Origin of the sequence: Candidatus Phycorickettsia trachydisci (assembly GCF_003015145.1) — a bacterium.
GTDB classification, from domain to species: domain Bacteria; phylum Pseudomonadota; class Alphaproteobacteria; order Rickettsiales; family Rickettsiaceae; genus Phycorickettsia; species Phycorickettsia trachydisci.
The window spans coordinates 749,727-980,412 of record NZ_CP027845.1 but is presented as its reverse complement, the minus strand read 5'-3'; the positions used below and the strand labels follow the sequence as shown (position 1 = coordinate 980,412).

General features: G+C 34.8%; 206 protein-coding genes, 10 tRNA genes and 1 pseudogene (2 of these 217 only partly in view). 122 read left to right on the top strand and 95 right to left on the bottom strand.

Features of this window, described 5'->3' with window-relative positions; all coding sequences use genetic code 11:
* Positions 1-473 carry the end of an ankyrin repeat domain-containing protein gene (locus tag phytr_RS04305; RefSeq protein ID WP_158706862.1) on the top strand. It extends 2,278 nt beyond the left edge of the window, so only the last 473 of its 2,751 coding nucleotides appear in the window; its start codon lies off the left edge, out of view; it ends in the stop codon at positions 471-473.
* On the opposite strand, the gene phytr_RS04300 is transcribed toward phytr_RS04305, so the two are convergent.
* The 7 genes from phytr_RS04300 to phytr_RS04270 all read right to left on the bottom strand — a co-directional run bounded on the left by phytr_RS04300 (position 445) and on the right by phytr_RS04270 (position 5,002).
* On the bottom strand, positions 445-915 hold the full coding sequence (locus tag phytr_RS04300) for an HIT family protein (RefSeq protein WP_106874647.1): 471 nt from the start codon (positions 913-915) through the stop codon (positions 445-447). The two genes, phytr_RS04305 and phytr_RS04300, sit on opposite strands and share 29 nt — an antisense overlap.
* A gap of 16 nt (positions 916-931) precedes the next feature.
* Positions 932-1,008, bottom strand: a tRNA-Met gene (locus phytr_RS04295).
* 27 nt (positions 1,009-1,035) lie between these two features.
* Positions 1,036-1,170: a 50S ribosomal protein L34 gene (gene rpmH, locus phytr_RS04290; RefSeq protein WP_106874646.1), complete on the bottom strand. Its 135-nt coding sequence runs from the start codon at positions 1,168-1,170 to the stop codon at positions 1,036-1,038.
* Between the two features lie 315 nt (positions 1,171-1,485).
* Entirely contained in the window at positions 1,486-1,857 is a 372-nt protein-coding gene (locus tag phytr_RS04285; protein WP_158706861.1) for an ankyrin repeat domain-containing protein, read from the bottom strand.
* Positions 1,829-2,074 carry an ankyrin repeat domain-containing protein gene (locus tag phytr_RS04280; RefSeq protein ID WP_158706860.1) on the bottom strand — a complete coding sequence of 82 codons (246 nt, stop codon included), beginning with the start codon at positions 2,072-2,074 and terminating at the stop codon, positions 1,829-1,831. Before phytr_RS04280 ends, phytr_RS04285 begins: the two co-directional genes overlap by 29 nt.
* A 149-nt stretch (positions 2,075-2,223) precedes the next feature.
* Positions 2,224-2,910: an anaerobic ribonucleoside-triphosphate reductase activating protein gene (locus phytr_RS04275; RefSeq protein ID WP_199843752.1), complete on the bottom strand. Its 687-nt coding sequence runs from the start codon at positions 2,908-2,910 to the stop codon at positions 2,224-2,226.
* Positions 2,888-5,002 (bottom strand): ribonucleoside triphosphate reductase, encoded by a 2,115-nt coding sequence (locus tag phytr_RS04270; protein ID WP_106874642.1) that lies wholly within the window; start codon positions 5,000-5,002, stop codon positions 2,888-2,890. Before phytr_RS04270 ends, phytr_RS04275 begins: the two co-directional genes overlap by 23 nt.
* Positions 5,003-5,310: 308 nt before the next feature.
* Here phytr_RS04270 and phytr_RS04265 point away from each other — a divergent pair, with 308 nt between their 5' ends.
* Positions 5,311-6,060, top strand: coding sequence for a hypothetical protein (locus tag phytr_RS04265; RefSeq protein ID WP_106874641.1), 750 nt, complete (start codon positions 5,311-5,313; stop codon positions 6,058-6,060).
* 83 nt (positions 6,061-6,143) lie between these two features.
* Here phytr_RS04265 and phytr_RS04260 read toward each other — a convergent pair whose 3' ends face one another.
* From phytr_RS04260 to phytr_RS04240, 5 genes are all read right to left on the bottom strand, one after another.
* On the bottom strand, positions 6,144-7,115 hold the full coding sequence (locus phytr_RS04260) for a hypothetical protein (protein ID WP_106874640.1): 972 nt from the start codon (positions 7,113-7,115) through the stop codon (positions 6,144-6,146).
* Positions 7,112-9,172 (bottom strand): S9 family peptidase, encoded by a 2,061-nt coding sequence (locus phytr_RS04255; RefSeq protein ID WP_106874639.1) that lies wholly within the window; start codon positions 9,170-9,172, stop codon positions 7,112-7,114. The genes phytr_RS04260 and phytr_RS04255 overlap by 4 nt, the downstream gene beginning before the upstream one ends.
* A gap of 65 nt (positions 9,173-9,237) precedes the next feature.
* Entirely contained in the window at positions 9,238-10,944 is a 1,707-nt protein-coding gene (gene mrdA, locus phytr_RS04250) for a penicillin-binding protein 2 (RefSeq protein ID WP_106874638.1), read from the bottom strand.
* Entirely contained in the window at positions 10,938-11,522 is a 585-nt protein-coding gene (locus phytr_RS04245) for a ribonuclease HII (protein ID WP_106874637.1), read from the bottom strand. Before phytr_RS04245 ends, mrdA begins: the two co-directional genes overlap by 7 nt.
* Positions 11,473-12,735: an AmpG family muropeptide MFS transporter gene (locus phytr_RS04240; protein WP_106874636.1), complete on the bottom strand. Its 1,263-nt coding sequence runs from the start codon at positions 12,733-12,735 to the stop codon at positions 11,473-11,475. The genes phytr_RS04245 and phytr_RS04240 overlap by 50 nt, the downstream gene beginning before the upstream one ends.
* A gap of 140 nt (positions 12,736-12,875) precedes the next feature.
* On the opposite strand from phytr_RS04240, the gene phytr_RS04235 reads away from it, so the two are divergent.
* From phytr_RS04235 to phytr_RS04200, 8 genes are all read left to right on the top strand, one after another.
* Entirely contained in the window at positions 12,876-27,581 is a 14,706-nt protein-coding gene (locus phytr_RS04235; RefSeq protein ID WP_106874635.1) for a type IV secretion system protein, read from the top strand.
* A gap of 7 nt (positions 27,582-27,588) precedes the next feature.
* Positions 27,589-32,829 carry a type IV secretion system protein gene (locus phytr_RS04230; RefSeq protein WP_106874634.1) on the top strand — a complete coding sequence of 1,747 codons (5,241 nt, stop codon included), beginning with the start codon at positions 27,589-27,591 and terminating at the stop codon, positions 32,827-32,829.
* Between the two features lie 149 nt (positions 32,830-32,978).
* Positions 32,979-33,797 (top strand): efflux RND transporter periplasmic adaptor subunit, encoded by an 819-nt coding sequence (locus tag phytr_RS04225; RefSeq protein ID WP_199843751.1) that lies wholly within the window; start codon positions 32,979-32,981, stop codon positions 33,795-33,797.
* On the top strand, positions 33,790-35,484 hold the full coding sequence (locus phytr_RS04220; RefSeq protein ID WP_106874633.1) for an ATP-binding cassette domain-containing protein: 1,695 nt from the start codon (positions 33,790-33,792) through the stop codon (positions 35,482-35,484). The genes phytr_RS04225 and phytr_RS04220 overlap by 8 nt, the downstream gene beginning before the upstream one ends.
* Positions 35,465-36,577 (top strand): ABC transporter permease, encoded by a 1,113-nt coding sequence (locus tag phytr_RS04215; protein WP_106874632.1) that lies wholly within the window; start codon positions 35,465-35,467, stop codon positions 36,575-36,577. Before phytr_RS04220 ends, phytr_RS04215 begins: the two co-directional genes overlap by 20 nt.
* A complete protein-coding gene (locus phytr_RS04210) occupies positions 36,574-37,671 on the top strand; it encodes an ABC transporter permease (protein WP_106874631.1) in 1,098 nt (365 codons plus the stop codon). Before phytr_RS04215 ends, phytr_RS04210 begins: the two co-directional genes overlap by 4 nt.
* 28 nt (positions 37,672-37,699) lie before the next feature.
* Positions 37,700-39,166 carry a hypothetical protein gene (locus phytr_RS04205; RefSeq protein ID WP_106874630.1) on the top strand — a complete coding sequence of 489 codons (1,467 nt, stop codon included), beginning with the start codon at positions 37,700-37,702 and terminating at the stop codon, positions 39,164-39,166.
* 100 nt (positions 39,167-39,266) lie between these two features.
* Positions 39,267-40,670, top strand: coding sequence for a hypothetical protein (locus tag phytr_RS04200; RefSeq protein ID WP_106874629.1), 1,404 nt, complete (start codon positions 39,267-39,269; stop codon positions 40,668-40,670).
* 47 nt (positions 40,671-40,717) lie between these two features.
* Here phytr_RS04200 and phytr_RS04195 read toward each other — a convergent pair whose 3' ends face one another.
* On the bottom strand, positions 40,718-41,965 hold the full coding sequence (locus phytr_RS04195) for an ankyrin repeat domain-containing protein (protein WP_158706859.1): 1,248 nt from the start codon (positions 41,963-41,965) through the stop codon (positions 40,718-40,720).
* 108 nt (positions 41,966-42,073) lie between these two features.
* The gene (locus phytr_RS04190) at positions 42,074-43,960 is read right to left on the bottom strand and encodes an ankyrin repeat domain-containing protein (protein ID WP_106874627.1); all 1,887 of its coding nucleotides are present in this window, start codon (positions 43,958-43,960) and stop codon (positions 42,074-42,076) included.
* 215 nt (positions 43,961-44,175) lie between these two features.
* On the opposite strand from phytr_RS04190, the gene hflK reads away from it, so the two are divergent.
* From hflK to phytr_RS04175, 3 genes are read left to right on the top strand one after another with little or no spacing between them, the layout of a single operon-like run.
* A complete protein-coding gene (gene hflK, locus phytr_RS04185; RefSeq protein WP_106874626.1) occupies positions 44,176-45,180 on the top strand; it encodes an FtsH protease activity modulator HflK in 1,005 nt (334 codons plus the stop codon).
* A gap of 6 nt (positions 45,181-45,186) precedes the next feature.
* Entirely contained in the window at positions 45,187-46,050 is an 864-nt protein-coding gene (hflC, locus tag phytr_RS04180; protein ID WP_106874625.1) for a protease modulator HflC, read from the top strand.
* Position 46,051: 1 nt separating this feature from the next.
* A complete protein-coding gene (locus tag phytr_RS04175) occupies positions 46,052-47,416 on the top strand; it encodes a Do family serine endopeptidase (RefSeq protein ID WP_106874624.1) in 1,365 nt (454 codons plus the stop codon).
* A 590-nt stretch (positions 47,417-48,006) separates the two neighbouring features.
* Here the strand turns inward: phytr_RS04175 and phytr_RS04170 are convergent.
* The 5 genes from phytr_RS04170 to phytr_RS04150 all read right to left on the bottom strand — a co-directional run bounded on the left by phytr_RS04170 (position 48,007) and on the right by phytr_RS04150 (position 53,584).
* Positions 48,007-49,866 carry an ankyrin repeat domain-containing protein gene (locus tag phytr_RS04170; RefSeq protein ID WP_106874623.1) on the bottom strand — a complete coding sequence of 620 codons (1,860 nt, stop codon included), beginning with the start codon at positions 49,864-49,866 and terminating at the stop codon, positions 48,007-48,009.
* Positions 49,867-49,938: 72 nt separating this feature from the next.
* Positions 49,939-50,616 carry a 4-hydroxy-tetrahydrodipicolinate reductase gene (locus phytr_RS04165; protein WP_106874622.1) on the bottom strand — a complete coding sequence of 226 codons (678 nt, stop codon included), beginning with the start codon at positions 50,614-50,616 and terminating at the stop codon, positions 49,939-49,941.
* Positions 50,609-51,949 (bottom strand): M23 family metallopeptidase, encoded by a 1,341-nt coding sequence (locus phytr_RS04160; protein ID WP_106874621.1) that lies wholly within the window; start codon positions 51,947-51,949, stop codon positions 50,609-50,611. The genes phytr_RS04165 and phytr_RS04160 overlap by 8 nt, the downstream gene beginning before the upstream one ends.
* A 31-nt stretch (positions 51,950-51,980) precedes the next feature.
* Positions 51,981-52,706, bottom strand: coding sequence for a substrate-binding periplasmic protein (locus phytr_RS04155; protein ID WP_106874620.1), 726 nt, complete (start codon positions 52,704-52,706; stop codon positions 51,981-51,983).
* Positions 52,703-53,584 (bottom strand): TIGR01459 family HAD-type hydrolase, encoded by an 882-nt coding sequence (locus phytr_RS04150; RefSeq protein ID WP_158706858.1) that lies wholly within the window; start codon positions 53,582-53,584, stop codon positions 52,703-52,705. Before phytr_RS04150 ends, phytr_RS04155 begins: the two co-directional genes overlap by 4 nt.
* Before the next feature lie 86 nt (positions 53,585-53,670).
* Between phytr_RS04150 and gyrB the strand changes: the two genes are divergently transcribed.
* The 3 genes from gyrB to phytr_RS04135 are packed head-to-tail and all read left to right on the top strand — an operon-like array spanning position 53,671 to position 57,430.
* Positions 53,671-56,025 (top strand): DNA topoisomerase (ATP-hydrolyzing) subunit B, encoded by a 2,355-nt coding sequence (gene gyrB / locus phytr_RS04145; RefSeq protein ID WP_106874618.1) that lies wholly within the window; start codon positions 53,671-53,673, stop codon positions 56,023-56,025.
* Positions 56,026-56,751, top strand: coding sequence for a ribonuclease III (gene rnc, locus phytr_RS04140; protein WP_106874617.1), 726 nt, complete (start codon positions 56,026-56,028; stop codon positions 56,749-56,751). It begins immediately after the preceding gene.
* Positions 56,752-56,761: 10 nt separating this feature from the next.
* Positions 56,762-57,430, top strand: coding sequence for a class I SAM-dependent methyltransferase (locus tag phytr_RS04135; RefSeq protein WP_106874616.1), 669 nt, complete (start codon positions 56,762-56,764; stop codon positions 57,428-57,430).
* A gap of 11 nt (positions 57,431-57,441) precedes the next feature.
* Here phytr_RS04135 and phytr_RS04130 read toward each other — a convergent pair whose 3' ends face one another.
* Positions 57,442-58,170, bottom strand: a complete 729-nt coding sequence (locus phytr_RS04130; RefSeq protein WP_106874615.1) for a tetratricopeptide repeat protein — start codon at positions 58,168-58,170, stop codon at positions 57,442-57,444.
* 207 nt (positions 58,171-58,377) lie between these two features.
* On the opposite strand from phytr_RS04130, the gene phytr_RS04125 reads away from it, so the two are divergent.
* The 6 genes from phytr_RS04125 to phytr_RS04100 all read left to right on the top strand — a co-directional run bounded on the left by phytr_RS04125 (position 58,378) and on the right by phytr_RS04100 (position 62,735).
* On the top strand, positions 58,378-58,779 hold the full coding sequence (locus phytr_RS04125; protein ID WP_106874614.1) for a DUF2660 domain-containing protein: 402 nt from the start codon (positions 58,378-58,380) through the stop codon (positions 58,777-58,779).
* 4 nt (positions 58,780-58,783) lie between these two features.
* Positions 58,784-59,359 (top strand): BON domain-containing protein, encoded by a 576-nt coding sequence (locus phytr_RS04120; protein ID WP_106874613.1) that lies wholly within the window; start codon positions 58,784-58,786, stop codon positions 59,357-59,359.
* Entirely contained in the window at positions 59,359-60,114 is a 756-nt protein-coding gene (locus tag phytr_RS04115; protein WP_106874612.1) for an ABC transporter ATP-binding protein, read from the top strand. The genes phytr_RS04120 and phytr_RS04115 overlap by 1 nt, the downstream gene beginning before the upstream one ends.
* Before the next feature lies 1 nt (position 60,115).
* A complete protein-coding gene (mraY, locus tag phytr_RS04110) occupies positions 60,116-61,201 on the top strand; it encodes a phospho-N-acetylmuramoyl-pentapeptide-transferase (protein ID WP_106874611.1) in 1,086 nt (361 codons plus the stop codon).
* Between the two features lie 141 nt (positions 61,202-61,342).
* The gene (locus phytr_RS04105; protein WP_106874610.1) at positions 61,343-62,338 is read left to right on the top strand and encodes an ankyrin repeat domain-containing protein; all 996 of its coding nucleotides are present in this window, start codon (positions 61,343-61,345) and stop codon (positions 62,336-62,338) included.
* A gap of 31 nt (positions 62,339-62,369) precedes the next feature.
* Complete coding sequence (locus phytr_RS04100) at positions 62,370-62,735, top strand: hypothetical protein (RefSeq protein ID WP_106874609.1); 366 nt, start codon at positions 62,370-62,372, stop codon at positions 62,733-62,735.
* A 57-nt stretch (positions 62,736-62,792) separates the two neighbouring features.
* Here phytr_RS04100 and phytr_RS04095 read toward each other — a convergent pair whose 3' ends face one another.
* Entirely contained in the window at positions 62,793-63,572 is a 780-nt protein-coding gene (locus phytr_RS04095) for a succinate dehydrogenase iron-sulfur subunit (protein WP_106874608.1), read from the bottom strand.
* A 541-nt stretch (positions 63,573-64,113) separates the two neighbouring features.
* Here phytr_RS04095 and phytr_RS04085 point away from each other — a divergent pair.
* The 15 genes from phytr_RS04085 (at position 64,114) to xth (ending at position 77,380) form a co-directional block, all read left to right on the top strand.
* The gene (locus tag phytr_RS04085) at positions 64,114-64,707 is read left to right on the top strand and encodes a hypothetical protein (RefSeq protein ID WP_158706857.1); all 594 of its coding nucleotides are present in this window, start codon (positions 64,114-64,116) and stop codon (positions 64,705-64,707) included.
* Positions 64,695-65,771 (top strand): tetratricopeptide repeat protein, encoded by a 1,077-nt coding sequence (locus phytr_RS04080; RefSeq protein ID WP_106874605.1) that lies wholly within the window; start codon positions 64,695-64,697, stop codon positions 65,769-65,771. The genes phytr_RS04085 and phytr_RS04080 overlap by 13 nt, the downstream gene beginning before the upstream one ends.
* 103 nt (positions 65,772-65,874) lie before the next feature.
* Positions 65,875-66,765, top strand: coding sequence for a peptidylprolyl isomerase (locus phytr_RS04075; protein WP_106874604.1), 891 nt, complete (start codon positions 65,875-65,877; stop codon positions 66,763-66,765).
* Between the two features lie 55 nt (positions 66,766-66,820).
* Positions 66,821-67,840, top strand: a complete 1,020-nt coding sequence (gene lpxD, locus phytr_RS04070) for a UDP-3-O-(3-hydroxymyristoyl)glucosamine N-acyltransferase (protein ID WP_106874603.1) — start codon at positions 66,821-66,823, stop codon at positions 67,838-67,840.
* Positions 67,841-67,842: 2 nt separating this feature from the next.
* Complete coding sequence (fabZ, locus tag phytr_RS04065) at positions 67,843-68,286, top strand: 3-hydroxyacyl-ACP dehydratase FabZ (RefSeq protein WP_199843750.1); 444 nt, start codon at positions 67,843-67,845, stop codon at positions 68,284-68,286.
* 2 nt (positions 68,287-68,288) lie between these two features.
* The gene (locus phytr_RS04060) at positions 68,289-69,092 is read left to right on the top strand and encodes an LpxI family protein (RefSeq protein WP_106874602.1); all 804 of its coding nucleotides are present in this window, start codon (positions 68,289-68,291) and stop codon (positions 69,090-69,092) included.
* Entirely contained in the window at positions 69,070-69,993 is a 924-nt protein-coding gene (gene truB / locus phytr_RS04055; RefSeq protein WP_158706856.1) for a tRNA pseudouridine(55) synthase TruB, read from the top strand. The genes phytr_RS04060 and truB overlap by 23 nt, the downstream gene beginning before the upstream one ends.
* A complete protein-coding gene (rpsO, locus tag phytr_RS04050) occupies positions 69,977-70,246 on the top strand; it encodes a 30S ribosomal protein S15 (RefSeq protein WP_106874600.1) in 270 nt (89 codons plus the stop codon). Before truB ends, rpsO begins: the two co-directional genes overlap by 17 nt.
* Before the next feature lie 29 nt (positions 70,247-70,275).
* Positions 70,276-72,480, top strand: a complete 2,205-nt coding sequence (locus phytr_RS04045) for a polyribonucleotide nucleotidyltransferase (protein WP_106874599.1) — start codon at positions 70,276-70,278, stop codon at positions 72,478-72,480.
* Positions 72,480-73,427 (top strand): L-threonylcarbamoyladenylate synthase, encoded by a 948-nt coding sequence (locus tag phytr_RS04040; RefSeq protein WP_106874598.1) that lies wholly within the window; start codon positions 72,480-72,482, stop codon positions 73,425-73,427. Before phytr_RS04045 ends, phytr_RS04040 begins: the two co-directional genes overlap by 1 nt.
* 36 nt (positions 73,428-73,463) lie before the next feature.
* The gene (locus phytr_RS04035) at positions 73,464-74,030 is read left to right on the top strand and encodes a TlpA disulfide reductase family protein (protein WP_106874597.1); all 567 of its coding nucleotides are present in this window, start codon (positions 73,464-73,466) and stop codon (positions 74,028-74,030) included.
* Between the two features lie 4 nt (positions 74,031-74,034).
* Entirely contained in the window at positions 74,035-74,940 is a 906-nt protein-coding gene (locus phytr_RS04030) for a S49 family peptidase (RefSeq protein WP_234352479.1), read from the top strand.
* 285 nt (positions 74,941-75,225) lie between these two features.
* Positions 75,226-76,509 (top strand): MFS transporter, encoded by a 1,284-nt coding sequence (locus tag phytr_RS04025; protein ID WP_106874596.1) that lies wholly within the window; start codon positions 75,226-75,228, stop codon positions 76,507-76,509.
* Between the two features lie 4 nt (positions 76,510-76,513).
* Positions 76,514-76,590 (top strand) — tRNA-Arg (locus phytr_RS04020).
* Positions 76,591-76,603: 13 nt separating this feature from the next.
* Entirely contained in the window at positions 76,604-77,380 is a 777-nt protein-coding gene (xth, locus tag phytr_RS04015) for an exodeoxyribonuclease III (protein ID WP_106874595.1), read from the top strand.
* A gap of 38 nt (positions 77,381-77,418) precedes the next feature.
* On the opposite strand, the gene phytr_RS04010 is transcribed toward xth, so the two are convergent.
* The 4 genes from phytr_RS04010 to phytr_RS03995 form a co-directional block, all read right to left on the bottom strand.
* On the bottom strand, positions 77,419-78,702 hold the full coding sequence (locus phytr_RS04010) for a hypothetical protein (protein WP_106874594.1): 1,284 nt from the start codon (positions 78,700-78,702) through the stop codon (positions 77,419-77,421).
* A gap of 242 nt (positions 78,703-78,944) precedes the next feature.
* Positions 78,945-80,477: a cryptochrome/photolyase family protein gene (locus phytr_RS04005; protein ID WP_106874593.1), complete on the bottom strand. Its 1,533-nt coding sequence runs from the start codon at positions 80,475-80,477 to the stop codon at positions 78,945-78,947.
* Between the two features lie 5 nt (positions 80,478-80,482).
* Entirely contained in the window at positions 80,483-81,478 is a 996-nt protein-coding gene (locus tag phytr_RS04000; RefSeq protein ID WP_106874592.1) for an NAD(P)/FAD-dependent oxidoreductase, read from the bottom strand.
* 16 nt (positions 81,479-81,494) lie between these two features.
* On the bottom strand, positions 81,495-81,659 hold the full coding sequence (locus phytr_RS03995) for a DUF2256 domain-containing protein (RefSeq protein ID WP_106874591.1): 165 nt from the start codon (positions 81,657-81,659) through the stop codon (positions 81,495-81,497).
* A 92-nt stretch (positions 81,660-81,751) separates the two neighbouring features.
* On the opposite strand from phytr_RS03995, the gene phytr_RS03990 reads away from it, so the two are divergent.
* Together phytr_RS03990 and phytr_RS03985 are read left to right on the top strand one after the other, a co-directional pair.
* Positions 81,752-82,021 (top strand): SemiSWEET transporter, encoded by a 270-nt coding sequence (locus phytr_RS03990; RefSeq protein WP_106874590.1) that lies wholly within the window; start codon positions 81,752-81,754, stop codon positions 82,019-82,021.
* A gap of 27 nt (positions 82,022-82,048) precedes the next feature.
* Positions 82,049-82,741: a hypothetical protein gene (locus phytr_RS03985; RefSeq protein ID WP_106874589.1), complete on the top strand. Its 693-nt coding sequence runs from the start codon at positions 82,049-82,051 to the stop codon at positions 82,739-82,741.
* A gap of 184 nt (positions 82,742-82,925) precedes the next feature.
* Here the strand turns inward: phytr_RS03985 and phytr_RS03980 are convergent, their stop codons facing one another.
* From phytr_RS03980 to phytr_RS03965, 4 genes are all read right to left on the bottom strand, one after another.
* Positions 82,926-83,387, bottom strand: a complete 462-nt coding sequence (locus tag phytr_RS03980) for a hypothetical protein (protein WP_106874588.1) — start codon at positions 83,385-83,387, stop codon at positions 82,926-82,928.
* Between the two features lie 63 nt (positions 83,388-83,450).
* On the bottom strand, positions 83,451-83,729 hold the full coding sequence (locus phytr_RS03975; protein ID WP_106874587.1) for a hypothetical protein: 279 nt from the start codon (positions 83,727-83,729) through the stop codon (positions 83,451-83,453).
* 420 nt (positions 83,730-84,149) lie between these two features.
* Positions 84,150-84,476, bottom strand: coding sequence for a Grx4 family monothiol glutaredoxin (gene grxD / locus phytr_RS03970; protein WP_106874586.1), 327 nt, complete (start codon positions 84,474-84,476; stop codon positions 84,150-84,152).
* 14 nt (positions 84,477-84,490) lie between these two features.
* A tRNA-Ala gene (locus phytr_RS03965) sits at positions 84,491-84,566 on the bottom strand.
* 425 nt (positions 84,567-84,991) lie between these two features.
* Between phytr_RS03965 and phytr_RS03960 the strand changes: the two genes are divergently transcribed.
* Positions 84,992-85,285: an ankyrin repeat domain-containing protein gene (locus phytr_RS03960; protein ID WP_106874585.1), complete on the top strand. Its 294-nt coding sequence runs from the start codon at positions 84,992-84,994 to the stop codon at positions 85,283-85,285.
* Between the two features lie 186 nt (positions 85,286-85,471).
* Here phytr_RS03960 and rlmB read toward each other — a convergent pair whose 3' ends face one another.
* Both rlmB and phytr_RS06400 read right to left on the bottom strand, forming a co-directional pair.
* Positions 85,472-86,191: a 23S rRNA (guanosine(2251)-2'-O)-methyltransferase RlmB gene (rlmB, locus tag phytr_RS03955; RefSeq protein ID WP_106874584.1), complete on the bottom strand. Its 720-nt coding sequence runs from the start codon at positions 86,189-86,191 to the stop codon at positions 85,472-85,474.
* Positions 86,192-86,359 (bottom strand): hypothetical protein, encoded by a 168-nt coding sequence (locus phytr_RS06400; RefSeq protein ID WP_158706854.1) that lies wholly within the window; start codon positions 86,357-86,359, stop codon positions 86,192-86,194.
* Between the two features lie 95 nt (positions 86,360-86,454).
* Between phytr_RS06400 and phytr_RS03950 the strand changes: the two genes are divergently transcribed.
* The 30 genes from phytr_RS03950 (at position 86,455) to rpsT (ending at position 101,171) form a co-directional block, all read left to right on the top strand.
* Positions 86,455-86,540, top strand: a tRNA-Tyr gene (locus phytr_RS03950).
* A gap of 27 nt (positions 86,541-86,567) precedes the next feature.
* Positions 86,568-86,638, top strand: a tRNA-Gly gene (locus phytr_RS03945).
* Positions 86,639-86,715: 77 nt separating this feature from the next.
* The gene (tuf, locus tag phytr_RS03940; protein WP_106875037.1) at positions 86,716-87,900 is read left to right on the top strand and encodes an elongation factor Tu; all 1,185 of its coding nucleotides are present in this window, start codon (positions 86,716-86,718) and stop codon (positions 87,898-87,900) included.
* A gap of 5 nt (positions 87,901-87,905) precedes the next feature.
* Complete coding sequence (gene rpsJ / locus phytr_RS03935; RefSeq protein ID WP_106874583.1) at positions 87,906-88,205, top strand: 30S ribosomal protein S10; 300 nt, start codon at positions 87,906-87,908, stop codon at positions 88,203-88,205.
* A 47-nt stretch (positions 88,206-88,252) separates the two neighbouring features.
* Positions 88,253-88,885 carry a 50S ribosomal protein L3 gene (gene rplC, locus phytr_RS03930; RefSeq protein ID WP_106875036.1) on the top strand — a complete coding sequence of 211 codons (633 nt, stop codon included), beginning with the start codon at positions 88,253-88,255 and terminating at the stop codon, positions 88,883-88,885.
* Between the two features lie 25 nt (positions 88,886-88,910).
* Positions 88,911-89,534, top strand: coding sequence for a 50S ribosomal protein L4 (rplD, locus tag phytr_RS03925; RefSeq protein WP_106874582.1), 624 nt, complete (start codon positions 88,911-88,913; stop codon positions 89,532-89,534).
* Positions 89,531-89,815: a 50S ribosomal protein L23 gene (gene rplW, locus phytr_RS03920; RefSeq protein WP_106874581.1), complete on the top strand. Its 285-nt coding sequence runs from the start codon at positions 89,531-89,533 to the stop codon at positions 89,813-89,815. Before rplD ends, rplW begins: the two co-directional genes overlap by 4 nt.
* Positions 89,815-90,636 (top strand): 50S ribosomal protein L2, encoded by an 822-nt coding sequence (rplB, locus tag phytr_RS03915; RefSeq protein WP_106874580.1) that lies wholly within the window; start codon positions 89,815-89,817, stop codon positions 90,634-90,636. Before rplW ends, rplB begins: the two co-directional genes overlap by 1 nt.
* Before the next feature lie 8 nt (positions 90,637-90,644).
* Positions 90,645-90,920 carry a 30S ribosomal protein S19 gene (gene rpsS / locus phytr_RS03910; protein WP_106874579.1) on the top strand — a complete coding sequence of 92 codons (276 nt, stop codon included), beginning with the start codon at positions 90,645-90,647 and terminating at the stop codon, positions 90,918-90,920.
* A gap of 12 nt (positions 90,921-90,932) precedes the next feature.
* Positions 90,933-91,280, top strand: coding sequence for a 50S ribosomal protein L22 (gene rplV / locus phytr_RS03905; RefSeq protein ID WP_410519429.1), 348 nt, complete (start codon positions 90,933-90,935; stop codon positions 91,278-91,280).
* Positions 91,281-91,289: 9 nt separating this feature from the next.
* Positions 91,290-91,946 carry a 30S ribosomal protein S3 gene (gene rpsC / locus phytr_RS03900; RefSeq protein ID WP_106874577.1) on the top strand — a complete coding sequence of 219 codons (657 nt, stop codon included), beginning with the start codon at positions 91,290-91,292 and terminating at the stop codon, positions 91,944-91,946.
* Positions 91,947-91,959: 13 nt separating this feature from the next.
* The gene (rplP, locus tag phytr_RS03895; protein ID WP_106874576.1) at positions 91,960-92,370 is read left to right on the top strand and encodes a 50S ribosomal protein L16; all 411 of its coding nucleotides are present in this window, start codon (positions 91,960-91,962) and stop codon (positions 92,368-92,370) included.
* Positions 92,363-92,551 carry a 50S ribosomal protein L29 gene (gene rpmC, locus phytr_RS03890; RefSeq protein WP_106874575.1) on the top strand — a complete coding sequence of 63 codons (189 nt, stop codon included), beginning with the start codon at positions 92,363-92,365 and terminating at the stop codon, positions 92,549-92,551. Before rplP ends, rpmC begins: the two co-directional genes overlap by 8 nt.
* A 3-nt stretch (positions 92,552-92,554) precedes the next feature.
* On the top strand, positions 92,555-92,794 hold the full coding sequence (gene rpsQ / locus phytr_RS03885; RefSeq protein ID WP_106874574.1) for a 30S ribosomal protein S17: 240 nt from the start codon (positions 92,555-92,557) through the stop codon (positions 92,792-92,794).
* A gap of 16 nt (positions 92,795-92,810) precedes the next feature.
* Positions 92,811-93,179 (top strand): 50S ribosomal protein L14, encoded by a 369-nt coding sequence (gene rplN, locus phytr_RS03880; protein ID WP_106874573.1) that lies wholly within the window; start codon positions 92,811-92,813, stop codon positions 93,177-93,179.
* 3 nt (positions 93,180-93,182) lie between these two features.
* Positions 93,183-93,494, top strand: a complete 312-nt coding sequence (gene rplX, locus phytr_RS03875; RefSeq protein ID WP_106874572.1) for a 50S ribosomal protein L24 — start codon at positions 93,183-93,185, stop codon at positions 93,492-93,494.
* Between the two features lies 1 nt (position 93,495).
* Positions 93,496-94,041, top strand: coding sequence for a 50S ribosomal protein L5 (gene rplE, locus phytr_RS03870; protein WP_106874571.1), 546 nt, complete (start codon positions 93,496-93,498; stop codon positions 94,039-94,041).
* Position 94,042: 1 nt separating this feature from the next.
* The gene (rpsN, locus tag phytr_RS03865) at positions 94,043-94,348 is read left to right on the top strand and encodes a 30S ribosomal protein S14 (RefSeq protein ID WP_106874570.1); all 306 of its coding nucleotides are present in this window, start codon (positions 94,043-94,045) and stop codon (positions 94,346-94,348) included.
* A 22-nt stretch (positions 94,349-94,370) separates the two neighbouring features.
* On the top strand, positions 94,371-94,775 hold the full coding sequence (gene rpsH / locus phytr_RS03860) for a 30S ribosomal protein S8 (RefSeq protein ID WP_106874569.1): 405 nt from the start codon (positions 94,371-94,373) through the stop codon (positions 94,773-94,775).
* Positions 94,776-94,787: 12 nt separating this feature from the next.
* Complete coding sequence (gene rplF, locus phytr_RS03855) at positions 94,788-95,315, top strand: 50S ribosomal protein L6 (protein ID WP_106874568.1); 528 nt, start codon at positions 94,788-94,790, stop codon at positions 95,313-95,315.
* Complete coding sequence (rplR, locus tag phytr_RS03850; protein WP_106874567.1) at positions 95,315-95,671, top strand: 50S ribosomal protein L18; 357 nt, start codon at positions 95,315-95,317, stop codon at positions 95,669-95,671. The genes rplF and rplR overlap by 1 nt, the downstream gene beginning before the upstream one ends.
* Positions 95,672-95,678: 7 nt before the next feature.
* Positions 95,679-96,188, top strand: coding sequence for a 30S ribosomal protein S5 (gene rpsE, locus phytr_RS03845; protein ID WP_106874566.1), 510 nt, complete (start codon positions 95,679-95,681; stop codon positions 96,186-96,188).
* Positions 96,189-96,199: 11 nt separating this feature from the next.
* On the top strand, positions 96,200-96,685 hold the full coding sequence (gene rplO / locus phytr_RS03840; protein ID WP_106874565.1) for a 50S ribosomal protein L15: 486 nt from the start codon (positions 96,200-96,202) through the stop codon (positions 96,683-96,685).
* Positions 96,672-97,967 carry a preprotein translocase subunit SecY gene (gene secY, locus phytr_RS03835; protein WP_106874564.1) on the top strand — a complete coding sequence of 432 codons (1,296 nt, stop codon included), beginning with the start codon at positions 96,672-96,674 and terminating at the stop codon, positions 97,965-97,967. The genes rplO and secY overlap by 14 nt, the downstream gene beginning before the upstream one ends.
* Positions 97,968-98,591, top strand: a complete 624-nt coding sequence (locus tag phytr_RS03830; RefSeq protein WP_106874563.1) for an adenylate kinase family protein — start codon at positions 97,968-97,970, stop codon at positions 98,589-98,591.
* Between the two features lie 51 nt (positions 98,592-98,642).
* The gene (gene rpsM / locus phytr_RS03825; RefSeq protein WP_106875035.1) at positions 98,643-99,023 is read left to right on the top strand and encodes a 30S ribosomal protein S13; all 381 of its coding nucleotides are present in this window, start codon (positions 98,643-98,645) and stop codon (positions 99,021-99,023) included.
* Between the two features lie 8 nt (positions 99,024-99,031).
* On the top strand, positions 99,032-99,412 hold the full coding sequence (rpsK, locus tag phytr_RS03820) for a 30S ribosomal protein S11 (protein ID WP_106874562.1): 381 nt from the start codon (positions 99,032-99,034) through the stop codon (positions 99,410-99,412).
* A 6-nt stretch (positions 99,413-99,418) separates the two neighbouring features.
* Entirely contained in the window at positions 99,419-100,495 is a 1,077-nt protein-coding gene (locus phytr_RS03815; RefSeq protein ID WP_106874561.1) for a DNA-directed RNA polymerase subunit alpha, read from the top strand.
* Positions 100,496-100,504: 9 nt separating this feature from the next.
* Positions 100,505-100,897 (top strand): 50S ribosomal protein L17, encoded by a 393-nt coding sequence (rplQ, locus tag phytr_RS03810; protein ID WP_106874560.1) that lies wholly within the window; start codon positions 100,505-100,507, stop codon positions 100,895-100,897.
* Positions 100,898-100,904: 7 nt separating this feature from the next.
* Entirely contained in the window at positions 100,905-101,171 is a 267-nt protein-coding gene (rpsT, locus tag phytr_RS03805; RefSeq protein ID WP_106874559.1) for a 30S ribosomal protein S20, read from the top strand.
* A gap of 38 nt (positions 101,172-101,209) precedes the next feature.
* Here the strand turns inward: rpsT and phytr_RS03800 are convergent, their stop codons facing one another.
* Together phytr_RS03800 and phytr_RS03795 are read right to left on the bottom strand one after the other, a co-directional pair.
* Positions 101,210-102,676, bottom strand: coding sequence for an ankyrin repeat domain-containing protein (locus phytr_RS03800; RefSeq protein ID WP_106874558.1), 1,467 nt, complete (start codon positions 102,674-102,676; stop codon positions 101,210-101,212).
* Positions 102,677-102,755: 79 nt separating this feature from the next.
* Entirely contained in the window at positions 102,756-103,271 is a 516-nt protein-coding gene (locus tag phytr_RS03795; RefSeq protein WP_106875034.1) for a P-loop NTPase family protein, read from the bottom strand.
* Between the two features lie 665 nt (positions 103,272-103,936).
* Between phytr_RS03795 and phytr_RS03790 the strand changes: the two genes are divergently transcribed.
* The 4 genes from phytr_RS03790 (at position 103,937) to phytr_RS03775 (ending at position 106,818) form a co-directional block, all read left to right on the top strand.
* On the top strand, positions 103,937-104,473 hold the full coding sequence (locus phytr_RS03790; RefSeq protein WP_106874557.1) for a septation protein A: 537 nt from the start codon (positions 103,937-103,939) through the stop codon (positions 104,471-104,473).
* Between the two features lie 199 nt (positions 104,474-104,672).
* Positions 104,673-105,296: a YqgE/AlgH family protein gene (locus phytr_RS03785; protein WP_158706853.1), complete on the top strand. Its 624-nt coding sequence runs from the start codon at positions 104,673-104,675 to the stop codon at positions 105,294-105,296.
* Entirely contained in the window at positions 105,289-106,194 is a 906-nt protein-coding gene (locus tag phytr_RS03780; RefSeq protein WP_106874555.1) for an ABC transporter ATP-binding protein, read from the top strand. The genes phytr_RS03785 and phytr_RS03780 overlap by 8 nt, the downstream gene beginning before the upstream one ends.
* A gap of 114 nt (positions 106,195-106,308) precedes the next feature.
* A complete protein-coding gene (locus tag phytr_RS03775; RefSeq protein WP_106874554.1) occupies positions 106,309-106,818 on the top strand; it encodes a hypothetical protein in 510 nt (169 codons plus the stop codon).
* A 2-nt stretch (positions 106,819-106,820) separates the two neighbouring features.
* On the opposite strand, the gene phytr_RS03770 is transcribed toward phytr_RS03775, so the two are convergent.
* The 3 genes from phytr_RS03770 to phytr_RS03760 are packed head-to-tail and all read right to left on the bottom strand — an operon-like array spanning position 106,821 to position 109,721.
* Positions 106,821-108,218, bottom strand: coding sequence for an NAD(P)(+) transhydrogenase (Re/Si-specific) subunit beta (locus phytr_RS03770; RefSeq protein WP_106874553.1), 1,398 nt, complete (start codon positions 108,216-108,218; stop codon positions 106,821-106,823).
* An 8-nt stretch (positions 108,219-108,226) separates the two neighbouring features.
* The gene (locus phytr_RS03765; protein ID WP_106874552.1) at positions 108,227-108,619 is read right to left on the bottom strand and encodes an NAD(P) transhydrogenase subunit alpha part 2; all 393 of its coding nucleotides are present in this window, start codon (positions 108,617-108,619) and stop codon (positions 108,227-108,229) included.
* A complete protein-coding gene (locus tag phytr_RS03760; RefSeq protein ID WP_106874551.1) occupies positions 108,609-109,721 on the bottom strand; it encodes an NAD(P) transhydrogenase subunit alpha in 1,113 nt (370 codons plus the stop codon). Before phytr_RS03760 ends, phytr_RS03765 begins: the two co-directional genes overlap by 11 nt.
* Before the next feature lie 158 nt (positions 109,722-109,879).
* Here phytr_RS03760 and phytr_RS03755 point away from each other — a divergent pair, with 158 nt between their 5' ends.
* Positions 109,880-110,521, top strand: a complete 642-nt coding sequence (locus phytr_RS03755; RefSeq protein ID WP_106874550.1) for a LolA family protein — start codon at positions 109,880-109,882, stop codon at positions 110,519-110,521.
* Positions 110,508-110,939: a hypothetical protein gene (locus tag phytr_RS03750; RefSeq protein ID WP_106874549.1), complete on the top strand. Its 432-nt coding sequence runs from the start codon at positions 110,508-110,510 to the stop codon at positions 110,937-110,939. The genes phytr_RS03755 and phytr_RS03750 overlap by 14 nt, the downstream gene beginning before the upstream one ends.
* A 388-nt stretch (positions 110,940-111,327) precedes the next feature.
* Here phytr_RS03750 and phytr_RS03745 read toward each other — a convergent pair whose 3' ends face one another.
* The 4 genes and pseudogenes from phytr_RS03745 to phytr_RS06535 all read right to left on the bottom strand — a co-directional run.
* Positions 111,328-112,488, bottom strand: coding sequence for an acyltransferase family protein (locus tag phytr_RS03745; protein ID WP_106874548.1), 1,161 nt, complete (start codon positions 112,486-112,488; stop codon positions 111,328-111,330).
* A gap of 175 nt (positions 112,489-112,663) precedes the next feature.
* Positions 112,664-113,125: an RDD family protein gene (locus tag phytr_RS03740; protein ID WP_106874547.1), complete on the bottom strand. Its 462-nt coding sequence runs from the start codon at positions 113,123-113,125 to the stop codon at positions 112,664-112,666.
* Complete coding sequence (locus phytr_RS03735; protein ID WP_234352476.1) at positions 113,122-113,577, bottom strand: hypothetical protein; 456 nt, start codon at positions 113,575-113,577, stop codon at positions 113,122-113,124. Before phytr_RS03735 ends, phytr_RS03740 begins: the two co-directional genes overlap by 4 nt.
* Before the next feature lie 3 nt (positions 113,578-113,580).
* Positions 113,581-113,673: pseudogene (locus phytr_RS06535) on the bottom strand (zinc-ribbon domain-containing protein); the annotation flags it as partial.
* Between the two features lie 47 nt (positions 113,674-113,720).
* On the opposite strand from phytr_RS06535, the gene phytr_RS03730 reads away from it, so the two are divergent.
* The 5 genes from phytr_RS03730 (at position 113,721) to phytr_RS03710 (ending at position 117,835) form a co-directional block, all read left to right on the top strand.
* On the top strand, positions 113,721-114,551 hold the full coding sequence (locus tag phytr_RS03730; RefSeq protein ID WP_106874545.1) for a 2,3,4,5-tetrahydropyridine-2,6-dicarboxylate N-succinyltransferase: 831 nt from the start codon (positions 113,721-113,723) through the stop codon (positions 114,549-114,551).
* Position 114,552: 1 nt separating this feature from the next.
* On the top strand, positions 114,553-115,707 hold the full coding sequence (gene dapE / locus phytr_RS03725; RefSeq protein WP_106874544.1) for a succinyl-diaminopimelate desuccinylase: 1,155 nt from the start codon (positions 114,553-114,555) through the stop codon (positions 115,705-115,707).
* A gap of 22 nt (positions 115,708-115,729) precedes the next feature.
* Positions 115,730-115,813: transfer RNA gene (locus tag phytr_RS03720), tRNA-Leu, on the top strand.
* A 28-nt stretch (positions 115,814-115,841) separates the two neighbouring features.
* The gene (gene tig, locus phytr_RS03715; protein WP_106874543.1) at positions 115,842-117,221 is read left to right on the top strand and encodes a trigger factor; all 1,380 of its coding nucleotides are present in this window, start codon (positions 115,842-115,844) and stop codon (positions 117,219-117,221) included.
* A 2-nt stretch (positions 117,222-117,223) separates the two neighbouring features.
* Complete coding sequence (locus phytr_RS03710; protein WP_106874542.1) at positions 117,224-117,835, top strand: ATP-dependent Clp protease proteolytic subunit; 612 nt, start codon at positions 117,224-117,226, stop codon at positions 117,833-117,835.
* Between the two features lie 68 nt (positions 117,836-117,903).
* On the opposite strand, the gene phytr_RS03705 is transcribed toward phytr_RS03710, so the two are convergent.
* Positions 117,904-118,758 carry a M15 family metallopeptidase gene (locus tag phytr_RS03705; RefSeq protein ID WP_106874541.1) on the bottom strand — a complete coding sequence of 285 codons (855 nt, stop codon included), beginning with the start codon at positions 118,756-118,758 and terminating at the stop codon, positions 117,904-117,906.
* 230 nt (positions 118,759-118,988) lie between these two features.
* The gene (locus phytr_RS03700; RefSeq protein ID WP_106874540.1) at positions 118,989-119,399 is read right to left on the bottom strand and encodes a hypothetical protein; all 411 of its coding nucleotides are present in this window, start codon (positions 119,397-119,399) and stop codon (positions 118,989-118,991) included.
* A 276-nt stretch (positions 119,400-119,675) separates the two neighbouring features.
* On the opposite strand from phytr_RS03700, the gene phytr_RS03695 reads away from it, so the two are divergent.
* Positions 119,676-119,751: transfer RNA gene (locus phytr_RS03695), tRNA-Thr, on the top strand.
* 3 nt (positions 119,752-119,754) lie between these two features.
* Here the strand turns inward: phytr_RS03695 and phytr_RS03690 are convergent.
* From phytr_RS03690 to phytr_RS03675, 4 genes are read right to left on the bottom strand one after another with little or no spacing between them, the layout of a single operon-like run.
* A complete protein-coding gene (locus tag phytr_RS03690) occupies positions 119,755-120,270 on the bottom strand; it encodes a demethoxyubiquinone hydroxylase family protein (RefSeq protein ID WP_106874539.1) in 516 nt (171 codons plus the stop codon).
* Positions 120,249-120,791: a disulfide bond formation protein B gene (locus phytr_RS03685; protein ID WP_106874538.1), complete on the bottom strand. Its 543-nt coding sequence runs from the start codon at positions 120,789-120,791 to the stop codon at positions 120,249-120,251. The genes phytr_RS03690 and phytr_RS03685 overlap by 22 nt, the downstream gene beginning before the upstream one ends.
* Positions 120,792-120,850: 59 nt before the next feature.
* Entirely contained in the window at positions 120,851-122,113 is a 1,263-nt protein-coding gene (locus phytr_RS03680) for an MFS transporter (protein WP_106874537.1), read from the bottom strand.
* A gap of 2 nt (positions 122,114-122,115) precedes the next feature.
* Positions 122,116-122,982 carry a DMT family transporter gene (locus phytr_RS03675; RefSeq protein WP_106874536.1) on the bottom strand — a complete coding sequence of 289 codons (867 nt, stop codon included), beginning with the start codon at positions 122,980-122,982 and terminating at the stop codon, positions 122,116-122,118.
* A gap of 247 nt (positions 122,983-123,229) precedes the next feature.
* On the opposite strand from phytr_RS03675, the gene phytr_RS03670 reads away from it, so the two are divergent.
* Genes phytr_RS03670 through radC form a run of 3 tightly spaced genes read left to right on the top strand, consistent with a single transcriptional unit; the run spans position 123,230 to position 126,037 of the window.
* Entirely contained in the window at positions 123,230-124,534 is a 1,305-nt protein-coding gene (locus phytr_RS03670; protein ID WP_106874535.1) for a hypothetical protein, read from the top strand.
* A 49-nt stretch (positions 124,535-124,583) separates the two neighbouring features.
* A complete protein-coding gene (map, locus tag phytr_RS03665; RefSeq protein WP_267895089.1) occupies positions 124,584-125,363 on the top strand; it encodes a type I methionyl aminopeptidase in 780 nt (259 codons plus the stop codon).
* Complete coding sequence (radC, locus tag phytr_RS03660; protein WP_234352475.1) at positions 125,360-126,037, top strand: RadC family protein; 678 nt, start codon at positions 125,360-125,362, stop codon at positions 126,035-126,037. The genes map and radC overlap by 4 nt, the downstream gene beginning before the upstream one ends.
* A 27-nt stretch (positions 126,038-126,064) precedes the next feature.
* Here the strand turns inward: radC and phytr_RS03655 are convergent, their stop codons facing one another.
* The 15 genes from phytr_RS03655 to phytr_RS03585 form a co-directional block, all read right to left on the bottom strand.
* Entirely contained in the window at positions 126,065-127,300 is a 1,236-nt protein-coding gene (locus tag phytr_RS03655; RefSeq protein ID WP_106874533.1) for a hypothetical protein, read from the bottom strand.
* Between the two features lie 2 nt (positions 127,301-127,302).
* Positions 127,303-127,857, bottom strand: coding sequence for a hypothetical protein (locus phytr_RS03650; RefSeq protein ID WP_158706852.1), 555 nt, complete (start codon positions 127,855-127,857; stop codon positions 127,303-127,305).
* 175 nt (positions 127,858-128,032) lie between these two features.
* Positions 128,033-129,121 (bottom strand): ankyrin repeat domain-containing protein, encoded by a 1,089-nt coding sequence (locus phytr_RS03645; protein ID WP_106874531.1) that lies wholly within the window; start codon positions 129,119-129,121, stop codon positions 128,033-128,035.
* 106 nt (positions 129,122-129,227) lie between these two features.
* Complete coding sequence (locus phytr_RS03640; RefSeq protein ID WP_106874530.1) at positions 129,228-129,989, bottom strand: ankyrin repeat domain-containing protein; 762 nt, start codon at positions 129,987-129,989, stop codon at positions 129,228-129,230.
* 102 nt (positions 129,990-130,091) lie between these two features.
* Positions 130,092-130,955, bottom strand: coding sequence for a tRNA (adenosine(37)-N6)-dimethylallyltransferase MiaA (miaA, locus tag phytr_RS03635; protein WP_106874529.1), 864 nt, complete (start codon positions 130,953-130,955; stop codon positions 130,092-130,094).
* Positions 130,948-132,291, bottom strand: a complete 1,344-nt coding sequence (gene der, locus phytr_RS03630; protein WP_106874528.1) for a ribosome biogenesis GTPase Der — start codon at positions 132,289-132,291, stop codon at positions 130,948-130,950. The genes miaA and der overlap by 8 nt, the downstream gene beginning before the upstream one ends.
* A gap of 2 nt (positions 132,292-132,293) precedes the next feature.
* Complete coding sequence (radA, locus tag phytr_RS03625; protein WP_106874527.1) at positions 132,294-133,649, bottom strand: DNA repair protein RadA; 1,356 nt, start codon at positions 133,647-133,649, stop codon at positions 132,294-132,296.
* A complete protein-coding gene (locus phytr_RS03620; protein WP_106874526.1) occupies positions 133,636-134,193 on the bottom strand; it encodes an RsmD family RNA methyltransferase in 558 nt (185 codons plus the stop codon). Before phytr_RS03620 ends, radA begins: the two co-directional genes overlap by 14 nt.
* Positions 134,159-134,863, bottom strand: coding sequence for a pseudouridine synthase (locus tag phytr_RS03615; RefSeq protein ID WP_106874525.1), 705 nt, complete (start codon positions 134,861-134,863; stop codon positions 134,159-134,161). Before phytr_RS03615 ends, phytr_RS03620 begins: the two co-directional genes overlap by 35 nt.
* Positions 134,829-135,785, bottom strand: coding sequence for an RluA family pseudouridine synthase (locus tag phytr_RS03610; RefSeq protein WP_106874524.1), 957 nt, complete (start codon positions 135,783-135,785; stop codon positions 134,829-134,831). Before phytr_RS03610 ends, phytr_RS03615 begins: the two co-directional genes overlap by 35 nt.
* The gene (gene murD, locus phytr_RS03605) at positions 135,769-136,971 is read right to left on the bottom strand and encodes a UDP-N-acetylmuramoyl-L-alanine--D-glutamate ligase (protein ID WP_106874523.1); all 1,203 of its coding nucleotides are present in this window, start codon (positions 136,969-136,971) and stop codon (positions 135,769-135,771) included. The genes phytr_RS03610 and murD overlap by 17 nt, the downstream gene beginning before the upstream one ends.
* Positions 136,968-138,140 (bottom strand): phosphoglycerate kinase, encoded by a 1,173-nt coding sequence (locus phytr_RS03600; protein ID WP_106874522.1) that lies wholly within the window; start codon positions 138,138-138,140, stop codon positions 136,968-136,970. Before phytr_RS03600 ends, murD begins: the two co-directional genes overlap by 4 nt.
* Positions 138,115-139,086, bottom strand: a complete 972-nt coding sequence (locus phytr_RS03595; RefSeq protein WP_106874521.1) for a type I glyceraldehyde-3-phosphate dehydrogenase — start codon at positions 139,084-139,086, stop codon at positions 138,115-138,117. Before phytr_RS03595 ends, phytr_RS03600 begins: the two co-directional genes overlap by 26 nt.
* Positions 139,037-141,007, bottom strand: a complete 1,971-nt coding sequence (gene tkt, locus phytr_RS03590) for a transketolase (protein WP_199843749.1) — start codon at positions 141,005-141,007, stop codon at positions 139,037-139,039. Before tkt ends, phytr_RS03595 begins: the two co-directional genes overlap by 50 nt.
* Before the next feature lie 27 nt (positions 141,008-141,034).
* Positions 141,035-141,424 carry a glutaredoxin domain-containing protein gene (locus phytr_RS03585; RefSeq protein ID WP_106874519.1) on the bottom strand — a complete coding sequence of 130 codons (390 nt, stop codon included), beginning with the start codon at positions 141,422-141,424 and terminating at the stop codon, positions 141,035-141,037.
* Between the two features lie 196 nt (positions 141,425-141,620).
* Here phytr_RS03585 and ftsZ point away from each other — a divergent pair, with 196 nt between their 5' ends.
* A complete protein-coding gene (ftsZ, locus tag phytr_RS03580) occupies positions 141,621-142,796 on the top strand; it encodes a cell division protein FtsZ (RefSeq protein ID WP_410519428.1) in 1,176 nt (391 codons plus the stop codon).
* A 60-nt stretch (positions 142,797-142,856) separates the two neighbouring features.
* Here ftsZ and phytr_RS03575 read toward each other — a convergent pair whose 3' ends face one another.
* Entirely contained in the window at positions 142,857-144,176 is a 1,320-nt protein-coding gene (locus phytr_RS03575; RefSeq protein WP_158706851.1) for an autotransporter outer membrane beta-barrel domain-containing protein, read from the bottom strand.
* A 319-nt stretch (positions 144,177-144,495) separates the two neighbouring features.
* Here phytr_RS03575 and phytr_RS03570 point away from each other — a divergent pair, with 319 nt between their 5' ends.
* On the top strand, positions 144,496-147,309 hold the full coding sequence (locus phytr_RS03570) for a sodium:solute symporter family transporter (RefSeq protein WP_106874516.1): 2,814 nt from the start codon (positions 144,496-144,498) through the stop codon (positions 147,307-147,309).
* Here the strand turns inward: phytr_RS03570 and phytr_RS03565 are convergent.
* Together phytr_RS03565 and phytr_RS03560 are read right to left on the bottom strand one after the other, a co-directional pair.
* Entirely contained in the window at positions 147,276-147,836 is a 561-nt protein-coding gene (locus phytr_RS03565) for a dioxygenase family protein (RefSeq protein ID WP_106874515.1), read from the bottom strand. The two genes, phytr_RS03570 and phytr_RS03565, sit on opposite strands and share 34 nt — an antisense overlap.
* A 113-nt stretch (positions 147,837-147,949) precedes the next feature.
* Positions 147,950-148,026 (bottom strand) — tRNA-His (locus tag phytr_RS03560).
* A 159-nt stretch (positions 148,027-148,185) separates the two neighbouring features.
* Between phytr_RS03560 and phytr_RS03555 the strand changes: the two genes are divergently transcribed.
* Entirely contained in the window at positions 148,186-150,990 is a 2,805-nt protein-coding gene (locus tag phytr_RS03555) for a TrbL/VirB6 family protein (protein WP_106874514.1), read from the top strand.
* A gap of 104 nt (positions 150,991-151,094) precedes the next feature.
* Here the strand turns inward: phytr_RS03555 and htpG are convergent, their stop codons facing one another.
* Positions 151,095-152,936 carry a molecular chaperone HtpG gene (htpG, locus tag phytr_RS03550; protein WP_106874513.1) on the bottom strand — a complete coding sequence of 614 codons (1,842 nt, stop codon included), beginning with the start codon at positions 152,934-152,936 and terminating at the stop codon, positions 151,095-151,097.
* 184 nt (positions 152,937-153,120) lie between these two features.
* Here htpG and phytr_RS03545 point away from each other — a divergent pair, with 184 nt between their 5' ends.
* The 4 genes from phytr_RS03545 to phytr_RS03530 all read left to right on the top strand — a co-directional run bounded on the left by phytr_RS03545 (position 153,121) and on the right by phytr_RS03530 (position 155,992).
* Positions 153,121-153,714 (top strand): transglycosylase SLT domain-containing protein, encoded by a 594-nt coding sequence (locus phytr_RS03545; RefSeq protein ID WP_158706850.1) that lies wholly within the window; start codon positions 153,121-153,123, stop codon positions 153,712-153,714.
* A gap of 143 nt (positions 153,715-153,857) precedes the next feature.
* Positions 153,858-155,069, top strand: a complete 1,212-nt coding sequence (locus phytr_RS03540) for a PD-(D/E)XK nuclease family transposase (RefSeq protein WP_106874511.1) — start codon at positions 153,858-153,860, stop codon at positions 155,067-155,069.
* A gap of 98 nt (positions 155,070-155,167) precedes the next feature.
* Positions 155,168-155,244 (top strand) — tRNA-Ile (locus phytr_RS03535).
* Positions 155,245-155,278: 34 nt separating this feature from the next.
* Entirely contained in the window at positions 155,279-155,992 is a 714-nt protein-coding gene (locus tag phytr_RS03530) for a ComF family protein (RefSeq protein WP_106874510.1), read from the top strand.
* A gap of 5 nt (positions 155,993-155,997) precedes the next feature.
* On the opposite strand, the gene phytr_RS03525 is transcribed toward phytr_RS03530, so the two are convergent.
* Complete coding sequence (locus phytr_RS03525) at positions 155,998-157,464, bottom strand: ankyrin repeat domain-containing protein (RefSeq protein ID WP_106874509.1); 1,467 nt, start codon at positions 157,462-157,464, stop codon at positions 155,998-156,000.
* A gap of 155 nt (positions 157,465-157,619) precedes the next feature.
* Positions 157,620-159,125 carry an ankyrin repeat domain-containing protein gene (locus phytr_RS03520; protein ID WP_106874508.1) on the bottom strand — a complete coding sequence of 502 codons (1,506 nt, stop codon included), beginning with the start codon at positions 159,123-159,125 and terminating at the stop codon, positions 157,620-157,622.
* Positions 159,126-159,214: 89 nt separating this feature from the next.
* On the opposite strand from phytr_RS03520, the gene phytr_RS06395 reads away from it, so the two are divergent.
* Positions 159,215-159,382, top strand: coding sequence for a hypothetical protein (locus tag phytr_RS06395; RefSeq protein WP_158706849.1), 168 nt, complete (start codon positions 159,215-159,217; stop codon positions 159,380-159,382).
* Positions 159,383-159,451: 69 nt separating this feature from the next.
* Complete coding sequence (gene blaOXA / locus phytr_RS03515) at positions 159,452-160,249, top strand: class D beta-lactamase (RefSeq protein ID WP_106874507.1); 798 nt, start codon at positions 159,452-159,454, stop codon at positions 160,247-160,249.
* On the opposite strand, the gene lpdA is transcribed toward blaOXA, so the two are convergent.
* Both lpdA and phytr_RS03505 read right to left on the bottom strand, forming a co-directional pair.
* Positions 160,239-161,624, bottom strand: a complete 1,386-nt coding sequence (gene lpdA, locus phytr_RS03510; RefSeq protein WP_106874506.1) for a dihydrolipoyl dehydrogenase — start codon at positions 161,622-161,624, stop codon at positions 160,239-160,241. The genes blaOXA and lpdA overlap by 11 nt on opposite strands.
* Positions 161,625-161,684: 60 nt before the next feature.
* Complete coding sequence (locus tag phytr_RS03505; protein ID WP_106874505.1) at positions 161,685-164,360, bottom strand: PD-(D/E)XK nuclease family protein; 2,676 nt, start codon at positions 164,358-164,360, stop codon at positions 161,685-161,687.
* A gap of 117 nt (positions 164,361-164,477) precedes the next feature.
* Between phytr_RS03505 and phytr_RS03500 the strand changes: the two genes are divergently transcribed.
* Positions 164,478-165,659 carry an acetyl-CoA C-acetyltransferase gene (locus tag phytr_RS03500; protein ID WP_106875032.1) on the top strand — a complete coding sequence of 394 codons (1,182 nt, stop codon included), beginning with the start codon at positions 164,478-164,480 and terminating at the stop codon, positions 165,657-165,659.
* A gap of 77 nt (positions 165,660-165,736) precedes the next feature.
* Here phytr_RS03500 and phytr_RS03495 read toward each other — a convergent pair whose 3' ends face one another.
* Positions 165,737-166,321: an ankyrin repeat domain-containing protein gene (locus phytr_RS03495; RefSeq protein WP_158706848.1), complete on the bottom strand. Its 585-nt coding sequence runs from the start codon at positions 166,319-166,321 to the stop codon at positions 165,737-165,739.
* A gap of 312 nt (positions 166,322-166,633) precedes the next feature.
* Between phytr_RS03495 and phytr_RS03490 the strand changes: the two genes are divergently transcribed.
* The 6 genes from phytr_RS03490 to phytr_RS03465 all read left to right on the top strand — a co-directional run bounded on the left by phytr_RS03490 (position 166,634) and on the right by phytr_RS03465 (position 175,341).
* Complete coding sequence (locus phytr_RS03490) at positions 166,634-167,419, top strand: HlyD family secretion protein (protein WP_106874503.1); 786 nt, start codon at positions 166,634-166,636, stop codon at positions 167,417-167,419.
* 2 nt (positions 167,420-167,421) lie between these two features.
* Positions 167,422-168,348 carry an ABC transporter ATP-binding protein gene (locus phytr_RS03485; protein ID WP_106874502.1) on the top strand — a complete coding sequence of 309 codons (927 nt, stop codon included), beginning with the start codon at positions 167,422-167,424 and terminating at the stop codon, positions 168,346-168,348.
* On the top strand, positions 168,345-169,475 hold the full coding sequence (locus phytr_RS03480) for an ABC transporter permease (RefSeq protein WP_106874501.1): 1,131 nt from the start codon (positions 168,345-168,347) through the stop codon (positions 169,473-169,475). Before phytr_RS03485 ends, phytr_RS03480 begins: the two co-directional genes overlap by 4 nt.
* A gap of 102 nt (positions 169,476-169,577) precedes the next feature.
* Positions 169,578-171,290 (top strand): ankyrin repeat domain-containing protein, encoded by a 1,713-nt coding sequence (locus tag phytr_RS03475; RefSeq protein ID WP_106874500.1) that lies wholly within the window; start codon positions 169,578-169,580, stop codon positions 171,288-171,290.
* Positions 171,291-171,492: 202 nt separating this feature from the next.
* Positions 171,493-173,514, top strand: a complete 2,022-nt coding sequence (locus phytr_RS03470; protein WP_106874499.1) for an ankyrin repeat domain-containing protein — start codon at positions 171,493-171,495, stop codon at positions 173,512-173,514.
* Between the two features lie 225 nt (positions 173,515-173,739).
* On the top strand, positions 173,740-175,341 hold the full coding sequence (locus phytr_RS03465) for an ankyrin repeat domain-containing protein (protein ID WP_106874498.1): 1,602 nt from the start codon (positions 173,740-173,742) through the stop codon (positions 175,339-175,341).
* Between the two features lie 31 nt (positions 175,342-175,372).
* Here the strand turns inward: phytr_RS03465 and phytr_RS03460 are convergent, their stop codons facing one another.
* The 8 genes from phytr_RS03460 to phytr_RS03425 form a co-directional block, all read right to left on the bottom strand.
* Positions 175,373-176,638 (bottom strand): MFS transporter, encoded by a 1,266-nt coding sequence (locus phytr_RS03460; RefSeq protein ID WP_106874497.1) that lies wholly within the window; start codon positions 176,636-176,638, stop codon positions 175,373-175,375.
* Positions 176,639-176,755: 117 nt separating this feature from the next.
* A tRNA-Asn gene (locus phytr_RS03455) sits at positions 176,756-176,830 on the bottom strand.
* Between the two features lie 104 nt (positions 176,831-176,934).
* The gene (locus phytr_RS03450; RefSeq protein WP_106874496.1) at positions 176,935-177,597 is read right to left on the bottom strand and encodes a hypothetical protein; all 663 of its coding nucleotides are present in this window, start codon (positions 177,595-177,597) and stop codon (positions 176,935-176,937) included.
* Complete coding sequence (gene obgE / locus phytr_RS03445) at positions 177,584-178,579, bottom strand: GTPase ObgE (protein ID WP_106874495.1); 996 nt, start codon at positions 178,577-178,579, stop codon at positions 177,584-177,586. The genes phytr_RS03450 and obgE overlap by 14 nt, the downstream gene beginning before the upstream one ends.
* A gap of 63 nt (positions 178,580-178,642) precedes the next feature.
* Positions 178,643-181,441 carry an ATP-binding protein gene (locus tag phytr_RS03440; RefSeq protein ID WP_106874494.1) on the bottom strand — a complete coding sequence of 933 codons (2,799 nt, stop codon included), beginning with the start codon at positions 181,439-181,441 and terminating at the stop codon, positions 178,643-178,645.
* Positions 181,442-181,504: 63 nt separating this feature from the next.
* Entirely contained in the window at positions 181,505-184,306 is a 2,802-nt protein-coding gene (locus phytr_RS03435; protein ID WP_106874493.1) for an ATP-binding protein, read from the bottom strand.
* A 64-nt stretch (positions 184,307-184,370) separates the two neighbouring features.
* Complete coding sequence (locus phytr_RS03430; protein ID WP_106874492.1) at positions 184,371-185,801, bottom strand: sensor histidine kinase; 1,431 nt, start codon at positions 185,799-185,801, stop codon at positions 184,371-184,373.
* Positions 185,798-187,162: an SLC5/6 family protein gene (locus tag phytr_RS03425; RefSeq protein ID WP_106874491.1), complete on the bottom strand. Its 1,365-nt coding sequence runs from the start codon at positions 187,160-187,162 to the stop codon at positions 185,798-185,800. Before phytr_RS03425 ends, phytr_RS03430 begins: the two co-directional genes overlap by 4 nt.
* 133 nt (positions 187,163-187,295) lie before the next feature.
* Between phytr_RS03425 and phytr_RS06530 the strand changes: the two genes are divergently transcribed.
* Positions 187,296-187,982, top strand: coding sequence for a TraX family protein (locus tag phytr_RS06530; protein WP_410519427.1), 687 nt, complete (start codon positions 187,296-187,298; stop codon positions 187,980-187,982).
* Here the strand turns inward: phytr_RS06530 and phytr_RS03415 are convergent.
* From phytr_RS03415 to rimM, 6 genes are all read right to left on the bottom strand, one after another.
* Positions 187,972-189,390 (bottom strand): replicative DNA helicase, encoded by a 1,419-nt coding sequence (locus phytr_RS03415; RefSeq protein WP_106874489.1) that lies wholly within the window; start codon positions 189,388-189,390, stop codon positions 187,972-187,974. The two genes, phytr_RS06530 and phytr_RS03415, sit on opposite strands and share 11 nt — an antisense overlap.
* Positions 189,391-189,395: 5 nt before the next feature.
* Positions 189,396-191,189 carry a translation elongation factor 4 gene (gene lepA / locus phytr_RS03410; protein ID WP_106874488.1) on the bottom strand — a complete coding sequence of 598 codons (1,794 nt, stop codon included), beginning with the start codon at positions 191,187-191,189 and terminating at the stop codon, positions 189,396-189,398.
* Between the two features lie 166 nt (positions 191,190-191,355).
* A complete protein-coding gene (gene priA, locus phytr_RS03405) occupies positions 191,356-193,299 on the bottom strand; it encodes a replication restart helicase PriA (RefSeq protein WP_106874487.1) in 1,944 nt (647 codons plus the stop codon).
* Positions 193,296-193,955, bottom strand: coding sequence for an ABC transporter ATP-binding protein (locus tag phytr_RS03400; protein WP_106874486.1), 660 nt, complete (start codon positions 193,953-193,955; stop codon positions 193,296-193,298). The genes priA and phytr_RS03400 overlap by 4 nt, the downstream gene beginning before the upstream one ends.
* A complete protein-coding gene (locus phytr_RS03395; RefSeq protein ID WP_234352474.1) occupies positions 193,948-195,102 on the bottom strand; it encodes an FtsX-like permease family protein in 1,155 nt (384 codons plus the stop codon). Before phytr_RS03395 ends, phytr_RS03400 begins: the two co-directional genes overlap by 8 nt.
* A 56-nt stretch (positions 195,103-195,158) precedes the next feature.
* Positions 195,159-195,659 (bottom strand): ribosome maturation factor RimM, encoded by a 501-nt coding sequence (rimM, locus tag phytr_RS03390; RefSeq protein WP_106874484.1) that lies wholly within the window; start codon positions 195,657-195,659, stop codon positions 195,159-195,161.
* Between the two features lie 16 nt (positions 195,660-195,675).
* On the opposite strand from rimM, the gene phytr_RS03385 reads away from it, so the two are divergent.
* Entirely contained in the window at positions 195,676-198,108 is a 2,433-nt protein-coding gene (locus tag phytr_RS03385) for an AsmA-like C-terminal region-containing protein (protein WP_106874483.1), read from the top strand.
* On the opposite strand, the gene prmC is transcribed toward phytr_RS03385, so the two are convergent.
* The 4 genes from prmC to tmk all read right to left on the bottom strand — a co-directional run bounded on the left by prmC (position 198,085) and on the right by tmk (position 201,663).
* Positions 198,085-198,915: a peptide chain release factor N(5)-glutamine methyltransferase gene (prmC, locus tag phytr_RS03380; RefSeq protein WP_106874482.1), complete on the bottom strand. Its 831-nt coding sequence runs from the start codon at positions 198,913-198,915 to the stop codon at positions 198,085-198,087. The genes phytr_RS03385 and prmC overlap by 24 nt on opposite strands.
* The gene (locus tag phytr_RS03375) at positions 198,912-199,430 is read right to left on the bottom strand and encodes an RNA pyrophosphohydrolase (protein ID WP_106875031.1); all 519 of its coding nucleotides are present in this window, start codon (positions 199,428-199,430) and stop codon (positions 198,912-198,914) included. The genes prmC and phytr_RS03375 overlap by 4 nt, the downstream gene beginning before the upstream one ends.
* Before the next feature lie 212 nt (positions 199,431-199,642).
* A complete protein-coding gene (locus phytr_RS03370) occupies positions 199,643-200,920 on the bottom strand; it encodes a S41 family peptidase (RefSeq protein WP_106874481.1) in 1,278 nt (425 codons plus the stop codon).
* A 107-nt stretch (positions 200,921-201,027) separates the two neighbouring features.
* Positions 201,028-201,663, bottom strand: a complete 636-nt coding sequence (gene tmk / locus phytr_RS03365; RefSeq protein WP_158706847.1) for a dTMP kinase — start codon at positions 201,661-201,663, stop codon at positions 201,028-201,030.
* A gap of 71 nt (positions 201,664-201,734) precedes the next feature.
* Between tmk and grpE the strand changes: the two genes are divergently transcribed.
* From grpE to phytr_RS03325, 8 genes are all read left to right on the top strand, one after another.
* Positions 201,735-202,283, top strand: a complete 549-nt coding sequence (gene grpE / locus phytr_RS03360; RefSeq protein ID WP_106874479.1) for a nucleotide exchange factor GrpE — start codon at positions 201,735-201,737, stop codon at positions 202,281-202,283.
* Positions 202,276-203,307, top strand: coding sequence for an AI-2E family transporter (locus phytr_RS03355; protein WP_106874478.1), 1,032 nt, complete (start codon positions 202,276-202,278; stop codon positions 203,305-203,307). The genes grpE and phytr_RS03355 overlap by 8 nt, the downstream gene beginning before the upstream one ends.
* Positions 203,285-203,929, top strand: coding sequence for an AAA family ATPase (locus phytr_RS03350; protein WP_106874477.1), 645 nt, complete (start codon positions 203,285-203,287; stop codon positions 203,927-203,929). Before phytr_RS03355 ends, phytr_RS03350 begins: the two co-directional genes overlap by 23 nt.
* Positions 203,929-204,651, top strand: a complete 723-nt coding sequence (locus phytr_RS03345; protein WP_106874476.1) for a type I glutamate--ammonia ligase — start codon at positions 203,929-203,931, stop codon at positions 204,649-204,651. Before phytr_RS03350 ends, phytr_RS03345 begins: the two co-directional genes overlap by 1 nt.
* 50 nt (positions 204,652-204,701) lie before the next feature.
* Entirely contained in the window at positions 204,702-205,838 is a 1,137-nt protein-coding gene (locus tag phytr_RS03340) for a PD-(D/E)XK nuclease family transposase (RefSeq protein ID WP_106874475.1), read from the top strand.
* Positions 205,838-206,047 (top strand): hypothetical protein, encoded by a 210-nt coding sequence (locus phytr_RS03335; RefSeq protein ID WP_106874474.1) that lies wholly within the window; start codon positions 205,838-205,840, stop codon positions 206,045-206,047. The genes phytr_RS03340 and phytr_RS03335 overlap by 1 nt, the downstream gene beginning before the upstream one ends.
* 127 nt (positions 206,048-206,174) lie before the next feature.
* The gene (locus phytr_RS03330; protein WP_158706846.1) at positions 206,175-207,242 is read left to right on the top strand and encodes an ankyrin repeat domain-containing protein; all 1,068 of its coding nucleotides are present in this window, start codon (positions 206,175-206,177) and stop codon (positions 207,240-207,242) included.
* 253 nt (positions 207,243-207,495) lie between these two features.
* Positions 207,496-208,128: an ankyrin repeat domain-containing protein gene (locus phytr_RS03325; protein WP_106874472.1), complete on the top strand. Its 633-nt coding sequence runs from the start codon at positions 207,496-207,498 to the stop codon at positions 208,126-208,128.
* Between the two features lie 35 nt (positions 208,129-208,163).
* Here phytr_RS03325 and phytr_RS03320 read toward each other — a convergent pair whose 3' ends face one another.
* Positions 208,164-209,744 (bottom strand): methyltransferase domain-containing protein, encoded by a 1,581-nt coding sequence (locus phytr_RS03320; RefSeq protein ID WP_106874471.1) that lies wholly within the window; start codon positions 209,742-209,744, stop codon positions 208,164-208,166.
* A 273-nt stretch (positions 209,745-210,017) separates the two neighbouring features.
* Between phytr_RS03320 and phytr_RS03315 the strand changes: the two genes are divergently transcribed.
* The 3 genes from phytr_RS03315 to phytr_RS03305 all read left to right on the top strand — a co-directional run bounded on the left by phytr_RS03315 (position 210,018) and on the right by phytr_RS03305 (position 214,062).
* Complete coding sequence (locus phytr_RS03315) at positions 210,018-211,262, top strand: ankyrin repeat domain-containing protein (RefSeq protein WP_106874470.1); 1,245 nt, start codon at positions 210,018-210,020, stop codon at positions 211,260-211,262.
* Positions 211,263-211,561: 299 nt separating this feature from the next.
* Positions 211,562-213,079, top strand: a complete 1,518-nt coding sequence (locus tag phytr_RS03310; protein WP_106874469.1) for an ankyrin repeat domain-containing protein — start codon at positions 211,562-211,564, stop codon at positions 213,077-213,079.
* A 158-nt stretch (positions 213,080-213,237) separates the two neighbouring features.
* Entirely contained in the window at positions 213,238-214,062 is an 825-nt protein-coding gene (locus tag phytr_RS03305; RefSeq protein ID WP_106874468.1) for a hypothetical protein, read from the top strand.
* Positions 214,063-214,142: 80 nt separating this feature from the next.
* Here the strand turns inward: phytr_RS03305 and phytr_RS03300 are convergent, their stop codons facing one another.
* The 3 genes from phytr_RS03300 to phytr_RS03290 all read right to left on the bottom strand — a co-directional run bounded on the left by phytr_RS03300 (position 214,143) and on the right by phytr_RS03290 (position 217,264).
* Entirely contained in the window at positions 214,143-215,594 is a 1,452-nt protein-coding gene (locus tag phytr_RS03300) for an ankyrin repeat domain-containing protein (RefSeq protein WP_106874467.1), read from the bottom strand.
* Positions 215,595-215,897: 303 nt separating this feature from the next.
* Entirely contained in the window at positions 215,898-216,692 is a 795-nt protein-coding gene (gene lpxA, locus phytr_RS03295; RefSeq protein ID WP_106874466.1) for an acyl-ACP--UDP-N-acetylglucosamine O-acyltransferase, read from the bottom strand.
* A 137-nt stretch (positions 216,693-216,829) separates the two neighbouring features.
* The gene (locus phytr_RS03290; protein ID WP_106874465.1) at positions 216,830-217,264 is read right to left on the bottom strand and encodes a hypothetical protein; all 435 of its coding nucleotides are present in this window, start codon (positions 217,262-217,264) and stop codon (positions 216,830-216,832) included.
* A 155-nt stretch (positions 217,265-217,419) separates the two neighbouring features.
* On the opposite strand from phytr_RS03290, the gene secA reads away from it, so the two are divergent.
* The 8 genes from secA (at position 217,420) to phytr_RS03250 (ending at position 228,677) form a co-directional block, all read left to right on the top strand.
* Complete coding sequence (gene secA, locus phytr_RS03285) at positions 217,420-220,122, top strand: preprotein translocase subunit SecA (RefSeq protein ID WP_106874464.1); 2,703 nt, start codon at positions 217,420-217,422, stop codon at positions 220,120-220,122.
* Positions 220,122-221,141: a tRNA preQ1(34) S-adenosylmethionine ribosyltransferase-isomerase QueA gene (queA, locus tag phytr_RS03280; RefSeq protein ID WP_106874463.1), complete on the top strand. Its 1,020-nt coding sequence runs from the start codon at positions 220,122-220,124 to the stop codon at positions 221,139-221,141. The genes secA and queA overlap by 1 nt, the downstream gene beginning before the upstream one ends.
* Positions 221,134-222,213: a tRNA guanosine(34) transglycosylase Tgt gene (tgt, locus tag phytr_RS03275; RefSeq protein WP_106874462.1), complete on the top strand. Its 1,080-nt coding sequence runs from the start codon at positions 221,134-221,136 to the stop codon at positions 222,211-222,213. The genes queA and tgt overlap by 8 nt, the downstream gene beginning before the upstream one ends.
* A complete protein-coding gene (gene hemW / locus phytr_RS03270; RefSeq protein WP_158706845.1) occupies positions 222,197-223,378 on the top strand; it encodes a radical SAM family heme chaperone HemW in 1,182 nt (393 codons plus the stop codon). Before tgt ends, hemW begins: the two co-directional genes overlap by 17 nt.
* Before the next feature lie 81 nt (positions 223,379-223,459).
* Positions 223,460-225,796 carry an endopeptidase La gene (gene lon / locus phytr_RS03265; protein ID WP_106874460.1) on the top strand — a complete coding sequence of 779 codons (2,337 nt, stop codon included), beginning with the start codon at positions 223,460-223,462 and terminating at the stop codon, positions 225,794-225,796.
* A 177-nt stretch (positions 225,797-225,973) separates the two neighbouring features.
* Positions 225,974-226,978 (top strand): tryptophan--tRNA ligase, encoded by a 1,005-nt coding sequence (gene trpS / locus phytr_RS03260; protein ID WP_199843748.1) that lies wholly within the window; start codon positions 225,974-225,976, stop codon positions 226,976-226,978.
* 6 nt (positions 226,979-226,984) lie between these two features.
* A complete protein-coding gene (gene thyX / locus phytr_RS03255; protein ID WP_106874458.1) occupies positions 226,985-227,899 on the top strand; it encodes an FAD-dependent thymidylate synthase in 915 nt (304 codons plus the stop codon).
* A complete protein-coding gene (locus tag phytr_RS03250; RefSeq protein WP_106874457.1) occupies positions 227,889-228,677 on the top strand; it encodes a spermidine synthase in 789 nt (262 codons plus the stop codon). The genes thyX and phytr_RS03250 overlap by 11 nt, the downstream gene beginning before the upstream one ends.
* Here the strand turns inward: phytr_RS03250 and phytr_RS06390 are convergent.
* The 3 genes from phytr_RS06390 to phytr_RS03240 all read right to left on the bottom strand — a co-directional run.
* Positions 228,663-228,818 (bottom strand): hypothetical protein, encoded by a 156-nt coding sequence (locus phytr_RS06390; protein WP_158706844.1) that lies wholly within the window; start codon positions 228,816-228,818, stop codon positions 228,663-228,665. The two genes, phytr_RS03250 and phytr_RS06390, sit on opposite strands and share 15 nt — an antisense overlap.
* Positions 228,819-228,910: 92 nt before the next feature.
* Positions 228,911-229,909, bottom strand: a complete 999-nt coding sequence (locus phytr_RS03245; protein WP_234352504.1) for an LptF/LptG family permease — start codon at positions 229,907-229,909, stop codon at positions 228,911-228,913.
* Positions 229,909-230,686: the 3' portion of an MFS transporter gene (locus phytr_RS03240; protein WP_106874455.1), read on the bottom strand. Its footprint extends 413 nt past the window's final position; only the last 778 of its 1,191 coding nucleotides appear in the window; the start codon falls outside the window, past its right edge; the stop codon is at positions 229,909-229,911. Before phytr_RS03240 ends, phytr_RS03245 begins: the two co-directional genes overlap by 1 nt.

The window sequence follows — 230,686 nt, the reverse complement described above, 5'->3', positions numbered from 1 at the left end:
TTGGTCTTTCTCCCTTGAAACTAGCAATAGATTTTAAAAAGTATAATGTAGTTTTATTGCTTTGTAGTTTAGGAGCTAAAATAGATGTGGATGATAAAAATACTCTACTTTGCTTTTTAGAACAAGAGCAACTTGATAAGGTTTTTGCTGGTGATAATTTAGAACAGCAAGCAAAAGCTATATTCCATATTATTTATTCGTATAGGTCTACTGTAGAATACCAAGATAGTGAATTAGATAAGATATTGGGAAATAAGTTGTCTCTGATTGAATCTGCTATAGAGACTGATATAAGAGAAATTATAACAAAGCATAATTATATCGGATTAGATCACGTATCTGTAAATCAAAGTGAACAAGAAGTTTATTCTATCAATTTAGATACACCTAAAAGTAGAAATGTGGTAGAAGAGACGGGTCAAGATGTAATGGGCGAAGTGGAGGCTAATAGTTGTTGTTGCTTAATCTCTTAGCAAGTTTTGCTAATTCTTGATCATCAGCTTTTGGGCCATCATTAGTACAAATGTATCCAGGATATTCATGAAAATAATGATCTACATTTGATTGAATTTGTTGCCAATTTTTTGCATAAGAAGCGGTGTTGGGTAGAGGAAATAGCTTAGCATGAACATGATCCACTCCAAATCCTTCAAGTACTAAACCAGTTCTTCCAACCCCCTTTAATTTCTTATCCAAGATATTTACAGCAACATGTTTAGCTGCAAGCACTAGCTGCGTTAGTTCCTCATCGTTTAAACTAAAAGCATAACTAGAAAAATGCTTTTTGGGTATTACAACCGTAACGCCTTTCATATTTGGAAAAATAGACAAAAAAGCTATATGATTTTCTGATTCCCATATAATATGGCTCTTTTGGGTCTGTGCAACAATTCCGCAAAATATGCAGTGTTTCATGATGAGATGTTAATTATGGTGGGTCTGGCAGGATTCGAACCTGCGACAACGCTCGTTATGAGCGAGGTGCTCTAACCGCTGAACTACAGACCCTAAAAGATGATAAATCGCTACAGTGATTTAAGCGGATAAGACTTTACGTCCCTTTTTTCTACGTCTATTCAGTATTGCGCGGCCACCTGCTGTTGCCATTCTAGCTCGAAAACCGTGCCTTCTTTTTCTTACTAGCTTACTTGGTTGGTAAGTTCTTTTCATAAATTTCAACTCTAAATTTTAACACAAAGGCAATTATACCAAAGGCAGACTTAAATTCAAAGTGAAATTTATTATCAAGCAGCTGCCGGGATAAATTCTCCACAATCTTCGGGTAGTATTAAATTTCGCCCCAGAATGTTCTGTGTAATATTGAGAATCAATTTTAGGCCTAACGACCTGATATATGAGCAAAATTACTACAACGCATTAATAACCTTATCGGTAAAAACTAAGCTCATATTTAGCTTCATCAGCTCCTGTATGTGTAATTTTAACTTGAGCCTCTATCACTTTATTATCATGCTAGGAATTAGATCAAAATTCACCTGATAGTGATGCATCTTTTTGATTTCTCCATTCATCAACTAATTTTGAGTAATAATCTTCAAATGACCAATCTATCTGTACCAAGATATCCTGAGGGGTTAACCCTGTTTGATTTCTTCCATAAGGGTCTAAAGGATAGTGTTGTATGAGATATTTCATTACTTGCCAGCCATCATTTTGCTCAGCCTCAATTTCTTGATCTTTTATGCTTTCAGCAGCAGCATGCAACAAAGTGCAATTTTCGGTATTAACAATTGCTCCTCTATCTAACAATAGCTTTAACATTTCTATATTGCCTTGCCTAGCAGCCATTCTTAAGGCTGTACTACCATCAGACCTCGCATTTGGATTTTGCCCCATAATCAAGCAAAATTTTAGCAATTTGCACTTGGTTATATAGCGCTGCGACATACAATGGTTTATCTCCGTAAGTGTTTTCGGCATCAACATTAACTTTTCTTTCCCGTAATAATTTTTCTACTTTTTTATAATCTGCTTCAAATATAGCTTGGTGAAGTAGGTTTGTATTGTCTTCATCTATAGGTGATGCGATTGCATTTTGTGTTTCATCTGGCATAACAATTACCATTTCGGTTGATATATTTATATATTACTACAATATTAGTACAATAGGTATTTTTCATTTGAATCGTCAATCTTAAAAGCACCTTGATCAGGGGAGGTAATGTTCCTTGCTAGATAATAACCCAATTATCTTTTATTAAGCTATCTGATAAAACAATTTAATCCGTCACTTTCAATACGGGATGTTATGGCAATCAATTCGTCCTTTCCGTAAGATGTGTGTTGATTGAAACTTTGATCTAAGGTTTTTGAAGGGACGAATTTTTGTAAATAATACCTCTTTGACCCTTTGATCAAAAAGGTTATTTGAAGAATATCTTCTTCTGAAAGTTGAGATTTAACTACCGTAGTTCTGAATTCATGATCCACTTGTGAATTGATAATAATATTAATGCTTTGCAGAATATTATCGGTATTGATGTTTGAGTTCGTAATAGATCTATATTTATCAAGAGGTGCTTTTACATCCATTGCAATATAATCGACAATTTTTAGATCTATTATTTCTTTTAATTTTTGAGGAAAGCTGCCATTAGTATCTAGTTTAAGCAAAAATCCCATATCTTTAATTTTCTGCATAAATTCTATAAGATCTTTCTGCAAGCACGGCTCACCTCCCGAAATTACGACTGCATCAAGCTTTCCTATCCTTGTTTTCAGAAAGTCAAAAACTTGAGACTCTGGTATTAAACGATCTTTTTTAGGACTAAAAAGCTCAGGGTTATGGCAATACGGACATCTCAAATTACATCCGTAAGTGAAGACTATAGCCGCAAGTTTTTGTGGATAATCAATTAATGAAATTTTATGCAGTCCTCCTATCAGCATAACTTTTTTCAACAGTATATGTTTTACGTTTTTTAAACTCAGCTTTCTTCCCATCATTCCATTGTTTTATGGGTCTAATATATCCCACAACTCTTGAATATACTTCACACTCAGAGCCGCATTCAGGACACGTAGGATGCTCACCTTTGAGATATCCATGATTAGGGCAAGTGCTAAAGGTTGGTGTGAACGTAAAATATGGAAGATGATAGTTTATACAAATTTTCTTAACTAAATTTTTGATATTTTGAGCATCATGAATCCTCTCACCGGCAAAAATATGAACTACGGTACCTCCAGTATATTTAGTTTGAATATCATCCTGGTGGTCTAGTACTTCAAAAATATCATCAGTATGATTTACAGGAAGTTGTGTTGAATTAGTATAAAAAGGATACGTGGTATTGCAATCATTTGCGCATTTAATAGAAACAAGACTAGCTTTATCAATTTTTGCAAGTCTATAAGATGTGCCCTCGGCTGGTGTTGCCTCTAGATTATAATTGTGTCCTGTTTCTTGCTGAAATTCTATCATCTTATTTCGCATAAAGTTCATGACTTCAAGAGCAAAACTTTTACCTTTCTCTGAAGCAATATCTGTGTCTATTAAATTTAGGCATGCTTCGTTCATACCGATAAGGCCGATGGTTGAAAAGTGATTTTTCCAATAAACTCCATATCTTTTCTTTATATCTCTCAAATAAAATTTTGCATATGGGTATAAATTTTTATCTGTAAATTGCTCCAACACTTTTCTTTTAAGCTCGAGGCTTATTTTGGCTAAAATCATTTTTTCTTCAAGAATCTTAAAAAACTCCTCTTTATTTTTAGCTGTAAAGCCAATCCTTGGCAGATTTATTGTAACCACCCCTATAGATCCCGTCAGTGGATTAGAACCAAATAACCCGCCACCTCTATAATCAAGTTCTCTATTATCAATTCTGAGTCTGCAGCACATTGATCTTGCATCTTCTGGATTCATATCTGAATTGATGAAATTTGAAAAGTACGGAATTCCATATTTGGCTGTCATTTCCCATAGCCCATCAAGGTCACGATTATCCCAATCAAAGTCCTTTGTTATGTTATATGTTGGAATTGGGAAAGTGAAAACCCTGCCGCTTCGATCTCCTTCCATCATAATTTCGAAAAATGCTTTGTTGACTAAGTTCATCTCGTGTTGAAAATCTTTATAAGTCTCTGACATGAACTGGCCCCCTATAATTACGTTGTGGTCTGCGTAGTAACTTGGCACTGTTAGGTCCATGGTAATATTAGTAAATGGAGTTTGAAACCCTGTGCGTGTTGGTACATTTAGGTTAAATAAAAACTCCTGCATTGCTTGCTTAACTTGGTCATAATCAAGATTATCGTATCTAATAAAAGGCGCAAGTAATGTATCAAAATTTGAGAATGCTTGGGCACCAGCTGCCTCTCCTTGAAGGGTATATAAAAAGTTAACAATTTGTCCTAAAGCGGTTCTAAAATGTTTTGCGGGGCCACTTTCAACTTTGCCTTGCACTCCTTTAAAACCTTCTAATAAAAGGTCTTTTAAATCCCATCCGACACAATAAACTGATAACACATTTAAATCATGGATATGAATATCTCCATCTGAATGTGCATCTCGTATGTAGTAAGGGTATATTCTATTTAACCAGTAGTTTTTGCTTATTTTGGAAGAGATATAATTGTTTAAGCCTTGTATGGAGTATGACATGTTTGAATTTTCATTCACCTGCCAGTCAAGCTTGTCCAAATATTCGTCAACCATATCTGTATTTGCATGTTTTAAGAATTCTCTTATTTTGGCATGTTCTTCCCTGTATATTACGTATGCTTTTGCAGTTTTTTTATATTCGGAAGACAGCAAAACTTTTTCAACCATGTCTTGGACTTCTTCGATACTAGGTGCTTTAACGTGCTTTTGATCTATGAGCTTTTCGGTTAGCTCAAGAACTTTTGCAGTTAAGTCTTTTGCAACCTTTGTATCAAATTCTTTTGTAGCTAAAGCTGCTTTTTCGATGGCACTGGTAATTTTGTTGGGATCGAAGCTCACGATTTGACCGTCCCTTTTTAAGATTGTATCCATTTTGTTGTGTATGAAAAGTTATTAAATATGCTAAAAAGTCCGCTAAATAGACCGATGAAAGTTGATCAGGAGTTAACTTTGAGATCAAGGTAACACCTACCGCGAGGGTTCCATTTTTTTTAAAGCTTTTTTGTATAGTTTACACAATCATAATACTAATATTTGACCCCAGCAAGAAGAATTTTAACAAGCTTTAGACGTTTATTTTTAATAATTTTTAAATAAGGGTAAATAAAAATGGAATATTATATTTGATCTATTTTGGGAGCTGATATAATTGAATTAAGCAACTTAAATGGGTAGATATTATGGAATGGATACATATTACGGATGAATTATTGGGAGCATTACCAGACCTTACAGACCAAGAACAACAAGGTATGTATCATCAATTAACGAATTTTGAAACTCCCTGGGGTATGGCGGATGAAATCGATGCGACAAGTTTTTTATTAATAGCATTTAATTTTAAGCCTGTCCTCGACTCAGATACATTTAAAGAAAGCTTAAAAGGTTTAGATTGGATTAGTATTAATTATATTATAAAAGATTTAAAATCTCTTTTTTTAATTGCCCCTTATGCTCATAAGTCATTAGAAAAACAACTTGATAAATATCCTTTACCGCCAGATAAAAATCAGATGGATAGACTGAAGTATGAACGTTGGGAGAAATTAAGAGCTGTTGATCATGTCAAAGATTTAATACATCAAACAATTAATAAAATTGAAGGAGATGGTAAAAATGAACTTAGAAAAGAATATATTCTATCTAATTTTAATCCACTTATAAAAAGATCGTGTCTATATAATGATGAAAGATTGTTGAGAGAATTTTGGGGATATTTTAAAAATTATAAAGATGAGGGGACTTTGAGAGAATTTTGGGAGTATTATAAAAATCCTGATGAGTTAGAAGAAGCATGTATAGCTATAGAAAAGTCTAAAGAGGATGCTAAACAAAAACATTTAAGGGTAATGCAAAAAGTACTACGTAAATTAGAAAAGGTACATGTATCCATAAGAGAGTTAAAGAAAAATGATGAAGAAGTAGGTTAATTGAATCAGATTCAATTATATATTGGTATGCAAGTCTTCCCCTAAACTGTCTAGCTTTTTGGGTGGGAGATTACGGGTTTGTGTTACTTAAATTCAATCAGTACAAATTCATCGGGATTAACAGATGAATCGACCATATTATCGATCAGCTTATCTAAATACTTAAATGGTGAGATTACTGTACGCGTTGATTCGGGTAATTTATTAAACAGACTATATGAAAATATTGTGGGGAATACTTTATCTCCTAGCTGATAATTAATTTTGCTTTCCCATAATTTTGTTCCATCAATTTTGGATATGCGCGCGTTGCAAGATATGGGATATCCACAAAGTTGTGTTGCTTCTACTGAGACTGCATCATCAAAAATTTTAATGTTATGCAATTCTGGAGAGAGTACTTCTATTAAACTGACTTCAACGTTAACATTAGGTTCCTTATCTTCATCATTTTTAGTATAAATAGATAGTTTACCTAAGTATGGATAGGGAATTTTGCCCCTGCGCTTTTGGCCCTCTTGCATACCTACTACGAGATTTTCTATAATAGGGTGAGCTTCGCCTCTTCCGAGGATAATACGTTGATTTTCTTTGGTATCGATCCTAAGACCTTGTTTAGAAATATGGTAATCTATAACTACTTCAGCACCACAATAAGCAATTTTCGTGCTATCTTGGGTAATAGGATTAATATTCAATACCTCAAATGTTTGATCAAAAAAGACAGTGTTATTAGTCTTAACAACTGGTTGATTTAATCGAACTGTTAGAGGTTTGACAAGCTTTAATATAAGGTCAGAACCTTTTTCTGATTCAGCCATCTTGACTACAACATTTGCGGCAAAATTACTTAAAAAACCTAACTTTTCTACTTGAGGTTTTTGGGATGTTTGATTTTCTGTTGCTATCTCATTTGCAATTTTTGTGTCGGTGGGGGTGCTTTGAGTTACTTTTTGTTCGGAAGTCTCTGCTGTTTTAACCTCTTTTTTGTATGCGTTATTCATCAAAAGGTATAGCGCGCCAAAAATCAGTAATGTATTTAAAATGCTTCTCATATGTTTATATTAAAAATTTTGAGTATAAATAGATAATCATCTGCAACCTCTTTTAAGTAGTCAAATCTTCCAGAAGCACCCTGATGTCCGGTATCAAGATTAGTCTTAAACAGCAGCATATTATTATCTAACTTATTTTTTCTAAGTTTTGCAACCCATTTTGCCGGTTCAAAGTAACCAACTCTAGGATCACTTATACTAGTTGTAATAAAAAGAGCGGGATAGTGTTTTTTTTGCACATTATCATAAGGGGAATAAGATTTGATATAATCAAAAATTTTATCATCTTCCGCGGGATTGCCCCATTCTTTATACTCTCCAGGCGTCAGAGGCAGAGAGCTATCTAGCATGGTATTTAATATATCAACAAATGGTACATGAGCTATTGCTGCCTTATAGAGTTCTGGCGCAGTATTGATAACATTACCAATTAATAGTCCTCCAGCGCTTCCTCCGCAGATCACGATATTGCCTTTTGATGTGTAGTGATTGGCAACTAAATCCTTTGAAACCGCAATAAAGTCTTCAAATGTATGTTTTTTATTCAAAAATTTTGCTGACTCATACCACTCATATCCAAGTTCATCTCCACCTCTAACATGTGCAATAGCAAATACAAATCCTCTATCCACAAGAGAAATGATGCTAGAGCGAAAAGCTGGGGTCATGCCTATTCCATAAGATCCATATCCATATAGGTATAAAGGATTTGAGCTATCAAGTTTCACTAATGACTTTTTGTATAAAATACTAACAGGAACTTTGAAGCCATTATTTTCTGTCCAATGTAGCACGGCTTGGTAATCATTTGGATCAAAGCCGCTAGGAATTTCAGTTACCTTAATGACATCGAGCCTATTTTCTTGAAAGTTATATGAGTAGATTGTATTTGGTCTTGCGAGTGATGAGTACGCAACCCTTATATCATCTATAAAAAAGTTTGTTGAGTATCCGTTTGCAGTGTATGATGCATCAGGAAAATTGAGCTGTTTTTCCTCTTTGCTATCAAGGTCCAAAACTTTGATAATTGGTAATGCTTGCTTTTTGTAGTTAAGTATGAGGTATTTTTGCGTTATATTAAATGATTCTAAATATCCATCTTTATCTGCTGGGATATATTCTTGCCAAAATTTATCTTCTGTGTCTTGAAGATTTGTTGTAACTAATCTGAATTGGCTACTTATATCATTTGTTAGAATGTAGAAATTATCCTTATTATGGTCCAAACTATACAGCACTTTAGTACGCATTGGGCTAAATAGCTTAGGCATAATAGACAAAGTGAATAAGTCGATGGTATACATTTGGTTTTCTTGACCTCCGCCATCATTTATCAATAAAAATCTTTTACTTGAAGATAATCCCAAATTAAAGTGATATAAAGGATTTTCTTCTTTTAATATCAGCTGATCAGGCTCTTTTGAATGAAGTAGATGAAAAAATACTTGTGTAGCACGCCAGTTTTCATCAGCAAGAGTATAAAATAAACCTAATTTATCTGGATTTTGATGCCAAACAATTGCTCCAATGGTATCTTTGATATTTTCACTTAGGTATTTGCCAGTTTTTAAATCCAGAATCTTAATAGTATAGCGCTCATTGCCTTGGTGATCTATGCTGTAAGCAATCATACTATGATCGGGGGATACTGACATTGCTCCAATTTTGGTGTATTTTTTTCCTTTTGCTAAAAGGTTGACATCTAAAAATACTTCTTCTTTTCCATCTAAACCTTTTTTTCGGCAATATATTGGATAATCTAATTTTTCTTCTGTACGGCTATAGTAGTAATACTCATCCCTTTGAACTTCTTCAGACTTGTCAGTTAGCTTAATACGCGCTTTGATTTCATCGAAAAGTTTTTGCTTTTCTTGTTTGAAATTACCAAAAAACGCTTTTTCTGCATAATCATTTTCGGCTTTGAGGTAATCTAAGACTTCTTTATTAGAAACATTGGGCCAGGATTTATCACGAAGCCAAAAATACTCATCTTGAATTGTGTGTTTGCCAACTGTGTACGAAAAAGGTATTTGTTTTGCTATAGGTGGTTTATTCATATTATTAAAATTTTTATAAATGAGTATACAGGAAATGATGATAATGAAAAATAAGGTTATTTTGTTTACCACAACAAATCAAAAATTTTCTTTGCAACGGGTGCGGCATCTCTTCCTCCGGATCCTCCATGCTCAATTACTACCATAACTGAAAACCTTGGATCTTCAAACGGACCAAAGCCTCCAAATAATGCATGATTTCTTAGATGCCATGGAATGTTTTCTGGATCAAGTACATTTTTTTTAGAAAAAACTTGAGCGGTTCCAGTTTTGCCGGCTAAAATAATTTTACTTTTAACGGCTTTACTTGTACCGGATATATGATTGACAGAGCGCCACATTCCTTTATGTATTACCTCAAAATATCTAGGATCTAGCCCAAGTTTTTGGCTTGATGAAGGTCCATCTAATTTTAAATGATAACTTGCAAGTCTGCCTTTGCAGGCGATTATACTAATTAAGCGGCTGAGTTGCAGAGGGGTTGCGGCAATTTCACCTTGTCCAATGCATAAGTTTAGTGCTTTACTTAAAGAAGGTTTGAAAATAGTTAAACCTGGTAATGATCCTTGAACTTCTCCAGGAAGGTCAATGCCAACTTTTTGCCCTAATCCTAAAGAGCGAGCCATATCTGTTATATTCTTTTGGCCTACAATCTGGGCAACATGATACATATAGTGATTGCAGCTAACCCCAATTGCTTCTTCCATATTAAGTAAGCCATGTCCATCAAGCTTCCAGCAATTAAACTTATCTCCTAAAAAGCCCCCTGCTTTACATAAAAATTTTTCATTTGGAGAAATTCCATATTTCAGTGCAGCAAGGCAAGTGACTAACTTAAAGATGGATCCAGGAGGAAAGACAGAACTTATGGCTTTATTTAATAGGGGTAATTTAGGGTCTTGTTGCAAATTTTGCCACTTTTTATGAGATAGGTTTTTGGATGCAAAATCGTTGCTTTCAAAGTTAGGGCTTGAGAACATTGAAAGAATTTGCTGCTTTTTTAAATCATATACTATGGCTGCTCCCGTTAGGTTTTGAAAAATTGTAGCTATTTTATTTTGCAGGGAGCAGTCTATGCTCAGGGTCATATTTTGGCCAGTTTGACTAGGGGATAAGTTAAGTTCACGTACAGTATTACCATGTGCGTCAACCTCAAGCTCTCTGATACCAAATTCTCCTTTTAATTCTTGATTATAAGTTTTTTCAATACCGCTTTTACCTATGGGGCACACTCTGCCGAATTCATCATACTCTAAAGTAGCGTAACCTATTAGATGCGACATACAATTTGCAAACGGATATCCTCGAATCAGGTTATATTCAATGAATACGTGTTTGAGATCAAAGATGTTTTGCTCAATCAGCACAACTTGCTCCCAAGATAAGTTTTGCATTAGGAGTGCGTTGGCGGTATTCTTAATTTTTTGTTTTATCTCTTGTTGCTGATAGACAGAAAGTTGTAATAAGTTAAAAACTTTTTCTAAAGAATTTTGGGCTATCTTAGAAGTGGGGCGTCTAAGTATGAGGTTAAACTGTTGAAGATTAGTTGCAACTTTGATGTCTTTACAGTCAATAATTTCACCTCTGATGGGAGTAAGTAGAATTTTTGATGTTCTATTTTTTTTGGAGCGTTGAAGATATTGGTTGTATTTATATAATTGCAAATATCCAAGACGTCCTACTAATAATGCTACGAGACTTGCTTGTATTCCTCCTAAGACAAATTGACGACGAGTGATTAAAAAATTTCGAAAAATCTTAGGATCTAGCATTGTGCTATTTTAAATGTCTTGCGATGATAAGGACTTGTGCCAAGTTTTTTTATTGCATCCAAATGCTCTTTGGTACCATATCCTTTATTCTTACTCCAATTATAACAAGGAAACTCATTATGTAGCATTTGCATTAGATTATCCCGCCATACTTTAGCAATAATCGAAGCTGCGCAGATGAGTTCATGGGACTTATCGCCCTGAATTATACTAAAAAAGCGAGTATCATCAAATTTTAAATTACCATCAACAAGTGCAACATCAAAATAAATCTTAAGGTTATTTATTGCCCTAATAATTGCCAGTCTATTCGCCAAACTTATGCCTAATAAATCAATTTCTTCTGCACTGACTATTCCTATTGCGCAAAGGTATTGATCCCAAATTTTATTACTCAACTTCTCTCTTTGCGCTGTACTTAAAAGTTTAGAGTCTCTGCCGTCAAATACATAATCTGGTATTAAGGTATTTTTGTAGGTTACGGCTCCAGCAACTATGGGGCCTGCGAGTGGTCCTCTTCCGACCTCGTCACTTCCCACTATTATTTTCTTCAATTTGATCTGTTTGTATCTTTTTATTTAAAATGTATATTAATCCTAAAGCTGGCATTGAAACTGCAGCAGTAAATACGAAAAAAGTATCCCATCCCATAATTTTAACTAAGGTCCCTGTGAAAGAAGTTAAAAAACTGTTCATAAAAGCTGAGCAGCTGCTTAGCAAAGCAAATTGGTTTGCTGCAAACTTAACGCTGCATAATATACTGATATATCCACTCAATGCTCCTGCTCCCATACCTCCAGTAAAATTTTCGCAAATATTTGTGATAAGAAATACCCTCATGTCTCCATGAGCATGATTAAGCCAGATATATCCTAAATTTGTTACCATTTGGGCAGTGCCACAGATCATAAGCCCTCTTAAAGTGCCATAACGCATCATAATCATACCTCCAACGTAAGAGCCAATGATTGTTGCTATGAGTCCAAAAGTTTTAACAACAAGACCAATTTGAACTAAAGTAAACCCCGCTACAACATAAAACTTCATGCCAGAAAACGCAAGCATCGCATCACCAAGTTTATATAATATAACAGTACTAAGTATTAGTATTATGTGTTTGCGTTTAAATAAATCTTGAAATGACTTAGCAGTTTCTAAGAAAAATCCTCCGTCATGTTTAATAGTCTCTAAACTAGTCTGAATAACTAAACATAAGCATGCTCCCAGAATAAAAAGCCAAGACATAATCTGGAAAGTAAACTTCCACCCTTGAAGTTGTCCTGCAGAGATTGCGCATGCTCCAGTTAAGATAAGACCTAGTCTATATGCAAGTGTAGCGTGAGCGACTCCCAATGCTTGCATTTCGGGCTCTATCATCTCGATTCTTAAGGCATCATATGCGATATCATAACTAGCTGCCAAAAAGCCTATTATAATGCTTAATATCAGTATTCTATTGAATACACTTTCACTTGGGGTAAGAAAACTTAAATAATAAAGTATGCTGGCTATACCGACTGAGGTTAAAAACATCCAACTTCGCCTGCGTCCTAGATGTTTTGTAAGAATTGGTATGTGAAAATAATCAATTGCAGGGGACCATAAGAATTTCATAGAATATGGCATTCTTGCCGTGGCTAGTATGGTTACGGTAGCAAAATTAATTTCATAGTGATTAAGCCATGCAATGAGGGTTGTGTAGAGAATTGCGAATGGCATGCCGCTAATAATTCCTAATATAAAAATCTTAGAGAATCTTACATCAGTGAAAATTAAAGATAGTTTTTTCATAAATAAATTTTATTGGATCGTCACTTAATAACATATTTAAACACACTTCTAACTTTTTTAACGTTAAAAAGGCAAAGCTAGTTAGATAAATCGTTTTGGTTGAATAATATTACAGTTATCTAATATTAGTTTATGCTTTAATGTTTCGGTATATCGTATTTATAGTATTAATCTCATTTTGCACAAATGCAAGAGCTGCTCCCTCTTGGTTTGGAGGAAATCCATTTTCTTACGTAGGATCCAATGCTCCTAGTGGTAGCAGTTCAACTGGAGATTTAGATTTTTCTGGTTTAAAAACATCTTTCATAGCTCCTGGTATTAACGATACTACAAACGGCGGCTGGAAAAATACAGGGATTCAAGCTGTTTCTGGTCAAGCTATGTCATTTCAAAAAGATCTGAGCAAAGGTGTTATTATCAACCCAGTTGTTTATTTAATAGAGTATCGAGCAGATTATAGATTTAACTATCCAGTAGTATTTATTTACACGTGTAATAGTAGCGGTACTTCTTGTACGCCTGATTATTCAAATTATTCAGGTTTGAGTTCTACTAATGCCTCAAGTAATACAGTAAGTGTTTTAAACAACTATTTTGCAATGCAAAATAGGGGTATCCCAGTGTATACAGGAGACCTTGTCAATATTACCTATCCTAATCTTACAAGTTCGATGATTGATATTGGTTCAGCTAGCGTTTCTACAACTGGTACTTATATCAATTTATTAGAACTAAACTCTAAGGCTGGATATTCGTCAGATAATACTATGTTCAACATGAGTGCAGATGACTTTTGTAGAAATAATACGTCTTTAATTACATCTGGATTTTCAACTTATTGTATCCTGGGCTCAAATAACCTTTATCAATATAAGATCCAAACTTCTACTACTAGTGCTCTATATAATATAGTAGGAGGTATTAGTCCTCTTGCGAACTACTCTATTCCCTCCTGTAATAGTTCTGCGAGTTATTATCGTACTAATTTCTTAAATTCAATTATTTCAGCAATGAGCAGCTCATCAAGCTCTTTATATTTAGGGGCGGTTGATAATTGGATAAGAAATTACTTATTACTTGGTGGAACATTTAATGATATTCGCAGCACCTATACAAGTCTTTCAAGCAAGCCTTCCTCTATTGGCCAAACTTCCTATCCTTACCTATATCAACTAGCAAATGGTGATACTTCTACAGATTCTGACCTACAAGCTATTGCATTAAGTACGACCTTAAATTACTGCCTACAAGATAAGGGTCTAGGATTAGAAGTAGATGTGGGTACGACGGTTGTTAAAACTGAACAAACCCCATTTATTCCTATAGTTACAAGTAGCGTTACTAATTACGTTTATTCATTTACCTCACCAGTAGATGGTTTATTAAGTTTTAGAAATACGGCCAAAATCAACTCAGGAGCAACTTATCCATTTGATAATTTTGATGCAAGGATATCTGCAACAAGCGCAAGTAGTAGCCCTTACTCCAGCTTTATATCTAGTAGTAACAAAATGAATGGGTTGAATTTTGGACGCTATTTATTAGAAGTAAGGGTTGGTCGTGGCAGTGCATATGTTGCTAACGTATTGTCAAATCTACAATATAACTATTATATTCAGTCAAGCGGTGGCTCATCTCCAACGAGTTCAACTTCTGGCACTACTATTCCTGGATTTGGTCAATTTGTAGCACCAAGCAGTGGTACTATCTGGGTTAAGGTTACAAGCTCTGATCCTAATGTTAGTGGTAGTGCTTATACAAAAGTTCAAGCTAATAATGGTTCGCAAGCGTTATCAGATGGATTAAATAAGTATGTTGTTCAGCCAATAATTAGTCAATTTGCTATAATGATGCGCTTAATATATGATGGGCCGACTGGTTTGATCAATAATAGCGTTCTTATCAAGATTGTAAAAACTGCTGCGGTACTTTATGTAATAATATTTGCTATATATTTCTTATTTGGCCAAGTAAAGATCACGGTCGAAGAATTGGTGTCACGAATAGTCAAAATCACCTTAACAGTTAACATATTATTTAGCTCCCAAAGTTGGACATTCTTTAATACTTATTTATTTGATTCTGTTCTTAGAGGTACTAACTATTTTATTCTGGTATTTACTGGTCAAGATGCAGCGAGTATGACGCCATTTACGTTTCTTGATCCTATTTTCAATACTTATACCTCTCCTGCTTTTTGGGGAGCAATTTTCGTTCAATTCGTCCAGATTTGGAATGGCTTATCTTTTATGGCCATAATCACGGTAATGGGTATAGGTGTTTTCTTGACAGCTGTATTTGAGGTAGTCATGACTTACGTTTTGGCATTTATCACGATGTATATTTTGATAGGTATTGCTCCAATTTTTATACCTTTAATGTTGTTTGGAGCTACATCTGAGTTCTTCTATAGATGGATTCAGACCCTTGTGAAAAGTATGTTAGTGCCTGTTGTGTTCATTGTGCTGATTCTTACTTTTGATATCTTTATTCATCAAGTTTTGAGATCTACTGTTGTTTCTAATCATTGGGGATGTCTTAAGTTTTTTAGTATACATGTGAACTTGGGGGGTAAGGATTTAACTTTGTTAGACAATAATTCCAACTTTTGTTTGCCATTTTTTGTGCCAAATGTAACGAATTCTTATAGTACAAGCTCGCAATCCATATTAAACAACCTGCAAAATATCTCTACGACTGATCTTCAAGCAACGGCAATGGCTGGGGCGCAAAGTTCTACTTCAGCGGGTACGGGGAATGACTCACTAGCAATCTTAGATAATACGTCGCAACAAAGCACTGTTGGTGTATCATCTTTAGCTCAATCCGTGCTACTTGGATACATGAATGTAATAAGAGCTGCGTTCTTATACTTTACTTACGCAATCGTAGCTAAGAGGCTTTTAGGCATAACAGAAGAGATTGTTGGCAAAATTACTGGAATTACGGCAAGTACCTTTGATAAAGCTGTAGGGCAGATGAAAGCGGCGCCTCAGGATATACACTCAACTCTTAGCAGAAATGTCGAGATATACAAAAAAAGTGCAGATGCAGTCTCGAAATTGCCGGGACAGGCTATGCGGGCAATATCAGCAATTGATGCCGGGATAGGTCAGGGCATTAGTGCATTGAAGCAATCTAACTCCTGGAAGGGGCGTCTTTTAGGTCAAGCATTAGGAGGAATTAGAGGCGCTACTAAGATGGTCACAGGTGCTGTAAAGGGTATATATAAGTTTGAAAAAGGCATGTTAAATTTAATGAAGCCTTCATATGATGATGATATTTTGCAGCGTCCAGGTCGTTTTGTTAAGCATGTGACAGATACGGTTAAGACTGCTGCTTGGGCTACCAAAACTGCTTTAAAAGTTGCTACATTCCTACCTATGAAAGCTGCTGAAGTTGTAGCTAGACAACTTTTTAAGGACCTTTACTTTAAGAAGCACAAGGATAAGGCGCTCAAAGGAATACTTGATGGTATGTCTAGTGAAGATAAGGCAAAATTTAGCAAAATGTCTTACAAAGAGAAGAATAAAATGCTGGATGATATGATGAATAAAGAGGCATCAGCTTATGCTAATGAGAGATGGCAAAAACTTAATCCTAGTAGACTTCTTAATCCTCTAAAACTAGCTGATGAAGCACGTTTTAGAAGAAAGCATAAAGGTGAATTTGCTGATTTGTATAGTGTAGCAGGGAGAGCAAAATATAGGGAAGCAATGAATGATTATACTGCTTATAAAGGGCAACAAAGATTTGATAGAGTGTTTAGCCCAGTTAAGCGATATGTTGATGAAGCGCGTTTTAGAGAAAAATATAAAGACAAGTTTACTGATTTAAATACTGCAGCAGGCAAAGCAAAATATAGAGAAGAGATGGCTGCTTATTCTGCTGAAAAGGGCAAAGAAAGACTTGGTATGGTGTTAAATCCCTTAAGAGCTTGGAATGAAAGATCATTTAAGAATGTTAATAAATCAATTTACCAAGGTCAATATAAGTATATAAAAGGTCTTGAAGAAGCATTAAAAGATAAATCTCTTGATCCTAATAAAGCTAAAGAATTTCAAGCATTTATAGATAAGAATAAAGCAACTTATCAAGGGTTGCATACAACTGCTGGTAGAGCCGCATTAAGGGATGCTGCAAAATTTTATGCAGATGATAAGGCTAGGAGTAGATCTTTACTGCAGTTTTTGCCTAAATCAAAAAGGAGGGATGAAGAACAATTCATGCGTGAAAATAGAGGTAAGTTTACAGAATTGCATACAATTGAAGGCATGCAAAAACTTAGAGCTGCCGCAAAAGGCTTTGCTGCTGAACGAGCTGAATACAGAGCACTAGATCGTTATGGTAAAGGATTTTTCCAACAAAATAAGGGTAATTTTGCTGATACAGTAGAGGGGAGAGGTAATTTAAGACAAGCTGCAAGAGAATATTCTGCTCAAGTGAAGCAAGATAGAATGGCAGAATTTGAGAAAAATCCTAGAGGTGTTATAGGAGCTTTAATCACAGATAAAGTGTTTGGTCAAAGTTTTAGAAAATCTAGAGAGTTGCTGAGTAAAAAGTACGATGAAGATAAATTATCAAAAATGTCTCCTGCTGAGATAATTAGAGAAGCTGCTGGTGATAACAGGGCTACATTTCGAACGAGAGCATCCACAAATATCTCAAATACAGCTTCCTTGACGCGTAAAAGTGTTTTAGAGGCCCCATCTCGTTTTGTGTCAGGGGTTAATTCTGTGAAGGGTTATGCACTTCAAAGTGGAGCTGTTGTAGCTCAGATGCCTTCTAAAGCTCGTGATGCTTTAGGTGCAAAAATTGATGCAACTAGTCGTGTCATAGACACAAAAGTTCGTAACGTCAATACTCTCATGGATAACCTGGTTAAAGCTGGTGCATCTGATTTAAAAGATATTAGCTCTAGGGTTAAAGAGACAAGAAATGACGCTGTGCAAGGAGTTAGATCAGCCGCAACAAGTTTTGTGTCTGGAGTCGGTGCTGTTAGAAATCTTGCTTCTCAAGGAGCTCAGTTGTTTAGAACGGGAGTGAATGCTGCTCGTACAACTATGGATAATCTAGCTAAAGCTGGCGCGTCTGACCTAAGAGATATTCGTTCCAGGGTTAAAGAGACAAGAAATGAAGCTGTGCAAGGAGCTAGGTCTGCTGTAAAAGATGTTGTTTCTGGAGTTAGTGCTGTTAGAAATTTTGCTTCTCAAGGAGCTAGGATGGTTACAACCGGGTTTAATGCCGTTCGTACAACTATGGATAATCTGGTTAAAGCTGGCGCATCTGACCTAAGACGTTTTCGCTCTGATGTTAAGGATACAAGAGATTATATTGTTTCTGGAGTTGCTTCTGGAGCTAATGCTATGGCGTCTACACGTATTGGAAAAAATATTGTTACTGGAGCTAAGTTTGTAGGAGCTCTACCTCCTGTGAGAGGTCTTGCCTCTGGATTAGCTGCTGCAGGAGGTGGAATTGTTTCTGGAGCTAGGACTGTAGGACGTGGAATTGCCACTGGAACTGGGATTATAGGAGGAGCTGTGGCTGGAGGAGCCCGTTATGTAGGAGGTGGAGTTGCTGCTGGAGCTGGGATTATAGGGGGTGGAATTGCCACTGGAGCCGGGATTATACGAGGGGCTGTGGCTGGAGGAGCCCGTTATGTTGGAGATGGAGTTGGTTATGTTGGAGGTAAAATTGCCACTGGAGCTAAGACTGTAGGAGGTGGAATTGCTACTGGAGCTAGGACTGTAGGAGGTGGAATTGCCGCTGGAGCTGGGATTATAGGAGGTGGAGTTGCCACTGGAGCTGGGATTATAGGAGGTGGAATTGCCACTGGAGCTAAGACTGTAGGAGGTGGAATTGCCACTGGAGCTAGGACTGTAGGAGGTGGAATTGCCGCTGGAGCTGGGATTATAGGAGGTGGAATTGCCACTGGAGCTAAGACTGTAGGAGGTGGAATTGCCACTGGAGCTAGGACTGTAGGAGGTGGAATTGCCGCTGGAGCTGGGATTATAGGGGGTGGCATTGCTACTGGAGCTGGGATTATAGGAGGTGGCATTGCCACTGGAGCTAAGACTGTAGGAGGTGGAATTGCCACTGGAGCTAGGACTGTAGGAGGTGGAATTGCCACTGGAGCTAAGACTGTAGGAGGTGGAATTGCCACTGGAGCTAGGACTGTAGGAGGTGGAATTGCCACTGGAGCTGGGATTATAGGGGGTGGCATTGCTACTGGAGCTGGGATTATAGGAGGTGGCATTGCCACTGGAGCTAAGACTGTAGGAGGTGGAATTGCCACTGGAGCTAGGACTGTAGGAGGTGGAATTGCCTCTGGAGTAGGTGCTGCAGGAGGGTTTGTTGCTTCTGGGGTAGGCGCTGTTGCGTTACTTGGTGGACTTGCTGCAAAAGGTGTTTCCAATGTTGCTTTAGGCGGCGTGTCTATGACAGGAAAGGTTATCTCTAGAGTTGGTACAGCTGCTTTGGGCCTGCCCTCCTTAGCTAAACGTGTTGGAAGAGGTGTTGTTGATGTAGTTAGCGATAATGCTTCTCGAGCAACTAAATCTGTTACAAAAGGAGTTGATGGTTTTCGTGAGGTAGTAAGTACAAAAATTGATGCTGTTGGTCGTGATATCGATAAAGGAATTCGTGGTGTCGGTACTACTGTAATCAATTCGCGTGCAGTGACAGCTGTTACTAAATTCGGTTCTGCTACTTTAGATAAAGTATCTGCTTTAAGCAGTGCTGCTTATAGTGGAGCTGGAAAGGGAGTTCGTGAGTTTCGTGATTCTGCAGATCGTTCTCCTGTAGTGCAAGTTCCTTCTATGTTTGTTTCTAAGGTAGCTAATTCTATTGTAGGTAAGGGTGTTTCTTGGGGAGTTGGTAGAATTGCTGTTGGAGCTGGAGCTGTTGGGGGCGCTCTCTCTTGGGCAGCTGGTTCTGCCTTAAGAGGGGCTGCTGCTGGAGCTAGGGATATATTGGATAGGGCGCAAGCTCCAATGTTGCAATATGCAAGAGATAGTCTTACCGATAGATATGCAAAAAAAATAACAGATGACTATATCAAGCAAGTAGGGAAAGATCAAGCTAAAAAGGATATATTATCCGGTAACTTTAAAGTATATGATCAGGCAGATCAGGCATATCGTCAACTAGCCAGTAGATTAGGGAGTAATAGGAGTATAATTAAAGAAGCCCTTAAGCAAGATGGTTCTGAGATGCGTTCTAGCATTATGAAAAATATGGATGGTGTTGCTATTAGAAGTGCGACTAGTAAATATGCGGGTGAAGCCGGCAGAGATTTATATAATCATCTTGCTGAAGGCGGAAAGCTGGGAGCCGAAGCGATATCAAAAGGCTGGCGATATTCAAAAGCCGCTGCTATTCAAGGTTTAGATAATGCGATAGTAGGATCGGTTAAAGGTTTAAGTCAAATAATGACAGGATCGGTCAAAGGTGTTGTTTTTGCTGATAAACTTATGGATAAGGTGCTTGAGGCTCAGATCATGGGTGGTCTTAAATTAATTGGGGCTCTTGCCGGTTTTGCCCTAGATTCCGTAGCAGGTCCTCCTCCAGGTCTATCGGCAGATCAACTTAAGAATTGGGAAAAACAAAGAAGAGAGGCTTTAGGGGGAGATCTTTATGATATATTTTTAAATTCATCTAAATCGCAGTTAGGAGCTATTCCTGGTCTTGATGCTAAAACTGCAGCAGTTTCTTTAGTCAATCCTATGGCTGGAGCATATATGATGTATAGAAACAATAGTGGATTGCCTGATACACCTGGCAGTAAAATGATGACTTTGGGTCTTATTAACCCTGTGTTAGGTGCTGGTTATGCTGCTGGTTATGCTGGGCAGCGTGGACTAGAGGGAGCAAGGCAAGCTTTATCTGAAATAAGGCAACCTCCTTCTTCTGATAAGTCAGTTACATTTAATCTTGGAAATGAGACATATGTCTTACAACACTCTAAGAAAAGCGAGCCTGTTTTGGTTAGGATGACTCCAAATGGTCCTGCTGGACCTGGTATCATGCTTAAAGAAGGTAAGAACACGTTATCTTTAGGTGATCAATCCGCAACTATTAGTGTTTTATCTAAAAAGGATGCATTTGGACGGGTATCTTATTCAGCGGGGCTTGTTATAGATCCGGCTTATGCCAAAATTACGGAGTCCAGAGCGCTTAGTTATGGTCCAAAGATTGGGGATATGCAGAAGCCTAATACTATAAATATAGCGGGGCAAGAAAGGTCGGTATTATCTGCTTATGGTAAGCCTTTAGAGAGTGGATTAATGGGTAAGGCGACCTTGTTAAATACGAATAAAGCGGGTAGAACGACTGTTATTACCGTTGGTTCTCGTGAATTTTTACCCGATATAAAGCAAGGTGTGCAACTTAAAAAGGTGAGTGAAGAGGGAAGGGATGAATCTAGAAAAAGAGCTTTAACTCCAAGAGATAATTTACTTGGAGATATACGTAAAGGCGTTGTACTTAAGCAGGCAGGCGTAGATGGTAGACAAGCTGCAATTGATAGAAGTAATGAAAGATCACGAGCCCAGCGTAATATTATAGCTAATGCAGTCAAGGCAAGAGAAGATAGACTTGATGCTGGCGTGCTTGCTGCTCGAGATCAAAAAAGAGAAGCTGATAGCTTAAGGAGGAGTATAGAAGCCAAAAAAGAAGCTTTAGCTTTATTTAAAGAAGGTTCTGGAACGATAGAATTATCTAAAAAGACCGAGAAGTTCTTAAATAGACTAAAAGCATCAGATGAAACTTTGCAAGAATTTAATAACCTAAAGAGTAAAGGGAGCTTATCAGATTCTGAATCTGTAAGGTTAGCAGAATTAAGAATACAGATTAACAAAGATAAAACATATGAAAATTCATTAGGTAGGTTAGGAAAGGAGGTAGAAGGTTTGCGTGAAGGCGTAAGAGATGCTCGCAAAGACTTCGAAAAAAGGACAATGGGAGATATTGCTGGCAGCAAGGATAAAATGGAGAGAAGTTCAGAGATGTCCAAAGCAATAGGTAGAGAAGAGGCTTTACTTAAAGCTATAGGTTCTTCTGTAGAAAGAAGGCAAGATACTTTAGATGCTGTTAGAGCCTTAGGGGGTAAGAGTAAAGATTTAGAACAGGCTGAAAAGACGGTTGCTCAATCTATGGCAGCAATTAAAAGCGGTAGAGATTTATCCAAAACTGAAGTTGAAAATTTAAGCAATGCAACTAAGATCATCAAAGAAGCAAAAGAGCTTTCTGTTAATGCATTTGATCTAGCAAGGGGTGAGCTTGGAAATATAAGAAGAGATAGAAAAGAAGCATTAAAGAAATATGAAAGTGCAACAAGGGGAGTTTTGTCTAAGATTGATTCCAGATCACAACAAATTAATGATAGTAAGAAAGAAAGAGATGAGGAATTAAAGGTCTTGAGGAGTATGAGAGGGGTTGGTGGTGTTGCTAGTCCTGCGAGAGCTACAACGGATGCTTTAAGAGAGTCTATATCAGCTCAAGCTGCTTTGGGAAGTGCTAGAGATAATTTCGAAAGAGTTATAAAGGCTACTCAAACGCGAGATGTATCTACTGAAGAATTAAAACTCTTAGCAAAGGCTACTGAACAGATCAAGCGTAGTGATGGAGCATCAAAGAATGCTTTAGATAAACTTGAAAAAGAAAGAGAAAGTATCGTAGATGCGAAACGTAAGATATTCTCAGGTATTGCGGCTGATGCAGCAGCTAGAGGCAAACAGTTACAAGAACGCAGAGCTGAAGAAAGAGAGGCGATTACTAAATTAAGTCCAATAGCAGCTGCGGCAGCAGCCAAGGCTCGCAAATATAGCGCTTTTGATGCCGCTTTAAAATCAAAGCAAGCTGATGATAGATTGGACCCTAAAAGAACCGCTGAAAGTGCTAAGGTAGATCTTGCAAAACGTATTGCGCAATTGGAAGGGTCTGATAGATTTGCTCCAACGAATGTTGAGTCAGGATTAAAATTAGGTAAAGCTAGTTACGATGGGGTTGGAGATAAGTTAGTTGTGAGAAGTGGTGTAGCTGGAGAAAGTGACCGTATGTTAAAAATGACGGGTGCTCAAGATGCTCAATTATCTCGCAAGACTTTCGAAGCTGCTAAAGAAATCGCAAAGTCTAGTGATTCATTTAAGGAGATTACTGGAGTACCGGCTGGTAGTCGTAAAGAGGCATTAGAAAAAGCATTTGGATTAACACAATCTGCAGATTTGAGGGCAAAAAACCTCATTAATGATGTTGCCAGAGGGCAAAAAGAAGCTGGAGATTTAAAACAATCTTTGGAGAGGGATACGGAAAGATTAAGCAAGTTTTTATCTAATGACAAAGATAGAAATCAGCTTGTTGAGAAAAATAAGGGTATTTTAGATAACATTAATGTTTTAAATGTCCAATTTAGCAAAGACAAATCTCGTTTTGAAGAGTTGTCTAAAAAGCAAGATGATAGAACTTTAACTGGCCTTGAGAGAATTGAACTAAGCAAATTAAGGGAGACTATCAGTAAAACGGAGGATTCATACAAGTCAGCTTTACAAGGGCTGAAAGATCGTAATGAAGAGATCAATAAGCAAGTACGTCAGCAAGATGCACTACAAGCTGTAACTCGTGGTTATGTTGTTCGCAGAGCGGCAGATAAAGAAGCTACAGCGAGTATAGAAAGAACTGCTGAGCGTAAAGGTCAAGCAGCTGAATTAATGAGTCAATTAGCTAAAGATACAAAAATATTAAGTAAAAACCTTTCTGATGAAGGTAGAGCTCAGCTTGCCGAAAGAAATGAGAAAATATTAGGTAGGATAAAAGAATTAGACACTCAATTTAAGGATGATAGTGTTCGTTTTAGGGAACTATCTCAAAAACAAAAAGAAGGAGCCTTATTATCACAAGAGAAAGCAGAACTGGGTAAATTAAGGGAGCGTATTATTCAATCTAGTGAAGCTTATAAATCTGCTTTAGATGGTTTGAAAGACCAGAGTGCGGATATCAGTAAACAAAGAGAAAATACTGTCTTAAGGCTGCGTAATGAAAGAGCTGCTCTAAGGGATCAAAGGGCAAGTTCTGGGGAGGCTAGATTTGGAGCTGCTGCAGGAATATTTAGAGATGCAGAAAAACGTGCAGATATTGCTGAACAAAGATCTAAAGATGCGGTAGCTAGACAATCAAGTATTGCAGCTGTAGAAGGAGCAAGAGAGAATGCGGCAAAATTATGGTCAGATGGATCTGGTAGGATAAGAAGTGCGCCCTCTAGTGAGCAATTAAAAACTCCATCTCAGGTGGAAAAACTTATCACTGGGTCAGCCGTAATTGCCAGCCCATTAGTTGCCCGTACAGTGACTCAGGCTAGAGGGGCTCCGTCAGATCTTGATAGGAAAAAAGAGTCCTCTAAGTCTGTTCAAGGTGATGAGTGGAAAACTGTTACAAAAGGTAAAGCTGTAGATGCCCCAACGATAGCTTCATCTTTACGCGAGTATAAACAACAGGAAACTGCGGCGACGAAAATACAAGGGGCCTTCCGCACTCGTGCTGCTATTAATGATGCTAAAGATCAGTTGTCAGCATTAAGGGTTGAAAAGAATAAACGTGAAGCGGCCTTAGATAAAGCTGCTTTGGATACTTATAAAGGTAAGATGACTGACGTATTAGGTGAGATGAAGACTAAACAAGAATCATCAGTACAGCGAGCCCAAGCTGACTTAAAAAGTCATAAAGAGAAATTTACTGATATATCAAAACAAGCAGCTAAGGGAGCGGCTTTTGCTGAAGGTGCACGAGCTATACGTGCTGCTAGTAGAGACGAAGCTAGTAATGTTGGAAAAATTGATATTGCTGATCGTGCCTTGGTTTTAGAGGCAGCTAGGGCTCGTGATGAGCGTAGAAAAGATGCCAGAGATGCTTCAACAAAAGGAGATGTGACTGTTATAGTACGCGCTTCGGCTTTACAGGCAGCTAAGGATCGAGATCAGGATAGGCAAGCAGATAGACAGAGAGCTGCTGCTATTATTCCAGAATTACAGCAAAAATACGCTGCTGCAATGAAAGATTTGGAAGATGCTAATAGACGTTACAATAATGCTGAAAAATTCGTCAAGGATCGTGGAATGAGTCCAACAGCACTTCTTAGAGAAAGGGAAGACTCTGAAGGTTCCAGCGGATTGGGTAGTTGGTTGAGAGGTTTACGCGGAGATATAGTTAAAGAGCAAGCTAAAGAGATATTGTGGGGAGCTGCAAAAGTTAAAGAATCCGTTGAAGCAGAATATAAGCAAATAGAAGCTGAATTGAAAAAGGCACAGCAAGCGGCTCGACAAATTGGTAAAGAAGCCCCAACGCAAGTGAGTGAAGCTGACTTAAAAAGCCATAAGGAGAAATTTACTGGTATAGCAGTTAGTGCAGCTAGCGCAGCTACAGAAGGAGCTTTTGCTAAAGGTGAGCGAGCTATACGTGCTGCTGATAGAGGTGAAGCTAGCAATATTGGACAGAAATTTGATATTGCTGAGCGCACTTCGGCTTTGCAAGCATCTAGAGCTGATGATGAGCGTAAACAAAATATTAGAGCTTCTGAGGAACGTAAGAGAGATGTGAGGGATGCGGCAAGTTCTGGGGGAGTAAGTATTGCTGAGCGCATTGACGCTTTGCAGCGATCTATGACATCAGATAAGTTACAAAAAGTTACAAGAGAAGGCGTAAAAAAACAAGAAGTAGCCAAAGAAGCATCAGTGCAACGAGCCCAAGCTGACCTAAAAGATCATAAGGAGAAATTTACTGGTATAGCAGCTAGTGCGTCTACAGAAGGGGCTTTTGCTAAAGGTGAGCGAGCTATACGTGCTGCTGATAGGGATGAGGCGAGTAATATTGGCAAGGTGGCTGGAGTGGATATGAAGCAGCGCGCATCAGCTCTGCAAGCATCTAGAGCTGATGATGAGCGTAAACAAAATATTAGAGCTGCTGATGAACGTAAGAGAGATGCGAGAGATGCGGCAAGTTCTGGAGGAGTAAATATTGCTGAGCGCACTTCGGCTTTGCAGCGATCTATGACATCAGATAAGTTACAAAAAGTTACAAGAGAAGGCGTACAAAAACAAGAAGTAGCCAAAGAAGCATCAGTGCAACGAGCCCAGGCTGACCTAAGAGATCATAAGGAGAAATTTACTGATATAGCAGCTAGTGCGGCTACAGAAGGGGCTTTTGCTAAAGGTGAGCGAGCTATACGTGCTGCTGATAGAGGTGAAGCTAGCAATATTGGACAGAAATTTGATATTGCTGAGCGCACTTCGGCTTTGCAAGCATCTAGAGCTGCTGATGAACGTAGACAAAATATTAGAGCTGCTGATGAACGTAAGAGAGATGCGAGGGATGCAGCAAGTTCTGGAGGGATAAACATTGCTGAGCGCGCATCAGCTCTGCAGGCATCTATGGCTGGAGATCTTGGTCGACAAGGAGAAAGGTTTGATATCATAAAGAAGATGAATGTTAAGATTAGTGGTTTTAATGAAGAAAAATTTAGTAAAGATATAAATTCAGAAATTAAAAAATTGGAGAAAAATAACGTAGATACATCATCTTTAAGGGGAGAAGTAAATGAGTCTTTAAAACAGTTGACAGAATCGAGGGATAAATTTCTTGATACATTTAAAGTTTATCAAGATTTAGTTAGTAAAAAAGAAGCTGGTACCCTTAGCTCAGATGAACGTGATAAGTTTATCGATTTAAATAAACAAATTCAAGATAGTAGTAAAGAATTTAGGGAGACTCAAGAAAGAATTGTAACAAAAGTTCAACAGGGGGCAATATCAGATAATAGAGGTGACCAAGAACGAGTATCTATTAGACCAGCTACCCCTTCCTTGAATTACAAAGCTGATGCAAATACAAACAATTTTTTAGGAGCCGTTGCTACAGGAAATTTTGCTGATTTAAAGAGGGTAAAGGATAATACAAATATTTTTGCTAAAGATGAAAGAGGTAATACGGCATTACATATAGCTGCTAGGAATGGCAGAGAAGATGTAATAGAGTACCTGTTAAGTATAAATCCTGATATCTCAAAACTAGTTACAGAGAAAAATCAAGCAGGATATACTGCTATGGATATGGCTATGGCTGCCGCAAGATCCTCGGATCCATTGAAGCGTGTGAATACAAAAGGAGTGCAGCGTGTTTTAGCTAACCAAGAAATAGAAAAATCTTTACTTGAAACGAATGAAAATATAGAAAAATTTAATAAGTATATTGAGAAAGCCCAAGAGCAAGGAATATCTATAAATCGAGATGAATTAACTAAAGTTCAGGAATTAATAGAACGTGCTGAAAACAGGATTAGTAGCGTAAGAAAAGATTTGGATACAAAAGCAAGTAATAATGATTCACGTAGTAAGCTTACAGATTCAACATTTAATGTGAACTTCCAGAGGGCTCAAAAGGCTTTAACACAATCTCAAGAAGCGCTAGAAAATCTGCAAAAAATAGCTCCGTTACGTCAAGAAAAAGCTAGCGGAAAACAACAATTGAAGAGACAGTCTACTGATGAAGACCGGGGAGGAGCTGCTCTAGCTAGAAGTAAAAGTGAAATCATAACTCAAGATATAGAATTAGGTGTACAAAGAAAAGTAACGGTTACTCCCCCACAAGTTACTAGACAAGAACAAGCTAGCTCTAAATCTGCTATTTCAGGTTCAGCAGAAGGTGCTAAAGCGGCTCCAACACTTACAACTCTTGAAGGGCGTAAGGTTTCAAGCAAGCCGTCGGATGAAGGTAGTCCAAAAAATTCAAGCACATCTAGTGGGGGTGGAAGTGCTGCTCCAAGAGGATCAACTAATAAACCAAAAGATAGTAAAGGATAACTAATGTATGCGCAACACTATAAAAATTAACATCTTACTTTTACTAATTAGCTTAATGCTTTCGGGTTGTAATAGAACCGAGTGTATTGAAGCTGATGATTTTGGTTTTGCTTCAGTTACTGTTTCATCTAGATATCCAGATAACACTTCTACAAATAATTATGTTACTGATTATCAAAATAAGGATATGGGTGCTTGGTTAGATAGCGGGTATTCTTTGACTGGAGATCCTGTTACAATTATGGTTACGAATTGGCAATGGAACAACTATCTAGATCCTCTGTTAAATAATAACATGGGAAGCAGTTTATCAGCCTGGAGTCCATGGTTTGGTTCTCCTAGGTATTATAATTATTTGCCACCTTCAATTGTTAATTTAAGAACTTGTAATTTTGGTACTTCTAATTCCACTACTTGTTTCGCAGCTGGTACTCCTGATACACTCCGTATAACAAATGCTCCTTGTTTGATGACTCAAGGGATAGGTCTTTATGGCTTGCTGCAAACCTCTGGTCCTAATATTGTAAGTCCAAATTCAACCGTTACAAGTCAGGCTGCTCCACAAGGGTATACTTTCCATGTTGGAGCCAAAGAGAATAATGCTGGACTTTTTGATCCTAGCGGTCCTGCTGGTGGAATTGTTATTAATAACATTAATAATCAAGATATCAGCAATTATGTAGGGGGTAAGCTATTTTTTAAAATGTTAGATATAGATTACAGTGATAACGCTGGTCAATATATAGTTAAGATTAAATCTGGAGTTCATAATTTAGGTGTAGATCCATTCAAATCTTTTGCTGATAAATTTCAACAGATTTTATTTTCTGGATCTGGAGGCACGCCAGGGATTGTACCTAAAATATATGCTACGATACTAACTCAAACGGGTTTTTTAACAACTGTTAAAGCAATACTCACTTTATATATATTCTTTACAGGTGCTGGATTTTTGATTGGTGTTGTCCATTTTACATCTTGGGAAATACTAAATAGAGTAATCAAAATATTAATCATTGCAGCAATGCTTAGCCCAAACAGCTGGGATTACTTTAGTGGATATTTGTTTAATATATTTATATATGGCGCGAATCAGATTATAGGTATGATAGAGTATGCTGCAACGGGAGGATATTCTTCTGGTGGCGAAAGTATTATAGCGTTGCTTTTTGCTGAAGAAACTTTAATTAAGCTCTCATCTTTACTTTGGTTTGATTGGCACGGAATAGTTTACATTTTAATGTTTATATTTTTGTTGCTCTTAGTTACTTATATATACCTTAAAGCCTGGATATTTTTTATCACTGCATTTTTATTCGTTGGTGTAATGCTGTCTCTGACTCCTGTATTCCTATGTTTTATGCTATTTGGTTGGACTCATCATTTGTATAAAGGTTGGTTAGATAAATTGATTGCCTATAGTATGCAACCTATTATCTTGTTCACTGCTCTTGCGTTTCTGGGAGGTATGATCAGGAGTGAAGTATATAATACATTAGGTTTTAAAGTGTGTCGCCATAATGTATTTAGTATGTCAGTTTCTAGTAATCCGTATTCATTATTGGATATGTATTTTCCTGAGCCTATTTCAATTAGTTTATCTAATTTTCAAGCTAATTCATCAACTCAGACGTGTTCCCATCCAACCTTAACTACATTGGCTGTCCCAAAGCCTTGGTATAAAACTAATGCTGACGGTAGTCAGACTTATTGTAGGGCATACGAATGTCAAGACCAAAGATTTTTACAGTTGCCATACTTAGATCCTTGTTTGCAAAAAGATTTGGATCGTCTCAATGCGTTTGCTTCAGGTAATTTTATACATTTAGATGCGCTATTCCACCTAATAGTAATATCGATTGTTTTATTATTCTTCAATGATGCAGCTTTATCGATAGCTGAAGGTATATTTGGAGGCGGTTTGAATCCACAAGCGGCACATGCTGCGGCAAGAGGTGCTGCAAAATATGCCTGGGATGCTTCTAAGTTCGTGGGAGGTAAAATAGGCTCTATGGTTATGGCTAATGCTAGGATGGATATGCGTAATTTAGGCGGACAGTTACAAGGTATGGGAAGAAGTGGAGGAAATCTTCTTGGAAAACTAGGAGGACATGAGGCTTTAGGAGATAAAATTACCCAAAAAGGTTTTAAAGAAGCATTAAATCCTAATAGTAAGACCAATATACAAGAAAAAATGTCTTCTGCCACTAAGGCCAGAGTAGATGCTCGTACTGCTTTGGATGAGGCTAAGTCAAGGCAAGCAAAATTTGCTTCATTTCCACAAGATCCATCTAAGCAAAATAAGTTAGCCAATTTATTACGCAAATCTCCTGATGCCGAAGTCGCTAAATTGCAAAAGAACTTTGATAAAGCTCAAAAAAGAGAAATGGGCATCATTAATAAACTTAAATCAACGGGTGAGCTTGGGGACGAGATGGAAAAGGCCGCGGTGAAGCTTGCGCAGGCAAAAGAAGGTAATGATAAGTCTGCAATTCATGATGCCCGCGAACGTTTCTTTAATCTGGAAAAAGATTATAAAAAAGCTATTAAAAGGGAAAAATGGACCGATACAAGGGAAGCGTGGAGGGATAAAGGAATGGCAACATTTAATGCTGCTAATGACAAAGTCACCGATTCTTATGCAAAATTAAAAGCCTCTCCAGCTGCACTTCGTAATAAAATTGCAGGAGCTTTAGCCGATGGTAAAACAAGTCAGGAGTTGGGTAAAGAATTAGCGCAAGCTCAGACAAGGTTGGATTTTTATAAGGCTAGTCAGAAGTTATCTAATTTAACTAAATTGTCTCAAGAGTTACAAGATAATATGAATGCTAACAGCTTGGAAGGATCAAGGATAACTTCAAGTAGTAATATAAGACAATTAAACAATAAAATGGCTAATCAAAATGCTTTTTCAAACGTCTTCGATGCTGGAAAATTAGATTGGAATAAATATTGGTTGAAAGGTAAAGATAATGAAATAGCTCAGCAGAAAAAAGTTAACAGAGATGATCCTAACAAAGTAAAATTATTGGCTGATGTTCAAGGTGGAATACAAAGTCAAATGAGAGCTTTGATGCAAATGAGAAAAGATAATCCAGGTATCCTTGGTCTTTCCGAGCAAAAAGTTGTATCGGGTGGTAATATTCAGGGTGACTTAAAAGGATTTGCTAATGACAAGATGGTTAGTGAAGCGAGGACAAGGGTTGAGATTTTGCAAAAAGCTGTCGAGAGTGCTAAGGGGCGTGAAAAGTATCAGGAAGATGTATCTAAGAATAGAGAGTCAATTCTAAATGAAAGACAAAGGTCACGTGATGATGCAAAACAAGCAAGGATAGATAAACGTGAAAGTAAAAGAAAAGATAAACTTGAATTAGCCCAAGATACTCAAAGTACAACGGAAAGAAATGTTCTTCAAACAAGAGCAATAGAAAATGTACAGAAACAAGTTGCGGCAAGTGCGCAGATTGATGCAGCAAAAGAGAGCAAATTTACTGATGCAAACCCTATTGGAAAATGGCTGAATCAAAGAAACATTAAAAATCTAGAATCAAAACTTGAAAAATATCAAACTAGACAAGACTCTGTTTTAGGAAGAGTTAAGGAAGAAGATGCTGGCAAGTTATCTGGTATGATGGAAAGTGCCAGAGTTGATGCTGTGAGACAAAATTATAATGCAGTAGGCGATATCACAAAAATTGCGGAAGATAAGGTTAAGATTACTGATCAATTATATGCTGCCGAACAACAAAGGGCTAAGTTAGAAAAACAAGTTACTCAGAGTAGACAAAAGCTTGGGGACAACATAAATGGAATAGGAAGTGAATATCATTACCATAAGCTTAAAAGTTCACAAAGAGCATTAAACAAAGTTAACGAAAGAATTGCAGAGCTAAATTCTCAATACTCTAAAAACGAGCAGAAAGAAGGTCTCTTATTGAATTTACGTACAGATGATATATCTAGAGCTTATACTGCCGCTCAGGGAGCCATTAATCCAAGGTTACAACAAATTGTAGATAAGGGCGTTACTCAAGCTACTCAAAGAACTTCTGAAGCTCTTACGGCTTTATATGAGGGCTATACTAGTGGTAAAACTGGTCAAGATTTAGAGAGACTCCAGCAGCAATATGCTAAAGCAAAGGATAATGAAGGGGCAGCTATTAGTAGAGGTGCCAATATGGGGTTCAAGCCAACGCAGGATCTAAGTAGTAAGCCTTTAGAAGCTTTACAAAAGCGTATAGAACAAGATCAAGAAAAGATGGATATTAGAGCAGATGCAGCAACCCCTAAGGCTTTAGAAACAGCTAAAGATGCTTTAAATACTCAAGAAAGTCGTATGACTAACTTGGCAGAAGTGCAAAAAGCACAAAAACAATTGTCAAAAGCTGAATCTGGATATAAGCGCTCAAATAAAGAGCTAGATGCAATTCAGGAAAGAAGACAAATTTTGAGAGATGAGGGACAAAATATGGATATGGTTAGAAGAGAAGCTTTGTCTAACATAGTAAAAAGTGATGCAAAAAGAGAAAATAATATCAATGCTGATATCGCGAAATATCAGGGTCAAATTAAAGAGCAGCAAGAGGTTTTAGCAAGACCAGAAAATCAAGATGCAGTTAAATTCTTATCTCAAAATATAGGCTCTAAAAGTATAGGGCAATTGCAGGATCAATTTGCTCTATATAATTCTCAAAAACAAGTTGCAAAACTTGAAGGAGAGCAACAAGCTGTAAAAACATTTTCATCAGGTCTTGAAGAATTCAAAAATTTTATGGCAAATCAAAAATCCGAAAGCCCAATTGATGTCCAAGCTAAAGCTTCTCTCATTCCTAGCAGCCGACCAGTTGGAAGTTATGGTATAACTGATCTTGCGCAAAGAGCTCAGACTTTAGAGCCAGCACCAGCGCCTGCACCAGCGCCTGCACCAGCGCCTGCACCAGCGCCTGCACTAGCACCAGCGCCAGCTCCTTTACTTGCTCCTCAAATTAGTAGTAATGCTTCAGTAGCAAGCGCTCCTGTTGTAGAACGCAATGCTCAAAGCTCCATTCCTCCAAAACTAGCTGCATCAGTTAAACCTCAATTGCAAGATTCCAGAGCTGAATTAAGAGCTCCTAGAGCAGAACCTGTAAAATACAGAGGACCAAGTGTTTTAGATAAAATGCTAGATCCTTTTAATTATGAAGGAAGAGTATATAGAGATATAATGGGTAGTGCGATAAATGCAATTATATCAGCCGCTGGTGGATAGCAGCATTCTTGAGATAAGAGAAAGTTGCCCATAGTGTCACCTTTTCCCCCTATATAAGCAAAATATAGAGATTAAAATCTAATTATTCTGATGTACCCAAAATATCGGTGTTAAGATGCCTTAAGATAAGCATATCTTAGGAAAGTTTTATGATTAAAAAATTTATTCTTTTTTTTATAGTAGTTACGGCGGGGATTTTTTATTTTTTGAAGTTAACATATCGTGATCCAAACATCATTCTATACGGTAATGTGGATGTTAGGGATGTAGTTCTTAGTTTCGCTGTACCAGGCAAAATCATGGATTTAAAGTTTGATGAAGGGGATAAGGTGAAAAAAGGTGATGTTATGGCTGTTTTAGATAATCTTCCTTATGATATTGATCTTGAATTGAAAAAAGCACAACTTGCTAGCAGTATTGCAAATTTAGAAGAGGCTGAAAGAAGTTATAATCGACAAAAAGAGTTGTTGGCGCAGAAATCTGGTTCGCAAAAAGATTACAATGATACCCAAGATTACTTTAATAAGGCTAAAGCTCAGAGGGATATAGCTCAGGCAGCTCTAAATCAGTCTAATTTGAACCTGTCAGATACTCAGCTTATTGCATTAGAGGATGGTATCGTTATAACGAGAATTAAAGAAAAAGGTTCAATAGTTTTAGCTGGTTCTCCTGTATACACCCTCTCTTTAGGAAATCCTGTATTAGTAAGAACTTATATTGATGAACCTAATCTGGGCAATATCTATATTGGTCAAAAAGTGGTAATTAAGACTGATTCAAATAAAAATTATTCGGGACAAATTGGATTTATTTCCCCTCAAGCAGAATTTACTCCCAAAAGTGTTGAAACTCCAGAATTGCGAACAAGTTTAGTATATCGTTTACGGGTAGTAGTGAATAACGCTGATAGCCAATTAAAGCATGGTATGCCGGTAACTATAAAAATTCCTAAGCAGAAACATGAATAACCCGATAGCTGTAGTTAGAAATTTAACTAAATCTTTTGGCAACAGATTAGCGTTAGACAATATTTCTTTAGAAATTATGCCTGGTCAAATAATGGGTATTGTGGGGCCAGATGGCGCTGGTAAAACAACATTGATGCGACTTCTTGTTGGGTTAATGCATCCTACATCGGGTACGATTGAAATAGCATCTTTTGATACAAAAACGCAGGCTAATAAGATTCATGCTATCTCTGGCTATATGCCTCAAAAATTTGGTTTATATGAGGATTTAAGCATAATAGAAAATCTTGAATTATATGGCAGTTTAAGGAAATTAAGTCAGGAACAAAAGGATAAAAAATTTAAAGAATTACTTCAATTAACAGATTTAGAAAATTTTCCAACAAGGCTTGTTAGTAATATATCGGGAGGAATGAAACAAAAGCTGGGGCTTGCATGCGTGCTTTTAGGAGCGCCAAAAATTCTTTTTTTAGACGAGCCAGGTGTTGGAGTTGATCCTATATCAAGACGTCATTTATGGCAGATGGTACAAGACCTTATAGCCCAAGGTATTGCAGTTGTATGGTCTACGTCCTACTTAGATGAGGCGGAAAAATGTGATTCTGTGGTGTTATTACATGAAGGTAAAAAACTTTATGATGGCAGGCCTCATGATTTACTTAAAAGAGTTGAGGGTAGAGTATGGCATTTAAGCGGTATTGCAGATAGTCAAAAACGTAAAGTATTAATGGATCTTTTAAAAGGTGATGAGATTATTGATGGCATAATAGAAGGGTCTAATATCCGTTTACTGAGTAAAGGAAATTTATCAGGTGAATATAAAAATGTTGCACCTTGCTTTGGAGATGCATTTATTGATTTGTTAGGGGGAATACCTTATAAGACATCAGTTTTAGCTGATGAACTTGATGTAAAGCCATTTGATGATAAGCCTATTATTGATGCTCAAAATCTGAATAAAAAATTTGGTGATTTTATTGCGGTCAAAAACAATACTTTTCAAATTAAGAGAGGGGAAATTTTCGGATTGTTAGGACCTAATGGAGCGGGTAAATCGACTACTTTTAAAATGATGTGTGGATTGTTAAATCCGACTCAAGGTAATGCCTTTATTAAGGGTATTGATTTAAGGCATATGGCATCTAGTGCTCGTTCAAAGATAGGTTATATGGCTCAGAAGTTTTCTTTATATGGAAACTTAACAGTATTACAAAATTTACAATTCTTCTCGGGTGTATATGGTTTAGCGGGAGAGCATCAAAAACATGAAATAGACCTGATGATACAAATTTTCAACCTTACACCTTATCTAAATACTAGAGCCAGTATTTTGCCTTTGGGATTTAAGCAACGGCTTGCTCTTAGCTGCGCAGTGATGCATCAACCTGATGTATTGTTTTTGGATGAGCCAACTTCAGGAGTTGATCCTATTACCAGAAGGGAGTTTTGGGTTCATATTAACAGTATGACTGCTAAGGGCATGACAATAATGGTTACGACGCACTTTATGGATGAAGCAGAGTATTGTGACCGGATAGCGCTTATTTACAAGGGAGAAAATATCGCAACAGGTACGCCTGATGACTTAAAAAGGCTTGCGATTTCTCAAAGTTCGCCAAATCCTACCCTAGAAGATGCATTTATACATTTAATTCAAAAGGCCGACAATGTTAAAAGCTTTAATTAAAAAAGAAACGGCTCAAATTCTTAGAGATCCAAGCTCTATCGTAATCGCTTTTATCTTGCCATTAATTTTACTTATTATGTATGGATATGGCGTTAATTTTGATAGCAATCGCATTAGAATAGGATTGATTTCTTATGATAATGCAGCTGATACGTCATCTCTCTTGGTCTCTTTTGCTGATTCTCGTTTTGTTGATCCAATTATAGGTCACGATAAAAGAGAGTTTGAAGATTTACTTATTGTAGGAAAAATTAAGGGTATAGTAACAATACCCGAAGGTTTCACGGCTTCTCTAAATTCTCAAGAATCCATTCTTCCCATACAGCTTATAGCAGATGGCACTGAGCCTAATGTTGCTTCTTTGTTGCAGGAATATGTGAGTAGTCTTATGCAAAATTGGTTGAGTTATAGAGCTATTAACAAGGGCTTAGCTACCAAAGAACCCCTGATAACTTTAGAGCCACGGTATTGGTATAATTCTGAGCTCAAAAGTAGAAACGGAGTTGTACCTGGATCGATAGCGGTTGTGATGACTTTGATAGGTACCTTGCTTACTGCTCTTGTAATTGCAAGAGAATGGGATAGGGGTACGATGGAAAGTTTACTTTCAACTCCAGTTACAATTTATCATCTCATTTTAGGAAAATTAATACCTTATTTTGTACTTGGGCTGTGTTCTATGATGATTTGTTTTATCGTAGCAACGCTGTGGTATGAAGTGCCTTTTGAAGGATCATTTTTAATATTACTTTTTTGCTCAGCTGTATTTTTATTACCCGCGCTAGGGCAAGGTTTGCTCATATCATCCGTAACAAAAGATCAGTTTTTAGCAGCGCAAATTGCTTTTATTACAGGTTTTCAACCATCTTTTATGCTTTCGGGTTTTATGTTCGAAATTTCTGGTATGCCATTTCATGTTAAAGCTGCTACATACATAGTGCCAGCTAGGTACTTTGTTACATCTTTGCAGACTATATTTTTAGCGGGAAATATATGGTCATTGCTGATGTGGGCAAATCTGATGATGCTGATTTTGGGAGTAGTTTTTTTCATATTTACTGCTAAAACAACGGTTAAAAGGTTAGACATATGATTCAGCGCATTAAAGCTTTGATACTTAAAGAATTGTTTAGTCTATTTCAGGATTACAAAAGGCTCATTGTTCTGTTCAGTCCTACTTTTATGCAACTATGCTTTTTTTCATTTGCAGCTACTTTGGATGTCAAAAATATTTCCATTATGATTTTCAATCAAGATATGGGCCATCACAGTAATGAGATAATTCAAAGAATCAGTGCATCTCCCCATTTTTCTGATGTAATTTATGCAAACAATTTGTATGAAGTAAAGGATGCCATTGATGAACAGAAAGCAATTGTGGCAATTAGAATAGATGAGGAATTTTCCAGGAGAATCGAATCTGGCCAAACGGCTGATATTCAAACCATATTGGATGGGCGAAGGTCTAATGCCTCTCAAATTGTTTACGGTTATATATCGAACATAGTGGAAAATTATTTACTAGAAATTGACCCTTCTAAACAAATTGTGAATATGGATGTTATAAATTGGTTCAATCCGAATTTATTACATTTGTGGTCTACATACCCTTGTGTGGTAGGTATTTTATCAATGTTAATTACCTTGGTAATTACTGCACTCTCTATTGCTAGAGAAAGAGAGTCTGGTACTTTTGATCAGATATTAGTATCACCTTTGTTGCCTTATGAAATCTTAATAGGTAAAACAATACCTGCTCTTATGGTAGGCCTTGGTGAAGGTTTGTTACTTTGGTTTGTGGGTGTTTTTTTATATGGTATTCCATTTAGAGGATCATTTTTGTTGTTAGTGTTTGCGCTCATACTTTTTACTGCTTCAGTTGTGGGTATTGGACTTTTTATCTCATCTTTAGCACGAACGCAGCAGCAAGCTATTTCAGCTAATTTTATTTTTTTCGTGCCTTCAGTTAGCTTATCCGGATATGCTTCCCCAATAGAAAATATGCCGGATTGGTTGCAGCATATTGTATGGTTTAATCCTTTGCGACACGGCGTTACCATACTCAAGGGGTTATTTTTGAAAAATATGTCTTTTGTGGAAGTGATGTCAAATGCTTGGCCTTTTATAGTCATTGGTTGTATTACGATGAGTCTAGCGGTATATACTTTTACGAAGCGTTTAGAGTGAAGTTTGGGTATTTAAAAATATAATTTTTATGAATTTTTGGTTTGATATCGGCCTGATATCTAAATACGGCTTCACACGTTATAGGAAAGCTAAGTTATTAGCTAAAGCTGTTGAGAAGGCTAATAAACCAGATGGATGTTTTCATAAATCCCAATACTGGCTGAAAATAGCAGAAAAGTTATCCGCTGATGAAAGTGTACCAACTGAATATGTGAAGGTTCGCGTCATGATGAAGTCTTTGGAGAAGGGTTATTTAAATCTTGTTCTCAATCTTTATGGTCAGCCAGAATTAGTGCCATCTAAAGAAATGCAAAAAAGGATAGCTGATCTTTATCAAGACTTGTTGTTATTGCATACAGGAAATCCTATATCGCTAGGATCAATTGAGAGGATGCATCAGCTAATTGACGTAATATCGGCTTTTTATATCATTAGGTTTGCTAATCTCGAAGATAACAGCCAAAAGTCATCAAAAGAGTATTTAAAATTGCTGTCGTTAAACAATAAAAGGTTGAATATGGAAAAGCCTGAAGCTATTGACAATATGATTGACAAAATAGTTAATACTAAATTCGATGTACCTGAAAGCGCCAAAGATGGATTAGTAAATTTAGTAAAATTGATTCCTATCCAAAACATAGCCGAGAAATATCACCAAGGTTTTATGCCTGAGGTGAATATTAAAAAAATATTTGATAAAAGATATCCTTTTGATTACGTAAAGGATGACTCTAGTTGGGATAGAGAAATTAATGCTTGGGGCATTTTAGGTGGGAGTCAGTATTTAATAGATAAACAGATATCTCAGACAATAAAAACTCCGATTCTAAGTAAAAAGCCTATCAAGTTCCGTCAGATTAAGGAAATTTATAAAAAGGTTCTAGAGTTTAAAACACAAGGTATAGACCCTAATGTAGTTGCTATAAAATTACAAATTGAGGTAATTTATTTACGTAATGATGATATTTTGGAAATATACAATGTTATTTCAGAAGAATGTCCAGAACCTGATGTGTTATATAGCCGCTCCACAAAAAGTTTAGGATTGTCACAAGAGCTTGTTGATTATATTAAACCTACTAGTCCCAGTGGTCTTAGCAGTCCTAAAAATAAAGTAACTCCTAAACATCTTGAGGATTTTTTAATAAGTAATTCTCCAAAGGGTTATTCAAGCGATGATGGCCAGGATATTTGTTTAAATGCTAAAAAGAGTCACAGATTTAAAAATGACTCTCTTAAACGTGAACGCGACTCAAGCGATAACAATTCACCTATTCACAATAAAAGCTTTACCAGAATGTATGCTTCGGATGAAATTAATGATGGATCTAATACTCAACACAATAATTCTCCAGTTAAAAAGAGTGTATCTATCAAGATTGATCCTGTACATGGAGTGGGTCATATGATTTACTGTAGTCCTGCATCCCACAAAGAGCCTGATGCTTTATCTATCTTAGGGGCAAGCGATGATATGAGTGAAGAGTTTTTGTGATTTGAAAAAAACGTTGCAATGTCACAAATACCGACAAGAATTGCTTTATTAACAGTACTTACAATGCTTTGATTTTTATGAACATAATTTGGTTTTATTTATGACTTTCCAATTTGATTTTAAGATGATTGGCCATTATGGTTTTAATCGTTATAGAAAAGCAAAATTATTAGCTAAAGCCATAAAAAAACTTAACAGGTTGACTGAATGGAGTGATCCACATGAACCTGATCTTCCGGATGAAAGAATGCAAAGAGATCTACGTGCACAATATTGGCTTAAGATAGCTGAAAAGTTATCCGCTGATCCAAATGTGCCAACTGAATATGTATCGATCCGTATGATGATTAAGTCTCTATTTCATGGTTATGTAAATCTTGTATTGAATCTTTATGGTCAGCCAGAATTAGTTCCGACCAAAGAAATGCAAAAAAGGATAGAGGATCTTTTTCTAGATTTATTGTTGTTCCATAGAGGAAGACCTGGAGCTTTAGATGTAATAGAAAAGGCTCATCACCTTATTGATGTAATAAAAGCGCTTTATATTGTTAGATTTGCTAAATTTGAAGATCCTAGCGGAAGGTTAGCGGAAGAATATTTAGGATTTCAGTCTTTGAACAATAAGTTCTGGAGCAAATACAACCCTAAATTTGTTGCTCTTGTAATTGAAGACGTAGTCAAAATTCAATTTGATCTATCTTACAGCGTTAAGCAAAAATTATCAAATTTAATGAGCTTGATACCTGTTCAAAATATAGGAATAAGATATGAAACGGGCTCTGTACCTTTAATTAACGTTAAATCAGTATTAATTAAAAAATATCCCTTTGATTATTTAGAAGATAAAGATACTCCAGGCGGAGTGGTCGATTTGCGAGGAATTTTAGGGTTGGATCAAGACTTTACATATAGCCAATCCGTAAAATCTCCCATCATAACTAAAAGACCATTAAAACTTCGTCAAATTAAACATGTGTATGAAAAAGTTTTAGAGCTCAAGACTCAAGGCGTAGATCCCAATGTAGTTGCTATAAAACTACAAATTGCAGGAATTTACTTGCGTAGTGATGATATTTTAGAAATATACCATGTTATCTCAGATGAATGTCCAGAACCTGATGTGTTATACACTCGTTCTACGAAAAATTTAAAACTATTAACTAAGTATTCCGAAGATGTTGAGTCTAGTACTCCTCGGAGCATAGCAAGTTCTAAAAATGATTGTAATTCTCAGGAGAGTGGTTCGGTAAAAAGTGAGTTGGATGATTATAATCAAGATATTTCTTTAGAAAGTAAAAGAGGCGCTAAATTTAACAATCATTCTCTTAATACTGAGCCTAGGTCAGATTGTGATAATGACCTTAATGGAAATAAAATATCTATCAAAATTGATCCTATGCATGGATATGGTCAAGTTATTTACTGCAGTTCTGTGTCACATAAAGACGAACATGCTTCGTCTGTTTTAGGGGCAAATAATGATATTAGTGAAGAAGATCTTTAAGAATGTTAATTTAGTTATCCAATTTTAAAGTTGATACTAATTTATACTTAAGCGGGTTTAATATCATCTATCACATTACCTGATATGCTCATTTCTAAAGATTCTGTTTCAAAATATTTGTTATAGGTTTGAGACATTAAATCTGTTTCCAGTTGTTTGGCTGTTTGTTCAATTTCTTCCAAGGTATTATCAAAGGAATGCTGGTACATATCTAAATGATCTAAATTAAAAAGATCAGAATAAAGCTGTTTCATTTCCTGAAGAAAAGAAGGTAAATTCTCTTTAATATCTAATTTATGCTGAATAAAGCTAGGTAATGATTTTAAGGGAGAGGAGAAGGATTTTTGTGATAGACCCATTTCGTGATCTGTATCGAGGAATAAGTGTATCTTCTCTTGTTTTGTCTTTACTATTGTCTGTGTAAAATAATCCTTTTTAGCGGCTTCTTTAAGTACTTCATTTTTGGCTTTTGTGACAAATGGAGGGAGGTTATGAGGTGGTAAAAATTCAAAGAGTCGGTCTAGCGATAAAACTATATCTACCTTATTCTTATCTAATTCTTGAGTATTTTGAATATATTCGGCAAAAGTAAGTGACAACTTCGATAAAGTAGATAGGGTGATCAAAGGTTCTTCGATAGAAAGGCAACATGCTAGCGTGCTGAAATGATTGGTAAGATAACTGATCAGATTTATATCTTTCATATCAATTGGTTGTCCATATGCTATTAGGTAGTTAACTGCTTGGCTGAGTAAAAAAATCTTTTTATTGTTTTGAAAATTGTATTCAGAGACATTTTGGAGCATTTGTGATTGATATTTAGTTAATGTAACTGAAGTATCATGTAGTAATGTTTTACAGCTAGGATCTTTTTCTAGATTAAGCGCTCCATTTTGCAATAAAATTTTTAATATCTTAGGGGTTGTATGGTTGATAGTTGCATGAAAAATAGGCGTTGTTTTTAAATGGTCAGGGATAAAGATATCGGCACCTTTCGCTATTAAAGTCTTAAGCGCTAAAGGATTATCGTATATTAAAGCATGTACTACAGAGGTGCGACCTTTTTGATCTGTAATATCTATATTTGCCCCAAAGTCTAATAAAAGGTTAATTAATTCTTGTGCTTTTTCTTTATGGCGCATGACGTGATGTAAGAGAGCATAACCATTTTGATCGCAAATGTTTACATCTTCAGGATTTTGCCTTAACTGTTCTTGTAAAGCTGATACATTTCCTTCTTTTGCCGCTTTTATAATTGGCGAATTTGTTGGCAAAGTATTCATGATATTAGTCATAAATTAATAATTCATGAGTATTATAATGATATTGTAATCTTGTATCAAGAGTGGGAGTTAAAATGTGATAAGGTTGTTTAGGGAGAATCCTAAATTTATAAAAGTTAGTTATATGGTGTAATAGTTTGGCAAATCTCCAGAGATATCAAGATTTTCCATTTGTTCTTCTAAATCTGCTTGTTGGAAGTTTTTAAATAGTGTTAATTCATTATATTGCTCAATAATTTTACTGCATAAATCAGGAAAAATTTGTTTTCCCGTAACTGCAACGTCAAAATATTCTTGTTTTGATAAGAAGCCTAGCACTTTGTTTGTTACGTCTTCAGGGAATTGATACCTATTATTAGGAGGAAGAAAATGAACCTCTTCGTCTATTGCGCAATCTATTTTGCACAGACTTTGTAGTTGATCTAAAACTTCTCTGCAAATTTGATTATAGTGTAAGTAGTAAGACTCTTTGTGTGGCAAGCTAAGAATGATAGTAAATTTTACGGCATTATTTGAAAATTGAGTTTTAGATTCTAGAATTGTTATTTCTTCATTATGTGCAAAGAATAATTTAGGATCTTGGATCTTATTAAGGTCAATTTTTGATGTAAGCTTGAAATGACCTATTATTTCAGCTTTAGGAGGAGGAATGAGATATGTTAATTGTTTTTGCATTAAAAGTATATCGCCTTTTTCTGCTGTTTGGTCTAATTGGTCCAGTAGATTGGTAAAAGCGTCCTTGTAAGCTTCTATTTTATTCAAGACATTAAGACCATTTTTTAATAGGCTAATCTCGTCAAGAATGTAAAATACATTTTTGGCTTTTAATGCTGCATATAATTCTAATTTTAAATGGGGAACTAAAGTGCTCAGGTCAAATGTAGCATTAGGATTGTATGTGATTTTACCTTTTTCATCTTGACTTAAATTAGATAAATTCTGTTTGAACATTTGATCATATGGTATGTGCCAGTTGTTGCCTATGACTTCAAGTCTTTTTTTTAAATTCTCTAGTGCTTCTGGAATGTAGGTAGGTTTTAAGAATTTGAAAATTTTATAGAGCGTGATAGAAACATCAATATGCGATTTATCAACTTCTTCCACTTTTTCTACATAGTTTAAAAAAGTGTATAAGATATTTGTTAAAGCAGCTAGCGTAATCACTGGTTTTTCAATAGATACGTGATACATCATATTAGGATGACAGTTTGTCAAATATGTAAAGATATTTTGACTCACTTTGATACCATTTCCATATACTATGAAATAATCCATGATATTTGTAATGTTAGCAACTTTATCAAAATTTCTTTCTGATGCTTCTAGATTTTCTTCTAAACAATATATGCCTTTGTGGGTAGCTAGTTGAAATAATCTATCATGGTTCAAAAAATTTTCTTTCCTAAAAGCATCGGCTCTTAATAGTGATTTTAGTATGTCTAGATTATTGTTGAGTGCAGCGTAACAAAGAGCGCTTTGAAAAACATGATCTTTTGCGGAAACATCCGCTCCTCTATCAATGAGTAGTTCAACGGCTTGATCATTGTCGTATTGGGTCGCTAGTATTAGTGGGGTAATACCTTTGGAATCCGAAGAGTTAATATCTGCTCCATTATTAATTAGCAGCCTAACTAAATCGGAAGATGCGTTGTTAATTATAGCGTGTCTTAGAGCATCTCTACCTTGTAGATCTTGTACAGATATATCAGCGTTGTTATTTAGTAGAATTTGCGAAATAAGTAAATTATCTCTTTTAACGGCGTGGATTAAGGGAGTTTGACCCTTTTTATCTGTTGCATTGATGTTAGCTTTTGCTTGAAGTAGTATTTGAACTACATCTGTTGTATTTACATTATTCTTAGCTAGTGCATAATGCAGGCATTGATACCCATCAACGCTTTCATGAATATTTACATCTTGCTTTAAGCATGAAGAAATAGCTTTGATATCACCACGAGAAACCGATACGAGAAATTTGGAAGCTTGTATAACTTTACTTTTTTTCATTTTGGGTTCGAAAAAATGGAATATTCATTATATATTTTTAATGATAATATATACGCTAGTAATATCTTCTTTATAATGTTAAAAATAAAATAAAAATAATTGTTATATGATTTAATTGTTTACCTTTATCATAGTTGGTTATTGAAATTACAAGATTCAGGGTGTATTATTTGGTATGTTAGAATATTTAAGTTAGTATATATTGTATAGATAAGATGAAGATTTTTGCTTTCAGATCTCCATGGGATAGCGGCGATGACCGTGATAACTCAAATAATTTTTTTCAAAACTTTAAAACTCAACAAGCTCCTAATTTTGAGTTTAAAAATAAAATCTTCTATATAATTTTAATTTTTGTAGCCTTATGGCTTTTATCTGGTATTTATGAAGTGAAAGAAGGAGAAGAGGCTGTTGTACTGCGTTTTGGGAAATTTGTCAGACAAGCATATCCGGGACTAAACTACCGCTTACCTAAGCCAATTGAAGAGTTATATATAGAAAAAGTCAATATGTCTAGGCGCATTGAAATAGGTTATAGGTCTAATGAGAGTGTGATGAGTGATAATAGTAGAGATGTTGCTTCTGAAAGTATAATGCTTACCGGTGATGAGAACATTTTGAAGCTCAACTGTGATGTAATGTGGCATATAGATAATTTACCTAAATATATGTTTAGTGTATCCTTGCCTCAAGAAACGGTAAAGGCTGTTGCTCAAAGTGTTTTGAGAGAGGTAATAGGTTGTACCCCTATTGCAGATGCTTTGTCTAATCAGAAGCAGGCTATTGCAGATAAAATTCATTCTTTAATTCAGACAATACTTGATAGATATGATATTGGTATTAAGATTGAACAAGTCCAACTTTTAAAAGTTGAGCCACCTGATGAAGTAATATCTGCGTATAGAGATGTGCAAACCTCAAGAGCTGATAAAGAAAGGGAGATTAACCAAGCTCAGGCATATCGTAACGATTTAATACCTAAAGCACGTGGTCGAGCTGCCGAGATGTTGCAACAAGCTGAAGGCTATAAGGAGGAGGTGATAGCAACAGCTCAAGGCGATGTTAAAAGGTTTAATGCTATCTTTGAAGCTTATATGCAAAATAAACAAGTTACGAAAAGTAGGCTAACTTTGGATACTATAACGGAAGTAATGAGCGGTACGCAAAAAACTATTGTTGGAGATGGAGTCATCTTGCCGCATATGCAATTAACACAGTAAGGAATTATGAGAACAAATTTTTCGGCGTTACATCTAGTAATATTATTTTTGGGAATACTTGTTTTATTTGATTGCTTATACGTTGTAAATCAAGTCCAACATGGGGTTTTGTTTCAGTTTGGTGAAGCGATTAAGGTGGATCAAGATCCAGGTTTAAAGTTTAAAATACCCTTTATTCAGAAGATTGAATATTTCGATAAGCGTATTTTAAGTGTTGAAGCTGAGGCAAAGGAGCTGACGGCTTCTGATGGTAAGAGAGTTATAGTAGATGCTTTTGCAAGGTTTCAGATTAAAGATCCTGTAAAATTTTACAAAACCGTTCATGATTACTATGGATTTAGATTGCGCTTGAATAAAATTTTAGAATCTTCTATGAGGAAAGTTATAGGTCGGGTTTCCTTGAGTTCATTACTAACTAAGGCTAGAAATGATGCTATGGCTGAAATTAAGAGTCTAGTGAATGAAGAGTCTGATTTATTTGGCGTTGTCGTTATTGATGTGAGAATATTGAGGGCTGATTTACCTAAAGAAAATGGTGCTGCGATTTATAGCAGAATGCAAACAGATCGGGAAAAGGAAGCAAAGCAAATACGCGCTGAAGGGTCAGAAGAGGCTGCAAAAATTAGATCTATTGCTGATAAAGAGAGTAAAATTATAACATCAAAGGCATTTGCTGAATCCGAGGCAATTAAAGCTGAAGGTGATACAATAGCTGCTAAAGTTTATAATGAAGCTTATTCTAAAGATCCTGAGTTTTACAACTTTTACAGGTCATTAGATGCCTATCAGCATATTATTAAGAGCGAAGATACAAAGCTAATTTTATCTGCTCAAAGTGAATTATTTAAATACTTAAATATAGGGAAATAAAATGAGAACTTTAAGTTTTTTATTTCTGTTATTGGTTAATTTATCAGTTGCAGGAGAGCCTAAAATCATAGAACCTGCAACTTTTGCAGACATAGTTGAGCCTCTAATTCCAACGGTTGTAAATATTTATACAGAGCAGTCTGTTAAAAATCATGGAACAAATCAACATTTTGATGAGTTTAAGGAGTTGTTTCGTTATTTTGATATGCCTTTTAATTTTGATGATGTTTACTCTAATCCTCAAGCGGTGTCTTTGGGTTCGGGTTTTATTATAGATAAACAAGGGTATATTGTAACAAATCATCACGTTGTAGATAAGGCTGATAAAATTAAAGTAAAGCTCTCTGATGGAACAGAGCTAGAAGCAAAGTTGGTTGGTAGTGATGTAAAAACTGACCTTGCTTTATTAAAGGTTAACGCTGGTAAAGATCTACCATTTGCCGTTTTAGGAGATGATGATAAAAATAGAGTGGGTGATTGGGTAATTGCCATAGGTAACCCTTTTGGATTTAATCATACGGTAACCAAAGGAATTATATCTTCAAAGGCAAGAGATATAGAAGATGCCAGCATAGTTAACAACTACATCCAAACTGATGCATCAATAAATCGCGGTAATTCTGGTGGTCCGATGTTTAATTTGAAGGGTGAAGTAATTGGTGTGACAAGTTCCATATATTCTCCTTCTGGATCGAGCGCTGGTATTGGTTTTGCGATACCATCTCAGACAGTCAAAAAGGTAACAGAGCAAATAAAATCTTTTGGTAAAGTTGCAAGAGGAATTCTCAATATACATATTTCACCTGTTACTCCAGATATGGTGGAAGCCTTAGGTTTAAAAAAGGATCAAAAAGGTGTTGTAGTCAACTCTGTGCAACATGGAGGTGCTGGTGAAAAAGCTGGACTAAAGCCTGGTGATATTATAATACAATTCAACTCAAAACCCGTTACTACTCCACGTGAGCTTCAGGTGTTAGTTGCTGATACTCCAATAGGTAGTATCACAAAAATTTCTGTCCTAAGAAAAGGAAAACAGGTTGATTTAACTTGTAAAATTGAAGCAGATGAGCCTACTCAAAATAAAGAAGCAAACAAAATTAGCCCAGTTGAACTAGAGATCAATGGCGTTGTGTTTGCTGACGTGGGTAAAAAGGGCGTAATAGTTTCCAAGATATCAAAAGACAGTATTTGGCGTTCTCTTAAGCAAGGAGATGTGGTACTTGGAGTCAATCAAGAAGAAGTGCATAATATCAAAATCCTTGAAGATTTATACAACAAAGCTAAAGCTAGAAAGAACCTGGTCCTTATGGTCAAGCGTAAAGGGGTTAGCATATTTTTGGTACTTCCAACATCTAAAAGTAAGTAAAGAAACCCTCTGCAAACGGTAGGATTCTTTATTATATGGCATTTGTTAAAGTTGTTAAGCCTTTTTGGTCTTGTAAATTATGATTTATTTTTGCTAAGAGTAATGATTCTGTCATTTCCTCATCGCGCCTATATCCACAGAGAGTATTAAAGGTGTTTTGTCCCAGAAAGCTTGTGAATCGACCCTAGTTGCTATTTCATGTAAAGCTGTTTTATTGTTCGAGTTTTGTGCATTAAGATTTGCTTTTTTAAATCAATTCTTTTACAGCATTTTCCCATCCCCTCTGTGCACATTCCATGGTTATAGTTTGGCTATAACAATTTGAATCTATTTCTATTTGCGATAAAAGTTTGATAATTTTGTTTCAAAGCTAATTATAGTTCTGGATCAGAAATTTTTACGATTATATGTTTTTTTGAGTTATCATGTACAACGGTCTTGGGTTTGAGGTTCTAAGAATTATAACGCTGAGAGTAAAAGAATGTAGTATCCCGTATATATTATACGACATCCTCATGACTGTGGTAACCTTGCTATAGTCAACTAATCTCAAATTTTGGAGGAGTTAAGCCTATAGAGCTGATGTAAGCTTATGCATGATCCTCTAAGGTGCCATTTAGATGCATAAGATGCTGATATATAGGTATTTCATTTATGAATTCGTGATCTTGATCCAAGTAATCAGTTAGAAAGTCTTTTAAAAAGTTTGTATCCTTAAAACTATTGCATTGAGATATACAAAATTTGATCCTGCCTTTAAACTCAGAAAGTGTAATTTCAGACCCAATATGTTCTAATATTAAATCAGTTTTATGACTTTTGAATACATCGACTGATTCTTCCAACCCAGGGATTATTTTTTGTAATGATTCATAAAGTTCAGGATTAGATTCTCTGTATTTATCTTTATTATCATCACAAAATTCGATCACGTTATATAAATCTGCGATGACTTTCGAAATATCTCCAATTTTTTTACCAGCAAAAGTTATTTTTAGTTCATCTAAATCTATACTATCCCAAGCTACTGCTAAATTTTTTATAATTTTCTGAGACAATTGAGTATACTGTGGATCGTCTGAAACTTCGCTAAAAGTGTTAAAAATATTGAGCCAAGCTTTTATTTTTTGATAAGGATTGCCTTGTTCCAATACAAACAACGTAGAGTTTAAAAAATAATTTCTTTGTTCTTCTTTTCCCCAATCAATAGAAGCAGCATGACTTAATAAGACTGATATGATGTCTTTTCGATCTATAGAGATAGCTTTATCTAAGATTGTTGTATTGTGTCTGTCTTCAGTATTTACGTTAGCTCCTAGCTTGATAAGATACTTTATTACTTCTAATTCTGGCTTAAAACTATCAACGGCCTCAAACAAAGGAGTTCGTTTAAATTTATTTAGGGAGTTTATGTCGGCACCAGCCTTAATAAGAATATCGATTGCTTGGTGATTACCGACATCTGCAGCCGTATGTAGAGGGGTCTGGTCGTATTTAGCGCGACTGTTGATGTCAGATCCAGACCCAATCAGTGTTCCTATCATTTCTATTGTTAAGTTTTTAGAACTGGCAGCTAAATGCAAAGGGGTCTTTCCATCATTATCTTTCGCATTTACGTTACTTCCATACTGAATCAAAGCCTTTATTGTATCTATTGTGGGATTTTTAGAGCGAACAATCGTATGTAAAGGAGTTTCACCCGATTGAGTTTGAGCATTTATGTCAGCTCCAGTCTTAATAAGAATTGGTATCACCACTGTTGAATAATTATACCATGCAGCCGTGTGTAAGGGAGTACTGTCATATTTATCTTTTGCATTTACGTTGGCTCCAGCTTTAATCAGAGCTGCGACTATTTCTATTTTGGGTTTACGATCTCCAATAGCTGTTTTTAAAGGTGTATCCCCATTTTTATCATGAGATTCAATATCGGCTCCACCTTTTATGAGAATATTTATTATTTCTAAATTATCTTTTGTGACAGCTAAATGTAACGGTGTTTTACCGTGCTTTTGTTTTACATTTGTGTCAGCTCCAGCCTTGATAAGGATGTTTACAGCATTTGTATCTTGTACACAAATGGCATAATGTAAAGGTCTATAACCTGTTGGTTCTGGTAAATTTACATCAGCCCCAGCTCTAATAAGAGTTTCCATTACTTCTAGGTTGGGATTGTCAGACGAAAGGGCGCTATGTAAAGCTGTCCCATGATATTTAGAGGAAGTATTAACATCAACGTCTTTAGCTAAAAGCTCTTTAACGATACATATATGACCTTTCTCTGCAGCCCAATGTAAGGGAGTTTGTAGCCTTTCATCTCTAGCACTCACATCAACTCCATCTGCAATTAATTCTTCTACTTTTATTAGGTTGTTGTCATAAACAGCTTCAAATAAAGCTTTTGTTTTGTTGTCTAAATGTTCAATACTTTCCTTTCTCCATTCTTCCATATATTAGAATTCTTTCTTTGATTTTATTAACCAATAATAACAAAAAAATATTACAGAGTATAGAAATTCTACTTATTTTAAATAATCTGTCATTCCGTAAAACCCTTGCGGCATAGAAGAAAGCCATTTAGCAATATTGATAGCCTCTATGGCAAACAAGGCCCTGGAAGTAGTTTGATGTTTGAGGGAAATGGTTTCTAACTTATTTGAGAAAGTTATTTCATGAGTGCCTAGTTCTTCTCCTTCCCTAATAGATGATATATCGACATTCTGATTGGGATTAACGCTTTTAATGTTTTTTTCAAGCATCAAGGCGGTGCCGGAAGGGGCATCTTGCTTGTGTTTATGATGAGTTTCTACAATACTTATATCGTAGCTAGATTCTAACATTTTACAAGCGCTTTTAAGTAACTGGCTAAGGGCAAAAACCCCGGGGCTCATATTTGCTGAGTAAAAAATTGGTATCAGCTTACTTGTTTGCTTGATTTCATTAAATAAATCTTCACTTAAGCCAGTTGTACCTATGAGTAAAGGTTTTTTATGATGGGCTGCTGCTTTTAGTAAAGGAATAATAGCTTGATGATTAGAAAAATCTATTACTACGTCACTTAAGCTAAACAAATCATCTAAGTTGCTATTTGTACTTCTTGAATATGCGTACGTAATAGTGATATCTTGGTTGCTCTCTGCTTGCTTTAAAATTTCCTTACAAACTTTGCCACTTGCTCCATGAAGGCCAATCTTAACCATTAGATGATGATGCAGTTTTGCCCAATACGTAGGTATCTTTTGTATCTAAGACCTTGCTTACTTCGTGTAAATAATCTCTATATTTTCTAAACTTTTTCACTTCAAGAGGAGAGAGTAAATTGGCTGTGCTAGTTTTTATAGATAATGGGTTAACTGCTCTGCCATTGATATGGACTTCGTAATGTAAGTGAGGTCCTGATGCAGTACCGGTCGCTCCTACATATGCTATAACTTTTCCTTGTTTTATCCTTGTGCCTGGTTTAATGCTTGGATGAAATTTGGAAATATGAGCATAAAAAGTACTTAAACTACTGTGATGTTTAATTTGCACAAAATTACCGTATCCTCCTTTGCGTCCCATTCCTGTTATAACGCCATCACCTGCTGCATATATCGGGGTTCCTCTTGGTGCTGCAAAATCAACACCTTTATGCATTCTAGTATACCCTAAAATAGGATGTTTACGGCTTCCGAAGTGGCTTGAAATACGAGTGGCTTGAATTGGATTTTTAAGTAAATTTTTCTTATAGGTATGGCCATCCTTTGAAAAGTATTCGGTTTGATTATTGCCCCAAGAATACCTGTAGAGAGGATATGTATTTTTGCCTAAAGAAAGCTTCGAAAAAGCGATATGTCCATAGTAAAACAAATTTCCTTCCACTTCTGCATATTTTTCGACAATCAGCTCAATTTTATCATTTGCTTTCACCTGTCTTTGAAAATCAATTTGATGACTGTAGGATTTAATAAGCTCATTAATTGAATTAAGAGGGATGTTTAATTTCTTTAAAGTATCAAAAAGCGAAGAGTTAATAGGGGAGCTGATTTTGACAAAGCTTTTCATGAGCTCGATAGATTGGTTTTGGATAATAAAATTATCATCTTTTTTAAATGCATCAAGCTGTAAGGAATTTTTGAAGCTATACAAACCTAATTGCCAGATATTAAACATATCTTCTTGGTCAGTATTTTTGAGAGTAATTTTCAGTTTATCTCCTTTGTAAACTTTCTGAGGAATCTTACGTTTTTTGAGTTCTTGTTCTAGTATTGTAACTTCTTTTGGATTAATACTTTTGCTTTTTAATAAAGCGCTAAGAAGCATATCCTGATTTACAACTATATCCAGGTGTGCTGTTTGATCAGGCTGTTGTTCGATGTCGTCATCAAGGTTTTCTTCTGTAGTCGTTTGATCAGAAAGGTTTAGGCTGGAACTTTTATCATTAAGAATGATGCTTACAGACATGAATACTGCGCATGATAAGCAGGTGATAAAAAATAATTTTGCTAAAGCTTTGTAATAATCAAAATTCCTTTTTAATTCATTAAAATACATTCTGATGCTAGCTTTTAAAAGTTACACCTACCTATCTTAACCACTTTTTAGCTAAAGAGTCAATAATACCTTTCTTCTTTAGTGAATCAATTGCAGCATTGACCTGTTTTTCCAACGGATCATTTTTTCTAAGCACTATAGATAAAGGTTTTCCAGGTTCTTTGATGTCAAAAGATTCAAGGTAAGTATACATGGATAAGAACCTTTTTACTTGAGGTTTTTCTAATAATAATCCATCAATCCTTCCGGCTTTTACATCTTCGACAAGCAATAAGTTATCCTCTATAGCCTTTATCCTTAAGTCTTTAATTTTCTTAGATAAATCAAATGCAAACAAATGCCAGTTAGATCCTGCTTGTACTCCTATAATTTTACCTTCTAAATCATTTAAGCTCTTGATTTTAAAATTTTTTTTCAATAAGAATGACATACTTGCATTGATGTATCCTTTAGAAAAGGTAACATTCTGACTTCTTTCTTTAGTAGCAGAAATGCCAGAGATAACAAGATCGATTCTATTAGAAGTTAGGGCGGGTAAAAGGCTTGAAAATTTCATGTTTTGAATTTTAACTTTCCTACCTAACTCTTCGCCGATAGCATTAATTAAGTCAACATCAAATCCGACAAAAAAATCCCTTTTAGTTTGATCTACAAATTCGAACGGTGGATTGTCTGCGCATATGCCTACTATTAAATCTTTTGCTGCAAAACTATAAATACTTAAAAATAGCGAAAGTATGATTGAGAGTATTTTCATAGCGATAATTTGATTAAATGAGTTGGATATATTTGATTTTGCCCGCAGTGCTTTTCTATAAGCTCAAATTTTTCTTGATCATTTTTAGCTCCTCTAAGTACAGTATGCATATTTCCAGTAAGTACTAAAGCAGAATCTATGCCTATGTTCTTAGCTCCTTTAACATCTGTGGCTAATGAGTCACCTATCATTACCATTTTATTTTTAGAAACTTGTGGATGAACTTTGAGAGCCTCTTCAAAGATATTTGCAAAAGGTTTGCCGCAATAAGTAACTTTGCCTCCCATTTTTTCATATTCTTCAGCAAACCATCCAGCGCAATATAGTGTATCTCCATTACCAGCTGGCGCTATTCTGTCGTTATTAGTGCAAATGGCTGGAACTTTATTTTTGATAGCAATGTGGAAGATTTCTTGAGTCTCGGAATTTAATTCTTTATCCAAGCTGCAAAGAGAAATGGCTAATAAGTTAGCTGATGATATATCTGTCGTAGTGCTGAAATTATACTTAGTCCATAAGGTGGTGTGATGTTCTTGACCAAAGTTATAAACCACAGGTTGACCTACGTTAAAATAATCTTTGGGATACTTTAAAATCCTTTGGGCAAGTTCTCCTGCGGTCATAAACATTTCTTCTTTGACATTTAAGCCATAGTCTTGGAATTTTTTGCAAGTATCTTCGTTATTTTGTGAAGTATTAGATACAAATAAGACCTTTTTTTTAGAAACAATGTTATTTACTACTTCTGCGGCTCCATCGTATAAACTTGAACTTTCTAACAAAACGCCCCATAGATCGAACAAAAATAAGTCGTATTTATCCATTAAATCGGTAATTTTGACAACTTGAGTATATTTTTTGTTAAAACTTAAAGACATTTTGTAACCTAGATATTTGCTATAGAACATTAATTATACTAAACTTAAGGGGTCAAATAAATATCGAATTGCTAAAGGGGGTAGAAATGAGTCAAAACTATACAGCTGAATCTATTAAAGTTTTAAAGGGTCTTGAAGCAGTTAAAAAAAGACCAGGGATGTATATCGGTGATACTGATGATGGCAGCGGATTGCATCATATGGTCTATGAAGTTGTGGATAATGCCATTGACGAAGCATTAGCTGGTCATTGCAATAAAATCTTAATAACCATTAATCAAGATGGTTCTGTTACCGTGGAAGATAATGGTCGAGGTATTCCTGTAGATATGCATGCTGAGGAGGGTGTGTCTGCTGCTGAGGTTATAATGACTCAACTGCATGCCGGTGGTAAGTTTGATCAAAATTCGTATAAAGTATCAGGAGGGTTGCATGGTGTTGGTGTATCGGTGGTAAATGCGTTATCTGATAAACTAGAGCTTACAATTTGGAGAGATAAAAAAGAATATCAAATTAGCTTTAGTGAAGGCTTTACAGATAATCCTTTAAAATGTATAGGGGATACAAATAAGAGGGGTACGCAGATTACATTCAAACCTTCTGCAAGCATTTTCAAAACAATTGAATTTAATTTTGAGATCTTAGAGCATCGTATCAAAGAGCTTAGCTACCTAAACTCAGGGGTTGAGATCATTATTACGGATAACAGAGGTCTTGCTCCAAAAGAGGTTAGATTTTTAAGTCAGGGGGGAATTAATGAGTACTTACAAGACTTGGATAAAGGTAAAAATGCTTTACACCACCCTATTTGTGCTAATGTGCCGATTGGAGATAATTTTGTAGGGGTGAGCTTTGCGATGCATTGGAATGACTCTTACCATGAAAATATCTTGTGCTTTACGAATAACATACGTCAGCGTGATGGTGGTAGTCACTTATCTGGGTATAAAGCAGGTCTTACGAAAGCCATTAATAAGTATATTGAAACAAATTCTCAGAAACTTAAAGTTAGCATCACAAGTGATGATATTAGGGAAGGGGTTTCGTGCGTATTATCCGTAAAAGTGCCAGATCCAAAATTTTCATCTCAAACTAAAGAAAAGCTTGTAACATCTGAAGTAAAGCCGATTGTGGAGCAGATAGTTGCATCACAAATATCTACTTGGCTTGAAGAGCATCCTCATGATGCAAAACTTATATTAAATAAAATTGTTGAAGCTGCTACTGCTCGTGAAGCTGCAAGGAAGGCGCGTGAAATGACGCGTCGTAAATCTAGCCTAGAAATTTCAAATCTTCCTGGTAAGCTTGCAGATTGTCAAGAAAAAAGCCCTGCCAAATCTGAGCTATTTATCGTTGAAGGAGATTCTGCTGGTGGTACAGCTAAGCAGGGACGTAGCAGGAAGTTCCAAGCAGTCTTGCCGCTTAGAGGCAAGGTGCTTAATGTTGAAAAGGCTAGATTTGATAAGGTTATTTTATCTGAGCAAATTGGCACTCTTATTACGGCTCTTGGGGCAGGTATTGGCAAAGATGATATGGATCTTGAGAAGCTTAGATACCATAAAATAATTGTTATGACCGACGCTGACGTTGATGGTTCTCACATCAGAACCTTGTTGCTCACTTTCTTCTATCGTCATATGAAAGAGGTAATAGAAAATGGATATCTCTATATAGCTCAACCTCCTTTGTATAGAGTGAAAAAAGGTCAGACGGAGGTATATTTTAAGAATGACCTAGAGTTGCAAAAATACTTTTTAGAGTCGGTGACGGAAGATTATAGAGTTAATGAGCTATCTCCAGAAGAATTCAAGCAGGTATTGCAAGATATAGCTGTATTTAAGGATCAAATCATTCGTCATGTTATAGATTTTGACAAGCAATTTGCAGAAATTTTGTGTATTCATCCTCAAGTTTTGCAAAGCATTCTTGAAGGAAATAGTGCGCCTTTGAACGATATATTTTTAAACATTAATTCAGATTTAAGGGCTCAGGTTGAAGATCAGATGTTGACTTTAATTAAAACCGTAAGTGGTATAGAAGAAAAAAGTCAGATCAAAATCTCAAGACTTAACTCGTCTGAATTTAAAAATTTAATATCTCTTGCTGAAAGTTTTTCAAAGTATTTTGTTTCAGGTATGAGCATTGTTAGTAAGTCTTTAGATACTAATACTTTTCACCTGCCATCTGAGCTTTTAGATTATGTGATTACAAAAGCCCAAAAGGGATATGCAATTCAACGCTTTAAGGGTCTGGGTGAAATGAGCGCGGAGCAACTTTGGGAGACTACATTAGATCCTGCAAGACGTACATTATTGAAAGTTACACTTGAAAATGAGGATGAAATTGAGAAGATTTTTTCTACACTAATGGGTTATGCGGTTGAGCCAAGGCGTGAATTTATTCAAGATAACGCTTTAAGAGTGAGCAATTTAGATATTTAGATGGAAGATCTTTTAAAGCATAAATACCAAGAGCTAGAATTATCTAAGCTAGAGCGAGCCTTAAATTATGATTTTAAAGATAAAGTCTTGTTAGTTAAGGCTCTTTGTCATCCTTCTTTAAAGCAACAATATGCTTTTAAGACTTACCTTGAAAAGCAAATATACGACTTTGAAAAATTAGAATTTATAGGAGATAGTGTTTTGGGGCTTGCGGTAATAGACCTATTATTAAAAACTTATCCGTATGAAGTTCACGGAGTTCTGGCAAAATTTAAAAATTATCTCGTATCTAAAAAAGTTGTCTCTTCTATTGCATCTAAGCTAAGGTTGTCTGAATTTTGGTTAATGAGTCATGGTGAAAAGCAATCTGGTGGAGAGGTAAACTTAAGTAATTTTGAAAATGCTTTAGAGTCATTGATTGGGGCAATATACATTGATTGCGGTGATACAAAAATTACCACTCCAATTATTCAAAAATTATGGCAAGAAGAGGTGCGGAATATAAAAAATGTGTCATTAGATCCAAAAGGTGCTTTGCAAGAACTTGCTCATATTAAACATTTAGGTATCCCTCAATATGAAGTGATAAGCAATAATAATGGATTATTTACTGTACGTCTTTCTTTGAATAATATGGATGCAGAGGGGTCTGCTAAATCGAAAAAAGAAGCAGAAGTACTTGCGGCTCAAAGACTTCTTGATTTACTGTCTATTAAACATAATTAGAAATCTAAAAATGTTAAAAAATTTCTATCTAATTATTAGTGTATTAATAGCTAGTTTTTGTCTGGCTGAGAAAGATGATAAGCATATTTTTTCAGATATATACAAAAATGATACTTGGTGTGGTGGATCAGGATCTGGTTCTGTTCCTAAAAATGCAATGCCGTATCTTGAACTTTTGCAAAAATTTTTCAATGACAAAAGGTTTAATACAATTGTAGATCTTGGTTGTGGTGATTGGCAGCTAATGGAGCGTATTATCATACCGAGGAAAAAATCCTATATGGGGTATGATGTGGTGCAAGAAGTTATAGATGCAAATAATAAACGATTTGCCAAACCGAATGTTCAATTTATTACTATAAATTCCTTGCAAGAGATTGAGCATGTGAGGGCTGATTTATTAATTGTGAAAGATGTACTGGCCCATTGGCCTAATTCTCGCGTACAATACTTTCTAACAAAGATCCTTCCAAATTATAAGTACGCACTTATTACTCACGATGTTACTGATGATTTTGGTAAGGAGGATATGAAAAATAGCGATATTAAATTAGGCTCTCATAGGCCGATAGATATAACATTAGAGCCTTTTAATCTCAAAAATACCACTGTGGTGCTGAAGTATAATAGCTTAGGGTATGATAAGATTTCATTTTTTTATGAAAACCCTATTTGGTAATTTTAGAGTACTTACTTGATATTAAGAATACGCTTGAGAATCATCATTTTGATGATTAGAAGAGGTTGATTATCTGGGTCAATTTTGAGTCCTTCGTTACATACTTTTCTAGCTTCTCCATATCTATTTAGCTGATATAAGGCCTTTGCTTTTCTATAATAACCAACTATGTTTTGAGGGCATATTTTAATTGCCTTATTATATTCGCTAATTGCATCTTGAATCCTGCCTAATGCTATTAGGGAATCTGATTTTTTAAAGTAGTATTCTAATTTTTTTGGATTGAGGGATATAGCTTTTTTGTAAACATTTATCGCATCCTCATGCTTTCCTAAAGCTGCTAGGGAATTAGCTTTGTTATAGTATGATTCTACGTTACGAGAACCAAAAGATTTAATGGCTGAATTATAACACTCTATAGCTTCTTCATGACGATCTTGTTTAGCTAAAGAGACGCCTTTATCATGATGAGCTAGCATATTACCGATTTGTATAGCATGTTCGTAAGCTTTAACGGCTTCTTTATATTTGCCTAATTTGGCTAAAAGCTTACCCTTATTGTGATAGGCGCTCATGGATGAGGGGTGAGCTTTGATAATTTTATCATATATTTTTAATGCCTCATGATACTTACCTGCTTTTTCTAATTTTGCTGCTTGCGACGAATATTCGGTTATCAATTTCTTATCTACTCCATGAGCATTAAAAAAGATAAAAAAAGCCAAGAGGAATTTAATCATAAATAAAACTTATAAATTAACCTTTATCTAATTTATAATCCCTTCGGTTCTTAAAATTTAGTACTAATGTTTAAATATGATGAAAAACCTTGTGATGATGCTTGCTTGGTACACTTTCATCAAATCTCATCATAATAGGGATATTTAGAGCCAGAAGATTTATAGGCTGTGATATTATTCATTCTGAGATAATCTTGAAAAATTTTTATGTATCAAATTAAAATCATACTTATCGTATTATTGGTTCCGGTTTTTATATATTCGGTAATATTGCTATTTAAGGCGATTGCTAGTGGAGCGGGATCAAGGGGTTATGTTAAAGCGGGTGATCCTGCTGCTCAAAAACTTTATGATGCAAAAAGAGATGAAAAATTACCGCCTAGTATTAGCTTGCAAAATAAAATAACATTGTCTTGGGAGTTTATTTATAATATAACTGAAAGGATATTGAAGCTTTTTACTCCTGATGATAGAAAACAAGTCCAGGAAGCTGGCAAGGTGTTGTTAGATTTTGGTACAAAATATGAGCATGTGCCTAAATATTCTATCACGAAAGAACAACTAGTAAGAGCTACAAAAAGTCAAAGCGGAAAAGAAATCTCAAGGTAGATAAATGAACTTTCTAATACATATAGCAATTATTTGCTTACTTTCTAGCTGTTCAGTTTTTGTTCCAACTAGCGTTGTGAAACTTGGTATGTCGGCAGCAAAGGATAAGACTATTGGTGAGTCAATTGATGATACAGCAATTGAAACAAAAATTAAAAAAGAGTTCTTAGTAAAGGACTTTAAGCATAAATTTGCCCGCATCAACGTTGAAGTTGTTAAGAGTAAAGTGTTACTTACGGGTGTTGTTGAGAGTGAAGAAGATATCGTTTCTGCAGTTGAAGTTGCTTGGGCTCAAAAGGGTGTAAAGGCAGTTGCTAACGAGCTTCAAGTAGATGAAAATAGCAAGAGTTTCGATCCAAAACAATATGCCATAGATACCTGGATTACCACAAGAGTAAAATCAAAATTATTCTTTGCTCGGGATATCAAGTTCGTTAATTATACGGTAGTTACCACGCGTAATGTTGTGTATATTATTGGCGTTGCAAGGTCTGAGGATGAGCTTACGAGGGTTACAGATATTGCTGCTAGAATCCAAGGAGTTGAAAAAGTTGTAAGCCACGTTAAGGTTGGATCATAATGTCTTTTATTCAAGCAAGAGGTTTGCGAAAAAGTTTTGGACGTCATAAAGTTTTAGATGGAGTTGATCTAGATATTCAAGAACAAAGCTCGCTAGTTATTATAGGAAGATCGGGTACGGGTAAATCTGTCCTAATTAAAACATTAATCGGTATTATTAAGCCTGATGGTGGTAGAGTTAAAATTAATGGTATAGATTTCTATGATGCGACTAAAGATGAAAAAAAAGGTATTGTAGATAATTTGGGATTTTTATTTCAGGGTGGCGCAATATTTGATTCTCTAAACGTTGAGGATAATATTACTTTCTCTGTTAATAGAGAGCAGTATTTAACTCCAGAACAAAAAAGTGATTTGGCTGTTGAAAACCTTGAAGCAGTAGGGCTTAGCTCGCAAGTATTAAAACTTATGCCATCTGAATTATCTGGGGGTATGTTGAAAAGAGTAGCTTTAGCCAGGGCTATTTGCGGTAAGCCAAAAATCATTATGTTTGACGAGCCCACAACAGGCCTTGATCCAATTATGAGTAACGTGATCAATGATTTGATTATGCAAATCAGAAAAAATTTAAAAGCAACCACCATTACCATATCTCACGATATGAATAGTGTTCGCCAGATTGCAACTGATGTCATTATGTTAGATGAAGGAAAAATTGTATGGCAAGGCACAGCAAAGGAGATGGAAAATACGGACGAGGAGCACGTTGACCAATTTATACACGGTAAGTTAGAAGGGCCTATGTCTTTGATATAATATGCTACATTACCTAATATCCGGTTATACCTCAAAATACCATTTAGCTAATTTACTACACTATCTCACATTACGTGGAGGTCTTGCAGCTTTTATCGCATTAATCACATCGATAATTTTTGGCGGAAGAATTATAGAGTATCTTAAAAAAACGCAAGTTTGCACTCAGCCTATTAGGGATGACGGGCCTCAGACACACCATGCAAAAGCTGGAACTCCGTCGATGGGGGGTGTGATGATTTTAGCTTCAACCACATTTGCTTGTTTTATATGCTGCGATTTAGCTAATCCTTTCGTGATTACGAGCTTATTTGTTTTTTTAAGTTTAGGGTTACTAGGTTTTATAGACGATTACCAAAAAGGTATACATAAAAATTCTAAAGGAATTAGACCGAGATATAAATTTGTTGTTCAGATTATTATAGGATGTATTGTATACCTTGCAGTTTCTCACCTTATTCCAAAGGAGCATAGCACAATATATTTTCCTTTCTTTAAGAATTTATATATCGATATTGGTATATTATTCTTGCCTTTTGTGATTTTTATGATTTCAGGATCGTCAAACGCTGTTAATTTGACAGATGGTTTAGATGGTCTTGCTATTGTTCCATTTGGAATGGCAACATGTTATTTTGGCGCAGTTGCTTATTTGATGGGCGTTAAACATTATGCCCAGTATTTGCATATTTTGCACGTTCCAGGAATCTCTGAGCTATTTATCGTATGTAGTAGCTTAATAGGAAGTAGCATAGGATTTTTATGGTTTAACTCCAAACCTGCGGAAGTATTTATGGGCGATACGGGAAGTCTTGCCTTAGGTGGGTTTCTGGGGGTTGTTAGTATTTTAACCAAGCAGGAATTTATGCTTGCTATCGTTGGAGGTGTATTTTTAGTTGAAACCTTATCCGTTATTATTCAAGTTTCTTATTTTAAAATGACAGGTGGTAAAAGGATTTTTAAAATGTCTCCGCTGCATCATCATTATGAAAAACTTGGAATGTCCGAAACTAAGATAGTAATTAGGTTTTGGATAATATCTTTATTACTACTTATCGTAGCTTTTATTGCTCTGAAGGTTAGGTAGACATATCTTATTTATAAGAATAAACCATCTTTGTGATTTTATTAATAAAAATTTTTAATGATGTAAGATTAATACTTGCATTTTTATAATTAATAATTTAAATTTATTGAAAGTAAATTTAAATTATTAAAAGGATATTTTATGAGCATACATGATTATCTTATTGGGCAGATTGACGAACAGAATATTGAAGGAGTTAAAAAAGCTATCCAACTCGGAGCCGATCTGAATGATTCAAGTTGCCATAAGAATCCTATTAGTGAAGCAGCTAAAAAAAATAATATTGAAATTTTGACATTATTAAAGGATGCTGGAGGAGATGTTAATCTACAGTATGGACCTAATAAAGTCTTTCCTTTGTATCAAGCCTGCTCTCGGGGAGCTAATGTTGGGGCAAAGTGGCTTGTAGATAATGGGGCTAATGTTGATCTGAAGACAGATGATGGTGCCACTGCTATGTATGTAGCTGCTTCTAAAGGCAATGTTGATCTAATTGAGTTTTTGAGGTGTAACGGTGATAATAGTATTGACCTTGGGGTGAAAAATTATGGTTTGGATTATACTCCAATTCAAATAGCTGCGCGGAATGGTCATCTTAAAGTACTTCAATGGTTTGAAGATCAAGATATAAATATTCAAGCTGATTCCTTAGTTAATCCTGCTGCAAGAGGTAATGCAACTAACGTTTTGGAATGGTTAATACTTAGGGGAATTGATGTAGGGGGTGGAAGTGCTCTTGGCGAGGCTGCCTTAAGTCGTTCTTTAGATGTTGTAAAATTACTTTTTCATCACGGTGCTGATGTAAATGGAAATCACTTTAATCCTCTCAATGAGCTTTTAAATCGTCAATGTACATCAGACTATAAGATAATTTCATTGCTATTAAGTTTAGGTGGAGATTTAGATCTATCAAATAATTTAAGACGAAGTTTTTTAATGGAGCATATAGATGAAATACTTGAAAGTGGTAGCACAAGAGATGAAATAAGTGGGGGGCTAAATATTTTAAAGACCATGAACAATTTAAGAAATGTTCCTGGTGTGCAAGAATTTATGTATGGACTCGCTGCAAGATTGCTCGTAAGAATTAATGACTTTGTGGAGGTTCCTCTCTCAAAGACTGCTACAAATAGTTAAAAAGCAGGATGAGTGTAAAAACCTCATATCTATGTCTTCAGGAATTAGTCAAGAGTTGCTTATTAGATATGGTTTGAAGGAGCCATTAAATAATTTATCGGATCAAACAAAAAATGTTATACATTCTTTAGAGATGGATAAATTAAAGCTCATAGACAGTTCAGTTCCAAATATTAAATTTAGTTCGGTTGCTGCTTCTGAAGCTTCTGTAATTGATGAAGTGATTCACTCAATAGCTTCAGGCCTTAATGCTATTGAGCAGACGGCCTTAGTATTGGTAAGTAAGCCTGGTGTCAAAAATGCTCCAAGCATTGATATTTCTAGAGAAGATACGGTTGATTGTTTAGGAGTCTCTCCAATAGTAGAAGGAGAAGAAGCATCTTTATGTGATTCTTGAAATTGAGCAGCTTTCAATTAAGCAGGCTCTGTAAAGGTTCTTATTAGATGCGGATAGTTAGAGAGATTTCTTCTCGACTATCATATTCTTAATTTCGCCTATTTTTTGTCCTGGATTCAGACCTTTAGGGCAAGTTTTAACGCAATTTAGGATTGTATGGCATCTGTAAAGCTTAAATGGATCTTCTAAGTTATCTAGTCGCTCATTTTTGGCAGAATCTCTTGAATCAACGAGCCACCTATATGCTTGAAGTAATATGGCGGGGCCTAAGAATTTATCACTATTCCACCAATAGCTTGGGCATGCAGTACTGCAACAAGCACATAATATGCACTCATATACTCCGTCTAGTTTCTTTCTATCTTCGATAGATTGTAAGCGCTCAGATTTACTTGGAGGTTTTTCATTATTTTTGAGCCAAGGCTCAATTGATGCATATTGCGCATAGAAATAAGCCATATCCACGACTAAATCTTTGATCACTTGCATATGAGGTAAGGGATAAACTTTTACATCTCCTTTTATATCAGATATGCTTTTGGTGCATGCTAAAGTATTTGTGCCATCAATATTCATGGAACAACTACCGCATACTCCTTCTCTGCAAGATCTTCTGAAAGTTAAAGATGAATCGGTTTCATCCTTGATTTTAATTAATGCATCTAGCACCATGGGTCCGCAGTTAGCTAGATCAATTTCAAATTCATCTAACCTAGGGTTACCATCGCCATCATATCTATAAATCTTAAATTTTTTAACTTGACCAGAATTATTTTTAACAGAATGCGTTTTACCTTTTAAGACGCGTGAGTTTTTGGGTAGTACAAATTCAGCCATTGTTTTTATTTTTTTGCATGGTTCCTATTATAGTCTTTTTTTACATATATCAAACTAGAGTTATAGATTTAATATTTGATATTGTTATATTTAATTTTATCTGCGACTATTTTACCAAGATGGAGTTATATAATTTGCGCTTGTTAAAATTGGAAAATCTTGATTCAATTACCAAAGAAAAACCTTCTCTCTTAACGGATGAATGGTGCGGTGTATAAGGAATTGTTCTTAGTCTTGAAAATTTAGAATAATTTTGATAAATATTTATTTTGAGAGGCCCATTGTATCTTTTAAGTAACATTGTGAAAACTAAATAGTTTGGTCAAGATGAAAGCCTCAAAATTTACAAAGGGCGTTGTAGAATAAATTTGCTAACTAACTTTAAATAAAAATTATCTCAGATGAATCTTACAATACTGTTCTGCTTATATTAGTAAATAATGCAAAAACTGCTGTTAGGTTGTGTGAGAAAAATGTTATCATTAAAGATATAGAAAATATAATATTTGTTAAAAATGGTAGAGTTATTACCAAGGATATTATGAGTAGTTTTTTAGCTAAGTTTTTCAAGATCCTTGTAGCAATCGTAATCTTAATCTGTAGCGCATACTACATTATATATTTTTACTCAGATTCTTTGGTTTTTGTTAAGGATTTTGATAGACAAAATCAGTTAAAAGAAGGGCCGCAAGATACCGATAATCAAAACTTAGAGCGTAAAGAACATCAAAATACAGATAATTTAAAATCTCATAATTCATCAGAGAAGGTTATTCCAGAAGTAAAACCGCAAAACCATATAAAGTTAGAAGAATACTCTTCATGCTTAGAAGCATTTGATGCTTTTAATTCCATTACAATAAATTTTTTTGCAGATAAACCCTGTAGCAATGAAGTAACTTTACTAAAGTCTTTTAATTCTTCTGCAATGATTCAGGCAATTTTAGACGAGGTAGCTGATGCGTGTCATGTAGAGGTGCAAGATCTCATAGAAAATCAAGTGTTGTCTAAAATGTTGCAGATTAAAAAACTTTCGCCTCAACCATCGTATAGAAAAACAAGATTTATAGCTAAAATGGCTAAACTAAAAATGTACTTTTTTTCAGAAGATTTTATCAAATTATGCAAGAAATGAGAATTTTAAAAACATTCTTTTTTTTATCTTTGATTTTGCTCTTACTAGGCTTACTTGCTTATGTACAGAGCTACAGCAGCGTAGTGGAGATTAGATTTGGACAATATGTTGTTTTGGTAAATTTAATTGTTCTAATATTACTTTTATTGGCTTTGAAATTTGCTATATATGCTTTGATCCATACTATTAGAATGCCATTTGTATTATTTCGTCATGCTATTGATAAGGCTAAGCAAATAAAAGAACAAAAATTGATGAAGCAAGTTTGTGACTTAACTCATCAGGTATTATTGGGTTCAACTGATAATGTACAAAAAACTATTTCAAAACTTTTAAGTAATAGTGATCTACCTAAGGATGTGGATGAGCATTTAAGAATTTTATTATTGAAGATTGATACAAGTTTTAATACAAAACTATATTATACTAAGGAGATTTTGAGTGGCTCCAGTCCATATAAATTTTTAATCGCACGTAATTTAGCTTCTCAGGCTTTGAAGGAAGAGTCATATCATTATAGTTTAGAACTCGCTTCAACCGCTTTTAAACTAAATGATAAAGACCCTGATTTGCTTGAGTTAATGATAGATATTTATGCAGCCTTAGAGTCTTGGAATAAGATGGAAGAGATGATGAGGTTATTAGATAAGGTGGATAAAGAAAGAATGGCGTCAATTAAAGATAAGATAAGTGATTACTACCTCAAGGCAGCTAAGCAATTTATAGGTTTGGGTCAAATAAGTGATAGTGGTTATTATTTGAAAAAATGTCTTGAATACAAACCTGATTTTATCGAGTGTATAGAATTGATATCTCAGATTCAAATTGAACTTAAAGGTTTTTCTTTACAAAAAATTATAGAAGATGCGTTTGCTCTTAGACCTGACTTTGCGTTGTTTAAAATTTACTATAAGCATTTTAAAAACAGTATGTCTTCGGAGGATATGTATAATAATTTATCTAAAGATCTAGATAAAAGTCACCATGTTGGAATTTTAATATCTATAGCATATTTTTTAAATATTAAGAAAGAGCTTGATAGTATGGTCCTACCTTTCGTGTAATTAAGTACTTAAAAAACGAATTAGTTAGCTATCACCACTTGAGATCTAGATCTTAATTGAATATAGTGGGGAGGTATAACTAAATTTAGAGTACTTAAATATTATGCTTAAATCTTTTAGAACATTTTTACTTGCAGCATCTATTGCATCATCCTGCTTTGCTGCTGATACTACAGATCCAGTAATCGCAACTTTTAGTCAAGGCGACGTGAAGGTTTCGGAGGTTATGGTAAGATATACTGGACTTTTTGAAAGTAACCCTAATTTCAAAGGTAAAACTTTTCAGGATCTCCCATATGAGATGCAAAAGCAGCTTCTAACAAATTATATTAACTCAAAGCTTATAGAAGTTGAGGTTCAAAACAGTAAAGTGCAAGATACTCCTGAATTTGCTTCTCAATTGGATAATGCCAAGAAGCAGATAGCCCAGGGTTTATTTCTTGATAATATAGTAAAATCAAAAGTTTCAGACAAAGATGTGAAGGATGAAGCTGCTAAGCTTAAGAATCAATTAAAAGATAAAGAAGAGGCTAAGATCAAGCATATTCTTGTCGGATCTAAAAAGGAGGCAGAAGATGCTAAGAAAAAAATCCTTAAAGGAGAGAAATTTGATGCTTTAGCTAAAAAATTATCTACAGATGAAAGCTCTAAAGCTTCTGGTGGAGAATTAGATTATATAACTCAAGAAGGTTTTGAGCCAGAATTTGGAAATAAAGTTTTTGGCATGAAAAAAGGTGAAGTATCAGGTCCAATCCAAAGCAGCTTCGGTTGGCATATAGTCCAAATGGTTGACAAAAGAAAAGTCCAAATGCCTACTGATGATCAGCTAGAATCTGTAGCTCGTAACAATTTAAGTAGAGTGGCTTTTGATAAATATATGGAAGAGCTTTCTACAAAGGCAGGTGTTAAACTTTTGTTAGAAGAGAAAAAAGAAGAAGCGCCTAAAAAGGAGGAACCTAAGAAAGAAGCTCCTAAAGACAAATCATCTAAGTAACTTTTTATAACTTCCTTACCTTAAAAAGTAAGGAAGTAACTATATTATTTTTTATATGGCAGACTCTAGATTTTATGAGACTTTAGGTCCGTTTAGTCTTGAATACGTATTAAACCAACTTGGAGGAGTAGTTAAGCACCAAATTCAAGACTCATCATCTATAATAATTAAAGGGGTTGCTTCTTTGGAAAATGCTGGAGAGGGAGATGTTTCAATTTTTGCTCAAAGTAAATATAAGGATGCCTTTCTAAACACCAAAGCTTCTTGCTGTATCACTAATCTAGTTCAAGATAAAGATCTAACACACACTTTATTGATAGAAACAACTAACCCTTATTATGCTTTTTCGGAGGTTATTAAGATGTTTCATAAAGACTTGGTTTCTAGTAGTAAAGAAAATGTATCAAGTAAAGCTAAGATAGGAGGAAATTGTCGCATTGGACATAACGTAATTATAGAGGATAACGTTGAGATAGGGGATAATTGCATAATTGATTCGTGGAGTGTAATTCGAATAGGCTCTGTTATAGGAGAGAATTCTCACATAGGTGCAAATTGTTATATCTCGCACAGCATTATCGGCAAGAGAGCGATTATTTTTCCTGGAGCATGTATTGGACGTGAGGGGTTTGGAATAGCTACTGCTGATGGGAAGCATAAGAAAATATTTCATATCGGAAGGGTTATTATAGGAGATGATGTAGAAATTGGAGCAAATAGTGTAGTTGAAAGAGGTTCTATAAGTGATACAATAATTAGTGATATGTGTAAAATATCTCACTTGGCTTTGGTAGGGCATAATGTATCTTTGGGATATGGATGTGTTGTTGTTGGGCAATCTGGTATTGCTGGTAGTACCTCTTTGGGGAAATATTGTAGTCTCGGAGGACAAGCTGGGATTTCTGGACATTTAAAAATTGCTGATGGAGTACAAGTGGCTGCAAAATCAGGGGTAATTCGTGATATTACCGAAAATGCGCAAGCGGTTGGAGGATACCCTGCTATACCAATTAAAGATTGGCACAAACAAACAGTAATTTTGCAAAAAATTATAAAAGATAAAGATATTAGCTAATTATGGAAAATATTGATATTACTGAAATATTAAAGGTTTTGCCTCACAGGTATCCTTTTGTTTTGATAGATAAAATTACTAGTTTAGAAAAATCAAAGAACATAGTAGCTATTAAGAACATCACAATTAATGAGCAATTTTTTCAGGGACATTTTCCCGGTAAACCAACTATGCCCGGGGTTCTTATAATCGAAGCAATGGCGCAAGCTGCTGCAATGCTAGTTGCTAAAAGCTTGGATCTTTCGGCCGAAAATTCAATTCCTTATCTTGCAGGTATTGATAAGGCGCGTTTTAGACGTGTTGTTGTTCCTGGGGATGTGTTAACTATTGATGTTAGCATTGTGCAAAAAAAGGGGAGCATTTGGATTGCAGCTGGCAGCGCTAAAGTTGGAGAGGAGTTGGCAGCAGAGAGTTCTTTGATGGCTGCGATTAAGACTAATTCTTAAAGATGAGTATTGGTATTTTAGCTGGAGGGGGTAATTTACCACAAATACTTGCTACAAATGCAGCAAAACAAGGCAGAGAAGTTAGCGTTATTGCGTTAGATGGATTTGCATCTGTCGATGATTTCCAAGATTACAATTCTGCTCAACTCAAAATAGGGCAGGTTAAAAAAATCATTCAGTTTTTGCAAGAAAATAACGTAAAGGAAGTCGTATTTGCGGGAAAGGTAACCAGGCTTAAGTGGAGTAGCTTATATGTTGATAGTTTAGGAAGTAAGTTGCTTGCAAAAATTGCTATAAATAAAGTTTTAGGAGACGACAAACTGCTTAATATTATTATGAAGTTTGTTGAAGAATATAATTTTAAAGTCATATCGCCTTTAGATCTTTTAGGTTCACAGGATATTAATACCAAAGCTAAGCCATCTAAGAATGATTTAGAGGATATTAAGCTAGGTTTAGAAGTGCTTGAAGCAATAAGTGTCTTTGATATAGGTCAGTCGGTGATTGTAGAAAATGGTTATATCCTTGGTATTGAAGGAGCAGAAGGTACTGATGAGCTAATACTAAGGACTCAGAATCTCAAACGCCATGATGCGCCATCTGGAGTTTTGGTGAAAGCATTTAAGTCTACTCAAAATTCTAAATTAGATATACCTACAATCGGCCCTACTACGCTAGAAAATGCTATTGCAGCTGGATTAAAAGGTATAGCGATTGGCAGAGATAAGGTGATTATTTTAGAGGCTGATAAAATGCAAGATTTAGCTAATCAGGCAAATATGTTTGTTTTTAAAGAAAATGCTTGATGGCTGGTTGAATATTGATAAGCCTTTAGGAGTCAGTTCTGCTTATGTTGTGCGCCGAGTTAAAAAATTACTACTTGAGGGAGGAGTAAAAGTTAAAGTTGGACATTGCGGTACATTAGATCCTGCTGCAAGTGGCGTTCTTCCCATAGCTATAGATGAAGCTACAAAGCTTAGTAATTACGTTACAGGCAGCAAGAAAACGTATATTTTTACCATTCAGTTTGGCGCCAAAACTGATACTGCAGATAAAGAAGGCGAAGTTATTGAGACTACTTCTAATTTTCCTGCTACTAGAGATGTATTGGAAAAAGTAGCAAGTAAATTTATAGGAAAATATATGCAGCGTATTCCGACATATTCTGCTGCAAAACTTAAAGGTAAACCTTTTTATTTACTTGCACGTCAAGGTTTAGAAGTTCCTGAGCGAAGTAAATTAGTTGAAATTTTTGATTTAAAGCTCATAGATTGTGATTTAGATAAACGTGCAGCGACTTATGAAGTGGAATGCTCGAAAGGTAGTTATGTAAGAACTTTGGCTGAAGATATATCATCTAGTTTGCAAACTTTAGGTTTTGTGATAGAATTAAAGCGGATAAAAGTATTGCATCTAGCAATAAAGGATTCAATTCCTTTTAGTGCTTTGGAGCAAAAAGATGCCTTGAGCAAAATAAAATTTTTGGAAACAGAAAGCTTAATTTCTCATATTCCAAGCATAAGCGTAACGTTGCAAGAGGCAAGAAATGTTTTGCAAGGCAAGCAGCTATACTTAAATATGCCTGATTTGGACTTGCTGTGGCTTGCGTATAATAGGCGCATAGTTAGTATTGGCCAAATAAAAAATGGCATATACCATATTTTTTGTAATTTTAATTTGATAAATAAGAATGTCGATAACAGCTGAAAGAAAAAAAGAATTAATTAATGAATTTGCTGTATCTAACAATGATACAGGTTCTGTAGAAGTGCAGGTAAGTGTTTTAACTGAAAGGATTCATAATCTTACTGCGCATGTAAAAGACCGCAAAAAAGATTTCTCATCAACAAGGGGGCTAATTAAGCTTGTAGGTAAGAGAAGAAGACTACTAAATTATCTGAAAGATAAAGCCGTAGATCGCTACAATAGTTTAATAGCAAAATTAGGACTTAAAAGATAAGTTTTTTCCCAAATCAATAAATAATTTTTATGTTTAAAGAAATCATTAAAGAGATTGACTATTGTGGTGATAAGTTAATCCTTAAAACTGGTAAGATTGCCAGACAAGCAAATGGATCCGTTTTAGCTCAATTAGGAAAAACGCAAGTTCTATCTGTTGTATCTATTAATCCTGAGCCTAAACCAGATATAACTTTCCTTCCTTTGTCTGTGCACTATCGCGAAATGGCTTTTGCTGGAGGTAAAATTCCGGGAGGTTTTACCAAAAGGGAAGGTAAGCCTTCTGACAAGGAAATATTAACTAGCCGTCTCATTGATAGATCTATCAGACCTCTTTTTAGTGATGGATATTTTAATGAAATACAGGTAATTTCAACCGTACTTTCCTATGACCCCGATCATAGTCCTGACGTTGTGGCTTTAATCAGTGCTTTTGCAGCACTTGCAACTTCTGGTCTTGATTTAGGTGAAGTTTTGGGTGCGGCAAGAGTTGGATTAATAGACGATGAATTTATTTTAAATCCAAGTGCTGAGCAAAGACAAAACAGTAAGCTAGATTTAGTATTAGCTGCTACAGACTCTTCAATCACAATGGTTGAGTCTGAAAGTGCTGAATTATCAAATGAGGTAATACTTAAAGGAATAGAATTTGGGCATAAGTCTATAATTTCGGTGATTAACCTGATTAAAGCATTGCAAGAAGCGGCAGCTAAAGATAAGATTGCGATGAATTATGCAACCGTGTCGCACGTTGAGGCTGATATTAAAGAAGCCTTTTTCGATAAAATCAAGGAAGCGTTAAAGAATTCGGCTAAACAAGATAGAGATGAAGCAAGCAAGAAAGTATATGCAGAAGTAACAGAAGCATTATCAGAAAAGCATTCTACAAATTTTATATATCTTGCTTATGAAAATGTTAAGGCTGAAATAGTTAGAAGCTTGATACTTAAAGATAAGCGTTTGGATGGTCGCCATTGTGAGGAAATTAGGCGCATCGAGTGCGAGGTAGGTTTGTTACATAAAACTCATGGATCTGCGCTATTTACAAGAGGTGAGACGCAAGCTTTGGCTGTGACAACTCTTGGCTCTTCTCAAGATGAGCAGTGGGTTGAAAATTTAGACTCAGATACTAAAGAGCATTTTTTATTGCATTACATTTTTCCCCCATACTCAGTTAATGAAACATCTTCTCCAAAAGCAGCTGGTAGAAGAGAAATTGGTCATGGTCGTTTAGCTTGGAAAGCTATTAACCCAGTTCTACCAACAAAAGATAGTTTCCCATACACTATAAGAAGCGTGTCTGAGATTACATCTTCTAATGGATCAACCTCAATGGCAACTGTTTGTGGAGTAAGTCTATCATTAATGGATGCAGGCGTGCCGCTTAAAAATCCTGTAGCTGGTATTGCTATGGGATTGGTGAAAGAAGAAAAAGAATTTAAGATCTTATCTGACATAATGGCTGATGAAGATTTCTTAGGTGATATGGATTTTAAGGTTGCAGGTACCAAAGATGGTATTACGGCTCTCCAAATGGATATTAAAATTAAAGGAATAGATGAAGGTTTGATGGAGCAAGCCTTAAATCAAGCGCGCAAAGGTATTAACCACATCTTATCTATAATGAATAAAGCCATCTCTGGACATAGGGAAGATGTTAGTCCATACGCTCCGACGATTAAGATGATTAAGATCTTGAAAGATAAGATTAAGGAAGTTTTAGGTGCTGGTGGTAAGGTGATTAAAGAGATTTGTGAAACCACAGGTGCGAAAATTAAGGTATTTGAAGACGGTAATGTGGAGGTTGCTGGTCCTACGCTCGCTGCAGCTCAAAAAGCAATAGACTGGGTGCTTGCTTTAGGTACAGAACCAGAAATTGGATCAGTTTATGACGCAGAAGTGATCAAGTTACTAGAAATAGGAGCAATTGTTAAGTTCAACGGTAATAAGGAGAGCTTATTGCACATTAATGATTTGCCAACTTCGGTGAAAGAAAAATTTAATCAAGTCTTTTTCATTGGTAACAAGGTTCAGGTTAAGTTCATTGGTTATGACTCTAAAAAAAGATATAAAATTAACCTCAAACATGATGAAAACATAGAACCTGCCCAGAATAATGAGCATGTTAATAAAAATAACGAGCGTAATAATAACGAACGTAAAGCTAGACCAGAGCGTAAAAAAAATAACGAAGAATCAAATCAAGTTGTTTCGCAACGAAAGTATTTTAATTAATGGCTAAACTAATAAATGACTTGCATCTTGCGGCAAAAGCTTTGCAGCAGGGGCAAGTTGTTGCCTTTCCAACGGAAACAGTTTGTGGTCTTGGGGCAAGTGCATTATCCTTTGATGCGTGCAATAGAATATATCAGCTTAAAGGGCGTCCTTCTTTTAATCCGCTGATCGTCCATGTTGCAGATTTAAATCAGGCTAAACTAATAGGAGAATTTTCTGACATAGCCATTAAACTAGCTGAAAAATTTTGGCCTGGTCCTTTAACTCTCGTAGTAAAACTGAAACAAACTGCTAATATTGCATCTAATGTCACAGCTGGTTTGGATACTATTGCAATAAGAGTGTCGGCTCATCCAATTACAAGTGAGCTTTTAAAACTAGCTAATATTCCTATTGCAGCACCAAGTGCAAACCTCTCTGGATACGTCACTTCTACTTCGCCTCAGCATGTATTAAATGATTTTACAGATAAAGATTTGTATGTCTTATCCTCAGATGAAGCAAGTCAATATTGTGGACTAGAGTCTACAATCATTGATACAACAGGAAAGCTTACGATCCTGCGTAGCGGTGTTATATTGCCACCAGACATTCAGGAGGTTTGTGGCATCTGGCCAGAAACTTGTTGTCAAGATAATGATGCGCCAAAAGCTCCAGGTATGCTTCTTGCTCACTATAGTCCAGTTTCAAAACTTCGTCTTAATGCGGCAAAACTAAAAAATGATGAAGTGGGGTTAGATTTTAATAATCATTTTACTTCTAATTTTAGTTTGAGCAAATCGGGCAACTTAGAAGAAGCGGCTCATAATTTATATGCACTTTTAAGAGAAGCTGATAGACAAGTTATTCAAAAGGGCTTAAAAGGTATAGCCGTTGCAAAGATTCCATACGTAGGGATAGGAATTGCAATTAACGATCGTTTGTTTAAGGCTGCGTCTAAGAAATAGCTTGTAGAAGTATGATATTCGCCTATAATAGCTTATATGAGATATTATTTACTTTTTTTACTTTTTTTTAATTTTTCATTTGCGCTTGAAGGGAAAATAATTAAGCACGATAAAGTGATATATTGGCCGGATGAGACTCCGGTGTTTGATGTTGATGGTGATAAATACTACTTAGATCAAATAGAGGATAAAACTATGCTTGTAATGTTTTGGGCGTCCTGGTGTATGCATTGCAAGCAAGATATGAAAGATTTCGACTTGCTAAAAAAAGATTTTCGTAAGCTTCCAATTGAAATCTTGGCTATTTCAGAAGACTATCAAGGAATTAAAGTAGTAAAGAAATTTTATCGTGATAACAATATTAGACATCTAAATATATTCCATGATTATAAATTTAAACTTTTTCATACTTTAGGTATCTCTAACTTGCCTTATACATTCCTAATAGATAATAATAAGAAAATAATATTAGAAATTGAGGGTCAAACGAAGTGGAGTGATGAAAAAGTTAGAGAGATGATATTAGATCATATTCCAGGTAATCATGTGATGCCAAATAATACCTCAAAATTGTTGGACCGTCCTATAAAAAAGAAAAAATAAATATATGAAAACAGCCATAAAGCGCAATTATAAAATGGTAGCATCAAGCGCCATCAAACAGCCACAGAACAAACTATTACAGTGTCTTTCTTCTTGTTGGCCTTTTGGTTTATTTAGTAAAAAAAAGCAAAAAACTGTTAGCATTTTACGGCTTGATGGTGCTATTGGTAAAGGTTCTATGTCTAAGTCTGGCCTAACGTTAGATGGATTAAATGAATTAATCGAAAAAGCTTTTGAGCCCCAAAATTTAAAAGCTGTATGCCTTGCCATCAGCTCACCTGGGGGTATGCCAGTTCAAGCTGAGTTGATTGCAGCAAGAATTATACAGCTTTCTGCGGAAAAGAAGGTTCCTGTATACAGTTTTGTTGAAGATATGGCTGCATCTGGTGGATATTGGCTTGCTTGCGCAGGAGAAGAAATATATGCATCTGAGAGCTCAATTATAGGATCAATAGGCGTTATATATACAGGATTTGGGCTACATAAGGTGATGGAAAAATTAGGCTTAGAGCGCAGAATTTATACTCAAGGCACTAAAAAATCTATTCTGGATCCATTTTTACCAGAAAAAGCTGATGATGTTAAATTAATTAAAAAGTTACAGAATCAAATCTATGATCATTTTGTTTCTTACGTTAAAGGTCGTAGAAAAGACAAGCTTACCCAAAGCGATAGTATACTTTTTACGGGCGAGTTTTGGGCGGGCAAGACAGCTTTAGATTATGGGCTTATTGACGGCATAGATAACTTGTATAACTTTATCAATAAGAAATTTGGATCAGATATCCAAGTGCAACACATAAAACCTAAGGCTCCGTGGTATAAAAAATATCTTTCAATCAATTTAGGTGAGAGTATTATTTCTGAACTAAAAGAGCATTTGACTTATAACGATAAGCTCTGGTTTTAGGATATTTATTACTACATTTTAAAATATTTCTGCTATAAAGATCAAGGTCAATCAATATAATGCCTAATATAAATTAATTGACAGTAAAGCTATTAAATTATATTTAATAGGTTTTACAAGCGTTTAATGTTGTCATAAAATTCTCAATTAGATTCCGGTATTATTGCTTCTTGATTATCCTATACTAAGCTGAAGCACTGGACTAGATAAAATTAAAGACCTATTTGATTGTTTAAAGAAAATCGAATATAATTGTTAGGTCTTTTAATTTTAAGTTATAAATTTATGAACAAAGCAAGTTTGATCATAGCTGCTTTGAGCGCATTAGTACAATACTACGATTACCATTTATTTGGCTTTTTAGCGGCAAAAATTGCTAAAAATTTCTTACCCGTTCATGACTCACTAACGGTTTTGCTCAAAACTTATTTAATGATGTATTTAGCTGTTTTGATGAAGCCTTTAGGATCAATATTTTTAGGTCGAATAGGGGATATATACGGTCGTCAGGTTACAATTAATATTGGTCTGATGGTTACAGCTTGTGCATCATTTATTTTAGGTATTTTGCCTTCATATGAAAGTATAGGCTTTTTGGCTCCTATGCTGCTTTTATTGCTTAGAATTTGCGTTGTTACTTTTGTTTCAAGCGGCACTGATGGAATTAGAATTTATATATACGAAAGTGTTAGTTCAAAGAGAAAAAATCTGAGTTCAAGCCTAGTCACTATATCTGCCGTTGGAGGATCGTTTTTAGCGTCTGTTTCTGCACTTCTAGCAACCTTAGACTTTGTGCCGGATAACTTCTGGCGTCTATCTTTTATTTGCGGTAGTCTTGCTGGTATTACTATTATTACTTTACGTAATAGATTTACGGATAGTTCTTTAGATCTAGAACTTAAGAAGGATGAAAATTATGAGCATTATAAGCAAATGCCCTTGATGAAGATAGTAAAAGAAAATATCGCATTCACCTTTTTAGGTATGATATTAGCTGGAGGAATTGGAGCAACGTATCATTTTAATTTTATCTTTTTTGGTACCTATAATTTTGAGGTATTGCGTAATATTCATTCTTCATCCATGCAGTTATATATCTCAGCTGGTATCGCAATGTATGCTTTAGCATCTATTGTAGGGGGATTTTTAGCTGATAGTGTCAGTCCGAGGTTAGTAGCAACTATTTCGGCTGGGCTAATTGGAGTTTTGAGTATAATGCAAAGTTACTTTGTGCAAGATGGTAAGCTTTCAATTCCCATATATCTTGCTGTAAGTGCTTTGTTGCCTCTAGTAAATATTCCATGCTTAACGCTTTTAAAGTCTTTTATTCCAAAGGTGATAAGGCAAAGATTGTTCAGCTTAGTCCATGCTTTGGGCTCAATAACGATTTCGGCTTCAACTCCCGTGATTTCGACATGGCTTTATAGTAAAACCCAAATTGCGTGGTTGCCTATTTTATATTTTGTAGGTATAATCTCCCTGATGGCATTAGTGCTCAATGTCTTGTTTTGGTTGCGCTCTGGCAATCAATATGATGGCATGAGTGCCAAAAAGCTTTATTCCGTATAATATTGCACCCGTAGCTCAACTGGATAGAGCGTATGACTACGGATCATAAGGTTAGGGGTTCAAGTCCTCTCGGGTGCGCCAATATTAGTTTTGTATGCAAGTAGTTAATATCGCAACTTGGAATGTAAACTCAATTAACGTGCGCTTAGAGCAAGTGCAAAAGTGGTTGGAGTTAAACAAAGCTGATTTATTACTACTTCAAGAAACAAAATCCCAGGATTCAAATTTTCCTTATGACTCTTTTTCAAATGTTTTGCACGTAGGGCAAAAGGCTTATAACGGTGTTGCAATTATTAGCTCAGGTGATATAAGAGAAATTACAAGAGATTTTCCTGATAATCCAGTTCCAGACGAAGCGCGGTTCTTACATGTTAGGGCTCAAACTCATGTAGGTCCTATAGAAGCTATAAATGTATACGTTCCTAACGGAGGTTCTGTTGATAGTCCCAATTTTGAGAAAAAACTTAAATTCCTAGGAGCGCTCAAAAACTATCTTACTTCCTTAAATCAAAATAGCTTAATAATCGTAGGGGGAGATTTTAATGTAGCGCCTTTTGAAATGGATGTATACTCTCCAGACTTAATGAAAAATCGTTTGCTATATAGTTTGGCAGAAAGAAAAGCTATGCGTAGTATTTTAAATGCAGGCTTTATAGATTTGTATAGGATACACAATCCTAAAGGACATGATTTTAGTTGGTGGGACTACAGAGAAAGAGCTTTTGCTAACAACGCTGGGCTTCGTATAGACTTTTTATTTGCAAATCCTAAGCTGGCCGATTTGTTAAGTATGGCATATATTGACATAGAGCCTAGAAAACAAACAGAGTGTAGCGACCATACTCCGGTCGTTGCTAAGTTTGTTTTGTAGCTATCAAACTTAGTTCTTATAAATTTTGGTGTGTGAGGTTAATCATAAAACAGCCAACTATTACCTAATACATCTGCAAATGGATCAGGTTTATCTTCTTGGGTAGTTATGATAGAGGCTTGTTCTTTTGTCTCGATATTGTGTTCATCACTATCTGAAAAGCCCGCACTTATGTCTTTGAGCCATGCATTTCCATCTTCAGGCCAATCTACGCCTTCAAACTTTAGCCAGTTGTTGATACTTTCTTCTGAGCTTGTGAGTGTGCAACTTGATACTTTTTTGGGGTTTTCAAGTTTAGCTTTTTTAATCGGCATTCTATCAGTTGTGTCAATTTCATCTAGGCCGCAAGAATTATGAGCCCTTTTTGCATTAGGAGTTTGAATTTTGTTCGTATTATCTTTTTGTTTTTGGCGTAAGATTGAATAAATTTCTTGCAATATTGTTTGAAATTCCTCTGGAGGAATCTCGGATAATTCATTCATTTTTTTTAATAATAGGCGTCCCTCGAAGTCTTTGTTAAGTATATTATCTATTATTGTTACGTCTGTTTTACTTAAGTATGGTCCTGGTATTGCGAGATTACTATAATCTATTGCTTGACTATCTTCTAATAAATCTATAAACGATTTCAAATGTTGGTTACCTTGGTTATATGAGCTTTCTAAATCAATTTTTGTAATATTGTTTTGATCAAATATGTTTTTGATTTTTTCTGGATAACGATCGCATAAGCTTGATAGTAGTTCGATTATAGATTCTTTAGTTTTTTCTATACCGAATGTATGTATATTTGTTGGATCACTGACTATAGAAACTTGTGTATCAATAAACTTTTCTCTGGCTTCTATAATTTTAAATGCTGTTTTGATTTGAGTAGAATGTGTTAAAGCTTTATCGTAGATGTTGATAAGTTTTAAAAAGGATTCTTGATCACACAAAAATGCTTTAGCACTTTGTTGATTAGCATATGTGAGTTCTGTAACTGCCAGGAAATCCATTATTTCATCTTCGGCACGTGTTCCATAAAGTTCAGTTAAAATATCTCGAACTTCTTTTACATTTTGTTCAAGTAATGTTTCTTTAATTGGATTACTAGATAAAATATTTGAATTTTCATATTCTATCACAGGGGTTAATAGGCTACTAGCGTGTGAGAGGATTTTATCCACTATTTGATGCATCAAGCTTATCTTTTCATCAGGATCATTTAATTCATTAAACTCTTTCTCTAATGGTTGAATGTACCACCCTAGTTCGGCGTTAATTGTGGGTAGTCCTTTTACTCCTAGCTTTCTTGCAGTAGATTTTTTCGTTCTTTTCATTCTAATTGTTTATTAAATAAAAATTTTATTTAATTGCTTATTTTTGTAAATAATATATTTTATCAAAATAAATATATATTATATATAATATATTGTCAATATTCATTTCCATTTATTAGTTTGGAGTTTGTATGTTTGGATCTTATTGTGAATTAAACGATAAATTTTAGAGCTTGTAGGAATGAAGTGAGCGCAAACTAAGCAATGTATCTTTGCTAGTTACTGAAATTAAGTCTATAATTTTAGAGTAAACCTTTGTTCATTAGAGCTATTACTTTATCTGCTTGCTCAATAATGGCTTCCTTTTTTGCGTTATCGAATTTCTTTAAACTTAGGTATGCAAAAGATAATCGGGTATTATTTCTTAATTTGCTTTCGTGGAGCATAAAAAAGTGCCAATATAAAGCATTGAACGGACAAGCATCTTCTCCTATTAGTTTATTAGGATTGTAGTGGCACTTTTTGCAAAAATTACTCATGCGGCTGATGTACTTACCACTAGCTGCATATGGTTTGCTAGCCATAATTCCTCCATCGCCAAAAAGAGCCATGCCAAGAGTATTAGGCAATTCAACCCATTCATATGCATCTGCGTAAACGGCTAAATACCACTCCTCTACTTCTCTTGGGTTTATACCTGCAAGTAAGGCAAAATTACCTGTCACCATTAATCTTTGAATATGATGTGAGTATGCAAATTGTTCCGTATGACTAACGGCTTCTTTGATACAAAACATTTTAGTTGGTTTACCCCAATAAAAGCTAGGTAAAGGGTTTCTGGCTTCAAAATAGTTCATTTTTGCGTAAGCTGGCATAAAATTCCAATATATGCCTCTAATATACTCGCGCCAGCCAAGTATCTGACGTATAAACCCTTCTACTGCATTTAAAGGAGCTTTGCCATGTCTATAGGCATCTTGAGCAAGTTTGCATAATTCCAAAGGCATGAGTAATCCTGCATTGAGATAAGGTGAGAGCCTTGAGTGATAGAGATAAGCTTCGCCTGAAATCATAGCATCTTGATATCTACCAAACGAAGGTAAAAAATTGTCGATAAAGAAATGAGCTTCTCGTAATGCTTGATTTCTAGTAGTTGCAAGATCAAAATGCTTGAGGGAACCAAAATGATTTTGGAAATTTTTTTCTACAAGCTTTATAACGTCTTTAACGATATCATTTGCTTCGTGTATTAATCTTGGAGGGAACCTCATATCATCATCAGGTGGACGGCGATTTTCTTTATCATAATTCCAAAGCCCTCCTGTTGGTTTACCATCCATATCCATAAGAATGTTATACTTTTTCCTCATCATCCGATAAAAAGGCTCCATTAACAAAGATTTTTTATTACCAGCCCATTTCTTAAATTCTTCTATTGAGCATAAAAAGCGTTTATCGGACCTAATTTCTACTTTTATTGAAAATTTTGATTGCCAATTTTGAATTTTTTCCCAAACTCTCCAGTCATAGGGCTCTGTAATAACTATGGAATCTGGCTTTAATTCTTCAATTGCATTTTTGACTTCATCATCTAAACTATTGCAACCACCATCGAGAGGTACATAACGTACTTTATATCCTTTACTCCTCAGTTCTTCGGCAAAAAGACGCATTGCGGAAATAAGAAATGCTATTTTTATGGGATGATGAGGGACATTAGTAAATTCTTCTTTTGCCTCACACATCATCACGCAGTCAAGATTCTTATCTATTCCGTCTAGAGAAGAAATGGTTTCTGTCAATTGATCTTGCAAGATAATTCTTAAGGTACTCATAGCATTTACATACAATTTATAATATTTAGTATTTCTGCAGATAACATCTTACTTGACCACCATACTTCCTCAATTCTTGAAGTACTGCACCAATCACTCGTAGCTGCTAACTGAAGCTTAGGGTCAAGGTAAAAATTAGATTTTTGAGTTTTGTGCACAATAGCATATCTCCAACGGTGAGTTTCTATGTAATCAGTACCCTCGCAGTTAATGCTCGTAACTTTTTCAAACTCTTTTAAAAGAAACGTTTGAGATATATCAATTCTATCATCTATATGTTTATTTGACCAGCTATTAGACGAGTGGGCTACGATGCAGGTAACGTTTTTAGGACGATGAGGTTTGGTAGAATTGATAGAGATCCATTTAATAGGATTGTTAATCACTTTAGCTGCAATCCAGTCCTGATCCCAGGGGCGATTAAACCCTATCATCAAAGAAAAGCCCCCATGCATACTGACGTTGCGTATTGGATTATTATCCGCAAGGTAGTTTTCAAACAAGCTTATTGTTTGCCTTGGTGGGGCGGTGGATATAATCCAATCATAAGTGCCTATCTGGTTACCATCTTTATCTTTTAACAGCCATTTATTTTTTATTCTCTCGTTAATCGGGGCGATCTCTAGGTTAGTTATCACGTTTATTTCTTTAGCAAGCTCTTTGCATAAGCTATTCATATTTGGACTTGCGACTAGATGAGATTCTTTCCATAAACGGGTTGTTGCCTCTTGTTCTATTTCTAGGTTAATCACGTTTCCTAACCACTCATGAATAAGACCTTTTTGTATGTAGGGCTCTAAAAATTGTTGAAATTCTTTTGTGCGAGCTGTAAAGCATTGTGCGCCGTGATCAAAATAAAATGGATCGGTGTAACGAGTGCTCATGCGTCCACCAACCCCCCGTGCTTTTTCAAAAACTGTTACTAATGCTTTATCCTGGAGTTTTTTGGCTAAAATTAACCCTGATATTCCTGCCCCAATAATTGCGATAGAAGGTTTCATAAAATTGTTTTTAAGGTCACAAACTCTTAAGTAGATTAGTTGATTTTTTACCTCGACACTTATTCGAGCAATATTTTACATTATGCCAAACTTTTTCCCATTTTTTTCTCCAAGTAAATGGTTTAAGACAAATAGCGCAAGTTTTAGTGGGTAAATGGGCTTTTTTTACTTTGGTAGGCATGTGAAATAAATATTAATAATTTTCTTATCTCATGTTTTGTGTTAATCTCAAAGTTAATAAACTTCAAAAAAGATTTAAGAATACTAGAAAGAATGAATGATTATATGGAATATTTGGGAATGTTAGCGGGTTTTTGTACGACAGTCGCCTTTGTTCCTCAGCTTGTTAAAGTAGTTAAAACAAGGGCTGCGCAAGATATTTCTACCTCGATGTATTTAATATTTATAATAGGATTAATTCTTTGGATTATTTATGGGGTTTATCGTGCTTCATTGCCAATAATTATAGCTAACTCTTGCACTTTACTGTTTGCTTCTGCAATTTTGTTTGTAAAGTTTCTTATAGATAAGTCCTCAAGTTAGACAATCACATAAGTTTCAGGAAATTTTATGAGACTGCTATTTATACTTGCCATCGTAATAGGGTATATGGTTGATAATTCATTGGCCATAGAATTTAAGAAGGAGGTTAGGGAATACGGGATTGCTGTAATACCCGAGGCAAAATGTTACAAACTAGCTTCAAAATTGAACCAAAAGATTTCTAAACTACTACCACAATTTAAAAATTTACCAAATATTTGGCATATTACTTTATACCAAGGTGCTTTTGAAGAGTCAGATTTAGTTAAAATTGAATCTGAAATTTTAAAATTAAATATTAAAAAATTTGATATAACGCTCACTAAATTTTACACCACAGCTGATAGATGGGTAGATTGGGGAGTGGAAAAAACTGATATATTCGATGTTTTGCATAGGAAGGTCGTAAATATTGCCAGCCGTTATCACTTAAGGCCCTTAAACAGAGTACAAGATATGTTGGATGGTATCGAAGGGGAAATAAAAAAACAAATAGACATGTACGGAACATTTGGTCTTATGAATTTTTATAAGCCTCACATGACACTATTTTACTTGTATCCTCCTAGTAAAAGTATAAGCAAAATTCCCCAAATCATAGAAGATGGGAGATACGAAGGTGTAAGTTGTAAATCAGATAAACTGATTATAGGTGAGCTTGGTTATAATGGTAATATCATTAGGGTTGTAAATGTTATTAATTTAGCCACTCAAAATTAATTGTGGCGTTAATTTATTTTGAAAGTTTGCGGACTATAAGAAGTTTAAAAAATAGCTACTCAAGTTTTGACAATTGTCGTTTCAAGATTCAAATTCATCTACAGATTTAAATGAGTCAGAATCAGAATCTTCTCCAATTTTAACAGCATTATGCTACCATTCTCAGCAGATACAATAGAAGCTCTTAACCTTCCTCCCCCATAAGGTCCAATGTCATCGGATAATTATCGGAGCTATTATCTAATTCCTGCACTGCTTCATTTGCAGTATATATTTTTTCGAATATATGCCGATTATGTCCAAATTTAAAATTATCCTCTATATATCTACAGCCAATTTTTTCAAGGAGTCTTTTGGACGCAAAATTATCATCTCTTGTGGTAGCTTGAAACTTTAAAAATTCACTTCCACCTTCAAACTGATTTTCTTCGCTATTATATGTTTGATTTATTTTTTGTTTTTCTCTAAATAATGACTCTCCGTACACTAAACATAAAGCACCTACATTTTCATATCCAACATCTTGAATCGTGTGGCTCCTATGATAGTTTTTATTAAATAAATATGCCAGTTCGCCCATATTATCAGCGTTATTTCCTATAACCTCGTACCCTACAGCTATATCAGTTTCTTTGTCTGTTACCATAAACGCTGCAAAAGGGTGACCCTTTTCCCATCGCGTAGATTGTAAATTTACTGTATTTTGAAATTATTCTTGAGTCCTTGTTGTACCTTGAGCAAATTTCTCCATTACTTTAGGGTCGGCAAAAGTTACTTCATAAAGCTGTTGAATAGTTTCACTATACTCATCGTAAGTCTTCTTGGGAGAATATAGTGATTTCGCAGTAAATCTATCTGTATCAATATATACTATCTTGCTTCCTCTTGAATCTAACATATCCTCGTAACTTATATCAGGTCTGGGAAACCTATCTAGGTACAATGCTATTGGAGACGGTGACTTGTTATCATCGAGGGCTTTTAACATGAAAAATCCTTAATTTGTATTGTTTATATTAAGTTTATATTCTATTTGTTTTATTCAGATATGTATACGAAGAAAAAATAAAAAACTTAACACTGTTTCTTATATTTAATTAAGGATTACATAGAACTAAAAGTCAATAATAATTGGGTTCAGCGGGACAAGGTTTTGTCTCATTTGTTCATAATGATAAGAAACAGAGGTGTAGAGCTGTTAAAAAAATTAAATATACTTTTCCCTATTTCCGCACAATTGCGTCAAATATTTTAAGAATTTTGGCTTTTTACAGAAATAGTAATAGGTCTATTGCATAAATCAATTAAGGGGTTCAAAGTTAAAAATATTTAGGTTCAATTAAATCTTAAACTAAATCGCAAATTTAGCCTTAACTCAAATTTTAGATTGATTTAATCAACAGATTTTTTAAATGTTAGCAAGTTGTTCTTGTAATTGGTTTGAAGCGTAAAGTTCCTTTACAATATCGCATCCTCCAACGAACTCGCCTTTTATATATAGTTGGGGCAAAGTCGCCCAGTCAGAGTATTTTTTCACGCCTTGTCTAATTGCATCATCTTCAAGTACGTTAATATCGATAAAATCTACATTAAGTGTATCTAATATGTGCACAACAGCAGCGGAGAAACCGCACTGAGGAAAATCTTTTGTACCTTTCATAAAAAGTACAACAGGATTTTGTTTTACTATTTGATCTATCTTGTTTAATGTAGCTTCTGTAGTCATAATGTTCATATTGAAGAATTTTTTGGTGGAGCTAAGCGGGATCGAACCGCTGACCTTTTGAATGCCATTCAAACGCTCTACCAACTGAGCTATAACCCCATGAAACTACATTATAAGGATTATTGGGGGCATTTACAAGAGCTTGTGTTAAGTTAATGTAATATGACATTAATTGCAAAGTTGGTCTTTAGTACTTTTATTTAAACATCTGATAAAAAGCTATAGCAGCAGCCGTGGATACGTTTAAGCTATCAAGTAATTTTGGTTGGTTGCATAGGTATTTTAACGAGCAAATCACATTGTTTTTTGATCAAAGGTCTAATTTCACTATTTTAATTGCTAAAGATTGTGATAAGCCCCTTTAGGGGCATGATAATAATCAATTAGAGCTTTTGATTATAACTTAATCTAATCACCCAAAGCCTTGTTTGTTTAAGTTGTTTTATATAAGATTTTTATGTGTAAAGGATGTCTCTACTTAATAATAACAATTAAAATTAAAAACAATATTTGACACTATTATTATGTTTAAGTATAATCTAATTAATATAATTAATCGGTATATTAAAATGACTAATTCGCCTAAAAATTCGGATTCTCCTTTACATTTATCTATAAAATACAACTCCGATATAGATATAATAAAGTCTCTATTAGATAAAGGTGCTGATATTAATGTTGAAGATGCATATGAAAAGGCTTCTTTGCACATAACGGTTTCGGCGAACTATGAAAGCTCATTACATTCCTTAATGCAAGAAGATGATGGTTCAGAAATAAATACTCATACTATCGGTGATGGTCCTAGTGCTTTTTAATGTCAGAAAAGTATTTAAGAACTGATACCTGTATATACAATATAATTGATTTCTTGAAGGCAATAAAAGTTGCTGTAACAATTATGTGTATCAGTAGCTGTGATTGCTTTAAGATTAGGTATTTATTGCTCTATTATCTGAGTGAGTAGTACTTTCGAGATAGAGACGTGAAGTTAGTATTTAAGTTTATTTAAACATCTCATAAAAAGCTATTGCAGCAGCTGTAGATACGTTTAAGCTATCAAGTAACGTGGTGGGTTGCATGGGTATTTTGACAAGCAAATCACATTGTTTTTTAACTAATGGTCTAATACCACTATTTTCATTGCCAAGGACTATAGCGAGTTTCTCTGGAGCGGGATAATCCTGAATTAAAGTTTTTGCATTATGATCTAATCCTATAATCCAAAATCCAGCATCTTTTAATTTTTTTATAGTTTGGGCTAGGTTAACAACTTCTGTGATTCCTACAGTCTCAAGTGCGCCGCTTGCAATTTTAGCTAAGTTTGCATTTTCTTTTGCTGCGTTATCTTGGGGCACAATTATATTTTTTACACCAAATGCAGCAGCAGAGCGAAGTATTGCTCCTAAATTTTGTGGATCTGTGATTTGGTCAAGTATTGCAACTCTTTTTTGATTAAGAGCGCTTGTTAAATCTCTATTAGTAATAGGTAAAACTTGCAGTGCTACTCCTTGATGTGCAGTATGAATTGGGAATAATTTATCTATTTCTGGTTTGGGTAAAATTTTATAATTACCTTTTGCGATATGCTTGTTAAATAAAGGGTCATTAAAAATTTCATTGCTAGCAAATATTTTTAAAATTTGCCTGCGATTGTTTTGTAAAGCTGCTAGGCAGGCGTGTTTGCCGTATAATATGTACGAGTTTGATTGAGATTTTTTCATTTATGGTTTACAAAAGTCAAGATTTTGGTTATTATATATTTTTACGTAATAATGAGGAGTTTGTAAATCGCAAATAACTCTTTTTAGTAATTTATTAATGGCGGATTTAACCATTGCTGCTTCTTGAGGCTTAGATATTTTTCTGCTTTGCTTTAAAAAATTACTCAAAAATAACTTTTGCGAGTTGCTTAACTATCTTGGTTAAGTTTAGCTAAATAGTAATTGCTTTTAAGTAGAAAGTATATTATAGTGTTTGCTGAAGAGGAGAGATGGCCGAGTGGACAATGGCAGCAGACTGTAAATCTGCCGGCGCAAGCCTACGTAGGTTCGAATCCTACTCTCTCCACCATTGTGACTTACCATGTAAATGGTTAAGGCGGGTATAGCTCAGTGGTAGAGCTCCAGCCTTCCAAGCTGGTCGGGTGGGTTCGATTCCCACTATCCGCTCCGTAGTGTTTTTTGCATGTTTAATTGCAAAAAGCGTGCTCGATAATAATAATTTGCTATCTAATTACTTAAATTTTATGGGAAAAGCGAAATTTGAAAGAACAAAAACTCACGTAAACGTCGGTACTATCGGTCACGTTGATCATGGTAAGACCACTCTAACTGCTGCAATCACTTCTGTGCTATCTGAAAAAGGTTATGCAAAGAAAAAGGGTTATGGCGAGATTGATGCTGCTCCAGAAGAGCGCGAAAGAGGTATTACTATTGCAACTGCTCACGTTGAGTATGAGACTGATAACAGACACTACGCTCACGTAGACTGCCCAGGACACGCTGACTATGTTAAGAACATGATTACTGGTGCTGCTCAGATGGACGGTGCAATTTTGGTGGTTTCTGCTGCTGATGGTCCGATGCCTCAAACTAGAGAACACATTTTGCTTGCTCGTCAGGTTGGCGTCCCATACATCGTTGTGTTTATGAATAAAGTAGACATGGTGGATGATCCAGAGTTGATAGAACTTGTTGAGATGGACATTAGAGAATTACTTTCTAAATATGATTACCCAGGTGATGATATCCCTATCATTAAGGGATCAGCTTTAGCTGCTCTTGAAGGTAAGTCAGAAGGAGCTGCTGCAATTAATGAGTTAATGGAAGCGGTTGATAAATATATTCCAGATCCAGAAAGAGATACAGATAAACCTTTCTTGATGTCTGTTGAAGACGTATTTACTATTACTGGTAGAGGTACTGTTGCTACTGGTAGAGTTGAAAGAGGTGTTATCAAACCTAACGATGAAGTTGAAATCGTTGGATTTAAAGATACAAGAAAAACAGTATGTACAGCTCTTGAGATGTTCAGAAAAACTCTGGACTTTGCTCAAGCGGGTGATAACGTTGGTGCATTGCTTCGCGGTGTTGAGAGAACTGATATAGAAAGAGGTCAAGTGATTGCTAAACCTGGTTCTATTACTCCTCACACAAAATTTGAAGCTGAAATTTATATCTTAACAAAAGAAGAAGGTGGTCGTCATACTCCTTTCATGAATGACTATAGACCTCAGTTCTACTTCAGAACAACTGACGTAACTGGTATTATGAAGTTGCCTGAAGGTGTTGAGATGGTAATGCCAGGTGATAATATTAAAGCAACTATTGAGTTAATTGCTCCTGTAGCTATGGACGAAAAACTTCGTTTTGCTATTAGGGAAGGTGGTAGAACTGTTGGTGCGGGTGTTGTAACACGTGTTATAGAATAAGAAAGATGGCTGCTAATAATAATATAAAAATTAGACTTAAGTCTTTCGATCACAAGTGCCTTGACCAGGTAGCAAAAAGCATCGTAGATGCTGTTCGCCTAGCTGGTGGGCGCGTAAGTGGTCCTATTCCGATGCCTAGAAAGTGTGATAGATACACAGTCCTTCGTTCTCCCCATGTAAATAAAAAATCAAGGGAGCAGTTTGAAATGCGTAAGTACACGGTGCTTATGTTTGTTGATTCAGCTGATCCTCTTCAAAACGTACAATTGCCAGCTGGCGTTGACGTTGAATTAAAGGCTATGTAGTAAAAATGAATGCTATTGATTTAAATTTTAGTGCTGCTGCGGGATACGTGCGGCCTGCTTTATTTGCGAAAAAGTTAGGAATGACTTCAGTATTTTCTGATGATTCAAAAATCACCCCGGTGACTTTATTGCAAATTCTTCCTTGTGGAGTTATTCAAAGGACAAAGGGCCAAGAGCATGATAGAATTTTGATGGGTTTTGGTCAAAAGAAAGAAAAAGCATTAAAAAAGCCTATTAAAGGTATATTTGATAAGCTTGGCGTGAAAGATTATTTTGCGCAAATGAAAGAGTTTAAAGTATCTCCGTCGTTTGAGTGTAAAGTTGGGGGTAGTTTTGCTGCCGATTTTTTTACTGCTGGATCCTTTGTTGATGTAACTGGTGTAAGCATCGGTAAAGGTTTTGCTGGTGTTATGAAGAGATGGAATTTTAGAGGTTTAGAAGCATCTCACGGTGTATCTATTTCTCACAGATCTCACGGTTCAACTGGTCAAAGACAGGATCCCGGTAAAGTGTTTAAGGGCAAAAAAATGGCCGGACATATGGGGTGTGAGAAGGTGACTTTGCAAAATTTAGAAGTGCTTGAGATAATCCCAGAAAATAACGTAGTTGTCGTTAAAGGTTCTGTTCCTGGACATGTTGGGGCGGAAATATTGATAAGAGATTCTAAGAAGAAAAGTTAAAAAATAAACGTTAGTTTTTAGAAAAATGTTGATAAATGTATGCTCTTTAGAAAGAGCTGAAAGTGGTAATATCGAATTAGCGGATGGCTTTTTGCCAGAAAACGTTAGAGCTGATATAATTAAGATGGTTGTTGATTGGCAACTTCTTAAAAGAATGTCTGGTTGTCATAAAACCAAGACCATATCAGAGGTTTCTGGTACTGGTAAGAAGCCTTTTGCTCAGAAGGGTACGGGTAGAGCTAGAAGAGGTTCTAACAGGGCTCCTCAAATGCGTGGAGGCGCGGTTGTTCATGGTCCGGTTGTGCGTAGTCATGAGGTATCTATCCCAAAAAAGGTAAAGAGGTTAGCTTTAAGGCATGCTTTAGCTGATAAATATAACTCTTCACAGCTTTTTATTGTGGATAAGATGGATGCAGATAAAGTGAGTACTAAAGAATTGCTAAACAGAATATCTTGGTTGAAAGGTGAGAATGCTTTATTTATAGATAGCTATTTTGATAAAAATTTTTATCTCTCTTGCCGTAATTTATCTTTTGCAGATACATTGCTTGAAGTTGGTCTAAATGTTTACGACATTTTAAGACATAAGGCCGTAGTTATTACTGCTGCATCTTTAAAGGAACTAGAAAAAAGGTTACTGGCACAATGATATACGATTTGATTAAGAAAGCTGTGCTCTCAGAAAAGAGCAGTAGTATGGCTGAAGCAGCTAATAAGTATACTTTTAAAGTTGCAAAAGAAAGTACAAAACCGCAAGTTGCTAAATCTGTTGAGCAGCTTTTTGATGTGAAAGTAAGTAAGGTAAATATTGTAAACATGAAGCCTCAAAAAGTTTTTTTTAGGGGTAGAAAAGGTAAGACTGCATCTTATAAAAAGGCTATAGTTACCTTAGAAAATGGATATAAAATTGATTTATTTGGTGCTGCATAATGTCTTTAAAGTTTTATAAACCTGTCACAAAATCTTTAAGAGAGCTGGTTACAGTTGATAGGTCACATTTATGGAAAGGTGAGCCCGAAAAGTCTTTAGTAGTAGGTTTAAACAAAACTGGCGGTAGAAATAACCTGGGTCGCATTACTACAAGGCATATTGGAGGTGGAGCAAAACGTAGGTATAGATTAGTTGACTTCAAAAGAGGTAAAGACGATATTTATGCTACTGTGCAGCGTATAGAATATGATCCAAATAGAACTGCGTTTATTGCCCTTATTAAATATGAAGATGGAGAGGTATCTTATATTTTAGCGCCGCAAAAGTTAGAGATGGGTGATAAAATTTCATCTGGATCGAATGCTGAGCTAAAGCCTGGTAATTGTCTGCCTCTATCTTTGATTCCGATTGGATCTTTTGTTCATAACGTTGAATTAAAGCCTGGTAAAGGTGGGCAAATTGCAAGATCCGCTGGATCTTTCGTTCAAGTTGTGGCAAAATCAAAAGGCTATGTTCAGATTAAATTAAGATCTGGAGAAATTAGAGTTGTACCTTTGGAGGCAAAAGCAACCATGGGAGTTGTCTCTAACGCTGATCATCAGAATATCAATCATGGTAAGGCTGGTAGGTCAAGATGGTTAGGAATTCGTCCTACAGTTAGAGGTGTTGCGATGAACCCTGTAGATCACCCACATGGTGGTGGTGAAGGTAAAACTTCGGGTGGACGTCATCCAGTTACTCCTTGGGGTAAGCATACTAAAGGTAAGAAGACAAGACGTAATAAGTTAACGCAAAAGTTTATTTTAAAAAGAAGAAAATAGATTAGTATATGGCTAGATCGGTATGGAAAGGACCTTATGTGGATTATAGCTTGGTTAAAAAAACCAAGAAAGCGATAGATGAGTCTTCGCATACTATGATTCAAACTTGGTCTAGAAGATCATGTATCATTCCAATGTTTGTTGGATTAACTATCGCTGTGCATAATGGGCGTAAATTTGTGCCTGTTAAAGTGACGGAAGATATGGTTGGTCATAAGCTTGGAGAATTTGCTCCTACGAGGACTTATAATGGCCATGCTGCGGATAAAAAAGCAAAGAAATAAAATTTTATGACAATGGATCAAGAATTAGTACGTGCTTCAAGCAGAATGATTAAAACCACTACTAGGAAGCTAGGTCTTATGGCAACTACCATAAGAGGAATGAAAGTAGCTGAAGCTGAGAAATTTTTATCATTTTCACCAAGGCAAAATCTTGCATTACAAGTGAAAAAATGTCTCTCATCTGCAATAGCAAATGCTCAGAATAATTTTGGTTTAGACATTGATACTTTATTTGTTCAAACTGTGAGTGTTGGAAAAGGTGCTGCGTTTAAGCGTTTTGTTGCAAGAGGTCGAGGTAAGGCTGCAAGCATTACAAGAAATTTTAGTAATTTATATATAACCTTAGGAAAAAAAGAATAGATATATTTTATGGGGCAGAAAGTAAAGCCAATATGCATTAGAGTTGGAAAAGGTTTACCAGCTTCTTTTAGTTCAGTGTTTTTTGCTGAGAAGAATTACGCCAGTTGGTTACTAGATGACTATAAAATAAGGAATAAGATTAAGCAAGAATATGCAAAAGCACAAATTTCTAAGGTAGTAATTCAGAGAGCTTCTGAGAAAAGTGTAAGAATATTATTGTCTGCTTTTAAGCCTAAGTTTTTAGTCGGTGAAAATGGAGCGATAGTTGAAAAATTGAAGAATGACATCGCTAAGGAATTTGGTTTTGATGATGTAAAAGTTAGCGTAAACCATGTGTATAAAAATAATCTGGAAGCATCGATTGTGGCATATAACGTAGCTAAACAAATTGAGAATTATGTGATGTTCCGATTTGCTATGAAGAAAGCTGTGGATGAATCTATGAAGCAGGGTGCTTTGGGCATAAAAATGTGCTGCTCTGGTAGATTAGGCGGTGCTGAGATTGCTAGAACCGAAGGTTATAAGCAGGGTCAAGTGCCACTGCATACATTTAGAGCTGATATAGATTATGCTGAATGTAATGCGAAAACTAAGTATGGAATTATTGGCGTAAAAGTGTGGATACACAGAAAGCGCTCTAATTACAGCAAAAAAGCTAGTATTTGATTGATTTTGTAAGATGTTAGTACCTAAAAAACAAAAATTTAGAAAAGCTCATAAAGGTCGTATAGCTGCGAAAGTAAAAAGAGGCGATCAGATTTCTTTTGGTTCTTTTGGACTAAAGGCCTTAGAGCTTGAGAGAATTAATTCTAGGCAGATTGAAGCTGCAAGACGTGCTGCTACTCGTGTCATGAAAAGAGAGGGGAAATTGTGGATCAGAATTTTTCCAGACATTCCTGTATCTAAAAAACCTTCTGAAGTCAGAATGGGTAAAGGAAAAGGTTCTGTAGAATTTTATGTTGCAAGAATTTCGCCTGGTAGAGTTTTATTTGAGGTGGATGGAGTATCAGATGATGCATGCTTGGAAGCTTTGCGTCTAGCTGCTGCCAAACTGCCATTAAAAACTAAAGTAGTAAAGCGTTATGAATAAGGCAATAAAAGAACTTGCTGGTTTATCAGCCGAAGATTTAGGTAAGAAGCTAATTGAGACTAAAAAAGCTCTTGCTCATTTAAGATGTAACATAGCTCCTAAAGATACTTCGGTGTTTAGCAAAACAAGAAAAAGTATAGCAAGGATGAAAACCTTGATTCAATTAAAGGAAAATAAATAGATTATGCCAAAAAGAGTGATGAGTGGGGTGATAGTTAGTAACAAAACCCCTAAAACTGTTACGGTGAAAGTGACTAGTTCCTTCTTACACCCGGTATATGGTAAAACAGTTAAAAAAAGTAAGAAGTACGCTGCGCATTGTTTAGATGAGAGTTTAAAAGAAGGTGATGCAGTAAGGATTATAGAATCAGCTCCTTTTTCTAAAACAAAAAAGTGGCTAGTTTTATCGAATAACGCAATTTAATCGATTAGGGATTTATATGATACAGATGGGTAGCATCCTTCAGGTTGCAGATAATTCTGGAGCGAAGCTTGTGAAATGTATAGGCACCATTAAGGCTGCTTGGAGACATGGGGCGACAATAGGTAACCAAATTAGGGTATCTATTAGAGAGGCTATTCCTACAAGTAAAGTAAAGCCTGGTGAAGTTAAGTCTGCAGTGCTTGTGAGAGTTAAAATGCCGGTAAAGCGTCCAGATGGGAGCGTGCTGCGTTTTGAGCATAACTCTGTAGTGTTAATTAATAACCAAGGTGATCCTATTGGTACACGTATATTTGGACCTGTTGCAAGAGAATTAAGAGCTCTTGGTTACTTAAAGATAGTTTCCATTGCTGAAGAGGTTGTATAGTTTATGAAGTGCAAGATTAAAAAAGGAGATTTTGTTAAAGTCATTGCTGGTAATGACAAAAATAAAGTTGGTGAAGTGTTAAAAGTTGATCCTAAAAACTCTTTAGTGCTAGTTAAAGGGATTAATTTAGTTAAAAAACACAGAAAGGCAACCCAGCAAAATCCTGGCTCTATAGATATTATAGAAAAGCCTGTACACGTATCGAATGTTGCTTTTTTCGATAATGATGATAAAATATCTACTAAGATTTCGTTGCAAAAAATAGAAGATGGTACAAAGCAACGAGTAGGTAGGAAAACCAAAAAAGTTTATTAATATGGCAGAAAAGAGGTTTAAACAAGTATATTTCGAGGATATTATACCGCGTTTTAAGAAAGAATTCGGTTTTGATAATATCCACGCAGTTCCAAAAATACAAAAAATAGTCCTTAATATGGGTGTTGGAGCAGCAGTGAGCAACAGTAAAGCTTTGGAAAATGCTACACGTGATTTGGCATTGATTTCAGGTCAGAAGCCTTGTGTTACTTTAGCTAAAAAATCTATAGCTGGTTTTAAGTTAAGAGAAGGAATGAAAATAGGTTGCAAGGTCACTTTGAGAGGTGATAGAATCTATGATTTTTTAGAACGCCTAGTTTATGTTGCTCTGCCAAGAGTAAAGAATTTCAAAGGTTTTTCTGTGAAAAATTTTGATGGTTCAGGAAACTTTAACTTTGGTATAAACGATCATTCAGTTTTCCCTGAAGTGAAATATGATGATGTAAGCTTGGCTAGTGGCCTGAATATTTCTATAGTAACAAATTCTGCTGATAATAAGTCCTCGAAGTCGCTACTTTCAATGTTAAAATTTCCATTTATAAATTAGTATGTCTAGAAAGTGTTTAACTGAAAAAAATGCAAGACGCATAGAAAAAAGTAACAGACTTGCTGCTAAAAGAGCAGAGTTAAAGAAAAAAATATACGACAAAACTATTTCTTTAGAAGAGCGTTATAAATATGTTGTGGCTTTATCTTTGATGCCACGGGATTCTTCTAAAATTCGTATAAGAAATAGATGCAATATAACTGGTAGACCTAGGGGTTATTATAGACAGTTTGGTCTATCAAGAATAATGTTAAGAGAGCTTGCTGGTAAAGCTGAAATACCAGGTTTGTATAAATCAAGTTGGTAATAATATAATTTAAAGATTTTTTATGTCTCTTTCCGATCCAATAGGCGATATGCTAGCAAGGATTAAAAATGCATACAGAGCATTGTTGTTAAATGTTGAAATGCCATATTCTTCTCATAAAACTCAAATTTTAGATGTTCTAAAGGAGGAGGGGTATATTATTGAATACACAGTAAAAGATGTTCGTCCTGGAGTTAAAATGATTGATGTAGAGCTTCGTTATTCTCGCTCTGGAAAACCTGCTTTAGAAATCCTGCAGCGTGTTTCCAAGCCTTCAAGAAGGGTATATTCTTCATATAAGCACTTAAGACAATTCTTTAATGGTATGGGTGTGCATATTTTATCTACTTCTTCTCATGGAGTTGTTTCTGATAAAGTAGTGCGTAAGCTGAAGTTAGGAGGAGAAGTAATTTGTAGAGTATTTTAAAAATAATAGTTTATGTCTAGAGTAGGTAAGCTACCAGTAGTAATCCCGGAAGGAGTCCAGGCCCAAATTGAAGGGGGGATATTAAAAGTTACTGGTCCAAAAGGAGCTTTGCAAACAAATTTGCACAAAGATGTTTTAGTAAATATTGAAGATAATAATATAGTTGTAAACCCAGCTCATGATGAAGCAAGAGCGATGTGGGGTACAACTCGTAGTATTGTCAACAACTTAGTGCAGGGAGTTTCAAAAGGATTTAAGAGAGACCTGGAGATAGTTGGGGTTGGTTACAGGATGTCTGTAAAAGAGCATTTCATTAACCTTGCTGTTGGTAAAAGTCACAACGTTAAAGTTTTGATTCCCGCAGGAATTAAAGTAAGTATGCTTAAAGCTAATTCCATCAGTATTGAAGGAATCGACAAAGAAAAGGTTGGTCAATTTGTAGCAACAATCATGAAACAAAAACCTGTTGAGCCTTATAAGGGTAAGGGTATTAAGTTTGTTGGCCAAGTAATTAAACAAAAAGAAGGTAAGAAGAGCTAATGCGCGATCATCGTTCAAGATTTAAAATTAGAGCTGCCAGAGTTAGGAAAAAAATAGCAGACACTTCTTCAAGATTTAGACTTTCTGTATTTAGGTCTAAAAGGCATATATATGCTCAAATTATTAACGACGGTGAAGCAGTAACCGTTGCTGCAGCATCTACCTTAAATAAAGATGCTATCAAGGCTAATAAGTCTGTGCGCAATGTTGCTGCAGCTAGCCTAGTTGGTGAGGTAATTGGCAAAAAAGCCCAAGACTTAGGAATAAAAGAAGTGGTATTTGATAAGGGTGGATACCGTTATCATGGCGTTATAAAGTCTTTAGCTGATTCAGCTAGGAAATTTTTAAATTTTTAAATAACTTATGTCAAGTAAAAACGCAAGAGATAATACAATCATAGAATCCCTGCTAGAAGTTAGAAGGGTTACTAAAGTAAGCAAAGGGGGGCGTAGGTTTGCTTTTGGTGCTTTAGTTGTAGCTGGTGATGGAGAGGGGAGAGTTGGTTATGCTAGAAGGAAGGCAAAAGAAGTTTCTGATGCCAGAGAAAAAGCTTCTAAAGCGGCTCGTCGTGATATGCTAAGAAGAAAGATACCTTTATATCAAGGTAGAACAATTCACCATGACACTTTTGGTAGAGCTGGAGCAAGTAGCGTAATGCTAAAAAAAGCCCCTCCTGGTACTGGTATTATTGCTGGTGGCTCTATGCGTGCTTTATGTCATATGGTTGGAATAAAAGACGTTGTAGCTAAATCTTTAGGCTCTGCGAATGTAAGCAATGTTGTGGAGGCAACCTTGAGGGCTTTGTTAAAACTGTCAAGCCCAAGATCAATTGCTGAGAGAAGAGGTAAGAAAGTAAATCAACTATCCGTCTAAGAATAATATTTATGTTAACATTAAACAACTTATTTAGTAACCCTGGTAGCAGGAAGAACTCTAAAAGATTGGGAAGAGGTATTGGTAGTGGTAAGGGTAAGACTTGCGGTAGAGGTGGTAAAGGACAAACTGCAAGATCTGGTGTTGCTTTAAAATGGTTTGAAGGTGGTCAGACTCCTTTAATTAGAAGAATTCCAAAAAGAGGTTTTAACTCAAAGGCTAAGAAAGCTTATACAGCAATTTCTTTGGAAAGAATTTTAGATGTAGTAAGCAACCTTGATAAAAAGCCTAAAAAGCTCGTCATTAATAATGAGTTTTTGTATCATCATGGTTTAATTAAAAGCATTGAAGATAAAGTAAAATTATTATCAGTTGATTTTGCAGATGAAGAAGCATCTTTTTCTGGTTTTATTTTTAAAGTATTTAAATATTCTGCAGGAGCTAGATCTTTTATCACTTCTGTAGGAGGTAATATAGAGGAAAATGAAACAAACTAAAGCTTTCTTTTCAAAATCTGGATCAGATCTTTTTGATAGGATTTGGTTTACGTTTTTGTTGCTGATAGTTTTTAGAGTAGGTTCTTTTATACCAATCCCGGGTATTGATTCTGGGGCGCTTTCAGAAATTGCAACACGCAACCAATCTGGGGTTCTTGGAATGTTCAACGTTTTATCTGGAGGTGCATTAGGTAGGATGTCAATTTTCGCATTAGCGATCATGCCATATATTACTGCGTCGATCGTAATGCAACTTTTATCTGTTGCTTATAAGCCTTTAGAAGATTTGAAAAAAGAAGGCGAAGCTGGAAGAAGGACAATAAACCAGATTTCAAGATATTTGACCATAGTTCTTGCGATGCTTCAGGCTTATGGTGTTGCTGCTAGTTTACAAGGTGCATCTACCTCTTTAGGGGCTGTAGTAATAATTTCTGCTACATTTTTTAAAGTCTCAACTGTTTTGACGCTAGTTGTAGGCACAATGTTTTTAATGTGGTTAGGAGAGCAAATTAGTGCTAGAGGTATAGGTAATGGAAGTTCATTAATAATATTTTTTGGTATCGTATCAGGTTTGCCAAGCGCTGTAATTAATTTATTTGAATTTTCTAGAAAAGGAGTAATTTCATATTTAAGCGTGCTAGTAATCTGCCTTAGCATGATACTTATTGTTGCTTTTATAGTATTTTTAGAAAAAGCATTTTGTAAGGTGAATGTTCAGAATCCTGGTAACAGAGCCCAAGCAGGACAAGCAAGGTCGAATTATATACCTATAAAAATAAATATGTCTGGTGTCATACCTCCAATGTTTGCAAGTTCTGTATTGCTTTTTCCTGCAACATTAGCTAACTTCTATAAGGGGGATTCTGCAATTATGGAGTGGTTTATGTTTAACTTCGGTCGAGGTAAGCCAGCTTTTTTAATCTGCTATATGTTGTTAATATTCTTTTTCAGCTTTTTTTATGCCTCTGTTGTATTTAATGCGGAAGAAATTTCATCTGGTTTGAAAAAAAGTGGAGTGTTTTTGCCTGGAAGGCGTCCTGGTAAAGCTACGGCTGAATATTTAGATTATGTGGTGAGTAGAATTACAGTAATAAGTGCAGTCTACCTTTGCGTGATATGTGTTGTACCTGAGGTGATAATGAACAAGATATCTTCTTTTACTTTAGGTGGTACTAGTTTGCTTATTTGTGTAAGTGTTGTTATAGATACTTTTTCGCAGATTCAATCATACGGTTTAAACAGACAGTATGAAAATTTAGTAAAAAAGATCAGGTTTTCTTAAATGAAGCGAATAATATCTTTTTTAGGATTGCCAGGATCTGGTAAAGGTACGCAAGCAGCACTGGTAACAAAAAAGTTAGGGATACCAAGTTACTCTATAGGGCAAGTACTTAGAGATGTGGATGATCCGGTGGTGAAAAAGTATATAGAAGCTGGTTTGATAGTGCCCGATAATGTTGTAAACAAGGTAGTTGAAGATTTGATGAAGTCGTTGGATAATGCCTGTTTACTTGATGGTTATCCAAGAAGTATGTCTCAGGCAAAGTTTTTGCATGATGCACCAAATATTGATGTTTTACCTATATATTTTAAGTTAGATGAAGAAGAGTTATTGGATCGAATCTCCTCTCGTATTCAATGCAGTGAGTGTGATTCTATATATAACGATGATATATTAGATGAAGGTGACTTTAGTTGTCAAAATTGTGGAGCTAAAGAATATTATCGAAGAAAAGATGATAATAAAGAAATTTTAGCTGTGCGTATTGAACAATTTAAGACGAATACTGTGCCGGTTTTGGATTTTTATGAATCTAAAAATCTGTTGCACACGCTTGATGCAAAACTTTCAATAGGGGCGTTAAAGAAAGATATAGTCCAGATTATCGAGGAATTTATACCTTGACACTGGGTACATATTAATGTATGATTTGTTAATATTTTTGAGAATTGAATGATGGCAAGAGTTGCTAATGTAAACATACCCGACAATAAAAAAGTAGCAATAGCTTTGACTTATATATATGGTATAGGTCTTTCTACAGCTAAAAATATTTGTCAAAATGTTGGTATATCTGAAGATAAAAGAGTTAAGGAATTAAAAGATGCAGAACTTGCTCTTTTAAGGGATTTTATAGGTAATAGTCTGAAAGTTGAAGGTGACTTGAGGCAGGAGGTATCTTTTAATATTAAGAAGAAAAAAGATATTCGCTGTTATGAGGGATTAAGACATATAAGAGGACTGCCGGTGCGAGGCCAAAATACCCATTCCAATGCTCGCACTCGTAAAGGTAAAAAAGGTTTATCAGTTCCTGGTAAGAAGATTGCAAAGAAATAAGATAATTTATGACATCTAAGACGACTGCCTCGAAGAAAAAAATTAAAAACATGAGTTTTGCACGGGTTTATGTTACCGTGACTCCAAATAATACATTAATCAACTTTACCGATGTACAGGGTAATACTTTTGCATCTAGTAGTGCTGGTAGGTATTTTAAAAACTCTAAAAAATCTACACCTTATGCAGCTCAAGTTGCATGTCAAAATCTGATTACTGTAGTTAAGGAATATGGTGTTAAAACCATCGAAATAGTTGTAAACGGTATTGGAGCGCAAAGAGATAGTGTGCTTAGATATCTTTTAGAATCTTTTAATGTAAGATTTATAATTGAAAAAACTCCTGTGCCACACAATGGTTGTAGGAGAAAGAAAAGAAGAAGAGTTTAGAAATTTATGTCTATAATCAAGCCAGAAAAACTAATCACCTCTCATATTGGAAAGCGCGCTATGCAGTGTATTGCTGAGCCTTTAGAGAGAGGTTTTGGTGTTACTTTAGGTAACGCGTTAAGGAGAGTACTGCTTTCTTCTTTACAGGGTGGGGCAGTGACGTTCTTAAAAATTAATGGAATCAATCATGAATTTCAGTCACTTCATGGAGTAAAAGAAGATGTGACCGACATAGTTCTTAATGTTAAGACTATGGTTATAAAGATGCTCAGTCCTAAAAGACAGACTTTAAGACTTCAAGCAGAAGGACCATGTGTTGTGACGGCTGGCATGATCGAAACTAATGAATTTGTTGAGATTATAGACCCAGATCATGTTATATGTACCTTGGATGCGAGTGCTTCCATAGACATGGAGCTAGTATGTGAAATTGGTAGAGGATATTTACCGGCTGTGACAATTAGAGAAAAATTTGGAGATAACCTTCCTTTCGCAAGGGGTCATACAATGGAATATATTGCTTTAGACGCATTATTTAGTCCTATAAAATCAGTATTTTATAAAGTAGAAAATACTCGTGTTGGACAGCGTACTGATTATGATAAACTAATTCTAAATTTTGAAACTAACGGAGCTGTATCTTGTGAAGATGCTTTAAGTTTAGCTGCTAAAATTCTTCAAGAACAGTTTTCTTTATTCTTGGTTAGAAATGCTCAAGAACATAAGGTCACAGATGATGATGAAGAGCGCGATGATATGAAATTCAATCCGGTCTTACTGAAAAAGCTATCCTCTTTTGATCTATCTGTCAGAGCTAAAAATTGCTTGAGCGGAGATAATATCGTATACATCGGGGATTTAGTACAAAAAACAGAGCCTGAGTTAATGAAGTTGCCAAATTTTGGTAAAAAATCATTGCATGAGATACTTCAATTGTTAGACAATCTTAATAGAGAATATAAAGAGGATAAGTCCAAAGCAGCTCGTTATGCTCAATTTGGACCATTAACTTTGGGTATGAAAATAGACGATTGGAACAAGGAAGTTATTGATAAGCTTATTAGAAAATCTAATTCAATTTAAGAAAATACTATGCGTCACGGAATTGCAGGAAAAAAGCTAAGCATGACATCAAGTCATAGAAAAGCTTTACTAAGAAATCTAGCTGTATCTTTAATTATGCATGATCAGATTAAGACTACTTTAGCTAAAGCTAAGCTTTTAAGACCTTATATAGAAAAAATTATTACAAAGGTAAAAAAGAAAAGTAGTTCAGGGCCAATAGGGCTTTCTTACCTAGGTCTTGATTTAAACAATGATGCAGCCCTTTATAGATTGCTTACTGTTGTAGCTAAAAGATATATTGCAAGGCCTGGTGGATATACCAGAATTATCAAAGAAAGTTTTAGAAAAGGTGATGGTGCTCCAATGGCTTATATAGAGCTTATTGGTTGGCAAAATGAAAAAACAAGCAAAACTGTATAATTAAGATATGAGTAACACTAGTTCTGCTAAAAAAGAATGTAGAAAATCTGCTAGACGTAAAGCTGTAAATGTTAATACTAAAAGTAGAGTTAAAACTTTCGTCAGGAAGCTTTTGACATTAATTACTGAAAATAAAAAGCAGGAAGCAACAGAACTATTTCCAATAGTTCAATCTGAAGTAATGAAAGCTGTATCCAAACGTATCCTCAAATTAAATACAGCTTCAAGAAAAATTAGTCTATTATCCAATAAAATGAAGGCACTACAACAGTAGTGCCTATAATAGACACCCTTTTTGTTGGTGTCTATATTTCATTCAATATCACTCTCATCTCCATAATTGCCTAGTTGTGCAGTATGCGTTTCTTGTGGCGTGATATCCTCAGATTTTGATGCTTCTAAGGTCGCTGATAAAGAATCTAGATCAAGATATTGAGCAACTTTTTCTTGTGCTAGACCATCTTTAATTACTGCTTTTAGTTTATTTAATAAGTCTTGGTCTAAATGGCTTAATAATAGTGGGTGAGAAAAGAATTTTGCGACAGTAGTGGCGGCGCATTTATTTAGATGTGTAGTAAGCTGCGTTAATTCTTGATGTTCAGGAAAGAATGTATGTAATTTACGTACAGTGTCTATGTTAATTAGATATGTTTTTTTATCTTTAATATGCTCTTGGGCTTCGTCGCATAATATTTTTAAATAGGAGTAGCCATGAAAGTTAAAGAATGCATTAATCGATTTAGCTGTATCATTATGTGTAGGGTCAATTGATTTATGTATATTGATTTGTATTATTTTTAGCGCTAGCAACTTGTCTCCTAAAGGGATTCGATAGACTTCCGTATGAAGTTCTTCGTGTGGCATTAAAAGATCTACAACTGAAGCTGTTGAAGTCATTGATTTGTCTTTTATGTTCTTTTTTGTTAAGGTATCTAGATTATTTTCAATTAGATATGTTCCGTAATTGATTAGAGCTATCATTGTTTTAATGCCAACTATTACTGGTGATAGTTCCCGACTAAAAATAATCTCCATAATACTTAAATTACCTCTGAGGGAAACACTAGCTTTGTCAAAAAGAATTTTTCCTGTCGGATCTGTGGTATCACACTTGGCGCCTAGTTTGAGCAATTTTATTACAGTTTGATCTTGGCCTTTTTCGGCCGCACAATACAGAGGAGTTAAGTTCTGAGATGTGTGTTCTAACATTTCAGGATATTTCTTAATTAAGGCTTCAAGGTTATTTGTTGCTCCCGCTAATGCGGCTATATGTACTGGAGTTGCACCAAATTTATTTAATTCCGTTAATTTAGCGCCCTCTTTTACTAGAAGAAAAATTGTTTTAATCGTGCAGCAGCATGACGCTATATGTAAAACTGTATGACCTTGATTATCCTTAGCTTTTATATCGGCTCTTAAGTCAAGTAAAAGCTTAATTATTTCATGATTTCCTTCCATTGCAGCCGAATGTAAAATTGTGTTACCCAATTTATCTTTTGCATTTAAATTAGCACCTTTTGCAATCAAGTATTCTACTAACTCTTTATTTCCACCTTGCACAGCTAGATGCAGAAGACTTTGACCTGAACTATTTTTGTAATTGACATCTATTTGAGATGTATCGATTAATTCTTTGCATGCGTTGAAGTTTCCTTCTGAACAATACATTTTAGCTTTATAGCCCGGACGGCTGAATATCAAGAAGTCTAAGACTCTGAATCCGATAATAAAAGAGTTGATAATAAGAGAGGCGAGATATTCAGCGATGTGCATAAACATAAGCGATAATATTTATATAAGCTTATAATATAATTATGCCTTTAATCTTATTTAAATGCTAGGGAGGAAATTAAAAGAGCTATGGAATTGTTAATTCCTTTTTTAGTTGAGATAAATCTATATCATTTTTAATTTCTATAAACGGAGGTTTTGGATACTTGGTCCTAAGCTTTTGGATTTTATTGGCAACTCTAGTTTCAAAACTCCACATGTAACATAGCAAACTCCACGTGATGCGTTCATGACAACCTTCGGCTCTATCATCAAATTTTGAATTTTTATAAAAATAGCGTTTTAAAATTCTCCAATAACAAATCCATCTTGGATAGTTAAAATATAAAATTAAATCAGCTTTGCTGTACCTTATTTCAAGGGATTTGGTACTATTGCCATCTATAATCCAAGAAGAATTTGCGACAATTGATTTTTGTATTTCAAGAAACTCTGAGTAATTTCTTTCTATCCAATTTGCTACATAGAAATGCTTATCGAGATGATGTAGGGGTAATTTGAGAGCCTTAGATAAAGCGAATGCAAATGTGGATTTACCGCTCCCAGGTCTGCCAAAAATCATTATTCTAGAACGGGATACCATAAATTTTAACATGCTAGATTATCAACCTGATCTTACTTAATATTTACAAGCTTTACAAGAAGGTGTAAGTTGTGTTACAATCTCGAATTAATAAAGACTAGTATGATGATATACAAATTTTTATTACCCTGCTTATCTGGCCAAAGTAATGAAAGCTTGAAGAGCTATTAGTTGATGGGAAAAATATTTTATTTTTCTTTCGGTAAAGTCAAAGTGTGTAAAAGTATCAGATTTAGATCAGTTGTTTATAGTAATTCAAATCAAACTGAAAGATTTGATAGTATAAGTTCAAGAAAGGAATAAAATAATTCTTGCAAAATCACTAGCTGTTACAGTGGTTGGTCTATTATAAAAGATATGTATGATTTTTAGGGTTTAACCAGTCCCAGAAAGTTGGGAAGGTTAGAAATGAATGTCGATTACTTTTATTTTAATTGCTGTAAATTTGATTGCAGGAGATTGGGAGTGATTAATCATTTTTGGTATAATAAATTTTTAAAATCAGATGGTCTAGGGCAGTTAGTAAATGATATCTAATATGAGTCTAATAGGTCAATTTTTAAAAATATTGATCAAATATAATATTAACCTTTCAATTCTAAAGGTAAGGACATTTATTATAACTTTTATAAATGTAAGTTTCACAAGTACGGTATTTAAGAGAAATGTTTAAATTAATAGTTGAATTCGGACCACTCATAGTATTTTTAATGACTTATAAGTATTCAGATATTTTTCTGGCTACAGCTCTTATGGTTCTCTCGACAATGATTTGTCTTCTTATCAGCTATTTGATCGATAAAAGAGTTTCTGCGTTGTTGCTTGTTTCATCAGTGATTTTATTAATACTTGGGGCTGTAACATTGATGACAGGTGACTCCATGTATATCAAGATCAAACCAACGATTGCATACTTGATTCTAAGCGGCATACTTTATTTTGGTATTAGGAAAAATAAGCCTTTGATGAAAAATGTGGTAGGTGAGGTTATTTCTATGAACCATGAAAGTTGGATGACTCTTTCTAAACGATTTGCTTTATATCTTTTGGGTATGGCTGTTTTAAATGAGTTTATTTGGCGCAACTTTTCAGAAAGTACTTGGGTAACATTTAAGGTCTTTGGAATGTTTCCAATAACCCTTCTTTTTGTGGGCTTACAGCTTCCATTTATAATGAAAAATATGGATAATAAGCCTGAGTAAGAGTTTTTCAGAACTTTTGCGCTTATCTAAATATATAAAAGCCCATAAATTATACTTTAGTATAAAAACATCATGGATTTATTCTTTGTTTTGTAAAACACAATAAGCATTGTAGAGACAAACTTTTTAGATTAGAATCTAAGATATCCCTTGAATTATGTGGAGGGCTTGCACTATATATTATGTAAAAAGCAGTATTATGTTAGAAAAAAATATTTTCGATTTATCTCAAATTAAAGGCGCAAGCACCTTAGCTGGTAAATTTATCGTTGCAAGTCCTTTTATAGGAGTTGGAGATATATTTAACCGGGCTCTAATTTATATTGCAGATCACTCTTCAAAAGGAGCTGTAGGACTTATGGTAAACCATCATATATATGTCGATAAAGTTTTGGGGCAAAATATGACAAACATCCTGATCAACGATACTAATGTTGATGGTGAAGAGATAATACTTTCGCCTAATATGCAAATATTTTTAGGAGGTCCGCTAGATCCAGAAAGGGGCTTTATAATACATTCTTCTGATTATAAAGAGGATCTTTTAACTCAGTGTGATAACGAAATTGCTATTAGCTGTAGCGCCAAAACTTTGAAAAGTATAATAACAGGACGTGGTCCGAAAAAAAGCCTTCTTGTTATGGGATATACCGCTTGGGATAAAGGTCAGCTTGAGAAGGAGATTGAGCAAAATCTTTGGATGCTGACTGAAGGAGATAGTGATTTAATCTTTAATATCCGTCATCAAGATAAATGGAAGCATGCTCTGCAAAGAATAGGCGTTGATCAATCCTTGTTCTGTGGTCAAATAGGGCATGGATAACTTAGCAATATCTGTTGCAGGTTTAAATAAATCTTATGAAGGGGCAAGCTCTCCAGCTTTACAAAATGTAAACCTTACCATTAGAAAAAATACTATTTTTGGTCTTTTAGGTCCTAATGGCGCTGGTAAATCTACTTTAATTAATATACTTGCGGGTATTACGCGTAAAACTTCAGGGCAAATAAATATTTTAGGCCTTGATTTAGACAAGGAGCCTTTAAAAATAAAGTATTTATTGGGTATAGTGCCGCAAGAGGTATACTTAGATACATTTCTTTCTATAAAAGATGCATTAGAATTTTATGCTGGTTACTTTAGGATCAAGCCTGATGATCGCAAAACTAAGCAAATTATAGAGGATATGGGACTTGGTGCAAAGATAAATAGTACTCCCCGAATGCTATCCGGTGGTATGAAAAGGAGGCTATTGGTTGCAAAGGCTTTAGTTCATTCACCTCCTATACTGATACTTGATGAGCCAACAGCTGGCGTAGATGTTGAATTGAGAAGTCAGCTATGGGATTATATTTTAAAATTAAAAGATAGGGGCGCAACCATTATCCTTACAACTCATTATTTAGCAGAGGCTGAGCATTTATGTGATGATATTGCATTTATTGATGAGGGAAAAGTGGTTTTATCGGATAAAAAAGAGCATTTGCTCAAAACTCTTGGAGCGAAGAAGATGATTATCGAATTTGATAATCTAGTCGATGTTAATGATCCTAAGTTTAATAAGTGGGATATTAAAGACAATAAACTTACTATTAACTTTGATTCGGAGCAAGACCTAAACAATTTACTTTGTAAGGTAATAGATTTGGGTATTAAAATTAAAGATATTCGGACTCAAAGCGACGATCTGGAAGCTATTTATAAAAAGATCTTAGTTCAATAGTAATTGTACTTGCGTAACATATTTTTATAATTTAATTTCCTATCACTCAAGCTATTAAACTATTGTTCTTAGAAAAATTAAACTAATATAAGTTTAATTTTAGACGGTAATGTTATGACTAATGCTTTTAAGAAATTTATAGAAGATTTCAAGAAAGATTTTAATGAACAACTTAATGTTTCCAAAAACATAAGAGATGAGGCTTTAGAAAGTGCTGTAAAAGATGGCAGTAGAAAATTATGGAGAGGAGATCGGGATCCATGGAAAGATTTACATGAAGTGCAAATGAGTCTTATAGATACTTTTGAGCAAGATGCTTGGAAAAGGGGAGAGTATAAGAGGGATGCTTTAGGACAAAATGCTGCTCACATGTTTATCTACCTAGAAAATGGAATGAGGAAATTAAATCTCAGAGTTAGACGCCATTTTATCTCAGGTGCTAGAGCTTTAGGGAAGAAATTTAAGGAATTTGGAGAATGGTTAGGTTTGGTGGCTCAAGATTTTAAAGATTATTTTACTGAAAAAGGAATGCAGGCTATAGGCAGTGCTTTGGAAGGTATTAACAAGCTCTCTCAGAGATTTAATGATATTGCTCAAGGCAGGGCAGGATCTCGCCAGAGGTAAAGCTACTCTTCCTTGAAGAAACGCAAAATCTCCTCTATAACACCTTTTGCATCACCAAATAGCATCATTGTATTCTGTCCATGAAAAAGCTCGTTTTCAATACCAGCATATCCTGCGTTCATTGATCTTTTGATAAAGAATACGGTTTTTGCGTTGCTTACTTCTAATATCGGCATGCCATAAATTGGACTTTGAGGGTCGTTCTTGGCTGCGGGGTTTGTAATGTCATTAGCTCCAATGACTATCACAACATCGGTGTTAGCAAAATCATTATTAATCTCCTCTAGCTCAAATACTTTCTCATAGTCTATGTTTCCTTCAGCAAGCAACACGTTCATATGACCTGGCATTCTTCCCGCCACGGGGTGAATAGCGAACTTTACGGATTTCCCCTTTTCTTCTAATAAATCAGTTAACTCTTTTACGGCACCTTGTGCTTTTGCAACAGCCATACCGTAACCTGGTACTATAATAACGCTTTCGCTGTTATGTAAGATAAATGCTGCATCTTCTGGGCTGCTAGTTTTGATAACTACATTTTCTTTTTTGCCATCTTGAGATGAAACGCTGGTGGTGTCAGTAAATGGCGAGAATATTACGCTTAAGAGAGATCTATTCATAGCTTTGCACATTACGTAACTAAGTATTGCTCCACTTGCGCCAACTAATGCCCCAACTATAATTAATAGACTGTTTTGTAAGGTAAATCCAATTCCAGAAGTCGCCCAACCAGAATATGAATTTAACATTGAGACGATAACTGGCATATCTGCAGCACCTATAGGAAGTATTAGTAAGATACCAATTATGAATGCTATTAGGGACATGAGCCCAAAAGCCCAAGGACATCCTGATAATACAAAACGCGCGATTGTAGCTATAAGTAAGATAGTTAATAAACCTAAAAAGTATTTTTGTCCTAGGAATTTGCGAGTTTTTGCAAAAGGCATATTTGCAAGTTTGCCAAATGCTATAATAGAGCTAGAGAAAGTGATCATACCAATCACCATCCCAAGACTCATCTCTAACAGTACAGAAGATGGAAGTTTTCCACTTAAACCAATATTTAATGATTCAGGATTTAAAAATGCACTAAATGCAACTAGACAAGCGCTAAGCCCAATAAGGGAATGGAAGCCTGCGATCAGCTCGGGTAGTTTATTGATAGATATGGTATATGCAATATATGTTCCAATAAAGGCTCCTGCCATAATTGGGATTAAAACGAAAAAGTATTTATTAAACGCAGGATGCATGAACGATGCCCAAAGAGCAATACCCATCCCAAGCATTCCAAACAAGTTACCCCTTACAGCGCTTTTGGGAGATGCAAGGCCTTTAAGTGATAGGATAAAAAATACTGAACAAACCAGATAGATTAAGTGAATGTGTTGGTACATATAGCTATTTATTTTTTCTTCTGAAACATATCAAGCATACGCTTTGTAATCATGAACCCTCCAAATAGGTTGATTGCTGCAAAAAATATTGCAAAAAAACCTACTAAACTCGAAAGTTCTAAGGTTTTTGCACCAGCTGCCGCTATTCCTCCTACTATGATAATGCTTGAGACCGCATTGGTAAGGGACATTAAAGGAGTATGTAGCGCTGGTGTTACCTTCCATACGACGTAATATCCAATAAAACACGCAAGTACGAATACTGTAATTGCAAATGAGAAATAGTCTACATGTGCCCCATGGCTAGCTACTGCTTCCACTGGAGTCTCGGCAAGTTTTGCGGCAAGCTCTTGCATTAGTTCATAAAGCTTTTGAGACTGTTTAATTAAATCATAATCCATAAACTACTTTACCTTCGAAAGTTACTAACATAGATTTTATAACATCATCACTTGCGTTTAATACACCATCATTAAAAGCATAGGTGATAACATTATATAAGTTTTTTGCATAAAGTCTTGAGGCATCATTTGGCACAAGTCCAGCAAAATTAGTGTAACCTATAATCTTTACACCATTTATATCAACAATTTTATCTGCCTTCGTCAATTCTGTATTACCACCAGTACCCGCGGCAAGATCAATTATAATAGATCCAGGCTTCATTTGCGCAATCATCTCTTTAGAAATCAGGATAGGAGCTTTTTTACCGGGAATTTGTGCGGTAGTAATTATGATATCATTATTCTTTGCTGCATTTGTCAGAATCTCATTTTGAGCTTTAACACTTGCGCTATCCAGTTTAGCTTTAGCATAACCAGACTTAGTTTCACAATCTTGCAGATGAGTATTAATGAATTTTGCCCCCAGACTCTCTACCTGCTCCTTCGTAGCTTGACGCACGTCATAAGCCTGAACAATGCCGCCTAGTCGTTTAGCAGTAGCAATTGCTTGAAGTCCAGCAACTCCTGCCCCAATTACTAAAGTTTTTTTGGCTAAGATAGTACCAGCTGAAGTCATAAGCATGGGGAAGATTCCTAGGCAGTGATATGCAGCTTCAATGACCGCTCTATATCCTGCTAGATTGCTTTGGGATGATAAGACGTCCATATGTTGAACCTTACTGATCCTTGGCATTAACTCAAGAGACATAGCGTTGATTTTTTTATCCGCATAAGCTTCAAATAGATTTTTTTCGGAATTAAGTAACAGACCGATAATTAGAGCTCCCTTTTTTGCAAAACTTAGTTCATTAATTTTTTCATCAATTGGAGTAGGTTGAACTTTTAAGATAATATCAGCATCTCCAATCACCTCTAGCGGTACTTTAGACACTTTAGCGCCAGCAGCGATATAATCTTCATCGCTAAATCCTGCAGCAAGACCTGCTTTAGTTTCAATGCATATATCAAATTTTGAACGAATAAATAGCTTTACTATATCTGGTGTGATTGCTACTCTTGTTTCATTGGGATGTCTTTCTTTTAGGGCTGCAATTTTCATAGGACTTGCAAGAAGTTCTTTTTGGTTATTTTGGTGTCAGAATCGTGCTCAAATCCTCAAATATGTTAAATATTCTCCGGTTTTCCGCGCGCTTCTTCCTAAAAATACCTCAAAAATAATCATCTTGCAACAGTGTTAAGAATAGATGGATAAATTATATGTTTTTAAAAATATTATTTGCTTGTATATATTTTTTGTTAGATTACGGCGTAATTTTTGCTGAGGTAGATCATAATTTAGTAAAGCAAGCAGCTTATAGTTTAAGTAAATTAGATAATGTTGCGATCGAGTTTACTCAAATTGATCAGAAAGCTAAAAAAGCTAAAGGAAAATTATTAATAAAAAAGCCTTATCATTTTAGATGTAATTACTATCCTCCATACCCTTTACTTATAGTAGGAGGCAAGAAATACGTAACGATTTATGATTATTCGCTAGAGACAATAACTCGAATAGATACAAAAGACAGCATTACTAATATTTTGCTTGTAAATAATTTAGACTCCAATGATAATTTTAAGGTTGTACAAACTCGTAAAAGCGATGACTATATAGTGATTAAAGTGCTATACCTTGATAAAAATCAGTTTAGTGAGCTATTTTTTGATACTAAAACTTTAGTTTTAAGTAAGATAAAGATATATGAAATGAATGCTCCTTCAATAATTTTGGATTTAGATCCTCCCGTGAAGGTGAAAAAGTTTGCAAAAGATTTATTTTTGATACCAAGCCCAGAGATTTTTGGTAAGCCTAAATTTTTAAAAAAGAAAGAATTAGAAGACAAGTATGAGCCCTATTGAGAAATTATTTTTTCTGTTTACTGATACATTCTATAGCAATTTGGTTCTATCGTTTGATTCAGAAATAGCCTTTTGGGCGATATATGAATTTGACGGTTTAAGCAAGATAGTCATAATTGTTTTGTTAGCTGGTATTACCTTTGCAATGCTTGCAAATTATTTTTTTGGCGTTGTTTTGCATAATATGTTTATTAAGGGTTCAAATGGTGACCGTCTGGTAAAATATAATAGTTTGGGTGACATGTGGCAGAGGTGGCATATGACCTTATTTTGTCTATGTTTAGTTCCTAATGCTTACAAGGTGCTTTTAGTATTGTGCGGATTTTTAAAATTCAACTTTCCAAGGACTATGGGAGTAGTTGGATTTTTCAAAGCAGTGATGATTATATTATCTGGGGTCTATCACATAGCATTGTAAGGATTTTTAGCCCCTACCTTTACTTGGCGAAGGTGATCCTTCTGATACATTAGATGCCCATGTCGCTTTTTTACTTCCTCTACCCTCAATAGTTTATTTTTTCTCAACATCTGCCTTTTCTTTTGAGGGTACATCTCGAGATAATTTAAACAATCATTTCAAATACCCATCTAAGGGATTTACTAAAATAGGCACCGTTAACAAACTATTTGTTTTTAAGGATTTTTAAGTGTTAGATGAGCATAGAAATGAAATATCAGACCTTGAGTATTTGAGCAAGGTTGCAACCCTTAAAAATACCAAAAAGTTTTTTAACGTGCATATTTTTGCTGGCTTCATTAATTACAGGACCTATTTTAAGAGAAATGGGTCATAAAGTGATTCTAGTCTAAATCACTTTTTGTAGGTATATGGGAGGTGTTTTTACGTTATCTTTAGTAAGTAATTTAGACCTTATCATTTTTTTTGCCGGAATTTCAAGGAATTTATACGATAGGTACGACAAAGCAAACAAGGCTAGAAAATATAGTACAAAAGTTCTATAAGTATGAAGTTGAAGATTTATATTATATTTAAAAAATAAAATATAGATAAAAAGCTGCAGAGGAACATGCCATAAATATATTGAATAAGAAATATCACCGAAGAAACCAAATAGTTTGTTACTAAAAAATTTGTTCAATACGGGAGAAATCGAGAGCGACAAAATAAGTCCTGGATGTATTATCATACTAAAAGATAGAAAGAAATCTTCAAAAGGATCTTGTATCAAACTATGTGGGTTTGATGATAATGTTAGGTGAGTTAATACATACCCTGTAACAGATAAAAAGAATGCAGTAAAGCCTATAAAGTTTAAATAACTATCAAAATTATCCTTAAGGTACTTTACGCAGTAGTATAAAGTTCCTCCTAAAAAAAAGTTAGACAGGCCTCTTTCAAAATCAGCAGAAAAAATAATCATACCGAAACGAATATCGTTACTATATGCAGTAAAAAAAAGCAGAGAGATTAAAGGGGCTAAAAATCCCAGTTGTTTAGGGTAAGAGTATGATAGATAGAAGAATATGAGATAGAGCCAAAATTCGATAGCCAAACTCCAAGTTGGTCCATTGAATGAAAAGTCGCCTCCAAAGAATCCACGTTGTAAGAAGCATAAATTGGTAAAGAACGTAAAGTAGTTATTATTATGGTAGATGAAAAATTTGCCTTGGTTAATAAAAAGTGTATACTGCAGAATACTGGTAATAACCAATGTAATTAAAATTAAAGGGTAAAGCCTTGATATTCTTAGTATTACGAATTCTTTAAATTTGACTTCTCTTGAGCTGATTTTTTCTGCGTAATAGCAAAAAAAAATAAAACCGCTCAAACAAAAAAAGAAATCTACAAAAAGCCCTCCTAGCTTATAGCAAATAATTAACGCATTTGAAAACGGTGCACTAATAAACTGTGGAAAATCGATAAAGTGTAGATAATGACGAATACATACACCAATAGACGCAAATCCCCTTAATGAATCTAGGGCGTAATTTCTATCCTTCTCCATGCTATGATTTTATATGTTATAACCTAAGATGCCATAATATCATATAATAATAGGAATTAAAATTGATAGAAATTACAGATATATCATATTTATATAAGATATATCAAAATTAGCCAAAATTAATATGTTTGTAAGATATTCTTGTCAATCGAGAGTTGTAAAGTTATTAACAACCTTACCTACTTATAATCACGGTTTTGGATATCATATCGTGTAAAGCTTGCTTACGTTTTGTAAACAACGTGAAAAGGATACTAATAGGAAAGAGAAACAGAGCGAAAAATCGTATAATAAATTGTGATCTTGTTGGTTTTTGCAAAGTATCGTTATCTAAGATTTTCATGCCTAAGGCAAGTTGAGAAGGTGTTGCGGAAAAGTAAAACCAAAACCCAAGGACGTATACACAAAAAAGTATCAGTTGTATCATGATATTTACCAAAAAAATTTTCATAAATCCCACTTCGCCTATGACTTCTAATAATGCCTTTACGTTATCTACCTTATTTATCCAAAAAACTACTTGAAAGATAACATTATTCAGCACAAATGCTACAAACATGAGAAATGTTGAATCCAAAATCATTGTAAACATTCTGGTGATAAAAGTTGGATATACTATTTGTTTATTCTGTATCATAGAACTTTGTTTAAATAATTATTAACCTGATATAAAGCAAAATCTGCTATGTTAAGGAGCTTTAAATCTATCTTTTCAAAATCTTCTACATCTTGGAAAGAAGTTTTTACAATCATATGCTCACCTTGGCGCAATGAAAAATTATTTGTAACAAATTTAGTTGCTATAGTTTTTTTTCCTTGCACAAAAGTCACTTGGATGACGTTGGGATTAAAAAATGAAAACGCTGGACCTGGTTCTTTTTTGTCAATCTTTACAAATAATGCTATTGATTTATCATCCTCCCTTATAAATTTATCCAAAGAAGCTTCAAACTTCATATCACTTAAAGCAGAGATTGAATAATAGAGCGCAACGAGTAATAATAGTAGGAATACGAAACTTTTAAACAAGAAGCATATGAATTTTGTAAGCCAGCAAGTATTAGCTTTGCAAGGTTTTTTATCCCACATATGCTCACATTTGGAGCATTTTAGCTTCGTTGCTTTTTTTAAAATTTTTGTATCTGCAATGAAAACGGCTTGGCAGTTAGGACAAGATACGTGCATAGTATAAAATATAAAGATTATAATAATAAGGTTACTTTAAACATTATATGAATCAAACGCAAGTAGTAGAAAAAATAGAGGATTTATGGAAAGAAAAAGAGGCAATTTTGCAAAATTATCATGCTAAAACTAAAGCTTTGGAATTTTTAAAAAATATTATTAGCATGCTTAATGAAGGTAAAATTAGAGCTTGTGAAAAAAGGGAAGGCGTTTGGCAGACAAATGTTTACGTTAAGCAAGCTATTCTGCTTCTATTTAAATTTGCTGACAACAAAGTTTTTGATTCACCTTTTGGTAAGGGATATGATAAAATTGATGCAAGATTTGGTGAGAGTAGCCCGCACGAAGAGTTTAAAAATAGAAATTTGAGGATTGTTCCAGGTGCGATTATAAGAAATGGAGTGTTTATAGGATCCAAAGTGATTATTATGCCTTCTTTTGTTAATATTGGCGTGTGGATTGATGATAATTCAATGATTGATAGTATGGCGACTATTGGCTCTTGTGCGCAAATTGGAAAATCTTGTCATATTTCAAGCTGTGTAACGATTGGAGGAGTCTTAGAGCCTATAAATGCAAATCCTGTAATTGTTGAAGATAATTGTTTTATAGGCGCGGGATCTCAAATTAGTGAAGGAGTTGTAGTGGGAGAGGGAAGCGTAGTAGGAGCTGGAGTTATTTTAACTAGCTCAACTAAGATATATGATAAAGAAACCGGAGAAGTTTTATATGGCGCTGTTCCTCCTTATAGTGTAGTTGTGCCCGGCATCGTGCCTTCAAATAATAGTATTATAAGTTTAATTTCTCCGATTATAATTAAAAAGGTAACTGCTCAAACTAGAGTAAAAACTTCTATTAATCAAATGCTAAGACCTTAAAATGAGTCCATATAAAATAGATCTTGTAGGGCTTGCGAAAAAGCTCATAGAATTTCCATCTATTACTCCATATAGTAGCGGGTGCATAGAATATATAGATGATTTGCTGAAACATTATGGTTTTAAAACTCACATCTTAAAGTTTGGACCTGAGTATCAGCAAATAACAAATCTTTATGCTTATAAAAATCAGGGTCCTAATTTATGTTTTGGGGGACATGTTGATGTTGTGCCATGTGGTGATTTAGAGCGTTGGAAATATCCTCCATTTTCAGGCCAAGTTGATGGTGATAGGCTATATGGTAGAGGTGCGGTGGATATGAAAGGAGGGCTTGCGGCTATGATTTTGGCAGCGCGAGATTATTTGATAAACAATGATACTGATCAAGTCAGTTTTCTAATTACTTCAGATGAAGAAGGGGTAGCAAAATACGGTACAAAAGCTGTAATGGAATGGTTAGAGGATAAAGGAATGAGAATGGATTTTTGCATTTTAGGAGAGCCTACTTATCAAGAATATTTTGGAGATTCTTTGCAAATTGGGCGAAGAGGTAGTGCAAATTTTGTTTTAGAAGTTTATGGCAAGCAAGGGCATGTTGCATATGATAACTTCTCTAATCCTCATATTCCAGCAAATAAGATTTTAGATTTTTTGATCGATGATATATTAGATACTGGTAACGACATGTTTCCAGCATCAAAATTAAACATTACATCTATTGATACAAGTAACATTGTAACGAATATAGTGCCTGAAAAAACTTCTATTAGGTTTAACGTAAGATTCAATAATCTGCATTCAGCCCACTCTTTGAAATTATTTTTGAAAAACAAAATCTTGCAAATTACGCCTCATTTTAAATTAGAGTTACTTGAAGGAGAGTCTGAGCCTTTTATAACTAACATAAAAAATAAGTATGTGGAATTATTTCAGCAATCAATTAAACAAATAACGGGACGAAAAGCTCAGCCCACAACCTATGGTGGTACTTCGGATGGTAGATTTATTGTTGATACTTGTCCGGTTGTAGAATTTGGGCTAGCTAGTAATGCGGCTCACCAGGTAGATGAGCACTTAATTATTAGTGATTTAGAAAAATTATATAGCGTATATTATAATTTTCTGCTACAATTCTTTGATGCGCAGTCAAAATAATTCTTTTTAGACAATGCGACATGCGGATGTGGCGGAATGGCAGACGCACCAGACTTAGAATCTGACGCCGAGAGGCATGGGGGTTCAAGTCCCTTCATCCGCACCAGAAATATTTGTAAAATAATATAGGCAGTATGTCAGAAATTCAAAATAGTAGCTTAGAAAAAGAAGTTAAGGTAAATATACCTGCGGCTGAAATGAATCAGAAATTTGAAGAAAAATTATCTGAAGCTGCATCTCTTGTACGTATGCCAGGCTATAGACCAGGTAAGGCTCCTAAATGGTTAGTGGTTAAGCAGTTTGGCGATGCGATTTATAATGAGCTCGTGCAGGAAGCAATAAAAGAATCTGTCGAAAAAGAGATTAAGGATCTTAATGTTTTTGGTGACCCTGAGCTAAAGGATTTGCAAAGAGAGAGGGAAAAAGATTTATCTTTCACTCTGAAGTTTGAGGTAATGCCAGAAATTAAGTTGCCTGATTTTAAGGAAATTTCTGTTGAAAAGCCTGTGGTTCAAGTTCAAGATAAAGATATAGATAAAGAAATTCAAAATCTTTTAAAAGGAGCTTTTGATTACAATCCTAAAACTGATCCTGCTGAAAAAACAGATCGTTTGCTCCTTGATATAACAAAAGATCAAATAGTTGCTCAAGGAATTTATTTCTTACCAAAAGATGCAGCATTGGTATTTAGTAAGCATCATACACATACAGACAATAAAGATCATCAAGAATGCCATAAACTGATACATGATACACATCTGGCAACAAAATTACAGAAGAGTGTTATTGGTAAAAAAATAGATGATACTTTTGATGTTACGGTCAATTATCCAGATGACTTTGAGGATAAATCATTAGCTGGCAAAAAGGTCAAATATCAGGTAAAGGTGTGTGGTATAGATGCTAGTGTGCCTGCTGAATTGAATGATGACTTTGCTAAAAAATTTGGACATAAAGGCATCAAAGAGTTAAAAGAAGGTATTAAGAAGTTTAAAGAAAACGCCGTTCAGGAGCAGGTTTACACAATTTTATCCTTAAGACTTTTCAATAAATTAGAAGACGTACTTGATTTTGAAGTACCACCTAGTTTGATAGAGAGAGAGTATAAGACAATTTTTGACAGAGTCCAGAAAGTTAAAAATGAGGATGAATTTTGGAAAGATAAAAAAGAAGAAGAATTAGTATCTTACTCTAAAAAATTTGCATCTCGTAGAGCTCGTATTGGTATGGCTCTTAATGAATATGCAAAGCAAAAAGATATAGAGATTGATAATAAAGATCTGGAGGAGACATTTATGAGAGAAATCAGGAGCATGCCGTTGTCTGATCAAGCAGCTGCAGTTCAGTGGTTTTACAAAAATCCTGAGAATATAAAAATGTTTTCAGGGGCAGCTCTTGAGCGCAAGGTCGTAAAGTTCATTTTAGAACATGAAGTTCAGAGCAAGGAAAAGACTTGTAAATTTGAGGATCTAGAGAAGATTTTAGATAAAGAAACAGAAAATAAATTAGCGTAATTATGAACAGCTTCGTCCCTATCGTTATCGAACAAACAGCAAGAGGTGAGCGTGCATATGACATATACTCAAGGCTCCTTAAGGAAAGAATAATCTTTGTTTGTGGTACTATTGAGGATGGGATGGCTAATTCTATAATCGCTCAGCTATTATTCTTAGAGTCAGAAAATCCAGAGAAGGATATCTATATGTATATTAACTCTCCTGGGGGAGTTGTAACTGCTGGACTTGCGATATATGACACTATGCAATATATCAAGCCTAAGATTGCGACGTTTTGTTTGGGTCAAGCTTGTTCTGCTGCATCCTTGCTTCTTATGGCTGGTGAAAAGGGTTTAAGACATGCTCTTGCAAATAGTCGTATAATGATCCATCAACCTTCTGGTGGTTTCAGGGGTCAGGCAACTGATATTGAGATCCATGCTCAAGAAATTATTAAAATCAAAAAGAATCTAAATAATATCTACGTTAAACATACATCTCAAAAACTTTCTGTAGTTGAGCGTAGTATGGAGCGTGATAATTTTATGGATGCTAAAGCTGCAAAAGATTTTGGCTTAATCGATAAGATTATCGAAAAACGTGAAATTTATCTAAAGCCTTCTAATAGGTAATTGCCTTTGTATATACAGGTATGCTAGATTTTTACATTTTACAGTTGTAAGTTAGACTCATTTCAAATTTAAGAAACCTGTTCTATTTGTGTACCATCAGTTCCAGATAGATCTATATCAACTTTGGTAGTTTGATAATTCTCTAAAAGCAATTCAGGACGATATTCAAAGTGCATGGTATCATAATGAAACCATTTTCCTCCCCATATAAAGCCATGCTTCTCAAAAATCTCAACAATCTCGTAAGGAATTTTATTACGATATGCAGGAAATTTGGTCATATCTACGTCTGATTCGTTCACAACTGCATCTTGTGGCAGACCTAGTTCTTTTTTATAGTCCCATAGCCAATAATTAGAATGGTGCACATTAATATCTATGGTCATACCAAAGCTATGTGCGCTCATTCTATCAGTACCTGCAATTACCCTCCAATTAAATGTTCCTCCGGGTTTTTCTAAAAATGGTTTAAAACTATCATCTCGCAAACATAAGTCGTCCAGTTCGGATGATATGGATGAAATTATTTCTGATACATTATTCACTTTAGTAACAAGAATTATGTATTTGGGAGAACCATCATCTTTAGCAAAGCTTTTTGGCAACCACTCTACCTTCACTAAGTTCTTTTTTACTTCTTCTTCTGTCTCGCCATACATTTTTTTAAAAAAAGGGGTATAACGTAACCTTCCAGGGTCGTAATTAACTTCTTTGGCCTTTTCTATTCCTTCTGAGCCAGCAATATAAGGGATGGATATTTGATCAAATAAAGAGGGATTTTCAAGCCTTTCTTGAAAAGTCTTTTCTCTTATATCGCCTAACGGCATATGGGTTTCATCCTTCCAAACAATAGAACTTTCTGTAACCCTTGTTATCTGAGTTGGATAAGGTTTTAAATAGGCCTCTGCAATGTTCGATTCCATAGTAGTACCTATATTTAATTGATTGTTTAAGTAAACTAATTTAATGATAGTTTATTGGAATTCAAAATGCCAACAGTAGGTTTAGTTTGTTTTGGTAATCTAATAGTGAGGTGTAATAGTTTTAAGGAAGTTGAAATTGTGAAAGAATTTAGGAATGATTGATAAGACTAGAAATAAAGTTTTTTGCACCTCTAGATTTATTAGGCGCTGGTAACAAGCGCCTAATGTTTTTAATATGCGGGTATAGATTCAGCTCCTACTAGATCCATATCTTCTTTGATAATATCGTGAGATTCTAAAGATTTTTCTCTTACAAAATCTAATGATTCCCCTAAATCGCTGTGTTTATATCCAAAAACAGGGCTTAGCAAATAATCAAAGGTACTTTTTACATAATCTTTCACGGTAACATGAGCTAATACACCGGTAAGTATCGATATAGTGCCGTTTGTGAAGTTATCAATTCGATCTGCGGTTATGTAGTAAGCATCTGGGCTAGCTATCTTGCCGCCAAGGTTAAAATAATTTGTTATTGCTGTGGCTGCTAAATTGACAGGAATTTCTATAGCTTTTTTTGTTAATGCTTCAGAAAGTAAGTGGCCTATTTGAACCTTGAGAGTTGATTTTGTATTGACAGACATAATAATTTTAACCTCTTAATGCTTAAAACAAATATAACTATACTTATAGTAAAATATTATTAAACAAATGTCAAGCAAATTATTATTAAATTTAAAGGCTAGTTAGGCAATGTATATTAAAAATTTAATTAAATTTATACTAAGTGCAGATAAGTTGATAAAAATCTTTAGATAATTTTAATGGTTTAAGCCAATAAAGCTGTGATAAATCTTCTGAAATAAAAGAACAATCTACTTGCGCTTATTAGTGTTTTGGTTTAATATACTGATTTTAGGGCCGCTATAGCTCAGTGGTTAGAGCGCATCATTGGTAATGCTGAGGTCGAAGGTTCGATTCCTTCTAGCGGCACCACTTCTATATCTTTTTACTTAAGAAAATAGCAGTTCTGCAACCCTTTTCAATTATTTTAGATAAAAAGTAGTCGGTCCAGCTTAAAGAGTGCAGTTTGGTACTTGCAAGATCCTTATGTTCAACTTCCTCTTGCATAAATTTTTTGATTTTATCAGCAAGTTCGAGTTCCTTAAAACGCTCTAGCATATCTATTTGATTTTGATAATGTTCCTCAATAACTTCTTCAACAACCTGGGTTACCATCATCATATACTTCTCTTGATTACTAAAGCTTCCCAAAAGTTTTGATAAGATGTTCCATAGAGGTAATAGTGCAGTAGGTCTGATATTGCGTTTCTTTATTTCTTCATTGAAAAATTCTAAATGTTTTTCTTCTTGATGTAGCATGTGCAAGAGAGTTTGTTTTAACTCATCAGTTTTTGCTCGTCTAATTTGGTTTTGATAAATTAGTTTCGCAGCATATTCTCCCGCATGATTTACTCTAATTGCTTCTTCAATTAATTTGTTTTTGAAGTCCATATGCGTCTTTTTAAAATTATTGTGGTAACGACAACTAAAAAGCTGTTTAAAATAAAGTTTAATTGAGCCATTGACATGCCTAAAATGAAAAGTTCTGGTTTGGAACAATCCGGCATTTGCGTCTCCCCTTTTTCAAGTTTAGACTTGATTTCTTCTAAGGATAAGAAAGCAAAACTTGTATCGCTTTTGCAGGTTTCAAGAGGTGCGACCCAACCGAATTCTATGGCGCTGTGATAAGCTGCTAAGCCAACACTAAATCCGCAAATTCCTATAATTAACACTAAAAAGAAATTTCTCCATCTACTAATTACTAAAGCAAGTATTGATATAAATGCTATTAAAAAGTATGGCACTCTTGCATATAAGCATAAGGGGCATGGCTTAAATCCGAGATGCTCTGCTAGGTATGCCATCGAAAGTGCTGTGACAGAGAGTAAAAGTTGGCCAATAAAAAACAGACGTGCATTATTTGCTTCGGCAAGTTTGAAGGCCCAAGAAATAAGATTTAATATAATTTTCATGATGCTGCGATTTTGTATCTATAAAAATTATTATAGTGATTTGTGTTTTGACTACCAAGTTATTCTTTTATCATTACGCGACGGAAATAAAAAAGTGCTATTAGACTTAAAATTAGAGCAACGGTAATATATGCTGCTCCTACATCAAGTGATGCAGCTTTTTGCATAATATAAGGTGTTGTTCCACCAAAAGCTGTAGTTGCAAGATTATATGATATTGAAAGACCAGTGTTACGGATGTGTGAAGGATATATTTGACACTGCAAAGCTTGTTCGACGGAGATATAAAATGCAGCCAAAGTGGATAAGGTTAAGTGTGCTAAGATGATATGGCTGAAGTGGCCTGAAGTAAACAGGTGCATCATTGGGAATATTAAAATGCATAGCAAAATCAATATAACCCTAAACATGTTTACCTTGTTACAAATATCTGATAAATATCCACCAAGTAGTGCTGCAAGTCCCATCACAAGGTATGTGCAGTTAACTAAAATATTTACAAATCCGTCATCAAAGTCTCGTTGTATGTGTAAGTAGGTAGGTATGTATACTACCTGAAAGTAAAACACTATGGAGCCTGCAGCGTTTAAGAAAATAGATATTAAAACATTAGATTTATAGTTTGTTAGAACATAAAGTAAAGGATGTTCTTGTATTAAATCACATCTCTGATTTTGCTCAAATTCAGGAGTTTCATCTAAATACCTTATAATGTAAAAGGCAACTGGCACCATTAATATAGCAAGTAAAAACGGAACCCTCCATCCCCATGAATGAAAGCATTCACAGCTAACGACGCCCTCAACGCCGCCGCTGACAACAGATCCTAGGAATATTCCTATACAAATTCCAGCCATACTAAGACTTCCTGCAAAGCCTCGATGTTTGTTTTCAACGTGTTCTATGGTAAATGACAGTGCTGAAGTCAAGGCTCCTCCTATTGCGATTCCCTGCATAAGGCGAGCAATGAATATAATTGTCGCCGAAAGGTTGCCTAATTTACTATATCCCGGGAGAATTCCTATAATAAAAGTGGGTGAAGACATCAGTATTATGGATGCGCTTAAAGCGACTTTGCGTCCTAATTTATCGCCTATAATACCAAATACAATACCTCCAAGCGGTCTTACAACATAACCTGCTGCAAACAATAAAAAAACCCTCAAAAGTGACTCTTGAGCATTGTGAGCCGGAAAAAAAGCTTCCCCAATTTGAGGAGCTGCAATACCAAGCAAGGAGTAGCCGTACCAAACTAATATGTTAACAATAGATGTAACAGTGACTGCTGTTAGGTTAGTTTTGTTGTCTAATAACTCTCTCATTGCTATAAATTCTTGTTCTTAGTGTCTGCATAAAGTATAAAGCACGCAGATAAAATGATAATAATGCCTCCGTACCATGTGCTTTGGGGGGGTATTTGATTGAATACAAAATAACTACCCGCAAATGATATCAGTATTTCTAGATATCTGTATGGTCCTACAGAGGTTGCGTCGATTAAAGAAAAAGCTTTGAGTAAAAAAAACAACATTAAATTTGCGCTAACAGCTCCTAAAAAGAATAATAGAGCTAAATCTTGCCATGCTGGCATTTTCCAATATGATATTGCAGGAGGGATAGAGAGGATAGCCGTGATAGCGCAAGAATAGAATATCATAGAGGTTAAAGACTCTTCTTGTACAAATTTTTTGTTAATAATATCAAGGGCAGCAAAGCTGGCTGCTGCAAGAACGGTTACTAAAATTTGCGCATGAAATTCTTTTAAGTAAGGGTGTAAAGTGATGGCAACTCCAATAAAACCAAATAGCGTAGCACAAAGCCTTTGCCACGAAATCTTTTCATTTAAAAAAATTGCTGCTAAGCTCAAGTTAAATATCGGTATAGAAAAACCGATTACTGTTGCTGTAGTGACATTTATCATTGAAAGGCCATAGATCCAAGCTGTCATGGCTCCAAAGAGCAAAATACCCCTAATTATATGAATGAAAAAGTTAGAAGTTTTTAAAGCTGACTTGCCTTGATAAATCACGAAAGGTAAAATTCCGACAGCACTAAAAATAAACCTGAAGAATGATATTTCAAAGCTATTTAAACTTGAGCTTAAGAACTTACTTATAATATCGTTTGTTGCTCCGCAGATAATATGCAGCAAAAACCAAGCTACGCCTAGTATATATGTTTTTAAAGTCATGGTTTAATTGTTGTTATAGCCTATAAATTCTAACTGATAACTCTCTTGGAATCAATGAGAATTGTATAAGGCTCTCTCAACAATGCATAATGTCTGGTTCCGAGATGAGAATGTAAATTATTGTATAGGAAAAATTTAGTCCACCTTAAAAGCTTATAGTTAATCACTGTGAAAAGGTGATTGTTAATGGTATATTGCTTTTTGTTACAAATTTATTTATTCTTCATCCATAAAGTACAATAACGTTATGAGTTCATCTAAATTTTTTACTCAAGCTACCACTAATGTATCAATTTTCATGCTATCAGCTTATGAAAATAAAATACATGTTAAGAACGCAAAGTATTTTGATGTCAATACATTTACGGTAAGCGTTCCTTATCGATCTAAATTTTTAACAGATGTATATAGATATTTTGAATATGTGGATATCTTTGATTATTCGGATTCTTATAGGCACGGTTTGGTGAAAGCTGATATGCACTTAACCTTATCAAAAATGTATTTAGTACACATTTTGAGAACATGGGGGAAAGAATTAGGTCTGTTAGGAGATTTTATAGGATCAGCTCAGAAATATGAGGAGGTTTACTGCTTAACCCGAGATTATAATTATAGAGCCATTGCTTTAAATGCTTTGGGAAATTATAAATATTTTCATGCAGATTATCAGAAGGCTATAACGAGTTATAAGCAAGCTCTTTCATTCTCTAATATTGATAACAATAATAAAGTATTAGTAGCTAACATAATAAACTCTCTCAAAAAATGGGGTCAAGATTTATTTTACCAGGACAAATATCATGAAGCAGCTACTAAGTTTCTTAAAGCATATCAACTGACCTATGGTGACGAGATAAGCGATTTAGAATCAGCTGTGCAAAGGCTCTTTCAAGATGAGAAATATAATGATGCGATTGGATTAAATAATATAGCGTTTTGTTTAGCAAAGCAGGGTGAAGAAAAATTAAACATTATACAAAAAACAGCTGATATTTTGGGATCTTGGGGGGATCGATTGTTTGCAAAACATTTTTTTAAAGAATCGGGACATAAATACTTAGAGGCTTACGAAATAAGCCATAACTTAGATTATAAAATGCGCTTTTTCATAGCTAAAGCTGAAAGATTAAGTAATAAGAAATTGTATTACGAAGCTTTGGGAGAGTACAATAATGCTTTAGAGTTAGCCGTAGGGGATGTTGATATTTCTACTATTTACTTCGGTAAATCTCTGATTTTGCGCTACTTGAGTGAAAATTTACGAGAGGCTAATAGTTCAGTTTCGTGTGGTAATTCAAAAATATTAGAAAAATTAAAAGAAAAAGAGAAGGATTTTATCAATGCCGTTAAAGCTGGCAATGATCAGGAAAAAACCGAATTAGAATTAACGCAAGCTTTGTACAATGTAGAAATGTTTTTATATTATTTTCCGGATTTGAACGATTATGCTAAAGCTGCAGATGAAACCAGAGATTTGCTTTGTAAAACTTATGATGGAGAACTACTTTTAGGGGAAGTGAGAGAATATAAATTTGAAACTGATAGCTAGTTGGTTTAAACTATGGTCTATAATTAACTGATTACTAAAATTTGAAACAGTGAAGATTAGATCATACGGGCCTGAAGGTTTTAATGGCATGAGGGCAGCTGGAAAGCTTGCTGCTGAGGTTCTAGATTATATTACAGATTATGTAAAAGAGGGTGTAACAACAAATTATCTCAATGACTTATGTCATAAATTTATAGTAGATCATGGTGCTATTCCAGCTCCTTTAAATTACAAAGGATTTCCGAAATCAATTTGTACTTCTTTAAATCATGTTGTCTGTCATGGGATACCTAGCGATCGAGTTCTTATCAATGGAGATATTTTGAATATTGATGTCACGGTCATTTTAGATGGTTGGCATGGCGATACAAGCCGTATGTTTTATGTTGGCAGTCCTTCTGTTAAGGCAAAAAGATTAGTTGAGGCTACTTATGAAGCAATGCTGCTTGGTATTGAACAAGTTAGTCCTGGAGCAAGGTTTGGGGATATTGGTTATGCTATACAGTCATATATAGAAAAACAAAAATTTTCAGTAGTAAGAGATTTTGTAGGTCATGGTATTGGTCGTAGGTTTCATGAAGCACCTAACGTCTTTCATTTTGGTCAAAAAGGTACAGGGCCTATCATGGAAGAAGGAATGTTTTTTACTATAGAGCCCATGATTAATGCGGGTAGTTATGAGACTATAGTAAGTAAGGTGGATGGTTGGACTGCTATGACTAAGGATCGATCATTATCTGCTCAGTTTGAGCATACCGTGGCTGTTACAAGTGCGGGTTATGAAATATTTACATTATCACCTAAAGGCTTGCATGCGCCTGTATTATGAGCATAGATCACGTAGGACATAGACAGAGGGTTAAAAATAAATTTTTAAAGTCTGACCCTGAAAGCTATGAAGATTACGAGTTATTAGAGTTGTTACTGTTTCACGTTGTGCCAAGACGTGATGTAAAACCCCTTGCTAAAAAGTTATTGCGTTCTTTTGGGAGTATCAAGGCTTTAATTGCTTGTGATGTATGTAATTTGCTTGAGGTTGAAGGGGCAAATACGAGCATGTATATAATGTTTGCCTTGATTAAGGAGTTATCTCGTCGAATGATTATTGATAAAGAAGTAAAAAAAGAAAATATTTTAGGTGCTTGGAGTGCAGTTGTAGATTATTTAAAATCTCATATGGGTAATAACTCTATCGAGCAATTTAGAATATTATTTTTGAATAAAAAAAATGTTTTAATTGCTGATGAAGTTCAAACTTGGGGGACTATAGATCAAACTGCAATTTATCCTCGTGAAGTTATTCGTAAAAGCTTATTTTATGGAGCAGGGGCGCTGATCTTGGTGCATAATCATCCTAGTGGAAATCCAAAGCCTTCTAAGGCAGATATTGAGCTTACTAAAATTATCGTGAAGGCATGCGCACCTTTTGATATAAGCGTACATGATCATGTCATTATTGGCGGTAATAAGATATTTAGCTTTAAGTCTAACCTATTGCTTTAGTATTACATCCAATCTCTATTTTGCATGTTATATAGAAGCTTCTGAGACTTCATCCCCACCTAAACCGAGCAATTGGGCGAAATTTTCCAAATTTTCTTCTATATTTTCATTTGCTTTATTTAAGTCCGCTTGACTACCTTTTTGAGCTTCTAGCTCTACTTTTGCTAGACATTCTTTGAGAAGGCTATTACATTTTTCTAAAGTATCTTGTTTTGCTGTTTTGTTATCTTTTATATACTTTGTAATTAGTTCTTGAGTTTCTTGTTCTTTTTCTTGCTGAGTAGCAGCCATTTTAGCTTCCAATTGACTTTTTAAGGCATCTAATGCTGCTCTAATTTCTGCATTTTTTTGAGCTACAAAGTCAGCATTAGTTATATGTATAGAGAGAGATTCTCCACAACCAATCAATTCACCTTGAGCTTGTGCTTTACGTTGTTCAAAAACGGCATGTGCTTCTGCTTGACCTTGTGCTATCATTGCAGCTTTAGCTGCATCAAATTCCGCTTGGCAAGATTGAGAGATATCTTCCATATCTTTCTGAGTTTTTATTTTTAATTCTGCTACTTTTTCCTCTAAAGCTTTATCTGCAGCTTTTGCGTACTTATTAATAAGAGCAAGAAATCTATTGGCAGTATAATCTTTTAAGAGCTTTGCAAAAAATTGTTCTGGACAAGCCTTGAGAGGTTCTAAGAATATCTGACTAAAATTTTCTTCTAATTTTTTGAGCTGATCTTGTTGAGTTTTAAGCTCTTCAATCAAGCCATCTATAGAATAGTCAATATCATAACCAGAAAAATCTTGCAAATATTGAGAACATTTTATCTTGTTTCCATCATCTTTATCTTCTTGCCCCTGTGTGTCAATAAATTGTTTCAGTCTATCCGATCCTACCAAATGCGCAGCAGATATCATACCGGCTTTAGTAAGCTTTATACCTTTAATAACTTGACCTTCGTATTGATGATGGCTTTTAAGGTATCCCCAAACTATTTTGTGATACTCTCTAATTGCTATATTCTGAACTACTCTATTATGAAGAAAATCTTCTTCACAATCCATCCCATGTTTACCCGTCCATTGTTTTGTATCGCGAGATATATAGCCGGTATCGATTAGAGCTGCATCTCCCATTTGATATAGCCCCTTATACCCAAGCTTATTTTTCTTGTTTGGTTGATTACTAGACTCTCTCATTGCAAGGTCTTTATAATAATCGCCACTTGCTTTAAATTTCCAATGCTTATTTCCATCTTCTTTTGTCATAGTTATTTACCTTTTAATTTTAATACTTGTTGTTCACTTAAATTTACTAAAAAATCATAATAACCACCCTTCCATTGCCAGATAGATACATCGCCGTCTCCACCTTCAAATAAAAAGTCATACATTCCTAAAGTGGTATTTCTGGATATGATAATATTCTTATGGACTATTATGCCTGGACTTTTATTTTCTTGAGGGTCCCCCCAATAAATCGGTTGATATACATAATTATCTTTCTTATCTGGGACTTTTTTAAATATGCTAAAATCACATCCTAAACTACCGCACCAACCAGAGCTCTCTAAATAACTTAGGATTTCTAAATTGCCATCGTTATCAATATCATATAGTTCTATGCCTATTTCTTCTTTTTTAGGTATGTAATTTTTTTTAATACTACTTTCGTAATACCTATAAACAATTTCTCGCTCTTTCTGGTGGCCTTTAAAATCAAATTGTACTTGGTATCCTTCCAGATTTATGCGTACCGTCTTATCGGAGATGTTTTTTTCTACATCGGTTGTATGAGGTGGTTTAGCGTTGCATTGGAAAAGCAAAAGACATATGAATATAAACCTTATAACGTTATGGTGCATATCTTGTGATTTAATGATATGATTAGTTTATAAAACTATAATTAAAGCTTATCAAAAGAATTATAAAATGACAATACTATTTATAGTATATTCATAATGTGCGAATTACTTTTTATTATAAGAATTATGTAAAGTTTTATCTATCATGGTTTGATGAGGAAGTGTGATGTAAGGAATGTAATGTATGTTCTATCCTGTTAACCGTTTGTTTTACTTGTGTTTCACCACGTTTTACTCGTTTTTCAACTATAGCTTCAAAGTTTTTTATTGCGGCTCCTAGCTTAACAATTTTAGCAATATCTAAAGGCTTTTGACCTTCTATATTTTTAGATTCGACATGTGCTCCTCTTTCTACTAAAAATTTCACCATTTCTTTATTATTATGAGGGGTAGTGGCAGCATCATGTAAAGGTGTATTGTGCTTATGATCCAGTGCATTTACATCAGCACCTTTATCGCAAAGTATTTGAGCTACTTCAACGTGATTTGTAGGAGCGACATAATGTAAAGGTGTTTTTCCCTCTGTATCTTGTTTACTTACAGAGTTTGGATCTTTGTCAGTTAAAGTCTTTACTTGTTCGATATCTCCTCTTGAGGCAGCAAGATGAATTGCAAGATTTTTTGCTGCATTAGGTTCTTGTATCATGGCTCCTTCTTTTAGTAGAATACCAGCAATTTCTAATCGATCATTACTCAATGCGGCATATAGGGGAGTTTGTCCTTTAATGTTTAACGATTCAATATTAGCGCCTTGATTTAAGAGATCTTTAACTTGCGTTTTGTCGTTTTTTAATATTGCATCATGCAAAAGCTTCCCTAAATTTTCTTTGCGTATAGTTGTTTGGGTTTCTTGTTGAACAATTTCATCAATTGGTTGTTTTGTTAAACTAGATTTTGGTAAAGATATAATGTGTGCTTTAAGAATTTCTAGTACTTCTGAATTAGCGGCAACCTCAAATACGGATTTATTATGTGTGTTTTTAGCTCGAATATTTGCTCCGTGAGATAAAAGAATGCGTAATAAGCTTATATCACCTTTTGCAGATGCTATATGTAAAAGTGTTTCGCCTCCAGAGCTCATGAAATTTGGATCAGCGCCTAGCTGAATAAGTTTTTGTATAAGGTCAAGATCTTTTTTAGCTAAAGCGGTGGCAATATCTCCTAAAAACCATCTCCTAATCCATTTTATTAGCCAAATAATAAAGTTAAGTATTGTTCTGAACATATCAATGCTTTCTTTGCCTATAATTTCTTTAATCCTAATGTTTGTGCCTTAATTGTCTTTTATCATCTTAAAAATTACAATTTCCCAAGGTTGTAACAATACTTTATTATAAATTTGGTCCTTTGAAATCTTGTTGTTTTTCCATTTTTGATTTTTTCCTCTTTATCCTTGATTGTTGAAGAAAATTTTGGGCTATTTCATTTGATTCTTTAACTGCTGCTTTTTTATCGGGAAGTGTTACATCAGTATTAGCTCCGGCTTTTGCTAATGCCTCACAGATTTCAATTTTACCTGTATCTTTTGCCGTAGCAAATGGTGTTAATTTAGATAGATTTTTTGCTTCTATATCAGCTCCTGCATCCACTAACATTCGAATGAGTTCGGGTCTATTATATAGTACTGCGTAATGCAACGGTGTATCTTCAGTCCAAGTTAGACGCTCATTTATATCGCAGCCATTTTGAATTAAAAGCTTAACTTCTTCTGGTGAGCCTAGATTGATCGCATGAAATAAAGCTGAGGTTTTGAAATTTTTAGCCTTTTGTTTCAAAAACAATACTTTTTCTTCATCAGATAAAGTGTCGTCATTGATCAATTTACTGCCTATTCCTTTGTTAGGCAATTGTTGAGTAGGTTCTTGTATTTGAGACTTCTGTTCTTGCAGTAGTTCAGTGGGCTGTTTTAGAGCTGTATCTTTATTGATTACTGTTTCTTGCGCTGTGGTATCACTTATTGGAGTGATTTGTTCATTTTTTGGAGTACTTGGATTTTGCCAATTTGGCCAAAAAGTCTGTTTTATCCATGTAGGTGTCCAATTCCCAAAAAAGGTTTTAACCTTTTGCCACCATAAGCTAGGACTGAAAGCCATAAAATTTACCTAATTACTGTGTATATCTATTCTAAATTAGGTTAAAAATTTAGCCTCATAGAAATGCTTTATGGGACGATAAAATTATAGAATTGTCGTAAATTAGCTAATAATATGATCTGCTTTTAGCTGGTGACGAAACCATGTCATTTGACGTTTTGCAAAATTGCGAGTCTTTTGTTGTGCTACCTTAATTGCATCATCTAAAGATACTTCGTCTTTTAAGTAATTGACTAATTCTTTTAAACCTAAAGCCTTTTTTGCTGATGTGTGCAAATTATCCCAGAGTGGTAAAATTTTTTGAGCTTCATCTAAAGCTCCCTGTTTTATCAAGGATTCAAAACGTTTATTGCAATTTTCGTATAACTTTTTTCGATCTAGAAGGAGCAAATGTGTGGTAATATCGCATCCTTCAAGAGGCCTATATAAATTATCATCTCGATAAAAAGATGTAATGCTTTTGCTAGTTTGAAGGTATACTTCTAGTGCTCTAGATATGCGTTTTGTATCAAGTTGATTGAGGGTTGAAGCGCTAAGTGGATCAATCTCTTTGAGTTCTTTATATAGCTTTATGGGATCAGATATTTTATCTCGAACACTTTTTCGAATTTGCGAATCAATCTCTGGCAGCCTATGAACGCCTTGAATTAAAAATTGTAAATACATACCAGTTCCTCCAACAATAATTGTTGGGATGTGATCTGGTAATGCGGTTAAAACTTCTACAACTTGATTTACATATTTATGAGCGTTGTATTCTTCAAAAATATCTATATGGTTATATAGAAAGTGTTGCGTTATTTTTAAATCTTCTTCTTTAGGACAGCATGTTATGATTTTGAGTTGCTTATATACCTGCAAGGCATCCGCATTTATAATAATTGCCCTAATTTTTTGAGCCATATCAAGTGCGTAAGCAGATTTACCACTTGCGGTAGGTCCGCAGATGATATGAATCTTACGCATCTTTTTTAGTATATGGATTACTAGATTTAGAGAAGAGTATTCGAATAGGTATGCCTTCGAGGTCAAAAATTTCTCGCAAAGATTTGGCTAGATACCTTTTATAACTTTCGGGCAAAGTATAATTACCAAATAACTTGAATGTTGGAGGATTAGTTGCAACTTGAGTCATGTATTTTATCTTTACGGTTTTGCCAGTTTTGGGTACAGGTGGTGCGTAGGTAGCTGTTACTTTTGCGAGCCATATATTTAATTTACTGGTTGAAATTTTAGTAGCAAATTTCTGTTTGCAAGTTATTGCCGTATCAATTAAAGAAAAAATATTTTTCTTATTTTGTGCAGATAAATAGACAACTGGAACATCTTGAATTTGAGATAATTTTCTGGATAAGGTATACGTTACTGCCTCTTTATATGAATTTTTATCTTCAATTAAATCCCATTTGTTAAAAGCAAGTATCAAGCACTTATTTCTATCTAAAACAAGGTTAGCAATTTTTAAATCTTGATCTTCTAATCCTAGCTCTGCATCAAGAACTAAGGCGCAAACATTTGCCTTTTGAATAGCGTTGATAGTTTGTTTGGCTGATAAAAACTCTATATCTTCATCAATGCGGCTTTTACGTCTCAGCCCCGCTGTATCGATTAATGTAATTTTTTGCCCCCTATAATCCCAATCTATATCTACTGCATCTCTTGTAGTTCCAGCAATAGCGCTTGTGAGCATCCTATCTTCTTCTATTAAGCTATTAATATAGGTCGATTTACCTCCATTTGGTCTTCCCACTATTGCAAGGCGTAAAGTATCGTCATCTTCTTGCTCAGATTCTTCTTCAATTTGTATTTGAGGTATTTTGGGTTTTAAAGCTTCATGTAAAATACTCATGCCAACACCATGCTCAGCGGATATGCAGATTGGATCCTTAAAACCTAAGCGATAATAATCGGGAGTAATGTTTATAGCTTTTTCACATTTGTTAATGATTAAAATCACTTCGCTAGAGCAGTTCTTGCGTATAAATTTAGCAATTTCTGCATCAAAATTTGTAACCCCAACCCTGCCATCTACTACGAATAATACTAGTTCTGCTTTTTTAAGCATATTAAGGGATTTTTGTCCTGCTTGATCTTGTAATTTATTTTTGCCAGATGCAAAACTTTCAATCCCAGCAGTATCTATTACGTCAAAACTTAAGTCAAAAAGGTGAGCTTTGGCAATTTTATAATCCCTTGTAACGTTTCTTTCAATATGCGTTATGGATTTATCGCCGCCTTTTGTTAAGCGGTTAAATAAAGTAGATTTTCCAACACTTGTTCTTCCTACTAGCGCAACTAACATGATTAATTTATATTTAGAATGAAATTTTTGAGTTCTCCCACATCTTTAATGGCTTTTGTGGCTCCATCTTTGTTCTTTTCGCTGTGACTTAATATGACTGTATCAAATCCTAGCCTTCGTGCTTCATTAATTCGGCTAGTCATTTGGCTTACGGGTCGCACTTCTCCAGATAAACTGATTTCACCAAAAAATATACTGTTTAATGGAAGAGGTACATTCAGAGCTGCCGAAATAATTGCTGCTGCAACACTTAAATCGCCAGCTGGATCAGATAATTTAAAGCCGCCTGCAACATTTAAGTATACCTCAAAGTTTGCGAGATTCAGCTTACAGCGGACAGACAAAACTGCCAAAATCATAGACAGTCGGCTTAAATCCCAACCTACAACCGCCCTTCTTGGCATTGGCATTTGACATGGCGCAAGCAAGGCTTGAATTTCAACTAAGAACGGGCGTGAGCCTTCAATTGTAGCAAATACGCTTGATCCAACAATAGACTGACTGCGTTGAGTAATGAAAAGCTCTGATGCATTTTTAACCTCAACTAAACCATTTTGGGTCATTTCAAATACGCCGATTTCATTTATTCCTCCAAAGCGGTTTTTAATTGCTCGTAGGATTCGTAGGTAATAATTTTGATCACTTTCAAAATATAGTACTGTATCAACCATATGCTCGAGTACCTTAGGGCCTGCAATTTGACCTTCTTTAGTAACGTGGCCTACCAATACCAGTATTACATTTTGTTTTTTTGCATATTGTATCAGTTCTTGGGCTACCATGCGCACTTGTGATACAGAGCCTGCAGCAGAAGATATCTGATCGCTTAGGACAGTTTGAATAGAGTCCAGTATAATTAAGTCTAAGTCTTTACATTCAGCTGCTGTTTTATGAATTATATGCAGGTTACTTTCGGAAATCAGCAATACGTTATCATTATCTCCCGTATCAAGTCTTTTGGCTCTAAGCTTTATTTGTTGTTTTGACTCTTCTCCACTTACATACAAGCATTTCAGATTCATCTTACCAAGGTCAATAGCAAGTTGTAGAAGCAAAGTAGATTTACCTATACCAGGCTCACCTCCAATAAGCACAGCAGAGCCACGCACGAGTCCTCCGCCTAATATCCTGTTTAGTTCAGTGCTTGGGAGTACTATCCTCTCTTCGTGTTCACCTACAGCGCTGTTTAAGTTTTCTGGAGTTAAAGTTTTGTAGCGGTTGTCATCACTACTTTTGGTTTGCTCAATTATCTCCTCTGTAATACTATTAAATGCGCCACAGCTAAAGCATTTCCCAAACCATTTATGGGTTACTGCGCCGCAATTGTTACAGACGTAGGAGGACTTAACTTTGGCCATATAATGCTCTTCTTACAAAAGTGATTTTATTCTTACTATAACGCCTTTCATCAATTTTCAAATATGCATCAGGGATTTTTAGCTCCTCATTATAAGCTGTTTCAATAATTAAAAGGCTATTTTCTGCCAAAATTTTACTTTTGTCTAAATTGACCAAGGCGTCAAAATTTAAGTCTTGATAGTAAGGGGCATCCATAAAGACTATATCATATTTTTTATTCGTATATATCTGATTTCGTACGTCTTGATTCAGAACCTCAAAGGATAACTTTGCTTCATCTAAAAATTTTTTAAGCAATGTAAGTTGAGCAGCATTAATATCTATGAAGCTTGCAAACTTAGCGCCTCTAGATAGTGCTTCTATACCCAAGCTACCTGAACCACAAAACATATCCAAAACATTTGCTTCTTCAAGATCTATTCCCATGGAGTAGATGATACTAAAAATAGCCTGACGCGCTTTGGTGGTAGATGGTCTAAATTCAGCGTTCTTAATTACTGGAATTAGTTTATTTTTTAAACTCCCCGCAACTACTCTTAACATAATTTATTTCTTTAATTTCTCCTTCTTGTAAATCACCTAACTTAAATGGGCCATACTGCGTTCGAATAAGTCTATTTACTTGTAAGTCAAAGTGCTCAAGTATTTTACGTATTTCTCTATTTTTGCCCTCACTTAGTTGCATTTCACACCAGCTATTTATGCCTTGCTTTAGGACTTTAAGTTTAATAGGTTTATACCTTACCCCGTCAATTTCTATACCTTTTTGAACATCAAAAAGCTTATCTGGAATCTTACCAAAAAATCGCACTTTATATATCCGCACAAAATTATTTGCAGGATTTTCTAAATGAGCTGCGAGCGTCTTATCATTTGTAATTAATAACAAACCTTGAGAGTTAATATCAAGACGACCTACTGAGACTAAATGCTCCGAGCTATCAAAGGCATCAAATACTGTTTTTCTTCCTTGAGGATCTTTCCTGGTCGTAATTACTCCTAACGGTTTGTGATAAATCCAAAGACGAGTTTTATTAAAAGGCCTAACTTCCTCGTCATTAACAGTAATTATCGAATCATCGGGAAAATTTGTTGCAACATCGCAAGCAAGCTCACCATTTACTTTGACGCTTCCAGCTAAAACTAACTTTTCAGCATCCCTTCTTGAGCAATAACCTCTATTGCTGATTATCTTGGCTATCCTGCTCTTCATTTTTTTTAGCAAGTTTTCTTCTTTGAATATTCTTTTTTAGTGCGCTAGATAATTTATCAAAGTTTGAATCAATGTAAGTTGCTGGTTTTTTGTTATCATCCATAAAATATTTTGGTAAAGGTATGTTAAAACTATACTCAGACCCAAAGATTTCCTTGTCAATTGTTATGCCTGCTGAATGTAGCATCATGTACTTATCTTTTTGGTTTGGGCCATATTTTTTGTCACCTAAAATATAAGTGCCAATCTCAAGAGCATGACGCCTAATCTGATGCTCTTTACCTGTAATTGGCTTAAATTCAATTAAGGAAACATCCTTAATTATATCATATTCTAAGAGTTTATATTTAGTTATTTCATCTTCAATTTTGATAATACCTTGCTTTTGTTTAGGTGTGCCTTTCACGAGCGCTAAATAAGTCTTATAAATTTTCTTTTCGCGAAATCCGTAACTAAGTTTAGCAGCAGCATCGTATCCCTTTGCAATCAGTATTAACCCGCTCGTCTCTTTATCGAGCCTGTGGACTAATTTCAAGCTAGATCCAAGTGAGTTTAAATATTTTAATCCATCATCGATGCAAATATTAATCTTAGTTCCTCCTTGGGTAGCAAGTTTTGCAGGTTTATTTATTACTAAAAAGTTGTCATTTTCAAAAATCTTATATTCTCCAAGTAGTTTTTGACTTAAAGATTTTGCCAATGGATTAATAGCTTCAGTTTCTTGGCTGTATTCATCTAGATTTGCAAATACTTCTACTTTATCACCGTGATTTAGACGTAGTGATGCCTCCTTAATACGTACGCTATTCACTTTAACTTTTTTACTTCTCAAAAGAGTCTGAATAACACCTTGGGTAATAAGGGGATAGCATCTTTTTAAAAATCGATCTAGTCTTACTGGTAATTTATCTTCTACTATCATTTATGTATTTAATGACTAAATTTTTAAAATAATCCCCTCGATCCTCGAAATTTTGAAACTGATCAAATGAGCTACATGCTGGAGATAGTAGTATGTTACCATTTTTTGCATCTTGTATAGCACATTTTAAAGCTTCATCTAAAGTTTCAGCTATAAAATAGTTTTTGCCTAGTTTTTTAGCGTATTCTCCAAACGCAAATCTTGCTTCTCCAAAAAAATATGCTTTTTGCACGTTGCTTAGATCTAATCCTTCAATACCTCCACTTTTGGGACGTCCTCCTGCAAGCCAGAATATATTTCCCAAAGCATTAAGGGCAACCTGACTTGATTCTTTATTAGTTGCTTTGGAGTCATTATAAAAACTGATGCCATTCGTTTTACCTACGAATTCCATTCTATGGGACAGACCTTTAAAAGTCTTGAGTTTTTCCTCTATCTGCTGCGCGCTCAATAATTTACAAATAGCGCTACTGGCTAAAATATTGTACTTATTATGCTCTCCAACTAAATTACTTTCATAATCTTGGTAAACAAAATCTGCCGTCTTATTTTTTAGGCTGAAAGTGCATACATTCGTATGACTAAAATCATTAACATAAGTACTTAAAATCGAGTCATCTAAGTTTAAAAGCAAATATCCATCTTTATCCATATTTTTGGCAATACTTAGCTTAGATGTTATGTAATTATCCATGGAACCATAGCGATCTAAATGATCAGGTGAGATATTGAGAATTGCTGCTATTTTAGGCTTAAAAAACTTTATTAAATCTAATTGGAATGAAGATATCTCAAGAACATACCCTTTACTTTTAGGAGCTTTTAAAGCTGGCAAACCAATGTTGCCGCAAGCTGTAAAGCCTGATATATGTGAGGTTAAAGCTGTTGTAGTGCTTTTACCATTTGTGCCGGTAATTCCTATGAATATGCTATCAGGATTATGCAAGTATAAAACATCGATATCACCTATAATCGGAATGCCAAGTTCTAAAATTTTATGACCTTTTAGGTTTATGCCAGGGCTTGCGATGATATAATCTAAACTCTTCCAAACATCATCATCTAAGCTTGTAGATTGATTTGGCATATTATCATCCCAGCAAACAACTGTATCTGCAGTATCTTTTAAGTATTCATAGGCTGCTTTACCAGTTTTGCCTAAACCTAAGATACCAAGCTTTTTCATTTACTTAAGGCTGCAATTCCCGGTAAAGGCTCGCCTTCAAGCCATGCCAAGAAGGCCCCTCCACCCGTTGAGGTATATGTAACGCAATCTATTAGTCCCAAAGTCTGGAGTAGGGCGGTGGTATCTCCTCCGCCTATAATGCTTTTTATTTTTCCTTCTTGCGTACTGCTTGCAATATGGCGTGCGATATAGCTACTTGATCCTACATATTTTGGAGATTCCACTACTCCTAAAGGTCCGTTCCATATAACTGTTTTGGAGTTATTTATAATCTCTGCAGCTTTTGCAGAAAAATGAGGACCCACGTCCATTATCATATCATCTGACGCAATATTACCTAATTTTTTGATACTAATCTTGCCGGATGAGCCTTTTACTACAAAATCTTCGGGCAAAAGAACTTGGGTATTTTTAGCTTTTTTCATTATTTCTTCAGCTTGGGCTAAAAAAGCAAGATCCACAAGTGAGCTTCCTAAATCATGCCCTAAAGCCTGCAGGCATGTGTTGGCAATGCCGCCTCCTAATATGAGATAATCGACTTTATCTAGGAAGGTGGAAAGTAAATTTAGTTTTGTGGAAATCTTAGATCCACCTACCAGAGCTGTAAAAGTTTTTTCAGGTTTTGATAATAATTTTTCGATATTTTCAAGCTCAGATGCAAGAGCAAAACCTGCAAAACTTGGAAGAAATTTTGTGATACCTTCTACTGATGTATGACTTCTATGACTGCATGAGAAAGCATCATTAACAAATATATCTCCTAGGGACGCGATTTGCTCAGAAAATTTTGCATCATTTGTCTCTTCGCCTATGTGAAAGCGTAAATTCTCGAGTAATATGATATCTCTTGGATTCATCGAGGCAATTTTACCTTTCACTTTTTCGCCAATGCAGTTAGTAGCAAAGCGTATTTTTTTATTAAGTAACTTCTCAATCTCATCAACAAAAGGTCCTAAAGAAAGGCTTCTAACAAATTCCCCTTTGGGTCTGCCCATATGAGATATTATAACGACTTTGCAACCAGAATTGATGAGATGATTAATGGTAGGGATAGAGCGTTTAAGGCGCGTTAAGTCAACAAACTTGCCTGCCTTAACGGGCATGTTTAAATCAAGACGCAGGATAACTGTTTTACCTTGCAGATTATCTACTTGTTCTAATTTTCTCATAGATATCAAATAATCTGTTTACAAAACCCCACTCATTATCATACCAAGCAAGTACTCTAACAAAACTCTTTTCTACTACACTAGTTTCAAATGGATCGAAGATGCTGCTAAATGTAGTGTGATTAAAATCACCTGATACTAAAGGTTTTTTAGCTATGCTTAAGATCTTTGGAATTTTCCAACTTGCTTTCTCCATCACGTTATTTACTTCATCTTTTGAAGTAGGGCGAGCAGAATAAAAAGAAAAATCTACCAATGAAACATTAGGTACTGGCACTCTTATAGCAGATCCAGAAATTTTATGACCAATTTTCGGTAATACTATTTTTAAGGCTTGAGATATGCCGCTTTTTGTTGGTATCATGTTGCAGCTAGCAGATCTTGCCCTCCTTATATCGTCATGAAAATTATCAAGCAAATTTTGGTCAAATGTATATGAGTGTACAGTTGTTGCATAACCCGAGAGGATGCCAAACTTTTCATGCAAAATTTTTACCACTGGCGCGAGTGCATTTGTTGTACATGATCCTATTGAAATAACCTTGTGATTTTTCTTTAGTTCTTGATCATTAGCGCCTAAGACAATGGTGCTATCAGCTCCTTCACACGGACTTGAAACAACTATTTTGTTAGCTTTATGTTTTGCTGCTGATTCTTTGTTTTTACATTTTCCGGAGCATTCAAATACTAAATCTACTTCCCAAGGAATTTGAGTTATATCCTTATAACTTGAAACTTTAATTTTGTGTTTGTTGATAATCAACTTATCTTCGTCTATCTCAATTTCAAATGGAGCTTTACCATGAGTTGAATCATATTCAATTAGGTGTGCTAAATCAGAAGGTTTAGCTGAAGTATTAATTTGTGTAACTTCTATCTTCTCCTCCAGCAACTTCCTAAGCAGAAGTCTTCCTATCCTTCCAAGTCCGTTGATTCCTACTTTCATATTTTATCTTTTTGTATATGTTTTGTGGCGTTAAGCCAAAATGTTTATATAAGTCTTCATAAGCTCCAGAAAGGCCAAATGTATCTATGCCAAAGAATAACCCATCTCTGCCAATAAATCTATGCCAAGGGTAACTTGAGGCTGCTTCAATTGCAACTTTAATTTCGTTTGTTCCTATTATCTCTTGAATATACCCTCTATCTTGCTGCAAAAATAAATTAAATGAAACAAGTGATATTAAATTAACCTTAAAATTATCTGCTTCAAGCAGTTTGCAAACTTCAGAGGCAATAGGTAATTCAGAACCATTAGAAAAAATTGTGATATCTGGGTGGTGATTTTTAATTATGCAATATGCTCCCTTTTTCACCTCTTGTTCCTTGGTCAGGACGGTAGACTTAATATTTTGTCTACTGAGTGCCATAAGGTATGGCTGAGCTAAATTTGATAATGCATGTTCAAACGCTCCTATGGTCTCTAGGCGGTCTGATGGTCTAAAGTCGCATAAGCCAGGCACGCTGCGTAAGGCTGTTAAGTGTTCAACAGGCTGATGAGTAGGACCATCTTGACCAACGCCAATAGAGTCGTGAGTCATAATATATATAACTCCCAGCTTCATCAAACTTGCAAGACGCATTCCAGGTTTCATATAGTCACTAAAAACTAAAAATGTCCCTCCAATTGGGAAAAATCCTTCTATAGCAAGGCCATTCATTATACCGGCCATAGCATTTTCTCTAATGCCATAATGGATAAAGTTGCCATCAAAGTCGTCTTTTGAAATTATTTTACAATATTTATTATACACCCCAACAGAAGTTGACAGATCGGCCGATCCTAGTATAGCCTTTGGTTCATTCTGAGCTATAATTTCTAAAATTTTGCTGCTAGATACTCTTGTTGCTTCCCCATCTGTAGTTTCAAGTTTTTTGATTTGATCAATTGTTTGAGGATGAACTTTTATTGGTTTTAGATATTCTATTTGATCTTTTGTCAGTTTTTTGAATTTTGCTTGCCACTCTTCATATGCTTTATTTTTGGCAAAACTTCTCCAGATGTCTAAAATATCTTCGGGTATTACAAAGTCTTCATGCTCCCAGTTTAAAAATTTCTTTAATTCATCTAAGTCCTTTTTGCCTAAGGGAGCTCCATGAGATTTGCATGAGGCAGCTTTATCACCAGCTCCATATCCAATAGTAGTTTTGCATTCAATAAACACAGGCCTCTCGGATTTTTGAGCCCAATTGAGTGCATCATCTATTTCTTCTAAATTATGTCCATCTATACACAAGGTACTCCATCCTAGGCCTTGGAACTTGAATAGCTGATTTTCAGAGATAGCAAGACTCGTTGGTCCATCTATTGTGATGCTATTACTGTCAAATAATACTATCAGGTTATTAAGTTTGAGATGTCCGGCAATTGATGCTGCTTCATATGAGATACCTTCCATTAAGCAGCCATCCCCAACGATGCAGTAAATTTTGTAATTTGCGGCATCAGTTTTTTCTAAATATTTTTTACCAGCAATAGCCATTCCAACACTATTTGCAAATCCTTGTCCCAAGGGTCCGGTGGTAGTCTCAACCGGAGATATGGCATCATATTCGGGATGGCCTGGTGTGCTCGAACCCAGGCGGCGAAAGTTTTTGATTTGTTCTATGTCAAAGCCTTTAAATCTGCTTAAGTAATAGAATGCATATAGCAGCATAGAACCGTGTCCTGCAGATAATACGAGCCGATCTCTGCCAAACCAGCGTGGATCTTGAGGATTAAATTTTAAATATTTAGCAGCAAGTACGGTAAAAACATCGGCAAAGCCTAATGGCATTCCTGGATGGCCCGATTGTGCTTTTTCAACTGCGCACGCTGATAGAATGCGCAAGGCTCTTGCTGCTTTAATTATTTCGTTATTTTGCATGCTACCTATAATACAGCGAATCGAAGTTTATCTCAAGGAATAAGATTTTAACTCTGCATCTAATTTTCCCTTTTGGTCCAAATCTTTCAAAGCGCTAAATCCTCCTATATATTTACCGTTTATAAATATCTTAGGTACGGTTTTGATACCATCTGTTCTTCTAAGTAGGGCTTCTTTTAGCCAATCTTTACCCTCTATGTTTATCTCTTTATATTTAAAGTGAATTTTCTTTTGTTTTTCTTTTAATAGTTTTTTGGCATCTATGCAGTAAGGACAAGTTTGGGTTGTAAAGATTACGACGCCTTTATTATTGATTTTTAAGTCATTAGATGTAGCGCAATTACCCAGGAAAACGGCAGTTAAAAATGCATATAGGGTGATTTTAAAGCTAGTGTAGAAATTGAATTTTTTGATCATAATTTTAGTAATATATTGAGAGCTTTAATTGTGGATCATAGGATAAAAGTGATAAATATACAACATCTTTTAAAAATTAAGCGCTAAATTTGAAAAAAAATTTAATTAATTCTTTAACCCTCGTTGATTAATGACTTGTAGTGGATTACTATTTTAGGGTACGTGCAATCTAAAAATAAAATCTGCTCTAATCTATATGTCTGTAATAAATCAAGAAAATCTCAAACCTAAAATTGTAGTTTTTGGTGTTGGAGGTGCTGGAGGAAATGCCGTTAACAACATGATTTCATCAAATTTGCAAGGTGTTACTTACGTAGTTGCAAATACTGATGCCCAAGCTTTAGAAAATGCATTAGCTGATAATAAGATCCAACTAGGCATAAACACAACACAAGGTCTTGGGGCGGGGGCTAAACCTGAGGTTGGCGAAGCTGCTGCTGAAGAATCGTTGCACGAGATAAGAGACTATCTAAATGGGGCAAATCTAGTATTTATTACTGCTGGAATGGGAGGTGGTACCGGAACTGGAGCTGCTCCTGTGGTTGCGAAAATTGCTAAAGAGATGAAAATTTTGACAGTAGGAGTAGTGACTAAACCTTTCAGTTTCGAAGGCAGCCACAGGATGAAAGTAGCTGATAGTGGTTTAGAGAAGCTAGCAGCAAGCGTCGATACATTAATTATTATAGCCAACCAAAACCTATTCCTAATCGCCAATGAAAATACAACCTTCATGGAGGCTTTCAAAATTGCAGATAATGTACTCAGAGATGGGGTATGCGGTATAGTAGAGCTTATTATTGTGGACGGTCTTATAAACCTTGATTTAGCAGATATCTCAACGATTATGAAAAATGGTGGACCTGCTATGATGGGAACGGGTTCAGCATCCAGAGATGAAGAAGCAGAGATGGGTGAAAAAAGAGCTATTATTGCAGCAAGTAGGGCGATAGCCAACCCATTGCTTGATAGAATCACAATTAGTGGAGCAAGTAAGGTGTTAATAAACATTACTGGGGGTATGGATATGACTTTGATGGAAGTAGATGCTGCTGCGAATAGAATCCGTGAAGAAATTAACAATCCGAGCGCTAATATTATTTTTGGATCTACATTTAGACAAGAATTAGAAGGCAAAATTGTTGTGTCAGTATTTGCAACAGGTCTTCAAAATGCTCCTCAAACGGTTTCTAGGCCTAAAATGCAGGAAGAAACCCGGGCAGTTATTCAAGATGAACATGTCAATATACAAGAAGGTCAAAATATAATTAGACCTAAGAAAGAAATTGATGCTTCATACGATGATCAAGATACTGAGGTCCCTGCGTTTTTGCGTAATTTCTTATATAAAAGAGCTGCTGTTAAAGAGCAGTAGTTATATATAATTCTTATAAAAAAATTTGCTCTCTCCAATGAAAGAGAGCAAATAGGTGTCTTAGAAAGCAAGACCAAGTTTTAATATACCGTGATGACTGATATACTTTTTAGCTATAGAAGATTGATATGAGACGCTTAGTATTAAGTTGTTGCGTTTAGCGGACAATCCTGTTCCTAATATGTAGGAAGTTTTCTGAGGCTTAGTTGTGTTTTGATGTTCAAAAGGTCTACCTGCTTCCTCAATACGTGCTATTGGGGCATTACTTTTAGTTATAAAGTTTTTCTCAAGTCCTGCGTATAACATAGGTCTTAATAATGTTCCATCTGTCAGTTCTGTTTTGGTGGATAAGGTTGTGCCAAAAATCCCAGTAAGATAATGATTCTTAGCGCCTTTGACCTTGTTACCTCCTCCAAGATTTACATCTTTCTCTTTGCTTTGTATATATCTTAAACCAATCCTTGGAGTTACTGATATATCTGAATCTAGCAAGAACTCTTTGTTTAAAGTGGCAAATCCTCCGATTCCATTACTTGAGACTTTATAACTGTTGAGGTTATTAGGTCTATTTTTTGAAGATCCTACTGTATATGCGATAGCAGATTGAGTGAAGATATCTTTAGTGAAATTATATTGGCCATAAATGCTTACAGTATGGGATTTTGTACCATCTGTATTTTTATTGCCCTTGACTCTGAGTTTAGAGGTAATGTTAGAGTAACTAAGACCTAGTTTAACTTCATCATTTACAATAAAATCGCTACCTACACTAAAACCTGAGAAATTTACTTTATATCCTGGGTTACTACTAGTTTTACCCTGTATGCTTGCTCCATAGTGGCCACTAATCCAAGGGATAATTCTCTCAGCAGGTGTGTTATCTTCACCGGCTCCAGGTAATGATTCATCTGTCCATCCTTGCATACGATTGATTAATGTATCTAATGCTATTATTTGGGGGGCGGTTAAGCTAACGCGGTTTCCATAGTCTTTGGCTTTGACATCACCTATTTCTGTTGATGCGCTTCCTCCTGTTGTAGTTGGGGCACTCCCGCTCGTTGTCGATACTGTTGTAGTTGGGGCACTCCCGCTCGTTGTCGATACTGCTGTGGTTGGGGCACTCCCGCTCGTTGTCGATACTGTTGTAGTTGGGGCACTCCCGCTCGTTGTCGATACTGCTGTGGTTGGGGCACTCCCGCTCGTTGTCGATACTGCTGTGGTTGGGGCACTCCCGCTCGTTGTCGATACTGCTGTGGTTGGGGCACTCCCGCTCGTTGTCGATACTGTTGTAGTTGGGGCACTCCCGCTCGTTGTCGATACTGTTGTAGTTGGGGCACTCCCGCTCGTTGCTGGAGTTGTTGTTAAAGCTGTTGTTGACATGAGTGAGCTTAAGGTAATAGCGAATATAGCTTTGTGTAGGGGAGAATTTTGCATGAAAGAATAAAAAAATTAATTAAACTAAGTGTCACTATTAACTATGATTACGAATTTTAAATATAAAAAGCAATAGTTTATTTTATAATAGATATCTGAAATAAAACACATTTATAACTTTAAGATAAATTATACAAAATAATTAAGTAAATATATATAAATTTAAACCTAAATATTGCTCGATTATATATCTAAAGGCTTTGAGGTTAATCTAAATTGAATTAATATTAGTATTATTAGAGTAATGTTATTTAATTAAAAATGTATGGATATAGATCTTCTTATCTTTTCTACTTTTTTAGCTTTAAGTTTAGTATTAGGTATATTAAGTAGCAAGAAAGTTACCAACATTTCAGAATATGCCATTGGTAATAGAGATTTTTCAACGGCGACAATAGTTGCTACTATAGTAGCAACATGGATTGGTGCAGGTTTTTTTGCGCGTAACGTAATTGAAATTTATCGTCAAGGTATTTACTATTTAATCCCCACAGTTTTCAATCCTTTAGCTTTATTTTTAATAGGGCATGTTTTTGCTCCAAGAATGGGGGAATTTTTAGGTAAGTTGTCTATAGCTCAAGTTATGGGAGAGCTATTTGGGTCTAAAGTCAGGTTAATAACAGTAATATTTAATCTCATTAGAGCTATCACTTATTTAACTGTCAATTTTAAGGTTTCTGCTAAAGTATTGGAGGTGATTTTTGGTACATCTGCTGAAAATGCAACTATTATTAGCGCTCTTATTGTAATTATTTACTCTACATTAGGAGGTATTAGAGCTGTTACCTTTACGGATCTGATTCAATTTTTTACCTTTGGATGTCTTATGCCCGTGATTGCTATTATCGCTTGGCGTGCATTAGGAGAAAATAGTGGGGCTATTGTTTGGAATACTCTAACTACTAGTCCACTTTTTGATTATAAAGTTGCTCTTGATCTAGGAAGTTATAAATTTTATCAAATGTTAGGACTTGGGTTATTTTTCTTAATACCTAAATTTGGCGCTGAAATGTTCCAAAGAATATCAATGTCACGTAGCGTGGGGCAAGTAGTAAGCGCTTTTAAGATAGCGGGGCTTTTATTATTTTTAGTGCAAATGGTTGTAATTGCAATTGGCATATTTATATTAAGCGATAATCCAAACTTAAACCCAGATAACTTAGTTAGCTACATAGTGAGACATTACTCCTATTCTATCGGCTTTAAGGGCATCATAAGTGTTGGAATAATGGCTATGATGATGTCTTCGGCTGACTCTTCAATTAATTCTATAGCTGTAATTTTTGCTCATGATTTTTGTAAGCCTTCGGGTTTTAAATGGGCAAAAAATGAGCTGATAATTGCAAGAATTGCTGCAGTAGTATCAAGTATGATAGCGATGCTGCTTGCTTTTAAGATACAAAGTATTTTAACCCTGCTTGTCTCATTTGCCGGACTATATTTACCCGTTGTTAGCATTCCGTTCTTATTCGCTATTTTTGGATTTAGGAGTTCTGGTAAATCGGTTTTGGCAGCTATGATAGGATCTATTATTACTATAATATTATGGAAGCTATTTTTTGCTAAAGCTGCTATTGATAGTCTAATACCTAGTATATTTGCAAGTACTTTCTTTTTATTTGGAATGCATTATGTAACAAAGCAACCTGGTGGATGGGTAGGGATTAAGGATGAAAAAACTTATAAGGCAATTAAGCAGATGAGAAATAGAAAGTGGCAAAAACTATGGCGTAGTATAGTAGAGTTCAATTTTTATGAGTTCTGCGCTAAAAATACTCCCGAAAAGATTCAGCCATATTTCTATTTTGGCTTACTTGGAATTTTGTCAACTATTTTAACCATGATATCTATGCCTTTGGTTTCTAAAGGTTATAGTAGCATTATGGAATTTTGTTACATTAGCGTTTTGACGGTCGCTTGTTATTTACTTACGTATCCGTTATGGCCAGCAAGATTTCACAATCCTAAATTTGTTTCTTTCTTTTGGATTTTTAGTATTTTTTATATCAATATTTTTGTTAATAGTATTTTTCTTGCGATCAGCAAAGGTTCCCAGATTCAGACGACAATATTTTTCTTAAACCTAACAGCAGTGTTGCTTGTATTTAGATGGCAGGCTGCTGTTTTGATGCTGCTAAGTGGTTTCGTTGCTATTAACTTATTTATTACTCAATATCTGCAACTTGATTATTCAAATCTAATGAGTGTTAAGTTTTACTTTATGTTTTGTCTATTGCTGATTAGTAGCATCTTGATAGCCTTTTTAAGACCTATACAAGAGCATCAAGATCAAAAAGCTGCTTTATTGATTGCTCAAAATAAGGAGATACAAAATATATCACAGCAGCTTTTGAACCATATGATTATAAGACAAGAGTTTATAAATAACGTTAATCATGAAATCAGAACCCCAATCCATCATGTAGGAGCTTATTTAGAGGATTTGGATGGACGTTGGTATAGCGATGATGCAGAGGCAAAAAGGGAATCTTTTGATCTGTTAAAACAAGGTTATCACCGTATCAGAAGCTATATGGAAGATATTCTTGATTTATCAAATTTAAGTGGTAACAAAGTGAAGCTTAGATACGAAACTGTCGATTTTAAAAACCTAGTTTCAGAGATTGTTGATAAGTTTCCAGGGGTGTATGTTAAAAATAAAGATTTACACTTTTATTTTAATTGTGAAGCTGAGGATACTATGGTTTCTTGCGATAAAGAGAAAATAAGCCAGGTATTGATTAACTTAATCAAAAATGCAGTGGAATTTACTCCAAAAGGTACTATAGAGGTTATATTATCAAGTGAAGATGTTTTAGTTGGGCGTAAGCGTTTGAGTGGGATGAAGTGCAGCATTACAGATGAAGGTGTAGGTATCCCGGAAGAAGAATTGTGGGAGATTTTTGGGCCATTTATTCAAAGTTCACGAACGAAAAATATGTCAGGAGGTAAAGGTCTTGGACTTGCTATATGTGAGCATATTATAAACTTACACCGTGGTAGAATTTTTGCCAAAAATAATAATGATAAGCAAGGGTCAACATTTTATTTTATAATACCTTTATCCCTATATCCTTGAGTTTTTTGTCTTTGTACTACTATATCAAATTGATATTGTGTTGGAGGTGTTGGGGAATCCGTTTTGATTTCTATCTTGGTATATAATGTCTGTATGATTTTGCTTTGCACCTTAAAATTAATGTGCTTAATTTTGCTGCAAGGATATATCGTAATGAAGTTAAAAGCTCCATCCTTGTCTGCTATTGCCATACCTGAGCCTAGGAAGCTATTTTGAGTATCCAGGTTGATCAGTTCGTAATTAATTTTTGTGCGTAAAGGATAGTAAGGGTACTTGCCGTCGCATCCTACCTGCCAGATATAAACCCTAGCATAAGGCAGGGGGTTGCATTCTTCATCTAGTATGCGTCCCTTTAACGTTATTTGGGAGCTGCAATTTTCTGGTGGATTTTTATAGTCACTCAATAAATTGTTTGTGAGATTAAATACTTCTGGCTCATAGTTATCTAAATATTTTTTTGAAGCTGTGCATTTGGACCCAAAAGATGAGCTATAAAATAATAAGAAGACTAATAAAAAACGTTGCATGCAAACAGAGTTATATGTTTTTTAAAGATTGTATCAATAAGCAGAGATAAAATTTTAAATAAGTAAGTTTTGAGAAAAAAGAAAAGAATTTATAGCAGAATTGCCATAATAGTTGGGGCGAATGACCGGGATCGAACCGGCGACCCTCAGAACCACAACCTGATGCTCTAACCAACTGAGCTACATTCGCCAACATCGAGCATTTTAACACACCAATATGTATAATTAAAGCACAATTTGTACACACTATGTTGAAAAATTTAATTTCATTGATCAAATTATTAGTTTTCTTTTATAAAGCATGATTTGTTAAGAAAATGGAAATTAAATTTATAGTTTAAATAGCTTTATGTCGGGGGACGGTCAAAAAAAAGAAGATAATAAGCAACCACCTAAGCCACCATCTAAAAACCAGATGAGGATGGCCCAAATGATGATGAGGATAATGTTCCAAGTTGTAAGGGTTTTGATTATTGTGTCTGTATTCCTTTCAATACTTGCGGGATTTGGTCTTGCCCCTTTTTTAGGTTGTTATTTAAAATATCCTAGTCAAACTGGCACTTTAACCACTACTGCTACAGTAACTCTTTACGGTAACGGTATGAGTGCTCTAAATCCAATAGATTATAATGCTACTACTTCAAACATTAGTTACGGGCAATGGACTAAGGTTAATTTGGCTATTAAAGGAGGGGGATCGCTATATTTTCAGGCTCAAGGGTCTGTGAGTTTATGTAAGTCGTATTATCCAGATACGTGGACGCAGGAAATTCCAAGAGTGGGAGATACTACATGGTTTAATCTTGATTTAAATGCAGCAAATAGCACTTATACTTTAACAGAAGTATTTAATGGAGATTTAGTGAAAGTTAAAATAGGGGATAATGCTCATACTAATGGTTATGGGTATAGTAGTTTATATAATCCTATTACTAAACAGCTGTTAGTTAATCCTTCGGCAAATTGTTCTGATGGACAAGCTGCCTATGATAGTATGTGTGGTAAGTATAGCTATTATTATAATCTTACTCGTACAGCTCCAACAGGATGTACTGTAGCCAATAATGTTTTAAGGAAGGATTCTTATTCTGGTACCAATGGTTGTAGTGGGGGGGATGTAGATAATCAAGTATGGTATCAAAATAATGGCTATAGTTGCCCTCAGGTTAAAACGTGGGTTTGTGAAACGGGGCCCTTCGGAGTAGATGAGTGTAGATGCTTTTATTTTGACTGTTACAGGTTTGATAACTCAATTGTCAATCTTGTTTACAGTAGTAGTAATGTTTATCTTAGTACGGATAGTATCACTATAGCTAACTCACCAACTGATATGGTATGGAATGGCACGAATTACGTTTGTCCTTCGATTTCTGATGCCGCTGCTATGTGGTTTACATTTGATAAGATAGGCACTACAAAAACGCAAGGTGGCTTAAAATATTCCATAACAAATACTTCAATTAGCAATCAGACAGTAAATATTATAGATAATTGTGGTACTACCAATCCATCCGGATGTCATAATTTTACTGATAGGTATATTTTTGATAATAGTACATCGGGAGGGGTGACAAATTTAACTCAAACAAGCGGAAATTTAACATACAGTTTTTTAGCTAATCCTGCATACACAGATTACTTAGGGGTGACACGTTATGGAGGCTATACGGGAGGATACGTTTTATCATTACAACACACTAAATGCTACAGAACAAACGGTGCTTATTCAAGCGATAAAGTATATGCCAATAGAGGGGCTGTAAAGTATTTAATACTAGATGATGGTGTTGATCCTAACGCTTATACTGCCATGTCTGCATCTGGTATAGGAAATTCTATAAACTTTATTAATGGAGATAGCTCAGCTCAAACCATTACATCTGATCAGGATGGGGTGCTATGGCTTCGTATTGACAATAAATCCAGTGATTATACCTCTAGTAATGGATCTTATAGTATAACTGTCTCTCAGGGTACGCCAGTTGCTGTGGCGCAAGGTTTTGATTTATGGCCTGAAATTTATGGCTTTTTTAATAATGCTTTTGGCAATTTAACTACAAAGCTATTTCAAAACTTGACATGTTATGGAGCTGCTGATAAATCAAGTTGCTTTAACCTTTTTCAAGTTATAAGAGCCTTATTGGTTGCCTATATCATGATTTTTGCAATTTTCTTCCTTATCGGCCTAATACAAGTTGATTATTATGATTTTATACAGAGAATTATAAAAATCACAATAGTTGGAGGCTTAATAAGTGGTAAGACATTTGATTTTTTCAACAATTATATTTTCAACATAATTTTTGGATTTACAAATTCCTTAATGAATAGTGCTGTGTTCTTTCCGACCACTGATGGTAGTAGCGGTTTAGGAGCGTTCCTAAAAGCTATTTTTTCAACTTTAGGACAGGATATTTTTCATATACAGCTTTTGGCTATGCTAGGTACGGGTTTTACTGGGATTATAATGATTATTTTGATAATAATATCTTTTGTATTATTTCTGATTCCTATTCTAAATCTTATGGCTGTGACGCTAGTTTCATACTTTTTTGTTTCGGTTCTTTTAGGCATGGCGCCTATATTTCTTATCTTTACATTGTTTAGACCTACTCAGCATATTTTTAAGCAATGGACTGCATATATTATAGCTTACTTATTTGAGCCAGTAATGCTTTTTATTGGTATAGCAATACTTGCTAAGTTATTTATAATATATCTGGATTATGTGCTTGGATATAGCGTATGTTTCAAATGTAATGCAGTGTTTTCGATACCTTTTATAGGTGATATTCCAGGTTTGGGCCTTTTAAAAGTTGTAACGGAGCAAATGCCATTGTTTTGTATATATTGGCTCTCTCCTTGGGGATACGATACGATGAGCTTTAATTATGGCCAAGCCTTAACAGATGTAATAGCTTTATTTTCAATAGCAAGTGCAACTTATTATTATACGTCAATGTGTAATCAATTAGTAAATCAGATATTTGGTGTGTCAACTGTTGGGGGTCAATTAGCTGATTCTATGACTAAGCAGGGTATGCAAAAAGCAGCTCAAGGAGCTCAACAAGTTAGACAGATGATGTCAAGTAGAGGTGGCGCTGGTGGTCCTGGAGGCGGTTCTGGAGGAGCTGGTGGTCCTGGTGGTAAATAAGATATTGAAAAGCTTTGATTTTATAAATTATAAAACCGCAACGTCCAAACTACCAAAAGGCACTGATTTGTTAACAATGCCTAATGTGCTGAGGGTCTAATGCTTCAGATAGCATTAATAAATTTATTTAATCTACGACAAAATTCTAAAGAATCAGGAATTGGTTCGTTTTCAACAATGCAAGCTTGTTCATAGATTAACTTTACTAAGTCTGATGTATCCTCGTTACCAGTTTGATCTTTGACCAATACATCTTGTATTTTATTTACAAGCCTGTGAGAAGGATTGATTTCTAAAATCTTGGCAGAAGCACTTTGTAACTGTTTTTGTTCAACCAAAAATCTCTCCATTCTAATATCCAAGTTACCCTCCTCAACAGCAAGGCATGCTGGTACGGATTCTAATTTTTTAGATATCTTTACATCCTGCACAAGTTCGCCAAGAACGCCCTTAAAGTATTCTGTAAGCTTATCGTGATTTGTTTCATCAACTTTTTCTTCCTCACTGTTGTATTGAGTTAAGTCAATATTGCTTCTAGTAACTGATTTAATATCAAAATCTTTATATTTATGTACAATGTTAACCCAGAAATCATCAACCATATCAGTTAATAGTAGTACGTCAATATTTTTCTTCTTAAAGCCTTCTAATTGAGGACTACTTTTAAGTTTGTCTAAGTTGTCGCCGCTGATATAGTATATTTCTTTTTGATTAGCTGTAAAACTCTCTACATATTCTGATAATGTAATCATTTTATCTTGTAGATAGCTGTAGAAGATGCAAATATCTAAAAGTTTTTCTGATTCAGCGATTGGCTCACATAAACCCTCTTTCATTGCAGATCCAAAGTTTGCCCAAAATTCTTCAAAACCTTTGCGATCTGAATCTTTCTTTTTAGCAAGCTCTCCTAACACGCGGTTAATGAGGTTGTTTCTGATTTTGTCTACTACGGCGTTATGTTGAAGAGTTTGCCTGCTAATGTTCAGAGGCAGGCTATCACAATCTACAATGCCTCTTAAGAACCTCATGTATCTAGGAACAAGTTCAATGTTTTCGTCAGTAACAAATACGCGCTTTATGTATAACTTAATTCTTCTTTTACGGTCTGGATGGAATAAGTCAAAAGTTTTGTTAGTTGGTATAAATATGAGGTTAGTAAATTCTACGGCACCCTCATTTTTATTATGCAATGTTACCCATGGATCATCGCCTGCGTATGCAACGTTTTTATAGAAATCCTTATATTGTTCTTCTGAAATTTCAGACTTACTTTTAGTCCATAGAGCTGATGAAGAATTAATCTGATTCTTGGCCCCTTCTTGCTCAAAGTATATTGGAATTGATATGTGATCTGAGTAAGTTTTAATAATGTGTTTTAGTCTGAAGTGATCTAAATAATCGTTTTCATCTTCTTTGATATGAACAATAATTTCAGTGCCACGTGATGCTTTTTCACATTCTTCAATACTGTATGCGCCAACTCCGTCAGAAACCCACTTATGTCCTTCATCTTCTCCAGCTTTGCGTGATATAACAGTGACTTTATCTGCGACCATAAAGACGGAATAAAAGCCAACACCAAACTGGCCAATTAAAGATGAGTCTTTTTTAGCGTCTCCCGTAATATGTTCTAGAAAACTTGCAGTGCCTGATTTAGCAATCGTGCCTAGGTTTTGGATCAAATCTTCCTTATTCATGCCTATGCCATTGTCGGAGATAATGAGCTCTCTCTTATCTTTGTCGGCTTTGATCAAAATATTAAATTCAGGATCATCTTTAATTAAATTTGAATCAGATAGAGATAGATACCTTAATTTATCGCATGCATCTGATGCATTGGATATAAGCTCTCTTACAAAAATTTCTTTGTTTGTATAAAGAGAGTGGATCATTAAGTTTAAGACTTTGCCTACTTCGGTATTAAATTTTCTGGTTTCAAGACGCATATGTAATTTCCAATTTATTAAATCTGTTTCTATATATAGTCAGTTGTCAGAATTTTTAAATAGGAATAAACAAAAAATTTTTATGTGTATTTTTAATAATCCTTTCGATTTTTCAATACTTAACGGGAGCAAGCCTATTGTGTTGCTTGGCATTTTGGTTTATATATATGATAGAAGGTATTTTATGAAAAAAATAAATATATTGCTTTTTGTTATCTTGAGCTTTGCTGCCGGAATCGTTAATGCAGCGGACCATGAAATGCATCAAGCGTTAAAATGTACCCGCTTTTTTTCGTATTACGAAAGAAAGTATAATATACCAAGAGACACGCTTCATTCAATAGCATTGCAAGAATCTGGCAAAGTTCATTCTCATCATAAAATGAAGATAGTTTGGCCATGGGCTGTGAATTCTGGGGGCAAATCATACTATTTTTCAACAAAGCGTGAGGCTGTGAAATTTGTAAGATCTCAGTTGCGCAAAGGGAATAAGAAAATAGATGTTGGTTGCATGCAAATAAGCATGCTGTATCACAGTCAAAACTTTAAATCTGTGGAGCATGCACTTGATCCCAAATCTAATATAGACTATGCGGCAAGTCTTCTGGCAACCAAATATGCTCAAGTGGGTAGTTGGCCTAAAGCTATTGCGCACTATCATTCAGCAAGTGCTAGAGGGGATAAATATAGTAAATCTGTCTTTAAGATTGCAAGCAACCTAAGCCAAAACAAGAAAGCTATAATGCGGTACTACTTAAAGAAGCGCCATAGAAATTAGTTGAGGTTTTTAGCATTGTAATTCTATTCAAATTTTCAAATATATTTAACTATTCTGCTCACACCATGTAGTGTGATTCCTAAAATTTTGGGGAATGTAAAGCAATTATGGTATGATTAAGAAAATGATAATTTCATAAAATTATGATGCAACAAACAAGAGACATGGAAGTAGATTCTAGCCAAGTTAATCGGATGGCTGTTTTATCAGAAACTAACTTAGCTTCTTTAGATGGTGGTGGAGCAGAAGTTATATTACCTGAAATTCAAGTATCTAGTGAGTTAATGGAAGTTGACGAAATTTATGCAGATCCTACAACTGATGTAGGATTTAAAATGCTGCTTAACAAAGATAAAGAGATATTAATGAGCATTATAAATAGTTTATTAGATTTTAGTGGAGAAAATGAAATTGTTGAACTAGAGATTAGTTCAAATGAAAACTCAGTTGATCTTATTTCATCTGAAAAGGGGCAGTCTGGAATAGTTACAAGTGTTGATATACTGTGCACTAATAAAGGTAAACATCAAATAGCTATTGAAATGCAACGTCAAAAAGAAAATTATTTTTTAGCTCGGGAACAGTTTTATATGGCGAAGTTAATTTCTAATCAGGTCAAAGAAGGTGAGAGTCAAAGATATCATGAAGCAGTTTTAGAAACTTATATTATCGTTATCGGGAAAAAGAATATGTTTACTGGTAATACGGCTATAAGCGATCAAAACCTTTTTGAGATAGATGTCAAACCAATGATTGTTAAAACAGGAGAAATATATCCAAATAATAAAATGAATTGGAGATTTTTTGAGTTGCCAAAATTTCAAAAAAGTAATGAATATAAGCATATTAACAAAGGTAGCATAATAAAATATCAGTGGTTAGCTTTTTTGTCAGATTGCTCAAACAAAGAAGTGGCACTAGATAGAAAAGAAATAATTAAAAAAGGGTATGAAATTATGAAAATAGCAACATGGTCAGCTGATAAGCAGACACTATACTGGAAAGAAAAAGATAATGAAAGGGCCGCTCAACAAATATTAAAAGAATCAAAGGAAGAGGGTTTTGCAGAGGGTTTTGAAGAAGGTATGGAAAAAGGTATGGAAAAAGGTATGGAAAGGGGTAAATTGAAAGGTGAAATTAAGGGCGAGATATCTAAAGTCAAAACTGCAATTAAATGGAATGTCTCTAAAGATCATGTAGTTTTAGAGCTTAAGTTTTTAACTAATCCAAAGTTGATGGATAAGTTAGAAAGTAATTTGTCTTATATTCAAGAGCATATGGATGATACGGAAAGTGTTATATGCGATGAGTTAGGTTTGTGTGATGCATTGGGGGAAGGTGATGGCTTGACTTAAGAATACGTACCTTAAACTATAGAAATATAGGCTCTAATTTCTACTTGTCTTTTTATCAAAATTCAGTTACAATCCATTCTGTTGCTATAAGACAATTGGGGCCTGTAGCTCAGCTGGTTAGAGCACACGCCTGATAAGCGTGAGGTCGGAAGTTCAAGTCTTCTCGGGCCCACCATTTTTTGCCCAGTTTAATTTATAGTTTGCTATTTATGGGCGCTATCAAAAGTCTAGCAGTAAGTACGCTGGAATACTTTTTTCCTAACCTTTGCCCTTGCTGTGATAAAAGCGTTGTCGACCTAGATGCGGTATGTACAAACTGCTGGTCAAAATTAAACTTCATATCTGCGCCTTTTTGCAAAACTTGCGGAAGACAACTTCCTTACGTTGTTGAAGAAGAATCATCTTGTCTGGCTTGTATCAAAGATCCCCCAGAATATGACGTAGCAAGGTTTAGTTTTCAATTTGATCGCAATAGTAAAAAACTAATTCATTACTTTAAATATTACGATAAAACGCGCCTTGCTAGCGTTTTTGCTAGAATTTTATATAATATGTATGGAAAATTGATTGATGAGTATGACGTGCTTATTCCTGTTCCAATGCATAGATTCAAACGAATGCTGAGGTTCTATAACCAATCTTTAGTATTAGCCCAGCAGCTATCAAAGATTTCAGGTAAAAAAGTTTTGCCAGATGTTTTAAATAAAGTAAGATGGACTAAGTCACAGGCTATGCTTTCACAGAAAGAAAGAAAACAAAATGTAAATGGTAGCTTTGATATAGACTATCCAGAAAAAATACAAGGTAAAAAAGTGATACTTATTGACGACGTATCAACCACGCGCAGTACTGTGAATGCATGCGCGAAAGAGTTACGTGCTTATGCCGCTAAAGTTTTTGTCCTATGTATTGCGGCCACGTAAATTATTTATGTGGTCTCGGAAGCTTCACCTGTTAAATCAGATTGTTCTGCTTTATCTATTGAAGATTGTAGTGAACTGGAGGTCTTGAATTCATAATCTGAGAGCTTTTGAGCACTTAAACCTTCATCTACAGTAATCTTGCTTAAATCAGTTGTGAGGTCTTCAGATGATATAGATTTATATTTTTCTCTTATTTCTTTTAAATACGCATCAAAATCAAAAGGTGTTTTGAATTTGTCTTCTTTATACTCTTGACCATCCTTCTTAAAATTTTTAATCACCTCTGCCGTACTAAAATTCTTATAAGCATAAGCTAAAGTTTCAGGTGTTTGAAGCTTATAGTTTTTTAGGTTAGGATTTGCACCATTTAATATTAATATCTCAGCTATACAATCTCGACCGAACATAGCCGCATAATGAAGAGCGGTGTTTCCTCCTTGGTTTTGTTGATCTAAGCGAGCACCATGTTGAATGAGTAGAGAAAATGTTTCTGGTGGGCAAGTTTTGTTATGAGCGGCAGTATGTAATGCGGTATTGCCGAAGCTTCCTTTAGCGTGTATATCAGCTCCTTTTTCTATAAGTAACTCCACTACATCGTGCAATCCATTTGCAGATGCTCGGATTAAAGGTGTGGATCCTGAAGCGTCTGGTATATTTGGGTTTGCGCCTGCTTTCAATAGTATGGCTGCAATTTCCTTATTGTTAGTATCTGTTTTAAGTGCAAGATTTAAAGGTGTTAGTCCCGATATATCTGTTTTATCCAAATCACAATCATCTTGAGTGATAATCTGTTTTATTTCTTCTATTTTGTTTTCGCGGACATATTGATGTATTAAGCTCGATTTTGGTAGATCTATTTTTTTGTCTAATAATTCAAGCATTTTAGGGTTTATAGAACGTATAGCGTAACCGTAAGCGCTATTGCGTCCTTCCGGAGGTACAATAGCTCTATCCTTGCTGCGGTGTGGGTCAGCTCCATGATCCAAGAGATATTTTGCCGAATATAAATTATCGTTTATCACTGCTACTGCTAAAGCTGTGTAGCCTTTTGCGCTCATGGTATTAATATCCCATCCAGTTTCCAAAATACTATCTAAAACAGCAGAATAGGAATCGGTAGTGGTTGGGTAAAAGGATATTACGGCTCTTTCCAGAGCGCTAAAACCTTTATCGCATTTGATATTGAAATTAGCGCCGGCCTTTATCAATAAGCAAGCAATTTCCGGATCTGCAACAGCTCTAGTTAAAGATAAATTTACAGGTGTCAGTCCTTCTGTATTTCGAGAATTCAACTCTACTTTTTGCTCTATCAAGTATTCCACTACTGTTTTGCACCTATATTTAACTGCCAAATGTAGAGATGTATTTTGTTTTGGATCTAATGAAGAGTTGATATCTTGTGTAGCGCTCAATAGTGATAATGTTGTATCTTCTTTGCGGCTCCTTAGGGCTTCTATTAATTCTAAATTCATGTATAAAAATGCTTTTAATTATATACTTACTATAGTACATAAAATATTTGATATAAATCAAATATAATTTAAGGAAATTTTAGAATAGTAAATTATAAAAAATACTTAGTGTTTTTAGTATTCTTAAAGTTTTTATAATTGCAGTTATAAATATTTCATTTTGTTTCGGAAGTATCGCCTATTAATTCGGATGGTTTTACGTCATCTGTTAAGGGCGGTTGTAAATCATGAGTAGTTTTTAGCTCTAAATTTTTAGTATCTAAGGTTTCTTGAAAGCTACATTGTTTATCTCCAGCGGTACTATCTAAATCAATTGTAGGAGTGAGTGATGGTATTTTTGCTTTGTGCTTTTCAAGAGTGTGTTTCAAATATTTATTTGTATTTGAAAGTGTAAGAGTTTGATCCTCCTTATACTCTTGAGTACTTTTATTAAAACTCTTAATTAAAGCTGCTATGCTGAAATTCTTATAGTATATAGCTAGTTCAGCTGGTGTATAAAAGTTTTTGTTTATTAAGCGAGCATTGGCGCCATGTGACATTAATATCTTAACAACGTCATCACGATCTAACATAGCAGCATAGTGTAAGGCGGTGTTTTTTTCTTTATTTTGTAGGTTTAGATTAGCGCCATGTTGAATGAGCAGAGAAAATGTTTTAGGTGCACAATCTTTATTACGAGCCGCAGTTTGTAATGGAGCATTACCAAAATTATCCTGTGCATTAATGATAGCTCCTTTTTCTATAAGCAATTTCACTACATCATGAAATCCATGTGCGGCTGCACGAATTAAAGGTGTTGTTCCCAAGGTATCGGGTATATTTGGATCTGCTCCTGCCTTAAGTAATATAGAGGCCATCTTTTCATTTTTTATACCCGTTTTAAGTGCAAGATTTAAAGGAGTAAGTCCTGAGCCATCCGTTTTATTTAAATCGTAATCACCTTGTATGATAATTTGCTTTATTTCTTCTATCTTGTTTTCTCGGACATATTGATGTACTAAGCTTGAGTTTGGTAAATTCATTGCGCCATTTTTTTCCAATAGTTCAATCATTTCGTTGCTTCCAAGACGTTTTGCGTAACCATAAGCGCTACTACGTAATTCTGGAGCTACGTGGAGTTTGTCTATGCTACGATGAGGGTTAGCTCCATGATCTAGTAGATATTTAGTAGAATATAAATTGTTATTTGTTACTGCTATTGTCAAAGCTGTATACCCATGCTTATCAATACTATTAATATTCCATCCAGTTTCTAAAATACTATCTAAAACAGCGGAATAAGAATCGCTAGAAGTGGGATAGAAAGATATGATAGCCCTGTCTATTGGGCTATAGCCTTTATTACAAGCTATACGAAAATTGGCGCCAGCTTTTATCAGTAAACAGGCAATTTCAGGGTTGTCAACTTCTCGAGTTAAAGACAGATTTAAAGGTGTAAGTCCCTCTATATTTTTGCGATTCAGCTCTACATTTATCTCGATTAAAAGCTTTACTACTAATTTGCGACCGTATTTTACGGCCAAATGTAAGGCTGTTTCTTCTTTCTCATTCAATGAAGCTTCAATATTGACTAAAGGATAATCAAGGTTTATAGTTTTTATTAATGATAAGGTAATGTCTTCTTCACCATTATGTAAAAGTCTTGCCAATCTTGAAAGCATAAAATATTTATAATTAAGTTTTTATATACTTTATAATAAATTTGTTATAAATCAAACTTAAGAGACGTACATATCGGTAATTAGATTTTTTGTATGTAATATTACTAAAAGCACAAAGCTTAGTGGCTGTATTTAGTATTAAAAGTAGCTGTTTTGGCAGTTTAGCACATTGCTTACCTCAAAGTTGGAAGGGTGCATCGTCAGAACTACATATTGCTCTAGCGGCTTTAAATTCTATAGATATCTCAACTATCTAATTGATTGAATTTTATTTTATAATACGTGAAGGGGGCATGTGATTTTCTTAACTTTAATAAAAATAGATTATGAAACAATTCTTAGCGCTGCTTATATCTTTATGTGCAACGGAAGTATTTGCGGCAAAAATTTGCTTCACAGCAAAGGAAAAAGACAAAATGATTCATCAAGAAGGAGATTGCAGCAATCAATATCCTCCTGAATCTACATTTAAGATTGCTTTGAGTTTAATGGGCTTTAATTCGTCAATTTTTGTTGATCAAGATACTCCTTTATGGGAATATAAAAACGAATATGCTAGCTTTAATAATATTTGTAAACAAGATCAAACTCCAAAGACTTGGATGAGGGATAGTTGTCTTTGGTATTCTCAAATATTAACTAGCAAGTTGGGCACAAGGAAATTTCAACAATATGTCCGAGACTTTAACTATGGCAATATGAATTTATCTGGGGATAAGGGATTAAATAATGGGCTAAGTCGTTCTTGGATTTCAAGTTCTCTTAAAATTTCTCCACATCAACAATTAGATTTTTTACAAAATATTATTGAACAAAAGCTGCCGGTAAACAAAAAAAGTTACATCCAGACAAAGGGAATAATGTTTGTTACTGAGCTTGCTGCAGGATGGAAGTTGTATGGTAAAACTGGCAGTGGAGTTCAAGTTGATCATAATTGTAATAAGAGCGAACTACAACAGGGATGGTTTGTTGGATATATCCAAAAGGGTAGTAGAAGTATCGTTTTTGCAAGTCATATTGCTGATGATAAAAAAGAAAACGTGCCGGCCTCTTTTCGAGCAAGGAACGAGGCTTTTATAAAACTTTATTACATAATAAATGAACTAGAAGGATCTAAATATTAATAGCCTCCTTATTTACTGCCTTTGCAGCTTCGCATATTGCTTCACTTAAAGTTGGATGGGGATGCATTGTTAGAGCTATGTCTTGGCTGGATGCTTTAAATTCCATGGCAACAGCCAGCTCACTGATCAAATTGCTAGCGTTTTGTCCTATAATGTGAGCGCCTAAAATCTGATCTGTTTTGCTATCTGCAAGGATTTTCACAAAGCCTTCAGTTGAGACAATAGCTTTAGCCTTACTATTGGCTATGAAAGGAAATTTACCTACCTTATACTCTTTTGATGCTGCCTTTAACTGCTCTTCGGTAAGACCAACGCTGGCAACTTCTGGAGATGTGTAAATTACACTAGGTATTAGGTTATAATTTATAGATGGTTTTTTACCATTCATAATTTCGACTGCATCGATGCTTTCACCTTCCGCTTTATGTGCAAGCATAGGACCAGGGATCACGTCTCCTACTGCATATATGGATGGGTGTTTTGTTCTATAAAAACTATCTACCTTAATAAATCCCCTGTTATCTTTTTCTATGCCTAATTCCTCAAGACCGAGATCCGCAGTGTACGGAACCCTACCAGCTGCAACGAGCACAATATCTGCATCTAGCTCTGATTCTGTGTTATCTTTTTGTGCCTTAATAAGTACTTTATCTCTTTGAGTCTGGGCTGATAAAACTTTTGTACTCATTTGGAATTGCATACCTTGTTTTTGTAGTAAGCTATAGAGAGTAGTAGCTACTTCTTTATCCATAAATGGTAAAAAGTTATTTGAATACTCTAGTACCACTACTTCTGAGCCAAGCCTTCTCCATACAGAGCCTAGCTCCAGCCCGATATATCCTGCTCCTATTACAATTAGCTTTTGCGGTACTTCTTTGAGGCTCAGTGCGCCTGTTGATGAAACTATTCTTTTATGATCTAAGGTAATATTAGGAAGAGGGGAAGGGATTGAGCCCGTTGCAATCAGAATATTGTGTGCAGTAATTTCAGTTTGATTATTTATAAGCACAGTATTGGGTGATGTAATTTTTGCAGTACCGCCGATTCGATGAATTTTATTTTTGTTAAAAAGCATCTCGATACCCCTTGTTAAATCTGAGACTACTTTATCTTTCTTGGCGATCATCGTAGCTAGATCCAACGAGCAGGAAGTATTTATTCCTATTCCTGCTAAATGTTTGAGAGCTTCTTCATATTTTTCAGAAAAATGCAAGAGAGCTTTAGACGGGATGCAGCCTACATTTAAGCAAGTTCCACCAAGTGTTGAATCTTTTTCAACGCATGCTACCTTCATGCCAAGTTGAGCGGCTCTTATAGCTCCTGTGTATCCTGCCGGTCCTGCTCCTATAATGACTAAATCAAAGTTATTTTCCATAAATTGCTACATTTAATTTTCTAAGGGTATGGTAGCACTTTTAGAATTAAAAACTAGAATTTATGTATATAAGAAGTAGTTTTTTCTTCCTAAGTGTCTATATTGATCGTATTTTGGGATGTAGTCATCGTGAGGCAAAACATAATAGCGTACAGGCTGGGAGAGATAGTGCTTCAATAAGTTTTGCAAACCCGAATAATGAATATCAAAATCTATGTCTTGCATTGAAATTTCTTGTAAGTGAGGATCGTTGTGAGAAAGCTTGATAAAGCTAATTTGCGATGGGTTTACTTTTGGCAATCCTTTAAACCCCCCGCGTGCAAGTATCAAGCCTTCAACAATTAGCTGCGGAGCTATACCGCTTAATACATCCTTTTTTGTAGGAGGGGTTCCAGTTTTATAGTCTATGATATGCACGCTGCCATCTTCGTTCACTACAATCTCATCTGCTATAGCTATAATTCTTTGGGTTTTATCATCTATATCAACATACATTTGGCCATAAATTTCACTGTAAATCTTTTTTGCACCTCTGGTGCGAGCAAAATTTACGTATGCAGAACCGATAGATGCAATTTTAGGCCACCAGAGATTTATAATAAACTCATCTGCCCCTAATTTTTTTATCTCTAATTCAGCCAATTGCAAAAATGCTTTAGTATCTCCTATTTCAGGTAACTTATTATATGCGCAAATGATCGCATGCAGCAGCGTACCAAATTCTGCGTTTAACTCTTGCTTATTAAGTTCATCATAAGGGTAAAGCCTTAAGATATTTTTAGCATAAAAACCATGAGGATTTTTAATAAGTAACTCTAAGTTAGTGACAGAAACTTTTTCAGGAAAACAACTGTTTTCTACGAGAAATTCACTATTTACGGGTAGGGTGCGATCAAAAAGATAATATCTTAGAACATCTAGGTATCCATTTTTGCTGTCAACATTAAGAATTTTATCACTTTTTGCCAAGTGCATTAGCTGTTGCCAGAATTTTGATGAGCTTGTAGTAGAATTATTAACTTTTTTTGCGCGCGTTAAAACTACTTCCTTATTACACAGTAGTAAGTAAAAGTCTTGCATTTTTGCTTTAAACTCTTCTTCAGGATTGGTTAAATCTAAGCTACGGCGTAAAGCACCTGCAATCCACATATCTAAATTTTGTGAGGCGCATTTTATATCTCCGTTCATATCACCTAAAATAACAAGATCAAAGTTGAGATATAAGGAGTTATCAGGTGATAAAATAGATACCTGAGGGGATGGATGAGATGTGATGATTCTATTTTTCTTTAAAATTGCTTTTAGAAAATTATAGTATTCATCTTTTTTAATAACGCTAAAGTTTGCCTCAAGTAGGTCGCGGAAAAAATTTACTATTTTCTCAATGCCAGAAATTTTCCAAATATCAGGGTATAGCTCCTCGGATAATTGAAAGCTTATACGAATGAAATCATTTAATTCAGCTTCATCTTTTAATTTGTTTTGATATTTTTGGATAATGCTGTAGAAATTTTCCCACCAGGTTTTAAGCCATAAATCTTCGATATGATTACTAATATCAAAGGCACTATTCATGAAAACATTTTCTCTAATTATATTTTCGACTCGATTGCTATACTCGCAGTAAATATATGGATGTTTCAAGCAGGCTAAAAGTTTATCTATGCTCGTTGGCTCTAAGATATAATGCGTTAAAGATAAAATGAATTGAACAAGCTTATTTTCGAGAAAATTCTCACCTAAAAAATCTGCAAAGCTAATCTGATATTTTTTAAGGTTGTTAATAACAAAGTTGATGATATGCCTGTTACTGAGCATTAAGGCTATGGATTTACCTGGGTTTTTGTCTAAAAAATCTTTAATTAGAATAAATATCAAATTACTCTCTTCAATTTCGTTTTCTGCCTCTACTAAGCTTATGTGAGAAATTTTGCTTTGAGGATTTGCTCCTAAGAAGTCTTTAAACGAAAAATTACTCTCTTCTTGACCTATAGGTTTTATATCTTTAACCTTTAAAAATTCTACGAGCTTTTTAGAATTATTAAATAGATCTAAATTTTTCGCATCACAAATTGGTGGTAAGATAAAAGTTAGGTTTTCGTTGTCTAAATTGTCTAGCAAAAACTGGTTAAAAAATTTAGATTCTCGCGTAAGTCCAACTAATATTGTAGGACCTAATTGAACTAATTCTTTAAGGTATTTTACGTAAATTTTATTATCAAAATCAAAACTTGGAAGCTTATTATCTAGAGAGTTTTTTAGATTAACACTTTGCTCGCCTATGAGTTTTAATTGCTCTTGAAGGTGGATGCTTTTATCTGCTAGCAGCTGTTCATCTAAACATGTAATATCAGCATTATTATTTGCTAATTCTTTTAGTACTTGGTGTAATTGATTTGCTACTTCAAACCTATCTGCAGCATGTAAATCTGGCATTAAATTCTTAGATAGACATAAAATTTCTTCAATAGACTTTGCTCTTCCATACAATTTATCATTTTCTTTAATAACCCTAAAGCGCTCCCAAAGACTGCTTAGGGGTATAATTTGGGGTAAAAAGAAGTTGCCTCCAGATGGTTTTAAAGTTTCTATAAGTTCTTTATGGAAAAACTGACATTGCAAGGGATGAGCGAAAATTATTTGTACCTGGTCTATCCCTTTGCCATAGGTGTTTACTAAAAACTTACTAAGAACGCTAAGGTAATTTAGGTGAGATGGGATATAATAAAAGAGCATGTGTTGTGATTTTGTATCAAGTTTAAAAATCAATATCGCATTTAATATAATTTACTATATTTTGGTAAAAGAACTAAGATAAGTTTTTCTCATAAACTAATCAAAATGGCATTTTATATGAAAGAAGTATATATTTTAGGGGCAAAGCGCTCTGCAATCGGTAATTTACTAGGCTCACTCAGCTCTTTAAGCGCAGTTGAGTTAGGAAGTTTAGTAGCAAGCGATTTAGTATCGCAATTTCCTTATCCAATAGATGAAGTGATAATAGGACAGGTTCTTACGAGCAGTTTAGGTCAAAATCCTGCAAGGCAAATTACGATAAAAGCACTCAAGGATTCAAAAAGACATCCTTTTGAAATTCCTGCATATACAATTAATAAAGTATGTGGATCAGGATTAAAATCAGTTGCCCTTGGTGCAACCTCAATTTTGCACGGCGATGGGCAGTTAATTTTAGCTGGAGGCGTTGAGTCTATGTCTAATGCTCCTCATACTGCTATGCTTCGTAAGGGAACTAAAATGGGGAATGTAAATTTCGTAGATACGATGTCTTATGACGGCTTAACAGATGTGTTTTCAGGAAAGGCTATGGGTATTACAGCTGAAAATATTGCTAATAAATTTAATATAACCCGTGAGCAGCAAGATAGATTTGCATATGAATCCCAAGTAAAAGCAGCGGCAGCAGCAAAAAATGGTAGATTTAAGGATGAGATAACACCAATTAATTTAACTGTCAAAAAACAAACAGTAATAGTTGACCAAGATGAGTTTATAAGACCTGATACAACGCTAGAATCTCTGGCAAAGCTAAGACCTGCATTTATAGAAAATGGTACGGTGACAGCTGGTAATAGCTCTGGTATTAATGACGGAGCTGCATTTGTTCTTCTTGGTTCGGATGATTTTGTTAAATCTAATAACCTAAAACCTTTGGTGCGAGTTGTTTCTTTTGCTTCAGCTGGGGTTGATCCTGATATTATGGGTACAGGCCCAATACCAGCTACTCGTCTTGCTCTTAAAAAAGCTGGGTGGAGTGTAAATGATTTGGATGTAATAGAGTCTAATGAAGCATTTGCTGCCCAAAGTTTATGTGTCTTGCAAGAGCTAGGTTTAGATCCGGCAAAAGTAAACATCAATGGTGGCGCTATTGCCTTAGGTCATCCTATTGGAGCAAGTGGCACTAGAGTTTTAGTTACTTTAATCCATGAGCTGAAAAGACAAGGAAAGAAAAGGGGTTTAGCGACATTGTGTATAGGTGGTGGAATGGGAATAGCTATGTGTATTGAAGCAGTATAAAAGTAGTTAGTTGGGCACTTTTGACGTCAGAATTGCTCGCGTGATTCCTAAATATTCCCCCACTTATGGGGGGGTATTTAATCTCCAATATAATGAGAGTTTGTATAGTTGTTATGGCCTACTATTAGTGCATCATCATGGTGCGTAGAGTTGTTCTGAGCCATTAGTGCATCCTCCATCGCATCTAACGTTTCACTTACGATATCAAGTTTATTTTCTGTTGTAGCCCAAAATTTTAACCAATCTACAGGCGTTTCTCCTTTATGATTTGGAATACTAGCTTGAGCGCCAGCATTCATTAGTAATTTGATTACGTTCAAATATCCTTTTTCCGCAGCTAAATGTAAAGCGGTTTGACCTTGATCATCTCGAGGGTTTATGTTAATGTTTGGCTGACTGAGTAGGAACTCTATTACATCTTCATGCCCTCTTGTTGCAGCGCAGTGTAATGGGCTTGTGCCCCTATTATCTGATGCATTAACAATATTTGCGCCCAGATCTGAGATCGATATAATCTCCTTCATGATATCTGGGTGTCCAGTAAGTGAAGCGCTGAAAAAATCACGGATATATTCTTGATCTTCTATTGTTATTACCATATTTTCTTCTTGATCCGAATCTTCTATTGCTACTGTAGGATAATTTTGTATAACTCTTAACATTTTTTTCATCTTTTAGTTGTTAATAACTCAATACTATATACTATTGATTATAAAAATCAAGATATATTTATCTTAAAGTTAGAAAATATTAGCTTTACTAAATATAAAATAAATAAGATATAATATATATTGTAAAGCTTTAATATTAAAAAAACTATATTTAATCATATTAAAGATTAATTTTTTCCTTTGCTTTTGGGTGGTTATTTATTATCCGGTTTTTTACTCAATTTTTCCTAAATAATGGTCAAAAATAATGATTTTTAAGACTTGATGCTTGATTAAAATTTTTATTAAAATATAAATCAAAAAATGCGTTATCACTTTTATTTTTTATTGTTACTGCTCACAAGCTGTAACCAAAACAAGGTAAGTTTGCATGGCTACGTCGAGGGGGAATATCAATATATCACTCCCACAACTTCGGGGACTCTAAAAAATCTATATGTTCATCGAGGAGACGTTGTTAAAACAGGAGATAAGCTTTTTGCTTTGGATGATGTTGAGCTTAAAGCTGCAATAGAGAATGCTAAGGCTGACATACGTCAGTTGGAAGCTGTATTTGATGAGAGCACCAAAACGTATCAAAGATCTCAAGAGCTTTTAAAATCTAAAACCATAAGTCAAGCTGATTTTGATAAACAACAAGCTAATTATAACGCTGCTAAAGCAAAACTAGATGCCGCAAATCAAAGCCTTGTTTCTGCTGAAAAGAAATTGCAAGATTCAGCCCCTTTGGCTATTAACGATGCCTATATTGAAAACACATTCTTTTTGCCAGGGGAGTTTGTTCAAGCTGGCAAACCAGTGGTAAGTCTGCTTCCTCCTAACGAAGTTAAAGTTAGGTTTTTTGTACCACAAAAACAACTGCCTAAAATTGCTGAGGGGAAATATGTTACTGTATCATGTGATGGATGCCCAAAGAAAATCAAAGCTAAAATCATATATATAGCAAAGCAGGCGGAATATACTCCTCCGGTAATTTACAGTACAGATGCGAGGCAGAAAATGGTATTTATGGTTGAAGCCAAGACTGATCAACCCGAGACATCCCTCAACCCAGGTCTCCCAGTTGATATTAATATAGAAGACAAGTAGCAATGGCCAAGTATGCTATTGATCTGCATAATTTATCTAAAAGCTTTGCTGGTAAAAGGGCTGTAGATAATATAAACATACAAGTGCCTCGTGGAAAAGTATATGGTTTTCTTGGGCCAAACGGTAGTGGTAAAACTACGACAATTAGGATGATATGCGGTCTTTTAACCCCTGATAGCGGAGAGGGTACGTGCCTTGATTATGATATACGTACGCAATCACAACTTATACAAGAAAATGTAGGTTATATGACACAAAAATTTAGTTATTGGGAAGATATGACTACGCAAGAGAATTTAGAATTTATATCAGATATGTTTGGTATAAATAATAAAAAGGCTAAAGTGCAAGAATGTATTGAAAAATTTGGGCTTGAAAAATATCAATTTCAACTTGCAGGTCGTATGTCCGGTGGTTGGAAACAAAGGCTTGCCCTTGCCGCATGTACATTACATAATCCAGAATTATTGCTTCTCGATGAACCAACTGCGGGGGTTGATCCAAAAGCTCGCAGGGAATTTTGGGACGAGATTCATAAACTCGCTGCTGAAGGAGTGACCATATTGGTGACTACGCACTATATGGATGAAGCTGAGCGTTGTCACAAAATTATTTATATTGCAGGTGGCAAAATTATGACTCAAGGAACTATAGATGAGGTGATTAACAATGCCGGTCTTACTACATGGGTAGTTAAAGGTGAGAATTTAGCTAGTTTGCAAAGGGAGCTGGAAAAACATCCAGCTGTTACAACTGCTGCTCCTTTTGGTGAAAGTTTGCATGTTAGCGGAATAGATGAGGAAGCATTGAATAATGCTACTGCGCCATATCGAAACAATCCCTCATATAGTTGGGAACTATCTTCTCCATCTATGGAGGATGCTTTCATTCATTACATGACAAAAGCACAAATGGAGAATTTACTATGAGCATATCTTTTCGTCGCATTTGGGCAATACTCAAAAAAGAATTCATACAGCTAAAACGTGATGTGAGCACCTTGAAGATGGTTATCGCAATTCCTATAATGCAGCTGATTATGTTCGGGTTTGCAATTAATTCTGATCCTAAAAACCTTGCTACTGCAGTTTTATCTTCAGATCATGGTATTATTGCGCGTAATATCATAACGGGATTAAATAACTCAGGATATTTTACAATTACGGATGAGATCAAATCTGAGAGAGATGCTAGAAGCTTGCTGCAAGAAGGTCTTGTGACATTTGTGGTTACTATACCTGAAGGCTTTACCCGTGACTTGATAAGAGGAGCTAAGCCATATTTGTTAGTTGAGGCTGATGCAACTGATCCTGTTGCTATATCGGGAGCTCTAGGGATCCTAAACCAAGCAGTTGCCAGCGCAGTAGGAAGAGATACTTACGGTATGCTAGAGACCATTGCCCCCTCTCAGCCTCCTTATGAAGTTCGTGTTCACCGATTATACAATCCAGAAGGAATTAGCCGCTATAATATTGTTCCGGGATTAATCGCGATTGTTTTGACTATGACATGTGTAATGATGACGGCGCTTTCTTTGACCAAGGAGAGGGAGAGGGGAACTATGGAAAACCTTTTATCAATGCCTGTTAAACCTATTGAGGTTATGGCGGGAAAAATTGCGCCATATATCATTATAGGATATATTCAGTTTACTATAATTTTACTTGCAGCTTATTTCGTATTTAAAGTGCCTATTTTAGGAAGTTTATTCCTTTTAGTTTTGGGTTTATTTATGTTTATTGTTTGCAATTTGGCGTTAGGTTTCACATTATCAACAGCTGCACAAAATCAGATGCAAGCCATGCAATCATCAACGTTTCTTCTCTTGCCTTCAATCTTGCTGTCTGGCTTTATGTTTCCTTTCAGAGGTATGCCCGAATGGGCTCAAATGATAGGTAGTTGTCTTCCGGCTACTTATCTAATACGCATTGTCAGGGGAGTTATGCTTAAAGGGGGCACTTTATCTGAAATTTGGCATCATATGTGGCCTTTGTGCATTTTTATGGTGGTTATAACAATCATTGCAATGAAAGTGTATAAGACTAACTTGGATTAGGAAGGCTTTTTAGTGTTTTTAACATTTTATTCTTGATCAAAAATTTTCATAATTGATATTATTATGATATTATTTTAACGGTAATCTTAAAATAATATAACAATGGATGAGTCAATTGATACCTCAATGAATTTAGCTAAACCCAAACCAAGTGTATTGGCAGAGTTTTTAAAGTCTCGTGATATTAAAGATGTAAACACTGTTTCTATAAAGCATGGTGATTTGCGTAACATTATCTTGGAGTATTTACAGGTAATTGGTTCTTATTATTGCGCTGAAAATAAAGACGGTACATTATCCTTAGTTCATACAGCTGCGATTAATGGTGAAGTAGAAGTAATGAGGATGCTACTTGATGCAAATGTTGATAAGGAGGCTAGGAGTATTAATGGTGGAACGCCATTACATTATGCTGCGATAGAGGGACATGTTGAGGTAGTAAAGATGCTACTTGATGCAAATGCTGATAAGGATGCTAGGGATGATAAAAGTGCAACGCCATTACATTGTGCTGCAAAAGGGGGGAATGTTGAGGTATTGAAGATACTACTTGATGCAAATGCTGATAAGAATGCTAGGGATGATAAAAGTGCAACGCCATTACATTATGCTGCAAGAGGGGGGAATGTTGAGGTGGTGATTGCATTACTTGATGCAAATGCTGATAAAGACGCTAAAGATATCTGGAGCCGAACTCCTTTATATGAAGCTGCTACAGGTTGCTTAGATTATGACTCTGACTATGGTAACGATTATGAATTTAATGTAGATACTCAATTGAAGATAGTAAGATTGATGATTGAAAGAGGCGCTGATAAAGATGTTAAAGACTATAATGGGGAAACGTTGCTGCATGCAACTTTTGGAAGGGAAGAGAGATTAAAAATATTAAAGTATTTAATTGACAATGGGGTGAGGGCTCATGATTTAGATAATAGGGGTAGAAATGTTCTTGAGAATTTTTTGTATGAGTGGGAGGAAGATGAAACAGCAGTATCACTTTTATCTTGCCATAAACAACTTTTAGATTTAAATAAGCCTGTGATATCTAGTTTTTTGGAAGAAAATGTAGATCAAATTATTAGATATGAGTTAGATAAATTAGATCAGCCTAGAGCTATTTTAACTGGTTTAAGGAATATATTTGAGATATTTAGTGATGCTGGTAATGAAAATTTTTGTAAAAGTTTTTTAGAAGCAATAAAGCAATATGCTTATAATTTTACTTCATTGCCAACATTTGATTTATCTCAAGTTAATAACATAAAGAGTTTTTTAATAGTCAAGGCTAATCGTGAGGAGTTCAAGGAATTGTTATCTTCAATTCAATATGCAGATCCTTTAAGTAATATTGTAAATGAAGCTAAAGCAGAAGTTGAAAGATCTTATAACAGTGTTGATAATTATATAGTTAGTTTGACTAGAAGAGTTATTGAACCAACTGAACCATTAGGAAGCATAGGGCACGCTAAAGGTTTAAAGGTCATGTTGAATTTTTTAGATCAAGTGGATGCAAATAGGTTGTTCCAAACTAGAGATCATCGAAAAACTGATGCTTTAATGGAAAAGCTACCTAAGCTTCAGAGGATGTTTGTTCTATTTGAGAAGCTGCAAAAAGCTGTTGTATTTGGAAGGATGGGGGGTAATATCATAGAAAAAGCCACTCAAAAGGTTATAGCAAATGTAGGCATGAAAGATGAATCTAATGGTGAAGAATATTCTATTTTTGATCATTTGCCTACCGAAGTATGTCCAGATGTAGCTTTATCTACCGTTGGTTCTGGTGGAGTAGAAGAATGTAAGGGACAAGTTTGAAATTTATAGTAATATCCACAGCTATTGCGATGAAGGTATATAGCACAAACCTGGATTAAAAAGGCTTCTTTACCATCTTTCATGTTGAAGTTTTCTAGTGTTAGAACTTTGGATGCCTAGTATAGATTAGGCTATTCAAAATCATTTTGAATATCTAGATTTTTCTGCCATAATTAAAATAAATATTCCAATATAGTTAATTATGACAAACCATCCTAAAGACATTTTTGAAAATTTCATCTTTAATTTTCATACTACAGATAGGGAAAAATTAGAGGGTGTAATACAACAAAAACTTACATATGATTCATCATGCTGTGATTTTTTGCTATCTAAAGCTTGTCAAGAAGGTAGTACAGCATTGATATATTTTTTACTTTCTAAAGCTTGCCAAAAAAATGATACGCAAGTGGTATCTTTTTTGATTGAAAAAGGCATAAATGTTAAAGTTAATTTTGATTCTTCGCTGATAATCTGCGCTATCCAACATGGCAGTCAAGAAATAGCGAGGATACTGATAGAAAGCGGAGCTGATGTTAATGCTGAAAGTGATTACTGGCAAAGGCCACTGCACCTGGCTGTTAAAAATGGTCAATTAGATATAGTGAGGTTACTACTTGACAGAGGTGCTGATATTAATGCCTCATCCATTCATGTCGGAACACCACTGCAGCTTGCTGCTAAAAAAGGTCAAGAGGAGATGGTAAGGTTATTACTTGATAGAGGGGCTGATATTAAGGCGCCATCTGGTCGAGAGCCACTAGAATGGGCCGCTGCTGAAGGTCACGTGAAAGTGGTGGAGCTGCTACTTGACAGAGGCGCTGATATTGAAGCTGGGCACGAAACGCCCCTTCAGATGGCAGCCAAAGCAGGTCAAGTGGATGTAGTGAGGTTATTACTTGATAGGGGAGCTGATATTGAGCCGCAATGTATTAGTGGTTTTACACCACTACTCTGGGCTGCAACAACAGGCCACGTGAAAGTAGTGGAGCTACTAATTGATAGAGGTGCTAATATTGAGGCCAAATCTAATCAAGGGTTTAGAGGACTGCATAGCTCTGTTAAACACTTTGAAGTAATGAAACTACTACTTGATAGAGGTGCTGAGGTCGATACTCTAAGTGATGGGGGTCACAGTCCACTGCATTATGCTGCTCAAGATGGTAAGGAGGAAGTAGTACAGCTGCTGCTGGATAGGGGAGCTGATATTGAGCTCCAAAATGAAAGCGGGGATGGACCCATACACCGCGCTGCTACTCAGGGTGAAATGAAAGTAGTGGAACTACTACTTGACAGAGGAGCTGATATTAATGCCCAAAATCATAGGGGAGAAAGGCTATTATACTGCTTTGCTGAAAGCGGTAATGTAAAGAGAGTGAAATGGTTACTTGATAAAGGAGCTGATGTTTATGTTTTAAATAATCAAGGTAAAAATGTCCTCGAATTCGTGGGTTCATCAAAAGTAGAAATGATATCTTTTTTCTGTCATTATAAAGGGCTTTTAGATTTAAATAAATCATCTATATCCAGTTTATTAAAGAAGAATATAAATAAAATCATCAAACATGAACTTAACGAGCCTAATAATAACATGGATGGTTTAAGAAATGTATTGGAAGCATTTAGTAATGCTGATAATAATGCCTTTTGCAAAGATTTCTTAAAAAAAGTAAAAAAGCATGTTCAATCTAGTGGCTTTGTGCCAAAACTAAAGTTAGATTTAGATAACGATACTAATATAAAAAAATTCTTGTTAGCTAGGTCCAAACTGGAGGATTTAAAGAAATTGTTCTCTTCGATTGAATCTGAACAAACGGACCCATACCTTGAGTCTTTAAGCTGTATTGCATCTAAAGTTTATGAAAAAGTTAATCAATATTGGGAACAAATTGATAAGCATATAGTAGATTTGGGTAATAAGGTGATCGATCCAACTTACCCACTAGGAAAAATAGCTAAGACTGAAGCGTCCAAGAATATATTTGAACTCTTAGGTAAGGATATGACTGAGTTGTTTCAAACTAGAGATCATCGAAGACAGACCTTAGCGAATAATCAAGCAGAAGCAGCTACGAAGAAGCTTAAAACAGATGAAGGTACAGAAGATAATGATCATAGTGGAATGTCTGATATTTCTGATAATTTACCTACCGAAGTATGTTCAGATGTAGGTTTATCTACCGTTGGCTCTGGTGGAATAGAAGAATGTAAGGGACAAGGTTGAAATTTATAGTAATATCCACATTTTAATGAGAGTATAGGACTAACAAGGGGTTAATTAGAGTGAATTATTCTTAATAAATCAGTTTTTTTAACTGCTTTAAACTTATAACTTTTGTCAAATCAAATAAGATAAATCTAAATCATTAATTCATTTGCTTCCAAAAATTTAGGAAGTAGCATTATTTTTTTATATAATTCATATATAGCTAAATTAGGGTACTAAACAATGAATACATTAGATATATTAATGGCTGTAGCCAAAGATGATAGAGATTTGATGGTAAATTTTCTAAACTCTGCATATCCCGCGATCAATACTTCTTCTTTAAACTTAGATAGCTTGAAGGATGAAGTATTAGGATCTGTGATGGGAGATATTTATACAATTATTAATAGTCATGGTATACAATCTTTAATCCATATAGCTGTTGAGAGTACATGTGTAAAAGTACTTAATTTTTTGCTACACGTAGCTGCTACATATGACGCAGTAGAATTGGCGTCATCATTACTTGATAAAGGCGTTGATATTGAAGCTAGGTGTAACTTTGATATGAAAGATTTGGGTAACAAGGGCAGAAGTCCATTGCACACAGCTGCCATCCACGGTAAGGTGAAAGTAGCGAAGTTGCTACTTGATAGAGAGGCGAATATTGAAGCTCGTGATAGTAATGAAGAAACGCCATTGCACTACGCTGCCTATGACAACCCAAGGGCAGTTGAGTTACTAGTTAGTAGTGGTGCACAGGTTAATGTCAGAAATATACGGGGTGAAACGCCATTGCACCATGCTGCTCTACAGTGTAGTGAGGGGTGGATAGCAGAAATGCTACTTGATAAAGGCGCTGATATTGAAGCCAAAAATAATACAGGTGAAACGCCATTGCATTATGCTGCTCGTAATGGAATAAGAGACATAGCGGAGGTACTACTTGATCATGGGGCTAATATATATGCTGTCAATAATGATGGTGAAAATGTCATCGACTTCGCAATATTAGAGATTGATAAGCAGTTAGAGGGAGAATACATGGAAGAAGATGATGTAGATATGAGTACATTAACTCTCTTTTGCCGTTACAAAGAGCTTTTAGATTTAAATCATCCTTTTCTTTATGATGCCTTAACTATAAATATAGAGGGAATAATCCATGCAGAACTACTATCTAGTAAGAACTTAGATGGTTTAAAAAATATATTAGAGGCATTTAGTGATGCCGGTGATAAGGATTTTTGTGAAAATTTTTTAACAAAAATGAAAGATTATGTTCAATCTAACATGTATAGGTTTATACCATCAGAGTTTGATCTATCTAACAAGAATAGTATAAAGAATCTTTTCTATATTAAATCTAGACTTGAAGATAGGAAGCAATTATTTTCTTCGATTAAACCTGAACAAACAAACGAGTATCTTAAGTCTTTAAGAGACATCGCGGTTGAGGTTTATGAGAAAGTTAATCAATATTGGGAACGAGTTGATAGCCATATAATAGACTTGGGAGATGGGGTGATTGAGCCAACTAGTTCACTAGGAAAAATAGCTAAGACCGAGGCTTCCAAGAATATGTTTGGCTTCTTAGATCGTGATTTGATTAGGTTGTTCCAAACTAGAGATCACCGAAAAACACAAGCCTTACTTAAGAAAATAGCAAATGATGATATAAACCACTCCACAGAAAAACCTAGAGCAGATGTCGATATAAAAGATGAGGCTTATAGTGAAGCGGCTTATGTTGTCGATAATGTACTTACCGAAGCGTGCCCAGGTTTCAGTTTACCTACCATTGGCTGTGGGGGGGTGGAAGAATGTAAGGGACAAAACTGATAATGTGTCTTTATGTCTCTCTAAACTTGTGTCAAGATGATTTGTTATGAGAAGATATAGCAAAAGCGGCGGCTCCTGATAAAAATAGAATATATAAAATTAGGGGTGATAAGCTTGAATAGGTAGTAAAGAAAAAGAGGGCGAGGATTATAATATTGCGACCTAAAAGCTCCATTCCAATACCTCCTCCTATTGCTGCAATTAAATATTTTTCTTCTCCACAATCATCTGTAATGTTGGCCGTCCAGATCCTTAGTGCGACGGCAAAAGGAACGCCAACTCCTATTACTATTACTCTGAGTATCATGATGGTGCTCAAAGATATTACGTTTAGACTAGCAAACAATATTGAAGATGTAATAAAAACTATAGCAATTCCGCTTAACATAACACGCTCTAGTTTAATATTATCTCGAGGTAAAAATCCGCCTAAAGGTATCACAAATGCATCAAAAATAATAAGCCAGCTATGTAAATATAAAGCTTCTTGAATCGATATATCTTTTGCTGATGGTAATATAGAGTTCATGATGGTAAAAGCAATTGGATAAGATATATAGCTGAAGCCATTTAAAAAAATAATACGCCAAATTTTATCTTTATTAGTTTTGATGATACCCCAGACATTTTGAGTTTTGTTATTTACATGCATTTTTGTTGCCCTGTAACCATTGGCTCTAATGAAAATACTTACAATGCTTGTTAAAAAACCGAAAGCAAATCCTACACGCCAGTAAATTAATGGATCAGAGCTATGGCTTACCAATCTAGCAACTACGGCTGCAATCATAATCCCTACCATAGTGGACATGGAGTATAAGCTACTTGATACGTTACGTTTACGTTGATCGTGAGAAGAAACAATATACAGGCCAGCAATTGCTCCTTCACCTGAAGCAAAAATAGATTGCAATGATCTCATAAATAGCAGGAACAGAGGGGCTAGGGGGCCTGCTTGTTCATAGCTTGGCAAAAGTGCAATTAAGAAAGTCGCAATCGCTACTCCTACTAATGAGTATCTAAGTGCTCGTAGAGGTCCGATGAATAATGCAAGTCTACCAAACAGGATCGCTCCTAATGGTCTTGTAATTACTCCAACTGAGGCAATGCCAAAGGCGGCGATTTGATTAGTTAAATTATCTCCAGGAGCAAAAAATACGGCTGCGATAAAAGGTGCAAGAAGAGCATATATGTGTGTATCATAATGATCTAATGCATTACCTAGTAGTATGGTAATTTTATTCTTTCTTTCCCCGTCACGTAGGGATTTTAAAAATTCTTTAACAAGTTTTATCATAGATCATTGTTTGAGCTACGGCAGATCTTAACATACTTAAGGTGAAGCTAGAAATGTTAAAGTTGAATTAAAGAAAAGAGATTCCAGAAGCGTTACATGCTTGCCTGTAAAAATACTTGGCTCCTCGAGCAGGATTCGAACCTGCGACCAATCGGTTAACAGCCGATTGCTCTACCGCTGAGCTATCGAGGAAAATTTCACTGCTCTTCATATTTTACTCAAAAAAAATCTAAAACCAAGTAAAATTTTCATAAAGTTCTTTGAAAGTGTATTGTAAATAAGAAATTTTAATGTCGTTATTCAGATGTTTCTACTGGTTTAACTGAAATATAACCTACCCCTAGTTTAATATCTAAGTTAAAGTCATATTTCATATTGTCATACTTGAAATTTCCATCAATATATGAAGCTCCGGGCAAACTTTTTATAGAATTTTTAATTATAGAATTTTTAGGTAGCAAGTATGATATGTTACCTGTGCCAATTTCCAATTTTGTATCTAAAGGTTTTAAAGGTTCTAGGTTAGTCTTGAATTCTACATTTCCTGTTCCAAGTTTGATAGATACATTTTTAGTTACATCTGACAAGGAGATATTTCCCGATCCTCCAGAAATTTGGGTTGTAGCATCCAGGTTGCTAACTTTTACGTCTCCTGCTCCAATTTTAATATTAACTTTCACATTAGAGGATAACTTGACATTATAACTTGCTTGACAACCATTTTGGTATTTGTTGTTAAGTATTTGTATAGTGTTATCATTCTTTATGGTTTGAGTGTTACAATTTTCTCTAGAAGTTATATAATCTACAATAGTATTTTGGTCTTTACTGCCCTCAATAACTATTTCTCCTTCGTCTATTTCTACTATTAAATCAGTAATAGAACCAGTAAATGATCTAGTTTCTTGTCCCAAAGAAGGTAGTGTAAATAGCAACAGCAAAGCGCTAAAAATTCTCATGATATGATAATTTATGTATTTGGTTTAGTAACTTTGGTATATCATAACCTGTCATCGCAGAGATAGCAAAAATTTCTTTTTTAGTATATTTTTTTAAAGCATTTATTTTTTTACTTAAGGACTTTTGATCTACTAAATCTATTTTATTCAAACAAATAATTTCTATTTTTGTAGCTAAATCATTTGAATAGTTTGAAATTTCATTACGTATGATCTGGTAGTCTTTAACCAAATTATCCGAAGTTGCATCAATTAAATGCACCAGGATTTTACATTTTTCGATATGCTTCAAAAATTTATCTCCTAAACCTGAACCTAAATGAGCCCCTTCAATAAGACCTGGGATATCTGCAATTACAAATTCATGATCATAAATCTGAACAACGCCTAGGTTAGGTTTTAAAGTGCTAAAAGCATAATCTGCTATTTTAGGTTTTGCATTTGTAACTTTTGCTAAAAAGGTAGATTTGCCCGCATTTGGGAGTCCCGCAAGTCCAATATCGGCTATTACCCTGAGACTTAAGTACACTTGCACCTCTTCTGTTACTTCTCCTGAGGTTGCTTTTCTTGGAGCTCTGTTTATAGAGGATTTAAAGTGCATGTTACCAAGTCCTCCTTTTCCTCCTTCAAGGGCTACAAATTCTTCATAAGGATTTTGTAAATCATGCAACAATACTTGCTTTTGAGAATCGAAAATCTGAGTTCCAACGGGTACTTTTAAAACCAAAGGAGAACGAGATTTACCGCTCATGCACGCTCCTTTACCTGATTCTCCGTTTTGGCCTCTAAAATGCTTTTGGTATCTAAAATGTAGTAGGGTATTTAGATTTGGATCTGCTACGAAAATAATATCAGCGCCTCTGCCACCATCACCGCCATCTGGTCCTCCTTTAGCTACAAACTTCTCACGTCTAAAAGATACGCAACCATTACCTCCATTACCGCTTTTAATAAATATTTTAGCCTCATCAATAAAATGCATAAAACCACTTTTGTTTAAATAATAATCTATTGTATATCGCTTAAGTCGATCATCCAAGAAAAATTAAGATATAGGTTTTCTTGGTATCATAAAGGCAAAAGTAGCTCCTGGTTTAGTTTTATTATTTTCGGCCCAAATCATTCCATGATGCAGCTTAATAATCCTTTGGCATAACGCAAGCCCTAAGCCTTTTCCGGAGTTTTTGGTATAAGAACTTTTAGTAAATGCTCCGAAAATGTATTCCAGTTCATCTTCAGGAATTCCAATGCCTTCATCAATTATAGAGCATTTGATCGTTTGGACCATCATTTCATTAATAACTGCACTTTGATTCTCTAATAAAATTTCTATAGTACCTGCGTTGGTGAAGTTCATGGCGTTTTTAATTAGGTATTCTAGGCATTGAGATATTTTATCTGAGTCGCATGCAGTAATCAGGTGAGTAGCTTTATTATTGATGTTAAAGTGCACTTTAGGATTCCTGAATTCGCAAATTTTGCATGGTTCGATAGTATTTTCAACAAGCTCTTCGAAATTTATATCTTGATAGTTTAATGTAACATTTCCTGTGTTAAAATAAGATAGATCGACTAGCTTATTTATATACATTTGCAATTTTTTGTATTCTTGATAAACAAGCTCGACACTATCTTGATTATGTTTCTCAAAGCTGTCCTTGTTTTGATTTAAATTAGAGGCTCCGGCTCCAATATTTTCAATAGGTGTTTGAATTTCCTTATCTAAGTTATTAAGTATATCTTCTTTTACAATTAGAAGGTTTAGGGTTTGCTCGGAGATATCTTGTATTTTGTGGGTAATTTCGGCAAGTTCTTCTCGATACTTATTAGTATCTTTGTGAGGTTTTAAGAATGATATTAATGCTCCAATTAAAAATAGCAGCAGGTAAGACATTTGAAGTTGTAAATCTTTCACTTTAATATTCTCAACGCAACAGTAAAGATAAGAACTTGCAATAAGCATGCTAATAAGTATTAAAAATATTGTCACGTTCCACTTCAGCATTACCTGTATTGCTATAAAATTCATTAAAGCTATAATCATTTGCATTGGAGGAAAATGGCTAATAAATGCAAAAATAGCTGGAGTAATGATTGATATATAAAAAACTGAGAAAAGCCAGATAATTGATAAAATTTTTTCTTTTTTGAATGCTTGAGGCCAGATGGGATAAAAAGCTAGATTAGCAGAGATAATAAAAGCACTTGGATAAAGAAAATTTATTAAAGCAATATGTTTGGAGATAGCAGTTTGAGGTAACGTGATCTGAGTTAAAAAAATAGATAGAAGACCAAAGACTCCGAAAAATGAAATATTTGCCGCAGAGTTTGGCAACCCTTGTTTGCAAAATTCAATGAAACTTATATCAAAAGTATCGTATATGAATCTTTGTGTCTGTCTTCTTTTTGCTTGTTTAAATTCGTCAAATTCACGTTTTCCTTTGATGCCTAGCCATCCACCTGTTTGTTTTAAGAGGTAATGACCGCCTAATAAAAATATAATATTAGCAAGCATGCCTGGTATAAAGAGGTTAAGGCCTGGTATGGCAAATTTCCATTGATAAATTATCATTACGATGATTGCTCCAAACATTCCTAGTAATACAGATAATTCAGAGCTACGGAATCCAAATATTGCGAAAAGCATAGGTATTGATACTAGCGTCATAAAGAGGCTAGCAATTCCTATTAATAATACAAAACTTTCCGTTGTATTTAATGCTATATATGAGGCAATTAAACCACCTATAATTGATAATAAACGGAAAATTAACGATTCATTTTGAGCCAATCGAAGCCCTAAGGGACTTAACACATCGCGTGCTAGCATAGTTGATGAATATAGTAATAGAAAATCAGTAAAGGATACGGCAAGAATTATAGTGCATATGCAAATAAATCCTCTTAGACCGTTATACGCATAATTATCAAGGCAATATTTGAATAGGTCATTATGGTTAAGGTTAGGGTTCTCAGAAAAAAGTACAATAGCTAAAAAAGTCATAACTAATTGTATTATAAAAAAGATCAACCCAGCTATTTTAAAAGCTTCGGATGATTGTTGAGGGTTTTGAGACATTGAAATATTTGGAAAAACCAGTGGACCAAATTTAGGTATAAAAGCTATTATACAAAGCCCTAACATGTCATAAAAATCAGAATTATGAAAGTCAAAAATCTTTTTTAGATTAAATTTAGGATTAGAGTTTAAGGTTTCCCATACAATTTCTGTATTACTAAAGCCTGTCCATACCATTAGTAGAGTCATAGGTAACATGCAACTAAACATTGCAAATTGTATGAAGTCACTAAAAATAGGAAATTTAATTTTGCCAAATAAGGAGTATGCAATTATACATATCGCACTAACTCCTATTCCAGTCTCATAAGGTATACCTAATAAAATATCTAGCAACTGAGCTATAAATTTAAATTTGATACTCAATATTACCACAGCAAATGAGATAGATGATATTGATGTAATAAGTGCAGCCCAATTTCCCCATAGTTCTCTGGCGATTTGTGCAATTGAATACTTACCTAAAAATTCATTGATGCGGGGTGAAATAAATTTTGCTATGAATAAAAGGGATATAGGAACAAATAGCCTTGGGATGATGATATAAAGACCTTTACTGTAGCTTTCGGTGAAGGTATAAAGTAACATACCCGCTCCTATCCATATAGAAATTGAAGTTGCGGCAATTTTGGTAGTAGAAAAATTGCGCCTCGGATGACTATAATCGTCTATGCTAGTTGGTTTTGTGCGGTAAAAAAAGTTTGCTAGAAAATATGTGATAAAGAAACCAGCAAAAATTATAACATCCAGATTAAAGTTTAGCATGTTAATTTAATGTTTCTTATAATTCAATCATAACACGTTAATGCAATAAGTGTATATATTAAATTAACTTAAAATTGGTTTTCTTGGTATCATGAACGCAAAAGTAGCTCCGGGTTTAGTTTTATTGTTTTCGGCCCAAATCCTTCCATGGTGAAGTTCTACGATCCTTTGGCATAATGCAAGCCCTAAACCCTTTCCAGCATTTTTAGTATAAGAACTTTTAGCAAATACTCCAAAAATATATTTTAGTTCATCTTCGGGAATTCCGATACCTTCATCGATTATTGAGCATTTTATTGTTTGAACCATCGTTTCTTGAATAACCGTATCTTCGTTTTCTAGTAAAATAATTATTTTGCCTTGAGTGGTAAAATTTATGGCATTGTTAATTAAATATTCTAGACATTGAGATATTTTATTTGGATCGCATGTGGTAATTAGATGTTTTGCTTGAGTATCAAATTCAAAATGTACGTTAGAACTTTTTAATTGACAATACTTGCACTGATTAAGTACGGTTTCAACTAGCTCCTGAAAATTTATATCTTGATATTTTAGGTTCACATTTCCAGTTTCAAATTGAGATAAATCAACTAGCTTATTTACATAAGTTTGTAACTTTTGATATTCCTTATAAACTAGCTCGACACTATCTTGGTTATGTTTTTCGAGATTACTTTTGTTTTGATTTAAGGTAGCTGCCCCAGCACCAATATTTTCAATAGGAGTTTGAATTTCTTGGTTTAAATTATGGAGTATATCCTGTTTTAAGATTAGGAGATTTAAAGTTTGTTCAGAGATATTTTGTAGTTTTGTGTTAATGTTTGAAAGAGATTCTTGCTCCTTTTCCGTGCTTTTATAAGGTTTTAAGAATGATATTAATGTACCGCTTAAAAATAGTAGTAGATAGGATATTTGTAGTTGTAAATTTTCTGAATTGATGCCATCAGCAAAACAATATAAATATAAACTTACAATAAATGCGCCAATCAACATCAAAGATATAGCAATATTCCATTTGAGCATAACAAATATCGCTATGAAGTTTATCAAGACTATTATCATTTGCATTGGTAGAAATTTGGTAGCAAATGCAAAAATAGCTGGGATTATGATGGAGATGTAGAAGACCGATAAAAGCCATACAATTGATAAAAATTCTTCTTTTTTGAGCGCTTGAGGCCAGATTGGATAGAAAACCAGATTAGCAGCAATAATAAAAGTACTAGGATAAATAAAGTTTAATAATGAAGAGTACTTAAAAGAAACTGTGTAAGGTACAGAGATCTGAGTTAAAAAAATTGATAAAATACCAAAAATTCCAAAAAATGAAATATTTGCTTCAGATGTTGGCAAGCTCTGTTTACAAAAATCTATAAAATTTATATTAAGAGTATCGTATATGAATTTTTGTCTTAATCTTCTTTTTTCTTCTTGGAATTCATCAAACTCACGTTTGCCTTTAATCCCCAACCACCCTCCTGTTTGTTTTAAGAGATAATGACTGCCGAATAAAAAGATAATATTAGCAAGTATTCCAGGTATAAAGAAACTAAGACCTGGTATGGCAAAATGCCATTGATAAATTATCATGACTATGATTGATCCCGCCATTCCTATTATTACGGATAATTCAGAACTACGAAACCCAAATATTGCAAAAAGCAGAGGTGGTGATACTAGAGTCATAAAGATGCTAGCAAATCCCATCATTAACATAAAATTTCCATTTACGTTCAATGCTATATACGAGCCAATCGAACCAGCTATAATTGATAAACTTTGAAAAATTAAGAGCTCATTTTGAGCCCATCTAACACCCAAGGGACCTAACATGTCACGTGTTAATATAGCTGATGCGGATAATAGAAGGAAATCACTAATGCAAAGAGAAAGAATTATAAGACATATACAAATAATTGCTCTTAAACCAGTGTGTGCATAATTATTAATACAATACTTAAATATATCATTAGAACTTAGGTTGGGGTTTTCAGAAACTAGTACAACGGCTAAAAAGATTATAACTAATTGTAATATAAGAAGAATAAATCCAGCTATTTTAAACCCTTGAGCTGATTGTTGAGGGTTTTGAGACATCGAAATATTTGGAAAAAATAAAGGACCAAATTTAGGTATAAAAGCTATCATACAAACTCCTAGCATGTTATAAAAACCAGGGTTATGAAAATTTAGAACATGTTTTGGGTCAAATCTAGGGTTAGAGATTAAAGTTTGCCAGATAATCTCCGTGTTACTAAATCCTTTCCATCCTATCAATAAGATAATAGGCACTATACAGCTAAACACTGCAAATTGCATAACATCGCTAAAAACAGAAACCTTAATTCTAGCAAATAAAGAGTATGAAATTATAAGTATCGCACTAATTAATATTCCTACCTCGTAAGGAATACCTAATAAAATCCCTAGTAGCTGAGATATAAATGTAAATTTAGTGATTAGTATAACTAAAGCAAATAAAATAGAGGATATTGCTGTAATAAAAGCTGCCCAATTTCCCCATAACTCTCTCATAATTTGTGCAACCGAGTATTTACCTAAAAATTCTCCCATGCGAGGTGAGATAAATTTTGCTACGAACAAAAAGGACAAAGGGAGAAATAGGCTTGGAATGATTGTGCAAAGACCATTTCTGTAACTTTCTATGAAGGCATAAGGTATAAGACCTGAACTTATACGCAGAGATATTAAAGTTGCGGCAATTTGAACAGAAGAAAAATTACGATTAGGATGATTATAATCGTCTATGCTAGTCTTTTTGGTGCGATAGAAAAAGTTTGCTAGAAAATATATAATAAAAAAACCAGCAAAAATTATAATATCTAAATTAAGGTTTAGCATATCAAATTAATATTTTTTATATTTCAAATTTAACATATTGAAGTACTAAGTACTAAGTACTAATTTAACTCAATACTGATCTTCTTGGTATCATGAAAATAAAGGTAGCTCCTGATTTGGTTTTATTATTTTCAGCCCAAATCATTCCGTGATGAAGCTGTATGATTCTTTGACATAAGGCAAGACCTAGGCCTTTTCCAGGATTACTACTATAAGAACTTTTAGCAAAGGCTTCAAAAATATATTCTAGTTCATTTTCAGGAATACCTATGCCTTCGTCGATTATGGAACATTTGATCGTTTGAACCATGGTTTCTTTAATAACCGTACTTTGATTTTCTAATAAGATGATTATTTTGCCTTGTTTGGTAAAGTTTACAGCGTTGCAAATCAAGTATTCCAGGCACTGAGATATTTTATCTGGATCGCATGTAGTAATTAAGTGTTTTGCTTGGGTATTAATGTTACAATGTATATTAGGGTCTTTTAATTGAAAATCTTTATACTGATTAACAACATTTTCAACTAACTCCTCAAAATTTATATCTTGATATTTTAAGGTAACGTTTCCTGCATTAAGTTCAGATAGATCAACTAGCTTATTTACATAAGTTTGTAACTTTTGATATTCTTTATGAACGAGTTCGACGCTATCTTGATTATATTTGTCAAGATTATTTTTGTTTTGATTTAAGATAGAGGATCCAGTACCAATATTTTCAATGGGTGTTTGAATTTCTTGATTTAAGTTACTAAGTATATCTTGCTTTAAAATTAAAAGATTTAAAGCTTGTTCTGAGATATCTTGTAGTTTTTGGCTAACCTTGGAAAGTGGTTCTTGGTACTTATTCATATCTTTATATGGTTTTAAGAATGATATTAGTGCTCCACTTAAAAATAGCAGCAGATAGGACATTTGAAGTTGTAAATTTTCTATGTTAATACCATCAACGAAGCAATAGAGATAAAAAATTGCAAAAAACGTGCCAATAAATATTAAAAATATTGTAACATTCCACTTGAGCATTACAGATATAGCTATACAATTTATTAGACTTATAACCATTTGTGTTGACAAAAAGTTAGTGGCAAATGAAAAAATAGTTGGAATAATTATAGATATATAAAGTACTGATAAGAGCCAGATAATTGATAAAAATTTTTCTTTTTTGAGTACTTGAGGCCAAATAGGATAAAAAATTAGATTAGTAGCTATAATAAAAGCACTTGGATAAATAAAGTTTAGTAGTAAGGAATATTTGGAGTTAATTATTTGAGGTAGGGATATTCGGGTTAAAAAAATAGATACAAGACCAAAAGCTCCAAAAAATGAAATATTTGCGCTCGCAGTTGGTAAACCCTGTTTACAAAAATCTATAAAACTTATACCAAAAGTATTGTATATAAATCTTTGTCTCAATCTTCTTTTTTCTTGGTGAAACTCATCAAATTCACGTTTACCTTTAATTCCTAGCCATCCACCCGTTTGTTTCAAGACATAATGGCTGCCGACAAAAGGATAGTATTAGCAAGCATGCCTGGTATAAAGAAACTAAGGCCTGGTATGACAAATTTCCATTGATAAATTACCATGCTAATTATGCTTGCGCCCATTCCAATTAAGACAGATAACTCAGAGCTTCGGAATCCGAATATTGCAAAGAGCACTGGAATAGAAACTATAGTTGTATAAATGCTGAAAAAGCATAATGCTAATAGTGAGATATTTTCAAATCTCAGGTTGAAATACGTGCTAATTATGCTTGCGGTAATTGTAAAATATACTAGTACTAATCTTTGATTATGAATTTTTTTAAGTGTTATAGGCTCTAAAATATTTTGTATAAGCATATGTGCTGAAGTGTTTATGAGAAAGGATGCCACGGAGGTAGCGATCACTATAGTGCCTGTTGTTAAAATAATGTCAAATCCGTAACTTGTATAGTTATTCAAAAAATATAACACTGCATCTTGTGGGTTAAAATTTGGATTTTGAGAAATGGCCAAAAGTGCTAGTGCTACTATAGATACTTGTAAGCTTAGAATAATTAGTCCCGAGATTTTAAAAGCCAGGGCTGATTGTTTGGCATTTCGTGACATTGAAATATTTTGGAATACAAATGGCCCCAATCTAGGTATCATAATTAATCCAAATATACCCAGCATACGGTATGTTTGGGGGGTGCTTAAATTAAAAACCTGATTCAGGTCGAAATTGGGGTGATTTTTTACGATTTCCCACATGATTTTACTGTTACTTAGGGCTTGCCATATCACAAAATAGATTATAGGTATAAAGCAACTAAAGCTGATGAATTGTATGATGTCACTAAATATTGCTGTTTTTTTATTGGCTATGATGCAATAAATGGTTAGAACTAATCCACTCATTATTAATGCATACCAAGAAGGTATACTAAAATATTCGAAAATTTTGGATACGTATTGAATCTGGATAGTTAATATGGCAATTGATAGAAAGATATAACATAAAGCTATTATGAATGCTATTCTAACCCCCCATATATCGTGTGCCACATCAGCAATTGATGATTTGCCTATAAATTCACTTATTCGAGGAGATATAAATGTACCTGCAAGGATAAAAGTAAGTGCTGGGCCAATATTAGGTAAAATAAAGTGTAAGCCATTTTTGAGAGTTTCTGTGGCAAATAGGGCTAAGAATCCTGATCCTGTCCATCCTAATACCATAGTTGTGACAATTTTTGCAGTAGAAAACTTACCGTTTTCTCTGTCATAAACCTCAATTTTGTTGTGTTTAGGACGACATATAAATACAATGAGTAGATATATGCAGATAAATCCAGCAAAAATTATAACATCTAGGGATAACATACCTGAGTATTTAAATATTCCGTATAGTAAAAATGTAACACATTTAAACAAGAAATGGTATAGTGACAAACTTTTTTTATAAATATACGATTTATATTGAAAGATTTAGGGATACATTATAAAGGTACACATCTTGCACGACTTAAAATTGGCTCAGCCAAACAACCAGGATTTGATAAAGTTCATTGCAATTGTTTGCATGATCATCGATCACGTTGGATTCTTTTTTCTAATTCATGATCCAGTACTAAGGGCAATTGGGAGAGTATGTTTACCCATATTTGCTTTTTTTGCTGGATATAATTTTAAAACCATACACTACGATATACTTGTATATGGTTTAATTATTACTTTATTTCGCTATGCTTTTCAAAGTGCATTACAATCAAATATACTTATTACCTTTTTCATAGGGCAAGTACTTTTCACTTACGCCAAGCCTAAAATTTTGGATATATTTTTTGTTGTGTCAATTTTAATAGGCATTGCGTGTAACTATTGTCATTTTGTGGAATACAGTACTTTTACTCTTAGTTTTATGATATGTGGTTTGTGGGCTAAGGGGCAAGAGCCCTTTAAAATGGCTTTATTTATATCATTTTTGACTTTTATAATTTTTACCCAGATCGTTTTCAGATTTTCTCCCATTTATCTTCTTCTAGTTAGTTTGTTGCAAATTGGGTCATATTATTCATTTTCTTATGTAAATTTCACTACTCCTCGCAATTGCAAGTTATTATTTGCATCTAGGTATCTTCTAGAAATTTATTTTTGGCATTTCATTATATTTCTGTTGATTTGGTTTTTTGCTAAAATTTGAAAATATTGCTAAATTTAGATGAGGCAAGATCATAATAAAGTCCCACAGTTCCAACTGGTCCATGGCGATGTTTTGCAATTATGATTTCCGTGCGATCTAATTTAGATTTAGGGGCGCCTTCTTGTCCTTCTTCTGTTTTGGTTTCTTTATGACCGGATATAGAAGCATAATATCCTTCTCTAAATATAAACATCACCAGGTCTGCGTCTTGTTCAATAGATCCTGATTCTCTTAAGTCTGATAATACAGGTCTTTTATCTGCTCGTTGGTCTACGGCTCTTGATAGCTGAGATAGAGCTATTACGGGAATGTTTAATTCTCTTGCTAAAATCTTCAGGCTTTTTGTAATTTCTGAGACTTCTAAAACTCTATTTTCGGCATTAGAGTTTGTTTGAATAAGTTGCAAATAATCAATGATGATCATTCCCAGATTATGTTTTTTATACATCTTGCGAGCTCTGGTTCGAATAGCTGATATAGTAATGCCAGGTGTATCGTCTATAAACATAGGTTCGGTTGATAGAGCTGTTGCAGCATTAGAGATTTGAATATGTTGTTCATGTTTAAATAACCCGCTGCGAAGCTTCAGAGAATCGATAGATGTTTTGATCGAAATCATACGAGTTACAAGCTGTTCACCCGACATCTCAAGAGAAAAAATCCCAACGGTTTTCATTTTTTGTTTATCTTCTTCGTGCTTTTTGCGGAAAATTTCGGCTGCTGTTAATGCTAAATTAACGGCAAACGCGGTTTTACCCATACCGGGTCTTGCTGCAAGAATGACTAAATCTGAATTTTGGAATCCTCCTAATTTTTCATCTAAATCAAAAAAACCAGTGGAAATTCCCGTAACTTGGTTGGTAGAACGTAATTCATATGCTTTAAAAATATTTTTTAAAGATTGATTTGCAACCTGATTAATACCTTCAAAATCTCTATCAACAAAACCAGACATAGCAAGCTTGAACAGCTTATCTTCAGTATTTTCGATAATATCCTTGGTTCTAAGATTTTCAAGTTCAGAGTTATAGCTTTGTGCTAACATATCTTCACCAAGGTCAATTAACTGACGTCTCATTGCAAGATCATACACTATTTCAGCATAGTCCTGAGGGCGAATAACAGCTATAGCCAGAGAAGTGAGTTGGCCCAAGAATTCAAACCCCCCTGTTTTTTGAAACTGATCGTCAGAGTCAAGTTTGCTAGATAATGATACAGGCGTAACAGCATGTCCTTCATCAATCACCGCAAGCATTGTTCTATAAACTTTTTGATGTAACGGATCATAAAAATGCTCAGTTAATAAAAAGCTTTGCATTTCATTTAAAACTTTATCGTTTACAAGGATAGAGCCTAAAACCAGTTGCTCAGCTTGGATGTTATAAGGGATGTTTCTAATAACGGACATATATTTTATACCTTTAATGCAGCAATGAAAGCAGACTTTGGAATCTCAACATTTCCTATGCTGCGCATTTTCTTTTTACCTTCTTTTTGTTTTTCTAAGAGCTTGCGTTTACGCGTAATATCGCCTCCATAACATTTAGCCAGTACGTCTTTACGCAGTGCCTTGATGGTTTCGCGTGCAATAATCTTAGCGCCAATTGCAGCTTGAATTTTAATTTCAAATAGCTGAGCGGGGATAAGTTCTTTAAGTTTTTGACAAATTGCTCTTCCTCTACTTTCAGCTCTGGTTTTATGAGTAATGCTGGAGAGCGAATCTGATGCTTCTCCATTGATCAATATACTAAGTTTTACCAAATCACTTTCCTGATATTCATCCATTTGCCAGTCAAAGCTTGAATATCCTCGAGTGCAAGATTTAAGACGATCGTAAAAATCAAAGATTATCTCATTTAGAGGTACCTGATATACAACCATCGCTCTTTTATCGGCATAAGTAAGATCAATTTGTTGACCTCTTTTTTCGTTGCATAAGTTCAGTACATTGCCCAAATATTCATCTGGTACAAATATTGTAACCTTAGCCCAAGGCTCTTCCATAAAAGCAACTTTTTGCGGATCGGGCATATCTTTAGGGTTATGTATTTCAATGGTTTTGCCATCTTGCAAATGGATTTTATAAATTACGCTCGGAGAAGTTGTGATAACATCAATATCAAACTCTCTTTCTAGTCTTTCTTGTATAACTTCTAGGTGCAACATCCCTAAAAAGCCGCATCTAAAACCCATCCCCAAAGCCGATGAGCTTTCCTGCTCATAGTGAAGGCTAGAATCGTTGAGACATAGTTTTTCTAATGCTTCTTTTAAATGTTCAAAATCAACATCACTTGCAGGATATAGGCCGCAGAAAACTACAGGCAGATTTTTCTTAAAGCCTGGGAGTGATTTTGGTGTAGGGTTTTTATCATCAGTTATAGTATCACCAACAAGGCAGTTAGATACTTGCTTAATAGCAGCAGTAATAAATCCAACTTGTCCGGCAGAAAGTTCATTAACCATAATTTTCTTAGGCGTGAAGTAACCAATGCTTTCAACTGTATAGGTTGCTCCAGATTTCATCATCTTTATTTTCTGGCCCTTACTAATCTTGCCATCAAATACTCTAATTAAAATAATGACTCCTAAGTATTGATCATACCAACTATCTACAAGTAAAGCTTTTAAAGGATCGTTTTCTTTACCTTGGGGTGAGGGGAGGTGATGTACGATTTGTTCTAATAACTCGTCTACACCAAGACCTGTTTTGGCTGATATTAAGCTCGCATTATCTGCGCTAATACCAATGGTATGTTCCACTTGAGCTTTACAATTCTCTATTTCTGCTGAAGGAAGATCTATTTTATTTAGTACCACTAAAATTTCATGATCATTATCAACCGCTTGGTATACATTGGCCAAAGTCTGAGCTTCAACACCTTGAGTGCTATCTACAACAAGCAATGATCCTTCACATGCTGCAAGAGACCTGCTTACTTCATAAGAAAAGTCCACATGGCCAGGGGTATCCATCAAGTTTAGCTGATATAAATTTCCCTCTTTGGCTTTATAATCAAGTCGCACGGTTTGGGCTTTGATTGTAATTCCTCTTTCTCGTTCAATGTCCATGGAATCAAGAATTTGAGCCTTCATCTCACGGCTTTGTAGTGCGCCGCATTTTTCAATCAGGCGGTCTGCGAGTGTAGATTTACCATGATCGATATGAGCTATGATAGCGAAATTGCGAATAAATTTTTGCTGCATTATGTACTTACTTAAATAGGAAGTATTATAGCATACACCAGATAATCTTGAAAAATGAATATTTTTGAGAATTTTTTAGGAGCAGGCGCACGGAAAACCGGAGAATACTTGTAGCTATTTGAGGATTTGAGTACGATTGCGACGCAAAAAAGACCAAAAAGATTCATTTTTATGTTAGGTTATATGGGTCTATATCAATTTTTAGATTAATCTGCCATGGCACTTTGATCTTAGAAATCCAGCTACTTAAATATTGTTGTAAAGCGATATTTTTAGAGCAAATCACCAGCAAATTATATCTATATTTTCCTTTTAGTTTGGTTAAAGATGCGGGTGCTGGACCCCATATTTTTAAATCATTTATCTTTGGAGCTAAATACAATAACTCTTTTGCAAAACCATGAGCTTTGTCCGATTTTGCTGCCATTATCATAACTAGTGCTACCTTAGAAAATGGAGGCATTGATCCTTTTGATCTATTCTCAAGTTCATACTCAATAAAATCTTGGTAATTATTGCTTACAACATAATCCATTATCTTGCTAGATTTTTGATACGTCTGAAGCAATACCCGACCCGCTGTTTCACGTCCGGCTCGTCCACTTACTTGCTGTAATAGCTGAAATGTATACTCAAAGGATTTAAGATCGCAATTGTTAAAACCTAAATCAACATCAATAATGCCCACAAAATTTAGCTTAGGAAAGTGATATCCTTTGGTTATTATCTGAGTTCCAATAATAATATCTACCTCATGTTTTTCAATCTTGCTTAAAATATCATTTGCTTCGTTAATGTTAGAGAAATTATCTTTGCTAATGGCAATAATTTTTGCTCCAGGGAATAATTCAATTGCCTCTTCATGAAGTCTTTCAATACCAGGTCCACAAGGAATAAAGCTGTTTTCTGTCTTACATTCGGGGCAGTTAATGAAAATCTTAGTATAAAATCCACAGCGGTGGCACTCTAGTCGCTCTTTGCTTTTATGTAATACCAAATAGGTGGAGCAATGGCGGCAACTGACTTTATGTCCGCAAGATTTACAGATGATAACTGGCGCATAGCCTTTGCGATTTAAGAATAATAAAACTTGTTCGCCTTTGGTCAAATCTCTTTCAACTTGATCTTTTAAGCTTTGAGATATCCATCTACCTTCAGGGAGCTTTTCTTTACGCATGTCGATAATATCTATGCTTGGCAAGAGTACGTTTTGATAGCGGTGATCCAGATATAAGAGCTGATATTTATTTTGAGTAGCATTATGGTAGCTTTCAACAGAAGGGGTTGCAGAGCCAAGCAATACTTTAAAGCCCTCTAAGTAACCTCGCAGCACAGCCATATCGCGAGCATTATAATGAGTTAAGGATTCTTGTTTATATGACTGATCATGCTCTTCATCGACTATAACGAGAGATAAGTTTTTATATGGTAAAAATAAGCTGCTACGTGCTCCGATCACAACTTGCACAGTGCCACTGGCGATACCTTTTAAGATTTTTTGTTTATTGGTTTTGGTGACAGAACTATGCCATGTAGTGCTTTTAAATCCAAATCTTGCTTCAAATCTATCTAATATTTGTTGGGTCAGAGCTATTTCCGGTAAAATTAATAGAACTTGTTTGCCTTTTGCTATTTCTTCAGCAATTAAGTGAAAATATACCTCAGTTTTACCGGACCCGGTGATACCAAATAATAGGGATGGCCTATTTGAATTTTTTATTTTTTCTAATGCTTCTTCTTGAGCTTTATTAAGTGGACTTAAGTTGAATTCTGGAGGTATTTCTTGCTGGAGTGGTTGATATTTATTCTCTAACTCCATTGGTAAAACCATCTTAGCAATTTGCCCAAAATCTGCTAAATAATACTCCTTAGCTTTAATTATAAAGCTCATAAAGCTATGAGATAAACCAAAGGAATGTTTTTTGATAACCTTTTTTAATTGTCCACTGAAGATTTCTTTAGGATCTATTTCAAAAACTATTGCAGTTACCTCTTTGCTCTTAAATGGGGCCAAAACTAGATCGCCAACTTCTATCTTTTCATCTAAGTTATATTCATAATCTAGTGGAGGAATATTGGGTAAGGGGAGCAAAACTTTTAAGATTTGGGTCATTTGATTTGCTCTAGTTTTTGATCTTGCAGTCTAAAAATCTTATCACTTTGCTCAGCAAGCCCCATATTATGGGTTGCAATTAAAAATGCTGTGTTAGTAGATTTAGCGATGTTTTTCATTAGAGCAAAAACTTCTAAAGCGTTTTTATTATCTAAATTTCCGGTAGGTTCATCTGCTAAAACTAATTTAGGTTTATTGATCAGAGCCCTTGCAATTGCTACGCGTTGTTGCTGGCCGCCTGAAAGCTGACTTGGATATGATTTGGCCTTTACTGCAATTCCTAAAATGTTTAATAGCTCATAAACATCATCTTCCTTCTTTTGTCCTAAAATAAATGAAGGCATTAAAATATTTTCCAATACATTAAAATCCAAGAGTAGATGATGAAATTGATATATGAAACCTATGTACCTTAAACGTACATCATCTTTTTTTTCCGGGGTCCTGCCAGCAATAAGTATAGTTCCTTCATCTGAATCGTCAAGCAGGCCGGCAATATGAAGCAAAGTAGATTTGCCGCTACCAGATGCTCCGATAATGCTTACAACCTCTCCTGCATTAAGAGAAAAAGAGATGTTATCTAATACGCAAGATTTAGCTCCTCCCTGACTATAACTCTTAGATATTCCTCTTAATTCTAAAACTGTCTTACTCATATCTCAAAATCTCTACAGGATTTAATTTAGCAGCTCTGTAAGCAGGATAAAGTGAAGCTAAAATACTTGTTCCCATTGATATACCAATGACTAATAACATATCAGATAGTGAGCTTCTAGCTGGTAGGGTGTAAAGAAAATAAATAGCTGAATCAAAAAGCGTAATGCCAGTAAAGCTTTCTAAAAATTTTCGTATGCTTTCTATGTTATCTATAAATCGAGCTGCTATAAATACTCCTGCGCTAGTTCCTAAAAAACTAATTAGAAAACCATTAAGTATAAAAATTAACATAATAGATTTTCTAGATGCTCCGATAGTTCTAAGTATTGCTATATCTTTGCGTTTATCTTGCACCAGCATAAATAAACTAGATGCGATATTAAATGAAGCGACCATAATTATAAGGCTTAGGACCATCGACATCGCAGTTTTTTCTATTTTTAAGGCTGAAAGTATACTGCTATTTGATATTTGCCAGTTACTAATTAAGGCTACATCATGTAACAAATCTTTATGCAAAATCTTGGTATAATCATCCACTTTGCTTGGATTATCAGTGTATACCTCTAAAACTTTTTGGGAATCAAAGAGTTTTTTTGCGATATCAATGGGTATTATAACGTTTATGGCATCATAATCACTTAGACCGCTAGTCATAATGCCTGCTATTTTGAATTCTTTAGATTTTGGCAAAGAGCCAAAAATAGAAGAAACAGTTTGGGGTACAATGAGCCTGACCATATCTCCTTGGCGCAATCCTAATGTAACTGCTAATTCTTTACCAATAAAAGCGCTATCGCTTTTTTCTAAATCGCTTGCTTGGCCTGAAAGATTATCTAAAAGCTGTTTTTTGAGTTTAAAATCTTCTAAAGATAAGCCTTTTACCATAACTCCGGTATTTTGGCTTTTGCCGCCAAGTAAACCCTGTCCTTCAATCATGAAACCTACGTCGGTAACAAACTTATACTTTTGTATTTCTTCTTTTAAGTATTCTGGATGTTCTCCTTGGACTATTATGTGACCGCTAGTGCCCATGATGCAGCGAATAAGTTCGTGATGAAAGCCATTCATTATTGACATAACTATAATCAAGGCTGCAACTCCAATTGTTGTACCCAGAAAGCAAAAACCTGATACGATTGACATAAATCGATCACTGGGTTTTGCAGATAAGTATCTGAATGCTATTTTATATTCAAATCTCATATTTTTGTTGGTGGAATGAAAAGTATTGTGCCTGCTTTTATATCAACATTTGGAAAAGTGTCTTGATTAAAACTATACATCTCAAGCTCGCCCTCGTCAAAAGAAATTTCGATAATATCTCCTGCTCCAAAATTATACACATCTCGTATGATGCCAATTCTACTATCCATTGCGTCAATTACCGTAAGTTTTTTTAGGTCTTCAATATAAAATTCTCCTTTTGATGTTGGTGATAAGGTGCTTTTTTCGATGAAGAGAAAACAAGAATGTAGTTTTTCTGCTTCAAGGCGATTTAAAACGTTGTTTGAAGTGCAAATAAAATTCTGATTATCAAGCTTTTGATGTACTCTCAAATCTATAGGAATAAAGTTTTGCAATTTATAGAAAACTTTGGCAGTAAAAATGTCTTCGGGTTTATGCATATAAGATATGATTTTCATCATTCCACGCACTCCATGAGGTTTAAGAATTTTGCCGACTATAAGGTATTTTTCCATGTTTTAATGAGTAAATATGTCTACTAATATATCAGAATTCTTTAGACAACATCGAGCACTAAAAATAATAGTTGTCATTTTTTTGATTAAAATGGCGCTACTTACTATTGCCATAATGGCTATAGGGGTATTTTTTAATTATTTTTTAGACGTCACTAAAGTAATAAATCAAAATTCCTTAGTACCTATCACTTATAGCAAATATTCTGTATCTTATGCTCGGGTTATTCCTCGCATTATACTTGAAAACTGTTCTACTGATTTTTTTTCTGCCGATAAAGCGCGTATAAGTTTAAGTGAGCTATCTTTATTAACTTTTAATCCTAAAATTAAATCTATTAAATTTACTAATGCTCAAATTGCAAGCAATAAGTTTAGTTTAACTGATGTTGTAAATCATAATAAGTTATTAGAGCAACTTATTGATTTGGGCGATAGGCGTATTGACTTAAGTTTTTATAATTTAAATTGGGGAGGTCAAAATTTTTCTGAAGTATCAATTAACAACTCTACTCTTGGTTCTAGTGTAAAAGCGTACGCAGATCATCTAGTAATTAAAGCATCTCTATCTCGAGATAGAAAGGCAAATGTTTTTGACTTAAACATTAAAGGCAAGACTTATACTCTTGTGATGCAAGAGGAATATGATCAGAGAGAATATAAATCTGGTGTTTTAAATTTGAACATGAATAGTGAAAATATCTTAGCGGCAAGTCTTGTTTTTGAGAATAATAGATTCTTGATTAAAGATATATCGGGAGATAATAAGTGGTTTAAGGGAAGTGGACAAGTTGATTTTGATAAAGGTGGTCTTAGTTTAAACGTTGCGATTGATCATTTAGACTTGTCGAATCTTACTTTGAATGATTTCGCTTTTTTACAAGATTGGTCTAATTTTCCCCAGCTTAAATCTAACCTAAATGCTAAGCTACAGATATCAGATTTAATGATTTTTAATCAAAAAATTAGTAACTTATCGCTTGCTCTAGATACAGATGACTTTGGTAACTTGAATCAGAATTTAAATGGTAATGTGGGGACGGATGGTTCTTTTAGCGTAGAAGGAGTTTTGCAGAATGGAGTATTTTATAAAGTGTTTGATGGAAGTATATCGATTCAGCATAATAATTTTAATGTTTTGCGTAAAATTCTTGGTAGCACTATTACAGGAGATGCTCAAAGCTTTAACTTTGAATCCGATGTTGCGTGGAGTCCTTTTAGCATAGATTTTCAAGGCATAAGTTCTAGTTTAGGACAAACTAAATTAGAAGGAGATTTATCATATAAAACCTATGGTCTAGGGAATAAGTGGGAGGGAATATTGAAAGTGCAAGGATACAATGCTGATGATGAAAATAATTTATTTAAAGATGCTGCAGATAACCTGAAGGCAATATTATTTAAATCTTACGATAAAGATTATGTACAAAACTTTTTATTCCTAAACAAAGATAGAACTCCTATAAATTTGAATATAATTTTTAATGATGCGATCTTTAGCGGACAGAATTTTGACCACTTGCATTTTGTTGTTGATGCTCCTCCGAAACAAGTTAAATTCAACTTTTTTAACATTAAAAAGCAAGATTACTTTATTACTGGTATAGCTAATGTTACTTTTCCAAGTTTTGAACCATCATATGCAATAGCAATTTTTGATGGTAAGATTCCAGATCTTGGTTTTAATAGCGTTGTTGGTTTTAAAGAATTTTTAGAAAAAAAATTGAATCTACGCAATATGGGCATAGATCTATCAATGCGTTTAGGGGAGGTGTCGTTTTGGCAAACTCCTTTGACTAACATATACCTTAAGGCTCGTAGTTACCATGCTGTAATAATACTTGATAAGCTTAATTTTAACTTGCAAGGAGGAGATGTGGCGTTAAATGGGAATATTCCTCTCTATCCATTTGGGCCTTCTTTGGGTTATTCCTATAGCAATATTGATTTAGGTCCTATATTCGCGGATGCATCAATACTGCCTGGTTTACAAGGTGCTATAAGCACGAATGGTACTATGCACTTTACAGGAGATACTTTAAAAGAAATGCTTTATACCTTAACTCTTGATGGTAAAATTGTTGGGATAGAGGTGATGTTCCCCTATTTAAGTATTGATAAAACTATCGCACCTCCTGTATATAGACCATATGGACAAAAAGATAATACTCCTCAATCTCCAAATACTACTTTAGGTAGCGTGGATGGTTCGTATCAAATGTTCCAAGGAATCATTTCAAGTAAAGATTTGAAATTTGCAAATAGTAATAAATTTAATACAGACGCAACAGCCAATTTAAATATATACACCGGAGCTGTAAGCTTTGATGCAAAAATGTATCCTCCTTATAAGGTTAATCCTTTTACAGTTGCCCCTCTAATGACTTTAACAGTTGGTGGAACTTTATCTGATCCACTAATTACTTTAGACACAAAGCCTAAACTTTAAACAACGAGCATGACCCTGTAAGTCCTTTGCTATTCCTTCTAACTTGAAAGTGTGTGCTTCAAAAATTTTTTGCACATCCTCTTTTTGTTTGTACCCTGTTTCTAAATATATAGACCCTTGAGGTGATAAGTAATCTTTTGCTTTTGCGGCAATTTGCTTATAACTATCAAGCCCATCTAAACCTGCAAAAAGAGCTGTGTGTGGTTCACATCTAACTTCAGGAGAAATATCTTCTTCTAAACCAATATATGGAGGGTTAGAGATTATTATATCAAAAGCTTGGGGTGTTATTTCGCTAAACCAATTGCTTTGCAAGAGGGTTAATCTATCTCCAACTCCTATTTTATCAGCATTACGTTTAGCGATATCTAATGCTTTATGACTAGCATCAACTCCAATTCCTTCAGTTTGAGGTAAATGTTTTAAAAGAGTAATAATTAGACATCCACTTCCTGTGCCTAAATCAAGTATTTTAAGATCCTCTTGAGCAAAATCTTTTAAAACGTAATCTACAAGAATTTCGGAATCACTTCGAGGAATAAGCACATCTTTTGATACCTCGAATTCTAAATCAAAAAAAGCCTTTGAACCCGTTATATAGGCTACGGGTTCTAAATTTTTCCTGCGCTCTAATAAAGAAAAAAATTGTTGTTCAAATACCTGATCTATTTCTTGATCTTCATATGCAATTAAATCTTCAAAGCTTTTGGAGCATGCGTGTTGTAGTAATATCCTTGCATCTAATTCGGGTGAGGAGAGGTGAGATAAAAGCCTTATTCCATAGCTAAGTAGTTGACTGAAAGTCATGCCAAAAAATGAATAAATTCATTTAATACAGCTTGGTATAAGTGTTTTTTAAATGGAATGACTATATTCATCAATTGTGAGTGTCTGACCCACTTCCATTTTTCAAATTCTGGTTTTTCTGTTTGCAAGTTAATATCTTTATCTTCGCCTGTGAACCTTACTAAAAACCATTTTTGCTTTTGACCTTTGTACTGCCCATCCCACATTTTATGTATCAATCTCGGGGGTAAGTCGTAGCAATACCAGTGTTTGGTTTCAGCAAGGATTTGTCCATATCCGCAGCCTATCTCCTCTTCCATTTCGCGCATTGCTGCTTTGCTAGGAGTCTCTCCCACGTCAATTCCTCCTTGTGGCATCTGCCAGGAGAAGGGCGTTTTTGAGTCTATACGTTTTGCAACAAAAATTTTCTTACTTTTATTGATAATCATTAAACCTACTCCTAATCTGTAGTCTAATTTTTTGTAAAGTAGATGATTGGGATAGTTTTTCCTATCCTCATTCGATGCTTCGTGCATCAGAGATTTTGAATCCATAAAATGTAAACTTAAATATTAAAGGGATTTTCCCTGTGAGTTATTTGTATTATACCATGAAATGGTGATTTTAGAAAATTAGTTCTTTGGGTGAATTTACTCCTCAGATAGTGCGCTGTATTCATCGAGCATTCCTAGCACCTTAAAAGTTTTTAGATTAACTTCTTCTAAGGTGCTTGAAAATATTATAATGCCTATTTAGAGACTATTTTGAGAGCCTTGATTAAATCAAAAGCACGTGCATATTGATAATCTTTCTTATAACGTTCTGAGGTTTCTGTTGTAGTTTCTTCTCCTAACTTTTTGTTAAGGGTTTTTTTATCTCCAGCTAAGTGATTTTGATAAGATTTCTCAAAGAATTTTTTATCATCATCAAACTTGAGGTAATCAACTTTTGCAACTTCAACAACGATATCTGGTTGTATACCTTCGGCTTGTATACATTTGCCATTTGGGGTGTAATATTTTGCGGTAGTTAATTTCATCCCTGAGTGTTCATTTAATTTTACGAAAGTCTGTACGGAAGCTTTACCAAAAGACTTGGTACCTAAAATAATTGCGCGTTTATGTTCTTGCAAAGCACCTGCAACTATCTCTGACGCTGATGCTGAGCCTGAGTTAATTAACACTACCATATTTAGTTTTGGTGCTTTTTTTGCAAAAGAATTTGCCAAGTATACTTTGTTATTAGTCTTATCACGTCCCTCAGTGGATACTATAATACCTGATTCGATGAAATATTCAGTAATTTTTATGGCTTGATCCAAAGGTCCACCTGGATTATTTCTTAAATCTAATATCAAACCTTCTAATCCGCTTTGTTTGTTTAATGAAGCAATTGCTGCTTTAAGTTCATCTGCTGAATTCTCATTAAATGTGGCAAGGCGTATGTAGCCAACATTGTTATCTCTACTATGTCTTATAGCTTGGGTTTTTACTATTTCACGAACTAACTCCATTTCCTGAGGCATCTTAGAGTCTATTTTTATAACTGTTAATTTGACTTTAGTGCCTGGCAAGCCTCGCATATTTTTGACGGCTTTATTAAATCCGAGATTTTTAACTAATTCTCCCTCTACGGCTATAATGTAATCACCTGAATTAATCCCGGCTTTTGCCGCTGGTAGGTCATCTAATGTGCTAATAACCTTAATAACCCCTTCTTCATGAATGATTTCTACTCCAATTCCTCCAAATTTACCTTCATTTTTAGTAATAAAATCTTGTAATTCTTCTTCTGTGAAATATTGAGAATGAGGGTCTAAGGATGAGAGCATACCATTTAAAGCTCCATCAAGTAATTTTTGTTTATTTGGCTCCTCCACATACTCTTTTGATATCTTTTCAAAAACATTGATGAACTGTTCAATATAGGTCAAATTTTCTGAAGAAAGTGTTAGTTTACTCCTTGCTTCTACTAAAGAAAAAGAGAGGATAAGGATGTAAAAAATAGATCGTTTTATGATATGCATAAAAAAGTTAGGAGTATGTTGTACATTATGAAAGCATAATGATAATAAAGCTTCACATCAACCTCAAATCATTTTAATAAGCTAAGTTTTTTTAATATCGTGTCAAACTAAAGCCTATCTTTAAAATACGGTATTGTTTTGATTATATTATCGATTTCTTCTTTTATTTCTTGAATATCTCTATTAGCATCAACTACTTTTACTCTATCGGGAAATAGGCGAGATATTTGATGATATTTTTCGAAAACATCTAAATGAAAGTTAAGACCTTTGGTTTCCATTTTATCTTCAAGTGTTTCGTTCCTCTTCTGTGCTCGTCTTAATGCTTCCTCTGGATCTAGGTTTAGTAATATAGTCAAATCCGGCATCAGGTTATCAAATAGCATTGCGTGAAGTTGATATATACTATCTATACTTAAGTCGCTTGTTGCTTGATATGTAGCTGTAGAATCTATAAAGCGGTCGCAAATGACAACTACTCCATCTTTCATAGCTGGTTTAATCACCTTATCTAGATGTTCATTTCTTGCTGCCATGACGAGTAGTAAATCGGTAATGTTAGCAGTATTTTCTTGAAGTATAATATCTCGAAGACGCTCTCCTAAAGCCGTTCCACCCGGTTCGCGAGTTAACAAAATTTTAAATCCAGCATTTTGCAGATAGTGCCTTAAAAGTTTTGCTTGAGTGGTTTTACTTGAACCATCTCCTCCTTCAAAGGTGATGAAAAATCCTTTTTGTGTCATAAGTAACCTTGATAAATTGGACATGCAAAACTATAATTTACATAATAACATTAACAGTAGAAAAATAAATTATGAGTAATCAAGCAAAAAATCACAATATTGAAGAAGAAACAGAAATTTCAGAAAAAAAACCTTCTATCCAAGATTTGGAAGAAGAAATAGAAAAATTAAAAGATAAGGTCTTAAGAAGTAGCGCGGAGCTTGATAATATGCGTAAACGTACGGAAAAGCAAATTCAAGAAGAACGTCAATATGCTTTAACTTCCTTTGCTAGAGACTTGATCAGCGTGACAGATAATTTAGATCTAGCTATTTCTCACAAACCTAGTAAAGAAGTGACATCTCAAGAGGTAGAATTGATATTGCAAGGTGTTGAGATGATTTATGGACAACTTAAAGATGTTTTAGCAAGACATGGTATTTCTCAAATCTCAACCGAACCTGGTCAAGCTTTTGACCATAACATTCACCAAGCGATTTCGCAAGTTGAAACAAACGAATATCCTAATGGTTCAGTTGTCACCATTATGCAAAAAGGATATAAAATTAGGGATAGACTTTTGCGTCCAGCTAGCGTAACAATAGCAAAAGACCCTGAAAAAGATAAAGTGGATGGTTAAAATAAAAAGCATTTATTCAGTTTCATTTCTAGTTTTACTCGCTCTAGGGCTATATTTATTTTGGCATATAGCTCTAATGATGGCGATATCATACTTTTTGGCATCGGTGCTTGAGCCCTTAATTAGCGCATTTGCCTCTAAAATGCGTTATAGGAACATGGCGTTTTTTTTCATTTTCAGCTTTTTTTGGAGCTTAGTTATTACTTTGGTCTTAAAAATTATTCCTGTTATTTACAGTCAAAGCATAATTTTTATATATAAAATTCCTCAATATAATAGTTATTTGCAGCAATCCATAGTGCCTATGCTTGAGAAGCAAATAGGCACTCTTGACCCAGAAATTGCAACTCGCGTCTCTGATTTTGTAAGAACTATCAGTAATGGTTTATTATCCCAAATCCCTTCATTTATAGGTAATATTTGGCAGTCTGCAATGGCTATAGTAAACCTGATAGTCCTATTCATACTTTTGCCTATAACTAACTTTTACTTTATCAAAGATTATGATTTAATCCGCGGTTTTATAAAGCAGACAATTGCGGGTTTGAACGAGAGCGTTCAGTTCTTTATTAAGGACTGCGTTAAGGTTTTTACGGAATTTGCCGTGGGGCAATTTGAAGTTTGTGTAGTAATGATACTGTACTATAGCTTTTTCTTAAGCTTTGCAGGGATAGATTTAAGTTTAGTACTGGGTATGATTTCGGGTATTTTGGTTGCAGCTCCTTTAGTTGGGATTACGGTGTCGCTTTTTCTAAGCGTCTTAGCAACTCTATTTCAATTTGGAATAGACTATCACCTAGCTTATGTGGTGACAATATATTTTATAGGTCAAATACTTGAAGGGTACATAGTGGCTCCAAAGATTATAGGAGATAAAATGGGTTTGCATCCGGTGGTGATGATTTTTACTTTAATGGCTTGGTGGCATATACTTGGTATGTATGGATTGTTTATTGGGCTGCCTTTAACTTCAATTGCTAAAGATTTAATAAATAATTTGAATGCATCAGCAAAGCACCTTTGATTTTCCACAAAAAACTTCATATGCCATAGAGGAGTTTATAGTGACTGGTGCAAATAACTTAAGTTTTCAGAAAATTTGTGAATGGCCATCTAGCTGGAGTCACGCAGCATACCCTTACTTTTTACTACTCATTGGGCCTAAGCAGTCAGGTAAAACTCATTTAGCCCACATTTGGGCGCAAAAGGCAGAAGCCAAATTTTTATCTAAAGTTTCAAACATATCTTCCAATGTTATTGTGGAAGATATTAGTGAAAAGGATGAAAAAGATTTATTGGGTATTTTCAATATGTGTAATGAGGCAAAAAAGTACTGTCTTTTTACAAGCTCTAAATTTCCTGATCATTTCAAGCTTAAAGATCTGGTTTCGAGGCTTAAAAGTATTGATGTAAGCTATATTAATACTCCTGATAAAGAAACAATTAAGGTGATTCTGAGTAAAGAGTTTGCGAGTAAATCTCTTCAGATTGAACCTAAAATGATAAGTTTAGTTGCAGATTTAATACCTTTGAATTTTCACTCAGCATATAAAGCTGTCAATATTCTTAACGCTGAATCACTGAATACTAATAAGCCGATTAATGCTGGGTTAATCAAGAAACTTTTCCTTGCAACGACTCCTTAATGATGAAGCAAAAATTAATAAGTCTTCTTACAATTTATGAACAGAAAGGCCTAAAACCAATTTTGGGCTACGAGATAGAGTTTTATGCGCGAGAACCCTTGGGGATAGAAGTGCAAAAAGAAAAGGGAAAGGATCAATATGAGATTAATAAGGGTCCATTTGATAATGTTTGGGAATGTATAGAATCTATTGAAAGAGATCGCATTCTGCTGAAAGCAGCGGGTGCAGATTTAAGTCCAAAACCTTTTAAAGATGACTATGGGAGTAGTATGCATTTGCATCTTAATTTGCTAGATAATAATCAGAATAATCTTTTTGATCGAGGCGCATTTCTTGATTTTGCAGCAAACGGCCTATGCCAATACATTAACAAGACCTTAAAGCTCATTTTACCTTATGAAGAAGATTATGCGCGTCTAGATGATAAATTTATGGCTCCAACCAAGGTTTGTTATGGCAATAATAATAGAAGTGTAGCAGTTAGAATTCCAGGTACTAAGCCTATACGTTTAGAATATCGCGTATGTTCCAATAATACTGATCCAACAACGGCTATGTTTATTGTTTTAAAATCTGTTTTGCTTGGTTTAGAAAGTAAATATAAGTACCACTTTAAGGTTTTTGGTAATGCCTTTGATGATCAATATGATCTTGAAAGTATAGCTAAGAGCTTAAGTGAGGCAGAGAGGCTTTTTGATCGAAATTTTTTTGAAAAACTTTAAATATTATAGCTATCTTTGGCTGTGTAATACCATTTATCTAACATTAACCCATGAATATAACTATTATGCCTTCTTCCAAAAAGAATCGTAAGCTAGACCAACAAACACAAGATCAGATAAGAAAAGAAGTATTGGCTTCAGAGAGTACTAAAAATTTTGCTGATCCAACTTATGATGTGACGTTTAAAATGTTATGTGCTAATAAAGACTTTCTAAAGTATTTAATCAACATATTCTTAGATTTCAAGGAAGATAAAGTAATTGATGATGTAGAATTTTTACCTCAAGAATTGGTTGCGAATCATTCAATGGAGCAGAAGGTGATATTTGATTTAAGATGCCAAACTAATCATGATGAGGAGGTGATAGTGGAAATGCAAAGGCAGTATAAAAAATATTTTATCTGCCGAATGCAATATTATATGGCAAGGCTTGTAGTGAATGAAATTTTTGCAGGTGATTCTGAGAATATTCATGAAAAATTGAAAAAAACTCACATTTTAGTTATTTCAAAGGATAATCTAATTAAAGGTAAAGAGTATGTTGACGATGATAAGTATGAACAAACTGTAATGCCTACAATAGCTGAGAGGGGACATATGGAGATGTTTCAAAATGTTATGCATTGGAAGTTTGCAGAAGTACGTAAATTTGTTAAGGCTTTAGAAAAGGGTAAAGTGAACTTACGTACTGATAAAAAGGCGCAATTATTGTATTTTTTTGATAACTGTGCTAAAATAAATAGTATGGATGAGGTCCAAGATTATTTTGATCCTGACATTAAAAAGGGGTATGAAATTATGATGAAAACTAATTTGGAAAAAGAAGGAAAAATGACCGAATACCTTCAAGAAACGATTGAAGAAATGTTTGATCGTAAAGAAAGAGAAGAAATTGAAGCCGCTTTTGAAGAAGCTTGTAAAAAAGCTAAAATAGAAGGTGAGGCTATAGGTGAGGCCAAGGGTGAGACTAAAGGAAAGTTAGAAGGAAAGTTAGAAGGAAAGCTTGATATGCTGCAAAAACTCATAGTAAAAAGCATTTCTCATGCAACATTAGTGGACGTGTGCGATGACTTAACTGAGCAACAAATTACGGTAGTAGAAGCATATGTACATGAAAATGGTTTAGTGCCCGTAGAGAAGCTTATGGGTCTTGTAGCCGAACCCAGCTCCGAGTATGCTACATAATGTCTCAAAAATTAGATATCCAAAAATTAGCAATCAAGCTTAATCAAGAAGAGAATCTAGAGCTTTTGCAAAATATTGTTGATCAGTCTAATATGATCAAAGCATCAGAGCAAGTCACTCTAATCGAGCCGGAAAAACCAAAGTTGGAGGAAGATTATGAGGATATATCTTTCCAATGGCTTGGTGTAGATGGATCTAAGAATCTGTGAACACGTATCAGATTTATTAAAACATCTGGAAGGATTTTTTATTGACTAAAGCAATGATTTTAGTGTAAGGATAAGAATAAAAATTCAAGTTCTAATTACTATGACCATTACCCCAGGATTTAAGTTAATGAAAGCGATTTGGGAAGAAGATAGTCAAAGTGTAATACAAGATTTGTTGAATCAAGAAGAAAATCTCAGTTTAAAAATTCCTCTAACAAATAGAAACTTACTGCACTTTGCAACTCAAAGTGGTAAGAGCAAATCAGTTGATAATTTGCTGAATTTAGGCTTTAAAAAAGTTATTAACGATTTTGATGCTGAAGGTAATGCGCCTTTGCACTATGCTACTAAATTTGGTGATGTTTGTATGTTGCAAAGTCTTATTGAAGCTGGGGCAGATGTAAATGTTCGAGATGCAAAAGGACGCCTGCCGCTTCATTATGCATTAAAGTTAGGAAAAGTACAAAGTGCTCAATTATTAATTAATTGGGAAAGTTATTTAAACGATAAAGGGGCATTAAATTTAATTTCTTTTGCAGTTGAGCAAAATCTTTCAAATATAATCTGTCTATTAATATTAAGAGGTGCTTATATAGATTTATCAAACGTAGAGGTATATGAATATTTAAAAGAAAATTTCGATACTTTATCGGTTCAAACGGACCATTTGATTGACAAGATATATCTTAACTTAAAAGTTGCTAATTCTTTTTTTAAAGTAGGTTTGCTAGAGGCCTATGAATTTGGTGACGAGCTAGTGGAAAAAGCGTATGAAGGTTTGGTAAATTTTGCTAGTATTCTTAATGCAGTTGATAACAAAGATTATAAGTATAAATTTGCCCACCTATTTAAAGATGAAATGTTGTTACAGCAGTTTTGGGAAAAAGCTGAAGGTTTATCATTCATAATTGACACTTATCATTCTATTGAAGAGATTCAGATAGCAATCATTGCTTTATTAAATAGGGATAAGACTTTAATTAAGACGCTTCAAGATACTCAAAAAGATATGTTTTCCAAAACCATAGATGGTATTAAATCTCCTAGTATTAGTATGTTGCATGACTTAGATGGACCTAAGGAATTATTGAATGATTTGCTTGAGCCATCAGATCAAATTGCGTTATACGTATCGCAATTCATTTTAGATAAACCTGAATCTGTAGAAGTTATGGGTGATAATATTTCGGATTGAGGTTTTAAAAAACTGATAAATATCATAGTATTCCACACTTTAAAAGAGTGCATACATTTTTGTAAAGAGTAGCATATTCAAAAATTTTTTAGGTATCAAGGTGTGTGCGATTTGATATTAAGATCTCTGTTTAGTTAGCCTTGTTAATTTTGCTACTCATGACAATATTATTTATTTTAATTGCTAGCTCTTGACATAAGTATTAAAACGTGTTAACATTTATATTGATAACTATATTATAAGGTAATTAACTATGTGGTCACTTTTGCCATCATTTCTGATAAGCAACTATCAAAAGTCTAAGATAATATCAAAAGCTATAAAAGATAATAATGTCAATAAGATAAAGTACTACGTACATTCCAGAAACATTAATGATAAATGGTCTCAAGATGCCGGTTTTTTAGAATTAGCAGTCAAATATGGTAGCCTTGAAGTTATGGAATATTTATTAGATCAGGGTGCTAGTTGTTCATTACCAACGCATGATGGTGACACCATTTTGTTATCAGCCATCAGAGCTGGAAATGAAGAAATGGTAAAGCTTATGTTGCAATATCCACAAGTTATAGAAACGATAAATCGCCATTCTGGAAGTAAGGGGGATACCGCGTTAAGTTACTCTTTTATGGAAGGAAATGAAAAGATGATCGAGTTACTAGTTTCTACCCAAGAGGTTAATATTCAAAAAGAATATAACGCGGCATTGGTAAATCTTATTGGCCGTATTAAATCTTTAGAATATTTAAAGTATATCGCAGAGGATCAAATGAAAGCACAAGCTAGCGATTTGTTGTTAGAAATGCAAAATGGGTTTGATGTAGATGGGTTAGTATTAGATATAATTGGTAGTGATTTTTGCAAAAATGCGCTAGATGCTGCATAATTTTGGACAAGTGGGACACAAGTCCCATTTGTTATCTATGGTGTTAGCAAGCACATATCAAGAGCAAATTTTAATGAATCTTGTAAGTGATCTTTGATTTCCTGCTTTATTTCATCTTTATTTGTAATGGTTTGTCCATCTTTAGAAAAGCTCAAATCTTCTTGCTGAGCGTGATTAAAAATAAATTCCTCAATTGCATCTAATCCATACTCACCATCCATATACCTGAAAGCATACTTTTCAAATAGACCTATAAACACAATTTGCCCTCTTAAATTTGTTACCCAAGTATCTTCTCCTTGTAGTGCTTGATAACGAGCTAAATGATATATTTTAGGCTTATCGGATATAACTGTAGAGGCTGTTGTCATGTAGCTTGTAATATCAACGTAACCCGTGAAAATTAGCCCTATTAGTTCTTGATTAAAGGTTGCTTGAATTTCTTCTTTCGTAATACTTGGTACTTTTTCGCTGGCTATATCAATAACTTGGGCGATAGATATAGGATTTATAGCTGCGTTATCTGCTATAGTATACAAAACAGCTTTCATTATAGATGAATTTGTTTGTATACCTCCACCACCATTAGGTTTGATAAAGAAACTTAAAGATTGAGTACCATCATCAAAATTGGTTATATCTTGTGAAGGAACATCTAGTAAAATGTTGGAAGATATATACAGTGAACTTAAATCAGCACCTGATACGTCTCTCTTAATATTTACTTCTTTATGGCAAATGATACTTGATTTGAAAGCTTTTTGAGTGAAAAAGTCCATATATTCTTCTACGTCAACAATATCAGTTAGTTGTTGGACAGCTTCAAGAATATTGATTGGCGCGTTGCCTACGTACATTGATGGAAGATACGTATCACTGACATATTGCAACTGTCTTTTGTCTAATTCGTCAAAAAATTCATGGAAACTAAAAACCTTATGATCCCCAATTAAGTAATCGCAAAGCATGTTATCGTTTTCAAATAGAGCTCTTGCTTCAACGTAAATCATTTGATGTAGAGGATTTTGACTTTCTTCTAAAGCATTTATGGTAAATGCTAAAAATGCTCTAGCCTGCTCTAGTTTTTCGGGTATAGCTTGAAGTCTATGAGTATTATAAAGTATCATTTCTCTTAAAAGATTGGCTGTACTATGACCTGCCTGAACATTGTAACTCACAAATGCGATGCCTGTAGGTTTGAGTAACTTTTTGCACAGATCAAATATCTCATTACGAGTTTGTTCGTTGACCCAGGATACCATATTGTGAACTATAATATAGTCGAACTGATCTTGGCTATTTTGTAAGTCGCTAGTAAGTTTATTTTCGAACGTCACATTCATTAAACCAATTTCACTTGCAGATTTTTGTGCAGCCGTGATTTGTGAAGAAGAAGCATCAATACCTAATAATTTAGATTGAGGGTATTTTAATGCAATTGGTATAAGATTTCCGCCGCTTGAACAGCCAATTTCCAGGATGTTAGCAGTACCAGGTTCAGCAGGGTTTGCTCCGAAAAGCTTTCCTAATGTGAATAAACGATCGGGATGAGAATGGTAGTAAGGATAACTACTGTAGTTCAAACCATTATAAGGGTCAAAAGTGGTATCGGCCATTGTTATTTTCTTTTAAGGGTTAAAATATGGTATCAGTCTATCTCAAGTCATTCACATAAAACAATTTTTATGCTAAAAAATTTTAAGTTTGTATAGTAACTGTTGCAATCAAGTGGCGGTATATGGATTGTGAAGAAAATAAAATTTTGTGAGCTGTTATAATTAGGTTTAATTCAAACAATATTTTTAATTTTATACAATAAATAATATTACAATTTGATTAATATAAATAATTTTAGTACGCTATTATTAAAATTAATTATAATATCAAATATGCAAAAAGTTATAGGAAATATTAAAAAACAAGCTGCGGCAAAATATACTGATCGTAACGAATCTTCAAGCATTCATGAGACATTTTTGTTGTTGTCAAGTTCTTTACATCGTGCTGCTAGAGATGGTGATATCGCAACATTACAAAAAGCTATAGATAGCGGTAAAAAAATAAACTCTTATGGTATGTTATTTGCTGCTATTAAATATAGCAAAAGACCTCATAGTATTAAGGACGTAGTGAAATTGATATTGGAACAAGAGGGAACAAATCCAAATCAAAAAGACTACGATAATAGAACTGCTTTATTCTGGGCGGTTGAGAAATGGCATCAAGAAACTGTAAAAGTACTTATAGAGTATGGTGCTGATCCTTATATGGCAGATAATAAGCTCGAAACACCTTTCCATATAGCTGCGCGTCACGCTGACATGCGTACGATGGAAATGTTACTCTCAAAAGCATCAAATAAATCAACACTTTTAAATGCTGATAACAAATCTCCTCTTTGTCTCTTAGCTGAAAACGACTTGTATATCGTACCCCCTAAATATGTAAATCCTGCGTGCGTGAATCCCCCAGAAGTAGTTCAAAAATTACTAGAATTTTTTGATTTTGATCCACTAGATTACGTACATGCCTTATCTTTGGCGACTAGTCGCAATCTACTACCACCAGTAAAATATTTGCTAAATTATGATATGACTAAATTTGAAGATAGTGCTAAGAATTATGTAGAGGAAAACTTAATCGGCGCTCTTGCTTCGTGCAATTTTAGTAAACCAAATTGGCCTGAAATTACTTCAGCTTTTTTAGAGCGTGGGGGAAAGTTAGGTCTAGCGATGAAGAATAGTAGAAATTTAAAGGCAAAGCTAAATAATATAGATGATGTTAACAAAATCATATCTGCAAGTGATGGAGCAGAGAAACAAATTTTATGCGCATTAACTCTTTTAGAACACTTAATTGATCGTACAGATATTAAAGAACATATATTAAAAGAAATACATAATTTGTTCCCAAGTATCAAAGAGACTAATCAAGATTTTATAGACCAATGCTTAGAGAGAATAAATCATTTACCAAGTGCCAAAATACACGAAGATTTAAGTACTACTTTGAGGTTATCTGCATTTAATGAAAACGATGAGAGCGCTGAACAAACTGGAGATGATGTGGAAAGTATTGTGTTGAATCTTGAAGAGTTAGGAAAAGACATGCAAGGTTCTACCGAAAATCCTTAAGAATATTTGAGGATGTTGATTGTTGCTTAATGATTTTATCTCTGAGATATTGTGCCAGCTTCAGGAGTTTAATCTATCATTGAATATCTAAACAGCTGCAAATCACTACTTTATGAAGCTAGTAGTGATTGACAGATGGTAAGATAACCTTTGAACCTTTGTAAGCTCAAGTCAAGAAATTATTTTTAATACTTACGGAAATATTATCCTTTCCTAAAATTTGAGCACTCTAAAGAGACTTTTTATTTAAATTGGTGTATGTTAGGATATAATTATTGACAATTTAAAAATAGGGGGATATGGGAAAAAAATCTAAAAAAAAGGCTAAAGATCTTAACAAACATAGTAGTGTTCATACGGAAGCGTCAAAAGAAAAAGTTATTGATCCCAAGGAAATGAGAATAGATGAGTTTGAAACAGCTTTATGGGGCATATATAAAGGCGACCCAAATTTTTATAATATTATAAATCTTGAGCATATAGTGCCTAGTAGTACAAAACATTTTGATATTAGTGAAGAACACTTATTCGGCAATATAGACATATTAGATTTGGGCAAGGCACCTGCCACAGAAGGTGATATCAATAAGGCTGATGATATAGAAGGCGCATTAGAAAACATGAAAATATCAGATTTGGATGAAATACTTGAAATAGGTCGTCAAGATATCCTCTTCCTTCAAGCTGTAGAAAGAGGTGATTTAAATACCGTCAAATCCTTATTACAAGAAGGAACTAACCTGAGCACAACGAATGATAAAGGTGAAAACTTATTTCATATTGCAGCGAGGCAAGGGTATACAAACATAGTTGAACATTTCTCTTGTGGTATAAATAAACCTAAATCTCCTCAAGCTAGGAATGAAGATATAGATATGTTAAGGTTTTTAGTTAGTGCGCAAGATAAAGATGGTAATAAACCAGCACAAACAGCCGCTAAGCATAATAACCACGAGATTGTGTCTTTATTATTAAGCCTTCCAGGACCTTATGATATGGTTTTAAATGACTATCTTATCAGTAATTATAGCGAAGTTTTAAAGATAGGGTCTACTATCCAACAAATATTAGCTGGATACAAGATGCTTCAACTGTTAACAGAGTCTGCCGCTGATAGTCCAGCAGCATTTGAGGCTGTGCAGGGTTTATCAAAAAAGTTGGTTCCTATAATAAATAGCTTTAAGCCATTCACATTTCTGAGTGATATAGGTATAGGTTTAAAAATTATTCCCAAATCTAGCTGCATGTTATCAGCAATGATTCAACTATTTTTTTGGAATATGCATGAAATGCCTTCAGAAATTCAAGAAAGTACTCTCCACATGGTTGAGAAAAGCGGGAAAGCCTTTCAAGCTATCAAGATGAGTGAGACATTAATTCCGAAAATAGGTCTTAATATGCGCAAAATGGGTCTTAATATAGAAGAGAATATAATTCCAAATCTTAACTTGTTTAAACAGAAATTAGAAGAAGTAACAGAAATACTCCAATCTCATAATTTAGAGCATATCACACGCGATAAGGAAACTGCAAACAAAGTGTTATGGGGTTTAAATGCTTTAGAACAACGTACCATGCTGGTATTCCTACCCGCTGAATCATTAAACCCTTATGGTCAATATATGAAAGAAGTATATAATAGTTTATTTAAAGAATACGTTCATACGTTTGGTTTAAGAGAAGAAGCATCTAACAAAATAAATTTTGATCCAGAGGCTATACGCTCACAAATTTATGAATCTTGTTCAGATACCACTGCTTTGATAGGTAAGCAACAAACAGATGAGTATGATTCATTAGATTTCCTGTTTGCTTAATTCTAAATAAATCGGTATAGCACACTTAACTATCTTTTAGTGTTATACCAATTTACTATATTGATTTTATTGACAATGGAATATACATTAGATTTTTGAAGATAATATTACTATCTTTCTTAATAGTGAGTTATGAATAAATCTAATAATAAATAACTATGTTGTGGGATTATCTACTTACCTCTGCATACAATCTAACCACTTCATTTTTGAGCTTTGATGGTGTGCACATGGTACGCGAGGCGTCTAATGTTCTAAACTGCTGTATAAATTTTAGTAAGAATGGAGAATTAGAATTGGAAGCGTTGCAGTCATTTTTAGAAAAATTTTCTGAAAGAGCTGATATTCATGTAATCTCTATTGGTTGTGACAATGATTTGCAAGGTGTGCAACAAGTTTACCCTTGGATCCCACAATATTGCGAAAAGAATCCAAATCATAAAGTGCAAATCAGCCTTTTTGATCCTTGGTTTTATATTGTAAATCCTCTAGCAAATGGAGAAGATCGAGAATTTCATCCATTTACATATAAGATTCCAGATCCGCAGTTTGTAAGCTTAGTAACACTAGGAGAGTGGCAACGTTCAGGTCAAGGCAACGTTTACAAGCACTTAAATTATAATATTGAAGTTAGTGTTTACAAATCTTTCCCAGATTGGGGTTTTGAAACATTTGGTCGATTGTTCATACAAAAATACTTAGCTCCTACAATACTTAAGCACATAGTGTCAAATAATAAAGTAATTATATCGATGCATACGGGAGATGCTTGGATTTCTAATAATCTAAAGGAAATGTATGATGTTTTGGAAGAAAAATTGAATATAGATGATTTAAAAGACCATTTAATATTGTTTGGAGAAAATGACGCTGATTTATCAGGCAATATGAAAATATTACAATATTATAACGGTTCTGAGCATACTCTTGAAGATATACCGGCGGTCAATATTTTTGGTGAAAGTAGTGATCAAGTTAGCTAATTCAATTAAGATACTAGGCAACACTCTTAACAAGCTAGTTCCCCCCTTTTATTAATTGAAGTTATAAGCGCAGCTTAGTGTTAACTAGCACCTTCCAGCTCATTTGCTGTCTCTGTATCTCCGGCAGTTGTTGCTGAGTTGGTGTTTGAAATGTTTTCGATTGTTTCTGCTTCAGTCTTTTTTTCTTCTGATGCTTCTCCATCTTCTTCTATTTTAATACTCGTAAAAAATTGGAGTAAATTAGTTTTTAGCTCACTTTCTGTATATTTTGTGAATGCATTCTCAATTAATGACTCAACTTCAGCTGAGCATAATGATTTAGTTTCAAGAAGGGCCTTTTTTATCTCTGGAAGTCCCTTCTCTCGCATTAATCGCTGCATATTTTTGAAGGCCATGGAATTTTGCATTTTATATTCTGGTCCAGGATTAGTTATTTTACAAGCGACAGAGTGAAGATTTTCGATAGAATCACTAATTTGAACACTATTGTATACTTCGCTATATTCAAAATCATCTAAACTATGTTTAGACAAGAAGGTGGTTACAAGGTTTGCGCTAGAATTTACATAATTTTCATAGTTGCTTCCCTTAAATTGACCAAAGACCCAAATTACATTACACATTTTCAGTAAGCTGTCTAATTGATCAAATGGGAACAGAGAGGTTATCCTCATAAAACTATCATCTATCCTGGCAGCAGTAGAGGCTAAATATTTTACTACTTCAATGTGACCGCTCATTGCAGCACGTTCGATTGGTAGGCTTTTATGATTATCTTGTGATACAAGGTTGGCGCCATGGCTTTCAAGGAATTGAACCAAGTCTAACTTGCCCTTCCCAGCGGCGACATGTAACGCTGTTTCTCCATTTTCATTTATGTCATTAATCATTCTTGGTTCTTGAGTTAGCAACCACTCTAAGGTTTGTGATATTTTCGAATAATCTCCGATGCTTGCAGCTAAATGAAGCCAAGAATCACCACCTTTATATTTTAAATCAGTTTTAGCTCCTCTAGCTTTTAAAGCTTTTGCAACTTCAAGCTTGCCGCTGAAGATAGAGTACATCATAGGCGTTCTGAAGGGATTTTTACCGTTTACATTAGCTCCAAAGTCTATAAGTTTATTTATTGCATCTATGTGACCATTTTCTGCCGCCTCAGCTAATGCCGTTTTATCTTCGTCATCCACGAGATTCATATCACCTCCATAAGATTTAATGTCTTCAATTAAATCTATCCAGCCTTTTCTTGCTGCGTGATGTATAGGAGTAAAACCATTAATCAGAGAATCGTTGATATCCATTCCTCGTTCTTGACAAAGATATTGAATTATATCTAACTTCTTATAATTAACGGCTACGTGTAAAAAACTAATACCTTCCTCGTTCTTGATGGAAAAATCAAAATCTTTTTTAAAATCTCTATCTTTGAAAATTTTTTCTACTAACGCGTCATCACCTTTATCCATAGCTTGGAGAAGGAGTTTAGTGTTATTTTTCTTTAATTCTTTTAAGCTAATTATAGATTTTTGCATATTTTTGTATTTTAATTATATTAATTACTATATCATATTATATTTCCTTGCCAAGATTTTTAATAATTACTAAAATTAGATAAAGTTTTATAGTAATTATCATTTTTGAATTGGTTGCGATATTTGTAATTAAGAACTGCTTAATAGAAGAGATCTAGTTAATTTAGTGAGATCAACTTGAGTAAGTTAAACTCAAGAAGATTGCTAAAAAGATCTATTTCCAAATTTACCACCGCATAGATAATTTTTAGGAAATGGATGTGAGAGTACTATAAATAAGATGAATATTTATTTAAAACAGTTCTACTCTTCATCAGAGGATGCAGACTTTATCATAATTCCTCTTTGAGATGATGTGATAAATTTAATCATATACTCTGCTGGAGCAAAATCTTTAAAATTAGTTTTAACATACTCAATTTTTTCTTCTAGTGGATCTTGGTAATAGAAAAGATGTTTGAAGATTTTTTGAATCTTTTGAATTTCTTCTGTTTTATAACCCGCTCTTTGAAGACCGACTACATTAATTTTGATAATCTTTGCCCTATCACCCTGTACCATGCAAAAGGGAGGAATATCTTGTGCTACCATGCTGCCTGCAGCAACAAAGGCTAGGTCTCCAACACGCACGAATTGGTGTATTCCAGCAAGTCCTCCTACTATGACCTTATCTCCTATAATTGCATGTCCAGCAACGCAGGCGCTATTTGCAAACCAGCAGCCACTTCCTACGATAACATCATGGGCAATATGAGAGCAGGCCATAAATAAGTTGCTATCTCCGATTTGTGTGATGCCTTCCAGGGTCGTAGCTGGTTGGAGAGTAACATATTCTCTAATTTGGTTTTTATTGCCAATTGTAAGCCTGGTGTCCTGATCTTTATGCTTTTGATCCTGAGGTTTTGAACCGATAGATGCAAATTGAAAAATGATATTTTCATCTCCAATTGTAGTATTTCCTTCAATCACTACGTGTGGTCCAATCTGATTATTTTCCCCTAGTGTGACTTTTGGTCCGATAATTGAATATGGTCCTATTGAAGTTCCTTTGCCTATTTTAGCTCCAGGGTAGATGATTGCTGTGGAATGGATGTTCATAATTGGGATATTTCAAGATAAATTTTTTAGGTAGTTTGCCTTATAAACCGTGTCACATACTTTAGATGTTTCTTGGTTTTAAATGATCTTCTTCCTAAAAATACCTTAAAAATAATTATCTTGCAACAGTCCTATCTCTATTTTTTTGTTTCTTCGATTTGTATAGGTAAAGCTTTTTTTAACTTTGCTTCTTTAGCCAAAAACTCTTGAGCTTCCAAAGTTAGCTTTTTATATAAGTAAGCTTTTTGTTTTTCTAATTTTGCTATTGCAGCTCTGTATTCATTAACTTCTTCTCTGACTTTTGGCTTAGTTTTCAGTACAAAAGCTTTAAAATCAGCTATTGCTTTTTGGTAGGCTGCTGATCCATCAGATTCCTTGGATTTTTTATCTTGTGCCTTATCTTTTTGTTTCGTCTCATCTGTATCTTTGGTATCAGTTTTTGAATTATTTTCTGCATTTGTTTCCTTGTTGGGTAAGGTCGGAGCAGGGGGGTCTTTGGGGGTATTATTACTGCTAGCAAAAGAGTTGCAGAATATAAATGCAACAAAGATTAGAGGAAAAATTTTTTTCATAATAAAATGTCTAAAATGATTAAACATAGAAAAGATAACATAATATTTTAATGAACAGCAAGATACTTTTAGCACTGAGAGCAAAACAATATATTTGCATGCTAGAAAACAATTGTGTTAATATCTTTTTTTGAATTAGATAACTTGGGAATATTATGTTTGGTTTTTTAAGTAAAATTTTTGGCACTGCAAATGATCGTATCGTAAAAAAGCTTCTGAATGAAGTAGAGCAGATCAATCATTTGGAACAATATTATTCTGAGATGACAGATGAGTCATTGCTGAAAGCTAGCATGAATTTAAAAGGACAGGTACAAAGTAATGCTAAAACTTTAGATGAGATTACATATGATGCCTTTGCTTTAGTGCGTGAAGGAGCTAAAAGAGTTTTAGGACAAAGGCATTTTGATGAGCAATTGATGGGGGGGCTTGTTTTACACCGTGGTATGATTTGCGAAATGAAGACTGGTGAAGGTAAAACCTTGGTTGCAACTCTGCCTGCGTATCTAAATGCTTTAACGGGTAAGGGGGTTCATATCGTTACTGTGAATGATTATTTGGCACAAAGAGATGCTAGTTGGATGGGGCCATTATTTAACTTTTTGGGCTTGAGCGTTTCGACCGTGACAGGTCAAACAAGCGATGAAGATAGAATCCAAAGTTATAAAGCAGATATTACTTATGCTACCAATAATGAACTGGGTTTTGATTATCTGCGTGACAACATGAAATTTGGCGCAGATGCAAAGGTACAGCGACCATTTCATTATGCAATTATCGATGAAGTAGACTCGATCTTAATTGATGAGGCAAGAACGCCTCTTATCATATCGGGGCCAACTTCCGATAGATCTAATCTATACATTACTATCAACAACCTAGTTAAAAAGTTAGATAAAGAATATTACGAAATAGAGGAAAAAACTAAATCAGTGACTCTCAATGATCAAGGTATGTCTAAAATTGAGGAGATGCTTGTTGCGGCAAAATTAATTAAAGATGGCAGCAGTCTATATGACTTTGAGTATACTCATCTGGTTCATTTTATAAATCAGTCTTTAAAAGCCCATACCATGTTCCGTGATAATGTAGATTATATGGTTAAAGATGGTCAACTTATGATTATTGATGAGTTTACAGGAAGGGTTTTAGAAGGTCGTCGTTATTCTGATGGATTGCATCAAGCTTTAGAGGCAAAGGAAAACTTGACAATCCAGAATGAAAACCAAACTCTTGCATCTATCACCTTCCAAAATTACTTCAGGATGTATCCTAAAATTTCTGGTATGACTGGTACAGCTATGACTGAGGCTAATGAGTTTAAGTTCATTTATAACTTAGATGTTGTTGCAATTCCTCCTCATAAGCCAGTTACAAGAATAGATCATGATGATGAGATTTATGGTACTAAGGAAGAGAAGTATGATGCAATTTTAAAAGCAGTGAACGAAGCGCATGAAAAAGGTCAGCCAATTCTAGTTGGAACAGTTAGCATTGAAAAATCAGAAGTAATTTCTGCTTTATTTAACAAGCATAAGATTAAACATAAGGTGCTTAATGCTAAATATCATGAACAAGAGGCGGGTATCATATCACAAGCGGGAAGACTTGGAGCTGTAACAATTGCAACGAATATGGCGGGTCGTGGTACAGATATTATGCTGGGCGGTAACCTGAAAATGCTTCTAAAAGACCTGTCAAATACCCTATCCAAAGAGCAACTTGAACAGCAGATTGCAGAAGAAAAAGAGAAAGTAATGCAAGCAGGGGGTTTATTTGTCATTGGAACAGAGAGGCACGAGTCTCGTAGAATTGATAATCAGCTGCGGGGACGTAGTGGTCGTCAAGGAGATCCTGGTCGCACTAAATTTTTCTTATCGCTTGAGGATGATTTGATGAGGATTTTTGCATCTGAAAGAGTGACTCAAATTTTGAAGCGCTTTGGTTTAAAAGGTGGAGAAGCGTTGCACGATCCGATGATTACAAGAGCTTTAGAAAAGGCTCAGCAGAGAGTTGAATCTGGTAACTATGAGGTGCGTAAAAACTTGCTCAAGTTTGATGATATAATGAATGATCAGCGTAAAATTATTTATGCTAAAAGGAATGATATTATTTCAGCTCAAAACATTATACAAACCCTGTTTGATAGCGCCGAAGATTGGTTAGGTAGTGTTATCAATACTTTCATTCCACAAGATAAGTTTAGGGATGATTGGGATTTAGAGGGCTTAGCGGCTGAAATAGAGCGCGTACTTGATATTAAAATTGATACGCAAAAAATTACTAAAGATCAGATGGTTGAAGATGATATTCATCAATATGCCTTTTCATTAGCTAAAGAACTATTTTTAAGTAAACAAAACGCTTTCGGAGATATGTTTAATGATGTACTAAAGTACATTATTTTAAACCTTATTGATCAAAGTTGGAAGGAGCATTTATATAACCTGGACCACCTAAGACAGGGTATAGGACTTAGGGCTTATGGTCAGAAGGATCCGTTCCAGGAGTATAAGAAGGAGTCTTTTTATTTGTTTGAGCAAATGTTAGATCATTTTGCTGTAAATATCTTGCAAGTTATATCGCACTTGCATCCAAATCCGAATGCTGACATACAAAAGGCAAAAAGTGCAAAAGATGATCTGCATAATCTCTCTCAAACAAGGGTTGATCCAGCGCTTCAAAAGGATGCTTCTTCAGCTGTAAAGATGCAGCCAAGCACTAACGTGTATGTTGAGCCGGATAAGCGTGATCCCAAAGATCCAAATACTTGGGGAAGGGTTGCTCGTAATGAATTATGTCCTTGTGGTTCTGGCAAAAAGTATAAACAGTGTCATGGATCTGTTGTGCCTCAATAATGAAGAATGATCCATTAAAGGTATCGGACTTAGATTTTCCTCTTGATACAAAGCAAATAGCTCTTAATCCTTTAGAAAAGAGAGATGAATCTAGGTTGCTCGTAATAAAAGGCCAAAATCTCAAAGAAATAGTATTTAAGGATATAGTAGATCTGTTTCATCCAGGAGATGTGCTTGTGTTAAATAATTCTAAAGTAATAAAGTCTAGGATTATTGTAAGCTTAGAAGGTAAGAACATAGAGCTCTTTTTACATAAGCAAATAGAAGAAAATAGGTGGCAAGCATTTGCAAAGCCTGCAAAAAAACTATCTATAGGACAAGTTTTTAGTTTAGGAGATAACAAAATAAGGGTTGCAGAAAAGCTTGAAAGTGGTGAGGTAATTTTGGAGTTAAATTTAGTACTGAGCTCTTTAGAATTTTTTGATCAGTTTGGAAAAATCCCTCTTCCTCCATATATAAAACGCCCATCAGAAAAAAGTGACGAAGAGCAATATCAAACAATTTTTGCAGCAAACAGTGGTTCGGTTGCAGCTCCAACAGCAGGGCTTCATTTTACGCAAGAAGTGCTAGATAAAATAAAAGCCAAGGGCGCGCAGGTTGTATATATTACTCTTCATGTTGGCGCGGGTACGTTTTTGCCAATTAAAAGCGAAAACGTAGATGATCATGAAATGCATTATGAAAATTATGAAATTAGCCAGGAGACGGCTCAAATAATTAATGATGCTAAAAGGGTTGTAGCTGTGGGTACAACAACTTTGCGCACTCTAGAGTCATCTTGCGAGGATGGAAAAGTAATTGCTCAAAAATCTAGCACGAACTTATTTATAAAGCCTGGTTTTAAGTTTCATGTAGTAGACCTTTTAATTACAAATTTTCACTTGCCTAAATCAACCTTGCTTTTGCTCGTGTGGGCATTTGGAGGAAGGAATAATATGGAAAAGGCATATGATTATGCTGTAAAAAATAACTTCAGACTATTTAGTTACGGAGATACGAGCCTTATTTATCATGTTTAATTTTCAAGTATTAAAAACTCATAATAAAAGCCGTCGAGGAGTGATAACTACAGCTCATGGTAAAATTCAAACCCCAGCATTCATGCCAGTTGGCACATACGGATCAGTTAAGGCAATGTTGCCTGAGCAAGTAGATGAAACTGGTGCTGATATCATTTTATCTAACACGTACCATCTAATGCTACGTCCTGGTGAAGAGTTGATTGCCAAAATGGGAGGATTGCATAAGTTTATGAACTGGGATAAACCAATTTTGACTGACTCGGGTGGTTTTCAAGTAATGTCGCTTGCAAATTTGCGAAAAGTTGAAGAACAGGGAGTGGCATTTCGTTCTCCTTTTGATGGTAGTAGCTATTTCTTAACTCCTGAAAAAGCAACTTATATCCAATACCTTCTTGGCAGCACTATTACTATGGCATTTGATGAATGCTTAGAGTTCCCTGCGAGTTATGAGCGCTCTAATGAATCTATGGAGCTTTCAATGCGTTGGGCTGAGCGTTCACGTAATAGTTTTATTAAACGTGCAGGATATGGTCAATTTGGCATAATGCAAGGAGGAGTTTATGATGACTTGCGGCAAATATCTGCAAAGCAGCTAGTAGATATGGATTTTGAGGGATATGCGATAGGAGGATTGGCTGTGGGAGAAGGTCAGGAGATCATGTTTAAGACTCTTGATACGGCAACAAGTTATTTGCCTGATCATAAACCAAAATACCTTATGGGAGTTGGGAAGCCTGATGATATAATAGGAGCGGTTGCGAGGGGCGTGGATATGTTTGACTGCGTTTTGCCTACAAGGTCTGGTAGAAATGGACAAGCATTTACTAAGCAAGGTGCAATTAATATCCGAAATGCTAAGTACAAAGAAGATCCTGCTCCTATAGAAGAAGATTGTGCTTGTTATACTTGCAAAAATTTTTCTAAGAGCTACATACACCATTTGGTTAGAGTGAAAGAAATTACGGGATCTATACTTATGACGTGGCATAATTTGCATTATTTTCAGGATTTAATGCATCGAATCAGAACTTATATTGAAAAAGGAAAAGATTTTGATTTTACGGCCTAATAATGCAAAAGAAATTTCAATATATATCCATTGGCCATTTTGTGTCAGTAAATGTCCATATTGCGATTTTAATTCTCATACTTTTGAAAAAATAGATTATTCATCATGGGAAAAAGCATACCTTGAAGATTTAGAAAAATTTTCTTACCTATTTCAAGGCAAAAATATAAATTCAATATTTTTTGGAGGCGGCACTCCTTCTTTAATGCCTCCTAGTATTGCTGCAAGTATAATTTCAAAAATCAGCCAAATTGCGTATATTACACAAGATACTGAAATAACACTAGAAGCAAACCCTAGCTCTGTTGAAAGTTCTAAGTTTGAAGGGTTTAAACAAGCGGGAGTTAATAGAATTTCTATAGGGATTCAGTCTTTTAACGATAAAAATCTAAAGTTTTTAGGTCGCAAGCATTCTGGTAAAGAAGCTCTAGGCGCTCTTGAGGTTGCGGGCAAATATTTTGATAACTACTCTTTTGATTTAATCTACGGTCTTCCAGATCAAACTTTAGATAATTGGCACAAAGAGTTAGAATTTGCTCTAAATTTTGCATCAAAGCATATATCTCTTTATCAGCTCACGATAGAAAAGGGAACTCCTTTTTATTCTATGCATAAAAGGAAGGAATTTGTTTTGCCAGATCAAGAGGTTGCAGCTAATTTATATGATTTGACTAACAATATGTTAGAGGCAAGAGGTTTTGAGCTATATGAGATTTCTAGTTACGCGCAAAAAGGCTTTGAGAGTAAGCATAATTTAAATTATTGGCAATATGGAGATTATTTAGGTATAGGTCCGGGGGCGCATAGTAGGCTTAGTTTTTTGGATGAAGGTATTAACCGCATGCAAGCTGCTGAGATGATTTATAAACCTGCAGATTGGCTTAAGGCTAATAAAAGATTACGAAATGTTGAAGTGTTAAGCCAGCAAGATATAGCTAAAGAGATAATTATGATGGGTTTGCGTCTTATAAAAGGTATGAACGATGATGTGTTAGAGAAATTTACTGGAAAAAGATTTGAGCAAATTATTGATAAACCATTTTTACAAAAATTAATAGGTGCTAAGCTCCTAGAATGTGATAATGCTGCAACTAGGCTATCAGATCGGGGGATAAAATTACATAGTAAAATTATAACTGAGATTTTTGATCATTTTCTAATATAGATTTGATTAAATATGATCTATAGTTGAATTTATACTTATGTTTCCTATATACATAATTAGCGAGGATAAAAATAACAAAAAATGTCAAAAAATGAACTTCCAGTTGTTCCACTAAGGGACATAGTACTATTCCCAGGGGCAATTATTCCCTTATTTGTTGGTAGAGAAAAATCTATCAAGGCTCTTTCTGCTGCACAAGATGTGTATAAAGTGGAGTCAATGATATTTACTGCTCAAAAATCGCAGGATGTAAATGAGCCAGCACCAAATGATGTATATGAAACTGGTGTCATAGCAAAAATCTTGCAGGCAATTAAGCTTTCTAATAACAATATCAAGCTTTTAGTTGAAGCAAAACAAAGGGTTAGGATCTCCAATATTACAGAAAATGATTACTTAGTTGCTGAATACGAAGTTCTGGATGACGAAGAGTACGCTAAGACCGACCAAATTAATATCATGACAGATGATCTGGTTGAGGTATTTAAAAAATATGCGAAAAATAGCCGTAAAGTCAGTCTTGAGGTTATTAATGCGATTAGTTCTCAAAAGAAAAATCCTGCATATTTGAGTAATATTATAGCTTCACATCTAGTCTGTAAAACGGATAAAAAGCAAAAAATACTTGAAATAGCAAATGTTCCACAAAGAATTGAAGAACTAACTACTTTAATTAGTAACGAGCTTGCTATTATTGATGCAGATACAAATGTTAGTAATCGCGTTAAGCAGCAAATAGAAAAAACTCAGAAAGATTATTATCTGCATGAGCAGATGAAAGCCATTCAGAAAGAACTTGGCGATGATGATAAGGCTGAGTTGGCAGAGATCGAGAAAAAGATTCAAACCTTGCCTTTGAGTAAAGAGGCTAGAGAAAAAGCACAACAAGAGTTTAAGAAGCTTAAAGGAATGAATTCTATGACTTCTGAGGCAAGTGTGCTACGTAGTTATTTGGATATTTTACTTGAGATGCCATGGGGCAAGTTTGACAAAGCAAAAGTGAACGTTAAGCAAGCGGCCGCAATCCTTGAGCGTGATCACTATGGGTTAGAAAAAGTTAAAGAAAGAATCCTTGACTATCTAGCAGTACTGCAAAGGTCAAAAAATATGTCAAGCCCAATTATATGTTTCGTTGGTCCTCCTGGTGTTGGTAAAACTTCGCTGGCTAAGTCTATTGCAGAGGCTGTGGGAAGACAGTATACGAAATTTTCTTTAGGTGGTATAAAGGACGAAGCTGAAATTAGAGGGCATAGAAAAACATATATTGGTTCTATGCCGGGTAAGATTGTTAAGCAGCTTAGGAGAGTTAAGGTTAACAATCCTTTGATGCTTTTAGATGAGATTGACAAGATTGGGGCAGATTTTAGGGGTGACCCATCATCTGCGATGCTTGAAGTACTTGATCCAGAGCAAAATAAGGCATTTGTGGACCACTATTTAGATGTTGAGTACGATCTTTCTAATATAATGTTTATTGCAACGGCAAACTCTACGAATATCGCAAGGCCATTGCTCGATAGGATGGAGATAATTAGAATTGATGGATATGTTGAAGAAGAAAAGTTCCAGATTGCTCAAAAATATTTAATACCAAAGCAGCTTAAAGCGCATAATATGAAGGCATCTGAATTTATTATAGCAGACTCTGCTTTGCTAGATTTAATCAGATACTACACCAGAGAATCAGGAGTGCGTAATTTAGAAAGAGAGATAGCGACTCTTGCGCGTAAGTCTTTGCGCAGAATCTTATCTGATAAGGAAGTCAAATCCATTACTATTACATCTAATAATATAGAGGAATTTTTAGGTCCTAAAAAATTTAGGTATGGTCTTGCTGAAGAGAAGGATATAGTTGGATCTACAACGGGTCTTGCATATACAGAAGTTGGTGGTGACTTACTTTCAATTGAGGCTGTTTCAATTCCTGGCAAAGGAGAAATTAAGGCAACGGGTAAGCTTGGAGATGTTATGAAAGAATCAACCCAGGCCGCATATAGCTTCTTTTGCTCTCATGTAAATAGTTTTGTAGTGCCAGACAAAGATTGGCAGCACAAGGATATACACCTGCACGTTCCAGAGGGGGCAACGCCTAAAGATGGTCCCTCTGCTGGAGTTGCAATATTTACAACTATAGTATCTCTTATGACTGGGGTGCCTGTTAGAAAAGATGTTGCGATGACAGGTGAGATTACTTTGAGAGGTAACGTGCTTCCTATCGGTGGTTTAAAAGAAAAGCTGCTTGCAGCAAGTCGAGGAGGAATCAAAACCGTGATTATCCCTCAGGATAATATGAAGGACTTAAAAGATATTCCTCCAGGGATTAAGCAAAAGTTGCAGATTGTGCCAGTCTCTAAAGCGTTAGAAGTTTTGGATATTGCATTGAACGGTAAGTTTTACAGTGACGTTAGAATACACTAAATAAAATATTCTTTTTGATCTTTTTATTGTCGTGATTGTGCGATGTCTTACTCAAATACATTTGAAGTATTCTCCGGTTTTGCGCGCACTTACTCCTAAAAAATCTTCAAAAATAGCTGGTTTTTTGACAATGTCTAAAATAGAATATTCTTTGTTCTATTAAGTTACTGATAAATAATGAATTTACAAAAACCCTCTATAGTTTTAACTGGTGACCGGCCTACGGGACCTTTGCATTTAGGTCATTTCGTTGGCTCTTTGCGTAGCAGATTAGATTTGCAGGAGAAATATAAGCAATACGTAATGATTGCAGATGTGCAGGCTTTAACTGATAATTTCGCAAATCCAGATAAGGTCATTAATAATATTTATCAGGTAGCAACCGACTATTTATCGGTTGGGATAGATCCAGCTAAAACTACCATTTTTGTCCAGTCTAAAATAACGCAACTAGCAGAGCTTACCGTATACCTTATGAATATGGTCAATCTAGGGCGCTTAGAGAGAAATCCAACAGTAAAGCAGGAGATAAAGCAAAGAGGATTTGAAAAAGAGGTGCCCGTTGGTTTTTTATGTTATCCGATTAGTCAGACTAGTGATATTACAGCCTTTAAGGCAGATATTGTGCCGGTTGGACAAGATCAGATTGCAATACTAGAGCAAAGTAATGAGATTATAAGAAGGTTTAATAGGACTTATAATAAAGAAGTACTAAAGGAAATAAAGCCCTTTTTAAGTCAAGTTCCAAAATTAGTTGGTATAGATGGTAAGAGTAAGGCTAGTAAATCTGAGAATAATGCTATTTTCTTATCTGATTCGCCGCAGCTTGTTAAACAAAAAGTATACTCAATGTATACAGACCCAGATCATATTAAAATATCAGATCCAGGTAAAGTTGAGGGGAATGTAGTTTTTGCATATTTAGATGCATTTTATCTTGACAAAGAAGAGGTGAAGAGCCTAAAAGCTCATTACCGTAAGGGCGGTTTAGGTGATAGCAGTCTTAAATCGTTACTAACCCAAACGCTGGAAGAATTTTTAGAGCCTATCAGACAAAAGCGCGCAGAAATTACTATGAATTACGTCAAAGATGTGTTAATACAAGGAACTAGCAGGGCACAAAAAGTAGCACAAGATACTTTGAATGAGGTCAAAGGTGCTATGGGGATAAACTATTGGTAGATAAATATGGTAGATGATCAAGACGAAACGTTCACAACAAAACGTCCAACATGTAAGAATTTAGAAAAAATTTTATATCAACCTTTTCAAATACTGGATCATGGTTTTATTAGGGTTGTTGATTATATGGGGGATGACAACGCTATTGTTCAAGCGGCTAGAGTTTCTTATGGAAAGGGCACTAAGCAAGTAAGTCAAGATAAGGGTTTGATCAACTACTTGTTAAGACATAAGCATACAACGCCTTTTGAGATGTGTGAAATTAAGTTCCATGTCAAGCTTCCTATATTTATAGCGCGTCAGTGGATCCGCCATAGAACTGCAAACGTCAATGAATATTCAGCGCGTTATTCTCTTCTCTCAAGAGAATTTTATATTCCGAAAAAAGAGCATTTAAGTTCTCAGTCTGCTTCGAATAAGCAATGTCGCAGTGAAGAAGGATTATCAGATCGAGAGGCTGAAAGGGTCTTGGAGATACTGCAAGAAGATGCAACAAGGTGTTATCAAAATTACCTGAATTTGATGAATCAAACTGAAGAAGGTCAAATCATAAATCCTGATAATTCAGGTATTGCACGTGAGCTTGCAAGAATGAACCTAACTTTAAATCAATATACTCAATGGTATTGGAAAATAGATCTTCATAATCTGCTTCATTTTGTAAAGCTTAGGAGCCATCCTCATGCACAGTTTGAAATTCAAGAGTATGCTAAATGTATCTTGGATATAATTAAACTATGGGTGCCATTTACTTATGAAGCATTTATAGAACACGTGCGTGACTCTGTTACACTTTCTAAAACAGGCATTAGCGTTGTGAAAAGGATGCTTGCGGGTGATAAAGTGACGCAGGAGGAAAGTGGAATGAGTAAAAGAGAGTGGGGTGAGCTCATGGAAGCTTTGGAAATAAATGAAGGATAAGCTATTTTGCCTTTTTTTACTTATTACTCTATCTTCTGAAGCTGGGGTTTTGTACCAATTTTCTGGTATTGTTGTAAAAGAGGATGGACCAGAAAGATGTCTAATTTTTGAGGCAGGTCCCAGAAATTTTGTTAGGCAGACATGTATTTATCCTAAAAATCCCAATTATCTTATATTCAATTATCAAAAAGTTTTTCTAGGATCTTTATTGCTCGAACCTAATCCTAAAAGTGCATTAATGGTAGGTTTAGGTGGAGGAAGCTTTCCAAATAGTTTAATACAAATTTTTCCTAATTTAGATTTTGATATAGTTGAGATTAGTCCAACAGTTTATGAAGTAGCAAAGAAATATTTTAACTTTACACCTAGCAAAACTACTCATGTACATATTGAAGATGGTGTGGGATTTGTGAGCAAATCAGTAAAAAAATATGATCTAATTTTTCTTGATGCTTTTAGTGCAAAAGATGTAGCTCCAGAATTCTTAGATAAAGATTTTTTTCAATCTTTGCGAAACATTTCAAATGGTGTGGTAGTATGTAATACTTTCGTCCGTTCTAAATACTTTAAAAAGATAGACCAATTATTTAAAACCTTCTTTAAAAATGCATATAGTATCACATTAGCCGGAAATAGAATTATTATCGCTAGTAATCATAGTATAGATTTAGCTAATTTAGATAAGGGCCCTTGGGATAAAGTTTTTGAAGAGCATGGTGTTGATCCAAGTTGGATTCTTAATTTATATGAGAAAGCAAAACCTTTATCTTTCAGGTGATTTAGAGCTTTTTTGTAGTTGCTTAGTGGTTTTCTTTAAAAGTTCTAAAACTGCTTTAGTACTAGGTGCTTCTTTTATTTTTTTTGTAAGCTCTTTAATCCAAATTGGTTTTTGTTCTTTGATAGATGATTTGTCTGACATAAGCTTTTTTTTCTTACATCATATTTGATAAAATTTTTGTATATTAGGATAGAGAGAAATGGGGAATAAAAATTATCTATTACGTTACAAATTTACAGCTCCCTAATAAGTCTGTAGCTTGATATGAGAAGGATTAGTCCAAAAATGACGTAATGGATATAGATTGAGATTAAGTGTTTATTTGCTATGCCGCTGAAGAATAAAAATATCATCACTACGGTCGTTAAGTAAATGCAAGTTTGTTTTAACTTATCTCCATTAAATAAGCTACTAAGTACTACTACAATCAATAGTAAGCTATATATAGACCAAAGCATTCTTTTATGAATTTCAGCAAAAGCTCTTGGAGTTTTATCGGCTATCAAATGTCCTAGTACTCTGGTCATAATGCCTTTATGTGGAGATTTATGTTTGTTATATTCGTCTAAATTGATTTTTACAATAAACTCCTCAAAAGTCAGATTGCTTGACTGCTCATTTTGTAATTTGCCTTGATAAAGTTTGACAAATAAATAAGGGTTGTCCAGAACAAATTGTGCTTTTTGTGCTACGTAAATGTTGGAATTTATGACGTCAAATATCAGAACATCTTTGAATGTATCTTCATTTAAACGTTCGCCAATATATGCCTGCATTTGACCTAGCTTGTTAAATGAGTTTTCATTTAAATGGGACAGACTGTAAGTAGTTTGAAGATTAAATAGTTTATTCTGCAGTCCACCGAAAGATTTAGGGCCAAGAAAAAATCCTACATATAAGCTTAAAATGACAGCCAATAGACCAAAGACTAAACTGGGTAGTACTATTCTTAAACGACTAAGTCCTAGCTTTTGTAATATAGTGATTTCAGAATATTTTATTGATATGCTATATGTATAAATACTAGCTAAAGCTGCTGTAATGGGTAGTACTACGAATAATAAAGATGGAAGACTTAAATATATCACATGTAATAAATCAACAAAGCTCCCAAACTGCAGGACATAGCTCAGTTTAATTAGCTGCATTAAACCTAGTATCCCTAAAATGAGGATATTAGCTATTAGAAAAGCTATGCAAATCCTCCTAAATAAATGCCTAGCATATATCATCATCTGGTTTGTTTAAAAAGCAATATTGTGCAGAATGAAGTCATAGATACTAGTACCGCGTAAGCGTGTATAGAGTAGTCTTGGTGTACATAAGAAATTGCAAAGGTAAGCATACTAATGACAAAATAATACATACTATTGAATATAGCACTTGCGCTACCAAAAAGCCCGCGATATTTCTCTAAAGCAATACCAAGTACGTAAGGCATAAGGAGATTATGGGCAAAACCTTGCAAAAGTCTTGCTAGCATGAATGCTACCATAATCATGAATCCTACAGGACTTGTATATTGGATAAAATAGCTTGAAGTTAGGAGGATCATGCATCCTGCAAAGCTAAACCAAAGGCTATAATAAATAAAGTCTTTTATAAAATCTTGTCTTTGTATGAGATATAAGTTTAAGAAATTTGCTCCTAAGAACACAACAGTGATTATTACGTTCAAAGCCCCATATGTTGTCGGTTTAATTTCAAATGACTTGAGGAATACGAAAGGCATCTCAATAATAAATCCTGTTAACATACCTATTGATAGACCTGCTGTTAAGCCGTACATGATGACGGTTTTATCTTGCATAAATCTTTTAAAAACTGAGAAAAATTTGATTTTTCCAGCTTCTCGTCTTACTTGATCGGGAATAGTCTCCGGTAGCCAGCAAGCGCAGCATATCAGTACTAAAAAGCCCTTTAATGCGTCCCATGCCATGCAATATCGCCAAGACAATTTTTCAAGTATAAATCCTCCAATACTGGTTTCAACTGTAGGCACAAAGCAT

Excerpts from the sequence above, each read along its gene's own strand:
- phytr_RS04300 (WP_106874647.1), bottom strand. The coding sequence starts at position 915 with ATGAAACACTGCATATTTTGCGGAATTGTTGCACAGACCCAAAAGAGC.
- rpmH (WP_106874646.1), bottom strand. The coding sequence starts at position 1,170 with ATGAAAAGAACTTACCAACCAAGTAAGCTAGTAAGAAAAAGAAGGCAC.
- phytr_RS04285 (WP_158706861.1), bottom strand. The coding sequence starts at position 1,857 with ATGGGGCAAAATCCAAATGCGAGGTCTGATGGTAGTACAGCCTTAAGA.
- phytr_RS04280 (WP_158706860.1), bottom strand. The coding sequence starts at position 2,074 with ATGCCAGATGAAACACAAAATGCAATCGCATCACCTATAGATGAAGAC.
- phytr_RS04275 (WP_199843752.1), bottom strand. The coding sequence starts at position 2,910 with ATGCTGATAGGAGGACTGCATAAAATTTCATTAATTGATTATCCACAA.
- phytr_RS04270 (WP_106874642.1), bottom strand. The coding sequence starts at position 5,002 with ATGGATACAATCTTAAAAAGGGACGGTCAAATCGTGAGCTTCGATCCC.
- phytr_RS04265 (WP_106874641.1), top strand. The coding sequence starts at position 5,311 with ATGGAATGGATACATATTACGGATGAATTATTGGGAGCATTACCAGAC.
- phytr_RS04260 (WP_106874640.1), bottom strand. The coding sequence starts at position 7,115 with ATGAGAAGCATTTTAAATACATTACTGATTTTTGGCGCGCTATACCTT.
- phytr_RS04255 (WP_106874639.1), bottom strand. The coding sequence starts at position 9,172 with ATGAATAAACCACCTATAGCAAAACAAATACCTTTTTCGTACACAGTT.
- mrdA (WP_106874638.1), bottom strand. The coding sequence starts at position 10,944 with ATGCTAGATCCTAAGATTTTTCGAAATTTTTTAATCACTCGTCGTCAA.
- phytr_RS04240 (WP_106874636.1), bottom strand. The coding sequence starts at position 12,735 with ATGAAAAAACTATCTTTAATTTTCACTGATGTAAGATTCTCTAAGATT.
- phytr_RS04235 (WP_106874635.1), top strand. The coding sequence starts at position 12,876 with ATGTTTCGGTATATCGTATTTATAGTATTAATCTCATTTTGCACAAAT.
- phytr_RS04230 (WP_106874634.1), top strand. The coding sequence starts at position 27,589 with ATGCGCAACACTATAAAAATTAACATCTTACTTTTACTAATTAGCTTA.
- phytr_RS04225 (WP_199843751.1), top strand. The coding sequence starts at position 32,979 with ATGATTAAAAAATTTATTCTTTTTTTTATAGTAGTTACGGCGGGGATT.
- phytr_RS04220 (WP_106874633.1), top strand. The coding sequence starts at position 33,790 with ATGAATAACCCGATAGCTGTAGTTAGAAATTTAACTAAATCTTTTGGC.
- phytr_RS04215 (WP_106874632.1), top strand. The coding sequence starts at position 35,465 with ATGTTAAAAGCTTTAATTAAAAAAGAAACGGCTCAAATTCTTAGAGAT.
- phytr_RS04210 (WP_106874631.1), top strand. The coding sequence starts at position 36,574 with ATGATTCAGCGCATTAAAGCTTTGATACTTAAAGAATTGTTTAGTCTA.
- phytr_RS04205 (WP_106874630.1), top strand. The coding sequence starts at position 37,700 with ATGAATTTTTGGTTTGATATCGGCCTGATATCTAAATACGGCTTCACA.
- phytr_RS04200 (WP_106874629.1), top strand. The coding sequence starts at position 39,267 with ATGACTTTCCAATTTGATTTTAAGATGATTGGCCATTATGGTTTTAAT.
- phytr_RS04195 (WP_158706859.1), bottom strand. The coding sequence starts at position 41,965 with ATGACTAATATCATGAATACTTTGCCAACAAATTCGCCAATTATAAAA.
- phytr_RS04190 (WP_106874627.1), bottom strand. The coding sequence starts at position 43,960 with ATGAAAAAAAGTAAAGTTATACAAGCTTCCAAATTTCTCGTATCGGTT.
- hflK (WP_106874626.1), top strand. The coding sequence starts at position 44,176 with ATGAAGATTTTTGCTTTCAGATCTCCATGGGATAGCGGCGATGACCGT.
- hflC (WP_106874625.1), top strand. The coding sequence starts at position 45,187 with ATGAGAACAAATTTTTCGGCGTTACATCTAGTAATATTATTTTTGGGA.
- phytr_RS04175 (WP_106874624.1), top strand. The coding sequence starts at position 46,052 with ATGAGAACTTTAAGTTTTTTATTTCTGTTATTGGTTAATTTATCAGTT.
- phytr_RS04170 (WP_106874623.1), bottom strand. The coding sequence starts at position 49,866 with ATGGAAGAATGGAGAAAGGAAAGTATTGAACATTTAGACAACAAAACA.
- phytr_RS04165 (WP_106874622.1), bottom strand. The coding sequence starts at position 50,616 with ATGGTTAAGATTGGCCTTCATGGAGCAAGTGGCAAAGTTTGTAAGGAA.
- phytr_RS04160 (WP_106874621.1), bottom strand. The coding sequence starts at position 51,949 with ATGTATTTTAATGAATTAAAAAGGAATTTTGATTATTACAAAGCTTTA.
- phytr_RS04155 (WP_106874620.1), bottom strand. The coding sequence starts at position 52,706 with ATGAAAATACTCTCAATCATACTTTCGCTATTTTTAAGTATTTATAGT.
- phytr_RS04150 (WP_158706858.1), bottom strand. The coding sequence starts at position 53,584 with ATGTCTTTAAGTTTTAACAAAAAATATACTCAAGTTGTCAAAATTACC.
- gyrB (WP_106874618.1), top strand. The coding sequence starts at position 53,671 with ATGAGTCAAAACTATACAGCTGAATCTATTAAAGTTTTAAAGGGTCTT.
- rnc (WP_106874617.1), top strand. The coding sequence starts at position 56,026 with ATGGAAGATCTTTTAAAGCATAAATACCAAGAGCTAGAATTATCTAAG.
- phytr_RS04135 (WP_106874616.1), top strand. The coding sequence starts at position 56,762 with ATGTTAAAAAATTTCTATCTAATTATTAGTGTATTAATAGCTAGTTTT.
- phytr_RS04130 (WP_106874615.1), bottom strand. The coding sequence starts at position 58,170 with ATGATTAAATTCCTCTTGGCTTTTTTTATCTTTTTTAATGCTCATGGA.
- phytr_RS04125 (WP_106874614.1), top strand. The coding sequence starts at position 58,378 with ATGTATCAAATTAAAATCATACTTATCGTATTATTGGTTCCGGTTTTT.
- phytr_RS04120 (WP_106874613.1), top strand. The coding sequence starts at position 58,784 with ATGAACTTTCTAATACATATAGCAATTATTTGCTTACTTTCTAGCTGT.
- phytr_RS04115 (WP_106874612.1), top strand. The coding sequence starts at position 59,359 with ATGTCTTTTATTCAAGCAAGAGGTTTGCGAAAAAGTTTTGGACGTCAT.
- mraY (WP_106874611.1), top strand. The coding sequence starts at position 60,116 with ATGCTACATTACCTAATATCCGGTTATACCTCAAAATACCATTTAGCT.
- phytr_RS04105 (WP_106874610.1), top strand. The coding sequence starts at position 61,343 with ATGAGCATACATGATTATCTTATTGGGCAGATTGACGAACAGAATATT.
- phytr_RS04100 (WP_106874609.1), top strand. The coding sequence starts at position 62,370 with ATGTCTTCAGGAATTAGTCAAGAGTTGCTTATTAGATATGGTTTGAAG.
- phytr_RS04095 (WP_106874608.1), bottom strand. The coding sequence starts at position 63,572 with ATGGCTGAATTTGTACTACCCAAAAACTCACGCGTCTTAAAAGGTAAA.
- phytr_RS04085 (WP_158706857.1), top strand. The coding sequence starts at position 64,114 with ATGAGTAGTTTTTTAGCTAAGTTTTTCAAGATCCTTGTAGCAATCGTA.
- phytr_RS04080 (WP_106874605.1), top strand. The coding sequence starts at position 64,695 with ATGCAAGAAATGAGAATTTTAAAAACATTCTTTTTTTTATCTTTGATT.
- phytr_RS04075 (WP_106874604.1), top strand. The coding sequence starts at position 65,875 with ATGCTTAAATCTTTTAGAACATTTTTACTTGCAGCATCTATTGCATCA.
- lpxD (WP_106874603.1), top strand. The coding sequence starts at position 66,821 with ATGGCAGACTCTAGATTTTATGAGACTTTAGGTCCGTTTAGTCTTGAA.
- fabZ (WP_199843750.1), top strand. The coding sequence starts at position 67,843 with ATGGAAAATATTGATATTACTGAAATATTAAAGGTTTTGCCTCACAGG.
- phytr_RS04060 (WP_106874602.1), top strand. The coding sequence starts at position 68,289 with ATGAGTATTGGTATTTTAGCTGGAGGGGGTAATTTACCACAAATACTT.
- rpsO (WP_106874600.1), top strand. The coding sequence starts at position 69,977 with ATGTCGATAACAGCTGAAAGAAAAAAAGAATTAATTAATGAATTTGCT.
- phytr_RS04045 (WP_106874599.1), top strand. The coding sequence starts at position 70,276 with ATGTTTAAAGAAATCATTAAAGAGATTGACTATTGTGGTGATAAGTTA.
- phytr_RS04040 (WP_106874598.1), top strand. The coding sequence starts at position 72,480 with ATGGCTAAACTAATAAATGACTTGCATCTTGCGGCAAAAGCTTTGCAG.
- phytr_RS04035 (WP_106874597.1), top strand. The coding sequence starts at position 73,464 with ATGAGATATTATTTACTTTTTTTACTTTTTTTTAATTTTTCATTTGCG.
- phytr_RS04030 (WP_234352479.1), top strand. The coding sequence starts at position 74,035 with ATGAAAACAGCCATAAAGCGCAATTATAAAATGGTAGCATCAAGCGCC.
- phytr_RS04025 (WP_106874596.1), top strand. The coding sequence starts at position 75,226 with ATGAACAAAGCAAGTTTGATCATAGCTGCTTTGAGCGCATTAGTACAA.
- xth (WP_106874595.1), top strand. The coding sequence starts at position 76,604 with ATGCAAGTAGTTAATATCGCAACTTGGAATGTAAACTCAATTAACGTG.
- phytr_RS04010 (WP_106874594.1), bottom strand. The coding sequence starts at position 78,702 with ATGAAAAGAACGAAAAAATCTACTGCAAGAAAGCTAGGAGTAAAAGGA.
- phytr_RS04005 (WP_106874593.1), bottom strand. The coding sequence starts at position 80,477 with ATGAGTACCTTAAGAATTATCTTGCAAGATCAATTGACAGAAACCATT.
- phytr_RS04000 (WP_106874592.1), bottom strand. The coding sequence starts at position 81,478 with ATGAAACCTTCTATCGCAATTATTGGGGCAGGAATATCAGGGTTAATT.
- phytr_RS03995 (WP_106874591.1), bottom strand. The coding sequence starts at position 81,659 with ATGCCTACCAAAGTAAAAAAAGCCCATTTACCCACTAAAACTTGCGCT.
- phytr_RS03990 (WP_106874590.1), top strand. The coding sequence starts at position 81,752 with ATGAATGATTATATGGAATATTTGGGAATGTTAGCGGGTTTTTGTACG.
- phytr_RS03985 (WP_106874589.1), top strand. The coding sequence starts at position 82,049 with ATGAGACTGCTATTTATACTTGCCATCGTAATAGGGTATATGGTTGAT.
- phytr_RS03980 (WP_106874588.1), bottom strand. The coding sequence starts at position 83,387 with ATGGTAACAGACAAAGAAACTGATATAGCTGTAGGGTACGAGGTTATA.
- phytr_RS03975 (WP_106874587.1), bottom strand. The coding sequence starts at position 83,729 with ATGTTAAAAGCCCTCGATGATAACAAGTCACCGTCTCCAATAGCATTG.
- grxD (WP_106874586.1), bottom strand. The coding sequence starts at position 84,476 with ATGAACATTATGACTACAGAAGCTACATTAAACAAGATAGATCAAATA.
- phytr_RS03960 (WP_106874585.1), top strand. The coding sequence starts at position 84,992 with ATGTTTAAGTATAATCTAATTAATATAATTAATCGGTATATTAAAATG.
- rlmB (WP_106874584.1), bottom strand. The coding sequence starts at position 86,191 with ATGAAAAAATCTCAATCAAACTCGTACATATTATACGGCAAACACGCC.
- tuf (WP_106875037.1), top strand. The coding sequence starts at position 86,716 with ATGGGAAAAGCGAAATTTGAAAGAACAAAAACTCACGTAAACGTCGGT.
- rpsJ (WP_106874583.1), top strand. The coding sequence starts at position 87,906 with ATGGCTGCTAATAATAATATAAAAATTAGACTTAAGTCTTTCGATCAC.
- rplD (WP_106874582.1), top strand. The coding sequence starts at position 88,911 with ATGTTGATAAATGTATGCTCTTTAGAAAGAGCTGAAAGTGGTAATATC.
- rplW (WP_106874581.1), top strand. The coding sequence starts at position 89,531 with ATGATATACGATTTGATTAAGAAAGCTGTGCTCTCAGAAAAGAGCAGT.
- rplB (WP_106874580.1), top strand. The coding sequence starts at position 89,815 with ATGTCTTTAAAGTTTTATAAACCTGTCACAAAATCTTTAAGAGAGCTG.
- rpsS (WP_106874579.1), top strand. The coding sequence starts at position 90,645 with ATGGCTAGATCGGTATGGAAAGGACCTTATGTGGATTATAGCTTGGTT.
- rplV (WP_410519429.1), top strand. The coding sequence starts at position 90,933 with ATGGATCAAGAATTAGTACGTGCTTCAAGCAGAATGATTAAAACCACT.
- rpsC (WP_106874577.1), top strand. The coding sequence starts at position 91,290 with ATGGGGCAGAAAGTAAAGCCAATATGCATTAGAGTTGGAAAAGGTTTA.
- rplP (WP_106874576.1), top strand. The coding sequence starts at position 91,960 with ATGTTAGTACCTAAAAAACAAAAATTTAGAAAAGCTCATAAAGGTCGT.
- rpmC (WP_106874575.1), top strand. The coding sequence starts at position 92,363 with ATGAATAAGGCAATAAAAGAACTTGCTGGTTTATCAGCCGAAGATTTA.
- rpsQ (WP_106874574.1), top strand. The coding sequence starts at position 92,555 with ATGCCAAAAAGAGTGATGAGTGGGGTGATAGTTAGTAACAAAACCCCT.
- rplN (WP_106874573.1), top strand. The coding sequence starts at position 92,811 with ATGATACAGATGGGTAGCATCCTTCAGGTTGCAGATAATTCTGGAGCG.
- rplX (WP_106874572.1), top strand. The coding sequence starts at position 93,183 with ATGAAGTGCAAGATTAAAAAAGGAGATTTTGTTAAAGTCATTGCTGGT.
- rplE (WP_106874571.1), top strand. The coding sequence starts at position 93,496 with ATGGCAGAAAAGAGGTTTAAACAAGTATATTTCGAGGATATTATACCG.
- rpsN (WP_106874570.1), top strand. The coding sequence starts at position 94,043 with ATGTCTAGAAAGTGTTTAACTGAAAAAAATGCAAGACGCATAGAAAAA.
- rpsH (WP_106874569.1), top strand. The coding sequence starts at position 94,371 with ATGTCTCTTTCCGATCCAATAGGCGATATGCTAGCAAGGATTAAAAAT.
- rplF (WP_106874568.1), top strand. The coding sequence starts at position 94,788 with ATGTCTAGAGTAGGTAAGCTACCAGTAGTAATCCCGGAAGGAGTCCAG.
- rplR (WP_106874567.1), top strand. The coding sequence starts at position 95,315 with ATGCGCGATCATCGTTCAAGATTTAAAATTAGAGCTGCCAGAGTTAGG.
- rpsE (WP_106874566.1), top strand. The coding sequence starts at position 95,679 with ATGTCAAGTAAAAACGCAAGAGATAATACAATCATAGAATCCCTGCTA.
- rplO (WP_106874565.1), top strand. The coding sequence starts at position 96,200 with ATGTTAACATTAAACAACTTATTTAGTAACCCTGGTAGCAGGAAGAAC.
- secY (WP_106874564.1), top strand. The coding sequence starts at position 96,672 with ATGAAACAAACTAAAGCTTTCTTTTCAAAATCTGGATCAGATCTTTTT.
- phytr_RS03830 (WP_106874563.1), top strand. The coding sequence starts at position 97,968 with ATGAAGCGAATAATATCTTTTTTAGGATTGCCAGGATCTGGTAAAGGT.
- rpsM (WP_106875035.1), top strand. The coding sequence starts at position 98,643 with ATGGCAAGAGTTGCTAATGTAAACATACCCGACAATAAAAAAGTAGCA.
- rpsK (WP_106874562.1), top strand. The coding sequence starts at position 99,032 with ATGACATCTAAGACGACTGCCTCGAAGAAAAAAATTAAAAACATGAGT.
- phytr_RS03815 (WP_106874561.1), top strand. The coding sequence starts at position 99,419 with ATGTCTATAATCAAGCCAGAAAAACTAATCACCTCTCATATTGGAAAG.
- rplQ (WP_106874560.1), top strand. The coding sequence starts at position 100,505 with ATGCGTCACGGAATTGCAGGAAAAAAGCTAAGCATGACATCAAGTCAT.
- rpsT (WP_106874559.1), top strand. The coding sequence starts at position 100,905 with ATGAGTAACACTAGTTCTGCTAAAAAAGAATGTAGAAAATCTGCTAGA.
- phytr_RS03800 (WP_106874558.1), bottom strand. The coding sequence starts at position 102,676 with ATGTTTATGCACATCGCTGAATATCTCGCCTCTCTTATTATCAACTCT.
- phytr_RS03795 (WP_106875034.1), bottom strand. The coding sequence starts at position 103,271 with ATGGTATCCCGTTCTAGAATAATGATTTTTGGCAGACCTGGGAGCGGT.
- phytr_RS03790 (WP_106874557.1), top strand. The coding sequence starts at position 103,937 with ATGTTTAAATTAATAGTTGAATTCGGACCACTCATAGTATTTTTAATG.
- phytr_RS03785 (WP_158706853.1), top strand. The coding sequence starts at position 104,673 with ATGTTAGAAAAAAATATTTTCGATTTATCTCAAATTAAAGGCGCAAGC.
- phytr_RS03780 (WP_106874555.1), top strand. The coding sequence starts at position 105,289 with ATGGATAACTTAGCAATATCTGTTGCAGGTTTAAATAAATCTTATGAA.
- phytr_RS03775 (WP_106874554.1), top strand. The coding sequence starts at position 106,309 with ATGACTAATGCTTTTAAGAAATTTATAGAAGATTTCAAGAAAGATTTT.
- phytr_RS03770 (WP_106874553.1), bottom strand. The coding sequence starts at position 108,218 with ATGTACCAACACATTCACTTAATCTATCTGGTTTGTTCAGTATTTTTT.
- phytr_RS03765 (WP_106874552.1), bottom strand. The coding sequence starts at position 108,619 with ATGGATTATGATTTAATTAAACAGTCTCAAAAGCTTTATGAACTAATG.
- phytr_RS03760 (WP_106874551.1), bottom strand. The coding sequence starts at position 109,721 with ATGAAAATTGCAGCCCTAAAAGAAAGACATCCCAATGAAACAAGAGTA.
- phytr_RS03755 (WP_106874550.1), top strand. The coding sequence starts at position 109,880 with ATGTTTTTAAAAATATTATTTGCTTGTATATATTTTTTGTTAGATTAC.
- phytr_RS03750 (WP_106874549.1), top strand. The coding sequence starts at position 110,508 with ATGAGCCCTATTGAGAAATTATTTTTTCTGTTTACTGATACATTCTAT.
- phytr_RS03745 (WP_106874548.1), bottom strand. The coding sequence starts at position 112,488 with ATGGAGAAGGATAGAAATTACGCCCTAGATTCATTAAGGGGATTTGCG.
- phytr_RS03740 (WP_106874547.1), bottom strand. The coding sequence starts at position 113,125 with ATGATACAGAATAAACAAATAGTATATCCAACTTTTATCACCAGAATG.
- phytr_RS03735 (WP_234352476.1), bottom strand. The coding sequence starts at position 113,577 with ATGTGGGATAAAAAACCTTGCAAAGCTAATACTTGCTGGCTTACAAAA.
- phytr_RS03730 (WP_106874545.1), top strand. The coding sequence starts at position 113,721 with ATGAATCAAACGCAAGTAGTAGAAAAAATAGAGGATTTATGGAAAGAA.
- dapE (WP_106874544.1), top strand. The coding sequence starts at position 114,553 with ATGAGTCCATATAAAATAGATCTTGTAGGGCTTGCGAAAAAGCTCATA.
- tig (WP_106874543.1), top strand. The coding sequence starts at position 115,842 with ATGTCAGAAATTCAAAATAGTAGCTTAGAAAAAGAAGTTAAGGTAAAT.
- phytr_RS03710 (WP_106874542.1), top strand. The coding sequence starts at position 117,224 with ATGAACAGCTTCGTCCCTATCGTTATCGAACAAACAGCAAGAGGTGAG.
- phytr_RS03705 (WP_106874541.1), bottom strand. The coding sequence starts at position 118,758 with ATGGAATCGAACATTGCAGAGGCCTATTTAAAACCTTATCCAACTCAG.
- phytr_RS03700 (WP_106874540.1), bottom strand. The coding sequence starts at position 119,399 with ATGTCTGTCAATACAAAATCAACTCTCAAGGTTCAAATAGGCCACTTA.
- phytr_RS03690 (WP_106874539.1), bottom strand. The coding sequence starts at position 120,270 with ATGGACTTCAAAAACAAATTAATTGAAGAAGCAATTAGAGTAAATCAT.
- phytr_RS03685 (WP_106874538.1), bottom strand. The coding sequence starts at position 120,791 with ATGAAAATTATATTAAATCTTATTTCTTGGGCCTTCAAACTTGCCGAA.
- phytr_RS03680 (WP_106874537.1), bottom strand. The coding sequence starts at position 122,113 with ATGAGAGAGTTATTAGACAACAAAACTAACCTAACAGCAGTCACTGTT.
- phytr_RS03675 (WP_106874536.1), bottom strand. The coding sequence starts at position 122,982 with ATGACTTTAAAAACATATATACTAGGCGTAGCTTGGTTTTTGCTGCAT.
- phytr_RS03670 (WP_106874535.1), top strand. The coding sequence starts at position 123,230 with ATGAGTTCATCTAAATTTTTTACTCAAGCTACCACTAATGTATCAATT.
- radC (WP_234352475.1), top strand. The coding sequence starts at position 125,360 with ATGAGCATAGATCACGTAGGACATAGACAGAGGGTTAAAAATAAATTT.
- phytr_RS03655 (WP_106874533.1), bottom strand. The coding sequence starts at position 127,300 with ATGACAAAAGAAGATGGAAATAAGCATTGGAAATTTAAAGCAAGTGGC.
- phytr_RS03645 (WP_106874531.1), bottom strand. The coding sequence starts at position 129,121 with ATGTTCAGAACAATACTTAACTTTATTATTTGGCTAATAAAATGGATT.
- phytr_RS03640 (WP_106874530.1), bottom strand. The coding sequence starts at position 129,989 with ATGGCTTTCAGTCCTAGCTTATGGTGGCAAAAGGTTAAAACCTTTTTT.
- miaA (WP_106874529.1), bottom strand. The coding sequence starts at position 130,955 with ATGCGTAAGATTCATATCATCTGCGGACCTACCGCAAGTGGTAAATCT.
- der (WP_106874528.1), bottom strand. The coding sequence starts at position 132,291 with ATGTTAGTTGCGCTAGTAGGAAGAACAAGTGTTGGAAAATCTACTTTA.
- radA (WP_106874527.1), bottom strand. The coding sequence starts at position 133,649 with ATGGCCAAAGTTAAGTCCTCCTACGTCTGTAACAATTGCGGCGCAGTA.
- phytr_RS03620 (WP_106874526.1), bottom strand. The coding sequence starts at position 134,193 with ATGTTAAGAGTAGTTGCGGGGAGTTTAAAAAATAAACTAATTCCAGTA.
- phytr_RS03615 (WP_106874525.1), bottom strand. The coding sequence starts at position 134,863 with ATGAAGAGCAGGATAGCCAAGATAATCAGCAATAGAGGTTATTGCTCA.
- phytr_RS03610 (WP_106874524.1), bottom strand. The coding sequence starts at position 135,785 with ATGATAGTAGAAGATAAATTACCAGTAAGACTAGATCGATTTTTAAAA.
- murD (WP_106874523.1), bottom strand. The coding sequence starts at position 136,971 with ATGAAAAAGCTTGGTATCTTAGGTTTAGGCAAAACTGGTAAAGCAGCC.
- phytr_RS03600 (WP_106874522.1), bottom strand. The coding sequence starts at position 138,140 with ATGAGAAAATTAGAACAAGTAGATAATCTGCAAGGTAAAACAGTTATC.
- phytr_RS03595 (WP_106874521.1), bottom strand. The coding sequence starts at position 139,086 with ATGAAAGTAGGAATCAACGGACTTGGAAGGATAGGAAGACTTCTGCTT.
- tkt (WP_199843749.1), bottom strand. The coding sequence starts at position 141,007 with ATGCAAAATAACGAAATAATTAAAGCAGCAAGAGCCTTGCGCATTCTA.
- phytr_RS03585 (WP_106874519.1), bottom strand. The coding sequence starts at position 141,424 with ATGATCAAAAAATTCAATTTCTACACTAGCTTTAAAATCACCCTATAT.
- ftsZ (WP_410519428.1), top strand. The coding sequence starts at position 141,621 with ATGTCTGTAATAAATCAAGAAAATCTCAAACCTAAAATTGTAGTTTTT.
- phytr_RS03575 (WP_158706851.1), bottom strand. The coding sequence starts at position 144,176 with ATGTCAACAACAGCTTTAACAACAACTCCAGCAACGAGCGGGAGTGCC.
- phytr_RS03570 (WP_106874516.1), top strand. The coding sequence starts at position 144,496 with ATGGATATAGATCTTCTTATCTTTTCTACTTTTTTAGCTTTAAGTTTA.
- phytr_RS03565 (WP_106874515.1), bottom strand. The coding sequence starts at position 147,836 with ATGCAACGTTTTTTATTAGTCTTCTTATTATTTTATAGCTCATCTTTT.
- phytr_RS03555 (WP_106874514.1), top strand. The coding sequence starts at position 148,186 with ATGTCGGGGGACGGTCAAAAAAAAGAAGATAATAAGCAACCACCTAAG.
- htpG (WP_106874513.1), bottom strand. The coding sequence starts at position 152,936 with ATGCGTCTTGAAACCAGAAAATTTAATACCGAAGTAGGCAAAGTCTTA.
- phytr_RS03545 (WP_158706850.1), top strand. The coding sequence starts at position 153,121 with ATGAAAAAAATAAATATATTGCTTTTTGTTATCTTGAGCTTTGCTGCC.
- phytr_RS03540 (WP_106874511.1), top strand. The coding sequence starts at position 153,858 with ATGATGCAACAAACAAGAGACATGGAAGTAGATTCTAGCCAAGTTAAT.
- phytr_RS03530 (WP_106874510.1), top strand. The coding sequence starts at position 155,279 with ATGGGCGCTATCAAAAGTCTAGCAGTAAGTACGCTGGAATACTTTTTT.
- phytr_RS03525 (WP_106874509.1), bottom strand. The coding sequence starts at position 157,464 with ATGAATTTAGAATTAATAGAAGCCCTAAGGAGCCGCAAAGAAGATACA.
- phytr_RS03520 (WP_106874508.1), bottom strand. The coding sequence starts at position 159,125 with ATGCTTTCAAGATTGGCAAGACTTTTACATAATGGTGAAGAAGACATT.
- blaOXA (WP_106874507.1), top strand. The coding sequence starts at position 159,452 with ATGAAACAATTCTTAGCGCTGCTTATATCTTTATGTGCAACGGAAGTA.
- lpdA (WP_106874506.1), bottom strand. The coding sequence starts at position 161,624 with ATGGAAAATAACTTTGATTTAGTCATTATAGGAGCAGGACCGGCAGGA.
- phytr_RS03505 (WP_106874505.1), bottom strand. The coding sequence starts at position 164,360 with ATGCTCTTTTATTATATCCCATCTCACCTAAATTACCTTAGCGTTCTT.
- phytr_RS03500 (WP_106875032.1), top strand. The coding sequence starts at position 164,478 with ATGAAAGAAGTATATATTTTAGGGGCAAAGCGCTCTGCAATCGGTAAT.
- phytr_RS03495 (WP_158706848.1), bottom strand. The coding sequence starts at position 166,321 with ATGTTAAGAGTTATACAAAATTATCCTACAGTAGCAATAGAAGATTCG.
- phytr_RS03490 (WP_106874503.1), top strand. The coding sequence starts at position 166,634 with ATGCGTTATCACTTTTATTTTTTATTGTTACTGCTCACAAGCTGTAAC.
- phytr_RS03485 (WP_106874502.1), top strand. The coding sequence starts at position 167,422 with ATGGCCAAGTATGCTATTGATCTGCATAATTTATCTAAAAGCTTTGCT.
- phytr_RS03480 (WP_106874501.1), top strand. The coding sequence starts at position 168,345 with ATGAGCATATCTTTTCGTCGCATTTGGGCAATACTCAAAAAAGAATTC.
- phytr_RS03475 (WP_106874500.1), top strand. The coding sequence starts at position 169,578 with ATGGATGAGTCAATTGATACCTCAATGAATTTAGCTAAACCCAAACCA.
- phytr_RS03470 (WP_106874499.1), top strand. The coding sequence starts at position 171,493 with ATGACAAACCATCCTAAAGACATTTTTGAAAATTTCATCTTTAATTTT.
- phytr_RS03465 (WP_106874498.1), top strand. The coding sequence starts at position 173,740 with ATGAATACATTAGATATATTAATGGCTGTAGCCAAAGATGATAGAGAT.
- phytr_RS03460 (WP_106874497.1), bottom strand. The coding sequence starts at position 176,638 with ATGATAAAACTTGTTAAAGAATTTTTAAAATCCCTACGTGACGGGGAA.
- phytr_RS03450 (WP_106874496.1), bottom strand. The coding sequence starts at position 177,597 with ATGAGAATTTTTAGCGCTTTGCTGTTGCTATTTACACTACCTTCTTTG.
- obgE (WP_106874495.1), bottom strand. The coding sequence starts at position 178,579 with ATGCATTTTATTGATGAGGCTAAAATATTTATTAAAAGCGGTAATGGA.
- phytr_RS03440 (WP_106874494.1), bottom strand. The coding sequence starts at position 181,441 with ATGCTAAACTTTAATCTGGATGTTATAATTTTTGCTGGTTTCTTTATC.
- phytr_RS03435 (WP_106874493.1), bottom strand. The coding sequence starts at position 184,306 with ATGCTAAACCTTAATTTAGATATTATAATTTTTGCTGGTTTTTTTATT.
- phytr_RS03425 (WP_106874491.1), bottom strand. The coding sequence starts at position 187,162 with ATGTTATCCCTAGATGTTATAATTTTTGCTGGATTTATCTGCATATAT.
- phytr_RS03415 (WP_106874489.1), bottom strand. The coding sequence starts at position 189,390 with ATGTCCGTTATTAGAAACATCCCTTATAACATCCAAGCTGAGCAACTG.
- priA (WP_106874487.1), bottom strand. The coding sequence starts at position 193,299 with ATGACCCAAATCTTAAAAGTTTTGCTCCCCTTACCCAATATTCCTCCA.
- phytr_RS03400 (WP_106874486.1), bottom strand. The coding sequence starts at position 193,955 with ATGAGTAAGACAGTTTTAGAATTAAGAGGAATATCTAAGAGTTATAGT.
- phytr_RS03395 (WP_234352474.1), bottom strand. The coding sequence starts at position 195,102 with ATGTCAATCGTATCAGGTTTTTGCTTTCTGGGTACAACAATTGGAGTT.
- rimM (WP_106874484.1), bottom strand. The coding sequence starts at position 195,659 with ATGGAAAAATACCTTATAGTCGGCAAAATTCTTAAACCTCATGGAGTG.
- phytr_RS03385 (WP_106874483.1), top strand. The coding sequence starts at position 195,676 with ATGTCTACTAATATATCAGAATTCTTTAGACAACATCGAGCACTAAAA.
- prmC (WP_106874482.1), bottom strand. The coding sequence starts at position 198,915 with ATGACTTTCAGTCAACTACTTAGCTATGGAATAAGGCTTTTATCTCAC.
- phytr_RS03375 (WP_106875031.1), bottom strand. The coding sequence starts at position 199,430 with ATGCACGAAGCATCGAATGAGGATAGGAAAAACTATCCCAATCATCTA.
- phytr_RS03370 (WP_106874481.1), bottom strand. The coding sequence starts at position 200,920 with ATGCATATCATAAAACGATCTATTTTTTACATCCTTATCCTCTCTTTT.
- tmk (WP_158706847.1), bottom strand. The coding sequence starts at position 201,663 with ATGACACAAAAAGGATTTTTCATCACCTTTGAAGGAGGAGATGGTTCA.
- grpE (WP_106874479.1), top strand. The coding sequence starts at position 201,735 with ATGAGTAATCAAGCAAAAAATCACAATATTGAAGAAGAAACAGAAATT.
- phytr_RS03355 (WP_106874478.1), top strand. The coding sequence starts at position 202,276 with ATGGTTAAAATAAAAAGCATTTATTCAGTTTCATTTCTAGTTTTACTC.
- phytr_RS03350 (WP_106874477.1), top strand. The coding sequence starts at position 203,285 with ATGCATCAGCAAAGCACCTTTGATTTTCCACAAAAAACTTCATATGCC.
- phytr_RS03345 (WP_106874476.1), top strand. The coding sequence starts at position 203,929 with ATGATGAAGCAAAAATTAATAAGTCTTCTTACAATTTATGAACAGAAA.
- phytr_RS03340 (WP_106874475.1), top strand. The coding sequence starts at position 204,702 with ATGAATATAACTATTATGCCTTCTTCCAAAAAGAATCGTAAGCTAGAC.
- phytr_RS03335 (WP_106874474.1), top strand. The coding sequence starts at position 205,838 with ATGTCTCAAAAATTAGATATCCAAAAATTAGCAATCAAGCTTAATCAA.
- phytr_RS03330 (WP_158706846.1), top strand. The coding sequence starts at position 206,175 with ATGAAAGCGATTTGGGAAGAAGATAGTCAAAGTGTAATACAAGATTTG.
- phytr_RS03325 (WP_106874472.1), top strand. The coding sequence starts at position 207,496 with ATGTGGTCACTTTTGCCATCATTTCTGATAAGCAACTATCAAAAGTCT.
- phytr_RS03320 (WP_106874471.1), bottom strand. The coding sequence starts at position 209,744 with ATGGCCGATACCACTTTTGACCCTTATAATGGTTTGAACTACAGTAGT.
- phytr_RS03315 (WP_106874470.1), top strand. The coding sequence starts at position 210,018 with ATGCAAAAAGTTATAGGAAATATTAAAAAACAAGCTGCGGCAAAATAT.
- phytr_RS03310 (WP_106874469.1), top strand. The coding sequence starts at position 211,562 with ATGGGAAAAAAATCTAAAAAAAAGGCTAAAGATCTTAACAAACATAGT.
- phytr_RS03305 (WP_106874468.1), top strand. The coding sequence starts at position 213,238 with ATGTTGTGGGATTATCTACTTACCTCTGCATACAATCTAACCACTTCA.
- phytr_RS03300 (WP_106874467.1), bottom strand. The coding sequence starts at position 215,594 with ATGCAAAAATCTATAATTAGCTTAAAAGAATTAAAGAAAAATAACACT.
- lpxA (WP_106874466.1), bottom strand. The coding sequence starts at position 216,692 with ATGAACATCCATTCCACAGCAATCATCTACCCTGGAGCTAAAATAGGC.
- phytr_RS03290 (WP_106874465.1), bottom strand. The coding sequence starts at position 217,264 with ATGAAAAAAATTTTTCCTCTAATCTTTGTTGCATTTATATTCTGCAAC.
- secA (WP_106874464.1), top strand. The coding sequence starts at position 217,420 with ATGTTTGGTTTTTTAAGTAAAATTTTTGGCACTGCAAATGATCGTATC.
- queA (WP_106874463.1), top strand. The coding sequence starts at position 220,122 with ATGAAGAATGATCCATTAAAGGTATCGGACTTAGATTTTCCTCTTGAT.
- tgt (WP_106874462.1), top strand. The coding sequence starts at position 221,134 with ATGTTTAATTTTCAAGTATTAAAAACTCATAATAAAAGCCGTCGAGGA.
- lon (WP_106874460.1), top strand. The coding sequence starts at position 223,460 with ATGTCAAAAAATGAACTTCCAGTTGTTCCACTAAGGGACATAGTACTA.
- trpS (WP_199843748.1), top strand. The coding sequence starts at position 225,974 with ATGAATTTACAAAAACCCTCTATAGTTTTAACTGGTGACCGGCCTACG.
- thyX (WP_106874458.1), top strand. The coding sequence starts at position 226,985 with ATGGTAGATGATCAAGACGAAACGTTCACAACAAAACGTCCAACATGT.
- phytr_RS03250 (WP_106874457.1), top strand. The coding sequence starts at position 227,889 with ATGAAGGATAAGCTATTTTGCCTTTTTTTACTTATTACTCTATCTTCT.
- phytr_RS06390 (WP_158706844.1), bottom strand. The coding sequence starts at position 228,818 with ATGTCAGACAAATCATCTATCAAAGAACAAAAACCAATTTGGATTAAA.
- phytr_RS03245 (WP_234352504.1), bottom strand. The coding sequence starts at position 229,909 with ATGATATATGCTAGGCATTTATTTAGGAGGATTTGCATAGCTTTTCTA.